219 protein-coding genes and 1 riboswitch (2 of these 220 running past the window's edge) are annotated in these 229,962 nt (G+C 67.6%); of the genes, 102 read left to right on the top strand and 117 right to left on the bottom strand.

Translation table 11 applies throughout. The features are described 5' to 3' along the window. The 7 genes from WKC72_RS38645 to WKC72_RS38615 all read left to right on the top strand — a co-directional run. Positions 1-435: the 3' portion of a type III pantothenate kinase gene (locus WKC72_RS38645; RefSeq protein ID WP_370181398.1), read on the top strand. Its footprint begins 381 nt before the window's first position; 435 of the gene's 816 nt are visible here — the last part of the coding sequence; its start codon lies beyond the left edge, outside the window; its stop codon occupies positions 433-435. Positions 436-557: 122 nt separating this feature from the next. Continuing rightward, positions 558-1,091, top strand: coding sequence for a cysteine dioxygenase (locus WKC72_RS38640; RefSeq protein ID WP_370181397.1), 534 nt, complete (start codon positions 558-560; stop codon positions 1,089-1,091). Next, on the top strand, positions 1,088-1,510 hold the full coding sequence (locus WKC72_RS38635) for a rhodanese-like domain-containing protein (RefSeq protein WP_112302020.1): 423 nt from the start codon (positions 1,088-1,090) through the stop codon (positions 1,508-1,510). Before WKC72_RS38640 ends, WKC72_RS38635 begins: the two co-directional genes overlap by 4 nt. Before the next feature lie 70 nt (positions 1,511-1,580). After that, positions 1,581-3,092: a lysine--tRNA ligase gene (gene lysS / locus WKC72_RS38630; protein WP_037242317.1), complete on the top strand. Its 1,512-nt coding sequence runs from the start codon at positions 1,581-1,583 to the stop codon at positions 3,090-3,092. A gap of 138 nt (positions 3,093-3,230) precedes the next feature. After that, on the top strand, positions 3,231-3,581 hold the full coding sequence (locus WKC72_RS38625) for an Lsr2 family protein (protein ID WP_005244957.1): 351 nt from the start codon (positions 3,231-3,233) through the stop codon (positions 3,579-3,581). Between the two features lie 99 nt (positions 3,582-3,680). Then, positions 3,681-4,616, top strand: a complete 936-nt coding sequence (locus WKC72_RS38620) for a triacylglycerol lipase (protein WP_112302018.1) — start codon at positions 3,681-3,683, stop codon at positions 4,614-4,616. A 616-nt stretch (positions 4,617-5,232) separates the two neighbouring features. After that, entirely contained in the window at positions 5,233-7,770 is a 2,538-nt protein-coding gene (locus tag WKC72_RS38615; protein WP_037242312.1) for an ATP-dependent Clp protease ATP-binding subunit, read from the top strand. 69 nt (positions 7,771-7,839) lie between these two features. Here the strand turns inward: WKC72_RS38615 and WKC72_RS38610 are convergent, their stop codons facing one another. Beyond that, positions 7,840-8,421 (bottom strand): TIGR03086 family metal-binding protein, encoded by a 582-nt coding sequence (locus tag WKC72_RS38610; RefSeq protein WP_370181396.1) that lies wholly within the window; start codon positions 8,419-8,421, stop codon positions 7,840-7,842. 61 nt (positions 8,422-8,482) lie between these two features. On the opposite strand from WKC72_RS38610, the gene WKC72_RS38605 reads away from it, so the two are divergent. Both WKC72_RS38605 and WKC72_RS38600 read left to right on the top strand, forming a co-directional pair. Next, a complete protein-coding gene (locus WKC72_RS38605; protein ID WP_037242307.1) occupies positions 8,483-9,433 on the top strand; it encodes a YafY family protein in 951 nt (316 codons plus the stop codon). A 39-nt stretch (positions 9,434-9,472) separates the two neighbouring features. Further along, positions 9,473-9,910 carry an OsmC family protein gene (locus WKC72_RS38600; protein ID WP_005244949.1) on the top strand — a complete coding sequence of 146 codons (438 nt, stop codon included), beginning with the start codon at positions 9,473-9,475 and terminating at the stop codon, positions 9,908-9,910. Between the two features lie 10 nt (positions 9,911-9,920). Here WKC72_RS38600 and WKC72_RS38595 read toward each other — a convergent pair whose 3' ends face one another. From WKC72_RS38595 to WKC72_RS38575, 5 genes are read right to left on the bottom strand one after another with little or no spacing between them, the layout of a single operon-like run. Continuing rightward, complete coding sequence (locus WKC72_RS38595; protein WP_037242305.1) at positions 9,921-10,256, bottom strand: SH3-like domain-containing protein; 336 nt, start codon at positions 10,254-10,256, stop codon at positions 9,921-9,923. Continuing rightward, the gene (scnC, locus tag WKC72_RS38590; RefSeq protein WP_037242302.1) at positions 10,253-10,942 is read right to left on the bottom strand and encodes a thiocyanate hydrolase subunit gamma; all 690 of its coding nucleotides are present in this window, start codon (positions 10,940-10,942) and stop codon (positions 10,253-10,255) included. The genes WKC72_RS38595 and scnC overlap by 4 nt, the downstream gene beginning before the upstream one ends. Next, positions 10,939-11,238: an SH3-like domain-containing protein gene (locus tag WKC72_RS38585; protein WP_025431751.1), complete on the bottom strand. Its 300-nt coding sequence runs from the start codon at positions 11,236-11,238 to the stop codon at positions 10,939-10,941. The genes scnC and WKC72_RS38585 overlap by 4 nt, the downstream gene beginning before the upstream one ends. Then, on the bottom strand, positions 11,235-11,678 hold the full coding sequence (locus WKC72_RS38580; RefSeq protein ID WP_037242299.1) for an SH3-like domain-containing protein: 444 nt from the start codon (positions 11,676-11,678) through the stop codon (positions 11,235-11,237). Before WKC72_RS38580 ends, WKC72_RS38585 begins: the two co-directional genes overlap by 4 nt. Before the next feature lie 23 nt (positions 11,679-11,701). Next, entirely contained in the window at positions 11,702-11,896 is a 195-nt protein-coding gene (locus WKC72_RS38575) for a CbtB domain-containing protein (protein WP_005244942.1), read from the bottom strand. A 237-nt stretch (positions 11,897-12,133) separates the two neighbouring features. Here WKC72_RS38575 and WKC72_RS38570 point away from each other — a divergent pair, with 237 nt between their 5' ends. After that, entirely contained in the window at positions 12,134-12,799 is a 666-nt protein-coding gene (locus WKC72_RS38570; RefSeq protein ID WP_370181395.1) for a DsbA family protein, read from the top strand. On the opposite strand, the gene WKC72_RS38565 is transcribed toward WKC72_RS38570, so the two are convergent. After that, a complete protein-coding gene (locus WKC72_RS38565) occupies positions 12,796-13,251 on the bottom strand; it encodes a hypothetical protein (RefSeq protein WP_268791817.1) in 456 nt (151 codons plus the stop codon). The genes WKC72_RS38570 and WKC72_RS38565 overlap by 4 nt on opposite strands. Before the next feature lie 142 nt (positions 13,252-13,393). Between WKC72_RS38565 and WKC72_RS38560 the strand changes: the two genes are divergently transcribed. Then, entirely contained in the window at positions 13,394-14,335 is a 942-nt protein-coding gene (locus WKC72_RS38560; protein WP_268791816.1) for a DUF5996 family protein, read from the top strand. Positions 14,336-14,346: 11 nt separating this feature from the next. On the opposite strand, the gene WKC72_RS38555 is transcribed toward WKC72_RS38560, so the two are convergent. From WKC72_RS38555 to WKC72_RS38545, 3 genes are all read right to left on the bottom strand, one after another. Then, positions 14,347-15,141: a CbtA family protein gene (locus tag WKC72_RS38555; protein WP_037242289.1), complete on the bottom strand. Its 795-nt coding sequence runs from the start codon at positions 15,139-15,141 to the stop codon at positions 14,347-14,349. Next, positions 15,132-15,326 carry a CbtB domain-containing protein gene (locus WKC72_RS38550; protein WP_005244930.1) on the bottom strand — a complete coding sequence of 65 codons (195 nt, stop codon included), beginning with the start codon at positions 15,324-15,326 and terminating at the stop codon, positions 15,132-15,134. The genes WKC72_RS38555 and WKC72_RS38550 overlap by 10 nt, the downstream gene beginning before the upstream one ends. Before the next feature lie 22 nt (positions 15,327-15,348). After that, a riboswitch (cobalamin riboswitch) is annotated at positions 15,349-15,481 on the bottom strand. A gap of 51 nt (positions 15,482-15,532) precedes the next feature. Beyond that, positions 15,533-15,847: an antibiotic biosynthesis monooxygenase gene (locus WKC72_RS38545; RefSeq protein ID WP_037242287.1), complete on the bottom strand. Its 315-nt coding sequence runs from the start codon at positions 15,845-15,847 to the stop codon at positions 15,533-15,535. 32 nt (positions 15,848-15,879) lie between these two features. Here WKC72_RS38545 and WKC72_RS38540 point away from each other — a divergent pair, with 32 nt between their 5' ends. Further along, the gene (locus WKC72_RS38540; protein WP_370181394.1) at positions 15,880-16,635 is read left to right on the top strand and encodes an alpha/beta fold hydrolase; all 756 of its coding nucleotides are present in this window, start codon (positions 15,880-15,882) and stop codon (positions 16,633-16,635) included. 12 nt (positions 16,636-16,647) lie between these two features. On the opposite strand, the gene WKC72_RS38535 is transcribed toward WKC72_RS38540, so the two are convergent. Beyond that, complete coding sequence (locus tag WKC72_RS38535) at positions 16,648-17,526, bottom strand: A/G-specific adenine glycosylase (protein ID WP_037242281.1); 879 nt, start codon at positions 17,524-17,526, stop codon at positions 16,648-16,650. A gap of 100 nt (positions 17,527-17,626) precedes the next feature. Here WKC72_RS38535 and WKC72_RS38530 point away from each other — a divergent pair, with 100 nt between their 5' ends. Together WKC72_RS38530 and WKC72_RS38525 are read left to right on the top strand one after the other, a co-directional pair. Next, complete coding sequence (locus WKC72_RS38530; protein ID WP_005244926.1) at positions 17,627-18,253, top strand: carbonic anhydrase; 627 nt, start codon at positions 17,627-17,629, stop codon at positions 18,251-18,253. A gap of 59 nt (positions 18,254-18,312) precedes the next feature. Further along, the gene (locus WKC72_RS38525) at positions 18,313-19,077 is read left to right on the top strand and encodes a hypothetical protein (protein ID WP_128640126.1); all 765 of its coding nucleotides are present in this window, start codon (positions 18,313-18,315) and stop codon (positions 19,075-19,077) included. Here WKC72_RS38525 and WKC72_RS38520 read toward each other — a convergent pair. From WKC72_RS38520 to WKC72_RS38510, 3 genes are read right to left on the bottom strand one after another with little or no spacing between them, the layout of a single operon-like run. After that, positions 19,070-20,032, bottom strand: a complete 963-nt coding sequence (locus tag WKC72_RS38520) for an asparaginase (RefSeq protein ID WP_370181393.1) — start codon at positions 20,030-20,032, stop codon at positions 19,070-19,072. The two genes, WKC72_RS38525 and WKC72_RS38520, sit on opposite strands and share 8 nt — an antisense overlap. Positions 20,033-20,045: 13 nt before the next feature. Beyond that, the gene (locus tag WKC72_RS38515; protein ID WP_370181392.1) at positions 20,046-21,491 is read right to left on the bottom strand and encodes an amino acid permease; all 1,446 of its coding nucleotides are present in this window, start codon (positions 21,489-21,491) and stop codon (positions 20,046-20,048) included. Beyond that, a complete protein-coding gene (locus WKC72_RS38510) occupies positions 21,488-22,936 on the bottom strand; it encodes an aspartate ammonia-lyase (protein ID WP_370181391.1) in 1,449 nt (482 codons plus the stop codon). The genes WKC72_RS38515 and WKC72_RS38510 overlap by 4 nt, the downstream gene beginning before the upstream one ends. A 220-nt stretch (positions 22,937-23,156) precedes the next feature. Between WKC72_RS38510 and WKC72_RS38505 the strand changes: the two genes are divergently transcribed. Further along, the gene (locus WKC72_RS38505; RefSeq protein ID WP_370181390.1) at positions 23,157-23,876 is read left to right on the top strand and encodes a FadR/GntR family transcriptional regulator; all 720 of its coding nucleotides are present in this window, start codon (positions 23,157-23,159) and stop codon (positions 23,874-23,876) included. 15 nt (positions 23,877-23,891) lie between these two features. On the opposite strand, the gene disA is transcribed toward WKC72_RS38505, so the two are convergent. Further along, positions 23,892-24,977, bottom strand: coding sequence for a DNA integrity scanning diadenylate cyclase DisA (gene disA / locus WKC72_RS38500; protein WP_005244912.1), 1,086 nt, complete (start codon positions 24,975-24,977; stop codon positions 23,892-23,894). 85 nt (positions 24,978-25,062) lie between these two features. On the opposite strand from disA, the gene WKC72_RS38495 reads away from it, so the two are divergent. Continuing rightward, positions 25,063-25,626, top strand: a complete 564-nt coding sequence (locus tag WKC72_RS38495; RefSeq protein WP_037242265.1) for a PaaI family thioesterase — start codon at positions 25,063-25,065, stop codon at positions 25,624-25,626. Between the two features lie 3 nt (positions 25,627-25,629). Here the strand turns inward: WKC72_RS38495 and radA are convergent, their stop codons facing one another. Both radA and WKC72_RS38485 read right to left on the bottom strand, forming a co-directional pair. Next, positions 25,630-27,012 carry a DNA repair protein RadA gene (gene radA, locus WKC72_RS38490; RefSeq protein ID WP_005244907.1) on the bottom strand — a complete coding sequence of 461 codons (1,383 nt, stop codon included), beginning with the start codon at positions 27,010-27,012 and terminating at the stop codon, positions 25,630-25,632. Between the two features lie 46 nt (positions 27,013-27,058). Then, positions 27,059-27,691 carry a hypothetical protein gene (locus WKC72_RS38485; protein ID WP_370181389.1) on the bottom strand — a complete coding sequence of 211 codons (633 nt, stop codon included), beginning with the start codon at positions 27,689-27,691 and terminating at the stop codon, positions 27,059-27,061. Positions 27,692-27,954: 263 nt separating this feature from the next. Here WKC72_RS38485 and carD point away from each other — a divergent pair, with 263 nt between their 5' ends. The 6 genes from carD to WKC72_RS38455 all read left to right on the top strand — a co-directional run bounded on the left by carD (position 27,955) and on the right by WKC72_RS38455 (position 33,345). Further along, the gene (gene carD, locus WKC72_RS38480; protein ID WP_005262216.1) at positions 27,955-28,443 is read left to right on the top strand and encodes an RNA polymerase-binding transcription factor CarD; all 489 of its coding nucleotides are present in this window, start codon (positions 27,955-27,957) and stop codon (positions 28,441-28,443) included. 18 nt (positions 28,444-28,461) lie between these two features. Continuing rightward, positions 28,462-29,142, top strand: a complete 681-nt coding sequence (ispD, locus tag WKC72_RS38475; protein ID WP_112302008.1) for a 2-C-methyl-D-erythritol 4-phosphate cytidylyltransferase — start codon at positions 28,462-28,464, stop codon at positions 29,140-29,142. Continuing rightward, complete coding sequence (gene ispF / locus WKC72_RS38470; protein WP_370181388.1) at positions 29,142-29,618, top strand: 2-C-methyl-D-erythritol 2,4-cyclodiphosphate synthase; 477 nt, start codon at positions 29,142-29,144, stop codon at positions 29,616-29,618. Before ispD ends, ispF begins: the two co-directional genes overlap by 1 nt. Positions 29,619-29,629: 11 nt before the next feature. Then, the gene (gene cysS, locus WKC72_RS38465) at positions 29,630-31,024 is read left to right on the top strand and encodes a cysteine--tRNA ligase (protein ID WP_037242255.1); all 1,395 of its coding nucleotides are present in this window, start codon (positions 29,630-29,632) and stop codon (positions 31,022-31,024) included. Positions 31,025-31,026: 2 nt separating this feature from the next. Then, positions 31,027-31,995 carry a 23S rRNA (guanosine(2251)-2'-O)-methyltransferase RlmB gene (rlmB, locus tag WKC72_RS38460; RefSeq protein ID WP_007301532.1) on the top strand — a complete coding sequence of 323 codons (969 nt, stop codon included), beginning with the start codon at positions 31,027-31,029 and terminating at the stop codon, positions 31,993-31,995. A gap of 153 nt (positions 31,996-32,148) precedes the next feature. Then, positions 32,149-33,345, top strand: coding sequence for a fatty acid desaturase (locus WKC72_RS38455; protein WP_370181387.1), 1,197 nt, complete (start codon positions 32,149-32,151; stop codon positions 33,343-33,345). Between the two features lie 4 nt (positions 33,346-33,349). Here the strand turns inward: WKC72_RS38455 and WKC72_RS38450 are convergent, their stop codons facing one another. From WKC72_RS38450 to WKC72_RS38440, 3 genes are all read right to left on the bottom strand, one after another. Beyond that, positions 33,350-34,231: a biotin-dependent carboxyltransferase family protein gene (locus WKC72_RS38450; protein WP_268791813.1), complete on the bottom strand. Its 882-nt coding sequence runs from the start codon at positions 34,229-34,231 to the stop codon at positions 33,350-33,352. A gap of 128 nt (positions 34,232-34,359) precedes the next feature. Beyond that, complete coding sequence (gene ald, locus WKC72_RS38445; protein WP_370181386.1) at positions 34,360-35,463, bottom strand: alanine dehydrogenase; 1,104 nt, start codon at positions 35,461-35,463, stop codon at positions 34,360-34,362. A 215-nt stretch (positions 35,464-35,678) separates the two neighbouring features. Further along, the gene (locus tag WKC72_RS38440) at positions 35,679-37,286 is read right to left on the bottom strand and encodes a PucR family transcriptional regulator ligand-binding domain-containing protein (protein ID WP_112302004.1); all 1,608 of its coding nucleotides are present in this window, start codon (positions 37,284-37,286) and stop codon (positions 35,679-35,681) included. Positions 37,287-37,418: 132 nt separating this feature from the next. Here WKC72_RS38440 and WKC72_RS38435 point away from each other — a divergent pair, with 132 nt between their 5' ends. The 3 genes from WKC72_RS38435 (at position 37,419) to WKC72_RS38425 (ending at position 43,810) form a co-directional block, all read left to right on the top strand. Continuing rightward, on the top strand, positions 37,419-38,990 hold the full coding sequence (locus WKC72_RS38435; protein ID WP_370181385.1) for a CoA-acylating methylmalonate-semialdehyde dehydrogenase: 1,572 nt from the start codon (positions 37,419-37,421) through the stop codon (positions 38,988-38,990). Positions 38,991-39,010: 20 nt separating this feature from the next. After that, positions 39,011-40,399: an aspartate aminotransferase family protein gene (locus WKC72_RS38430; RefSeq protein ID WP_370181384.1), complete on the top strand. Its 1,389-nt coding sequence runs from the start codon at positions 39,011-39,013 to the stop codon at positions 40,397-40,399. A gap of 129 nt (positions 40,400-40,528) precedes the next feature. Beyond that, positions 40,529-43,810, top strand: a complete 3,282-nt coding sequence (locus tag WKC72_RS38425) for an NAD-glutamate dehydrogenase domain-containing protein (RefSeq protein ID WP_370181383.1) — start codon at positions 40,529-40,531, stop codon at positions 43,808-43,810. 67 nt (positions 43,811-43,877) lie between these two features. Here WKC72_RS38425 and WKC72_RS38420 read toward each other — a convergent pair whose 3' ends face one another. Further along, positions 43,878-45,374: an APC family permease gene (locus WKC72_RS38420; RefSeq protein ID WP_370181382.1), complete on the bottom strand. Its 1,497-nt coding sequence runs from the start codon at positions 45,372-45,374 to the stop codon at positions 43,878-43,880. 248 nt (positions 45,375-45,622) lie between these two features. Here WKC72_RS38420 and WKC72_RS38415 point away from each other — a divergent pair, with 248 nt between their 5' ends. Further along, a complete protein-coding gene (locus tag WKC72_RS38415; protein WP_037242237.1) occupies positions 45,623-46,084 on the top strand; it encodes an Lrp/AsnC family transcriptional regulator in 462 nt (153 codons plus the stop codon). Positions 46,085-46,086: 2 nt separating this feature from the next. On the opposite strand, the gene WKC72_RS38410 is transcribed toward WKC72_RS38415, so the two are convergent. After that, positions 46,087-47,613, bottom strand: a complete 1,527-nt coding sequence (locus tag WKC72_RS38410) for a gamma-aminobutyraldehyde dehydrogenase (protein WP_370181381.1) — start codon at positions 47,611-47,613, stop codon at positions 46,087-46,089. 289 nt (positions 47,614-47,902) lie between these two features. On the opposite strand from WKC72_RS38410, the gene WKC72_RS38405 reads away from it, so the two are divergent. The 6 genes from WKC72_RS38405 to WKC72_RS38380 all read left to right on the top strand — a co-directional run bounded on the left by WKC72_RS38405 (position 47,903) and on the right by WKC72_RS38380 (position 54,655). Further along, positions 47,903-49,282, top strand: coding sequence for an aspartate aminotransferase family protein (locus WKC72_RS38405; RefSeq protein ID WP_370181380.1), 1,380 nt, complete (start codon positions 47,903-47,905; stop codon positions 49,280-49,282). Positions 49,283-49,570: 288 nt separating this feature from the next. After that, positions 49,571-50,407, top strand: coding sequence for a polysaccharide deacetylase (locus WKC72_RS38400; protein WP_037242232.1), 837 nt, complete (start codon positions 49,571-49,573; stop codon positions 50,405-50,407). Then, positions 50,404-51,909 (top strand): C45 family autoproteolytic acyltransferase/hydolase, encoded by a 1,506-nt coding sequence (locus WKC72_RS38395; RefSeq protein WP_370181379.1) that lies wholly within the window; start codon positions 50,404-50,406, stop codon positions 51,907-51,909. The genes WKC72_RS38400 and WKC72_RS38395 overlap by 4 nt, the downstream gene beginning before the upstream one ends. Continuing rightward, positions 51,906-52,676, top strand: coding sequence for an SDR family NAD(P)-dependent oxidoreductase (locus WKC72_RS38390; protein WP_268791801.1), 771 nt, complete (start codon positions 51,906-51,908; stop codon positions 52,674-52,676). The genes WKC72_RS38395 and WKC72_RS38390 overlap by 4 nt, the downstream gene beginning before the upstream one ends. 19 nt (positions 52,677-52,695) lie before the next feature. Beyond that, positions 52,696-53,721, top strand: a complete 1,026-nt coding sequence (locus tag WKC72_RS38385; RefSeq protein ID WP_370181378.1) for a Rieske 2Fe-2S domain-containing protein — start codon at positions 52,696-52,698, stop codon at positions 53,719-53,721. After that, positions 53,702-54,655, top strand: coding sequence for a PDR/VanB family oxidoreductase (locus WKC72_RS38380; RefSeq protein WP_128640113.1), 954 nt, complete (start codon positions 53,702-53,704; stop codon positions 54,653-54,655). Before WKC72_RS38385 ends, WKC72_RS38380 begins: the two co-directional genes overlap by 20 nt. Positions 54,656-54,676: 21 nt before the next feature. On the opposite strand, the gene pxpB is transcribed toward WKC72_RS38380, so the two are convergent. Both pxpB and WKC72_RS38370 read right to left on the bottom strand, forming a co-directional pair. Continuing rightward, positions 54,677-55,297 (bottom strand): 5-oxoprolinase subunit PxpB, encoded by a 621-nt coding sequence (gene pxpB, locus WKC72_RS38375; RefSeq protein ID WP_370181377.1) that lies wholly within the window; start codon positions 55,295-55,297, stop codon positions 54,677-54,679. Beyond that, on the bottom strand, positions 55,297-56,055 hold the full coding sequence (locus WKC72_RS38370; protein WP_370181376.1) for a LamB/YcsF family protein: 759 nt from the start codon (positions 56,053-56,055) through the stop codon (positions 55,297-55,299). The genes pxpB and WKC72_RS38370 overlap by 1 nt, the downstream gene beginning before the upstream one ends. A 129-nt stretch (positions 56,056-56,184) precedes the next feature. On the opposite strand from WKC72_RS38370, the gene WKC72_RS38365 reads away from it, so the two are divergent. The 4 genes from WKC72_RS38365 (at position 56,185) to WKC72_RS38350 (ending at position 59,086) form a co-directional block, all read left to right on the top strand. Further along, positions 56,185-57,327 (top strand): hypothetical protein, encoded by a 1,143-nt coding sequence (locus WKC72_RS38365; RefSeq protein ID WP_370181375.1) that lies wholly within the window; start codon positions 56,185-56,187, stop codon positions 57,325-57,327. Next, entirely contained in the window at positions 57,324-58,085 is a 762-nt protein-coding gene (locus WKC72_RS38360; protein ID WP_370181374.1) for an ESX secretion-associated protein EspG, read from the top strand. Before WKC72_RS38365 ends, WKC72_RS38360 begins: the two co-directional genes overlap by 4 nt. Before the next feature lie 63 nt (positions 58,086-58,148). After that, positions 58,149-58,562 (top strand): hypothetical protein, encoded by a 414-nt coding sequence (locus WKC72_RS38355; RefSeq protein WP_370181373.1) that lies wholly within the window; start codon positions 58,149-58,151, stop codon positions 58,560-58,562. After that, the gene (locus WKC72_RS38350; protein WP_370181372.1) at positions 58,559-59,086 is read left to right on the top strand and encodes a DUF3558 domain-containing protein; all 528 of its coding nucleotides are present in this window, start codon (positions 58,559-58,561) and stop codon (positions 59,084-59,086) included. The genes WKC72_RS38355 and WKC72_RS38350 overlap by 4 nt, the downstream gene beginning before the upstream one ends. A 75-nt stretch (positions 59,087-59,161) precedes the next feature. On the opposite strand, the gene WKC72_RS38345 is transcribed toward WKC72_RS38350, so the two are convergent. The 3 genes from WKC72_RS38345 to WKC72_RS38335 are packed head-to-tail and all read right to left on the bottom strand — an operon-like array spanning position 59,162 to position 61,915. Beyond that, entirely contained in the window at positions 59,162-60,055 is an 894-nt protein-coding gene (locus WKC72_RS38345) for a metal ABC transporter permease (protein WP_370181371.1), read from the bottom strand. Further along, positions 60,052-60,930 carry a metal ABC transporter ATP-binding protein gene (locus tag WKC72_RS38340; RefSeq protein ID WP_037242206.1) on the bottom strand — a complete coding sequence of 293 codons (879 nt, stop codon included), beginning with the start codon at positions 60,928-60,930 and terminating at the stop codon, positions 60,052-60,054. Before WKC72_RS38340 ends, WKC72_RS38345 begins: the two co-directional genes overlap by 4 nt. Before the next feature lie 13 nt (positions 60,931-60,943). After that, entirely contained in the window at positions 60,944-61,915 is a 972-nt protein-coding gene (locus WKC72_RS38335; RefSeq protein ID WP_268791794.1) for a metal ABC transporter solute-binding protein, Zn/Mn family, read from the bottom strand. Between the two features lie 137 nt (positions 61,916-62,052). Between WKC72_RS38335 and WKC72_RS38330 the strand changes: the two genes are divergently transcribed. Beyond that, entirely contained in the window at positions 62,053-63,141 is a 1,089-nt protein-coding gene (locus WKC72_RS38330; RefSeq protein ID WP_112301991.1) for a substrate-binding domain-containing protein, read from the top strand. A gap of 19 nt (positions 63,142-63,160) precedes the next feature. Here WKC72_RS38330 and otsB read toward each other — a convergent pair whose 3' ends face one another. Together otsB and kstR are read right to left on the bottom strand one after the other, a co-directional pair. Continuing rightward, positions 63,161-65,701: a trehalose-phosphatase gene (otsB, locus tag WKC72_RS38325; protein ID WP_037242198.1), complete on the bottom strand. Its 2,541-nt coding sequence runs from the start codon at positions 65,699-65,701 to the stop codon at positions 63,161-63,163. A gap of 68 nt (positions 65,702-65,769) precedes the next feature. Further along, positions 65,770-66,408 carry a cholesterol catabolism transcriptional regulator KstR gene (kstR, locus tag WKC72_RS38320; protein ID WP_005566090.1) on the bottom strand — a complete coding sequence of 213 codons (639 nt, stop codon included), beginning with the start codon at positions 66,406-66,408 and terminating at the stop codon, positions 65,770-65,772. 94 nt (positions 66,409-66,502) lie between these two features. On the opposite strand from kstR, the gene WKC72_RS38315 reads away from it, so the two are divergent. The 6 genes from WKC72_RS38315 to WKC72_RS38290 all read left to right on the top strand — a co-directional run bounded on the left by WKC72_RS38315 (position 66,503) and on the right by WKC72_RS38290 (position 73,536). Then, positions 66,503-68,668: an acyl-CoA dehydrogenase gene (locus WKC72_RS38315; protein WP_370181370.1), complete on the top strand. Its 2,166-nt coding sequence runs from the start codon at positions 66,503-66,505 to the stop codon at positions 68,666-68,668. A gap of 81 nt (positions 68,669-68,749) precedes the next feature. After that, a complete protein-coding gene (locus WKC72_RS38310) occupies positions 68,750-69,790 on the top strand; it encodes an acyl-CoA dehydrogenase family protein (RefSeq protein WP_268791791.1) in 1,041 nt (346 codons plus the stop codon). Then, entirely contained in the window at positions 69,775-70,926 is a 1,152-nt protein-coding gene (locus WKC72_RS38305) for an acyl-CoA dehydrogenase family protein (RefSeq protein WP_037242192.1), read from the top strand. The genes WKC72_RS38310 and WKC72_RS38305 overlap by 16 nt, the downstream gene beginning before the upstream one ends. A gap of 14 nt (positions 70,927-70,940) precedes the next feature. Further along, complete coding sequence (locus WKC72_RS38300) at positions 70,941-71,951, top strand: bifunctional MaoC family dehydratase N-terminal/OB-fold nucleic acid binding domain-containing protein (RefSeq protein ID WP_370181369.1); 1,011 nt, start codon at positions 70,941-70,943, stop codon at positions 71,949-71,951. Further along, positions 71,948-72,370 carry a MaoC family dehydratase gene (locus WKC72_RS38295; protein ID WP_112301986.1) on the top strand — a complete coding sequence of 141 codons (423 nt, stop codon included), beginning with the start codon at positions 71,948-71,950 and terminating at the stop codon, positions 72,368-72,370. Before WKC72_RS38300 ends, WKC72_RS38295 begins: the two co-directional genes overlap by 4 nt. Continuing rightward, on the top strand, positions 72,367-73,536 hold the full coding sequence (locus tag WKC72_RS38290; RefSeq protein WP_370181368.1) for a lipid-transfer protein: 1,170 nt from the start codon (positions 72,367-72,369) through the stop codon (positions 73,534-73,536). Before WKC72_RS38295 ends, WKC72_RS38290 begins: the two co-directional genes overlap by 4 nt. Here WKC72_RS38290 and WKC72_RS38285 read toward each other — a convergent pair. After that, positions 73,508-74,617, bottom strand: coding sequence for a flavin-containing monooxygenase (locus WKC72_RS38285; RefSeq protein ID WP_370181367.1), 1,110 nt, complete (start codon positions 74,615-74,617; stop codon positions 73,508-73,510). The genes WKC72_RS38290 and WKC72_RS38285 overlap by 29 nt on opposite strands. A 109-nt stretch (positions 74,618-74,726) precedes the next feature. Continuing rightward, a complete protein-coding gene (locus WKC72_RS38280; protein WP_370181366.1) occupies positions 74,727-76,367 on the bottom strand; it encodes a LuxR C-terminal-related transcriptional regulator in 1,641 nt (546 codons plus the stop codon). A gap of 149 nt (positions 76,368-76,516) precedes the next feature. On the opposite strand from WKC72_RS38280, the gene WKC72_RS38275 reads away from it, so the two are divergent. After that, a complete protein-coding gene (locus WKC72_RS38275; RefSeq protein ID WP_037242175.1) occupies positions 76,517-77,473 on the top strand; it encodes a daunorubicin resistance protein DrrA family ABC transporter ATP-binding protein in 957 nt (318 codons plus the stop codon). Further along, positions 77,470-78,288, top strand: coding sequence for an ABC transporter permease (locus WKC72_RS38270; protein ID WP_112301981.1), 819 nt, complete (start codon positions 77,470-77,472; stop codon positions 78,286-78,288). Before WKC72_RS38275 ends, WKC72_RS38270 begins: the two co-directional genes overlap by 4 nt. A gap of 65 nt (positions 78,289-78,353) precedes the next feature. Here the strand turns inward: WKC72_RS38270 and WKC72_RS38265 are convergent, their stop codons facing one another. Together WKC72_RS38265 and WKC72_RS38260 are read right to left on the bottom strand one after the other, a co-directional pair. After that, positions 78,354-78,935: an NTP transferase domain-containing protein gene (locus tag WKC72_RS38265; protein ID WP_370181365.1), complete on the bottom strand. Its 582-nt coding sequence runs from the start codon at positions 78,933-78,935 to the stop codon at positions 78,354-78,356. A gap of 35 nt (positions 78,936-78,970) precedes the next feature. Further along, positions 78,971-79,963 (bottom strand): isopenicillin N synthase family dioxygenase, encoded by a 993-nt coding sequence (locus WKC72_RS38260; RefSeq protein WP_370181364.1) that lies wholly within the window; start codon positions 79,961-79,963, stop codon positions 78,971-78,973. 254 nt (positions 79,964-80,217) lie between these two features. Here WKC72_RS38260 and WKC72_RS38255 point away from each other — a divergent pair, with 254 nt between their 5' ends. Then, positions 80,218-81,162 carry an alpha/beta fold hydrolase gene (locus WKC72_RS38255; protein ID WP_268791784.1) on the top strand — a complete coding sequence of 315 codons (945 nt, stop codon included), beginning with the start codon at positions 80,218-80,220 and terminating at the stop codon, positions 81,160-81,162. Here WKC72_RS38255 and WKC72_RS38250 read toward each other — a convergent pair. Continuing rightward, complete coding sequence (locus WKC72_RS38250) at positions 81,159-82,058, bottom strand: LysR family transcriptional regulator (RefSeq protein WP_370181363.1); 900 nt, start codon at positions 82,056-82,058, stop codon at positions 81,159-81,161. The genes WKC72_RS38255 and WKC72_RS38250 overlap by 4 nt on opposite strands. Before the next feature lie 164 nt (positions 82,059-82,222). On the opposite strand from WKC72_RS38250, the gene WKC72_RS38245 reads away from it, so the two are divergent. Both WKC72_RS38245 and WKC72_RS38240 read left to right on the top strand, forming a co-directional pair. Beyond that, positions 82,223-83,527 (top strand): NAD(P)/FAD-dependent oxidoreductase, encoded by a 1,305-nt coding sequence (locus tag WKC72_RS38245; protein ID WP_037242147.1) that lies wholly within the window; start codon positions 82,223-82,225, stop codon positions 83,525-83,527. Between the two features lie 9 nt (positions 83,528-83,536). Further along, positions 83,537-84,001, top strand: coding sequence for an NUDIX domain-containing protein (locus WKC72_RS38240; protein ID WP_370181362.1), 465 nt, complete (start codon positions 83,537-83,539; stop codon positions 83,999-84,001). 32 nt (positions 84,002-84,033) lie between these two features. Here WKC72_RS38240 and WKC72_RS38235 read toward each other — a convergent pair whose 3' ends face one another. The 10 genes from WKC72_RS38235 to WKC72_RS38190 all read right to left on the bottom strand — a co-directional run bounded on the left by WKC72_RS38235 (position 84,034) and on the right by WKC72_RS38190 (position 95,355). Beyond that, on the bottom strand, positions 84,034-86,745 hold the full coding sequence (locus WKC72_RS38235; protein WP_370181361.1) for a molybdopterin-dependent oxidoreductase: 2,712 nt from the start codon (positions 86,743-86,745) through the stop codon (positions 84,034-84,036). After that, the gene (locus tag WKC72_RS38230) at positions 86,742-87,551 is read right to left on the bottom strand and encodes a xanthine dehydrogenase family protein subunit M (protein WP_370181360.1); all 810 of its coding nucleotides are present in this window, start codon (positions 87,549-87,551) and stop codon (positions 86,742-86,744) included. Before WKC72_RS38230 ends, WKC72_RS38235 begins: the two co-directional genes overlap by 4 nt. A gap of 4 nt (positions 87,552-87,555) precedes the next feature. Next, a complete protein-coding gene (locus tag WKC72_RS38225) occupies positions 87,556-88,923 on the bottom strand; it encodes an 8-oxoguanine deaminase (RefSeq protein ID WP_370184653.1) in 1,368 nt (455 codons plus the stop codon). Next, the gene (gene pucL / locus WKC72_RS38220; RefSeq protein ID WP_370181359.1) at positions 88,923-89,834 is read right to left on the bottom strand and encodes a factor-independent urate hydroxylase; all 912 of its coding nucleotides are present in this window, start codon (positions 89,832-89,834) and stop codon (positions 88,923-88,925) included. Before pucL ends, WKC72_RS38225 begins: the two co-directional genes overlap by 1 nt. Before the next feature lie 3 nt (positions 89,835-89,837). Then, positions 89,838-90,167: a hydroxyisourate hydrolase gene (gene uraH / locus WKC72_RS38215; RefSeq protein WP_128640095.1), complete on the bottom strand. Its 330-nt coding sequence runs from the start codon at positions 90,165-90,167 to the stop codon at positions 89,838-89,840. After that, a complete protein-coding gene (gene uraD / locus WKC72_RS38210; RefSeq protein WP_268791781.1) occupies positions 90,167-90,679 on the bottom strand; it encodes a 2-oxo-4-hydroxy-4-carboxy-5-ureidoimidazoline decarboxylase in 513 nt (170 codons plus the stop codon). The genes uraH and uraD overlap by 1 nt, the downstream gene beginning before the upstream one ends. A 44-nt stretch (positions 90,680-90,723) precedes the next feature. Beyond that, on the bottom strand, positions 90,724-92,043 hold the full coding sequence (locus WKC72_RS38205; protein ID WP_370181358.1) for an amidohydrolase family protein: 1,320 nt from the start codon (positions 92,041-92,043) through the stop codon (positions 90,724-90,726). Between the two features lie 120 nt (positions 92,044-92,163). Beyond that, positions 92,164-92,931, bottom strand: coding sequence for an alpha/beta fold hydrolase (locus WKC72_RS38200; protein ID WP_370181357.1), 768 nt, complete (start codon positions 92,929-92,931; stop codon positions 92,164-92,166). Further along, positions 92,928-93,992 (bottom strand): isopenicillin N synthase family oxygenase, encoded by a 1,065-nt coding sequence (locus tag WKC72_RS38195; protein WP_037242128.1) that lies wholly within the window; start codon positions 93,990-93,992, stop codon positions 92,928-92,930. Before WKC72_RS38195 ends, WKC72_RS38200 begins: the two co-directional genes overlap by 4 nt. After that, on the bottom strand, positions 93,973-95,355 hold the full coding sequence (locus WKC72_RS38190) for a nucleobase:cation symporter-2 family protein (RefSeq protein ID WP_370181356.1): 1,383 nt from the start codon (positions 95,353-95,355) through the stop codon (positions 93,973-93,975). The genes WKC72_RS38195 and WKC72_RS38190 overlap by 20 nt, the downstream gene beginning before the upstream one ends. 141 nt (positions 95,356-95,496) lie before the next feature. Here WKC72_RS38190 and WKC72_RS38185 point away from each other — a divergent pair, with 141 nt between their 5' ends. Further along, complete coding sequence (locus tag WKC72_RS38185; RefSeq protein WP_128640090.1) at positions 95,497-96,060, top strand: helix-turn-helix domain-containing protein; 564 nt, start codon at positions 95,497-95,499, stop codon at positions 96,058-96,060. 3 nt (positions 96,061-96,063) lie between these two features. On the opposite strand, the gene WKC72_RS38180 is transcribed toward WKC72_RS38185, so the two are convergent. From WKC72_RS38180 to WKC72_RS38155, 6 genes are all read right to left on the bottom strand, one after another. Next, the gene (locus tag WKC72_RS38180) at positions 96,064-96,792 is read right to left on the bottom strand and encodes an aspartate/glutamate racemase family protein (protein WP_370181355.1); all 729 of its coding nucleotides are present in this window, start codon (positions 96,790-96,792) and stop codon (positions 96,064-96,066) included. Between the two features lie 10 nt (positions 96,793-96,802). Continuing rightward, complete coding sequence (locus tag WKC72_RS38175; protein WP_370181354.1) at positions 96,803-98,341, bottom strand: NCS1 family nucleobase:cation symporter-1; 1,539 nt, start codon at positions 98,339-98,341, stop codon at positions 96,803-96,805. Positions 98,342-98,520: 179 nt separating this feature from the next. Beyond that, positions 98,521-99,234, bottom strand: a complete 714-nt coding sequence (locus WKC72_RS38170) for a GntR family transcriptional regulator (RefSeq protein WP_037242104.1) — start codon at positions 99,232-99,234, stop codon at positions 98,521-98,523. A 10-nt stretch (positions 99,235-99,244) separates the two neighbouring features. Continuing rightward, on the bottom strand, positions 99,245-100,177 hold the full coding sequence (puuE, locus tag WKC72_RS38165) for an allantoinase PuuE (RefSeq protein WP_112301964.1): 933 nt from the start codon (positions 100,175-100,177) through the stop codon (positions 99,245-99,247). 222 nt (positions 100,178-100,399) lie between these two features. Beyond that, positions 100,400-101,647, bottom strand: coding sequence for an aldolase/citrate lyase family protein (locus tag WKC72_RS38160; protein ID WP_112301963.1), 1,248 nt, complete (start codon positions 101,645-101,647; stop codon positions 100,400-100,402). Between the two features lie 61 nt (positions 101,648-101,708). Next, positions 101,709-102,287: a TetR/AcrR family transcriptional regulator gene (locus tag WKC72_RS38155; RefSeq protein WP_112301962.1), complete on the bottom strand. Its 579-nt coding sequence runs from the start codon at positions 102,285-102,287 to the stop codon at positions 101,709-101,711. Between the two features lie 60 nt (positions 102,288-102,347). On the opposite strand from WKC72_RS38155, the gene zapE reads away from it, so the two are divergent. Then, entirely contained in the window at positions 102,348-103,283 is a 936-nt protein-coding gene (gene zapE, locus WKC72_RS38150) for a cell division protein ZapE (RefSeq protein ID WP_370181353.1), read from the top strand. A gap of 43 nt (positions 103,284-103,326) precedes the next feature. Here zapE and WKC72_RS38145 read toward each other — a convergent pair whose 3' ends face one another. Next, positions 103,327-104,643, bottom strand: coding sequence for a TrpB-like pyridoxal phosphate-dependent enzyme (locus WKC72_RS38145; RefSeq protein ID WP_370181352.1), 1,317 nt, complete (start codon positions 104,641-104,643; stop codon positions 103,327-103,329). A gap of 115 nt (positions 104,644-104,758) precedes the next feature. Between WKC72_RS38145 and WKC72_RS38140 the strand changes: the two genes are divergently transcribed. From WKC72_RS38140 to WKC72_RS38120, 5 genes are read left to right on the top strand one after another with little or no spacing between them, the layout of a single operon-like run. Continuing rightward, positions 104,759-105,733, top strand: a complete 975-nt coding sequence (locus WKC72_RS38140) for a DUF4129 domain-containing protein (RefSeq protein WP_370181351.1) — start codon at positions 104,759-104,761, stop codon at positions 105,731-105,733. Beyond that, a complete protein-coding gene (locus tag WKC72_RS38135; protein ID WP_128640086.1) occupies positions 105,715-106,197 on the top strand; it encodes a hypothetical protein in 483 nt (160 codons plus the stop codon). Before WKC72_RS38140 ends, WKC72_RS38135 begins: the two co-directional genes overlap by 19 nt. Further along, positions 106,194-107,150: an AAA family ATPase gene (locus tag WKC72_RS38130; protein WP_370181350.1), complete on the top strand. Its 957-nt coding sequence runs from the start codon at positions 106,194-106,196 to the stop codon at positions 107,148-107,150. Before WKC72_RS38135 ends, WKC72_RS38130 begins: the two co-directional genes overlap by 4 nt. Next, positions 107,147-108,370: a DUF58 domain-containing protein gene (locus WKC72_RS38125; RefSeq protein WP_128640085.1), complete on the top strand. Its 1,224-nt coding sequence runs from the start codon at positions 107,147-107,149 to the stop codon at positions 108,368-108,370. Before WKC72_RS38130 ends, WKC72_RS38125 begins: the two co-directional genes overlap by 4 nt. Continuing rightward, complete coding sequence (locus WKC72_RS38120; protein ID WP_370181349.1) at positions 108,367-108,699, top strand: hypothetical protein; 333 nt, start codon at positions 108,367-108,369, stop codon at positions 108,697-108,699. The genes WKC72_RS38125 and WKC72_RS38120 overlap by 4 nt, the downstream gene beginning before the upstream one ends. On the opposite strand, the gene WKC72_RS38115 is transcribed toward WKC72_RS38120, so the two are convergent. From WKC72_RS38115 to kstD, 3 genes are all read right to left on the bottom strand, one after another. Beyond that, positions 108,678-109,178, bottom strand: coding sequence for a C40 family peptidase (locus tag WKC72_RS38115; RefSeq protein ID WP_005263843.1), 501 nt, complete (start codon positions 109,176-109,178; stop codon positions 108,678-108,680). The two genes, WKC72_RS38120 and WKC72_RS38115, sit on opposite strands and share 22 nt — an antisense overlap. 198 nt (positions 109,179-109,376) lie before the next feature. Further along, the gene (locus WKC72_RS38110; RefSeq protein WP_370181348.1) at positions 109,377-110,243 is read right to left on the bottom strand and encodes a MaoC/PaaZ C-terminal domain-containing protein; all 867 of its coding nucleotides are present in this window, start codon (positions 110,241-110,243) and stop codon (positions 109,377-109,379) included. After that, complete coding sequence (gene kstD, locus WKC72_RS38105; RefSeq protein WP_112302101.1) at positions 110,233-111,951, bottom strand: 3-oxosteroid 1-dehydrogenase; 1,719 nt, start codon at positions 111,949-111,951, stop codon at positions 110,233-110,235. The genes WKC72_RS38110 and kstD overlap by 11 nt, the downstream gene beginning before the upstream one ends. A 148-nt stretch (positions 111,952-112,099) precedes the next feature. On the opposite strand from kstD, the gene WKC72_RS38100 reads away from it, so the two are divergent. The 3 genes from WKC72_RS38100 to dmpG are packed head-to-tail and all read left to right on the top strand — an operon-like array spanning position 112,100 to position 114,832. Next, positions 112,100-112,885, top strand: coding sequence for a 2-keto-4-pentenoate hydratase (locus WKC72_RS38100; RefSeq protein WP_037242056.1), 786 nt, complete (start codon positions 112,100-112,102; stop codon positions 112,883-112,885). 10 nt (positions 112,886-112,895) lie between these two features. Beyond that, a complete protein-coding gene (locus tag WKC72_RS38095; protein WP_112301956.1) occupies positions 112,896-113,798 on the top strand; it encodes an acetaldehyde dehydrogenase (acetylating) in 903 nt (300 codons plus the stop codon). Beyond that, positions 113,795-114,832: a 4-hydroxy-2-oxovalerate aldolase gene (gene dmpG / locus WKC72_RS38090; protein ID WP_112301955.1), complete on the top strand. Its 1,038-nt coding sequence runs from the start codon at positions 113,795-113,797 to the stop codon at positions 114,830-114,832. The genes WKC72_RS38095 and dmpG overlap by 4 nt, the downstream gene beginning before the upstream one ends. A gap of 39 nt (positions 114,833-114,871) precedes the next feature. On the opposite strand, the gene WKC72_RS38085 is transcribed toward dmpG, so the two are convergent. The 3 genes from WKC72_RS38085 to WKC72_RS38075 all read right to left on the bottom strand — a co-directional run bounded on the left by WKC72_RS38085 (position 114,872) and on the right by WKC72_RS38075 (position 116,924). Further along, positions 114,872-115,249, bottom strand: a complete 378-nt coding sequence (locus WKC72_RS38085) for a VOC family protein (RefSeq protein ID WP_037242047.1) — start codon at positions 115,247-115,249, stop codon at positions 114,872-114,874. 140 nt (positions 115,250-115,389) lie between these two features. Then, positions 115,390-115,737 carry a hypothetical protein gene (locus tag WKC72_RS38080; protein WP_037242045.1) on the bottom strand — a complete coding sequence of 116 codons (348 nt, stop codon included), beginning with the start codon at positions 115,735-115,737 and terminating at the stop codon, positions 115,390-115,392. Positions 115,738-115,739: 2 nt separating this feature from the next. Then, positions 115,740-116,924, bottom strand: a complete 1,185-nt coding sequence (locus tag WKC72_RS38075) for a Rieske 2Fe-2S domain-containing protein (RefSeq protein WP_112301954.1) — start codon at positions 116,922-116,924, stop codon at positions 115,740-115,742. Positions 116,925-117,114: 190 nt separating this feature from the next. On the opposite strand from WKC72_RS38075, the gene hsaA reads away from it, so the two are divergent. Genes hsaA through hsaB form a run of 4 tightly spaced genes read left to right on the top strand, consistent with a single transcriptional unit; the run spans position 117,115 to position 120,663 of the window. Further along, a complete protein-coding gene (gene hsaA, locus WKC72_RS38070; RefSeq protein WP_370181347.1) occupies positions 117,115-118,290 on the top strand; it encodes a 3-hydroxy-9,10-secoandrosta-1,3,5(10)-triene-9,17-dione monooxygenase oxygenase subunit in 1,176 nt (391 codons plus the stop codon). Between the two features lie 8 nt (positions 118,291-118,298). Continuing rightward, positions 118,299-119,177, top strand: a complete 879-nt coding sequence (gene hsaD, locus WKC72_RS38065; protein ID WP_037242030.1) for a 4,5:9,10-diseco-3-hydroxy-5,9,17-trioxoandrosta-1(10),2-diene-4-oate hydrolase — start codon at positions 118,299-118,301, stop codon at positions 119,175-119,177. Next, entirely contained in the window at positions 119,177-120,079 is a 903-nt protein-coding gene (gene hsaC / locus WKC72_RS38060) for an iron-dependent extradiol dioxygenase HsaC (protein ID WP_128640081.1), read from the top strand. Before hsaD ends, hsaC begins: the two co-directional genes overlap by 1 nt. Continuing rightward, on the top strand, positions 120,076-120,663 hold the full coding sequence (gene hsaB / locus WKC72_RS38055) for a 3-hydroxy-9,10-secoandrosta-1,3,5(10)-triene-9,17-dione monooxygenase reductase subunit (protein ID WP_005244804.1): 588 nt from the start codon (positions 120,076-120,078) through the stop codon (positions 120,661-120,663). Before hsaC ends, hsaB begins: the two co-directional genes overlap by 4 nt. 3 nt (positions 120,664-120,666) lie before the next feature. Here the strand turns inward: hsaB and WKC72_RS38050 are convergent, their stop codons facing one another. Continuing rightward, complete coding sequence (locus WKC72_RS38050) at positions 120,667-122,115, bottom strand: NAD-dependent succinate-semialdehyde dehydrogenase (protein WP_112301952.1); 1,449 nt, start codon at positions 122,113-122,115, stop codon at positions 120,667-120,669. Positions 122,116-122,229: 114 nt separating this feature from the next. Here WKC72_RS38050 and WKC72_RS38045 point away from each other — a divergent pair, with 114 nt between their 5' ends. The 3 genes from WKC72_RS38045 to WKC72_RS38035 all read left to right on the top strand — a co-directional run bounded on the left by WKC72_RS38045 (position 122,230) and on the right by WKC72_RS38035 (position 124,930). Continuing rightward, the gene (locus WKC72_RS38045; RefSeq protein WP_112301951.1) at positions 122,230-123,471 is read left to right on the top strand and encodes an aspartate aminotransferase family protein; all 1,242 of its coding nucleotides are present in this window, start codon (positions 122,230-122,232) and stop codon (positions 123,469-123,471) included. 68 nt (positions 123,472-123,539) lie between these two features. Beyond that, complete coding sequence (locus WKC72_RS38040) at positions 123,540-124,034, top strand: DUF3830 family protein (RefSeq protein WP_009477605.1); 495 nt, start codon at positions 123,540-123,542, stop codon at positions 124,032-124,034. Positions 124,035-124,108: 74 nt separating this feature from the next. Beyond that, positions 124,109-124,930: a PhzF family phenazine biosynthesis protein gene (locus WKC72_RS38035; RefSeq protein ID WP_370181346.1), complete on the top strand. Its 822-nt coding sequence runs from the start codon at positions 124,109-124,111 to the stop codon at positions 124,928-124,930. Here WKC72_RS38035 and WKC72_RS38030 read toward each other — a convergent pair. Further along, positions 124,927-126,087 carry an iron-containing alcohol dehydrogenase gene (locus tag WKC72_RS38030; RefSeq protein ID WP_370181345.1) on the bottom strand — a complete coding sequence of 387 codons (1,161 nt, stop codon included), beginning with the start codon at positions 126,085-126,087 and terminating at the stop codon, positions 124,927-124,929. The two genes, WKC72_RS38035 and WKC72_RS38030, sit on opposite strands and share 4 nt — an antisense overlap. Before the next feature lie 12 nt (positions 126,088-126,099). Beyond that, complete coding sequence (locus WKC72_RS38025; RefSeq protein ID WP_370181344.1) at positions 126,100-127,590, bottom strand: CoA-acylating methylmalonate-semialdehyde dehydrogenase; 1,491 nt, start codon at positions 127,588-127,590, stop codon at positions 126,100-126,102. Positions 127,591-127,701: 111 nt separating this feature from the next. Between WKC72_RS38025 and WKC72_RS38020 the strand changes: the two genes are divergently transcribed. Next, positions 127,702-128,595, top strand: coding sequence for a LysR family transcriptional regulator (locus WKC72_RS38020; RefSeq protein WP_112301947.1), 894 nt, complete (start codon positions 127,702-127,704; stop codon positions 128,593-128,595). Between the two features lies 1 nt (position 128,596). Here the strand turns inward: WKC72_RS38020 and WKC72_RS38015 are convergent, their stop codons facing one another. The 7 genes from WKC72_RS38015 to hisD form a co-directional block, all read right to left on the bottom strand. Continuing rightward, positions 128,597-129,661, bottom strand: a complete 1,065-nt coding sequence (locus WKC72_RS38015; protein ID WP_370181343.1) for a LacI family DNA-binding transcriptional regulator — start codon at positions 129,659-129,661, stop codon at positions 128,597-128,599. A gap of 72 nt (positions 129,662-129,733) precedes the next feature. Continuing rightward, entirely contained in the window at positions 129,734-131,116 is a 1,383-nt protein-coding gene (locus WKC72_RS38010; protein WP_370181342.1) for an NAD(P)/FAD-dependent oxidoreductase, read from the bottom strand. Between the two features lie 175 nt (positions 131,117-131,291). Beyond that, the gene (locus WKC72_RS38005) at positions 131,292-132,131 is read right to left on the bottom strand and encodes a sugar phosphate isomerase/epimerase (protein ID WP_037241999.1); all 840 of its coding nucleotides are present in this window, start codon (positions 132,129-132,131) and stop codon (positions 131,292-131,294) included. 12 nt (positions 132,132-132,143) lie between these two features. Then, the gene (locus WKC72_RS38000) at positions 132,144-133,943 is read right to left on the bottom strand and encodes a thiamine pyrophosphate-binding protein (RefSeq protein ID WP_037241997.1); all 1,800 of its coding nucleotides are present in this window, start codon (positions 133,941-133,943) and stop codon (positions 132,144-132,146) included. Between the two features lie 35 nt (positions 133,944-133,978). Further along, a complete protein-coding gene (locus WKC72_RS37995) occupies positions 133,979-135,565 on the bottom strand; it encodes a GMC oxidoreductase (RefSeq protein WP_370181341.1) in 1,587 nt (528 codons plus the stop codon). A 171-nt stretch (positions 135,566-135,736) separates the two neighbouring features. Next, the gene (locus WKC72_RS37990; protein ID WP_370181340.1) at positions 135,737-137,131 is read right to left on the bottom strand and encodes an aspartate ammonia-lyase; all 1,395 of its coding nucleotides are present in this window, start codon (positions 137,129-137,131) and stop codon (positions 135,737-135,739) included. Further along, positions 137,128-138,453, bottom strand: a complete 1,326-nt coding sequence (gene hisD / locus WKC72_RS37985) for a histidinol dehydrogenase (RefSeq protein WP_370181339.1) — start codon at positions 138,451-138,453, stop codon at positions 137,128-137,130. Before hisD ends, WKC72_RS37990 begins: the two co-directional genes overlap by 4 nt. A 132-nt stretch (positions 138,454-138,585) precedes the next feature. Between hisD and WKC72_RS37980 the strand changes: the two genes are divergently transcribed. From WKC72_RS37980 to WKC72_RS37970, 3 genes are all read left to right on the top strand, one after another. Beyond that, positions 138,586-140,127: a PucR family transcriptional regulator gene (locus WKC72_RS37980; protein WP_370181338.1), complete on the top strand. Its 1,542-nt coding sequence runs from the start codon at positions 138,586-138,588 to the stop codon at positions 140,125-140,127. Between the two features lie 236 nt (positions 140,128-140,363). Then, entirely contained in the window at positions 140,364-141,653 is a 1,290-nt protein-coding gene (locus WKC72_RS37975; RefSeq protein WP_112301941.1) for an MFS transporter, read from the top strand. A 114-nt stretch (positions 141,654-141,767) separates the two neighbouring features. After that, complete coding sequence (locus WKC72_RS37970; RefSeq protein WP_370181336.1) at positions 141,768-143,003, top strand: MFS transporter; 1,236 nt, start codon at positions 141,768-141,770, stop codon at positions 143,001-143,003. Between the two features lie 57 nt (positions 143,004-143,060). On the opposite strand, the gene WKC72_RS37965 is transcribed toward WKC72_RS37970, so the two are convergent. Genes WKC72_RS37965 through WKC72_RS37955 form a run of 3 tightly spaced genes read right to left on the bottom strand, consistent with a single transcriptional unit; the run spans position 143,061 to position 147,117 of the window. Further along, positions 143,061-144,647 (bottom strand): GMC oxidoreductase, encoded by a 1,587-nt coding sequence (locus tag WKC72_RS37965; RefSeq protein ID WP_370181335.1) that lies wholly within the window; start codon positions 144,645-144,647, stop codon positions 143,061-143,063. Further along, positions 144,644-146,431, bottom strand: a complete 1,788-nt coding sequence (locus tag WKC72_RS37960; protein ID WP_112301938.1) for a thiamine pyrophosphate-binding protein — start codon at positions 146,429-146,431, stop codon at positions 144,644-144,646. The genes WKC72_RS37965 and WKC72_RS37960 overlap by 4 nt, the downstream gene beginning before the upstream one ends. Positions 146,432-146,451: 20 nt before the next feature. Next, complete coding sequence (locus WKC72_RS37955; RefSeq protein WP_370181334.1) at positions 146,452-147,117, bottom strand: ThuA domain-containing protein; 666 nt, start codon at positions 147,115-147,117, stop codon at positions 146,452-146,454. Positions 147,118-147,320: 203 nt separating this feature from the next. Here WKC72_RS37955 and WKC72_RS37950 point away from each other — a divergent pair, with 203 nt between their 5' ends. Next, positions 147,321-148,382, top strand: a complete 1,062-nt coding sequence (locus WKC72_RS37950; RefSeq protein ID WP_112301937.1) for a LacI family DNA-binding transcriptional regulator — start codon at positions 147,321-147,323, stop codon at positions 148,380-148,382. A gap of 43 nt (positions 148,383-148,425) precedes the next feature. Next, positions 148,426-149,310 carry an LLM class flavin-dependent oxidoreductase gene (locus tag WKC72_RS37945; protein ID WP_370181333.1) on the top strand — a complete coding sequence of 295 codons (885 nt, stop codon included), beginning with the start codon at positions 148,426-148,428 and terminating at the stop codon, positions 149,308-149,310. Positions 149,311-149,349: 39 nt separating this feature from the next. On the opposite strand, the gene WKC72_RS37940 is transcribed toward WKC72_RS37945, so the two are convergent. The 15 genes from WKC72_RS37940 to WKC72_RS37870 form a co-directional block, all read right to left on the bottom strand. Continuing rightward, positions 149,350-150,384, bottom strand: a complete 1,035-nt coding sequence (locus WKC72_RS37940) for a proline racemase family protein (RefSeq protein ID WP_037241965.1) — start codon at positions 150,382-150,384, stop codon at positions 149,350-149,352. A 181-nt stretch (positions 150,385-150,565) separates the two neighbouring features. Beyond that, positions 150,566-151,465 carry a dihydrodipicolinate synthase family protein gene (locus tag WKC72_RS37935; protein ID WP_370181332.1) on the bottom strand — a complete coding sequence of 300 codons (900 nt, stop codon included), beginning with the start codon at positions 151,463-151,465 and terminating at the stop codon, positions 150,566-150,568. A gap of 180 nt (positions 151,466-151,645) precedes the next feature. Then, the gene (locus tag WKC72_RS37930) at positions 151,646-152,986 is read right to left on the bottom strand and encodes an MFS transporter (RefSeq protein WP_370181331.1); all 1,341 of its coding nucleotides are present in this window, start codon (positions 152,984-152,986) and stop codon (positions 151,646-151,648) included. A 71-nt stretch (positions 152,987-153,057) separates the two neighbouring features. Then, entirely contained in the window at positions 153,058-154,392 is a 1,335-nt protein-coding gene (locus WKC72_RS37925; protein ID WP_370181330.1) for an NAD(P)/FAD-dependent oxidoreductase, read from the bottom strand. Beyond that, on the bottom strand, positions 154,389-155,828 hold the full coding sequence (locus tag WKC72_RS37920) for an NAD(P)/FAD-dependent oxidoreductase (RefSeq protein WP_370181329.1): 1,440 nt from the start codon (positions 155,826-155,828) through the stop codon (positions 154,389-154,391). The genes WKC72_RS37925 and WKC72_RS37920 overlap by 4 nt, the downstream gene beginning before the upstream one ends. Next, the gene (locus WKC72_RS37915) at positions 155,821-157,254 is read right to left on the bottom strand and encodes an FGGY family carbohydrate kinase (protein ID WP_370181328.1); all 1,434 of its coding nucleotides are present in this window, start codon (positions 157,252-157,254) and stop codon (positions 155,821-155,823) included. The genes WKC72_RS37920 and WKC72_RS37915 overlap by 8 nt, the downstream gene beginning before the upstream one ends. Before the next feature lie 35 nt (positions 157,255-157,289). Further along, positions 157,290-157,538 (bottom strand): hypothetical protein, encoded by a 249-nt coding sequence (locus WKC72_RS37910; protein ID WP_037241945.1) that lies wholly within the window; start codon positions 157,536-157,538, stop codon positions 157,290-157,292. Next, positions 157,535-158,974, bottom strand: a complete 1,440-nt coding sequence (locus tag WKC72_RS37905) for an aldehyde dehydrogenase family protein (protein WP_370181327.1) — start codon at positions 158,972-158,974, stop codon at positions 157,535-157,537. The genes WKC72_RS37910 and WKC72_RS37905 overlap by 4 nt, the downstream gene beginning before the upstream one ends. Before the next feature lie 44 nt (positions 158,975-159,018). Further along, positions 159,019-160,482 carry an APC family permease gene (locus WKC72_RS37900; protein ID WP_112301930.1) on the bottom strand — a complete coding sequence of 488 codons (1,464 nt, stop codon included), beginning with the start codon at positions 160,480-160,482 and terminating at the stop codon, positions 159,019-159,021. Positions 160,483-160,681: 199 nt separating this feature from the next. Next, positions 160,682-161,344 carry a PolC-type DNA polymerase III gene (locus WKC72_RS37895; protein ID WP_370181326.1) on the bottom strand — a complete coding sequence of 221 codons (663 nt, stop codon included), beginning with the start codon at positions 161,342-161,344 and terminating at the stop codon, positions 160,682-160,684. Next, complete coding sequence (locus WKC72_RS37890; RefSeq protein WP_370181325.1) at positions 161,323-163,143, bottom strand: putative nucleotidyltransferase substrate binding domain-containing protein; 1,821 nt, start codon at positions 163,141-163,143, stop codon at positions 161,323-161,325. The genes WKC72_RS37895 and WKC72_RS37890 overlap by 22 nt, the downstream gene beginning before the upstream one ends. Beyond that, positions 163,136-163,921, bottom strand: coding sequence for a GntR family transcriptional regulator (locus WKC72_RS37885; RefSeq protein ID WP_370181324.1), 786 nt, complete (start codon positions 163,919-163,921; stop codon positions 163,136-163,138). Before WKC72_RS37885 ends, WKC72_RS37890 begins: the two co-directional genes overlap by 8 nt. 60 nt (positions 163,922-163,981) lie before the next feature. Further along, positions 163,982-164,491: a hypothetical protein gene (locus WKC72_RS37880; RefSeq protein ID WP_128640059.1), complete on the bottom strand. Its 510-nt coding sequence runs from the start codon at positions 164,489-164,491 to the stop codon at positions 163,982-163,984. Beyond that, positions 164,488-166,125 (bottom strand): GMC family oxidoreductase, encoded by a 1,638-nt coding sequence (locus WKC72_RS37875; protein WP_370181323.1) that lies wholly within the window; start codon positions 166,123-166,125, stop codon positions 164,488-164,490. The genes WKC72_RS37880 and WKC72_RS37875 overlap by 4 nt, the downstream gene beginning before the upstream one ends. A gap of 125 nt (positions 166,126-166,250) precedes the next feature. Further along, complete coding sequence (locus WKC72_RS37870; protein WP_037242486.1) at positions 166,251-167,009, bottom strand: SDR family NAD(P)-dependent oxidoreductase; 759 nt, start codon at positions 167,007-167,009, stop codon at positions 166,251-166,253. A gap of 255 nt (positions 167,010-167,264) precedes the next feature. On the opposite strand from WKC72_RS37870, the gene WKC72_RS37865 reads away from it, so the two are divergent. From WKC72_RS37865 to WKC72_RS37835, 7 genes are all read left to right on the top strand, one after another. Then, positions 167,265-167,783, top strand: a complete 519-nt coding sequence (locus WKC72_RS37865; RefSeq protein ID WP_370181322.1) for an RbsD/FucU domain-containing protein — start codon at positions 167,265-167,267, stop codon at positions 167,781-167,783. A 1-nt stretch (position 167,784) separates the two neighbouring features. Next, on the top strand, positions 167,785-168,573 hold the full coding sequence (locus WKC72_RS37860) for an alpha/beta fold hydrolase (RefSeq protein ID WP_112301925.1): 789 nt from the start codon (positions 167,785-167,787) through the stop codon (positions 168,571-168,573). 47 nt (positions 168,574-168,620) lie between these two features. Then, positions 168,621-169,001 carry a DUF1937 family protein gene (locus tag WKC72_RS37855; protein ID WP_370181321.1) on the top strand — a complete coding sequence of 127 codons (381 nt, stop codon included), beginning with the start codon at positions 168,621-168,623 and terminating at the stop codon, positions 168,999-169,001. Positions 169,002-169,099: 98 nt separating this feature from the next. Next, positions 169,100-171,301: a maltose alpha-D-glucosyltransferase gene (gene treS / locus WKC72_RS37850; RefSeq protein WP_037241905.1), complete on the top strand. Its 2,202-nt coding sequence runs from the start codon at positions 169,100-169,102 to the stop codon at positions 171,299-171,301. A gap of 119 nt (positions 171,302-171,420) precedes the next feature. Continuing rightward, a complete protein-coding gene (locus WKC72_RS37845; RefSeq protein WP_370181320.1) occupies positions 171,421-172,959 on the top strand; it encodes an arylsulfatase in 1,539 nt (512 codons plus the stop codon). 5 nt (positions 172,960-172,964) lie between these two features. Continuing rightward, on the top strand, positions 172,965-173,906 hold the full coding sequence (locus tag WKC72_RS37840; RefSeq protein WP_128640055.1) for an HAD family phosphatase: 942 nt from the start codon (positions 172,965-172,967) through the stop codon (positions 173,904-173,906). A gap of 20 nt (positions 173,907-173,926) precedes the next feature. Continuing rightward, positions 173,927-174,865: a formylglycine-generating enzyme family protein gene (locus tag WKC72_RS37835; protein ID WP_112299611.1), complete on the top strand. Its 939-nt coding sequence runs from the start codon at positions 173,927-173,929 to the stop codon at positions 174,863-174,865. Here WKC72_RS37835 and WKC72_RS37830 read toward each other — a convergent pair. From WKC72_RS37830 to WKC72_RS37815, 4 genes are all read right to left on the bottom strand, one after another. Continuing rightward, the gene (locus WKC72_RS37830; protein WP_112299612.1) at positions 174,857-175,204 is read right to left on the bottom strand and encodes a YidH family protein; all 348 of its coding nucleotides are present in this window, start codon (positions 175,202-175,204) and stop codon (positions 174,857-174,859) included. The genes WKC72_RS37835 and WKC72_RS37830 overlap by 9 nt on opposite strands. After that, positions 175,201-176,691 carry a hypothetical protein gene (locus tag WKC72_RS37825; protein WP_370181319.1) on the bottom strand — a complete coding sequence of 497 codons (1,491 nt, stop codon included), beginning with the start codon at positions 176,689-176,691 and terminating at the stop codon, positions 175,201-175,203. The genes WKC72_RS37830 and WKC72_RS37825 overlap by 4 nt, the downstream gene beginning before the upstream one ends. 141 nt (positions 176,692-176,832) lie before the next feature. After that, positions 176,833-178,203, bottom strand: a complete 1,371-nt coding sequence (locus WKC72_RS37820; protein ID WP_268791737.1) for an amidase — start codon at positions 178,201-178,203, stop codon at positions 176,833-176,835. A 36-nt stretch (positions 178,204-178,239) separates the two neighbouring features. Further along, positions 178,240-179,214 carry a D-2-hydroxyacid dehydrogenase gene (locus WKC72_RS37815; protein WP_037241887.1) on the bottom strand — a complete coding sequence of 325 codons (975 nt, stop codon included), beginning with the start codon at positions 179,212-179,214 and terminating at the stop codon, positions 178,240-178,242. A gap of 80 nt (positions 179,215-179,294) precedes the next feature. Here WKC72_RS37815 and WKC72_RS37810 point away from each other — a divergent pair, with 80 nt between their 5' ends. From WKC72_RS37810 to thpD, 4 genes are read left to right on the top strand one after another with little or no spacing between them, the layout of a single operon-like run. Further along, positions 179,295-180,038 carry an Asp/Glu/hydantoin racemase gene (locus tag WKC72_RS37810; RefSeq protein WP_081792703.1) on the top strand — a complete coding sequence of 248 codons (744 nt, stop codon included), beginning with the start codon at positions 179,295-179,297 and terminating at the stop codon, positions 180,036-180,038. Positions 180,039-180,073: 35 nt separating this feature from the next. Further along, positions 180,074-180,814 (top strand): maleate cis-trans isomerase, encoded by a 741-nt coding sequence (locus WKC72_RS37805; protein ID WP_011596947.1) that lies wholly within the window; start codon positions 180,074-180,076, stop codon positions 180,812-180,814. After that, positions 180,801-181,478, top strand: a complete 678-nt coding sequence (locus WKC72_RS37800) for a GntR family transcriptional regulator (protein WP_037241885.1) — start codon at positions 180,801-180,803, stop codon at positions 181,476-181,478. The genes WKC72_RS37805 and WKC72_RS37800 overlap by 14 nt, the downstream gene beginning before the upstream one ends. 36 nt (positions 181,479-181,514) lie before the next feature. Next, entirely contained in the window at positions 181,515-182,429 is a 915-nt protein-coding gene (thpD, locus tag WKC72_RS37795) for an ectoine hydroxylase (protein WP_370181318.1), read from the top strand. 41 nt (positions 182,430-182,470) lie between these two features. On the opposite strand, the gene WKC72_RS37790 is transcribed toward thpD, so the two are convergent. Then, positions 182,471-182,914, bottom strand: coding sequence for a MarR family winged helix-turn-helix transcriptional regulator (locus tag WKC72_RS37790; protein ID WP_037241876.1), 444 nt, complete (start codon positions 182,912-182,914; stop codon positions 182,471-182,473). A 155-nt stretch (positions 182,915-183,069) separates the two neighbouring features. On the opposite strand from WKC72_RS37790, the gene WKC72_RS37785 reads away from it, so the two are divergent. Next, the gene (locus WKC72_RS37785; protein ID WP_128640049.1) at positions 183,070-184,269 is read left to right on the top strand and encodes an MFS transporter; all 1,200 of its coding nucleotides are present in this window, start codon (positions 183,070-183,072) and stop codon (positions 184,267-184,269) included. Positions 184,270-184,271: 2 nt separating this feature from the next. Here WKC72_RS37785 and WKC72_RS37780 read toward each other — a convergent pair whose 3' ends face one another. The 8 genes from WKC72_RS37780 to WKC72_RS37745 all read right to left on the bottom strand — a co-directional run bounded on the left by WKC72_RS37780 (position 184,272) and on the right by WKC72_RS37745 (position 193,189). Next, positions 184,272-185,243 carry a beta-propeller fold lactonase family protein gene (locus WKC72_RS37780; RefSeq protein WP_370181317.1) on the bottom strand — a complete coding sequence of 324 codons (972 nt, stop codon included), beginning with the start codon at positions 185,241-185,243 and terminating at the stop codon, positions 184,272-184,274. Positions 185,244-185,295: 52 nt separating this feature from the next. Continuing rightward, entirely contained in the window at positions 185,296-186,144 is an 849-nt protein-coding gene (locus WKC72_RS37775; RefSeq protein WP_037241868.1) for an amino acid-binding protein, read from the bottom strand. A 271-nt stretch (positions 186,145-186,415) separates the two neighbouring features. Further along, positions 186,416-187,756, bottom strand: coding sequence for an MFS transporter (locus WKC72_RS37770; protein ID WP_128640048.1), 1,341 nt, complete (start codon positions 187,754-187,756; stop codon positions 186,416-186,418). Positions 187,757-187,866: 110 nt separating this feature from the next. Then, on the bottom strand, positions 187,867-188,271 hold the full coding sequence (locus WKC72_RS37765) for a RidA family protein (protein WP_037241866.1): 405 nt from the start codon (positions 188,269-188,271) through the stop codon (positions 187,867-187,869). Then, a complete protein-coding gene (locus tag WKC72_RS37760) occupies positions 188,264-188,992 on the bottom strand; it encodes a hypothetical protein (protein ID WP_370181316.1) in 729 nt (242 codons plus the stop codon). The genes WKC72_RS37765 and WKC72_RS37760 overlap by 8 nt, the downstream gene beginning before the upstream one ends. After that, positions 188,989-189,993, bottom strand: coding sequence for a membrane dipeptidase (locus WKC72_RS37755; protein ID WP_037241864.1), 1,005 nt, complete (start codon positions 189,991-189,993; stop codon positions 188,989-188,991). The genes WKC72_RS37760 and WKC72_RS37755 overlap by 4 nt, the downstream gene beginning before the upstream one ends. Further along, on the bottom strand, positions 189,993-191,711 hold the full coding sequence (locus tag WKC72_RS37750) for a hypothetical protein (RefSeq protein ID WP_370181315.1): 1,719 nt from the start codon (positions 191,709-191,711) through the stop codon (positions 189,993-189,995). The genes WKC72_RS37755 and WKC72_RS37750 overlap by 1 nt, the downstream gene beginning before the upstream one ends. Beyond that, positions 191,708-193,189 carry an aldehyde dehydrogenase gene (locus WKC72_RS37745; protein ID WP_268791730.1) on the bottom strand — a complete coding sequence of 494 codons (1,482 nt, stop codon included), beginning with the start codon at positions 193,187-193,189 and terminating at the stop codon, positions 191,708-191,710. The genes WKC72_RS37750 and WKC72_RS37745 overlap by 4 nt, the downstream gene beginning before the upstream one ends. A gap of 110 nt (positions 193,190-193,299) precedes the next feature. Here WKC72_RS37745 and WKC72_RS37740 point away from each other — a divergent pair, with 110 nt between their 5' ends. Then, on the top strand, positions 193,300-194,199 hold the full coding sequence (locus tag WKC72_RS37740; protein ID WP_037241856.1) for a LysR family transcriptional regulator: 900 nt from the start codon (positions 193,300-193,302) through the stop codon (positions 194,197-194,199). Between the two features lie 4 nt (positions 194,200-194,203). Here WKC72_RS37740 and WKC72_RS37735 read toward each other — a convergent pair whose 3' ends face one another. The 3 genes from WKC72_RS37735 to WKC72_RS37725 all read right to left on the bottom strand — a co-directional run bounded on the left by WKC72_RS37735 (position 194,204) and on the right by WKC72_RS37725 (position 197,979). After that, the gene (locus WKC72_RS37735) at positions 194,204-196,240 is read right to left on the bottom strand and encodes a neutral/alkaline ceramidase (RefSeq protein WP_370181314.1); all 2,037 of its coding nucleotides are present in this window, start codon (positions 196,238-196,240) and stop codon (positions 194,204-194,206) included. 162 nt (positions 196,241-196,402) lie between these two features. After that, positions 196,403-197,131, bottom strand: a complete 729-nt coding sequence (locus WKC72_RS37730) for an acetoacetate decarboxylase family protein (protein WP_370181313.1) — start codon at positions 197,129-197,131, stop codon at positions 196,403-196,405. Next, complete coding sequence (locus WKC72_RS37725; RefSeq protein WP_370181312.1) at positions 197,128-197,979, bottom strand: SDR family oxidoreductase; 852 nt, start codon at positions 197,977-197,979, stop codon at positions 197,128-197,130. Before WKC72_RS37725 ends, WKC72_RS37730 begins: the two co-directional genes overlap by 4 nt. Before the next feature lie 141 nt (positions 197,980-198,120). Here WKC72_RS37725 and WKC72_RS37720 point away from each other — a divergent pair, with 141 nt between their 5' ends. Further along, positions 198,121-199,296, top strand: a complete 1,176-nt coding sequence (locus WKC72_RS37720; protein WP_370181311.1) for a cytochrome P450 — start codon at positions 198,121-198,123, stop codon at positions 199,294-199,296. A 66-nt stretch (positions 199,297-199,362) separates the two neighbouring features. Here the strand turns inward: WKC72_RS37720 and WKC72_RS37715 are convergent, their stop codons facing one another. Then, positions 199,363-200,244: an aldo/keto reductase gene (locus tag WKC72_RS37715; RefSeq protein WP_037241832.1), complete on the bottom strand. Its 882-nt coding sequence runs from the start codon at positions 200,242-200,244 to the stop codon at positions 199,363-199,365. Between the two features lie 66 nt (positions 200,245-200,310). On the opposite strand from WKC72_RS37715, the gene WKC72_RS37710 reads away from it, so the two are divergent. Then, positions 200,311-201,135 carry an HAD family hydrolase gene (locus WKC72_RS37710; RefSeq protein ID WP_128640040.1) on the top strand — a complete coding sequence of 275 codons (825 nt, stop codon included), beginning with the start codon at positions 200,311-200,313 and terminating at the stop codon, positions 201,133-201,135. Positions 201,136-201,186: 51 nt separating this feature from the next. Here WKC72_RS37710 and WKC72_RS37705 read toward each other — a convergent pair whose 3' ends face one another. From WKC72_RS37705 to fadD3, 5 genes are read right to left on the bottom strand one after another with little or no spacing between them, the layout of a single operon-like run. Beyond that, the gene (locus WKC72_RS37705) at positions 201,187-202,236 is read right to left on the bottom strand and encodes an acyl-CoA dehydrogenase family protein (RefSeq protein ID WP_112299628.1); all 1,050 of its coding nucleotides are present in this window, start codon (positions 202,234-202,236) and stop codon (positions 201,187-201,189) included. Further along, a complete protein-coding gene (locus tag WKC72_RS37700; RefSeq protein ID WP_370181310.1) occupies positions 202,233-203,201 on the bottom strand; it encodes an acyl-CoA dehydrogenase family protein in 969 nt (322 codons plus the stop codon). Before WKC72_RS37700 ends, WKC72_RS37705 begins: the two co-directional genes overlap by 4 nt. Beyond that, entirely contained in the window at positions 203,198-204,358 is a 1,161-nt protein-coding gene (locus WKC72_RS37695; RefSeq protein ID WP_370181309.1) for an acyl-CoA dehydrogenase family protein, read from the bottom strand. Before WKC72_RS37695 ends, WKC72_RS37700 begins: the two co-directional genes overlap by 4 nt. Then, positions 204,359-205,231: an enoyl-CoA hydratase gene (locus WKC72_RS37690; RefSeq protein ID WP_370181308.1), complete on the bottom strand. Its 873-nt coding sequence runs from the start codon at positions 205,229-205,231 to the stop codon at positions 204,359-204,361. After that, positions 205,228-206,775: a 3-[(3aS,4S,7aS)-7a-methyl-1,5-dioxo-octahydro-1H-inden-4-yl]propanoyl:CoA ligase gene (fadD3, locus tag WKC72_RS37685; protein WP_370181307.1), complete on the bottom strand. Its 1,548-nt coding sequence runs from the start codon at positions 206,773-206,775 to the stop codon at positions 205,228-205,230. Before fadD3 ends, WKC72_RS37690 begins: the two co-directional genes overlap by 4 nt. A gap of 48 nt (positions 206,776-206,823) precedes the next feature. Here fadD3 and WKC72_RS37680 point away from each other — a divergent pair, with 48 nt between their 5' ends. The 14 genes from WKC72_RS37680 to WKC72_RS37615 all read left to right on the top strand — a co-directional run bounded on the left by WKC72_RS37680 (position 206,824) and on the right by WKC72_RS37615 (position 219,583). Further along, positions 206,824-208,044, top strand: a complete 1,221-nt coding sequence (locus tag WKC72_RS37680) for an acyl-CoA dehydrogenase family protein (protein WP_370181306.1) — start codon at positions 206,824-206,826, stop codon at positions 208,042-208,044. After that, positions 208,041-208,841: an SDR family oxidoreductase gene (locus WKC72_RS37675; protein ID WP_037241813.1), complete on the top strand. Its 801-nt coding sequence runs from the start codon at positions 208,041-208,043 to the stop codon at positions 208,839-208,841. Before WKC72_RS37680 ends, WKC72_RS37675 begins: the two co-directional genes overlap by 4 nt. Before the next feature lie 99 nt (positions 208,842-208,940). Continuing rightward, positions 208,941-209,555, top strand: coding sequence for a TetR/AcrR family transcriptional regulator (locus WKC72_RS37670; protein ID WP_037241811.1), 615 nt, complete (start codon positions 208,941-208,943; stop codon positions 209,553-209,555). Between the two features lie 13 nt (positions 209,556-209,568). Continuing rightward, positions 209,569-210,717, top strand: a complete 1,149-nt coding sequence (locus tag WKC72_RS37665; protein WP_370181305.1) for an acetyl-CoA C-acetyltransferase — start codon at positions 209,569-209,571, stop codon at positions 210,715-210,717. 90 nt (positions 210,718-210,807) lie between these two features. Continuing rightward, positions 210,808-211,137 (top strand): hydrogenase maturation nickel metallochaperone HypA, encoded by a 330-nt coding sequence (hypA, locus tag WKC72_RS37660; protein ID WP_005244680.1) that lies wholly within the window; start codon positions 210,808-210,810, stop codon positions 211,135-211,137. 5 nt (positions 211,138-211,142) lie between these two features. Then, positions 211,143-211,934, top strand: a complete 792-nt coding sequence (gene hypB, locus WKC72_RS37655) for a hydrogenase nickel incorporation protein HypB (RefSeq protein WP_370181304.1) — start codon at positions 211,143-211,145, stop codon at positions 211,932-211,934. A 160-nt stretch (positions 211,935-212,094) separates the two neighbouring features. Continuing rightward, positions 212,095-213,150, top strand: coding sequence for a hydrogenase expression protein HypE (locus WKC72_RS37650; RefSeq protein WP_370181303.1), 1,056 nt, complete (start codon positions 212,095-212,097; stop codon positions 213,148-213,150). Positions 213,151-213,207: 57 nt separating this feature from the next. After that, entirely contained in the window at positions 213,208-215,001 is a 1,794-nt protein-coding gene (locus WKC72_RS37645; RefSeq protein WP_037241807.1) for a nickel-dependent hydrogenase large subunit, read from the top strand. Between the two features lie 10 nt (positions 215,002-215,011). Then, positions 215,012-215,968: a NifU family protein gene (locus WKC72_RS37640; RefSeq protein ID WP_370181302.1), complete on the top strand. Its 957-nt coding sequence runs from the start codon at positions 215,012-215,014 to the stop codon at positions 215,966-215,968. Then, positions 215,968-216,612, top strand: coding sequence for a DUF5947 family protein (locus WKC72_RS37635; RefSeq protein ID WP_037241805.1), 645 nt, complete (start codon positions 215,968-215,970; stop codon positions 216,610-216,612). Before WKC72_RS37640 ends, WKC72_RS37635 begins: the two co-directional genes overlap by 1 nt. After that, positions 216,609-217,256 carry a DUF6084 family protein gene (locus WKC72_RS37630; RefSeq protein WP_037241803.1) on the top strand — a complete coding sequence of 216 codons (648 nt, stop codon included), beginning with the start codon at positions 216,609-216,611 and terminating at the stop codon, positions 217,254-217,256. Before WKC72_RS37635 ends, WKC72_RS37630 begins: the two co-directional genes overlap by 4 nt. Further along, positions 217,253-218,665 carry a hypothetical protein gene (locus WKC72_RS37625; RefSeq protein ID WP_370181301.1) on the top strand — a complete coding sequence of 471 codons (1,413 nt, stop codon included), beginning with the start codon at positions 217,253-217,255 and terminating at the stop codon, positions 218,663-218,665. The genes WKC72_RS37630 and WKC72_RS37625 overlap by 4 nt, the downstream gene beginning before the upstream one ends. 123 nt (positions 218,666-218,788) lie before the next feature. Then, a complete protein-coding gene (locus WKC72_RS37620) occupies positions 218,789-219,325 on the top strand; it encodes a hydrogenase maturation protease (RefSeq protein ID WP_037241799.1) in 537 nt (178 codons plus the stop codon). Positions 219,326-219,328: 3 nt separating this feature from the next. Further along, positions 219,329-219,583 carry a HypC/HybG/HupF family hydrogenase formation chaperone gene (locus WKC72_RS37615; RefSeq protein WP_370181300.1) on the top strand — a complete coding sequence of 85 codons (255 nt, stop codon included), beginning with the start codon at positions 219,329-219,331 and terminating at the stop codon, positions 219,581-219,583. Here the strand turns inward: WKC72_RS37615 and WKC72_RS37610 are convergent. Beyond that, positions 219,580-220,374 carry a hypothetical protein gene (locus WKC72_RS37610; RefSeq protein WP_037241796.1) on the bottom strand — a complete coding sequence of 265 codons (795 nt, stop codon included), beginning with the start codon at positions 220,372-220,374 and terminating at the stop codon, positions 219,580-219,582. The two genes, WKC72_RS37615 and WKC72_RS37610, sit on opposite strands and share 4 nt — an antisense overlap. Positions 220,375-220,552: 178 nt before the next feature. On the opposite strand from WKC72_RS37610, the gene WKC72_RS37605 reads away from it, so the two are divergent. Continuing rightward, positions 220,553-221,506: an alpha/beta fold hydrolase gene (locus WKC72_RS37605; protein WP_370181299.1), complete on the top strand. Its 954-nt coding sequence runs from the start codon at positions 220,553-220,555 to the stop codon at positions 221,504-221,506. 3 nt (positions 221,507-221,509) lie between these two features. On the opposite strand, the gene WKC72_RS37600 is transcribed toward WKC72_RS37605, so the two are convergent. After that, positions 221,510-222,499: an NAD-dependent epimerase/dehydratase family protein gene (locus WKC72_RS37600; protein ID WP_370181298.1), complete on the bottom strand. Its 990-nt coding sequence runs from the start codon at positions 222,497-222,499 to the stop codon at positions 221,510-221,512. A 35-nt stretch (positions 222,500-222,534) separates the two neighbouring features. Here WKC72_RS37600 and WKC72_RS37595 point away from each other — a divergent pair, with 35 nt between their 5' ends. Continuing rightward, complete coding sequence (locus WKC72_RS37595) at positions 222,535-223,182, top strand: ScbR family autoregulator-binding transcription factor (protein WP_005244660.1); 648 nt, start codon at positions 222,535-222,537, stop codon at positions 223,180-223,182. On the opposite strand, the gene WKC72_RS37590 is transcribed toward WKC72_RS37595, so the two are convergent. From WKC72_RS37590 to WKC72_RS37555, 8 genes are all read right to left on the bottom strand, one after another. Further along, entirely contained in the window at positions 223,179-224,126 is a 948-nt protein-coding gene (locus WKC72_RS37590; protein ID WP_052033676.1) for a ScbA/BarX family gamma-butyrolactone biosynthesis protein, read from the bottom strand. The genes WKC72_RS37595 and WKC72_RS37590 overlap by 4 nt on opposite strands. Positions 224,127-224,220: 94 nt before the next feature. Next, entirely contained in the window at positions 224,221-224,796 is a 576-nt protein-coding gene (locus WKC72_RS37585) for a hemerythrin domain-containing protein (protein ID WP_037241786.1), read from the bottom strand. Positions 224,797-224,879: 83 nt separating this feature from the next. Next, the gene (locus WKC72_RS37580; protein ID WP_370181297.1) at positions 224,880-225,647 is read right to left on the bottom strand and encodes an HpcH/HpaI aldolase/citrate lyase family protein; all 768 of its coding nucleotides are present in this window, start codon (positions 225,645-225,647) and stop codon (positions 224,880-224,882) included. Between the two features lie 14 nt (positions 225,648-225,661). Next, positions 225,662-226,618, bottom strand: a complete 957-nt coding sequence (locus WKC72_RS37575; RefSeq protein ID WP_370181296.1) for an aldo/keto reductase — start codon at positions 226,616-226,618, stop codon at positions 225,662-225,664. Continuing rightward, positions 226,618-227,475: an ATP-binding cassette domain-containing protein gene (locus tag WKC72_RS37570; protein WP_370181295.1), complete on the bottom strand. Its 858-nt coding sequence runs from the start codon at positions 227,473-227,475 to the stop codon at positions 226,618-226,620. The genes WKC72_RS37575 and WKC72_RS37570 overlap by 1 nt, the downstream gene beginning before the upstream one ends. Next, positions 227,472-228,287, bottom strand: coding sequence for an ABC transporter ATP-binding protein (locus tag WKC72_RS37565; RefSeq protein WP_370181294.1), 816 nt, complete (start codon positions 228,285-228,287; stop codon positions 227,472-227,474). Before WKC72_RS37565 ends, WKC72_RS37570 begins: the two co-directional genes overlap by 4 nt. Position 228,288: 1 nt before the next feature. After that, positions 228,289-229,236: an ABC transporter permease gene (locus tag WKC72_RS37560; protein WP_268791708.1), complete on the bottom strand. Its 948-nt coding sequence runs from the start codon at positions 229,234-229,236 to the stop codon at positions 228,289-228,291. Further along, on the bottom strand, positions 229,233-229,962 hold the 3' portion of the coding sequence (locus tag WKC72_RS37555) for an ABC transporter permease (RefSeq protein ID WP_245973367.1). 317 nt of this gene lie beyond the right edge of the window; 730 of the gene's 1,047 nt are visible here — the last part of the coding sequence; the start codon falls outside the window, past its right edge; its stop codon occupies positions 229,233-229,235. The genes WKC72_RS37560 and WKC72_RS37555 overlap by 4 nt, the downstream gene beginning before the upstream one ends.

Genomic DNA, 229,962 nt, shown 5'->3' with positions numbered 1-229,962 from the left:
ATCGTGGTCGACTTCGGGACGTCCACGTGCGTCGACGTGGTGTCCGCCAAGGGCGAGTTCCTCGGCGGCGCCATCGCGCCGGGCCTCGAGATCTCCTCGGACGCACTCGCGTCGCAGTCGGCGGCGCTGCGCAAGGTCGAACTGGTTCGGCCCCGCTCCGTCGTCGGCAAGAACACCGTCGAATGCATGCAGTCGGGTGCGGTGTTCGGTTTCGCCGGACTCGTCGACGGGCTGGTCCGTCGCGTGCGCAAGGAACTGCCCGCCTTCTCCGGTTCCGACGTGGTGGTGATCGCGACCGGTGACCGCGCGCCGCTGATCATGCCCGAGACGGAGACCGTCGACGAGCACGAACCGGATCTCACGCTGGAAGGGCTGCGCCTGGTCTACGAGCGGAATCAGGCTCGCCGGGGTGTGCGTCGCAGCCCGCTCGAGTGACGGGTTCCCTCTTCGCGGAAGTTATGTCAGAATGGTCCCCGTGAATCTCTGCACGAGTGCTCAGGAGTGTTGTCGAGGCTGAACGCTGCCTTGACCAATTCACACTTCTGGGAGTCTCTCTCGTGCTCGCAACGTATTCTTCTGCATCTGTACCCACCCGTCTTCGCCCGGCTGACCTGCTGCGCATCACCGATCAGGGTGCTTCCGAGGTCCTCGACGGCCGTCACGACGTCCTGCTCCCGCAGAGCTGGCCCACCGACGAGCGCTGGTCGACCCGGCTCTACTCGGACGACGACGTCGACGTCTGGCTGATCAGCTGGGTTCCCGACCGGAACACCGAATTGCACGACCACGCAGGATCTTTCGGCGCACTCACTGTTCTCAGCGGCGCGCTGTCCGAGTTCCGTTGGGCGGGTGACCGACTGCGCCACCGCACTCTCGACGCCGGCGATCAGGCGTCGTTCCCGCTCGGCTGGGTCCATGACGTGGTGCGGGCGCCGGACGCACACGGAGCGGAGGTGGTGACGCCGACGCTGAGCGTGCACGCCTACTCGCCGCCGCTGTCGGCCATGTCCTATTACGAGGTCACCGACCACGGCACGCTGCGCCGTACCCGGACCGAGCTCACCGATCTCCCCGAGGGTGGTTCGAAGTGAACATCGACCAGATGCTCGAAGAGGCCCGCAACCAGATCGACCGCATGTACGCATTCGAGCTGCCCGAGGCCGTGGCGCGCGGCGCGATCGTGGTGGACATCCGCCCGCAGGCGCAGCGAGCGGTCGAGGGAACGCTGCCCGGTGCGCTCGCCATCGAACGCAACGTCCTCGAGTGGCGGTGCGATCCCACCAGCTCGGCGCACCTGGCGCTTGCGGTGGACCACGACGTCGAGTGGATCATCGTCTGCTCCGAGGGCTACACGTCCAGTCTCGCCGCGGCGGCGCTGCAGCAGCTGGGTCTGCACAAGGCGACCGATCTCGTGGGCGGGTACAAGGCGATCAAGGCGGCGGGGTTGCTGGGCTCGCTCATCGCCACGCAGCACTGCGTGCGGGAGCTGGCCACCGTCTCGGCACACTGACGGCGAGCCGTCGAGTTGGTCCCGACCTCTGAATAGGGGCACGCCCGGCTGTCGATTAGGCTGGTGACCCGTGAGTGAAGTAGCAGCCCAGCCAGTCGACGACACCCCCGAGCAGCTTCGGATCCGCCAGGAGAAGCGTGAGCGCATCCTCGCGGAGGGACGCGAGGCGTACCCGGTGTCGGTGGCGCGCACCCACTCGCTGGCGGAGATCCGGGCCAAGTACCCGGAACTCGAGCCCGACACGGCCACCGGCGACCAGGTCGGTGTCGCCGGCCGGGTGATCTTCGTGCGCAACACGGGCAAGTTGTGCTTCGCGACGCTGCAGGAAGGCGACGGCACCCAGCTGCAGGCGATGATCAGTCTCGCCGCCGTCGGCGAGGACGCTCTCGCGTCGTGGAAGGCCGATGTCGACCTCGGTGACTTCGTCTTCGTGCACGGTGAGGTGATCAGCTCCCGTCGCGGTGAACTGAGCGTGATGGCCGATTCGTGGCAGATCGCGTCCAAGTCGCTCCGGCCCCTGCCGGTTGCGCACAAGGAGATGAACGAGGAGTCCCGGGTCCGGCAGCGCTACGCCGATCTGATCGTGCGCTCCGAGGCGCGGGAGAATGCGCGTAAGCGGGTGGCTGTCGTCCGTGAGCTCCGGAACGCGCTCGAGCGTCGCGGGTTCCTCGAGGTCGAGACGCCGATGCTGCAGACGGTGGCGGGCGGCGCGGCGGCCCGTCCCTTCATCACGCATTCCAATGCCCTCGATATCGATCTCTATCTCCGTATCGCTCCCGAACTGTTCCTGAAGCGGTGCGTCGTCGGCGGTATCGAGAAGGTCTTCGAGATCAACCGGAATTTCCGCAACGAGGGTGTCGACTCGACGCACTCGCCGGAATTCGCGATGCTCGAGACGTACGAGGCGTACGGCACGTACGACGATTCGGCCGTCATGATCCGCGAACTCGTCCAGGAAGTGGCGCAGGCCGCTTTCGGTTCGCAGGTCGTCACTCTCGCCGACGGCACCGAATACGACCTCAGTGGTGAATGGAAGACCCTCGAGATGTACCCGTCGCTGTCGCAGGCGATCGGTGTCGAGGTCACTCCGGATACCACCGTCGAGGAATTGCTGGCGCTCGCCGAGAAGGTGGGCCTGGAGGTCCCCAAGGACAAGGGTTACGGGCACGGAAAGCTCGTCGAGGAACTGTGGGAGCACCAGTGCGGCGACCAGTTGTTCGAGCCGACGTTCGTCCGTGATTTCCCGGTCGAGACGTCGCCGCTGACTCGTGACCACCGCAGCAAGGCCGGGGTGACCGAGAAGTGGGACCTCTACATCCGCGGGTTCGAGTTGGCCACGGGCTATTCGGAATTGGTCGATCCGGTCATCCAGCGTGAGCGGTTCGTCGATCAGGCGCGTCTCGCGTCGGCCGGGGACGACGAGGCGATGGCCCTCGACGAAGAATTCCTCGCCGCAATGGAGCAGGGAATGCCGCCGACCACCGGTACCGGAATGGGAATCGACCGTCTGCTCATGGCTTTGACGGGTTTGGGAATCCGCGAAACAATCCTCTTTCCCATTGTTCGGCCTTCTTCTCGCTGATTCACCAGGGTGAATTCACGCGGATGAATTCGATCCATTCCTCGTATTCCGAATCGGAAGAACAGGGGTATGGTTACCTCCGGGTCGTAGCTCACGTTGACGATGAGACGTCGCTTCATTCGAGAGGAATTTCATCCCATGGCTAAGAAGGTCACTGTCACCCTGATCGACGATGTCGATCAAGAGGCGTCTGCCGACGAGACGGTCGAGTTCGGACTCGACGGTGTTCAGTACGAGATCGACCTTTCCTCGGAGAATGCGGCGAAATTGCGCGAGCAGCTCGACGTGTGGGTTTCCCACGCGCGCAAGGTGAGCTCGCGCAAGCGCGGGAAGGCCGTGGCGGCTCCGGCCGCCACCAAGTCCCGAGTTTCGGTCGATCGGGAACAGAGCGCCGCTATCCGTGAATGGGCGCGCAAGAACAACAAAAAGGTTTCTGCGCGCGGGCGTATCTCCGCGGAAATTATCGACGCCTACAACAAGGCGAACTGAAAGTTAGCTGGGAACAGAATTCGCTGATTCGCTCCGCGAGGTGACCTGGACTGTTACCGTCCCGCTCTGATCCGTTAATCGGGAAGTCTGGGGGTAGCCGTGCGCCGCTGCGTGGCCGTTTCAGGGATTCTGTTCCTGGCGTTCGTGATGTGGGCCGGGGTGGCGTCCGCAGCGCCGACCTATCCGGTGCCGGATTCGTTCCTCGCCGGCGTCCCCCTCGAATTGGGAAATCCGGGCGGTTCGGCCCCGGGTTCGAACGACTGGTCCTGCCGGCCGAGTGACGCGCATCCCGAACCGGTGGTCCTGGTCCACGGCACGGGAGGCGCACGCCAGACCAACTGGGCGGTGTACGCACCGCTCCTCGCCAACGAGGGCTACTGCGTGTATTCCCTCACCTACGGCAACTTCCCCGACCTGCCGTGGCCGCTCGATGCGATCGGCGGGATGACTCCCATCGACACCGGCACCGCTCAGATCGCCGCATTCGTCGATCAGGTGCTGTCGAGCACGGGCGCCTCGAAAGTCGACCTGGTCGGACATTCCCAGGGCACCCTGCAGGCGAACAACTACGTGAAGTTCTTCGGTGGTGCAGACAAGGTCGCAAAGGTCGTGTCACTGGCACCGCCGTGGCACGGCACGTACGGCAACGACCAGATCAGCGTCGGGCGGTACATGCGGTCGCTCGGCATCGACGACGAGATGGCGGCGGGTTTCCCCGTCTGCCGGGCCTGTCCCGAGATGCTCCAGGGGTCCGCGTTCATCGACCGCATGCGGGCAGACGGGGTCTACGTCCCCGGCATCGAGTACACCAACATCGCGACCCGCTACGACGAACTGGTCGTCCCGTACACGAGCGGCATCGAGCCGGGCCCGGACACCACCAACATCGTCGTCCAGGACGGTTGCGAGCAGGACTACTCCGACCACGTCGCCGTCGCCGGTTCGGCACGGGCCGCCGGATTCGTGCTGAACGCCCTGGATCCGGCACACCCGCGCGACGTGCCCTGCAGTTTCGTCGCCCCCGTCGCGGGGTAGCTCTCACCAACTCCTCTCGCGCCGGGTGGCGCCGGTTACCGGGGAAGGCCTGCGCAACCCGCTGGGTATCGCCGCGAGGCCGGCGGAAACGTATGGGTGGCGAACTCACAGCTCATCGACATACCCTGTCCGGACACGCAGGTCTCGCTTCCTTCGGGGAGCGGGCCTCGAACTTCGCGGGCAAAGCGGTCGTCGCATTTCTGCGACACCACGGTCACGACGTGCCCGCCGGGTCCCGTCCAGGAACGTCTGGATGGCGAACAACTGGAAAGAAGTGCCCATTCGAGCCATCCCGGCGGCTACGAAATGGTGGTCCACATCGGCATCGCGGGACCTGTTCGCTCCAGGCGTACAGCGAAGGGGAAACGATTGCCGGAGCTGGGGCGTTAAATACGGGTAAGCAGGCCTGCTCTTCTACCTAAAGGGGTGGAGGGGCAGCAGGTCGATCGGCAGCCAACTAGAGTAATAGCTGGGGTCGTGGAACCTTCGTCGGTTCGGGGCTTCTGCCCTCGGAGCAGGCGCTGGCGATCTGCTTGTAGTGCCGGAGCGAAACGCGGCGAACAGGGACGAGACACCCGGTCTCGTGACTGCACGTCGGAAAGTGTGAGGGAGAGCGATGTTCGAGAGGTTCACCGATCGCGCACGGCGCGTTGTTGTCCTGGCTCAAGAAGAAGCCAGGATGCTCAACCACAACTACATCGGTACGGAGCACATCCTGCTCGGCCTCATTCACGAGGGCGAAGGTGTCGCTGCCAAGTCGCTGGAGTCGTTGGGCATCTCCCTCGAAGGAGTGCGCAGCCAGGTCGAGGAGATCATCGGCCAGGGCCAGCAGGCCCCGTCCGGCCACATCCCCTTCACCCCGCGTGCCAAAAAAGTCCTGGAGCTCAGCCTGCGCGAGGCACTGCAGCTCGGACACAACTACATCGGTACGGAGCACATCCTGCTCGGCCTCATCCGCGAGGGTGAAGGCGTCGCAGCGCAGGTTCTGGTCAAGCTCGGTGCCGACCTCAACCGGGTGCGTCAGCAGGTCATCCAGCTGCTCTCCGGCTACCAGGGCAAGGAGCCGGCCGAGGCCGGCGGCACTCGCGGCGAGGCGGGCACCCCGTCCACGTCGCTGGTGCTCGACCAGTTCGGTCGCAACCTCACCCAGGCAGCCCTCGAAGGCAAGCTCGACCCCGTCATCGGCCGCTCGAAGGAAATCGAGCGCGTCATGCAGGTGCTGTCGCGCCGTACCAAGAACAACCCGGTGCTGATCGGCGAGCCCGGTGTCGGTAAGACCGCAGTCGTCGAGGGTCTCGCTCAGGCCATCGTCAACGGCGAGGTCCCCGAGACGCTCAAGGACAAGCAGCTGTACACGCTCGACCTCGGGTCGCTCGTGGCCGGCAGCCGCTACCGCGGTGACTTCGAAGAGCGCCTGAAGAAGGTCCTCAAGGAGATCAACACCCGCGGCGACATCATCCTGTTCATCGACGAGCTGCACACCCTCGTGGGTGCAGGCGCGGCCGAGGGCGCCATCGACGCGGCCTCGATCCTCAAGCCGAAGCTCGCCCGCGGTGAGCTGCAGACCATCGGTGCCACCACCCTCGACGAGTACCGCAAGTACATCGAGAAGGACGCCGCACTGGAGCGCCGCTTCCAGCCGGTGCAGGTCGGCGAGCCGACGGTGGAACACACCATCGAGATCCTCAAGGGTCTTCGCGACCGTTACGAGGCGCACCACCGCGTGTCCATCACGGACGGTGCACTCGTCGCCGCGGCCACCCTGGCCGATCGCTACATCAACGACCGCTTCCTGCCGGACAAGGCCATCGACCTCATCGACGAGGCCGGAGCCCGGATGCGCATCCGCCGGATGACCGCACCGCCGGACCTCCGCGAGTTCGACGACAAGATCGCCGACGCCCGCCGCGAGAAGGAGTCCGCGATCGACGCGCAGGACTTCGAGAAGGCCGCGAACCTGCGCGACAAGGAGAAGACTCTCGTCGCTCAGCGTGCGGAGCGGGAGAAGCAGTGGCGTTCCGGTGACCTGGACGTCATCGCCGAGGTCGACGACGAGCAGATCGCCGAGGTCCTGGGTAACTGGACCGGCATCCCCGTGTTCAAGCTCACCGAGGAGGAGACCACGCGTCTGCTCCGCATGGAGGAGGAGCTGCACAAGCGGATCATCGGTCAGGAAGACGCGGTCAAGGCTGTCGCCAAGGCCATCCGTCGTACCCGTGCCGGCCTGAAGGACCCGAAGCGTCCGTCCGGTTCGTTCATCTTCGCCGGCCCGTCCGGTGTCGGTAAGACCGAGCTGGCCAAGTCGCTCGCCAACTTCCTGTTCGGTGAGGACGACGCTCTCATCCAGATCGACATGGGTGAGTTCCACGACCGCTTCACCGCGTCGCGGCTGTTCGGTGCCCCTCCCGGCTACGTCGGCTACGAAGAGGGCGGCCAGCTCACCGAGAAGGTGCGCCGCAAGCCGTTCAGCGTGGTGTTGTTCGACGAGATCGAAAAGGCACACCAGGAGATCTACAACACGCTCCTGCAGGTGCTCGAAGACGGCCGTCTCACCGACGGTCAGGGCCGGACCGTGGACTTCAAGAACACGGTGCTCATCTTCACCTCGAACCTCGGTACCTCGGACATCTCCAAGGCAGTGGGTCTCGGCTTCACGTCCGGCAAGGGCGACGAGTCGAACTACGAGCGGATGAAGCTCAAGGTGCACGACGAGCTGAAGAAGCACTTCCGTCCCGAGTTCCTCAACCGCATCGACGACATCGTCGTGTTCCACCAGCTCACCACCGAGCAGATCGTTCAGATGGTGGACCTGATGGTGGCACGTGTCGAGGTGGCCTTGAAGAACAAGGACATGACGATGGAGGTCAGCGACAAGGCCAAGTCGCTGCTGGCCAAGCGTGGCTTCGATCCGGTCCTGGGTGCGCGGCCGCTGCGTCGCACGATCCAGCGCGAGATCGAGGACCAGCTGTCGGAGAAGATCCTCTTCGGCGAGGTCGGTCCCGGTCAGATCGTGTACGTCGACGTCGAGAACTGGGACGGCGAAGGCGCGGGCGAGGACGCGAAGTTCACGTTCCGCGGCGAGGCGAAGCCGGTCACGGTCCCCGACGAGGTTCCGGTCGACCTGGCCAAGTCCGGCGCAGCCGACTCGGAGTAGTCAGGCAGTAGTCGAACGACAACGGGCCGCCGGTGGTAATCCACCGGCGGCCCGTTCGTGTGCGCGGGGTCAGTTGCTCTTGCGTCCCGACCAGTTGGCGAGGCGCTCGGTGGGACCGGCGGTGGAGTGCGGATCGACCACGTCCGCGAACGGCACGTGGCCGCCGCGCGTCTCGGCCGGGATCGCGTGCCGGGCGACGGCGAGCACGGCCTCGGCGAGTTCCGGGCGGGTCTCGGAGGGTTGGCCGGTGGCGACAGCCAGGTCCCAGCCGTGCACGAGGGTCTCGTTGATGTACCCCCAGATCGCGGCGCGGCCGGGAACAGTGCCCCACGGCGCGGTCACTGTTGCGTCGAGTCGGCTGTCGTCGGTCCAGACGGGCCACATGCGGTCCGCGGCGGACCGGTAGGCGTCCGCATAGCCGTCGCCGGGGATGTCGGTGACGACGAGCGGAACGGTGCCGGGGTCGCCCCCCTCGCCGATGACGCGTGCCCTCTCCACGGTGGCGACGAGGTGGCCGAGCAGGGTGCGGACGTCGAAGTCGGTGCAGGGAGTGGACGCCGTCAGCTGGTCTTCGCGGACCTTCTCGATGAGGCCGGTGGTCCAGGTGAGGGCTTCGCGGTACAGGGGTCGGGGATCTGTTGTGTTGGTCATGAGGCAACTATCGCCGCGAAACATGACATCTTCTGTCATGTATTTCTGCCAGACTTTTCCCATGCGTGCCGACCGCCTGCTCTCACTCGTCCTTCTGCTCCGTAATCGTGGACGCATGTCGGCGTCGGCGCTGGCCCGCGAACTCGAGGTGTCGCCGCGCACCGTGCTGCGGGACATCGACGCATTGTCGACTGCGGGGATACCGGTGTATGCCGAACGCGGTCGTGACGGCGGCTTCGAGTTGCTGCCGGGATTCACCACCGACCTCACCGGTCTGACCGTCGACGAGGCCAAGGCCCTGCTGGCGGCAGGCTCGGCGATGACGTCGGAATCGCTGGGCATGGCGCCGGCATTCGCGTCGGCGATGCGCAAAGTGGTGGCGGCGATGCCGGACGCGCACCGGGCGGCGGCGACGAAGGTGGCGGAGCGGGTGTTCGTCACCCAGGGAACGTGGCTGACCGACCCGGAACCGGTGGACGATCATCTCGGGCTGATCCAGCAGGCGGTGTTCGTGGGCCGGCGGCTGAGCATCCTGTACCCGTCGCGGGGCAACGACGCGGTGTGGCGCGTCATCGACCCGCAGGGGCTCATCCATGCGGCGGGACGGTGGTATCTGGTGGCGACGGACGCCGGCCGCGACCGGACGTACCGGCTCGAGCGCATCGAGGACGTCCGCGAACTCGACGAGCCGGCGCAGCGATCTGCCGACATCGACCTCGCCGCGATCTGGGAGCGTCGCCGTTCGGCGTTCCGGGCGCGCGGGACGCCGGTGGTCGCCGACGTTCTCGTGGGCCGTGAGCGCCGCGACGACCTGGTGGAGCGTGCCTATGCCGTCCGCTCCGAGCAGTCGGTCGACGACGACCGGGTGCGGCTGGAAGTGGTGTTCGGTGACGACTCCCACGCACGCGGGGTTCTGTGGGCGTTCGGCGAGGACGCGGAAGTGCTCGCACCGGACGCTCTGCGGGCCGCCCTGCGTTCCCGGGCGCTGCGCATGTCCGCCCGGTACGAGTAGGTTCGACACGTAAACCGAAGAACCACGAGAGGATGTGGCATGCCGACACGTACCGCACGGACCGCTTGGAACGGATCGCTCGAACAGGGAAGCGGCCAGGTGGAACTCACCAGTTCCGGTGTCGCGACCTTCGACGTCTCGTTCCCGAAGCGGGCGGCCGAAGAAGCCGGTGGAACCACCAGCCCGGAGGAACTGATCGCCGCGGCGCATTCCTCCTGCTATGCGATGCAGCTGTCCGCACTCATCGCGGAGGCAGGCGGGACCCCGCAGAGCCTCGAAGTGAAGGCGGATGTCTCACTCGGACCGGACAACCCGGGTTTCAAGCTCACCGGAATCAAGCTGACGGTCCGCGGTGAGGTGGACGGTCTCGACGCCGACGGGTTCGCCAAGGCAGCTCAGGCAGCCAAGGAGTCCTGCCCGGTGAGCAAGGCGCTCACCGGAGTCGAGATCACGCTGGACGCGGCACTCGAGTCCTGAGTCCAGCCGGCTACTGACGGTTGAACCGTGCGCGCACTTCCTCCATCTTCGCCTGGAGTTCGTCCGGGCTGATGACGCCCTTGTCCATCAACGCGTGAGCGGTGGCGACGACGGACCGGGAGCGGACGGGGAAGTCGCGGTAGATGGTTTCGCCCAGCTGGTCCTCGGTGTGGCGCCTGTCGAGATTGTCCCAGGCGCCACGCCAGGACAGGCATTCCGCGGTGGCCTGCATACTCGATTCCCACGGGTCGGGCTTGCGGTCGAGGTCCGGTAGCGTCACGTCGTTGCGGGTCGTCTCCGGTGTCAACGTGTTCAGGATGACGTCGTATGCCTTGTCCGTCATCATCGTGCGGTTCCTCCGTTGTCCGAGGGTGGTGTGGTCGCGGTCCAATCGACCTGCGGGACGGCGACACCGATCATGGTGTCGCGGGTGACGATCGACGCAAGTTGTTCCTCACTCCACCCCTCGGTGCCCTCGGGGCGCATCGGCATCACCATGAACCGTGATTTTTGATTCGAATCATGCACGCGCACTTCGACATCCGGCGGGAAGTGCAGACCGAACTCCGCGATCACCTCGCGTGGCCAGCGCACCAACCGGCGGCGATAGTTGGGGGTGCGGTACCAGTCCGGAGACATACCGAGAACGGGCCGCGGATAGCACGAACACAACGTGCAGACGATGACGTTGTGGACGTTCGGGGTGTTCTCCAGCACGTAGAAGTACGTGTAGTCGCTGGGCGTGCCCGACCCGGTCGGGTCGCGCCAGTCGATCCCCACTTCCTTGCAGGTTTCGGTGCCGTCCGCCAGCAGTCGCTTCTTGAACTCCGGGTCGACCCACGCTTTCGCGACCAACTTCGAACCACCCGAAGGCCCCACCGACTCGGCCCATTCGGAGAAACGGCGGTGATCCTCGCGGGAGAACAGTCCGTGTTCGATGGACAGTTCCCGAATGGCGGTCTCCAGGATCTCGAACTCGCTGACCTCTTCGGAGGCCTGGATCGGGGCGTGATCGCCGTGCGAATGCGTCATGTGTCCGCCTCTCCTGCCGGCTCGAGCCAGCGCTCGGAGCACTCGGTTTCCAACGTGTCGATCTCGAATCCGGTGTAGCGGGGCCAGAGGTCGGTCTGCCGGAAGCGGACGACGTAGAACGGCTCGGTCCGGCCGTCGTCCACGCGTCCCCACGCCTCGTCCTCGGGGATCACCCACTCCGGGCGGTGTTCGACGACGACGCCGGTGCGCCCGCGGATGAATGCCTGGGTGCGGGTGTGGAACATCGACGTCGCGTCCTTGACGGTGACCCGGTCGCCGATCTCGAACTTCGTCATGACTGGCCTCCGGTCGCTTTCCCGCCGGCAGACCTGGCCCGGACCTCGTCGATCTTGGCGGAGAGTTCGTCGGGCGTGATCAGGCCCTTGTTGATGAGCGTCTTGGCGGCCACCGTGATCCACCGCGCGTAGTACGGCAAACCGAAATAGAGCGTTGCGCCCAGGTCGTTCTCGGCGCGACGGCGCTCTTCGGAGTTCCACACACCGCGCCACCCGAGGCATTCGCACGTGACGTATGTGCTCATCTCCCAGTCCTCTTCGACCTTCTCCTCGTACTTGACGGGAAGGGCGGTCTGGCCGCCGACGTCGTGGAGAACGTGTCGCAACGCGTCGAACGCGGAATTGGACAGGTAATACGGCGAATCCATCTCTGCGTGATGGACCGGGCCGTACTCCGCGACCCTGTTCGCCTGTGCTTCGAAATCTGCTGGAGAGTTCATCGCGTGCTCCGGTCGTGGTGGAACTAGTGACAGGGAACTCCCAGGAGATGGCGGCCGTCGTGCATCAATTCGTGCAGGTACATGCCACTTCGGGAGATCGCACCCTGGTCGAATCCGACCAGGTAGAGGGTGAGCAGAGCGAGCAGGACGACTCCGACGGCGATCAACACGATTCCGAGTGACTCGACGGACTTGCTCGGTGACGAGACGTAAACCATGGCTACTCCTGGAGCAGTTCGGGTTCCACGATCATCGAGTCGCCGATTGTCCGGGCATCGCAACGAGCGCCCCTCACTCAGCGGCACGATCGATACGACGTTACTCCCGCCGTGTCGATCCCCTCACCGTACCGTTCGGTCGAATCCGGCGTGCGGAAATGCAGCACGGCGAACCAAGACAAACATCGTGACGAACCCGGCGGAACAGAATGCGCCGGCGATTCGTTTTACCGAACTGTGACGACACAGCAGAACACCGACGGCGACATCGAGATCGAGATCTGGTCCGACGTCGCCTGCCCCTGGTGCTACATCGGCAAGCACCGTTTCCTGGCCGCCCTCGCGGAGTTCGAGGGGCGCGACCGGGTGAACGTGGTGTGGCGGTCGTATCAGCTGTCGCCGGAGACGCCGGTCGGGGAACGGCGCAGCGAGCTCGACGCCCTGGTGGAGAGCAAGGGCATGCCTGCCGAGCAGGTCCGTCAGATGTTCGGTCACGTTGCGCGCACGGCGGCCGACGAGGGGCTGCGTCTCGACTTCGACACCGTGATCGCCGCCAACACGTTCGACGCCCACCGGTTGATCCAACTGGCGGGCGACAAACGAGATGCCGTGGTGGAAGCGCTGTTCCGCGCCCACTTCGGCGACGGCGCCGTGATCGACGACCGAGAGGTGCTCGTCGACATCGCGGCGCGGGCCGGGCTCGACGCCGACACCGTGCGCGCCGAACTCGAGTCCGATGCCGGCGCGGACGCGGTCCGCGCCGACCTCGACACCGCCCGTCGACTGCAGGTGTCGGCGGTGCCGTTCTTCGTCGCCAACCGCCGCGTCGCCGTGTCCGGCGCCCAGCCGAAGGACGTGTTCCTGCAGCTTCTGACGCAGGCGAGCACGGCGGCGGTGAACTAGCGGCGCGTGAAGTACCGGTTGGCGTCGGGCCGGAACATGAGTGCCACCGCCGCGATCACCGCCACGAGGTGGGTGAGCCGGGCGGTCGCGATCACCGCGACGTCGAGCGTCAGACCGGAGACGGCAGACATCGGGTCGTTGCCTGCCGATACCCACGCGATGGGTTCCATCACGAGTGATGCGACGCCGAACACGCCGAGACCGATCGCGAGGGTGTTCCGCGCCCACGCCCCGCCACTGCGGAATCGGGTCATGACGAACAGCACCGCGCCGTAGACGACGACGCGGACGATGAGTTGTCCGGCGAGGCTGCCGACGTCGGCGCCCGGGCCCTCCAGCGCCGTCGACGTGTGCGCGATGGCCTCGACCATGCCGGCGAACAGGGCAAGTCCGAGCAGCCAGTGCGCGCGCTCGACCGTCTGCGGGATCGAGGGTGCAGTGCGAGTGGTCATGTCCCCATGCTGGTATCGGTGACGTCGCGGCACATCACCCCCGAGAGTGGAGTCCACCCCTACCCGGGTATCGGTGCGACGCGCTTGCCATCACCCCGCACGAGGGGCACATTGAAATGCACGTCGTCGGCAGGGAGGCACTGTGCGCGAGCAGACACGATCCGGAGATGCATGGCCGGCGTTGAAGGTGGGCGACTGGACGGCGACGCGGGACACCGTGCACATGTGGACGCAGATCGTCGGGAAGATCCGCTTGGCCCACGCACCGTTGATCAACCACTGGTGGCAGGTCCCGCTGTACGTGAGCCCCCGCGGTCTCACGACGTCGACGATCCCGTACGGTACCGACTGTTTCGACATCGAATTCGACTTCGCCGAGCATCAACTGGTGATCCGCACGAGCACGGGCGGCACCGGGACGGTTGCCCTCGAACCGAAGTCGGTGGCCGATTTCTATGCGGAGACGATGGACACGCTGGCCGAATTGGGTGTGGTGACGACCATTCTGGCCCGGCCCAACGAGGTGGACCCCGCCGTCCCGTTCGCGGAGGACACCCAGCACTGTTCGTACGACGGTCAGGCGGTGCACCAGTTCTGGCGGCAGCTCGTGCAGGCGGACCGCGTCCTGCACGAGTTCCGTTCCCATTTCATCGGGAAGGTCAGTCCCGTGCACTTCTTCTGGGGTGCGCTCGACCTGGCCTGTACGCGGTTCTCCGGGCGAACCGCACCGACTCACCCTGGGGGAGCACCGAACTGCGGAGACTGGGTGATGGTCGAGGGCTACTCGCACGAGCTGAGCAGCTGCGGTTTCTGGCCCGGTGGTGGCGTCGAAGGTGCGTTCTACGCGTACGCCTACCCGGAACCCGATGGCTTCGCCGACTACCCGGTCGGGCCCGACGGAGCTTTCTACAGCAAGGAGAACGGGCAGTTCCTGCTGCCGTACGAAACCGTCCGCACCGCGGACGATCCCGATGCCGCACTGCTGAAGTTCCTGCACAGCACATACGACGCGGCCGCCGAGCGGGGTGGCTGGGACCGGGCCGCCCTGGAGGCGGACCCGGCCCGATGGGACAAATCCCGCTGACGCCCTGTGGGTCAGGCGGCGTTCGCCGGCGCGGGCGTCGTAGCCCGGGTGGCGCGCTCCGTGAGGAACGCGAACGCCAGTCCGAGAACCAGCCACAACGTGGCCTGAGTCGCGAGGGACGAAAGGCGGAACTGCCACAGCAGCACTGCGGGGAAGTCGTCGCCCACTTCGTTGACGGTGGGCAGTACGAGGTAGCCGACGGTCACCACCACGAGGAAGGCGAGAACCGGTGCCGCGATCCGCACCGACAGGAACTCCTGAGCTGCGACGGCCTTCGCCGCGAAGACGGAGGCCACCACCGCGAGCAAGCCCAGCACGACTGCGGCGAGCCACAGCCAGGTTCGCTGGGTGATCGTTTCGGGGTCTCCGACAGCGGGCGGGTTGGCGGGGTACTTGAAGAACGGCACCGCCTCGATTGCCAACCAGCCCAATGTGGCCAGTGTCAGCCCGAGCAACGGTCCCGACAGCGTCGTCACCCGACGCGCGTAATTCGCGACGACGGCGAAGATTGCTCCCAGTGCCAGGCCCGCGAGGGACGTGGCGAGGAACAGTCCGAAACGCTGTCCGTCACGGCTGACCAGTGCCTCTTCCTCGTCGTGCGAGTGCCCGGCCGGCTCCTCTGCCTGCGTGGCGTCGTGCGAGTGGACGTCGGCTTCGGCGGCGCTGTTCGACTCTTCGATGGCGATGGCCGCATCGATGTGCGACTCACCGAGGACGAAGGCGACGCCACCGGCCAGGATGCCTGCGATCAGACCGGCCAGCAGGCCGCGGATGAGGAGTTTTGCGAAGGAATCGGTCAGTGGCATGGCAGACCCAGGAGGTGGCGGCCGTCGTGCATCAATTCGTGCATGTACATGCCACTGCGCGAAATCGCGCCCTGGTCGAATCCCACGAGATAGAGAGCGAGCATCGCGAACAGAACGATCGCGAAAGAGATGACGGCGAGACGGGTCGTATCGACCGACGAGCCGGGTGCGTAGGCGAGTGCCATAGTTCCTCCTGGGATTTCGCGTCCCCTAGGTCCAGGCGATGGCCGCAGTATCTGGCTGTCGGGTGGCTCCCGTGAAGGACTACTCCGATTTACAGTGGCGCGACCGCTCCGGGATTGCACCGGATTCCTGCCGAACCATCGCTTTGTCCTGCGAACTTTTGCACCCGGCGGGCCGTCGTGTCAATCTTCCCGCTCGGCCCCGTCTCTCAGCTCTTGTTCGCTGCCGCGACGTCGAGAACGACCTCGAACTCGAGCAGCGAAGCTCCGGACGCAACCGGCTTCTTCTGCTCACCCGCGTGTGCTTCCCGGGCCGGACCGTCGCGCCACGCCGCGAATGCCTCTTCGCTCTCCCACTGGGTGACGACGAAGTAGCGGTTCTCGCCCTTGACGGGGCGCAGAAGCTGGAATCCGAGGAAGCCGGGGGAGTTCTCCACGGCGTGCGCGCGCGCTGCGAAGCGCTTCTCGAGTTCGGGGCCCGCGCCCTCGGGGATTTCGATTGCGTTGATCTTCACCACTGCCATGCGGGCGAGATTACTCCGCTAGCGTCGGAGGGGTGGCGGGTGAGAGTGCGTTGCACGACGAGGGTGGGGCGGGACAGCCGATTCTGCTGTTGCACGGGCTGATGGGCAGCGCCCGGACGTGGGGGCGGCACGTGTCGTGGCTGCGCGAGCACGGCCACGTCTTCACGTTCGACGCCGCAGGTCACGGCAGGCCCGCACCCGCGCAGCTGACGACGGAAGCGTTCGTGGAAGACCTCGTCGCAGCACTCGCACCCTTCGCCGAACCGTGGGTGGTGATCGGTCACTCGATGGGCGCCCTGCACGCGTGGTGCCTGGCCGCCGAACACCCCGAGAAGGTGTCGGCGCTCGTCCTCGAAGACATGGCCCCCGACTTCCGTGGCCGGACCGCCGCGGACTGGGCGGCGATGATCTCGAACTGGCCGCAGCCGTTCACGACGCGGGAAGACCTCTTCGAGTTCTTCGGTCCGGTTGCCGGACAGTACTTCCTGGATTCGTTCGAGAAGCGCGCCGACGGCTGGTACCTGCACGGCGACGTCGACACGTTCCGCGACATCTCCGAGGAGTGGGGCGGCAGGCACTTCTGGGACCAGTGGGAGTCGATCACGGTGCCGGCCCTGCTGATCGAGGGGGAGTTCACGATCACCCCCGACGGTCAGATGCGGACCATGGCGGAGCGGCATCCCGGCGCCCAGTACGTCCGCATCGAGCAGGCCGGTCACCTCGTCCACGACGACCAGCCGGAGCAGTACCGGAAAGTGGTCGAGGCATTCCTCGACGGGCTCGGCTGAGCCGACCGGGGGTTAGCTTCCCTCGCCCGCGAGGGCGAAGAGCCCGTTTTCGGTCTGCTCGACGAGTCCGTCGATCAGCAGGGAATGGAGGGCGCGGTCGCGTTGGCCCGGATCGCCCGGCCACACCTGGTCGAGCCGGACCCGTTCGACGGGGGCGGAGCTCTCACGGAGTACGGCCATGAGCTTGCCGCGCACCTGACGGTCGGTGCCTGCGAACTTCTGGACCTTCCGGCGCTCGCCGGTGTGCGCGGGACGTCCGGCGTCCAGCCAGGCGCAGCTCGGCAGCGGGCAGCGAGCGCATTCGGGCGAGCGGGCGGTGCACACGGTGGCCCCGAGTTCCATCAGGGCCGCGGAGAACGTGGCGGCCCGCGCGCGGGTCCTGGGGAGCAGCGCGGACACGTCGGCGAGGTCACGCGTGGTCGACGGATTTCCCGGCTCGGCGCTTCCGTGCACGGCCCTGGCGACCACCCGCCGGACGTTCGTGTCGACGACGGGGACCCGCTGTCCGTAGGCGAAGCAGGCGACGGCCCGCGCGGTGTAGGCACCGATACCGGGCAGGCCGAGGAGAGTGTCGACGTCGCTCGGAACCACGTCGCCGTGCTCGGCGGCCAGTACTCCGGCGCACTCGTGGAGCCTCAGCGCGCGGCGCGGGTAGCCCAGCTTGCCCCACGCGCGCAGTACGTCGGCCTGACTCGACGCGGCCATGCGGGACGGGACGGGCCAGCGCTGCACCCATTCCTCCCAGATCGGGGCCACCCGGACGACGGGCGTCTGCTGCAGCATGATCTCGCTCATCAGGATGTGCCAGGCGGTGACGCCGTCGCGGCGCCACGGCAGATCCCGGGCCTGTACGTCGTACCAGTTGATCAGCGCGGAGGAGTCAACGGCCACTTCGTCCTCACAAGTCCCTTCGTTCACGGGGGAAACAGATTTTCCGCGGTCGTCACATTCCCGTCGCGACGGTGCGACATGCCCGGTGCACAATGATCCCATGCCTAATTCCAACCCCGTGTCCGCGTGGAAAGCCCTGCGTCAGGGTAACGACAGATTCGTGAGCGGTACCTCGCTCCATCCCAGCCAGGGCATCGCCGATCGCGCGAAGCTCGTCGGCGGCCAGCACCCCACGGCCGTCCTGTTCGGATGCGGAGACTCCCGCGTCGCCGCCGAAATCATCTTCGACCAGGGTCTGGGCGACATGTTCGTCGTCCGCACCGCCGGTCACGTGATCGACGACGCCGTGCTCGGGTCCATCGAGTACGCCGTCGGCGTGCTGAACGTGCCGCTCATCGTCGTGCTCGGACACGACAGCTGCGGTGCCGTCAAGGCGACGCTCGACGCGCTCGACGACGGCAACGTGCCGCCCGGATTCATCCGCAGCATCGTGGAACGGGTCGCGCCGTCGATCCTCATGGGACGCCGCGAGGGCCTCAGTACCGTCGACGAACTCGAGGGCCGCCACGTGGTGGAGACCGGGGCCCTGCTCATGCAGCGGTCGCGCATCATCGCGGAGAAGGTGGAGAGCGGCGCGTGCGCCATCGCGGGTGTCACGTACAAGCTGTCCGACGGCCGCACCCACCTGCAGGGCGCCGTCGGCGACATCGGTGAGCTCACGGACTGACCGCGACACGCCGCACCCGCTGAGCCGTTGCCGCGCGACGCCGAACTACCGTTGACGTCGTGCTGGAACCGAATGGACCGTTGCCCCCCGAGATTTACTGGCGCCGCAGGGCGCTGGCGATCGGCGGCGCCATCGTCGTGTTGCTGCTCGTGGTGTGGTTGATCAACTCGCTTCGTGGTGGCGGTGACTCCGAGACGGATCCGGCGGCAGCGAGTTCCTCGTTGACCACTCCTGTGTCGATTTCCCCGACAGCCTCGGGTTCGTCCACGTCCAGCGGCAGTTCGGGCGGTTCCGGTGGCGGCGGCGGTGGCGCCGCTGCCGCCGGCGGCGAGGCCTCCTCGGGCACGTCCAGTTCGTCGGGGGCGTCGAGCAGCGGCGCCTCGAGCAGCGCGGCTGCCAGCGGCCAGCCGGTCGCCGCGGGACAGTGCCCCGACCAGTCGCTGGCCATCAAGGTGGCCGCCGACAAGCCGACGTACCTGGCGGGTGAGGAGCCGAGCTTCACGACGGTCGTCACCAACATCGGCACCACACCGTGCGAACGCGATCTGGGCAGCAGCCTCCAGCAGGTGCTCGTCTACACGATCGACGGTGCCGTGCGGCTGTGGTCCAACATCGACTGCTTCCCGCAGTCCGCGGCCGACGTGCGCACCCTCGCGCCCGGCGAGCAGGCTCAGTTCACCGTGAAATGGTCGGCCAAGACCTCCGCCCCCGACTGCCTGACGCAACCGGAACCCCAGCGTGATCCGGTGGGGCCCGGCGCGTACACGGTCGTCGGTCAGCTGGGTCAGCTCCGCAGCGCGCCGGAGCCGTTCAACCTCAGCTGATCCTCGGTGCGGGATCGATGCGCGAGCGTCGATCGAATTCCTTGTCGAGGTCGGTGTGCTCGGGGTCGGCGAGCAGCGCCGCGAGAAGGATGCGGGCCTGACCTGCTCTGAGGTCGGTGGAGAACAGTGCGCCCGCCGAGACGAGGTCGTGCCCGCCGCCCCCACCGCCGTACGTGGCGGAGGTCGGGCCCTGCGGCACCCGGGTGGTGACCACGACCGGGATCCCGGCGGACGCGCAGTCCCGGACCGCCTCGACGATCGCCGGGTTCGCGTTCCCGGATCCGAGGCCGTCGAGCACCAGCCCCTGGGCGCCGGCAGCCCGGCACGCGTCGATCTGGACGCGGTCGGCCCCCGGGTAGGCGGCGACGATGTCGACACGGGTTCCGGAGATCGGATGCCACGGCAGCGGATCGAGGCTTCGCCGCGAGTGGTCACCGGCGGGGTGGACGGATCGGAACGCGTCGAGTGACGTCGTGTCGACCTTCCGCGTTCCCGACGCCCGGTGCAGGGCGCCTCCGAACGCGATGAGGACACCCGCTCCGCGCAGAGCGGGGTCCGATCCCGCGGCGACCGCGTCGGCCAGATTGGCCTGGGCATCGGAGTCCGGGTGGTCGAAGGTGCGTTGCGCACCCGTGAACACCACCGGCCGCGGGTCGGCGTGGTGGAGGTCGACCAGGAATGCGGTCTCCTCCATGGTGTCGGTTCCGTGGAGCACGACCACCGCATCGAGTTCGGGGTCGCGCAGTTCCGTGGTGACGGCGTCGCGGACCCGGTCCATATCGGCGAACGTCATGCTCGAACTGTCCTTCGACATCACGTCGACGACACGGAGTTCCGTCCCGGTCCACGCACTGCCCAGCAGGTCCGGGCCTGCGACCACCGGTCTGCTGACACCCTGCCCGTCCCGCCTGCTGGCGATCGTCCCTCCGGTGGTGACGACGGCGACTTTCGGCACAGTTGTCCTTTCGCTAAACGGTCGGGCGGTCCGAGGCCAGGGTGCGGATGCGGTTCCGCGCGCCGAACCAGCCGATGACCAACAGTGGGGCGATGATCGCGATGGACCCGACGGTCCAGGTTCCGACGGGGTGATCGAACGCCATCAGTATGACGACGCACCCGAGGAAGGCCAGGGTCAGGAGCCCGGTGTAGGGGGCGCCGAACATCCGGAAATCGGGCCGGGCGAGCTTCCCCTCCTTGGCGAATTTCCACAGTTTCAGCTGGCACAGCACGATCACGGCCCAGGCGCTGATGATCCCGAGCGCGGCGAGGTTGAGGACGATCTCGAACGCCTGCGCGGGAACGACGGCGTTGAGTCCGACGCCGAGCAGGATGACGACACCGGTGAGGGCGATGCCGCCGTACGGCACTCCGGCCTTGTTCATCCGGGCGGCGAACGACGGCGCCGATCCGGCCATGGCCATGGAGTGCAGTATTCGGCCGGTGGAATACAGGCCCGCGTTGAGTGAGGACAGCGCGGCCGTGAGCACCACGAGGTTCATGATCGCGTCGGCGCCCTGCACGTTGATGGAGCCGAAGAACGTGACGAACGGGCTCTCGCCGGCGTGGTACTCGGTGTAGGGAAGCAGCAGCGACAGCAGCAGGACGGACCCGACGTAGAAGACGAGGATCCGGATGATGACCGTGTTGATCGCCTTGGGGATGACCTTCTGTGGGTTCTTCGTCTCGCCCGCAGTGGTTCCCACGAGTTCGATCGAGGCGTAGGCGAAGACGACGCCCTGGACCACCACGACGGCGGGCAGGATTCCGTTGGGGAAGAGTCCGCCGTTGTCGGTGATCATGCTGAAGCCCGACGAATGTCCTTCGATCGGTGTTCCGAACAGCACGAAGTAGATTCCGAAGCCGAGGAACGCGGCGAGGGCGACGACCTTGATGAGGGCGAACCAGAACTCCAGTTCACCGAACACCTTGACGGAGACGAGATTCAGCCCGAGGACCAGAACGACCGCGGCCAGGGCGAAGACCCATTGGTCGACGTTCCCGAGCGGTGCCCAGTACTTCTTGAAGAAGTTCATGTACAGCGCGACGGCGGTGACGTCGACGACGGCCGTCATCGCCCAGTTCATCCAGTACAGCCAGCCCGCGGCGAACGCCATCTTCTCGCCGAAGAATTCGCGCGAGTACGACACGAACGACCCGGAGGTGGGTCGGTGCATCACGAGTTCACCCAGTGCCCGCAGGATCAGGAAGGCGAAGAACCCGCAGAGGGCGTAGACGAGAACGAGTGCGGGACCGGCCTGCTGGAGGCGTCCGCCCGCACCCATGAACAGGCCGGTGCCGATCGCTCCGCCGATCGCGATCATCTGGATCTGTCTCGGGCCGAGCGCTTTCCGGTAGCCGAGGTCTTCCTCGACGAAGATGTCTGCGCCGGAGGTGTCGTCCTTCTCGATCGTCACGAGACGACCTCCGCGGCAGCGGCGACGGGTGTCGGCCGTGGCGAACCGGACGCTCTCAGGTTGGCGAGATGCTCGGGGCTGAGGAGGCGGTCGAGTTCTTCACGGTCGAGCAGACCCGCCTCGATCACGAGGTCGGCGACCCTGCGGCCGGAGACCAGCGCTTCCTGCGCGATCCGGGTCGAGGCGGTGTAGCCGATGTACGGGTTGAGCGCGGTGACGAGTCCGATGGAGTCCTCGACCCGGGCACGCAGCAGATCGGTGTTGGCCGTGATGCCGAGTACGCAGCGGTCGGCCAGGATCCGGCAGGCGGCGCCGAGGTGGCGCATCCCCTCCGAGAGGGAGTGCACGATGATCGGTTCGAACGCGTTGAGCTGGAGCTGGCCGGATTCGGCGGCCATCGTGATGGTGACGTCGTTGCCGATGACCTCGTAGGCCACCTGGTTGAGGACTTCCGGGATCACCGGATTGACCTTGCCGGGCATGATCGACGAACCAGCCTGTACCGGTGGAAGATTGATCTCGTTCAGGCCTGCGCGCGGCCCCGACGACAGCAGGCGGAGGTCGTTGCACACCTTCGACAACTTGACCGCGATCCGCTTGAGCACGCCCGAGAGGTGGACGAACTGTCCGACGTCCTGGGTCGCCTCGACCAGGTCCGTGGCCAGGACGAGGGGAAGTCCGGTGAGTTCCCGCAGCGTGTCGCAGGCTGCCTCGGCGTAGCCGACGGGTGCGTTCAGGCCTGTGCCGATCGCGGTGGCGCCGAGGTTGATCTCGTGGACGAGGAGAGCGGCCTCGTCGAGACGGGTGCGGTCCTCGTCGATCATCACCGCGTACGTGGCGAACTCCTGGCCGAGAGTCATCGGTACCGCGTCCTGGAGTTGGGTGCGCCCCATCTTCACGGTGTCGGCGAACTCGACGGCCTTGGTCGAGAAGGCCTCCTGCAGGACGCGCATCGCGTCCAGCAGGTCGTCGATCGCGAAGATCGTCGCGATGTTGACCGCGGTGGGGTAGACGTCGTTGGTCGACTGGCTGAGGTTCACGTGCTCGTTGGGATGGAGTTCCGCGTACTCCCCGCGCCCGTGGCCGAGGATCTCGAGTGCCCGGTTGGCGATCACCTCGTTGGCGTTCATGTTGGTCGACGTTCCGGCGCCGCCCTGGATGACGTCGACGACGAACTGCTCGTGCCAGCGGCCGTCGACGATCTCCCGGCACGCCTGCCCGATTGCGTCGGCCCGGCGGTGGTCGAGGATCCCGAGTTTCTCGTTGGCGCTCGCCGCGGCCCATTTGACGTAGGCGAGCCCGCGAATCAGGTAGGGGTTCGTGGAGATCGGCCGGCCGGTGATGGGGAAGTTCTCGACGGCCCGCAGCGTGTGGATTCCCCAGTAGGAATCCGCAGGCACTTGGCGGTCGCCGAGCAGATCGTGTTCTGTTCGCGTTTCGAGCACTTGATCATTCCTCACGGGGATTCGCGCGAGCCGTTGCTCTGCACGGATGCGGTGGATGGAGTCTGCTGCTCGATGAGGGTAGATTTCTCGGTCGAGCCACCCGGCTATCCACCTGCCAGGCTGTCAGACAGGTGCAATTGTTACCGCGCTCACTCGCGGGCGTCAACCCCGGCGGCGTCGTCTATTGACGTTGCGGCCGGGGCATGAGAAGAATGTCCCCATGAACCTGTCGGACAGCTGGGCAGCCAGGCGTCCTGCCACGGCGCGGGTCAGCGCCGCGGAGGCGGTCCTGGCGGATCTTCGTGACGCGATCACGTCCGGTGAGCTGTCGGTCGGTGAACGACTTCCGTCCGAAGCGTCCCTCGCTGCGCGGCACGGGGTCAGCCGGTCGGTGATCCGGGAGGCCCTGCGGTCCTGTCATGCGCTCGGACTCACGGAGACGAAGTCGGGCCTCGGGACGTTCGTCGTCAGCGATTCGATAGCCCGCGACCTCGACTTCGGGAACTACGCGGCCAACGAACTCGTCGAGGCGCGCCCGCACGTGGAGATTCCCGCCGCCGGATGGGCGGCGCAGCGGCACACCGGCGAGGACCTGGCCGCCCTGCGCGGCCTGGTGGACCAGATGCGGGACGAGGACGATCCCCTCGTGTGGGTGTCGCTGGACGCGCAGTTCCACGCGTTCATCGCCCGGACGAGCCGGAACCGTGTGTTCGAATCGGTGATCGTCGATATCCGCGAGGCACTCACCCGGCAGTCCGAAACGCTGAATCTCGTTGCGGGGCGTCAGCAGAAGTCGAACGACGAGCACGACCGGATCGTGGACGGCATCGCGTCCGGAAGTTACGACAAGGCCGCCCGCGCGATGGCCGAACACCTGGACGCGGTCCGGATCGCACTGGAATCCGTGGTGGGAGAAGCCGGCCCGGAGCCCCGACAGTAAGGACGAGAACAGGCCCTAGTCGTACGGGCCCGAGATCGACGTCTCGGCGAGCCGGGACAGGCCCTCGCGAATGTGCCGGGCCCACAGCCCGCCGATCCCCTCCACCGACTGCAGGTCGGCGGCCGTCGCGGCCAGCAGTGACTGCAGCGTCCCGAACGAGCCAACGAGCCGGTGAATCTGGTTGAACTGCAGTCGGGGAACGCGGGTGAGGACGCGGTAGCCGCGAGGACTCATCGGCGCCTCGAGCGCTTCGATGGTGCCCGGGTAGCCGAACGCCCGGGCCAACGTCGTGAGGTCGAGAAGATCTGCGTCCGTGATCCTGTCGAGCGCGGAGAGCGACTTCTCGACGTCGTCGGCGGGCGCCGGGCCGGTGCCCGCCAGGTAGTCGCGCACGATGAGTTCCCTCGCCACGTCGTTGTCGCCGACGAGTTCCTCCAGTTGCAGTGCGAGCTGACGTCCGTCCGTGCCGAGCTCGAGCACGTCCTGCTCGATCTCGACGGACACGCGCCGCACCATCTCCAGGCGCTGCACCACCGTCAGGGCGTCGCGGAGCGTGACGAAATCCTCGATCTCGACCACCGACAGCTGGCGGGTCACCTCGTCGAGCCGCGCCTTGTACCGCTCGAGGGTGGCCACCGCCTGATTGGCACGGGACAGGATCGTGGCGGAACCGTCGATGACGTGCCGGATGCCGCCGACGTACACGCTGACGATGCTCATCGACTGGCTGACCGACACTACGGGGTACCCGGTCTGCATGGCCGTCCGCTCGGCGGCGCGGTGACGCGTGCCGGACTCGACGGTCGGGATCTTGTGGTCGGGGACCAACTGGACGTTGGCGCGCACGATGCGGGACCCGTCGGTCGACAGGACCACGGCGCCGTCCATCTTCGACAGCTCACGCAGGCGGGTCGGGGCGAACTCCACGTCGAGCTCGAAGCCGCCGTCGCAGATCTCTTCCATCTGCTCGTCGTAGCCGAGGACGATCAGTGCGCCCGTGCGACCGCGCAGAATGCGCTCCAGGCCGTCGCGAAGTGCCGTTCCGGGAGCCAGCCGGGCAATCGTTTCCCGCAGCGCAGACGACGACTCGGCATCGTTCATCGCGCAATACTCCCGCTGAGGTAGACGTCACTTGTCGGGGACCGCCGCGGAAACACGTCCGGACCCGCGTTTAGATTACCTATCCATGAGTAGTACCTGGACTTTGCCCGACGACCTGACCCTGCCCGAACCGGTCGGCAGCTTTCCCGCCGCAGGTCAGCCCGTGCCGCAGCACTGGTCACGGTGCTTCGGGTGCGGCGACCAGTCGCCTGCCGGGATGTCGATGAGCTTCACGGCCGGGGAGGGGCTCGACGTGTGGGGACGGCTCGAGGTGGCCCCCCGCTACCAGGGCGGTCCGGGAGTGATCCACGGCGGCATCCTCTCGACCGCGTTCGACGAGGCGCTGGGCATGGTGTGCCGATCGATCGTCGACGGTCCGGTGGTCACGGGTCATCTGGAGATCGACTTCGCCAGGCCCATCCCGCTGGGTTCCGTCCTCGAATTCCACGCACGCATCGACGGATCGATCCGCCGCAAGGTGTATGCGAGCGCCGAGGCGCGCATCGTCGAGGGGCCGACGGCCGATCCCGACGTGGTGGTGGCGACGTCGCGGGGACTGTTCCTCACCGTCACCGCCGAGCACTTCGAGAAGACCAAGGACTTCGTGGACGGCGTGCCGGAGCGCCCGTTCGGCACGTCGTCGATCTGAGCGTCACCGCAGTGACGCGATGGCGGCCCCCAGGTTCCCGACCTCGGTGACCTTCATGCCCTTCGGGGCCGCCCCGGAGTCGAGGGGAACGATGGCGCGGGTGAATCCGAGGCGGTATGCCTCCGCGAGCCTGCGCCCGACGCCGGGTACCCGGCGGACCTCGCCGGCCAGTCCCACTTCGCCGAGGATCACCAGTCCGTCCGGAACGGGCTTGTCCCTCACCGCGGACGCGACGGCGAGGGCCAGCGCGAGATCGGCGGACGGCTCGGTCATCCGCATTCCGCCGACGGTGGCCGCGTAGACGTCGTTCTTCGCGATCGGCACCCCGCACCGGCGGTCGAGCACGGCCAGGACCATGGCCACGCGGGCGCTGTCGAGCCCGCTCACGGCGCGCCGGGGCGCGGGCATGGACGTGGCGGCCACGAGGGCCTGCACCTCACCGAGGAGGGGCCGTTTGCCGTCCATCATGACGGTGACGGCGGTACCGGGAACGGCCTCGGCGCGGTGGTGGAGGAACAGTCCGGACGGGTCGCTGATGCCGGCGATGCCGTCTTCCCGCAGTTCGAAGCAACCGACCTCGTCGGCGGCGCCGAAACGGTTCTTGACGCCGCGCACCATCCGCAGCGTGGAGTGTTTGTCGCCCTCGAAGTGCAGCACCACGTCGACGAGGTGCTCGAGCGACCGCGGTCCGGCGACCGCACCGTCCTTGGTGACGTGGCCGATGAGGAGCACCGGCACGCCGCTGGCCTTCGCGAGGGAGGTGAGGGCGCTGGTGACGGCCTTGACCTGGGTGACTCCGCCGACCACGCCGTCGACGTCCGCGGCCAGCATGGTCTGGACCGAGTCGACGATCAGCAGGGTGGGACGCACCTGCTCCACGTGACCGAGGATGGTCGCGAGGTCGGATTCGGCGGCGAGATAGACCCGCTCGTGGACGGCGCCGGTGCGGTCGGCCCGCAGCCGCACCTGTCCGGCGGATTCCTCACCGGTGACGTAGAGGGAACGGTCGTCCGGGCCGCGGCGGGCCCACTGGTGGACCACCTCGAGGAGCAAGGTCGACTTGCCGACGCCGGGTTCGCCTGCCAGGAGAACGACGGAACCGGGTACTACGCCGCCGCCGAGAACACGGTCGAGTTCGTCGATGCCCGTGGGCTTGGCGCGGGTGGACGTGCTGTCGATCCGCGTGATCGGAGTGGCCGGGGTGGACGGAAGTACCGCTCCCGCTCCGGCTTTCGCGAGCGAGGCGCCGGGCCGGCTCGCGACGGACGCGACGATCGGGGCCTCGTCCATCGATCCCCAGCTACCGCACTCGGGGCACCGGCCGACCCATTTGGGGACCGTGCACTGGCACGACGAGCAGCGGAAGCTGGTTTTGAGTTTGGCCACCCGGCCAGCCTAGGTATCGGGTCCGACAGCGGACCCGGTCCGGCTGCTAGTGTCCGCCGCCCTCGGCTTCGGATCCGGGGGACGTGTCGGAGACGTGGCGCTCGGTCTCGTGGCCCGCGTCGACGGGAACGGACACGGTGACGTCGCCGGCCTTCTCGAACGCGAACGTGACGGGGAAGGTGAGGCCCGGGCGAACGCCTTCCTTCAGGCCGTCCAGGGTGACGAGGACGACGTCGGTGGGTGCGTCGGCGCTCTCGTCCTTCTGGCCGGCGGCCTCGGCGCCCTCAGCGGCTTCCTCACCGGGCTGGCCGGCGACGAGCGCGGTCTGCGGCGCGATCTCCAGCCCGCCGGCCTTCTCGCCGAGGGTGACGGACTGCGCGAAGTCGGTGCTGATCCGGGTCAACTTGTCCGGGGTGTCTTCGTTGTTGTTGATCGCGGTGAACGCGAGGACGGCGTTGCCGCCCGGCTCGAGGCTGTACTCGGCGGAGTTGGGGTAGACCACGTGCACGTTGCGCAAGGCGATCGACTCGGCGTCCGCGCTGTTGCCGTTGACCGCGGCGACCTGACTCGACGTCTGAGTGATCTGGCCCGCGCTGCAGGCGGACAGCACGAGTGCTGCGCCGGCAGCGAGAGCGACGGCGGTAGCGACTCGGCGAGTCGACTTGTCGAGAGCAGTCACGAGTTGTCCTCCGGTGTCAGGTTCGCACTTCAACTAGGCAGAGTAGTAGTTCGCCCGCGTGGCCTGCTCGCTGGGTACTCACAATGGTTGTCTGCGTGCGGTTTCGGCGCTGGAGAACCGCCCGATCGGGGTGTCCGGAATGCACGTATCGGGGGCCCTGTCAACCCCTACGGTCAGGCCATGATGCCCCTGACCTGCACCGTTGATGCGACCAGGTTCCGGACACGTGTTAAACTCGAATGATCGAAAGGGGCACGGGACAGATGATTTTTAAGGTCGGAGACACCGTCGTATACCCCCATCACGGTGCGGCGCTGATCGAAGCTATTGAAACCCGCACCATCAAGGGTGAGCAGAAGGAATATCTCGTTCTCAAGGTTGCTCAGGGCGATCTCACCGTACGGGTTCCCGCAGACAACGCAGAGTACGTGGGCGTACGCGACGTCGTCGGCCAGGAAGGTCTCGACAAGGTCTTCCAGGTACTGCGGGCACCGCACACCGAAGAACCCACCAACTGGTCACGCCGCTACAAGGCGAATCTCGAAAAGCTCGCGTCAGGTGACGTCAACAAGGTCGCCGAGGTCGTTCGGGACCTGTGGCGTCGTGAGCAGGATCGCGGCCTGTCCGCAGGAGAGAAGCGCATGCTCGCGAAGGCGCGGCAGATTCTTGTCGGCGAACTCGCACTGGCCGAAGGCACCGACAGCGACAAGGCCGAGACCATCCTCGACGAGGTCCTCGCGGCCGCGTCCTAGACAGCCGCGATACACACAGTGACCGAGGGAAAAGGTCCTGTAGTCGCGCTGGTTCCCGCCGCAGGTCAGGGAGTGCGTTTGGGTGAGAACAAGCCCAAGGCATTCGTTGATCTGGGTGGGACGACCATGCTTACTCGCGCGGTCGACGGGCTCCTGGAGTCGGGGGCTGTCGACCGCGTCGTCGTGATCGTTCCCGAGGAACTCGTCGAGTCGACGCGAACCCTCGTCCCGAGTGAAGTCACCGTCGTGGCCGGTGGAAGCGAGCGGACCGATTCGGTTCGTGCCGGGCTGGCCGTCGCCGACGATGCCGAGTACCTGCTCGTGCACGACGCCGCCCGCGCCCTCACTCCGCCGTCGCTCATCGCGCGGGTGGTCGCGGAGCTACGATGCGGCCGCAACGCGGTCATCCCGGTCCTCCCCGTGACGGACACGATCAAAACCGTCGACGTTCTCGGTGCGGTCACCGGCACCCCCGAACGGTCCGAACTTCGGGCCGTGCAGACACCGCAGGGATTCACCGCGGAAGTGCTCCGGCGCGCCTACGACGCCGCCGACGGCATCGCCACGGACGACGCCGGGCTGGTGGAGCGCCTCGGGGAACGGGTCCGCAGCATCGTCGGAGAACCCACAGCATTCAAGATCACCACGCCGCTGGACCTCGTACTGGCCCGCGCGCTGGTGGAAGAGGGAGCGCACTAGTGCGAGTCGGAATCGGGACGGACGTCCACCCGATCGAGCAGGGGCGGCCGTGCTGGATGGCCGGCCTGCTGTTCGAGGACGAGAACGGCTGCTCAGGCCATTCGGACGGCGACGTGGCCGTGCACGCACTCTGCGACGCCCTGCTCTCCGCCGCCGGACTCGGCGATCTCGGCTCCGTCTTCGGAACCGGGCGGCCCGAGTGGTCCGGGGTGAGCGGTGCCGCCATGCTCGCCGAGGTACGCCGTCTCCTCGAAGAGGACGACTTCGGCGTCGCCAACGCCGCGGTCCAGGTGATCGGGAACCGGCCGAAGATCGGCCCGCGCCGAAACGAAGCGCAGAAGGTGCTGAGCGACATTCTGGGCGCGCCGGTTTCGGTGTCCGCGACCACCACGGACGGGCTCGGCCTCACCGGCCGCGGCGAGGGGATCGCCGCCATGGCCACCGCGTTGGTCATTCCCGATCGAAGCGCCAGGTAGGATCGCTGGTCGTGACCCTGCGCCTATTCGACACCGAGACGCGGGCCTTGCGTGACTTCGTTCCGCTGGCCCCTGGACACGCATCGGTGTACCTGTGTGGCGCCACGGTGCAGGGCGACCCCCATATCGGCCACGTACGCAGTGGCGTCGCATTCGACGTGCTGCGACGCTGGCTGCTCGCCCACGACTACGACGTGGCATTCGTCCGCAACGTCACGGACATCGAAGACAAGATCCTGAACAAGGCCGCGGAGGCAGGCAGGCCGTGGTGGGAGTGGGCCGCCACGTTCGAGCGGTCCTTCACGTGGGCCTATCAGCAACTGGGTGTGCTGCCGCCGTCCGTCGAGCCGCGAGCCACCGGCCACATCACGCAGATGGTCGAGATGATGCAGCGCCTCATCGACAACGGCCACGCGTACGCGGCGGGCGGGGACGTCTACTTCGACGTCCGCAGCTACCCCCGGTACGGCAGCCTGTCCGGGCACAAACTCGATGACGTCCACCAGGGCGAGAGCGCCGGCGAATGCAAGCGCGATCCCCGCGACTTCACGCTGTGGAAGGCGGAGAAGCCGGGCGAGCCGTCGTGGCCGACGCCGTGGGGCCGGGGCCGGCCGGGCTGGCACCTCGAATGCTCCGCGATGGCCGAGTTCTATCTCGGGGCGGCGTTCGACATCCACTGCGGTGGCCTGGACCTGGTGTTCCCGCACCACGAGAACGAGATCGCGCAGGCCAAGTGCTCCGGTGACGACTTTGCGCAGTACTGGCTGCACAACGGCTGGGTCACCATGGGTGGCGAGAAGATGTCGAAGTCGCTCGGCAACGTTCTCTCGGTGCCGAACGTGCTGAAAAAGGTTCGGCCGCAAGAGCTTCGCTACTACCTGGGCAGTGCCCACTATCGGTCGATGCTCGAATACTCCGACACCGCGCTCGACGAGGGGGCCGCGGCGTTCCGCCGGATCGAATCGTTCGTCCTGCGCACGCAGGAGCGTGCCGGTGAGGTGCCGGTCGGACGGTGGACCGAGGCGTTCGCTCGCGCGCTCGACGACGACCTCGCCGTCCCCGCCGCGCTCGCCGAGGTGCACGGCAAGGTCCGCGAGGGCAACATCGCCCTCGACGGTGGCGACCTCGAGGGTGCGCGCGAGATCGCGTCGCAGGTCCGGGCCATGCTCGGAATCCTCGGCGTGGACCCGCTGGACGAGCACTGGACTCAGGAGACCGCGGACGCGTCCGCGGCAACCGATGCCCTGGACGTTCTGGTCCGGGCCGAACTCGAGCGCAGGCAGAGTGCCCGCGCCGAGAAGAACTGGGCTGTGGCCGACGAGGTGCGTGACCGTCTCATCCGGGCGGGCATCGAGGTCACCGATACCCCCAACGGGCCCGAGTGGTCTCTCAAGGCAGGACAGTAGTAATGGCTGGAAATTCGAGTAGGCGCGGAGCCATCCGCAAGGCCGGTACCAAGAAGGGGCAGGTCGCCGGTTCCGGTGGCCAGCGCCGCAAGGGACTGGAAGGCCGCGGCGCCACCCCGCCCGCGGAAGCACGCACCAAGCACCCCGCCGCCAAGCGTGCTGCGCGCGCAGCCAGGGAAGCCGACAAGCAGCCCGGCCGCGGTCGTCAGACCGCCGGACGCAAGGTGCTCGACGGCCCCGAGAACGTGCTGGGCCGCAACCCCGTCGTCGAGTGCCTGCGCGCCGGTGTCCCCGCGACCGCGTTGTACGTCGCGGTCGGGACCGAGAGCGACGATCGCCTGAAGGAATCCGTTCAGCGGGCGGCCGACGCGGGCATCTCCATCCTCGAGGTTCCCCGGACCGATCTCGACCGGCTCAGCGCCAACGGCATGCACCAGGGCATCGCATTGCAGGTGCCGCCGTACCGCTACGCGCACCCCGACGACCTGATCGCGGAGGCGCGCAAGCATCAGGAGGCGCCGCTGCTCGTGGCCCTCGACAACATCACCGATCCCCGCAACCTCGGTGCCGTCGTGCGTTCGGTGGCCGCATTCGGTGGTCACGGTGTGGTGATCCCGGAGCGGCGCAGTGCGTCGGTCACCGCGGTCGCGTGGCGGACGAGCGCCGGCGCGGCAGCCCGTCTACCGATCGCCCGAGCCACCAATCTCACTCGCACGCTGAAGGATTGGGCGTCCAAGGGTGTTCAGGTGGTCGGTCTCGATGCGGGTGGCGACACCACCCTCGACGAGTTCGACGGCAGCGGCCCCGTGGTGGTCGTGGTCGGCTCCGAGGGCAAGGGACTGTCGCGTCTCGTCCGCGAGAACTGCGACGCCATCCTCAGCATCCCGATGGCAGGCCCCGTCGAATCGCTCAACGCGTCCGTCGCCGCGGGTGTCGTGCTCGCCGACATCGCCCGCCGCCGCCGCGGCTAGGCTCCCGGACCCGTCCAAGCCCGCACGGTCGGTAGTGGGCTGAGGGCGGCGCTGTCAACGCTGTCGACACCTACCGTAGACCTACAGTGTTGACAGGCTGCTACCACCGGCGTTCACTGAGGTCATCAGTGGCCGCGAGGTTGGAGGCCGGTCATGGCAATCACCGATATCAAGGAGTACGCGCACCTCACCCAGCAGGACGTCGAGGCGCTCGGATTCGAACTCGACGCACTACGCCGCGACGTCGCGGAGTCCCTCGGCGAGAAGGATGCGACGTACATCCGCCGCACCATCGCGTTCCAGCGGTTGCTCGACGGCCTCGCGCGACTGGTGATCCACGGCAGCCGGACGTCCACCGGGGTGGTCCTCGGTACGACGGCACTGGGTGTGGCCAAGAGCGTGGAGAACATGGAGATCGGGCACAACGTCTCGCACGGGCAGTGGGACTGGATGAACGATCCCGAGATCCACTCGAGCACCTGGGAGTGGGACCAGGTGGGGCCGTCGTCGCAGTGGAAGTATGCGCACAACTTCCGGCACCACAAGTACACCAACGTGCTCGGAATGGACGAGGACGTCGGGTTCGGCGTCATGCGGGTCACCCGTGATCAGGAATGGCGCCCCATCCACCTGGTGCAACCGATTCAGAATCTTCTGCTCGCGGCGTCGTTCGAATGGGGCATCGCGCTCCACGATCTGCTTCCGCCCAGCGCCGAGGACAAGGCGAGCCGGCGTCTCCGTCCACCGGTGCGAGATCTGCTCGGCAAGATCGCGCGGCAGATGGGCAAAGATTACGTGCTGTTCCCCGTTCTCAGTGGGCGTCGGTGGCGACGAACGCTGAAGGCGAATCTCGTCGCCAACCTGCTACGGAACGTGTGGTCGTACGTCGTGATCTTCTGCGGTCACTTCCCCGACGGAGCAGAGAAATTCACGCTCGCGGAACTGGAGGACGAAAGCCGGGCCGAGTGGTATCTGCGCCAGATGCTCGGCACCGCGAACTTCCGGGCCGGAGCCGTCATGGCGTTCATGAGCGGCAACCTGTGCTATCAGATCGAGCACCATCTCTTCCCCGACATCCCCAGCAATCGGTACGCCGAGATCTCGACTGCGGTGCGCGGCCTGTGCGAGAAGTACGACCTGCCGTACACCACCGGTTCGCTTGCGCGGCAGTACCTTCTGACGCTGCGCACCATTCACAAGCTGGCGCTGCCCAACCGATTCCTCCGGGCGACGTCCGACGATGCGCCGGAGACGGCCTCGGAAGCGAAGTTCCGTGGGAGGTCGGTGCTCGGAGCCGATCCCGTGACCGGGCGTCTTCGCGGGCTCAGGACCGCGCTCGCCGCGAGGTAGGCCGTCACCGCGGAATGCTCGACGCCACCATTCGGTGGAATCGGACCCGGTGCCCGGGCCGCAATTGCGCGGCCACCGGAAGATCGGCCTCGGCGACCACGGCGATCACCGGATAGCCGCCGGTCACCGGATGATCGGCGAGAAACAGGATGGGCTGACCGTTGGGCGGCACCTGCAGCGCCCCCGCCACCATGGCCTCGCTCGGCATCTCTCCCGGTACAGCGCGGTGCAGCGGTCCGGGACCCTCGAGCCGCGCCCCCACGCGATTGGTGTCGGAGCTGACCGTCCACGTCTCGCGGAGAAGCGCCTCCACCGACGCTGGTGTGAACCAGTCGTCCCGCGGCCCGAGCCGCACCCGCATCATCAGCGGATCCTCGGGAGCGACGGGCGGGGGGATGATCTCGTCCGCAGGCCAGTCGCCGGCATCCGCACCGACCAGCAGCCGATCACCTTCGGCGACTGGATCGGGGCCGATACCCGACAGAGTGTCGGTGGACCGGCTCCCCATCACCGCCGGCACGTCGAAACCTCCGCGCACCGCGACGTAGCTTCGGAGTCCCTCCGAGGCGAACGCGATCTCCAGCAGGTCACCGGCAGTCAGGTGCAGCATCGTGTAGTCGGGCCGGGGTTCGGAATTGACGGTGATGGGATTGCGGGCGCCCGTGACGGCGACGGAGACGGTCCCGGCCGCACGCACCGCGAGCCCACCGAGCGTGACCTCCAGCGTCGCTGCGTCGGAGTGGTTACCCACCAACCGGTTTGCGCTGTCGTGCGCGTCGCGGTCGGCGGCACCCGACTCGCCGACGCCGATCGACGCGTAACCGGGGCGGCCCCGATCCTGCACGGTGGTGAAGGGTCCGGTGCGCACGACCTCGAGCCAAGCCATCGTTCGATTGTCCCGCATCCACAGCGCTTCTGGATACGCTCTCGCCGATCTCGATTCGCGCCCCGTGTGTACGCGTCGCACCGTTACGGAGGTGCGCGACGCGTACACACGGGCTGCAGATCAGCCGCTCAGGATAATGCTGCGGCCGTATAGCCGTGCGCGGCAGCGACTTCGGTGGACAGCAACTGGCCGTCGTGGGTGGACAGTCCCTCGGCGAGGCCGGGGACGGTCGCGGTGGCCTCCTGCCAGCCCTTGTCGGCGAGGGCGACGACGTAGGGGAGGGTGGCGTTGGTGAGGGCGTAGGTGGAGGTGCGGGGGACGGCGCCGGGCATGTTCGCGACGCAGTAGAACACGGAGTCGTGGACCTGGTAGGTGGGTTCGGCGTGGGTGGTGGGTTTCGAGTCCTCGAAGCAGCCGCCCTGGTCGATGGCGATGTCGACGAGCACGGAGCCGGGCTTCATCCGCGAGACGAGGTTGTTGGAGACGAGGGTGGGGGCCTTGGCGCCGGGGACGAGGACGGCGCCGATGACGTGGTCGGCGTCGAGGACGGCCTGTTCGAGTTCGAGGCTGTTGGAGGTGATGGTCTTGACCTGGCCGTGGTACTGGGCGTCGATCTCGCGGAGGCGGGCGATGGACAGGTCGAGGACGGTGACGTCGGCCTGCATGCCGTAGGCGACGGCGATCGCGTTCTTACCGGAGACGCCGGCGCCGATGACGACGACCTTCGCTGGGCGCACACCGGGGACACCGCCCATGAGGACGCCGCGGCCACCGCCCTGGCGCATGAGGTGGTACGCGCCGGCCTGCGGGGCGAGGCGTCCGGCGACCTCGCTCATCGGGGCGAGCAGGGGGAGGGAGCCGTCGGCGCCGACGACGGTTTCGTAGGCGATGGAGGTGGTCTTCGACGTGAGCAGGGCGTCGGTGCAGTCCTTGGAGGCGGCCAGGTGCAGGTAGGTGAAGAGCACCTGGTCCTGGCGCAGTCGGGCGTATTCCTCGGCGATGGGTTCTTTGACCTTCAGGAGCAGGTCGGCGGTGTCCCATACCTGGTCGGCGGCCTGGAGGATCTGTGCGCCTGCGGCTTTGAAGTCCTCGTCGGCGAAGGACGAGCCGATGCCGGCGCCGGATTCGATGATCACTTCGTGGCCGCGTTCGCTGAGTTCGTGCACACCGGCGGGGCTGATGGCCACGCGGTATTCGTGGTTCTTGATCTCGCGGGGGATGCCGATCTTCATGAGAGCTCCGTGCTGTCGGAAATTCGATTGGTAGGTGCCAATAGTGAAGAAAGCGTCCTTTCATGCCAACAGTTGTGAAGATAATTCTCAACATTGGTGCGCTGGCGCGCGACTATTCGGACACGGGCACCCTGAGCTGGTCCTCGTCGAAGGATGTTCGGCCCAGTGGCTTCGCCCCCGTGAGTACTTATTAACCGCCCGCCGTTAATAAGTACTCACGGGTGGCGGAGCCGCAGGATCAGCATGGCCGTGTGCAGCGACGTCCGGGACTCGGCGTCGTCGAGGTCGACGCCGAGCAGCCGCTGGATCGTGGCCAGTTTCGCGTAGAGCGTGGGGCGAGAGAGGTGGAGCTGTTTCGCGAGTTCCGTCTTGTTGCCACCGAGTTCGAGGAAGCTGCGCAGGACGTCGACACTGTCACCGCCGTGTCGCGCCTGATGTTCCAGCAGGCCGCGGAGTTCGGTCTCGGCGAATGCCTGCACCCGCGGATCGGTCCGGATGAGGGCGAGGAGACCGCGCAACCGGATGTCGGCTGCTCGGTGAAAAACCTTGTCGCCCGGTGGCAACGACAGCGCGACCTCGGCGATGTGAGCGGATTCCGTCAGGCCGCCCGCGGCGTCCAGGAGTCGGGTCGATTCGGGACCGACACCGATCGTGCAATGGAGGACGCCGTCGAGCCGGGTGAGCGCGGCACGAATCGCCTCGCAGAGCTCGAACAGCGCGTCGGGTGTGGACGCCGGCGGATGGGACAGGAGCAGGTCGATCTGTCCGGCCCGGGTGTTCGCCGTGAGTGCCGTTTGCCGCGACGTCCGGACCGCGTGGCGGACGGCGTCCAGCATGTTCACTCGGCGTCGCTGCGCGAGAACCTGGTCGGCGCTGGCGGTTTCGCCGACCCGGACCGTCATCGGCAGGTAGGTCAGTGCCGGCCGGAGGCCGAGCGCATGGGCGCGCGCCGTCGCCTCGGCCTCGTCCTGGATGCGTCCGCGGCGGAGTTCGTCGACGAGTCCGCTCTGGGCCTGCTGCTCGAGCGCGGTCCGGTCCTGCTCGACCATGCGGTTCAGTGCGAGCGCCTGCGCGGCACGCTCGAGGGTCATCCGCGCCCGACCTTCGGCGGCGACGGGGCGAGGAGCGACGAGTCGTCCCCACTCCTGCCGATGCGCGCCGACGGGCGTCGCCGTCCACGACTCCGGGCCGTCGACCGCGGTCTGATGCGACACGGGTGTCAGCCGCGACCGACGTTCCCACTCGGCGAGGAGATCCGCCGCCGTGGTTCCCTGCGCCGCGAAGGCCAGTACCTGCCGGTTGAGGTCCTCGAGCACGATCGGGGCGCCGAGCATGCCGGCCGCGGCGTCGACGATCTCACCGAGCGACGCCCGCTTCATGCTCAGGTCGGTGAAGACCTCGTGCACGTGCCGGGCGAACGCGACCTCGTCGTACTGCTCCGCGACGATCGATCGGTGCACTTCCTCCGTGACCTCGACGAACCGGATCTGGCGGTGCAGTGCGATGACGGGAAACGACAGTCTGTCGGCGGCGCGTGCCACCCCGTCCGGCACGGTGTCGACGTGGACGCCGAGTTCGACGACGAGTCCGGCTGCGCCCGCCGCGGCCAGTCCCTCCAGGTAGGCGACGCTCGACGAGTCGTCCGCGAGCGGCTGGCCGGTGGTGAGGACGAGTTCGCCACCCTGGAGGAGGTTCGACAGATCGGGTAGATCGCTGACGTGTACCCACCGGACCGGTCTGTCGAGCTGTCCGCCGCCGATCACCTCGGGCGCCCCCGCCTGCACGACCGGGAGCCCCAGGATGTCGACGATGGTGGGCTGCATTTACGCAGTGTAAATCAGAAGTCGTATTTCTATACAGATCGTCGGGCTCCGGGGGCTGGTTGACGGACCAGAGTGAAGACATCGCACTCCGCGCGGACTTTCCGCGTATCGGCTCTCTCGGTAAGGACACCCATGACACACAGCGATGGCGCAGCGCAGACCCGGACCATCTCGCACTCCGCCGAAGGCCGGACCATCTCGCATTCCGCCGAAGGCCGGACCATCCCGCATTGGTTCGACAACAAGAGTTTCGCCGGCACGAGCGGCAACACCGCCCCGGTCACCAACCCGGCCACCGGTGCCGTGACCGGTCAGGTCGCCCTGGCCAGCGTCGAGGACGCCCGCGCCGTCATCGATGCCGCCGCGGCCGCGTTCCCCGCCTGGCGCGACACCTCCCTCGCCAAGCGTTCCTCCATCGTGTTCAAGTTCCGGGAACTGCTCAACGCCCGCAAGGGCGAACTCGCCGAGATCATCACCGCCGAGCACGGCAAGGTCGTCTCCGACGCACTCGGTGAGGTCTCCCGCGGCCAGGAAGTCGTCGAATTCGCCTGCGGCATGCCCCACCTGCTCAAGGGCGGCATGACCGAAAACGCCTCCACCAACATCGACGTCTCCTCCATCCGCCAACCCGTCGGGCCCGTCGGGATCATCTCCCCGTTCAACTTCCCCGCCATGGTCCCGATGTGGTTCTTCCCCATCGCCATCGCCGCCGGCAACACCGTCGTGTTGAAGCCGTCCGAGAAGGACCCGACCGCCGCGATCTGGATGGCCGAACTCTGGGCCGAAGCCGGACTCCCGGCCGGGGTGTTCAACGTCCTGCAGGGCGACAAGACCGCCGTCGACGAACTGCTCACCAACCCCGCCATCAAGGCCATCAGCTTCGTCGGCTCCACCCCCATCGCCCAGTACGTGTACGCCACCGGCACCGCCCACGGCAAACGCGTCCAGGCACTCGGCGGGGCCAAGAACCACGCCATCGTCCTGCCGGACGCCGACCTCGACCTCGCCGCCGACGCCATGGTCAACGCCGGCTTCGGCTCCGCCGGCGAACGCTGCATGGCCATCTCCGCCCTGGTCGCGGTCGGGGACATCGCCGACGAACTGGTCGCCAAGATCAAAGAGCGCACCGACACGTTGAAGATCGGCGACGGCACCCAGGACTCCGACATGGGTCCGTTGGTGACGAAGGTGCACCGCGACAAGGTCGCCTCCTACATCGACGCCGGCGAACAGGACGGCGCCACCATCGTCGTCGACGGGCGGACCGTGCAGGCGAATGGCGGTGCGGACGGGTTCTGGCTCGGACCGACCCTGATCGACCACGTCACCACCGACATGAGTGTGTACACCGACGAAATCTTCGGACCCGTCCTGTCCGTGATCCGGGTCGAGTCCTACGACGAGGCCCTGGAACTGGTGAACTCCAGCCAGTTCGGCAACGGCATCGCCATCTTCACCAACGACGGCGGCGCCGCGCGCCGGTTCCAGAACGAGGTCGAGGTCGGCATGGTCGGCATCAACGTCCCCATCCCCGTCCCCACCGCCTACTACTCGTTCGGAGGCTGGAAGAACTCCCTGTTCGGCGACAGCCACGCCCACGGCACCGAAGGCATCCACTTCTTCACCCGCGGCAAGGTCGTCACCACCCGCTGGCTCGACCCCAGCCACGGTGGCATCAATCTCGGCTTCCCCCAGAACAACTGAGCCGGAAAGGACCTACGGTCATGACGACGACAGTCTCCCAGGAACTTTTGCCCACCGGTCAGTCCCTCGACGCGGCCCGCGTCGAAGGGGAGCGCGCGTATGCCCTCGACCGGGCGCATGTGTTCCACTCGTGGTCCGCGCAGGAGCAGATCACCCCGATGACGATCCTCGCGTCCGAGGGTTCGTACGTGTGGGACGGTGCCGGGAACCGCATGCTCGACTTCTCGTCCCAGCTCGTCAACACGAACGTCGGGCATCAGCACCCCAAAGTCGTTGCCGCCATTCAGGACCAGGCCGCGAAGCTGTGCACCATCGCGCCGCAGTACGTGAACGACGCCCGCTCCGAGGCCGCGCGGCTGATCGCCGAGCGGACTCCGGGTGACCTGAACAAGGTGTTCTTCACCAACGGCGGCGCCGACGCCAACGAGCATGCGGTGCGCATGGCCCGGCTGCACACCGGCCGCTACAAGGTGCTGTCGCGGTACCGCTCGTACCACGGCGGCACGGACACCGCGATCAACCTCACCGGCGATCCGCGCCGGTGGCCCAACGACTACGGCAACAGCGGAGTCGTCCACTTCCACGGACCGTTCCTGTACCGGTCACAGTTCCACTCGGAGAACGAGCAGCAGGAAACCGAGCGCGCGCTCGAGCACCTCGACCAGCTGATCCGCCTCGAGGGGCCGAACTCGATTGCAGCGATCGTGCTCGAATCGGTTCCCGGGACCGCGGGGATCATGGTGCCCCCGCCCGGTTACATGGCCGGTGTCCGCGAGATCTGCGACCGCTACGGCATCGTGTTCATCGCCGACGAGGTGATGTCCGGGTTCGGCCGGACCGGAAAATGGTTCGCGATCGACCATTTCGGTGTCGTTCCCGACCTGATCACGTTCGCGAAGGGGGTCAACTCCGGTTACGTCCCGCTCGGTGGTGTCGCGATCAGCGAGAAGATCGCGGCGACGTTCGCCAACCGGCCGTACCCCGGCGGGCTCACCTACTCGGGACATCCGCTCGCCACCGCGGCCGCCGTCGCGACGATCAACGCGATGGAGGACGAGCGGATCGTCGAGAACGCGGCCCGGATCGGCAGCGAGATCCTCGGTCCGGGACTGTGTGGCCTCGCCGACCGGCACCCGTCGATCGGTGAAGTCCGCGGACTCGGCGTGTTCTGGGCGATCGAACTCGTCGCCGACCGCGCCACGAAGGAACCGCTCGCTCCGTACGGCGCCTCCAGTCCGGCGATGAACGAGGTGATCGCGGCGTGCAAGGCAGGAGGATTGCTGCCGTTCGCCAACTTCAATCGGATTCACGCTGTGCCGCCGTGCACCGTCACCGAGGCCGAGGCCCGCGAAGGACTCGCGATCCTCGACACGGTTCTCGACATCGCGGATGCACACCGCAACTCCTGACACACCCCGTCTGCCGACACACCCGTGTCCTGACACTCGATCCGTCCCGCGGTCAATGGCGCCCGCGGGGCGGATCTTTCCCTTTTCCACGACAACCACACGGCGCCCGGATCTCAACGGAGAGAATCTATGAGCTCGACCACGTCCACGCTCGCACTGTCACTGCCGGAAGGCTACGTCGAAGAACAGGGTCGGCCGCCGGCTCCCGACGTCGCTATCCTCGGCCGATTGACTGCCGATGCATTCGACCTGCACGTCGACACCGTCGGACCGCGCGAGAACCGGCAACTTCGGGTCACGCTCTACAGCGGAGGCTCGACCGTGTCGCTCGAGCGGGTGCTCCGGCTTCTCGGGAGCCTCGACCTCGAGGTCGTCGACCAGCGGACGTCGGTGTTCCGCCGCACCGACGGACTGGTGTGCCGGCGCTACGACTTCCAGGTGTCCGCGGGACCGCTCGTCACGTCCGCGGTGGCGTCGGGATCCGTCGAACCCGAGGCTGTCCTGGAGACGTTCCGTGCGTTGTGGTCGGGAAGGGCGGAGGCGGATCGGTTCAACGTGCTGGTGCTCGCCGCCGGCCTGGACTGGCGGGAGGTCGTGCTCCTGCGCGCGTACGCCCGCTTTCTGCGGCAGAGTGCTCTGCCCTACGACCAGGGCCGGATCGAGGCGGTCCTGCTGTCGCGTCCCGAGTTCGCGTCGGCGCTCGTGGATCTGTTTCACGCGCACTTCGACCCATCCCGTCCCGGCGGCGGCACGTCCCGCGACGACGAGGTCGAACATCGTGCCCGCCGACTCGAATCGCTGCTCGCCGACGTGGAGGGCCTCGACGCCGACCGCATCCTGCGCGCCTACTCGGGCCTCGTCGCGGCGACGACCCGCACCAACTTCTATCGGGACGGAGCGCTCGGTCCGGATCGTCCCCAGTTGTCGCTGAAGTTCCGTTCCGCCGAGATCGACGAGCTTCCGCGTCCGCGGCCGTTCTACGAGGTCTTCGTGTATTCACCGGACATGGAGGGCGTGCACCTGCGATACGGACCCGTCGCGCGCGGCGGGCTCCGCTGGTCCGACCGCCTCGACGACTACCGCACCGAGATCCTCGGACTCGTCAAGGCGCAGGCCGTGAAGAACGCCGTCATCGTACCCGCGGGCGCCAAGGGCGGTTTCGTCGTGCGCAACCCGTCGTCCACCGGCCAAGTGTGCTACCGGCAGTTCATCTCCGGGCTGCTCGACGTCACCGACAACCGTTCGGACACAGCCGAATCGGTTCACCCCGACCGGGTCGTCTGCCGGGACGGCGACGACCCCTACCTCGTGGTGGCGGCGGACAAGGGCACGGCCACATTCTCCGACACCGCCAACGAGGTGGCCCGGACGTACGACTTCTGGCTCGGTGACGCGTTCGCGTCCGGCGGTTCGGTCGGCTACGACCACAAGAAGATGGGCATCACCGCGAAGGGTGCGTGGGTGAGCGTCACCCGGCATCTGGCCGAACTCGGTATCGACGTCGACCGTGACAGTTTCACGGTCACGGGGATCGGCGACATGAGCGGCGACGTCTTCGGGAACGCCATGCTGGCGAGTGCCGGCATCGGGCTGGTCGCCGCGTTCGACCACCGCCACATCTTCGTCGACCCCACTCCCGGCGGGGAGCAGGCCTGGCAGGAACGCCGCCGGTTGTTCGAGCTGCCGAGGTCGTCGTGGGCCGACTACGAACGGACCCTCATCAGTGCAGGCGGCGGCGTCTGGTCGCGGGAGAGCAAATCGATTCCGGTGAGCAGCCAAATGCGGACGGCGCTCGGTCTCGCTTCGTCGGTGACGACGTTGACGCCGCCGGAGATGATCCGCGCCATCCTCGCCGCCCCGGTGGATCTCCTGTTCAACGGCGGAGTCGGGACGTACGTCAAGGCCTCGTCGGAGTCGCACACGGATGCGGGTGACAAAGCGAACGACACCGTCCGGATCGATGCGGGCCGGCTGCGCGCGCGGGCCGTCGCCGAGGGCGGCAACCTGGGCATGACGCCGCTCGCCCGCATCGAGTTCGCCCGCACGGGTGGGCTCGTCAATACGGATGCACTGGACAATTCGGCCGGAGTGGACTGCTCCGACCACGAGGTGAACATCAAGATCCTGCTCGACTCGCTGCCCGTCGACCGGCGGCTGGATCCGGTGCGGCGCTCGGACCTGCTCGGGGCGCTCACCGACGACGTGTCGGAACTCGTGCTCGCGAACAATCGCGCGCAGAACCGGGTGCTCGGCGACGCCCGGTCGAACGCCCACCGGATGGTGGACGTGCACTCGAGGATGGTGAACGACCTGGTCGACAAGCGCGGTCTGGACTGCGACCTGGAGGCGCTTCCGAACCCCGACGGTTTCGCCGAACTGTCGGACGCAGGGTTCGGGCTGACCTCGCCGGAACTGGCGACCCTCCTCGCCCACGCCAAGCTGGATCTGAAAGCGGAACTCGAGGATACGGACGTCTTCTCCGACGGGTACTTCTCCGTACGGCTCGGCGCGTACTTCCCGGCCGCGCTGCGCTCCGTCCTCCCCGTCGACGCGCATCCCCTCCGCCAGGAGATCCTCGCCACCGAGATCGTGAACGACATCTTCGCCCGCGGCGGGCTCACGTACGCGTACCGGCTGCGCGAGGAGACGGGGGCCGGGCCTGCGGATGTGGTGCGCGCGTTCGTCATCACGTCGGAAGTGTTCGGGCTTGCGGAACTCTGGTCCGACATCGCCGCGGCGAAGCTGCCACCGGCGACGGAGTACGAACTGGTCGTCGAGGCCCGCCGGCTGCTCGACCGGGCGTCGCGGTGGTTCCTCGCCAACCGTCGTCAGCCGCTGTCGGTGGACGACGAGATCGACAACTTCCGGTGCCACGTCCACACGCATTCCGGCGATGTCGGCGGATGGCTCCGCGGCGCGGAGGCGCTGGCGATGGAGGACACGCGTCGCTCCTACGACCAGGCGGGCGTCGAGACGTCCATCGCCCGGCGTATCGCGGACGGCCTCTACCGGTTCAGCCTGCTCGACATCGTGGACGTCGCCCGCGAACTGGAGCACGACGTCGCCGAGGTGGCGCCGCTCTACTTCGCCCTCTCCGATCACCTCGGCGTGGATCGATGGCTGATCAAGGTGTCGGCGCTTCCGCGGGGTGAACGGTGGCACACCCTCGCCCGGGTGGCGCTGCGTGACGACCTGTACCGCTCCGTCCGGCTCCTGACCCGGGACGTCCTGTCCTCGGGGGAGCCCGGTGATGCACCGCACTCCCGGATTCTGCTGTGGGAGAGTGCGAATCGAGCGAGGATCGAACGTGCTCGCCGGACGCTGGGGGAGATCGACGCCGCGTCCACCCACGATCTCGCGTCACTGTCGGTCGCGGCGCGTCACGTGCGCTCGATGGCGGATCTGCACTGACACAATGCGCTTCGCGCCTGTGAGTACTTATTAACCTCGGGCGGTTAATAAGTACTCACGGGCGAAGCTACAGGGTGCGTGCAGGATCGATGGTGGGTGCTTCGTCCTCGTCGTCGTCGGGTACGAAGTCGGCTTCGACGGCGGAGGCCGGTTCCTTCCAGATCCAGGGCTGACCGTCCTGGACGACGCGCCGGTAGGCGTACAGCACGATCGACAGCGACAGGACGACGACTCCGACGATGAGTTCCTTCGTGCTGCCGTATCCCGTGATGGAGGCGCTGAGCGCGCCGACGACGACCATGATCGTGTCGACGACGACCAGGAGACCGGCGATGTACACCCACTGCTTGCCGAGCTTGATGGGGCGATGGGCATCCGGTTCGTCGCGGCGCAGGTTGAGGAAGCCGGTCAGCGACAGAATGTGGCAGATGAGGTAGCCGACGATGCCGGCGACGATGACTGCGAGGGCCTCGCCGACGAACAGGATCAGGATGACGTTGACGAGCAGATCCAGCGACATGGCGCGCCCCGGGACCTTGAAACGGTTGAGCTCACCGAGTTGCTTGATGGTGAGGCCCTCCCGGGCGCTGCCGTGGAGTACGCGTCCGCCGTCGGCGGTGGTCATGACCATCAGGAGGACGAGGCCGGCGATGAGGCAGATCGCCATCATGATGTCGCCACCGGGGAAGAGGCTTTCGAACACGGTGAGGTAGAAGGAGACGGGGTTTTCGGCGACATCCGCCTGGTCGACGAGTCCGCCGACGCCGAACGGGACGAGGATGTAGACGGCGATGACGAAGAAACCGGCCAGTCGCAATGCAATTCGGCTGTCTCGGATGGTGTCGCGGAATTCGGGCACGAACGAGGCGACGGCCTCGATGCCGTACACCGACCAGGCGAGGACGAACATCCAGGCGATCGCGGTGCGCCAGCCTGCTTCACCGCTGGCGGCGATGTCCCAGTGCAGATTGCTCATCGACCAGTTGTCGGACAGGAGGGGAGCGGCCGCGAAGACGACGATCGGGACGAGGACGAGCGCGCCGGTCGCGTACATCAGCCACATCGCGGGTCGCATGCCCAGGACGTTCAGGCCCCAGCCCATGACCAGCACGCCGAGTGCGATGAGGTGGGGGAGTCCGATGGTGGCCAGGCCCGTGGAGAATGTCCACGTCTCTTCGGGGAACCATTCGGCCTGGACCAGCTTTCCGATCTGCAGACCGTAGATGGCGAGTGAACTGGACCAGGAGAACCAATAGCCGTACGTCGCGAGCGGACCGACGAGGGTCGACCGGGTCCGCCAGCCCTGGTGGGCGTACATCGAGATGCCGCCGACCTTGTCGACGAACATGCTGGCCATCTCGGAGTAGATGAAGTTCTGTAGGCACGCGAGGACCGCGACGGCGCCGAGGAGGACGAGCGTCGTCCACGCGCCGATCAGGCCGATCGCGTACCCCATGCCGACGAAGAGTGCGGCGGGGATCGAGAGGCTGATCGTGAAACCGTCCCACCACCGCAGGTTCTTCTCATAGGTGTGGTCGTCGGCGAAGGAATCGTGCAGGCTCACGGGATTCTCCAGTTCTGGGCCTTGTCGGCGCAGTGTGTGTATTCAGAATGCGGCCCTCGGCGACTCGAGTCGAGTGGAGGCCGACGGACCGCCGCAAGTATGTGATTCAAGACACTAACACCGCGCAATGCGTCGCACAAGACGAAATGTGCCGCGCAATGCGTACTCGCTGTTCGCTTACATTCACGAAATGCAGCCTTTTGGCCCCGCAACGCCACTGATCTCGTCGTTCTGGATAGAGTCGGTCCATGTCTCAGCACACTCTGGACGAACTGGACCGCGCGATCCTGCGGCAACTCGAAGACGATGGGCGGCGAGCGTTTCGGGAAATCGCCCGAAACCTGGGGTCCTCCGAGGCGACGGTACGGGCGCGCGTGAAGCGTCTGCAGGATCTGAACATCCTGCGCATCGTCGCGTTCGCGGATCCCGAACGGCTGGGCGACTCGCAACTGGCGCTGGTGTTCCTGACGGTCGACCCGGCCCGGCACCAGCAGGTCGTGGACACTTTGACCGAGATGCCGGAGATCACGTACGTCTCGACACTGCTGGGGCGCAGCGACATCTGCGTCGAGGTCGGCAGCGCCAACAATGCCGAGCTGTGGGCTTTCCTGAATCAACACGTCAGCACCATCGAGGGCGTGCGCACCACGGAGACCATCTCGATCCTCAAAGTGCACAAGCTGCGGTACGGCACGCCCTCGAAGGAGTAGTCCTACCGTCCGTCGCTGAAGACCGTGCGGTGCCAGGCTTTCCGGGAGACCCCGGTGATGTCGCTCATGACGTGCCTGACGGTCAGGTACTCCTCGAACGAGTACGTCGACATGTCCTTGCCGAAGCCGGACGCGCCGACCCCGCCGTGCGGCATCTCGCTGATGATCGGGATGTGATCGTTGATCCACACACACCCCGCGTCGATGTTCCGCGATGCGCGCTGCGCGCGGTACAGGTTCGTCGTCCAGGCCGACGCGGCGAGACCGTAGTCGGTGTCGTTGGCGCGGCGAATCGCGTCGTCGTCGCCCGAGTGGCGGCTCACGGTGAGCACGGGTCCGAACACCTCGTCGCGGTAGATCTCGGCGTCCTCGGTGACGTCGGCGATCAGGGTCGGGAGGTAGAAGGCCCCGGGCAGGTCGGGGGCGGATCCGCCGGTCACGATCCGGAACCCGGCGGCGCGGGCGCGCTGCACCATGCCGTCGACCCGGTCGCGATGAGCAAGCGTGATCAGCGATCCGAGATCGGTGTCCGGATCCCAGGGATCGCCCACGACCACCCGTTCCATCAGTTCGGCCACACCGGCGACGAAGTCGTCGTACAGCGAGTCCGCCACGATCGCGCGGGTCGCCGCGGTGCAGTCCTGGCCGCCGTTGATCAGGGACGCCGCCACCGCACCGTGTACGGCCGCATCGAGATCGGCGTCGTCGAACACGACGAAGGGGGCCTTGCCGCCCAGCTCGAGCTGCACGCGGGTACCGTTCGCGGCCGCCTGCGCCATCACCGTCCGGCCCACGGCGGTCGACCCGGTGAAGGTCAGGACATCGATGCCGCGATGTCCGGCGAGCGCGGCCCCGACCTCGCCACCCGTACCCGTCACCACGTTGAACACGCCGTCGGGCACACCGGATTCAGTGGCCAGCCGGGCGAGGCGCAGCGTGGTGAGGGGAGTGAGCTCGCTCGGTTTGAGCACGACCGTGCATCCGGCGGCCAGCGCCGGAATCACCTTCCACACCGCCATCTGCAGCGGATAGTTCCACGGCGTGATCGACCCGACGACGCCGACGGCCTCACGCCGGATACTCGAGGTGTGGTCGGGGGAGTACTCGGCGGAGGCCTTGCCCTCGAGATTGCGGGAGGCCCCGGCGAAGAAGTCGATGTTGTCGATGCTGCCCGGGACGTCGAATTCGCGTGCGAGCCGGATCGCCTTGCCGGTCTGCGCGACTTCTTCGCGGGCGAACAGTTCCGCGTCGCGTTCGAGTGCGCGGGCGAGGGTGGTGAGAACGGCTGCGCGCTCGGCTGGGACCGCTCCCGACCAGGCCTGGAAGGCGGCTCGTGCCGACCGGACGGCGGCGTCGACGTCCGATGCGGTCGCCAGCGTCAGTGTCGTGACGAGTGCGCCAGTCGCCGGATCGAGGATGCGGTGGGTGTCGCCGGATCCTTGGGCCGGGGATCCGGCGATCCAGCAGCCGGGCACGGTGGTCGGCAGGCCGATCGGGGGAGAGGACGGGCAGGGGGCCGAGACGGTCATGAGATCACTCCAAGACGGGGGCGACGAAAGATTTCCTCACAGTAGAAGAGCGATCTCGTGTTGGCTACCCGTGTTCGCGAATTAAGTCGATAAATCCGGCAAAAATCTGCGTATTGCGTCAACATTCTCGCCGTGACTACTTGAATTCGCGGGGAAATGCGGTCAGGATTGACGCATGCCGGATCCAACCTCGGTGTTCGACGATCCGCCGAGTGGCCATCCCGGGTCCGGCCGATGGAACCCGAACCGGTCCGAAATAGACTGAACCAAAACGCAATTGAGGATAACGATGACTGCTGTCACCGAAAGAATCACGACCGGACTCGAACGCTCGGCTGCGCGCCACCTGTGGGGGCATTTCTCCCGTCACGGGCAGAACATCACCCCGCCGATCATCACCCGCGGTGAGGGCGCCCGGATCTGGGACTCGACCGGCAAGAGCTACCTCGACGGACTGTCCGGGTTGTTCGTCGTCCAGGCCGGGCACGGCCGCACCGAGCTCGCCGAGGCCGCCGCCAAGCAGGCCGAACAACTCGCGTTCTTCCCGCTCTGGTCCTACGCCACCCCGCCGGCGATCGAACTCGCCGAACGCCTCGCCGGCTACGCCCCCGGTGATCTGAACCGGGTCTTCTTCACCACCGGCGGCGGCGAGGCCGTCGAAAGCGCCTGGAAACTGGCCAAGCAGTACTTCAAGAAGGTCGGCAAACCCGGCAAACACAAGGTGATCTCCCGCTCCATCGCCTACCACGGCACCCCGCAGGGCGCCCTGGCCATCACCGGCATCCCCGCCCTGAAGGCCCCGTTCGAACCGCTCACCCCCGGCGCGTTCCGGGTCCCCAACACCAACATCTACCGGGCCCCCGAACCCCTCGGCGCCGACCCGAAGGCGTTCGGGATCTGGGCCGCCGACCGGATCGCCGAGGCCATCGAATTCGAGGGCCCCGACACCGTCGCCGCCGTCTTCCTCGAACCGGTGCAGAACGCCGGCGGCTGCTTCCCACCCCCGCCCGGCTACTTCGAGCGGGTCCGGCAGATCTGCGACGAATACGACGTGCTGCTGGTCTCGGACGAGGTGATCTGCGCGTTCGGCCGGATCGGGTCGATGTTCGCGTGCGACGACTTCGGATACGTCCCCGACATCATCACCTGCGCCAAGGGCCTGACGTCGGGGTATTCGCCGATCGGGGCGATGATCGCCTCGGACCGGCTGTTCGAACCCTTCTCCGACGGGACGTCGATGTTCGCGCACGGCTACACCTTCGGCGGGCACCCCGTCTCGGCGGCGGTGGCGTTGGCGAACCTGGACATCTTCGAACGCGAGGGCCTCAACGCCCACGTCGCCGAGCAGGCGCCGGCGTTCCGGGCCACCCTCGACAAGCTGACCGATCTGCCGATGGTCGGGGACGTGCGCGGGGAGGGCTTCTTCTACGGCATCGAACTGGTCAAGGACAAGACCACCAAGGAGTCGTTCACCGACGACGAGGCCGAACGGATCCTGCACGGGTTCCTCTCCACCGCCCTGTTCGACGCCGGCCTGTACTGCCGGGCCGACGACCGCGGCGACCCGGTCATCCAGCTCGCCCCGCCCCTGACCTGCGGTCAGGCCGAATTCGACGAAATCGAAAACATCCTCCGCAGCGTCCTCACCGAAGCCTGGAACCTGCTGTAACGCAACGGGTCCCATGCCGGAAGGCGGCACCTCGACTACGGCGTCGAGGTGCCGCCTTCGTGTTTTCCGGTGGGCCGAACGCGCACATCGGGAGCGAGGCTGCGCAATGCGCAGCCGGATCGGCAGTATCGACGCAAACCGGGCATTTTCGGGGTTGTGTAGCGGTTTGCGCACTGTTAATGTGTTCTGAAACACGCAAAGCGTTGAATCTACCCCGCTGGATGCCGAAATGCGCAGCATCGAGTTCTCTCAGCCGCCGGGAGCGGCACAATCGACGAGGAGCACGTCTTGACGATTCAGGAACTTCCCACTGCCGACTGGCCGGACAGCAAGGCGGCCGCGGTGTCGTTGACATTCGACGTCGACGCGGAGGCCGGCTGGCTCGGCGAGGGCGACGAGTACGAACGCCGTCTGACCATCCTGTCCGAGGGGCGCTACGGCGTCACGCGCGGAGTGCCGCGCATCCTCGATCTGCTCCGCCGATACGACATCTCGGCGACGTTCTTCGTCCCGGGGCACACCGCGGAGCACCACCCCGCGATGGTGGCGAGCCTGCTCGACGCCGGGCACGAGATCGGTCACCACGGCCACCTGCACCTGCGCAGCGACAAGGTGAGTGAGCAGCAACAGATCGACGAGATCGACAACGGGCTCGAGGCACTCGAGCGGCTCGGCGTCCCGCGGCCGAAGGGATACCGCTCCACGTCCTGGGAACTCACCCCCGAAACGTTCGCTCTGCTCGTCGAACGCGGGTTCCTCTACGACTCCAGCTGTATGGGCGACGACCGTCCCTACATCGAGTCCTGGGACGGCCGCGAGATCCTCGAACTGCCCGTGCACTGGTCGCTCGACGACTGGCCGCGCTTCGGCTGGAACATCGACGGTGGCGGCAACGTCGCCGACCCGGAAGAGTTGCGTCGCTGTTGGACAGCAGAATTCGAGTCGGCCCGTGCCGAACGCAGGCACACGAGCTTCACCATGCATCCCGAGGTCATCGGACGCCCCTACCGGCTCGCCCAGTTCGAGCAGGTGGTGGCGCACATGGCCGAGTCCGGTGACGTGTGGTTCGCCCGCCTCGACGAGGTCGCCGAGTTGGTGGCGCCGCGACTGCAGGTGGCGTCGTGACCCGCCGGTTCCGTTCCACACAGGTCCGGCCGCGGGACCGCGGCTACGAGTTCGGCAGTGCCCATACGGAACAGGTCGGCGCGTCCGTTGCCGCATACCGGCAGTTGTTCGACCGCGCTGCCGGCTCGGCCGTCGACCTGGACCACTGGGGGACCCTCGCCCTCGAGCGGATCACGGCCGCCGCGCCCGCGATCGCCGACGAGATTGCCGGCATCGCCGACGGCGCCGGTCTTCCGGTGACCGCGGTCGCGGCGATCAACGCGCGTACCGAGGTGCTGGCCGCGGTCGGCGGAGTCACGCCGAGCGAGTGCTCGACGGTCGTCCGGCTCCGGGACGGGGACGCACCGGTCTCCGTTCAGGCGTGGGACTGGTTCGCCGAACTCGCCGGCCTCTGGTTCGTCTGGGAAATCCCGCACGAGAACGGTCATCTGACCACCACCGTCACCGAATACGGCATCGTCGGCAAGATCGGCGTCAACGACCGCGGGCTCGGCGTGCACTTCAACATCCTCCACCACTCCGAGGACGGGAACGGGATCGGTGTCCCAGTGCACGTGCTGGCTCGCGCCGTCCTCGACGAGTCGTGCGACCTCAACCACGCGCTCGTCCGGCTCGCCCAGGCGAAGGTCTCGGCGTCGACGTCGCTGACACTCGTCGCGAACTCCGGCGGCGAATCCGCCGCCGTGAGCGTCGAACTACACCCCGGCGGGATCGGATACGCCCTGCCGGACCGCGACGGCCTGCTCGTCCACACCAACCATTTCCTCAGCAGCCCGGCGAACCTGCACGACACCGAACTCCGGGACGGCCCGGACACCGTGATCCGGTTCGACATGCTCCGCCGTCGACTGTCCGGCAGACCGGACGTCGATGCCCCCGCAGTCGTCGAGGCGATGACGTCGCACCTGCTCGGCGGCGGTGCGACGTGCTGCCACGTCGACCCCGCCCTGCCCACGGCGGCACGCTTCGAAACCCTCGCCACCGTCTCGCTCGACGTCGAGAACGGAACCCTGACGGCCCATTCCGGTGGGCCCTGCACCATTCCTGCCGATTTCGCGGCACCGACCAAGGAGAACACCGTGCTGAAATTGAAGCGCATCGACAACATGGACATCCTCACACACGATGTCGACGCACTCGTGGAGTTCTACCACGGCGTCCTCGGCCTGCCCTTCCACCTCCCGTACGAGAAGGAGGAGGAGTGGGCGGCGATCGACATGGGCAACGTGACGCTCTACATCTTCAAATCCGAAGTGGGCGAACATGCGCCGCGCCGCACCGCGGTCAACCCCGACAACGCACCCGGTTACGACTCGATCGCGTTCGAGGTCGACAGCCTCGACGAGGCCGAGGCCGCGCTGGACGGACGCGTCGAATGGGTCGACGAGCGGATCCAGTGGAAGCACCCCAGCGGCACCTGGTACCAGTACCGTCCGTTCTTCGACCCCGACGGCAACATGCTGTACGTCACCGAGCCGCACATCGTGGGAGCGGGCGTATGAGTCCGGCCGCCATTCCGAGTGTTCGGCTGGATGACCGCGTCGCGCTGATCACCGGCGCGGCACGCGGCATGGGCGCCGCACACGCGCGGACCCTCGCGTCCCGCGGAGCCGAGTTGATCATCGCCGATCTCGACGTCGCGGAACTGTCGGCGGTCGCCGAGGGGATCCGCGACAGCACCGGGCGCCGCGTCGAATGCCTCGAACTGGACGTCACCGCACCGGACGCCGGCGAACGCGTCGTCGCCGTCGCGGACGACAACTGGGGTCGTCTCGACATCCTGGTCCACAACGCCGGCATCATGCACGACTGGAAGACCCTCGACGAGACACCGGTCGAGAACCTCCGGCCCTATCTCGCCGTCAACGTCCTCGGGCCGTACGCCATCACCCGAGCCGCCACACCGCTCCTCGCGCGCAGCGCGGCACCGCGTGTCATCTTCATCTCCTCGCAGTGGGGGCAGGTTCCCGACGGCCACTCCTATGGCTACATGGTGTCCAAGACCGCGCAACTCGGGCTGATGAAGGCGCTGTCCTCCGAACTCGTCTCGCAGAAGATTCTCGTCAACGCAGTAGCACCGGGCGCGATCCACACCCGGATGGTTCCCGATGACGTCTATGCCGAAGAACTCGCAGCAGTCCCCCTCGGCCGTCTCGGCGATGCCCACGAAATCGCCGCGGCCGTCGCCTTCCTCGCCTCCGACGGAGCCGCATTCATCACCGGTCAGACCCTCGCGGTCAACGGTGGAGCCCTCGTCGTCGGCGCCTGATCTCTCCGAAAGGACCCTCGTGACAACCTCGATCCCCACCCCCACCAAACGTGAACTTGCCGAAGCGTCCATGCGCCGCTCCTGGTTCCCGGTCGCGCGCCTCTGCGACCTCGACAAGCCCCAGACGGCCACACTTCTCGGCGTCAGCCTGGTGATCTACCGTGACGGCGAGGGACGGATCTCGGTGCAGTCGCGGCGCTGCCCGCACCGCGGCGGCGACCTGTCGATGGGCGAAGTGCACCAGAGTTCGATCGGCTGCCCGTACCACGGCTGGGAGTTCTCCAGCGCCGACGGCAGCTGCAGCCGAATCCCGTCCCTGGCCGATCAGGCCAAGATCCCGCCGCGGGCCTCGATCGCCACCTACCCCGCGGTCGAGCGGTTCGGACACGTCTGGACGGTGCTCGAGGACCCGATCCGCGACCTGTACGAGATCGAGGAGTGGCAGGGCCTCGACCTCGAATGGCTTGCCGCCGACCCCATCGACTCGTCGGTCGGTGTCGGCGTGACGATCGAGAACTTCCGCGACGTCGCACACTTCCCCTTCGTCCACAAGGTGTCGATGGGCCCGACGCCGGAGGTCGTCGAACCGCTGAACGTCAACCGGGACGGACTCGACGTCTGGATGGACCGCCCGCTCGACGCCGGCTCCGGCGACTGGGCCAACGACGGCGACTGCATGATGCGGTACCGCTGCTCCGCACCGGGTCTCGCGTCCATCACCTACCACTACGAGAAGCTGGGACGCCGCGTCGTCGCCGGGTTCCCGTCACCCATCGACTACGAACACGTCAAGATCTTCTGGGGCGTCGCCAACGAGGTCGGCTACCGCGGCGCAGACTTGGAGGAATGCCTGCGCGTCGAGGAGATGGTGTACCTCGAGGACATCCCGATCGTCGAATTCATCGAACCCCGCGAGATCCCCTGGGATTCCGAGTACCAGGAATTCTCCGTACCCGCCGACCTGTTCACCCTCAACTACCGGCGCTCGTTCACCGAGCTGATGAACCGCGTCGAGGACGGCAGTCATGTCAACCAGTTCGTCTGATACGCAGACCCTTCCGCTCCGCGTCGTCGCCGCCCACTGGGAGGCCCGGTCGATCACCTCGTACGAGTTCGCCCGCGCGGACGGCGGTGAGCTGCCGGCCTGGGAGCCGGGTGCTCACGTCGACGTGCATCTGCCGTCGGGGATGGTCCGGCAATACTCGCTGTGCGGCGACCCAGCCGACTCGACTCGGTACCGCATCGCCGTCCTCGAACTGCCCGCGGGGCGGGGAGGCTCGGTGGAGGTTCATCGCGAGCTGCGGCCGGGTCGCCCGATCCGGATCGGCAGGCCACGCTCCAACTTCGGGCTGGCAGAGGCGGACCGGTACGTGTTCGTCGCCGGCGGGATCGGCATCACCCCAATGCTGCCGATGATCCGGGAAGTGCAACGGCGCGGCGGAACCTGGGAACTGGTGTACGGCGCGCGCACCGCCGAGCACTTCGCATTCGTGAGCGAGCTCGACGCGTCGGCGGTGCAGTTGGTGCCGCAGGACACGAGCGGTCACCTCGACCTGGAGTCCATCGTGGCGTCTTCTGCGGGGGCGGCGGTCTACTGCTGCGGGCCCACTCCGCTCATGGACGCGTTGGTGGAAAGGATGTCGAAGGCGGGCCGTGCCGACGACCTCTACCTCGAGCGGTTCGCCGCGTCGGCACCCATGGTCGCGTCCAGCGGTGAGTTCGAGGTCGAACTGGCTCGCAGCGAGAAGTTCGTCCAGGTACGTCCCGACCAGACTGTGCTCGAGGCCGTCCGCGACGCCGGCATCGACCATCCGTCGTCGTGCGAGATGGGAATCTGCGGGTCCTGCGAGGTGAAGGTCCTCGGCGGCGACGTCGACCACCGTGACGACCTCCTCACCGAAAGCGAACGCGCGCAGTGCAACAGCATGATGATCTGCGTCTCCCGCGCTAGGGGGGACCGCCTGGTCCTGGACCTGTGAGTACTTATTAACGTCGGGCGGTTAATAAGTACTCACGGGCGCGAAGCGCACGACGACGCCGGGGCGGAGCAGGGCAGGGGGAGTGCGTTCGGCATCCCAGATCGGTTCGTCGGTGGTGCCGATGAGTTGCCACCCGCCGGGCGAGCTGCGGGGATAGATTCCCGTGAACTCCCCGCCCAGTGCCACGGTCCCGGCGGGGACGGAGGTCCGAGGCGTCGAGCGGCGCGGCACATGAAGTTCGGGTGCGCCGCCGGTGAGGTAACCGAAACCCGGTGCGAAGCCGCAGAACGCGACCGTCCACGGTGTTCCGGTGTGTGCGGCGACGACGCCGTCGACACCGAGACCGGTCAGCTCGGCCACGTCCTCGAGATCGGGACCGTCGTAGCGCACGGCAATCCGGATCTCGTCGGGGGCGTCCTCGGCGACCATCGCCTCCGGTTCCGTGGTCCGCACCCACTTGGCGATGCGGTCACGGCTGGTTGCGCCGTGGTCGAACCGCACCAGGATGGTGCGCGCCGCCGGGATCACCTCCACGACCCCGGGTGGCCGGGAGTCGTCCAGCGCACGGAAATGCGCGAGCACGGTGGCGAGATCCTCGAACTCGGCGAGGACCGCGCTTTCTCCGACGTCGAGGATGCGCATCACACGAACGGCTCCACCGTGATGCCCTCGGTGTCGAGTAACGACCGGATGGCGGTGGCCATCTCGACGGCAGCGGGCGTATCGCCGTGGACGCAGACGGATTCGGCGGTAACTGGCAGGACTGTACCGTCGACCGCTTCGAGGGTGTGATCGACGACGAGCTTGCGGACCCGTTCGGCCACCACCGCGGGATCGTGCAGGACTGCCCCGTCCGTCGTGCGCGGCACCAGCGTTCCCTCGGGCGTGTACGCGCGGTCCGCGAACGCCTCGGTGACCGTCCGCAGCCCGGCCTTCTCGGCCTCCTCGAGGAACACCGAACCGGGCAGGCCGAGGACCGGAAGCGTCGGGTCGTACGCGCTGACCGCCGCGACCACCGCGCGGGCCTGCTCGCGGTGGTGGACGATCGCGTTGTACAGCGCGCCGTGCGGTTTCACGTACGCCACCGCGGAACCGGAAACCTGGGCGAGCCCGTCGAGGGCGCCGATCTGATAAATGACGTCGGCCGTCAGGTCACGCGGGGTGACGTCGATGAACCGGCGCCCGAACCCGGCGAGGTCGTGGTAGCCCACCTGCGCGCCGATCCGGACCGTCAGCTCGGACGCCGCCGAACAGGTGGACAGCAGCGTCGCGGGATCGCCCGCATGAAAACCGCACGCCACGTTGGCGCTGGTCACGAGCTTCAGCATCGCCAGGTCGTCGCCCAGGGTCCAGGCGCCGTAGCTCTCGCCGAGGTCGCTGTTCAGATCGATTGCCGGCACATATTCGATACTAGGGTTCCGAGTGCCGTCTTGTAGATTCTCTCGCGGGGGCGGGCGGAACCGGTGAGGGTCCTGCTGCGTCAGAACAATTGACCGCGCGTGGTGGACTGCGCCATCGGAGGGGGAAACGTGACCGACCCGGCATACATCAAGGATCCCGAGAACTTTCACTCGGATCAATGGGATCACGCGCGGATCGCGAGCGCCGTCGCCGGCATGAACGTCGAGAACGTGAGCGGCATCGCGAGGGCCTGGGCCGAACTGGGGACGACGGCCCACGACGCGATCGTCGAGTTCAGCGACGCGATCAAGAAGACGATCAGCGAGAGCTGGCAAGGTGCTGCCGCGTCGGCCGCCTACGGCGAGACCGAGCGGTACTCGTCGTCCGCGTCGCAGGCGCAGGCGCAACTTCACGGAGTCGCGGGTGCGCTGACGCCGCTGGCGGAGACGGTCGCGTCGCTCCGGTCGCAGGTCCCCGAAACCATCGGCACCGGACTGTGGGACAAGTTGACGCCCTGGGACACGGACACCGAGGACGAGTACTACCGGCGCGAGGGCGAGGCGCGCGAGAAGATGGCCACGATCTACAACCCGGGACTCGCGACCTCGGACGGCAACGTGCCGTCGTTCACGAAACCGGAGAGCATCGTCGACGTTCCTTCGGGTCCGTCCGGGCCCGGTGTCGACCAGGCGAGCGGCACCCCGAGTTCGAGCGATCGGGTCGGTGGACCGAATGTCGGGCAGCCGAACTCCGGCGACGCTCCTGTGAGGGACCCGTCGGCTGCGGACACCCCATCCGCTGCGGATGGCACGCAGCAGAATGCAGCAACCGCGCCGTCGGCGGCCACCACGCCGGCGGCGACGGCCCCGGCCTCGGTGACGGGGGATCAGGCGCAGGGTCGGTCGGGCATGCCTCCCAGCGCCGATTCGTCCTCGGGTGCCGGTTCGCGCTCCGCGGGTGGGGGTTCTGGTGGCGGCGGACTGGGAGTCGGCGGGCTCGGCGGTGGCGTCGGCGCCGGGAATCGGCCGGGGGCCGTAGCCCGGCCCGGCACCGCACCCGGGGTCGCGGGGGTCAACGCCGGAGGTCGCGCGGGTGCCGGAATGCGGGGTACCGGCCCGATGGGTGGGGGAATGATGGGCGGCGCAGGGGCCGGTAGGGGCGGCGGCGAGGACAAGGAACACAAGACGCCCGACTACCTGATCACCCTCGACAACGGTAACGAGTTGATCGGCAAACTGCCCCTCGTCTCGCCGCCGGTGATCGGCGCATGAAGATACGGAACTGGCGGCTACGTCCCGAACTGTTCGACGCACTGTGGGCCGGCACCGGGCAGGACCGCATCCCGTACCCGTTCCGGATCGTGAGCGCACACCCCGGGCTCAATGCCTATGTCGCTGAGCAGAACCGGATACGCGAAGCCTTCGCGGGAGCCGAGCACGACGAGGTGCGGTCGGCGTTGGGCGTGCTCGCCGAGCCAGAAGTGTATGTCGAGATCTCGGGTTCCACCGCCGACGAAACCCCGATCCGCATCATCGGTGCGCAACACCGGCAATGGGTGGTGATCGCTTCGCAACTCCCCGGCCGGGCACCGCAGATCGGTGGCGACGTCGTGGTCGGCGCCGGTGCGGCGGGGCAACTGGGCGCCCAACTGATCGGGCTGATCCCGCAGAACGCCGCCGGCCGACGCCGGTTCCAGCGGCGCGACGAACAGGACACCCACTTCTCTCGGGGAATCCTGCAGGAGGTCAACCGGGTGGCCCCCGCACCGCGGCTCGAATCCGCCGTGCAGAAGGGATACGCCGGCCGCGGGAAGATCCGAGTCTTCCGCGGCCCTCGCTACGGCAGCGGCAGGGACGTCGGCGTCATGCACTGGATCGACATCGCCGGCGACGGACGCTACGTGATCGGACCGCACGATCCGGCCGCCGCGCACCCGGCAGAACCCGACCAGCTCGTATCCTCGCTCGACACCCTGATCAGGGTCGGTACCACTCCACGAGCGGGGTCGGTCGGTCCCCGCGGTTGGTAGATTGCCACGCGCCGGCGATTGCACAGGTGGGGACACAGCACGACACACGGAGGGGACACCGACATGGCGGGGCCAGAAGCACCGGAAGCCGGATGGAAGGCTTTCACCGAGAACATCACCGGGGGAGGCAGGCTCGAACTCGACCCCGCAGGCATAGAGCAGTGCATCAAGCTGTGCCAGGAGCATGCGGAGTTGATGGGCGACTTGGCAGACAACGCTCGTCAGAAACTTCGTGCGGCTGATCTGGGAATTGGAGAGCGGGACATCGACTCGGCGAAGCAACTGGCACGCAAATTCGACGAGAAGGCCATCGGAGGTGGCGCCATCGAGTTCGCGAATACGGCGGTGGGTCTATTCGGTGCGCATCAAACGTATGCGAAGGACATGAAGTCGATGTTCGAGGCGGTCCTCGCGCGATACAACGAGCAGGATGCGGCCATCGCGTCGAGTCTGGGGTCGGTCGGAGGGAACTTGTGAGGCGCCGGTCCGGCGGAATCGCCTTCGTCACCGGCCTAATGGGTATTGGCGCAATTGCCGGCTGTTCAACTCCGGTGGATGGCGCAGCTGCGCAGCAACCGGCGAAGGCGATCGCGTTCCACCCCTGCGACGGTCTTACCCAGGAGGCACTCCACGCGGCGCAGATCGACGTGCGCGCAGGATCGCGGCTTTCGGATGAGCCGGCGAATCGTTCATGCTCATTTCGATCGCGCAATCCTGACTACGGCGTTGTCATTTCCGCGCTTGCTGAAACCGTTAGCAGCGTCGAGTCGAGCGACCGCTTCAACGTCTTGAGTGAGACCGAGATCGGCGGACGGGCTGCTCTGGTCTCGGATTTCCGCGGCGGGAGTGCGTGCACGGTGTCGGTGGCGATCGAGCCGGGGATTCTCGAGTTCATGATCGGGTACAGCGAGCTGGAGGATTTCACGACAGTCGACGCGGCGTGCGATCAGGCGACGAAGGTGGCGACGACGTTGGCGCCTTATTTCCCCGACCACTTGTAGGCAGGACTTGTACTGAGCCTCCACTCTTCGGCGTGTGAGGGCCGGTTCGGCCGTCGGATCGCGGAGAGTGGCGGCTCAGTGCGTGTGTGCGTGGGTGGGGGCGATGCGTCCCGCGTTCTTGCGTCGTGAGGAGCCGCTGAGCCGGCATACGAGGTAGATGACGAACGAGATCGTGGTGACGAAGCTCGACACCGGCACACCGGGTGCGAGGGACAGCAGGATGCCGCCGACGGCGGCGAGTTCGGCGAACACGATCGACAGGATCGTGGCCTTCAGTGGGCTGGCGGTGACGTAGGCGGCGGCCGCGGCGGGGGTGATGAGCAGCGCCATCACCAGCAGCGCCCCGACGATCTGGACGCCGAGGGCGGCCGTGATGCCGACGAGCACGGCGAACACGATCGACAGCGCACGCACCGGGACGCCGCGGGCCTCGGCGACGTCGGGGTCGGTGCTGGCGAAGAGGAGGGGTCGGTAGATGAGGCCGAGGACTCCGATGACCAGCACGGCGCAGAGCAGCAGCAGTTGCAGGCCGCTGTCTCCCGGCGCGACGATCTGGCCGATCAGCAGCGAGAAGCTGGTGCCGGTGCGCCCTTGGTACGACCAGATGAACAGCACCGACAGGCCGAGCCCGAACGCCATGATGACGCCGATGACCGAGTCGCGGTCGCGGGCCTTCGCGCCGAGCAGTCCGAACAGGACCGCCGCGACCACCGACCCGGCGATGGCTCCGGCCCCGACGCTGACTCCGATGAGCAGGGCCGCCGACGCGCCGGTCAGCGACAGCTCGCTCGTGCCGTGCACTGCGAACGACATCTGCCTGCTCACGATGAGCGGGCCGATTGCGCCTGCCAGCAGGCCGAGGATGGCGCCGGCGATCAGTGCCTGCTGGACGAAGTCGTAGTGCAGGAGGTCGACGGTGGCCGAGACGTCGAACATGCGTGACATCGCGTCGGTGAATTTGTTGCTCATGCGTGTCCCTCGTCCGTGTGGTGCACGCCCTCACCGGGGCGGAGGCCGCCCGCGCTGCCGAGCGCGTCGATGGCGTCGCCGGTGCCGATCACGACGAGGCGGCCGCGGACGTGCAGCACCTCGACGTCGGTGCGGTACAGCTCGGACAGCACCTCCGACGTCATGACTTCTTCCGGTTTGCCGATGCGGAACTGTCCGTCGACGAGGTAAAGCACGCGGTCGACGAGGGGGAGGATCGGGTTGATCTCGTGGGTGACGAACAGCACGGCGGTGTCGTGGGTGCGGCGCCGCCGGTCGATGAGTCCCGACACGAGATTCTGGTTGGCCAGGTCGAGGCTGAGCAGCGGTTCGTCGCACAACAGGATCTGCGGGTTGCCGACGAGGGCCTGCGCGATACGCAGTCGTTGCTGCTCACCGCCGGACATGGAACCGATCGGTGCGTCCGCGTAGTTCTGGGCGCCGACTTCGGCGATTGCCGCGTCGACGATCGCACGGCGCCGGCCGCGCCGGAGGAGACCGGTTCCCCACTGGTGGCCGTCGACTCCGAGGCCGACGAGGTCGCGGCCCCGCAGCGGCAGCCCGTCGTCGAGCGACTTTTGCTGGGGGATGTACCCGACGTGCGAATTGCCCTTCCGTGCCGGTGATCCGGCGATGCGCGCGGTGCCGGAACTGAGGGCGAGCTGGCCGAGCAGCACCTTCAGCAGCGACGTCTTGCCCGACCCGTTGGGTCCGAGGACGGCGACGAATTCGCCGGGTTCCACGGTGATGTCGAGGTCCTGCCAGAGTGTGCGTTCGCCGAAGGACAGTCGCGCCCCCGTCAGTTCCAGTGCGGGGACGCGACCGTTGCCGTCGTTCTTCGAAGTGGGTTCTGTCACAAGCCGATCAGTTCTATTGCAGAGCCGCGGCGAGCGACTCGGCGGTGTTGGTCTGCCACTGAATGTAGTCCAGGCCTTCGGGCAGGGTTTCGGTCACCTCGACGACGGGGATTCCCGCCGACTCGGCCGTGGCCCGCACGTCCTGGGTGACCCGGTCCTGCGTCTGCACGTTGTAGACGAGGGCCTGCACCTGCTTGCCGGTGAGCAGCTGTCGCGTGGCGGCGATGGCGGCGGGTGCGGGGTCGTTGCCGTTCTCGATGGCGCTCGTGAAGTCGGGCGGGGTGACGTCCTTCAGGCCCGCGGACTGCAGCAGGTAGTAGGCGATCGGTTCGGTCTGGGCGACGGGCGCGTCCTTGTGGGCGGCCGCGATGCCGTCGGTGATCGCGGAGATCTGTTCGAGCTGACCGTGGAAGGTGGCGGCGTTGGCCTTGTAGGCGTCGGCGTTGTCGGGGTCGAGTTGGCCGAGCTTGTCGGCGATGGACTGCGCGGTGGCGTCGACGGTGTCGACGTCGAACCAGACGTGTTCGTTGACGTCGCCGTGGTCGTGGCCCTCGTGCGAGTCACCGCCATCCGAGTCACCGCCGTCCGAGTGCTCGTCCTCGCCGGCGTGCGCGCCGCCCTCGAGGAGGTCGAACGCGTTGACCGTGAGCTGGTCGCTGTTGCCGGTGCCGATGATGTCGTCGACGAAGTGGTCGTACCCGCCGCCGTTGTAGACGATCAGGGAGGCGTCGGTGAGTTTGGCGGCGTCGGTGGGGCTCGCCTCGAACGAGTGCGGGTCGGACGACGGTTCGGTGATGATCGAGGTGACGTCCACCTTGTCGCCGGCGACGGCCTGCGCGACACTGCCCCACACGTTCGTCGACGCGACGACGGTCAGGGTGCCGTCGCCGGTCGTGTCGGAGCCGCACGCGGTGAGGGTGAGGGCCGCGGCGAACGACAGCCCGACGGCCGCCGTGGCGGCACGAAAACCTGAGGAAGCGCGCACAGAAAACTCCTGACCGAGACGAACGCTAAACGCTATTGGAAACCGTTACCGTTGCACTTTAGCGGATAGGTCCTGGTAGTGCACTTTCGGTGCAGCCCCGACGCGCCCGAACGCGGGCCAGGTACTAACGTCCCCCTATGCCCAGGTCTCGACAGCCTCGTCGCCAAGCCACGCTGGCGTCGCTCGCGGCCGAGCTCAATATTTCGCGAACGACGGTGTCCAACGCCTACAACCGGCCGGATCAACTCTCCGCGGAACTTCGCGACCGGGTGCTGCAGGCGGCCAAGCGCCGCGGCTACCCCGGCCCCGACCCGGTTGCCCGATCCCTGCGCACCCGCAAGGCCGGAGCCGTCGGACTACTGCTCACCGAGGCCCTCAGCTACTCCTTCCGCGACCCCGCCGCGATGAGCTTTCTGTCCGGACTGGCCGAGTCGTGCGAGGCCGCCGGGCAGGGCCTGCTCCTGATTCCGGCGGGCCCGGGCCGCGAGGAGGCGGACGCCGCCGCGGTCGTGCAGCAGGCGGGCGTCGACGGGTTCGTCGTGTACTCGGTGGCGGACGACGACCCGTACCTTGCGGCGGTGTGCGAGCGTCACCTGCCGATGGTCGTGTGCGATCAGCCGCGGGAGATCCCGGGGGCGTCGCTCATCGGCATCGACGACCGCGGCGCGATGCGGGGCCTCGCCGACTATCTGATCGGGCTCGGCCACCGCGACATCGGCGTGCTGAGCATGAGGCTGGGGCGCGACCGCTCGGACGGGGTCGCCGACGCCGAGCGCTTGCGGTCGCCGAATTTCCACGTCCAGCGCGAACGCATCGAGGGAGTGCGCGACGCCATGTCCGACGCCGGCCTGGACCCTCGGACGCTCACCGTCGTCGAACGGTTCGAGCACACCGGAAAGGCGGGGCACGCCGCCGCCGCGCAGGCACTCGGCGTGAATCCGCAGATCACCGCGCTCGTGTGCACGACGGACGTCCTCGCGCTCGGCGCGCTGGACTGGGCGCGCTGGCAGGGCATCGACGTGCCCGGCCGGCTGTCGATCACCGGGTTCGACGGCGTCGACGACGCACTGCGTGAGGGCCTGACCACCGTGCGGCAACCCCAGGAAGAGAAGGGTCGCCGGGCAGGCGCCCTGCTCATGTCCCCGTCGCACTCCGGCGTCGCGACCGTCGAGATGCTGGAGACCGAACTGCTGCGCGGTTCGACGGCCGGGCCCGCCAGACGCTGACCCGGCCGCCCCGAACGCCCTAGGCCAGCAGCTGAGCGCAGCGCAGCAGTCCCAGGTGGCTGTACGCCTGGGGGTGGTTGCCCAGCGACCGCTCGGCGACGGGGTCGTACTCCTCGCTGAGAAGCCCCGTCGGCCCGGCGGCGTCGACCAGTTGCGCGAACAACGCCTCCGCCTGTGACCGCTGACCGATCAGCAGGTACGCCTCGACAAGCCAGGCCGCGCAGAGGTGGAACCCGCCCTCGGTGCCGGGCAGTCCGTCGTCGTGGTGGTACCGGTACACGGTCGACCCGCTGCGCAGTTCCGCCTCGGTGGCCGTGACGGTGGCCGCGAACTTCTCGTCCGACGGGTCGATCAGCCCGGACAGTCCGATGAACAGGGTGGCGGCGTCGAGGTCGGTGCCGTCGTAGGCGGCGGTGTACGAGCGGACCTCGTCCTTCCAGCCCTTCTCGCGCACCTCGTCGGCGATCTTGTCGCGCAACGGCGTCCACCCGGGCTCGATGTTCCGCCCGAAGTGTTCGGCGAGCGCCACCGCCCGGTCGATGGTGACCCAGCCCATCACCTTGGAATACACATGGTGACGCGGGTTGTCACGGATCTCCCAGATGCCGTGGTCGGGTTCGAACCAGCGACGTTCGACGGCCTCGACCATGGCGCACACCAGTTCCCAGTCGCGGTCGTTGAGCGCCACCTCGACGCCCTGCTTCTCGCGGGCGTGGGACAGGTCGTGGATGAGTTCGACGATGGGGCCGAACACGTCGAGTTGCACCTGCTGATTGGCCGCGTTGCCGATGCGGACCGGTCGCGAGCCGGCGTACCCGGGCAGCGAATCGATGACGGCCTCGGGCGGCAGACCGCCACCGTGCAGCGTGTAGAGGGGGTGCAGGCGTTCGGGGCCGGGCAGCGTCTCGAGGACGTCGTGCACCCAGTCGAGGTAGCCCTCGGCCTCGCTGAGGGAGCCGAGGCTGACGAGCGCGGACGCGGTGAGCGCTGCGTCGCGCAGCCAGCAGTAGCGGTAGTCCCAGTTGCGGACGCCGCCGATCTCCTCGGGCAGCGAGGTGGTCGCGGCCGCCATGATCGCTCCGGAGTCGACGTGCACCAGGCCGCGGAGGGTGAGCGCGGAGCGCTTCATCAGGTCGGGTTTGAGCGTGGGCAGGGTGAGGCTCTTCGCCCAGTCCGACCAATACGATTCGGCGAGTGCGCGGCGCTCCTCCTCGGGAGTCTCGGAGGGGCCGATTTCCTCGGTGCCGCAGCGCAATTCCAGGACGACGTCGCCACCGGACGGGTCGACGACGGCATGCGCGGTCTGCTGGTTGCCGTCGGACGTGACGTTCCACTGCACGCCGGGGGAGCGCAGCACGATCGGCTCGTTGGTGCCGTGCACGCGCAGTCCCTCGCTGACCGCCTCGAGGATGACCTGGCCCTGCCCGAACTCGGGCCGCGGAGCGAACGTCACGACGGCGGCGGCCTGCCCGCTGATCACCCGGGTCAGGTCGGTGCGGCCCTGGCGGACGTCGTGCGGCAGGTAATCGGTGACGGAGAGGCTGGCCCAGCGTGTCTGCACGGTCATGGTGCTGTCGATGTACCGCTGGCTCAGCGGCAGCGCGCTGCGGTGCGGGCCGACACTGAAGTGGCCGGCCTCCGGTCCGCCGAGCAGATGCGCGAACACGGATGCCGAGTCGGGTTCGGGATGACACAGCCAGGTGAGAGTTGCGTCGGGGGTGACGAGGGCGACGGTCCGCGGACTGGCGAGCATGGTGAGGCGCTCGATCGGCGGCGCATGCGCCCCGGACAGCCAGGTGCGGCGCTCATCGAGCAGGAACGCGAGGGCCGCGGCCACGTCTTCGGTGGTCGACACCCGGAACTCGGCGAGGCTTTCGCCGGGGCCCACCTTCACGCCGAGGTCGGGGCCCTGGAGGCGCGCGAACGCCTTCTCGTCGGTGACGTCGTCGCCGACGAAGACCGCTGCCGTCGCGCCGTCCTGGTGGCGGATCAGGTCGAGCGCATGCCCCTTGTCGGTGGCGACGACGGCCAGTTCGATGACGGACTTGCCCTCGGTGACCTGCACACCCACGCGCTGCCCGGCGTCGGCGCGCACCGCGGCCAGGGCCTGGGCGCCTTCCTCGGCGTCGGCGTTGCGGACGTGGAGGGCGACGCTCGCCGGCTTCGCTTCCACCGACGTGCCGGCGTGCAACGTGGCGATCCGGGTGAGTTCCTCGGTGATCTCACCGAGAAGTTTCTTGGCGTCGGCGTCGATCGCATGGATGAACCCGATGTCGAATTCCGAGCCGTGGCTGCCGACCAGTTGAACCTCGGCGGGCAGCCGCGACAGTGCGGCGAGGTCCTTGAGCGCGCGGCCCGAGATCACGGCCGCCGTCGTTCCGGCGAGGCTGGCCAGGGCGCGGAGCGCGCGCACCGATTCGGCGTGGGGAAACGCCTTCTCGGGGTCGGAGACGATGGGGGCCATCGTGCCGTCGTAATCCGAAGCGACGAGCAGGCGAGGGGTTCGCGCAACCCTCGAGAGGGCACGGCGAAGTTCGATGGGCAGATCATGGGCGCTCACATGTTCAAATCTAGGGGATGTGACGGCTGTGAGCGCGTTCTCGGCCGGGGCTGTGCCCCGATCGCGTCCTACTCGGGTCTGCGGCTTCCGTCACCGAGCAGCAGTTCGACGGTGAGTTCGAGCCGATTCGCGACATCGGTTGCGGACGAGCGGCGTGTGAGCCAGGCCACCAGGTTCGACAGCCAGACGTCCGAGATGACGCGGGCGACGGCCAACTGGTCTTCGGTGGGCTCGGTGTCCGTCATCGCGCGGGCGAACAGACGGTCCATCAGCTTGCCCACCTGATCGACCTCGGCAGCGGCGGAGGCGTCGGCGAACATGAACGCGCGCGTCATGGCCTCGGTCAGCAGTGGGTCGCGCTGCATGGCCCGGGTGATCTGGCTGAGGATCAGCTGCATCCGTTCGAGCGGGTTCCGGCCCGGCGGGTTCTTTCCCCGCGAGTCGATCCGCTCGAACTCGCGGGCGAGCGCGGACACCAGCAGGTGCACCTTGGACGGGAAGTAGCGGTACAGCGTCCCCACGGCGACGTCGGCGCGTTCGGCGACGGCCCGCATCTGCACGGCTTCGTATCCGCCCTTGGAGGCCAGGGCCAGGGTCGCGTCGAGGATCCGCTTGCGCCGTTCCTTCTGCGCGTTGGAACTGAGATCGTCCTCGCCCAGCGTCGCCGCAGCGACCGTCGTGGACCGTGATCGAGAGCTGGTCGTCATTACCTGTTTTCCTTCGCGCCTTGACTCATGGCCAGGTGTCATATTAGAACACGTTCTAGACGAATGTGTCATTCAGGAGAGGCGGATACCCGTTGTGACAATCGCCACCACCGAGGAACAGAGGGCTGCAGCGGGTTCGATCCAGGCTTGGGCGCGGTCCACGGACCCGCTGGTCACAGTACGGCAAGGACCAGCAGATTCGTGGCGTACGTCGTGGCCGTCCTTCGCCTCGCTCGGAATTTTCTCGGTCGCCGTGCCCGACGAGGTCGGTGGGTCGGGAGCGGAGATCGTCGATCTCGCCGCGATGCTCGAACAGGCCGCGACTGAACTCGTCCCGGGTCCTGTTCTCTCGACCGCTCTCGCCGCTCTGATCGTCGGGCGCAGCTCCGGTGCCGCCGCGAAACGGTGGTCCGAGGATCTCGCCGACGGCGCGATGCCGTGCGCGGTGGCTCTCGGCAGCAACTCCCCGGTGAACGCGACCCTCGGGGCCGACGGCGGGCTGACGGTCACCGGCGACGCGGGCTTCGCGATCGGCGGGGACACGGGGGTGTCCGTGCTGCTGCCCGCAGACGCGGGCGAGGGCGTCGTGTGGTGTCTGGTCGACGGCGCATCCGCCGGCCTGGACATCAGGGTCGCCGACACGATCGACAAGAGCCGTCCGCTCGCGCGGGTGCGCTGCGACGACGTGGCGGTCGCGGCCGACCGGGTGGTCACGGGTGTGCGGGAGGGGCTCGTGCTCGACCTCGCCGCGACACTCGCCGCAGCGGAGGCGTCCGGGATCGCGAGCTGGTGTCTGCGAACGGCGGTGGAGTACGCCAAGATTCGCGAGCAGTTCGGCAAACCGATCGGATCGTTCCAGGCGATCAAGCATCTGTGCGCGGAGATGCTGTGCCGCGTCGAACAGTCCGGGGCGGCGGCGTGGGATGCGGCCGTGGCGGCGGAGGACGCGTGGGATGCGGACGGCGGCGAGCTGCCGATCGCGGCCGCGGTCGCGGCGTCGATCACGCTCGACGCCGCCGTCGAGACCGCCAAGGACTGCATCCAGGTGCTCGGCGGGATCGGCTTCACCTGGGAACACGACGCACACTTCTACCTGCGCCGCGCGACGTCGCTGCGACAGCTGCTCGGCGGCTCCGCCCGCTGGCGGGCGCGGGTCACGGAACTGACGCGGGACGGCGCACGCAGACACCTGTCGATCGACCTGACCGGGCTCGACGACGAACGGGCGCAGATCCGCGCCGAGATCGCCGAACTGGTGGCGCGGCCGAAGTCGGAGCGACGCGCGGCCCTCGCGGAATCGGGTTACCTGGCTCCGCACTGGCCCGCGCCCTACGGGCGGGGTGCCCGCGCCGCGGAGCAGATCCTGATCGAGGAGGAGCTGGCGGCCGCTGGGGTCGGAAGACCCGACCTCGTGATCGGCTGGTGGGCCGTGCCGACCATCCTCGAGCACGGCAGCGCCGAGCAGATCGAGCGTTTCGCCACCCCGACGCTGCGCGGCGAGATCATCTGGTGCCAGCTGTTCAGCGAACCCGGCGCCGGCTCCGACCTCGCGGCGCTGCGGACGTCCGCGGAGAAGGTGGACGGCGGGTGGCTGCTGAACGGCCAGAAGGTGTGGACGTCGAGGGCGCAGGAGGCGGACTGGGCGATCTGCCTGGCCCGCACCGACCGGGACGCGCCGAAGCACAAGGGCATCAGCTACTTCCTCGTCGACATGACGAGCCCCGGTATCACCATCTCGCCGCTGCGCGAGATCACCGGCGACGCCCTGTTCAACGAGGTGTATCTCGAGGACGTGTTCGTGCCGGACGAGCTGGTGGTCGGGAATCTCGGCGACGGCTGGAAGCTGGCCCGCACCACGCTGGCGAACGAGCGCGTCGCAATGGGCGGGGGCTCCTCGCTCGGTGCGGCGATGGAGGAACTGCTCACGCTCGCGGGGGACGGCGACCCGGTGACCGACGACAAGCTCGGGCATCTCATCGGCAACGCGCTGGTCGGCTCGCAGCTCGAACTGCGCACGACCCTCCGGCATCTGGACGGCCAGGACCCCGGACCCGAATCGAGTGTCCGCAAGCTGGTCGGTGTCCACCAGCGGCAGGCGGTCGCGGAGTTCGCGATGGAACTCGGCGGCGCGGACGGCTGGGTGGAGGGTCCGCTGGCGCGGGAGTTCCTCAACACGCGCTGCCTGTCCATTGCGGGCGGAACGACGCAGATCCTGCTGACGGTCGCGGCCGAGCGGATTCTCGGGCTGCCGCGGGGCTGAGCCTGTCGCGATGGTCTTTCGCGAGGTCCGGGATGGTGATACAACTAGAACACGTTCTAAATTGAAAGTGGGATTGTCAGCGTGGACTTCACTCGAGACGAAACCCAGGAGGCCGTGGCCCAGGTCGCGGCCGGACTGCTGGCCCGCGACCTCGACGGCGACGCCCTCTGGGCCGCATTCGCCGACGCCGATCTGCTGACCCTCGCACTGCCGGAACGTCTCGGCGGCGAAGGTCTCTCGGTCACCGACGTCGGTGCGCTGCTCACCGAGGTCGGGCGGGAGGCGGCGCAGGTTCCGGCCCTCGCAACCCTCGGATTCGGTGTGCTGCCCATCGTCGCGCTGGGCGACGACGCACAACAGGACGCCCTGCTCACCGGTCTCGCCGACGGCCGCACGTTCACCGCGGCCCTCGCCGAACCGGGGGCGCAGTTCCCGGCACGGCCCTCGGTGACCGCGGTCGCGGACGGAGACGGCTACTCCGTCACCGGACGCGTGCTCGCGGTGCCGTACGCCGAGCAGGCGTACCGGATCCTCGTGCCCACGGACATCGGAGTGGTGCTGGTGGACCCGGGCGCGGACGGCGTCACGCTCGCGCCGACACCCTCGGCGTCGGGTAGCCCCGAATTCGCGATCACGTTCGCCGGTGCGCGGGGCGAACTGCTCGCGGCCGGCGACGACGCGGTGCAGACGCTGTACCGCATCGCACTGGCGTCCATCGGTGCAGTGGCGGACGGACTGCTCTCGGGGGCAACGGTTCTGGCAGGTGAGCACCTCGCCACGCGCCACCAGTTCGGCAAACCGCTCGCCACGTTCCAGGCCGTGTCGCAGCAGATCGCCGACGTCTACGTCACGTCCCGCACCCTCCACGTGTCGGCGCTCGCGGCGTCGTGGCGGGTGTCCGAAGGCCTGGACGCCCAGGACGATCTGGACGTGATGGCGTACTGGATCGCCGCCGAAGTGCCTGCCGCCATGCAGGTTCTGCACCACCTGCACGGCGGGATCGGCGTCGACGTCACGTACCCGCTGCACCGCTACTACTCGACCGCCAAAGACCTGGCCCGCCTCGTCGGCGGCGCCTCGTACCGACTCGACCTCGTGGGGGCCCGGTGTTCATCGATCTGACCGACGAGCAGCGTGAGCTGCAAGCGGAACTCCGGCGCTACTTCTCCGGACTGATCTCGCCTGCCGAGGCCGAGGTGATGCGCACCGAGCGGCACGGCAGCACCTACCGCGACGTCATCCGCCGGATGGGCAAGGACGGCTGGCTCGGTGTGGGCTGGCCGGTGGAGTTCGGCGGCCGCGGTTTCGGCGAGATCGAGCAGCAGATCTTCGTCAACGAGGCGACCCGCGCCGACGTGCCGCTGCCCGCGGTCACGTTGCAGACGGTGGGTCCGACGCTGCAGAAGTACGGGACCGAGGAGCAGAAGCGCAAGTTCCTGCCCGCGATCCTGGCCGGGGAGGTGCACTTCGCGATCGGCTACACCGAACCGGAAGCGGGCACCGACCTCGCGGCCCTGCGGACCACGGCCGTGCGCGTCGGCGACGAGTACGTCGTCAACGGGCAGAAGATCTTCACCACCGGCGGTCACGACGCCGACTACCTGTGGCTCGCCGTCCGCACGGGCTCGGCGGATTCGCGTCACCGCGGCATCTCGATCCTGATCATGGACACGAAGGACCCGGGCTACAGCTGGACGCCGATCATCACCTGCGACGGTGCCCATCACGTCAACGCCACCTACTACTCCGACGTCCGGGTTCCCGCGGACATGCTGGTCGGTGAGGAGAATCAGGGCTGGCGACTCATCACCACCCAGCTCAACCACGAACGCGTGATGCTCGGGCCGGCAGGCCGGGTCGGCGGTCTCTACGACCGCATCCGCAACTGGGCCGTCGCGCACGAACTGCTCGACGAGCCGGACGTGCGGCGTACGCTCGGCGAGATCCACGCGACGTACCGCCTCAACGAACTACTCAATTGGCAGGTGGCGTCGAGTGAGGCGGATGCCATCGACATCGCCGACGCGTCCGCGACGAAAGTGTTCGCCACCGAACGTATTCAGCGCATCGGCCGACTCGTCGAGGAGATCGTCGGACGTTACGGCGACCCGTCCGAGCCCGAGACCGCCGACCTCATGAGGTGGCTCGACATGCAGGTGAAGCGCAACCTCGTCATCACGTTCGGCGGCGGCGTCAACGAGGTGATGCGCGAGCTGATCGCGACAGCCGGTCTGAAACTTCCCCGAGTCCCGCGATAGGAGCGCCGCGCGAAATGAGTTCCGAACAGATTCTCGCGGCCGCGGAAGAGGTCCGGTCGGCGGGCCCGAGCGCCCCTCGCCCCGGGCGTGACCCGATCAACCTGCCGATGATCCGCAACTGGGTGGAGGCGATCGGCGACCGGAATCCGATCTACGTCGACGAGGCGGCGGCGCGGGCAGCGGGACACGACGGCATCGTCGCCCCGCCCGCGATGGCGCAGGTGTGGACGATGCAGGGCCTGAACGCCGTTCGGCAACCCGACGACCCGCTCGGGCGCATGACGACCATCCTCGACGAGGCCGGATTCACGTCCGTCGTCGCCACCAACTGCGATCAGATCTACCACCGCTACCTGAAGGTCGGCGAGGAGGTCACCATCACCACGACCCTCGAGGACCTGGTGGGCCCGAAGAAGACGGGCCTCGGTGAGGGATGGTTCTTCACCACCCGCAGCCTGTGGCGGGTCGCGAACGGCGACGGCACCGACGAGGTCGTCGCCGAGATGCTGTTCCGCATCCTGAAGTTCGCGCCCAAACCCGCCGAACCGAAGTCGCAGTCGGCGAACGGTCGGGGCGCGAGCTACGACGACCTCGACCCCACCAAGTTGATGCGGCCCAGCGCCTCACAGGACACCCAGTTCTTCTGGGACGGCGTGGCCGCGCACGAACTGCGGATCCAGCAGCGTGAGGACGGTGCGCTGCAGCACCCGCCGGTGCCCGCACTGTGGAAGGACAAGGCGGAGACGACGGACTACGTCGTCGCATCGGGCCGCGGCACGGTGTTCAGTTACGTCGTCCACCACGCGCCGAAGGTCCCGGGACGCTCGCTGCCGTTCGTGGTGGCGCTGGTCGAACTGGAGGAAGGCGTCCGCATGCTCGGTGAGCTGCGCGGTGTCGACCCCGCCGAGGTGACGGTCGGGATGCCGGTGGAGGCGATCTACCTCGACTTCCCGGGCGACGAAGAGACGGGTGGCACACCGTGGATCCTGTACGCCTGGCAGCGCGGAGAAAAGGAGCAGTCATGACGTCCACTCTCGATGTCGCGGTGGGAACGACGCTTCCGGAATTAACCGTCACCGGCGACCCGACGTTCGTGGTCTCGGCCGCACTCGCGACACGCGACTTCCAGGACGTCCACCACGACCGAGACCTGGCGCAGCAACGCGGGTCGAAGGACATCTTCGTCAACATCCTCACCGACACCGGTCTGGTGCAGCGGTTCGTCACTGACTGGGCGGGACCGAACGCGGTGATCACGTCGATCGCGTTGCGCCTCGGGGTTCCGTGGTACGCCTACGACACCCTCACGCTGAGCGGCACGGTGGCGTCGGTGGTCGACGGCGTCGTCACGCTCGACGTCGTCGGGAAGAACGGTCTCGGCGACCACATCACGTCGAAGGTGACCCTCGTCCTGGACGGACGCACGAACGGAGCGGGTGCATGAGCGGGCTGTCGGGCAAGGCTGTCATCGCCGGTATCGGTGCCACCGACTTCTCGAAGAACTCGGGCCGCAGCGAATTACGGCTGGCGGCGGAGGCGGTCACGGCGGCGCTCGACGACGCCGGGCTGACCCCCGCGGACGTCGACGGCCTGACGTCCTTCACGATGGACACCAACACCGAAGCGGCCGTGGCCCGTGCGGTCGGCATTCCGGACCTGAAGTTCTTCAGCCGCATCCACTACGGCGGAGGTGCGGCGTGCGCGACGGTGCAGCAGGCGGCGATGGCCGTGGCCACCGGTGTCGCCGACGTGGTGGTGGCGTACCGGGCGTTCAACGAGCGGTCGGGAATGCGGTTCGGGCAGGTGAACTCCGGTCTGGTGCAGCAGGTGAACTCGTCGGGTACCGACAACGCGTTCTCCTACCCGCACGGCCTGTCGACACCGGCGGCGTTCGTCGCGATGGTCGCACAGCGGTACATGCACGAGTACGGCGCTACGAGTGAGGATTTCGGACGGGTCGCGGTCACCGACCGCAAGCATGCCGCCACCAATCCGAACGCCTTCTTCTACGGCAAACCGATCACCCTCGAAGACCACCAGAACTCCCGGTTCATCGCCGAACCCCTGCACCTGCTCGACTGCTGCCAGGAATCCGACGGCGGCATCGCGATCGTGGTCACGTCACCGGAGCGGGCGAAGGATCTGAAGCAGAAACCGGCCGTGATCGCCGCGGCGGCTCAGGGGAGCGGCAGCGACCAGTACATCATGACCAGCTACTACCGTCCGGAGCTCGCGGGACTGCCCGAGATGGAGCTGGTCGGCAGGCAGCTGTGGGATCAGGCCGGGCTCGGACCGCAGGACATGGATCTGGCCGTCCTCTACGACCACTTCACACCATACGTATTGATGCAGCTCGAAGAGCTCGGCTTCTGCGGCCGCGGTGAGGCCAAGGACTTCATCGCCGACGGCGCCATCGACCTCGACGGCAGTCTGCCGCTCAACACCCACGGAGGCCAGCTCGGCGAGGCCTACATCCACGGGATGAACGGCATCGCCGAGGGCGTGCGTCAGATCCGCGGCACGTCCGTGAACCAGGTCTCCGGTGTGCAGAACGTCCTCGTCACCGCCGGGACCGGTGTGCCTACGTCAGGGTTGGTGCTGACGGCCTGAGCCCGGCCCGAGTCTGTCTGCGCGCAATGTGTTTCGCGACGTATTGGGCATCCCTGCCTACCCCGCCGGTGAGCATCGACGCGAATGCCTGCAGGAACGGCAGCCCCACGAAATACAGTCCCGGATGGCCCGGCGAGACTCCGCGGGACTGCTCGGGCCACCCGTCGGATCCGGTGACCGGGATCTGGATCCACGACGTGTCCTTGCGGAACCCGGTGCACCAGATGACGTTGCGGACGTCGAGTGCGGTGCCGTCGTCGAGGACCGGTCTGCCGTCGTGGACGTCGGTGACCTTCGCGGGGAAGTGCTCCACCCCGGCGGCGGCCAGGTCGGCTCGCTTGACCCGCAGGAGTGGTCCGCCACCCGAGCGGACGTGGGTGCGCATCTTCCGGCCGACGGGTGTGCGTTCCGTCAGAACGTGATTGGCCATGAACCACATGATCGGGATCGCGATGTGGGCGAGGCGCCCCTCGAGGTCGAACGGCACCTCCCCGCGGACGGGCCCGCAGATCGTGGTGCGATGCGAATGGGAGACTTCCAGCGCGATGTCCGCGCCGGAGTGGCTGCACCCGACCACCAGCACCGGCCCGTCCTGCAGCTGGGACGGATTGCGGTAGTCGCTCGAATGCAGTTGCCGGATCCGGGGGTCGAGGCGCTCGGCGAGATCCGGGAGGACCGGGGACTGCCACGTTCCGGACGCGACGACGACGTTGTCGGCCTCGAATCGGTCCGTCCCGGCCGTGACGACGTACTGGTCGCCGACACGGGACAGGCCGTCGACGGTGGTGCCGGTCCGGATCGGTAGCGCGAATCGCTCCGCGTAGGCCTCGAAGTAGTCGGCGACCTCGTCCTTCCCGGGCCAGGACCAACCCCGGGCGGGAATTCCCCAGCCGGGCAGACCGTCGTACCGGGCGGGACTGTAGAGCCGGAGCGAGTCGAACCGCTCCCGCCACACATCTCCGACGCGGTCGTGGGCGTCGAGGATCACGAAGCGCTGCCCACATCGTGTGAGGTGGTATCCGGTGGCGAGGCCGGCCTGTCCGGCGCCGATCACGATCGTGTCGAAGCGTTCTGTGGACATCGTCTGCCTTCTTCCCTCGGGTGATCGGTGGTCATGCTCAACGCTATGACCGGGCCGAACTCGGCGCGTCGGGAGAAAGGCGCAGATACGTACGACCGTATGGGTACTTTCATGCAGACGGCCCGACGAGACGATGCTCGTAGGCATAGGCCGTGGCCGCCGACCGCGACGAGATCCCCAGCTTGACGAAGATGTTGCTCAGGTGCCGCGCGACCGTCTTCTCGCTGAGGAACAGTTCCGTCGCCACCGCCCGGTTGCTCTTGCCCGCTGCCACGAGGCGCAGCACGCACACTTCTCGCGGGGTCAGGGGAGTGCTGACCGTCGGGTCGGGGCGGAACTCTGCCCGCAGTCGCTCGAGGTCCGGGACCGCACCCAGTTGCCGGTAGGTGGCGGACGCGAGGTCGTGCTCCATCTGCGCGGTGTCGTCGTCCCCCAGGTCGCGGCACACCAGCGCGACCGACTCCCGGACCCGCGCGCACTCGTAGGGCGCGCCGATGTCCTGCCAGCGCCGCCACGCGTCGCGCAGAACGGTCAGTGCGTCACTGCCCCGGCCCTCGGCGTGCAGCACCGATCCCGACGCCTGCGCGGACAGTGCGGACAGGTAGGGGATCGCGAACCGTGTTGCGGTCGAGTCGAGTTCGTCGGCGGCTGTTCGGGCTGCCGGGACGTCGCCGGCGGCGAGCAGGATGTCCACGCAGGCCGGCAGCAGCCGGGCGCGCTCCACGGCGCCGGTGGACGCGTCCACCGCACAGCGGATCGACGCGGCCGCGCTGCCGACCCGTCCCTGCGCCATCCGCAGCAGCGCGAGGCCGGGCTGCGGGCGCCTGCCCCAGCGGTTCGCCTCCAGGAACAACTTCTCGGCCTGGGCGACCTCGCCGCGCAGGCGGTGGAGGTCGGCCATCACGTAGGCGGCGGACCCCGCCGCGGCATGCGAGGAAAGTCGCTCATGCGCCCGCCGCGCCGAGTCCATCGCCGTGGGCCACTCGCCCTGCAGTTGCAGGATCTCGGCGCGGTGGACGAGGCACTGACCGCGGTAGGGGACGAGGTCGGGTTGCGAAGAGCACCACTCCTCCAGCGCCACAGTCCATTCCCTGGATCGCCGGAGATCGCAGATGTTCTGGCACTGCTCGATCACGGCGCAGTAGACGATCCCCGCCACCACCGGGGACACCTCGTCGGACGTCACCCCGACCATCGCCTCGTCGAATGCGGACACCGCCTCGGCAACGTCCCCCAGGAGGACGAGCGAATGGCCGGTGCCCAGCACACCGAGCGTCGTCAGATCCGGGTCGGCGAACCGGGTGCCCGTCTCCATCACCGTGCGGAAGATGTCCCGGGCGGCGGTGCCGTCACCGTCGTCGATCCGTTGCAGTCCCTGCGGCACCAGCAGATAGCCGCGCTCGGCGCAGTCCGTGCCCGCGGTGTCCAGTAGCCGCTGGGCCTTGCCCAGCCAGCCGCCGCCGCGCGCCTGCTCGCCCCGCATGATCAGGACGAACGCGAGCCAGAACGCGCACCGAGCGGAGCGCACCGGTCGACCCGCGCGGGTCCACTCGTGCACCGCCCGTTCCCACCATTCGGTGCTGGCGTCGTCGTCGCCGAGCAAGTATGCGGCGGTGGCGACCAGTTCGAGGTCGTCACCGGACAGCGGGGTCTGCCGGTCGGCGTCCGACAGACGTGCGTAGGTGCCGCGCCAGTCCCGTCGTTCGTAGGCCGCACGGCCCGTCCGGAGTTCCGACGCCGCGTCGGACATCACTGTCTCCTGCCGAAGATCTGCGCGCTGACCTGCTCGGATTTCAGACTACCGCCGCACCGGGCCTGCCGGGAACGTCGAATATTCCCTGCAACCTGTCGGTGCCTCGAGTCACACTGGGTCGACACGCCAACGGATGGGAACTTCTGATGGTCGATGCGATAACGGCAGAGGGTCTGGTCAAGAAGTACGGCAAGGTCACGGCACTGGACGGGGTCGACCTCGCGGTCCCGTCGGGAACGGTGATGGCGCTGCTCGGCCCGAACGGCGCAGGCAAGACGACGGCGGTGCGGGTCTTCACCACGCTTCTCGTCCCGGATGCCGGCCGGGCGCAGGTGGCCGGTCTCGACGTCGTGCACGATGCTCGGGTGCTCCGATCGCGGATCGGCGCGTCGGGGCAGTACGCGGCGGTCGACGAGTACCTCACCGGTTTCGAGAACCTCGAGATGGTCGGGCGGCTCTACCACCTCGGGGGCAAACGCAGTAAGGCGCGCGCCCGTGAACTGCTCGAACAGTTCGACCTGGTCGAAGCGGGAGATCGCCCCGTCAAGGGCTACTCGGGTGGCATGCGCCGGCGTCTCGACCTCGCGGGTGCGCTCGTGGCCGAGCCGGAAGTGTTGTTCCTCGACGAACCGACCACGGGGCTCGACCCCCGCGCCCGGCTGGCTCTCTGGGACGTCATCGACAATCTGGTCGCGAGGGGCACCACGCTTCTCCTGACCACCCAGTACATGGAAGAGGCCGAGCGCCTCGCCGACCAGATCGCGGTGATCGACCACGGTTCGGTCATCGCCCGCGGAACCGCCGACGAACTGAAGGACCGCGTGGGCGGTGAGCGCATCGAACTGAGCGTCCGGGAGGGCATCGAGCTGTCCGTCGTGCGCGACGAACTGGCCCCGCTCGCCGCAGGCGACATCCTGGTCGAAGAGAACGTCCGGCGCGTGACGGTGCCGGTGACCGGCGGCGCGGACGCCCTCGTCGAGGCGCTGGGCCGACTTTCGAATCGAGGAGTGAAGGTGTTCGACGTCGGTCTGCGCAGGCCGACTCTGGACGACGTCTTCCTCACCCTGACCGGACACGAAGCCGAAGAGGAGCACGTCTCATGAGCGCACCACAGACGGCGTCCGTGCACACCGCGCTCGCGGACGGGCTCACGATCGCCAAGCGCAACATGATCAAGATCAAGCGCGTCCCCGACCTCATCGTGTTCACCACGTTGTCGCCGATCATGTTCGTGCTGCTGTTCGCGTACGTGTTCGGCAGCGCCATCCAGGTTCCGGGAATGTCCTACCGGGAGTTCCTGATCGCCGGGATCTTCACGCAGACAGTCATCTTCGGGGCCACGTGGACGGGCCTCGGGATGGTCGAGGATCTGCAGAAGGGAATCATCGACCGGTTCCGGTCGCTGCCGATGGCCCCGTCCGCCGTCCTCCTCGGTCGCACCTCCACCGACGTCCTGATCAACATCGTCAGCCTCGTCGTGATGTCGCTGACGGGTCTGATCATCGGGTGGCGCATCCACTCGAGCCTCGGCGAAGCGGTGCTCGGCTACCTGCTCCTGCTGTTGTTCGCCTACGCGCTGTCGTGGGTGATGGCGGTGGTCGGCCTGTGGATCCGGACACCGGAGGTGTTCAACAACGCCAGCTTCATCGTCATCTTCCCGCTCTCGTTCATCGCGAACACGTTCGTCGAGACCACCAACCTGCCCGGCCCACTCAAGGTGATCGCGGAATGGAATCCGGTCTCCGCGGTGACGCAGGCCGTGCGGGAACTGTTCGGAAACACCAACCCGGCCATGACCGTTCCCGACGCGTGGCCGTTGCAGCACCCGATCATCGCCTCACTGGCATGGTCGGCGGTCCTGCTGGTGATCTTCGTGCCGTTCGCGATCCGGCGGTACAAGAAGGCCGTCAGCCGCTGATGGTGGCCGGACCAACGGGACGCCCGTTGCGTCAGATCGAACGAGCCCCCGTTCGGTCCACAGGGCTAGCGGAGTTCGCGCGGCGAATCGACGTCGCGGCCCGACCCCAGGTCGGAGCAGTCGACCGACTCGGCACCGTGTGCCCCGAGGTACTTCTTTGCGCCGGAGTCCCCGGTGAGGCTGCGCCGCAACGGGAGCCAGTGGTCCCGGCCGATCAGCACGGGGTGGCCCGGACGTCCGCCGTAGTGACCCTGACGGAGCGCCGACCGGGCGTCGCCCGGTGGCACCGACGCCACCCGCCGGATTGCGTCGGCACCGAGGTCGGGGAGATCGACGAGGGTGATGACGACGGCATCGACGTCGTCGAACGTTGCCGCGACCTCCAGCCCCCGGCGCAGGGAGGCCGACAGTCCCGATTGCCAGTCCTCCGCGATCCCGACGGTGACGGGGACGTCGCCGGGCAGTAGGTCCTCGGCCTCCTCGGCGCGGGCACCGAGCACCACGACGGTGGGCTCGCATCCGGCCTCCGACAGCACTCGCACTCCGCGCGCGAGCCACGGCTGCCCGTCCGCGCCGACGACGAGTGCCTTGGGCAGGCCCATGCGCGAACCGGCCCCGGCGGCGAGCAGCACGCCCCCGATCGTCATCGTGGTCTCACCGGTCCGCGCAGCATGCGTTCAACTTACTTTTCCTTCGCGAAGTTCGCGTTGACGCGCTGGTAGAGGTAGTCCTCGGCGGTGATGTCGGGGTACTTGCCCGCCGGTCCGGAGATGACGACGTCGCGGTTGGCCTGGGCGAAGAACGCGAGGCTGTAGCGGGCGCCGTGGTCGCCGTCCGGTCCGGGGTTCTTGACCCGGTGGAAGTTGGACGGCAACCGGTCGTCGCTCCACCGCATGAGCATGTCGCCGATATTGCAGGTGATCGCGTCCTCGGACGGCTCGATGGGCGTCCACTCCTGGGTGTCCATCTCCTTGCCCGGCAGCACCTGCAGACCGCCCTGGCCCTCCTGCTGGAACAGCAGGGTGAGGCAGTCGAAGTCGGTGTGGGCTCCGGCGCGCCACAGGCCGAGGTCGCCGCGAAGGTGCTCCGGGATGGCGAAGTAGTGCAGCATCCGCAGGGTGCTCTGGTAGCTGTCGACCGCCGGGTCGTGGGCCTCGGCGAAGAAGTTGCGCTCGAACCCGAGTTTGTCGGCGAAGCAGGACAGCAGTCGCATCGCCACGTCCCAGCACTGCGCCTCGAATCCGAGCATCGTGTCGCGGAAACCGGCGAGTTCCTCCTCGGTGGGCCACAGGTCGCCCATGTGCGGCCGGGTGATCTGGTACGACTCCTTCTCGTCCGGGACGCCGATGGACGGGCGCACCTGGGTTTTGCTCTCCCACCCGGAGTTGAAGCCCTTCTTCAGCGGGTACTGCGCCTTCACGGCCGAATCGAGGGCGAAGAACTGCTCGGACATCGCGAACGCCCTGCGCACGTCGGCGAGGTCGATGCCGTGGTTGTAGACCTGGAAGAAGCCGACGTCGACCGCCGCGTTCCACAGCTGTTCGGTGATGTCGGAGCGTCGAGCTTCGAAGTCCGAGAGGTCGATTCGGCGGATCTCGCGGTCGGTGGTCTCCGTCCCGAGCCCACCCATACGGGATTCCTTGGTGAGTTCGTTCAGCGTGTGGCTGCCGGCCATCGTGTCTCTCCGTTCTTGATTACATGCAATCTGGCGTGATTGGACCACTATTGCGTGCAAACGTGACGAGCGGGGTCTTTGATGTGACGTGAGCGTTAAATGTATAACCTATCGATAAGGCTGGTATCGGGAGACGTGACCGCTCGGTGACCCCGCAATAATTACATGCAATCAATGGTTCTCGCCCACGCCGCGAGGTGCGCCGTACACTGGCCGGTGGCCTCGACACGCCAACAGTCGGAACGGACGGACACATGGTGGATCCGAACAGAATCGGCGAACCCGCCGGGCAAGAGTTCGCGCAGCAGTGGGGCGGCTCCGGCAGCGTCGTCGACATCGACGGTCCTGTCCACTGGGTCGAATACGGTGACGACACCGGATCTCTTCCCGTGGTCATGGTTCACGGTCTCGGCGGCTCGCATCTCAACTGGGTCCGGATCGCACCGGTCCTCGCGGAGCGCACCCGGGTGCTGACCGTGGATCTTCCCGGATTCGGGCTCAGTCCGTCCGGCCGCCGCCGAACCGGAGTCGGCGCCAATGCGAAGGTGCTGCATCGCTTCCTGAAGGACGTCGTCGGCGGTCCGGTGATCCTGATGGGCAATTCGATGGGCGGCATGATCTCGCTGTTCGAGGCGGCGGCGCACCCCGAGACGGTCTCGGCCCTCGTCCTTGTCGATCCCGCACTGCCTGTCGCGCAACGGATCCCGGACCCGCGGATCGCGGCGCAGTTCGCGATGTACTTCACGCCGTTCGTGGGGGAGCGGTTCCTGCAGTACTCGAGCAGGAAGTTGACGGACCGGCAGTTGGTCGAGCGGATGATCGACCTGTGCTTCGCCGAGCCGAGCCGGGCGTCGGAAGATTCCCTCGATGCGGCAGCGGCTCTCGCGGGATACCGGCGCGGGCTGCCGTCCGAGGATGCGGCGTTCCTTCAGGCCAGCAGGTCGCTGATGCGGGTCCTGGCTCGCCCACGCCGCTACCTCGACACCATGCGGTCGATCGCACAACCTGTTCTCCTGCTTCACGGCGACCGCGACCGGCTGGTTCCGGTCGCGGCGGCCCGCAAGGTGGCGACCGCAAACCCGCGGTGGGACAGCGTCATTCTCGGGAACGTGGGGCACACCCCCCAGCTCGAGGTTCCGGGCACGATGCTCGACCACGTGCTCACGTGGGTCGACCGGCACGGACTGATCGACGCCTAAGCCTCGGTCGCTTGGCCGGATCCGGCGATCGACTGCGCGAGCGCGCGGAACAGGTGGGTGAGTTCGGGTCTCGTCGCCGTTCCGCTCCGGACCACCCCGCACACCGGGATGCGCAGTCGGTCGTGCGCCTCGCGCAGAAAGCTCAGTCCCCGTCGGGGAGTCGCGTCGGCGGTGTCGGCGTACAGCACGGTCCACGACCGCGGGGTCGTGAGCACGTCGAGGGTGGCCGTGTGGTCGCTGGGGATCGACGGTCCGAGCATGACTCGCTGCCCGACCTGCCGGAACGCGTCCTCGACCACGTTGTGGATGAGGATCTGACTGCTGCGTGGCGGTAGCAGCAGGGGGTACGGCGCCAGTTCGCTCAGGTCGACTGTCGAGACCCCCGCCAGTGGGTGTTTGCTCGACGTGACGATCACCAGGTCCTCGAGCCCGAATTCCACGGTTTCGAGCCCCGGCCGGTCGACGCCGCCGCGGATGAGCGCGAGATCGGCGTCCCCGGACGCGACGGCGGTCATCCGGTCGGTGAAGTCCTTGATGACGAATTCGATGTCCAGTTGCGGGAAGTCTTCGCGGACAAGCGATATCGCCTCGAGGCTCTGCGTCGCGAAGCTCATGCTCGCGCTGATGCGGAGCCGGTTGCGGGGATCGAGTCCCACCGACAGCGCGCGGGCCTCGAGGCCCATCATCTCGGCCGCGATGGGCATCAGGCGCTCGCCGGCCGCGGTCAGCCGGGTGGCGCGAGTCGACCGTTCCAGCAGGGTGGTGCCCAACTCGTGCTCGAGTTTGGCGATCTGATGACTGATCGCCGACTGGGAGATGAAGCAGCGCTGCGCGGCGCGCGAGAAACTGCCCTCCTCACCGACCGCGAGGAAGTAGCGAAGCTGTCGGAACTCCATGACCTGAGGTTACGTCTTTCTGGCGGATCTATGAGCAATCGAGATAACACAATTTCGATTTCCCCAGCTTACTGGCGATTAACAACGGACGATCCCTAATGTGGAGCTCATACGCGGCGCTAAGTAGACGCCTGAAGCAGGACTGAAGCAGTAGGAGGTTTTCGGTGGATCGCACACAGGTCGTCATCGTGGGATCGGGATTCGGCGCCCTCGCGGCGGCGAAGAAGCTCGGCAAGGCCGGCACGCCGTTCGTGCTGATTTCCGAGACCACCGAGCACCTCTTCCAGCCCCTCCTGTACCAGGTCGCCACCGGTGTCATCTCGCCCGGCGAGATCGCCCCGTCCATCCGCGCGATCCTCGCCAAGTACCCCAGCGGCGACGTCCGGCTCGGCCGCGTCGTCGACGTCGACCCGGACAAGAAAGTGGTCGTCTACGAGGCAGGCGGAGTGAGCCACACGATCGGCTACGACAGCCTGATCGCCGCGACGGGCGCCCGGCAGGCCTACTTCGGTCGCGACGAGTTCGCCGAGGTCACGTACGCGCTCAAGACCGTCGCCGACGCCGACCGGCTGCGCAGGCAGATCGTCCGCTGCTTCGAGGAGGCGCACACCACCTCCGATCCGGAACGTCGCCGCGACCTGCTGCACTTCATCGTGATCGGCGCCGGTCCGACCGGTGTCGAACTGGCAGGTCAGATCAAGGAACTGGCGGGCCGCTACTTCGAGAAGTCGCTCCGCGACATTACGTCCGAAGACGTCACCGTCACCCTCGTCGAGGGTGCGGGGGAGACGCTGCCGGTGTTCGGCGGCAAGCTCAGCAAGTACACGCAGGACTCGCTGGAGAAGGCGGGTGTCGAGGTGGTGCTGGGCACGATGGTCACCGACATCGACGAACACGGCGCCACCCTGTCGTCGCCGAGCACCGGCTTCGAGAAGCGCCTCACCGCGGACACGATCATCTGGTCGGCAGGCATCCAGGCCAACGACTTCGCCGCGGTGCTCGCGGAACGGACCGGCTGCGAGACCGGCCGCGGCGGCCGTCTGCTGGTCGACGAGGACCTCACGGTGGGCCGCTACGACGACGTCTACGCGATCGGCGACATGGCGTCGCTGAACAACCTGCCCGCCCAGTCGCCGTTCGCGATGCAGGGTGGACGCCACGTCGCGGCCATCATCACCGGGAAACGTGCCCTCGGAACTCCGTTCACGTACCGCGACAAGGGCAGCATGGCGATCATCAACCGGTTCCGTGCGATCACCCGCGTCGGCAAAGTCGAGCTGACCGGTGTGCTCGCCTGGTTCCTGTGGCTCGCCGTGCACCTCGTCTACCTGGTCGGATTCCGCAACCGGTACGTCGCGGTGATGTCGTGGTGCGGTTCGTTCCTCGGACACCGGCGCCCGCACTTCCACTACGCCCAGGAAATCGAACCTGCCGAGCTGCGCGACCAGCGGGAGGACGCCGCAGCCTAACCTGGGTCCATGACCGTCACCAGCGCTGGAGTACTCCTGTATCGCACAGACGATGCGGGGGTGCTCCAGTTGTGGATCGTGCACATGGGCGGCCCGTTCTGGGCACGTAAGGACGAGGCGGCGTGGTCGATCCCCAAGGGCGAATACGTCGAGGGCGAGGACCCCTACGCGGCCGCGTTGCGCGAGTTCGAGGAAGAGATCGGCGCGCCGCCACCGGCGGCGGAGTACGAGTTGCTCGGCGAATTCCGGCAGCCCTCACGCAAGGTGATCACCGTCTATGCGGCCGAGGTGAGCGACGACGTCGCCTTCGTCGCGAGCAACACGTTCGAGCTGGAGTGGCCGCCACGGTCGGGGAAGGTTCAGCAGTTCCCCGAGGTCGACGACGCCCGCTGGTTTCCGGCGGACGTCGCCGAGACGAAACTGGTCAAGGGGCAGCGTCCGATGGTAAGAGCATTGCGGCTTCGCCGCCCGTGAGTACTTATTAACGTCCCGCGGTTAATAAGCACTCACGGGCGCGGAAGCGCACGCCAGACGGCGGCGGGGGTCATCGGGATACGACGAAGGCGGGCGCCGGTGGCGTCCGCGATCGCGTTGGCCAGGGCGGGGGCGACCGGGTTGTACGGGGATTCGCTCATCGACTTGGCGCCGTGCGGGCCGAGTTCGTCGTAGGTGTCTACGAAGTAGACCTCGGTGTCCGGCACGTCCACGAGCTGCGGGAGGTGATAATTCCGGAGCTGCGGGTTGAGTACCGTCCCGGCGCCGTCGAGCAGGATCTCCTCGTACAGTGCGCTTCCGATCGCCTGTGCGACGCCGCCCTCGACCTGCCCGCGGCACTGCTGCGGATTGAGGACCGTGCCGGCATCCGCCGCCTGGATGGACTGCAGGATCCGGACCTCCCCGGTGACCGTGTCGACCGCCGCCCGGAACGCGTGCACGTTGAACACCACCGAGCGGGGGGTGCCGTCGTGCCTGCCTTCGGCGCGGATCGGTCCCTCGGGCACCAGCTTGTCGAGTTCGACAACCCGCCCGGCGACCTCGACCGCGTCGGGTGTCAGTGCGCAGTCGCTGTCCTCGGCGGCACCTGCGATGCGGCGGGCGACCTCGAACAACTGCTCCCGCAACCGGGTCCCCGCAAGATGGACCGCCTTCCCCGCGACCACCGTGCCTGCCGAACCGAACGCGCCGGTGTCGTGCCCGGCGACGTCGGTGTCGGATTGCAGGACGGTGATCCGGTCGGCGGTGGTGCCCAGCGCGGACGCGGCGAGCTGGGCGTGGACGGTGGTGGTGCCGTTGCCGAACTCGGCTGTGCCCACCCGAAGTTCGTACCGGCCGCCCTCGACGAGGGTGCAGGACACGTCCGCGAAGTGCCCCCGCGGCGGGATGGTCGCGATCATGGACGCCGCCATGCCCTCACCGACCCGCCACTGCGGTCCGTCCGGCGGGCGCACGTCGTTGCCGCGGCGCAGTGCGGCCTCCGCCAGGTCGAGGCACTGGTCGAGCCCGTAACTGCCGTATGTGAGGTCGCCGTGCTCCACCTCGAAGTTGACGAAGTCGTCGCCCGGAACGACCACGTTGCGGCGGCGCAGTTCGAACGGATCGATGCCCAGCTGCGTCGCCAGCTGATCGAGCGCGGACTCCACCGCGAAGATGACCTGGCCAAGTCCGTAGCCGCGGAACGCCCCGGACGGCAGGTTGTTGGTGTAGACGGCCTGGGCGTCCACCCGCTTGTTCGGCGACCGGTACAGCGCAACGGATTCGCTGCAGCCGTGGAACATCACGCCCACCGAATGATTGCCGTACGCCCCGGCGTCGGAGAGCACGTCGACGGCGAGTGCTGTCAGCTTTCCGTCGCCGTCGGCCCCGACCTTCACCGAGACCCGCATGGGGTGCCGGCACGGGGCGATCGTGAACTGGTCGGAGCGGGTGAACTCGTACTGCACCGGTCTGCCGGTGCGAAGAACGGCGAGGGCGACGAGGTCCTCCACCAGCATTTCCTGCTTGGCGCCGAAGCCGCCCCCGATGCGGGCGGTGAACACCCGGACCTGGGAGCGGTCGAGCGAGAACAGGTGGGCGAGTTCGTCGCGGACGAGGAAGGGCACCTGGGTGCTGCTGCGGAGAGTGAGCCGCCCGTCGGGGTCGAGCCAGCCGATGGCCGAATGGGTTTCGAGATGCGCGTGCTGCACGCGTTGCGTCTGCCACGTGCCCTCCACCACCGCGCCCGTGTCCCGTGCCGCGGCGAGCCCGGCGGCGAGGTCGCCGACTTCGCCGTGGACCTCGGCCACCAGGTTCCGGGCCGGGTCCGCGATCCGGGAATCGGCGCCCTTGTCGCCGTGCAGCAGGGGTGCACCGGGGCGGCGTGCCAGGTCTGGGTCGAAGACCGGTTCCAGTACTTCGTACTCCACGTCGATCAGTTCCACTGCGCGCCGGGCGATGTCGACGGAGTCCGCGACGACGGCCGCGACGCGCTGTCCCCGGAACCGGAGGGTCGTGTCGAACACGTAGGTGTCGTCGGGGTCGTCGGTGCGGAACTCGTGGCGGGCCGTGGAGAAGGCGACGTCGGGACTGTCGTGGTGGGTGAGCACCGCGTGGACGCCGGGCAGCCTCTCCGCGGCGGACGTGTCGAGGCGGGTGATGCGGGCGTGCGCGTGCGGGCTGCCGAGGATCTGGATGTGGGTCAGGCCCGCGACGGCCAGGTCGAGTGTGTAGGGCTCGGCGCCGCACACCACCCGGGCGGCGGCAGGCGCGGGAATGGAACGGCCGAACGACTCACCGGCACTGTCCGATTCGGTGGTGCACACGCCGCAGACGGCGTCGCGAATGGCGCGATAGCCGGTGCAGCGACACAGATTCCCCTTCAGTGAGCGCGGCAGGTCGACGCGTTGACCGGAGTCGAGCGCGGACGCGGTCACCACCATCCCGGGTGTGCAGAACCCGCACTGGAAGCCCGCCGCATCGACGAACTCCTGCTGCACGGGATGGAGTCGATCAGGACTGCCGAGACCGGCCGCGGTGGTCACTCCGCGGTTCTCGGCCCGATGCGCCGGCACCACACACGAATGCACCGGAGCGCCGTCGAGCAGCACGGAACAGGCGCCGCAATCGCCGGCGTCGCAACCCTTCTTGACCGCGAACCGCTGCTGTTCCCGCAGGAAGGTGCGCAGGCACTGACCGGGCCGTGCGTCGGCATCCACCGACTGTCCGTCGACCGTCAACTTCATTCCAGCTCCCTCCTGATCTCCTCGGCGAGGACGCCCGTGACGTGACGACGCCAGTCGGCGGCGCCGTGCGCGTCGGTCAGGTAGTCGTCGGGGGAGATCCGTTCCGACAGAGACTCGCTCAACGCGTCGGAGCCGGGAACGGCGGGGAAGCGGAGGACGAACGGGCGCACGGTCGACGCGGTGACGGTCAGCGCGAAACCGTCCGTGTCGACACGCCCCGCCAGCAGGGCGCCGGACCGTCCGAGCGGCGAGTACGCGATCTTGCGCAGCGACGTGCGGCCTCGCAGCGCGGCCGCGGGGAGGTGGATGCTGCGGATCAGGTCGCCGGCTCCGAGCACCGTGCGACCGGCGCCGGTGACGAATCGGTTAACCGGGACTCGGCGTTCACCCCCGTCGGCCGTCCAGATCAGGAGTTCGGCGTCGAGGGCGCAGCACAGCGTGATCATCGCCCCGGCCGGGAGTGCCAGCGCGAGGTTGCCGCCGACGGTCGCGGTGTGCCAGATCTTCCACGAGGCGACCAGGGACTCGGCGCACGGCCGGAACAGGTTCGTCGCCGTCCACTCGGCGGGAAGCGGTGCGTTGCAGAGATTCTCGATGGTGCACGTCGCGGCGAGCTCGAGTCCGTCGTCGTGGACGGTGATCGCCGGCCAGTCGAGGGTGGTCAGGTCCACCAGCCGGGTGACCGTCGGCTGCGGTTCCGAGTACAGCCAGGTGCCGCCCGCCAGGTACGCCGTTCCGGGTTCCGGGGCGGGCAGGTCGTCACGGCTGCGCGGGGCCGAGAGTGCCGTCACGAACGACAGATCCATCGACTCACCCCGCCTTGCGCACCAGGGCCCGGTGGGCCTGCTCGACCTCTGCGGCGACGTTCTCCTCGTTCACGGTGATCACTCTCCCACGCTCGACGACGGCTCGCCCGTTCACCAGTAGCAACTCCAGCGGCGGTGTGACTCCGAGTACGAGCGCCGCCACCGGATCGGTGATGCCGGAATGTGCGAGGGTGTCGACCCGCCACAGTGCGAGGTCTGCCAGCTTGCCCGGCTCGAGGGAGCCGAGGTCGTCCTCCCTGCCGAGGACGCGGGCCCCGCCGCGCGTGGCGAGTTCGAGGGCGGTGCGCACCGTCATCTCACCCGGGCCGCCGCGGGCCCGCGCGAACAGCACGGCGTGCCTGGCCTCCTCGAGCATGTTGCACGCCTCGTTGCTGGCGGCGCCGTCGACTCCGAGCCCCAGCGGGACCCCCGCCGCCCGGAGGTCCTTGGCGCGGGCGATCCCGGCGCCGAGGCGCGCATTGGACGTGGGGCAGTGGGCGGCCCCGGTGCCGGTGCCTGCCATTGCGGCGATCGCGACGTCGTCCAGGTGGACGGCATGCGCGTACCAGACGTCGGGGCCCACCCAGCCGAGTTGCTCCATGTACTGCACCGGGGTGCAGCCGAACCGCTCGAGGCAGAAGTCCTGCTCGTCAACGGTTTCCGCGAGGTGGGTGTGAAGCCGCACTCCTGCGGAACGGGCGAGGGCCGCGGCCTCGGTCAGGAGGTCGCCGGTGACGGAGAACGGGGAGCAGGGGGCCACCGCGATCCTCAGCATCGAGTCGGGAGCCGGGTCGTGCCACCGGTCGATGACGTCCTGGGTGCCCTTCAGGACGTCCTCGAGGCGTTCCACCACCGAGTCGGGTGGCAGTCCACCTTGACTGTGACCGAGGTCCATCGACCCTCGGCTGGGGTGGAACCGGAGCCCGACGGTCTGCGCGGCCTCGATCTCGGCGCCGAATACGTCGCCGCCGTCGCGTGGCACGACGTAGTGGTGGTCCGTCGTGGTCGTGCACCCGTGCTTCGCCAGCCAGGCGAGACCGCCGGTGGCCGCGGTCCGGACGGCGTCGGCGTCGATCCCCGCCCAGATCGGGTAGAGCGTGGTCAGCCAGCCGAACAGCGTGTCGTCGGCGGCGAGCCCGCGGGTGATCCACTGGTACAGGTGATGGTGTGTGTTCACCAGCCCGGGAGTGAGCAGGCAACCCCGTCCGTCGACCACTCGCGCACCGTCGATCACGGGCGCGGGACCGGCACCGACGTCGACGATGCGGTTGCCCCGCACGACGACGTACCCGTCCGGGTACTCGGTACCCGCCGCGTCGACAGTGGCGACGTACGCGCCGGAGACGACGACGGTGCCCGGGCCGGCGTTCATCAGCTGAGCCAGCCCGCGTACGCGGACCACGCGGGTCCGGCGTCCGGGGCGTCGGACCGCTGCACCGTCGCCTGGATCAGGCCGTACGGGCGGTCGGCGGCGTGGAATACCTCGTTGTCGTTCTCCACTCCGAAGCGGGCGAGGTCGTGGGCGAAGTGGTGCTTGTTGGGCGCGGACAGGCGCACTTCCGCGAGCACGGGGTAGCGCTCGAGGATCGCCTTGCCGATCTCGTACAGCGTCTGCTGCAGGGCGAGCGAGTGGACGGTCGCGAAAGTCGCGACGATCTGCTCCTTGATGCCCGCGTAGACACCGTTCCAGTCGACGTCGGTGGTGACGAACCGCCATTGCACGACAAGCGAAGTCGCCATCACCCGGTCGTGGGTCTCCTCGAGAACCGTGTACTCGTCCTTCAGGAATCCGAAGAACTCGCTGCCCGTGGACTTGAGGATCACCAGATCCTTCAGCCCGCCGACGACCCACGTGCCGTCGGCGTCGACGGTGATCGCCGCGGTGCGCACCTCCTCACCCTTGCGCACCCAGGTGTGGTCGTGCTCCGCCCCGTCGACCACCGCGCGCTGCCACGCGTATCCCTCGATCTCGATGCGGGCGCCCTCGACCGGGGCCACGTCGTCCACGAAGTGTCGTGCCAGTGTCAGCCCGTACTCCTCGATGGAGTCGAGCCCCTTCTCCTTCGCGTAGGAGTACGCCGTCTGCTTCTGGGTGTCGGTGGGCAGCACCGAACTCTGGTCGCCGGCGAGATGCGCCGCCGAGAAGTCGCCGCGCAGGCAGGTCGACACGCTGACGTCCCGGATCTCGTGCCGGGGGGTGTCGCGGTAGATCCGCACGATGCGGTTCTCGGCTTTGCCGTACTGGTTGTCGCCCAGGACGATGGCGCCGGTGAGGTCGGTCATTCTTCAGCTCCCGCGGTAGGTGGAATAGGCGAAGGGGGACAACAGCAACGGGACGTGGTACCCGCGTTGCGGGTCGTCGAGGACGAACGTGACGCACACCTCCGGGTAGAACGTCTCCTGGCCGCGGGCGGCGAAGTATTCGCCGGTGTCGAAGGCCAGCGAATAGGTGGCCGCGATCAGACCCTCGGGTGCGATCTCGGCGATCCGGCCGTCCGTATCGGTCGCCGCGCTCGCGATGACGTCGCCTTCGGGTGACAGCAGACGGACGTGCATCCCGGCCGCGGGTGTGCCGTCGGTGGCGTCGAGCACGTGGGTGCTGAGGATCTTGGACATCAGTGTGCCGTGTCTCCGATCTCGCCGAGAAGGCGTTCGAGGCGTATCCGGTTGATGGCGGCCAGTTCGGTCCGCAGGATCTTGCGCTCCGTCGCGCTGTCGTTGCCGAGGCGGTCGCGCAGCACGTCCAGCAGTTCGTGCGCCGACCGGCCGGACGCGCACACCAGGTAGACGTGCCCGAACTTCTGCTCGTACTCCTCGTTACCGGCCCGCAGGCGCGCGCGGACGTCGTCGTCGGCGGCGGCGACCGCCGATTGTTCGCGAGCGGACGACGGGTTGTCCGCCCGGTCGCCGATCCTCGGGTGGCCGGCCAGGGCCGCGTCGACCTCGGACTCCGTCAGGTCGCCTAGCACGTTCTCGGCGGCGGTGTACAACGCGTCGGCGGACGGAAACGGACGACCGGCGGCCATCCGCTGCGCCCACACCGTCGACGAGCAGCACTGCACGAGCAGGTCGACGGCCCGCGCGACGCTCAGTGCGTTGAACGCGATCAGGCCGGGCGGTTCGGTCATGAGGGCTCCTCGCTCGTGCGCCTTTTCGGTACCTCTGGCTACCACTATGGCGCACCGGTGGCGGTCAATTCGGCGATAAGCCCCGCTTCGTCGACCCTGGTGCTGTGTCCGTCGCGGATCAGCACTTCGCCGTCGACCAGCACGGTGTCGACGATCTGCCGGCTCCCGGTGGTCAACAGCGTCGCGCCCGGGTCGCGGACCGGTAGGCAACCGAAGTCGCGCTCGAAGCGGATCAGCGTCAGGTCGGCCGCGCCGCCGACGGCCACACCGTTCGGGCGGGACGCGAAACCGAGATTCTCGTTCGCGCCGTTCGTCGCGAGGTCCATCATGGCGTCGAAACCGAACAGGTCGGCCGTCTTGCGATGCGCCCGCTGCACGTACGCGCCCATGCGCAGCGTTTCGAGCATGTCCTGGGTGTCGTTGCTGGCGGCGCCGTCGACGCCGAGCCCGACCGCGATCCCCGCCTCGAGCATCTCCGGGACGGGGGCGACGCCGCTGCCGAGACGCATGTTGCTCATCGGGTTGTACGAGACGGCCACACCACGACGGGCCAGCACCGCGCGCCCGTGGGCGTCGAGTTCGCAGCAGTGCACGGCGAGCAACCGGTCCCACAGGAACCCGCTCCTGTCGAGGTAGTCGACCGCGCCCGCGCCGGCGTGTTCGCGGCACATCACGTCGTCGGTGGTGGTCTCCAGCAGGTGGATCGACACGGTCATGTCGCGTTCGCCCGCGAACTGCCGCACCGCCGCCATCCCCTCCGGTGTCAGCGACCGGGGGTTGGGGACGGCCAGACCGACCGTGACGCGTGTGCCGTCGGCCTGCTTGACCAGCTGGTCGGTGTGCTCGAGCACCCCGGGCAGCGGCTGCAGGAGGCGCGGGTCGACGCCCCACTTGCGCGTTGTGTCCGCGCGGTCCGCCACTCCGCGGCCGAGGAGCGCCCGCACGCCGGTGTCTTCCAGGGCACGCAGCACCGCGTCGTGCACGTCCGGAGACGGATGCGGCCACATGTGCTCGACCAGCGTCGTCGTGCCGCTGCGCAGGGCGTCGAGGCTTGCGGCGACCGCCGCCAGGTAGGCGCGCTCCGGGGTGATGACCGCGGATTCCTCACCCACGGTCAGCAGCCAGCTGAGCAGCGGCTGCCCTTCGCCGATGCCGCGCATCAACGACTGCTGCAGGTGGGTGTGGGTGTTGACGAATCCGGGGATCAGGTACGCCCCCGACCCGTCGACCGCCGTGGCCCCCGACGGTGCCGGAGCGGTCGGGCGGATCTCGGTGAACAGACCGTCGGCGATCAGGACGTCGCGGTGTGGCAGCCAGCTGCCGTTCGAGTAGACGGTGACATCGGAAATCAGATCGGCATGCATCCGCATCCTCCATGGGTGCTCGGGAGTGCGGCTGGTTCGCGCCCGCCGGACACGGGTTCGCACATTGCTCGTTTCAGCCATGGGCAATGTGCTCCGAAATATAGCGAGATCGTGTTTCCATCAGATTTCCTGTGCAGAAACAGGTTTCGGGCCGACGACGGCGCAGAAATCGACGAGTGCCGCGACCAGGGCCTCGCGCGCCGACAGTTGCGGGGCGTGATCGCTGTCCAACGTCACCACCCGCGCGCCCGGCACCCGGTCCTGCATCGCACGCTGCGTCACGAGCGGCACCGAACGGTCGAGCGTCGCCTCCACGTACAGGCGGGGGATGGAGCCGAACCGCTCCGGCGTCCACGCCGGGGCCATGAGACGCGCAGTCTCGAGTTGCGGCAGCAGCTTTCGCGCGGCAGCGATCGCATCACCGGCCGACGATTCGTGAAAGAACACGGCGGCCGCGGCTTCCGGGGGCACAATGGTCCCGGATCCGTCGGGGGTCGACTGCAGCCAGGCCGAGATCCCGACCGGTTCCGGTAGGCGCAGGTCTGCGCAGAGGTCGCCGAAGTTGCTTCCCGAGGGCAGCATCATTCCGGCGACGTACGCCACACCTGAGATCCGGTGCGGAATGCGCTCGGCCACTTGGGTGGCCACGATGCCGCCTCCGGAGTGTCCGACCACGAACACGGGCCCGTCCAGCGAAACGATGTGCGCCACGACGACATCCGACACGGCGTCCAGATCGGTTCGCGCACCGTCCGGCCAGGTTCCCACGCCGGGAAGGTCCAGCGGGTGCGGCTCGTACCCGCTGTTGCGCAACGGCTCCAGAAGTGTGTCCCACACCCAGTTGCCCGCCCAGGCGCCGTGGATCAATACGACGTGCCCACGGGTCACCGGGCGGCCGCCCGGTCCGCCGCGGCGAGGACTCGCTCGGCCTCCCGACCCGCGGCTGTGTTCTTCTTGCCGTGACGCGAACCCGCCAGTTTCGCCTTGATGTGCTCACGGACCGTCACCGGTGCGTATCCGTCGTCGGAGTGTTCGCACAGTCCCGGCAGGGTCGCGATCACCGCGTCGACGTTGCCGTCGTGGAAGAACGCCGCCGATCGCCGGCGCTTGATCGTTCCGTCGACGACGGGCGGAGTCACCCGGTGCAGCGTCGACATCCACCGGTCGTTCGTGAGCCGGGCGGTGAGATCGCCCAGGTTGACGAGCAGTGCGCCCGCCGCGGGGCTCACATCGTGCCAGCGCTCGTCGCGCCCGAGCACCTGCAGGCCGGCCACACGATCGGCCCACAGCACGGTGACAAGTCCGAAGTCGGTGTGCTCACCCATGCCGGTCAGCTCGCCGTCGAGGGTGACGCTGCCCTCCGGCAGCGCGTAGTTGTTCATGCGGAGGACGTCGATGGAATGGTCGGTCAGGGCGGTGAAGAAGCCCGGATCGAGCCCGAGGGCGTCGGCGAAGATCCGTGTCAGGGTGCGGGCGACGCGCTCGCCGTGCGCGTAGTAGGCCTGCACGGCGTCCGTGAAGGAGGGCACCTCGGGCCACACGTTCAGCCCGTAGTCGTCCTCGGACAGGTCCAGGTCCGGGAACGACCGGGCCTCCGTTCCGACGTTGTAGGCCTCGAAGAAGTCGTTCATCCGGGTGGCCGATTCGACGCCCAGGCTGAGGCTGAGCGACTCGCTCTTCGGCGGGCTGTACCCGCGGTTGGCGCCCTCCACGCGATACGTCTTCTTCGTCTCCAGGGGCAGCGCGAAGAAGTCGTCGACGGCGCCGGCGAGTCCCTCGATCACCGGTTCGGGGATGCCGTGACCGAGGATCTGGATGAATCCGACAGTGGCGCACGCCGAGTCGATTTCGCGCGCCACCCGGGCGCGTTCCGTGTCGGACCCGCCGGTCACGTACGGGGAGATGTCGATGACGGGGACGTCGAACGGCTCAGGCACGGGCGGCAACATGCGGCTCCTCGGAGGTCGGGGGAACGGGTTCGGTTGCGATGACGGGTGCGGAGGCGGCGCGGGCGGCAGCGCCGATCCGGGTGTGGTTGAACAGCAGGTTCAGGGAGAACGCGGAGATGGCGGCGAGGGTGATGCCGCTGCCGAGCAGGATCTGGGCGGACGAGTCGAAGTGCTCGAACATGCCCTCGGCGAACTCGGGGAGCAGGCCGATGCCCACCGACACCGCGACGATGGTGGTGTTGATCCGGTCGCTGAGATCCACCTTGCGGAGCGTGTTCATCCCCACCACCGCGACCGTCGAGAACAGGATGATGCCGACACCGCCGACGACCGGCGCGGGCAGGGCGGCGACGACGGTGCCCATCTTCGGGATCAGTCCGAGGACGATCAGGATCGCACCGCTGGTGGCCGTCACGTAGCGGCTGTGGACGCGGGTGGTGGCGACGGCTCCGACGTTCTGCGTGAAGATCGTGTCGACGAACGCGTTGAAGATGCCGCCGAGTACGCCGGACAGCGCATCGCCGACGAGGCCGCGGGCCACGTCGCCCTTGGTGAGGGGCTTCCCGGTGATCTCGCCGAGCGCCAGCATGCTCGCCGTCGACTCCGCGAACACCACGGCCATCACGATGCTCATCGCCACCACCGCCGTGACCGGGAACTGCGGCGCCCCGAAGTGGAACGGAGCGGTGATGCCGAACCAGGGGCTGCCGGACACGCCGCCCAGGTCGATCAGGCCCATCGGAATCGCGACGAGCGTGCCGATCACGAGGGCGAGGAGCACGCCGAGTTGGGTCCAGATCCCGCGGCCGAGGCAGAGGAAGGCGATCGCGACCAGCACGACCACACCGGCGAGCATGATGTTGCCGGGATCCGCGAAACCGTCTGCCGTCGGATCGTTTCCGACGATGAGGCCGGCGGCGACGCCGATCAGAGAGATGCCGACGACGGTGAGGACGACCCCGGTGACCAGCGGTGGGAAGAACCGGATCAGCCGCGCGAACGGCACGGCGAGGGCGAGTCCGACCAGGCCGCCTGCGAGCATCGAACCGTACACCGCCTGCAGCCCGTATTCCTTGGCGATGAGGATCATCGGAGTCAGCCCGGCGAACGTGGCGCCGCAGACGATCGGCAGCCGTGCGCCGGCCAGCTTCCCCACCCCGAGGCTCTGGATGATCGTGATGATGCCGGCGATCAGAAGGTCGGCGCTGATCAGCAACGCGACGGTGGACTTGTCGAGTCCTACTGCGGCACCGAAGACCAACGGGACGGTGATGCAGCCGGTGTACATGATGAGCACGTGCTGCAGACCGAAGGCCGCTTGCCGCACCAAAGGCAGGCGCTGGTCGACTGCGTGGAAGGACATGGGTCGATCTCCGTCCGAGTGAAGGGAGCGTTCGAGTTCACGTTCTATTGAGCACGCCAATCTTTACTAAGCAGGGTCAATTTCGTTTCGTCCGTGTTATCAGTCGCGGTTTCCGCGAAACACGGTGCTAGCGTTTGCCTCATGGACGAGGATCAACGCCAACTGGCCGTTGCCATCGGCACCGCGATCAGGTCGGCCCGGCGTGACGCGGGACTGACCCTGCGCGACGTGGCGGCCAAAACGGGACTGTCGCAGCCGTTCCTGAGTCAGGCGGAGAACGGCCACTCGGTGCCGAGCGTCATGAATCTGCACCGGGTCGCCCAGGTGCTGGGAACCACGGCGCACGCCCTGCTCGAACAGGGCGCGCGCACGCCCACCAGCCTCGTGCGCAGCCGGGAGGGCAGGCGCTTCGCGCTGTCGGACGGCGCCGTGCTCCGCTTCTGCTCCACGGGCGTACGCGCGATGGAACCGAACGAGGTGACCGCGCAACCGGGTTCGCAGGCCGGCGAGCACACCGAACATGCCGGCGAGGAGTTCATCTACGTCATCGACGGCAGCATCCGAGTGGAGGTCGGCGTCGAGGAGAGTTACGTGCTCGACCGGGGAGACACGCTGTACTACCCGGCCACCGTGCCGCACCGGTGGTTCAACGACGCCGCGGAACCGGCACGGTTCCTCATCACGAGCACCCCGCCGTCCTTCTGACGGTCAGCGGCCGAAACCCTCGAGCAGCCCGGTGTACTTCTTGGGCAGGGGAGTCGCGAATTCTCCGCGCGCGCCGGTCCGCAATCCCAGCGTCACGAGGGACTGGACCATGAGGGTGGCCGCCGCCACGCCGTCGACGACCGGCACCCCGAGTTCCGCCGAGATGACGGCGCACAGGTCCGCCATGCCCGCGCATCCCAGCACGATCGCGTCCGAGCCGTCCCGGTCGAGGGCGACGCGGCAGGCCTCGAGGATCACCTTCACCGCATCCGGGTCGCGGTCGAGGTCGAGGACGGCGATCTCGCACGCGTGCACACCGAGGCAGAACCGTTGCATGCCATACCGTTCGGCCAGTTCCCAGGCCCGGCCCCGGGTGCGTCCCAGCGTCGTGACGACGCTGAACCCGCGGCCGAGGAAGCTCGCGGCGTGCATGGCCGCCTCGGCGATCCCGAGGACGGGTCCGGAGGCCAGTTCGCGGGCAGCGTCGAGGCCCGGGTCGCCGAAGCAGGCGATCACGTAGCCGTCCACCCCGGCCTCCTCGCCGCGCGCGATCTCCTCGAGAAGCCCGGGGACACTGAGTGCTTCGTCGTAATGGCTCTCGATCGACGCGGGACCCATCTGCGGGCTCACCGCCTCGACGAGCGTCCCCGGCCCCGCGACGGAGCGCGCACAGTCGCCGATCTTGTCGGTCATCGACTGGGTGGTGTTGGGATTGACGATCTTGATATGCACGTTCGTCGACCTATGTTTCGATCGGGGCTGTGCGATGCGCGCGACGGGCACCGGTGGACAACCCGAGGTAGCAGACGAATCCGACGCCCATGCCGAGGAACCACGAGTACTGGGCCGCACCCGCCATGCCCCACACGTCGAGTCCGAACGGCTGGGCCTTGAGGATCACGGGAATCATCGCGACCAGGGCTCCGACGACGGTGGAGATGATCGCAGCGGGGTTGTAACCCTTCTTGTACCAGTATGTTCCGCCCTCGGACATGGTGAACATGTCGTCCAGGATCACTCGCTGCCTGCGCACCAGGTAGTAGTCCGCGATGAGGATTCCGAACAGCGGTCCGATGAACGCCCCCAGCGTCTCGAGCGTGTAATGGATCACCTCGGGATTGTTGTACAGGTTCCACGGTGTGATCAGGACGGATCCGACGGCGGCAATCATTCCGCCCGTACGCCAGCTGATGCGCTGCGGACTGACGTGCGAGAAGTCGAATGCCGGGGAGACGAAGTTGGCGACGATGTTGATACCGATGGTGGCGACGATGAAGGTGAGGAGGCCGAGGACGACGGCGAACAGGTTGTCCATCTGCGCGACGGTCTCGACGGGATCGGTGATCAGGCGGCCGTACACGGGCAGGGTCGCGGAGGCGGTGACGACGGTGAGGATCGAGAAGAACAGGAAGTTCACCGGGAGGCCGAGGAAGTTGCCGCGCTTGACCGCGCTGAACGTCTTTCCGTATCGGGAGAAGTCGCCGAAGTTGAGCATCGGGCCCGAGAAGTACGACACGACAAGGGCGATCGCGCCGAGCACCACGGGCACGGCAGACCAGCCGGTGTAGTTCACCTCGCCGAGGTTCAGGCTGATGTTCGACCAACCGGCCTCGCTGATCAGGTAGATCGCGAGCATCAGCATCACCACGTAGACCGCGGGACCGCAGAAGTCGATGAACTTGCGGATGCTCTCCATGCCGCGCCAGAAGACCAGCGCCTGCAGCACCCACATCGTCATGAACCCGGCCCAGCCGAGCGCCGACAGTCCGAGGAATCCGTGCTCGTGCACGTCCGCCCAGGGCGCCAGGCCCGGCCAGATCTTCAGGCCGAGGATCACGAACGCGTGCGACGCCAGGTACGTCTGGATTCCGTACCAGGCCACCGCGATGAGGCCGCGGATGATGGCCGGGACGTTGGCACCGAGAACGCCGAAGGCGCTGCGGCACATGACCGGGTAAGGGACGCCGGTGACCTGGCTGGGCTTGGCCACCAGGTTCGCGAACACGTTGACGATCGCGATACCGACCACCAGGGCGACGAGGACCTGCCAGCTGGTCAGCCCGAGCGCGAACAGGCTGCCCGCGGTGACGTAGCCGCCGACGCTGTGCACGTCGGACATCCAGAACGCGAAGATGTTGTACGAAGACCACGACTGCGTCGCGAGCGGCGCGAGATCGTCGTTGGTGAGTCTCGGGTGATAGCCGGGCTTGATCAGCCCGGCGCCGGCCAGGTGTGCACCGGGGACGGTTTCCCCCTCGTTGGAGGGCGCTGTCTGAGTCATCGTTTCGCTCCCTGGTGCAGTACGGACACGACTGCGTCGACGTAAGGGTGCCTCGGTGAAAAGCACACCACCGAAGTGCTGGGAGCAAAAGTAGTTTTCGGATATTTCCTGGTTGTGACGGCGAAGATATATTCTCGCCGGCGCACGGTCCGAGCTGAGAATATATCTTGCCGGACGGCCTACCCGGGCGTGTCCCGGAAGATTCCGGTGTCCGTCGGCAGGGCCGCGATCACCGTGTCGAGTTGTTCGTTGTGCCGGTCGGTGGCCGCCTTCAACGCCGCGGCGTCGCGGGCGAGGAACGCCGCGAGCATGTCCCGGTGCCCGAGGTGGAGGCGCAGCCGCTCAGGCGTTCCCACCTGCGACATCGGCTGCACCGGCTCGGTGATGTTCCACGCCGACTCGAACATGTGCAGCAGTCGCTGCATCCGGCACGGCGACGCCAGGGCCAGGTGGAAGTTGCGGCTCTCCCGGTGGTACGCGGTCAGGTCGTCCTCGAGAACCGAGCGGTCGAGCGCTTCGTAGGCCTCCCTGGCCCGGGCGTCGTCGGCCTCGTCGGCGAGGGTGATCGCTACGGAGTGCGCCGCCGACTCGAGAACACCCCGCACCAGGTAGAGCTCCTCGAGTTCGTCGACGGTCAGCCGGGCGACCGTGTACCCGGCGTTGGCCCGGTGGTCGACGAGACCCTCGCCGATCAGCGTCTTCAGCGACTCCCGGATCGGGATACGGCTGACGCCGAAATGCTCGGCCACGTCGTCCACCGGGATCGGGGTGCCCGGCGGGGCGCCGCCGCTGAGGATCACCCGGCGCAGCTCCTCCAGGATCACGGTCTGAGAGCTGCCGGGATCCCGGTTGGCCAGATTCGTGACCAGCATCGACGGTCGTCGCGGGGGCATCGGACCGTCCTCAGGCGGGGTGGACGTCGCGCCAGTGGCGGGCGATCTCGATGCGCCGGGCAACCCAGACGTCGTCGTGGGACTGCACGTGATCGAGGAAACGCTCCAGCGCCGCGGTGCGGGCGGGTCTGCCGACGATGCGGCAGTGCAGACCCACGGACAGCATCTTCGGCGCCCCGGCCGTTCCCTCCGCGTACAGGACGTCGAACGCGTCCCGCAGGTGCGCGAAGAACTGCTCGCCGCTCGGGAAACCGCCGGGCGACGCGAACCGCATGTCGTTGGTGTCGAGGGTGTACGGCACCACCAGATGGTCGACGAGACCCTTCCCGGGGGCATCGACCTTCACCCAGTAGGGCAGGTCGTCGGCGTACGAATCGGAGTCGTATTCGAAACCGCCGTGCTCGACGACCAGCTGCCGGGTGAGCGGGGAATCGCGGCCGGTGTACCAGCCCAGCGGTGCCTCACCGGTGAGGTCGCGCAGGATCTCCACCGCCTCGGCCAGGTCCTTGCGCTCGGCGTCCTCGTCGGAGAGCTGGTACGACTTCCACCACAGGCCGTGGCAGGCGATCTCGTGACCGAGTTCGCGAAAGGCGCTGACGGCCTCGGGGTTCCGCTGCATCGCCTTGGCCACCGCGAAGATCGTGAGCGGCAGCCCGCGTCGCTCGAATGCCCGGAGCACGCGCCACAATCCGGCGCGGGATCCGTATTCGTAGATCGATTCCATGCTCATGTGCCGGTTCGGGAACGGCTGGGCCCCGACCATCTCGGACAGGAACGTCTCCGATGCCTCGTCGCCGTGGAGCACGTTGTTCTCGGCGCCCTCCTCGTAGTTGAGGACGAACTGAACGGCGATCTTCGCGCCGCCCGGCCACTGCGGATCGGGCGGGTGCTGCCCGTATCCGACCAGGTCACGGGGGTAGCTGGAGTCGAAAGCGTGGGTCATGATTCCAAGCCTGCCCGACCGGCCGCGGTCAGGGAACCCCACAGGCGCAACCGCGCCGTGCCGCCGTCCCGTTCGCTCGCCTCGCCGGGGGGCGGACTGTGGAAGCTGGGCGCGGTCAAGGTGTTCGGGGTCACGGGTGCGGCTACCTCCTGATCGGGCGTGGGGGCAAGTGTAGGGCGTCGGAGTGGGTGGTGCGGGCGGCCCTCGTGCGCGCCGAGGTGCTCAGCTGCCCGGAACCACCGCCCGGGTGAGGAGGTCACGCAAGGTGTCCACCGTGCATCCGGGGGCCTGCGTGCGGACCGCGTCCTCGTCGAACGCGCCGCACGCCAGCCCCCGCAGGATCACCGTCGCGAGCGCCTGCGCGGTCGCCGGTTCGTCCATCACCCCGCCGCCCTGGCGGTCGAGGTAGGCCTGCACACGGGTGGCCGCGGCGGGCAGCGCACCGCGGTAGAAGTCGAACGTCGCGAGCCAGCGGGTGATCAAGTGCCCGGGATGCATGTCCCATCCCTGGTAGTACCCGCGTTCGAGCGAACGGGTGACGAGCCGGTGGTGCCGGGCGAGCGCGGCGTGGACTTCCTCGTCGCTGCCCTGCGGGACGACCTGGGTGGATCCGTCGCATACCCACACCCCGGTCTGGGCCGCCGCCACCAGCATCACGGACTTGGCGTGATCGGCCACCGGATGCTCGAGCGACTGGAACCGGGACGCGATTCCGCAGGCCGCGCTGTAGTCGTAAGTGCCGTAGTGCAGTCCGGTGCAGCGCCCGTCCGCGAGGTGGATGGCCTTCGCGACGGTCACGGTGCCGTCCGGTCCGAGCACGGCCTGCGGGCTCTCGATCTGCAACTCGAAGAGCAGCGACCTGTCGGGGAGCCCGTACGCACGCTCGAGTTCCTCGCACAACGCGACGACGGCGGTGACCTGCTGGGCCGCACGCAGTTTCGGCACCGTGAACACGAAGCCGTCGGGAACCCCACCCGCGCCTTCGAGGACGAGTTCGAGGGTCCGGATCCCGCGGCGGCGCTCGTGCGGGGCCAGGCCCTTCGCCCGGATGCCCAGCGACCGCGGGCCGGACGGGTCGGACGAGAGCAGTCGCAGCGTGCGTCCCGCCTCCAGTGCGGCCGCGTCCTCGACGTCGTCGCTCCGCCAGCCGTAGCCGTCCTCGAAATCGATCCGCAGATCCATGATCGGACGGTGTTCGAGCATCGCGCGGACATCGGGAAGCGCACCGGTCGTTCCGATTTCGGACAGCGCGTTCGTGTGCCTGTCCAGCAGTTCGACAGCCTGCTCACCCCACACCCTCGGGGTGTCCGGTCCGGCGTCCGCCGCACTCACGTAGACGGTGTGGATGGGCTGCGGTTGCTGTCGATCACCCGGAAAGGCGTCCGCGAGGTCGGTGTCGACGGGGTCGAGGAGTGCGTCGACGCGGTCGAAACCGCTGTCGGGGAGACGGCTGAGGTACTGGGGGTTCACGCCACGATCTTGGCAGAAACGCGGGATTCCCGTCGTCCACACCGCGCCGGGTGACATTCGTTCAGGCCGTCACACCGCGCAGATACGACTCGACGGCGCGGGCCAGTTGCCGCACGCTGCGTTCGGTGCCGGGCTCGATGCCGTCGAGTGAGCGGGCGCCCACGAAACGGTCGAAGACCAGGCCTTCGACGACGCTGACGAAGTCCGCGCCCGCGTTCTCGGGTTCGGCGACGCCGAGGGCGTCGAACAGTTCGGCGGCGCGGGCACGGGAGAACAGGCACGTCGCGAGGAGAGGGTGCAGGTCGGCGTCACCGGACAGTTCGACGGTCAGCGCGTGCCGCGCGACGAGGTCGTCGTGGCGGGTGTGCAGCAGCCGGTCCAGGGACCGGGCCACCCCCTCGGCGAGGGATGCGAGGTCGAGCGACGGGGCCGCCGTGGTCTCGAACTCCTGCCGCGACCGTTCGGCGAGCCGGCGGACGGCGGATTCGATCAGTGCACGCCGGGTGCGGAAGTAGTAGGACGTGGACCCGCCCGGGAGATCCAGTGCGCGGTCGACGGCTCGATGCGTCAGCGCGCGCATGCCCTCGCGCGCGACGATCGTGATCGCCGCGTCGGCTATCTGCTCACGCCGCTCGGGCACGGTGTCTTCCTCCTCACATCGGCTTGTCGCACGAGACTCTACATTCGTAGTGTTTCCTCTGTGGATGTAGAGGTTCTGTTTGACGACGCGCAGCGCGCTGCCGCGGCCGTCCTGGACGAGACCGCCGCGGGCCTGGAGCAGGGGAGGCCCGGAGTTCGCGGCGTGTACCTGTGGGGACCCGTCGGACGCGGCAAGACGTGGCTCATGGACGGCTTCCACAGGTCGGCGGAGGTCTCGAAGCGGCGCGTGCACTTCCACTCGTTCTTCCGCCGGCTCCACGCCGACGCGCACACGCTGGGGTCCATCGACCTCGCGATCGATGCGGCCCTCGGGGATGTCCGGCTGCTGTGTTTCGACGAGTTCCACCTGCACGACGTCGGGGACGCGATGCTGGTCGCACGACTGCTGAAGGCCCTGTTCACCCGCGGGATCACGTTGGTGGCGACATCGAACTATCCACCGGACGGGTTGTTGCCGAATCCGCTGTTCCATCACCTGTTCGCGCCGTCGATCGCCGTGCTGGAACAGAATCTGACCGTCGTGCGGGTGGCCGGTCCCGTCGACTGCCGCACCGTGGCCGCCGCGGACACCGGGTTCGCTTCGAGCCGTTTCGTCCGGGCTTTCGAAAGCGAGCCCCCGGACCTGACCGAGCGCGTGGCGCTGACCGTCGGGACGCGCACGGTGACGGCCTCCGCCGTGCGGGACCGCACGGTCTGGTTCGAGTTCGCGGTGCTGTGCGGCACCCCGACGGCACCCGCCGACTACCTCGACCTGTCGGAGCGGTTCGGATGCTGGGCGATTACCGGCGTGCCCCGACTGCGGGAGGCCGGCGCGGAGACCGTCCGACGGTTCGCGAACGTCGTCGACGTGCTGTACGACCGGGGTACCGCGCTGACCCTGGTCGCCGAGGCGTCGTGGGACGACGTGGTCGCCGGAATCGACGGCACGCTCGACTTCGACCGCCTGGTGAGCAGACTGTCCACACTGATCCGGTGACCACCGAGGCAGACCCGTACGTGGGTCTGCCTCGGTGAATCGATCAGACGTGCCGGCTGTACGCGGGGAGGTCCAGCTGGCCGTTGCCGGACAGTCCGATGACCACGACCTCCGGTTCGGTGACCGTGCGGGCATGCTCTATGGCCGCGGCCACGGCGTGCGTGGATTCCGGCGCGGGGATGATGCCCTCGGCGCGGGCGAAGAGCAGGCCCGCGGCGAGTGCGTCGTCCTGTTCGATCGCGGTCGCGTCCATCAGTCCGAGGGCGACGGCGTGCGAGACCATCGGCGACATGCCGTGGTACCGCAGACCGCCCGCGTGGATGGCGGGCGGAACGAAGTCGTTACCGAGGGTGTACATCTTCAACAGCGGCGTCAGGCCTGCGACGTCACCGAAGTCGTAGCGGTACTCGCCCTGCGTCAGCGACGGGCAGGCCGCCGGCTCACACGCGACGAGGCGGGTGGTGGTGCCCTCGCGCAGATTGCGACCCAGAAACGGGAACGTCAGGCCCGCGAGGTTGGAACCGCCTCCGGCGCAACCGAACACCGTGTGCGCGACAGGCTCACCCGCCTCCTCCAGCTGGGCCATCGCTTCCTGGCCGATCACGGTCTGGTGGAGCATGACGTGGTTGAGGACGCTGCCCAGCGAGTAGTGCGCACCGGGATCGTTGGCGGCCACCTCGACGGCCTCGCTGATCGCCATGCCCAGGGAACCCGTGGTATCGGGATGCTCGGCCAGGATGGCCCGACCGGCTTCGGTGAGGTCGGACGGAGACGGATGGCAGATGCCGCCGTACGCCTCCATCTGGAGCCGGCGGTACGGCTTGGCGTCGAAGGATGCGCGGACCTGCCAGACCTCCACCTCGAGGCCGAGCAGGGCGCCGGCGAACGACAGCGACGCGCCCCACTGGCCCGCGCCGGTCTCGGTGGTGAGCTTGGTCGTGCCCTCGAGCGCGTTGTAATAGGCCTGTGCCACAGCCGTGTTCGGCTTGTGCGATCCGACGGGGCTGACACCCTCGTACTTGTAGTAGATCCGTGCGGGTGTGCCGAGCACTCGCTCCAGCCGGCGCGCACGCACCAGCGGCGACGGTCGCCACATGCCGTAGATCTCGCGGACCGTCTCGGGGATCTCGATGTACCGCTCGGTCGCGACCTCCTGTTCGATCAGGCTCGCGGGAAACAGCGGTGCCAGGTCTTCCGGTCCCAGTGGCTCGCGTGTGCCGGGATGCAAGTGCGGCGGAACGGGTTCCGGAAGATCGGCGGCAATGTTGTACCAGTGCGTGGGTACGGCCGAGGGAACCGCAACCCCCAGAGGTTCCAGCGATCGAGCCAGGTCGGCTCCGGTTACCGGGGACGTGGTCAAGTAACTCTCCTTCATGGATGGATACGTCCCGAACATGCTGCGCTGTCCGCCGCCGCGAACGGGTGATTTTCCCGGTCCCCGCGTGTCACGATGGAGAGGCAACTCGGGAGTGAGGATGCCGGACCGTCGCGTGCGCAGCAGGGTCGTCCACACGGTCGCCCTGCTGGCGGCCGTCGTGACGGTCACCCTTGCGGTCCGGGTGGCCCCCGCGCCCGACACCCCCGCGACACCGTCGGAGCCGGGCGCAGGTGCGACGCGCGCGCTGGTCATCCTCTCGGCGATCGCCGTCGTCGTCGCAGCGGTGGCGCTGGCGTCCGCCCTTCGCAGCGGTCGGCCGCGAGTCGCCCCCGACCCGCCGCCGGCAGGGCTCACCGGAAACACCGGGTCCTCGGTCTCGCGCCGGCACATTCTCGGCTGGGCGGCATTCGCCTCGCTCCTCGTGGCCGCGGCGTTCCTCCTCGGGTCCGCCGGTGGTGACGGGCCCCCGGACCGTCAACCGTCGCCGGCGATCCCGGCCGCCGACGACGGGGCTGACCGAACCGACGAGTCCGTGCCCACCGAGACTCGTCCGCCGCCCGGCATTGTGGACGAGACCCGCGAGGACCTGACGGAATTGTGGACCGCGGCAGCGATTGTCGGTCCGGTACTGGTGACCGTGCTGATCCTCGGCGCCGTGGCCCGGCGCCCCCTCCGGTCGCGGGTCGGCGCCTGGACCGCGGCGAGTTCCCCCGACGGTCCGGCTGCCTCGCAGTCGCTGGCCCGGGCAGCGGAGGAAGGTCTCGCCGTGGTCGTCGCGCCGAGTCTGCCGCCGCGTGAGGCCATCATCGCCAGCTACGCCGCCATGGAGGATGCGCTGCAAGGGGCGCCGGGCGCCGAACCGCGGGAGTCGGACACCCCGTCCGAAGTGCTGGCTCGTGCAGTGCAACTCGGAGCGCTGCGCTTCGAGGCGGCGGCGCCGCTGGTGCGACTGTTCTCCGAGGCACGGTTCAGCCTGCATCCGATGGGCGAACAGCACCGCGACGAGGCCGCGGATCTGCTCCGGCGTGTGCTCGACGACCTGGGGAGCGACGCATGCTCGCCGTCGCGGTAGCCGGTGTCGGGGCGGTGCTGGCCGTGGAGGTCCCGCTGGTGGCCGCCGGCCGGTACAGTGCGGCCGTGCTGGTCGCGGGAGCGGTGACCGCGCTGGTGCTCTTCGAGATTCGACGACGCATGGCACCCGGGGACGTCGACGACCAGCCGCCGGGCCTGGAAGCCGAACGGGCCGAGGCGACGGCCCGCTGGATGGCACGAACGGAATCACTGATCAGCTGGGCGGACGGTACGCGCGGCGACTGGGATCACCATCTGCGTCCGCTCCTGGCGCGCGAGTTCCAGCAGTCCACCGGACAGCGGCAGGGACTGGACCCCGCCGACACCGCAGCCGCGGGTGAGGTGTTCTTCGGCGACTTGTGGCAGTGGGTCGATCCCGAAAGCGTGCAGCGCTCCGACCGGGCCGCACCCGGGCCGGGCCGGGATGTCCTCGACCGGATCCTGCAACGGCTGGAGCAGCTGTGACGATGCCCGCCGAGGTCACCACCGCGCGCGCCCACGCGGTGCTGGCGGAGGTCGAACGGGCGGTGGTCGGCAAACACGACGAACTCACATCCATCCTGCTCGCAGTGCTCGCCGGCGGGCACGTGCTCATCGAGGATCTGCCCGGACTCGGAAAGACCCTGGTGGCACGATCTTTCGCAGCAGCGCTCGGGCTCGACTTCACGCGGGTCCAGTTCACCCCCGACCTGCTGCCCGCCGACCTGCTCGGCGCCACCATCTACGACATGCCGTCGGGACGCTTCGAGTTTCGTCCGGGTCCGATCTTCACCAACCTGCTCCTCGCCGACGAGATCAACCGCACCCCGCCCAAGACCCAGGCCGCACTGCTCGAGGCGATGGCCGAGGGGCAGGTCAGCGTCGACGGCACCACCCGGATCCTGCCGCGTCCCTTCATCGTGCTCGCCACCGACAACCCCGTCGAATACGAGGGCACCTACCCGCTGCCCGAGGCGCAGCTGGACCGGTTCGCGCTCCGGCTGCGACTGGGGTACCTCACCGAGACCGACGAGCACGAGATGCTGCGCCGACGGCTCGACCGGGGATCCGCCGCCGTCGTCGTCGAGCAGGTGGTCGATGCGGCCGACCTCCTGGCGATGCGCGAATCGCTCGAGCAGGTCAGCGTTCATCACGACGTCCTCGGGTATGTCGTCGCGCTCGCGAACGCCACCCGGCACCACCCGCAGGTCGAGGTCGGGGCCAGTCCCCGCGCGGAACTCGACCTGGTACAGCTGGCTCGGGCACGCGCCCTCCTCTCGGGCCGGGACTTCGTCATTCCGGAGGACATCAAGGCCCTGGCCGTTCCCGCTGTCGCACACCGCATCAGCTTGCGCCCCGAGATGTGGGTGCGCCGCATCCGCAGCGACGACGTCCTCGCGGAACTGTTGCGCCGTCTCCCGGCGCCGAGGGCACGATGACCGAGCACCAGCTGACGTGGCGGGCGTCGCCGGCAGCCCTCGCACTGACGACCTGCGCCGCCGTGGCGCTGACGGCGGGTGTCGTGGGGCGGTGGTGGGAACTGATCGTGTTCGCCGCCCCGATGCTGGGTGCGCTCGGCACGGTGATGTGGTTGCCCCGTCCGGCCACCGGTGTCCGGGTCGAGGCGTCGGCGCGCATGCTGCGGTGTTTCGAATCCGAGTCCGTGCACCTCTCGGTGGACGTGACGGCGTGCGGTGGTGCGGCGGAACTCGAGGTGGCGCCGGCACCGTCCGACGGCTACACGGTCGAGCAGGTCGGCGTCGGCGACTACGTGGTGTCGGCGAACCGGTGGGGTCGGTACGAACCCGCACTGACGGTCACGGCACGTGCAGGCGGCGGCCTGCTCACGGCGTCGCTGCCGGTTCCCGTCACGGAGCTGCGGGTGTTCCCGTTGGCGCCGCCGATGCCGACTCCGTTGCCCCACGCCACCCTTCCGGACCGAATCGGCGCGCACCGCACCCGCCGATTCGGTTCGGGCGTCGAGTTCGGGGACATCCGCCCGCACGCGCCGGGAGACCCGCTGCGGAGCGTCAACTGGCCGGTGAGTGCCCGGCGCGGCCGGCTCCACGTCACCGAACGGATCATGGACCGCGCCGCGGACGTCGTCGCCGTACTCGACACCACCCCGCAGGCGCCCGGCCCGGCGTCGGAGAGCCTGCACCGGACCGTGCGCGGGGCGACGCAGGTGGTGCAGACGGCCCTGCAGCGCGGCGACCGGGCCGGGGTCGTCGTCCACGGGCTCCGGCTGCGATGGCTCGGCGCCGACATCGGGCGCAGGCAGTTCTACCGAATCCTCGACACCGTGCTCGACTCCGACGCCGGCGCCTCCGAAGGCACACTCGTCCCGCGTGTCGCGTTGCCGCCGAGGGCAGTGGTCCTCGCGTTCTCCACCATGCTGGACACCAATTTCGCGCTGTCGCTGCTGGAGTTGAGGCGACGCGGTCACGTCGTGGTGGCTGTCGACGTGCTCCGAGGCCCGCCGTTCGAGTACGAACTCGATCCGATGACCGGCAGGATGTGGCGGCTCGAGCGGCGGAACATGTACCGGAACATGGGCGTTCTCGGGGTCCCGGTGGTGGCGTGGGACGACGATTCCGCGCTGGACCTGGCGCTGGCTCTCGCCGATCGTGCCCGCCGGCCGTCGGGGGCACCCCGATGAGATGGATTGGGGTGGTCGTGGTGCAGGCGGCGTTGATCGCGCTCGTCCTGGGCGACGCGTCCGCGCTCGCGGCGGCGGCCGCGGGTGTCGCGGCGACGGGATTGCTACTTGTCGCGTATACCGGTCTCGCACCCGGAATCCCGACGCTACTGCTGGGCGCGGTCGTCACCGGTGCCGCGGCCGGTCTGGCAGCGACACTGCCGGACGGACCGGCATGGGCGTCCCTGCTCGGACCCGGTGCGGTGGTGGTGCTGTTCCTCGTCGCGGTGTGGCCGTACGTCCGCAGACGCACGCCCACGACCGAGGGTCAGAACCGGCGGATGCTGTAGATGTGGAACTGCGACAGCGGCGCCAGACCCACGGGCACGCCGCGCCCGTACGCATTGAAGACCTGACCGAAGCCGGCGTAGATGCCGATGTGCGACGCGTCCGGGTTGAGCACCACGATGTCGCCGGGAGCCAGCGCCCACAGCGGAATGGGTGCGCCGACCTCGGCCTGCTCCCACGTGGTGCGTGGCAGATTCACCCCCGCCTGCCGGAATGCCCACTGCACCAGTCCCGAGCAGTCCCACGCGTCCGGGCCCGTCCCACCCCACAGATAGGGCTTGCCTGTCTGGGTCGTCGCGGCCGCGAGTGCGGCCAGCCCGGTCGGGGTGGGAATGGGTGTCGGGAGTACGGACGAACCCATCGAACTGCCGCCGGTGCTGCCGCTGTCGGAACTCCCCGCCACCGGTGCGGCGTTCGCGGGGAGAGCGACGAGGGCGGTCGCACAGAACGCGAGAGCACCGGCAACGGCGGCGCGCCGCACGGGACGGAGATGTCTGCGCTGGGACACGAGGTCCCCCCTTTGTTCGCTACTGCTCGTGGAGAGCCGTGGAACCGCCCCGACCATCGGTTGACACGTCTCGATGAGGTCACGGAAAGCGTACAAAGTGTTGCGGCATCGTGCCTGATATTCGCGAATATCCGCCCGAACTGGGCACATTCGGTCAAATTTCGGTAACTGTCACCCCTGGGCCAGGGTCAGCACCACGTCGGCCAGGGCCGGAGCATCATCACGCTCGGGAACGGTGGCCGAGATGAGGAGCCTGCCCTCGTCCCGCCAGATCCGCGTGTGCAGCGTCTCGCCGGGGAAGACCACGCCCGCGAACCGGACTCGGAACCCCGCGACCTGCGACGCGTCCGAGTCGAGTACCGCATCCACGGCCGCTTTGCACACCATCCCGTAGGTGCAGAGGCCGTGCAGGATCGGGGCGGGAAACCCTGCGGCGGAAGCGAACTTCGGGTCGGAATGCAGGGGGTTACGGTCGCCGCACATCCGGTACATCAGCGCCTGCTGCGGAAGGACGGGGGTGTCGGCCTCGACGTCGGCGGGCCGGTCGGGCAACTCGACGGACTGGGACGGTCCGCGCTCGCCGCCGAAACCGCCTTCGCCGCGGGCGAAGATGGACGACCGCCCGGTCCACAGGGGAGTGCCGTCGAGGTCGGTGGTCGTCGACTCCTGCACGATGACGGCGGCCTTGCCCTTGTCCCACACCTCGGCGATACGGGTGGTGGTGCGGGCCCTGCCCTCCGGGGGAATCGGCTGGTGCACGGTCACTTCCTGGCTGCCGTGGACCACGTTGGCGAGGTCGATCTCGACGCCCGGGAACGACACGCGCGGGGCCTCGGTCGCGTGGAAATTCGCGGCCACGGTGGCGAACGTGGGGAGCACCTGCGGCTTTCCGTCGGTCAGGTACCGCAACTCCCTCTCGTCGAGCGGACGGGATCCGGCGCCGAGAGCGAGGTGGTAGTGCTGCACGTCGGAACTGGTCCAGGAGAACTCCTGAACGGGCAGTTCGGCTCCGATGGCGATGTTCGGATCAATGGGCATTGGTGGTGTCTCCGGTAAGTGACGTCGGGGAATCGGCCTGCGAGGACTTGTCGAGGATATCGAGAACCGCGAGATAGCCGAACGTCATCGCCGGGCCGATGGTCGCACCGGGGCCGGCGTAGGTGTGGCCCATCACCGGGCCGCTGGCATTGCCGACCGCATAGAGGTTCTCGATCGTGCTTCCGTCCTCCCGCAGCACGCGGGCGTTGCGGTCGGTGCGGAGACCGCCCTTGGTGCCGAGGTCGCCCGGGACCATCTTGACGGCGAAGAACGGCGCCTTCTCGAGCGCCCCGAGGCTCGGGTTGGGCTTGTTGCGGGGATCCCCGTAGTAGTGGTCGTACCCGCTTTCACCACGGCCGAAGTCCTCGTCCTTGCCGTTGCGGGCGAAAGTGTTGAAACGCGAGACCGTTTCGGTGAGCGCGTCGACCGGTACGCCGATCTTCCCGGCCAGCTCGGCGACGGTGCCCGCCTTGACGATGACACCGGCCTTCAGCCAGCGACCGGGGAACGGGGACCGCGGGGTGACTCCGGCGAACGCGTACCGGTCGCGGTAACGCTGGTCGAGGACGAGCCAGCACGGCACGTTCTCGCCCGGTCCGTCGCCCTGGCCGTGCGTGCCGCCGTACATCGCGTGCGTCGCCTCGACGTACGGCGCGGATTCGTTGACGAAGCGCCTGCCGGATTCGTTGATCATGATGCAGCCCGGCAGGCTCCGCTCGGACAGCGCGAACCACGGGCCGCCGGTGAGCGGGATGGACGGTCCCCACCAGGCGTCTTCCATCAGATCGAGCGCGGCACCGAGCTTTTCGCCCGCCCAGATGCCGTCGCCCGTGTTGGCCTTTGCGCCGACGGTCCACTCGGTGCCGATCGGTGCCCGCTGGTACTTCTTGCGGGCCTCGTCGTTGTGCTCGAAACCGCCCGACGCGATCACCACGCCGCGGCGTGCCCGGAACACCTGTGGCTGTCCGTCGACCGTGGCGGTCACACCCTTGACTACGCCGTCCTCCACATAGAGGTCGGTGAGCGGGGTGTCGAGCAGGATCGGGACGCCTGCGGCCTTCAGTCCGGCCTGCAGTCCCGCGACGAGCGCCTGACCGCGGACGAGCAGGCGCTTCCCGGTGAGCTTGGCGCCGAGGAAGCGGAGACCGACCCGGGCTGCGCGAAGGGGGCCGCGCGGGTTGCGCATCAGGAGGTTCAGCCAGCGGTAATCGGCCTGGGTGATCACGAAATTGGACGGGGCCTTCACGTAATCGGGTTCGAGCTTCGCGAGGTCGGCGCCGAGCTTCCTGCCGTCGAACGGTGTCGGCTCGACGGACCGTCCACCGAGCCGCCCGCCGGGGGCCTCGGGGTAGTAGTCGGAGTATTCGGGCACCCACTGCAGTTTCAGCGGGCTGTTCTTCAGCACGAACGACAGCATCTCGGGGCCGCGGTCGATGTAGGCGTCGATCCGGTCCTTCGGGACCACGTCGCCGATGATGCTGTGCAGGTAGGTCCGCGCGGCGTCGGTGGTGTCCTCGACTCCCGCGGCGATCAGCGCCTCGTTGTTCGGGATCCACACGCCACCGCCGGATCGTGCGGTGGAGCCGCCGAAGTGTGGCGCCTTTTCGAGGATGACGACGCTGAGTCCCTTGTGGGCCGCGGTGAGGGCCGCGGTCATTCCACCGGCACCGCTACCGACGACCACGATGTCGTATTCGTGCTTGCTCATGTAGAACACGTTATAGAATGATGGGGTTGTCAGTCCATCCTTTCTGCCAGGAAGTATTACTGACGCCAACAAACAAGAACGAAACACGTTGCAGTGGAAACCGGTGGGCGTGCGCACGCAAACGAACTTCAGGGAAGGTCCTCTAACCATGCTCTCGACGCAACTACGCACCGAGTTGGCGAATCAGCTCGACGCCGCGGAACGGGGCCGCGCTCCCATCGGCCCCCTGACCGCGGACCATCCCGACATCGACGTCGTCGACGCCTACGAGATCCAGCTGATCAACATCCGCCGCCGGCTGCAGGACGGAGCGAAGGTCGTCGGGCACAAGGTCGGCCTGTCGTCCCTCGCCATGCAGCAGATGATGGGCGTCGACGAACCCGACTACGGCCACCTGCTCGCCGACATGGAGGTCTTCGAGGACCAGCCCGTCGACACGGCGCGGTTCTGCTTCCCGCGCGTGGAGGTCGAGGTCGCGTTCGTGCTGGGCGCCGACCTCCCCGGCGCAGGCTGCACCGAGCAGGACGTCCTGGACGCCACCGTGGCGTTCGCACCGTCCATCGAGCTGATCGACAGCCGGATCACCGATTGGAAGATCACACTGCCGGACACCATCGCCGACAACGCGTCGTCCGCCGGTTTCGTGCTCGGCAAGAACCGGGTGCGGCCCGCGGACATCGACATCAAAACCATCGACGCCGTCCTGACGAGCAACGGTGAGACCAAAGCCGAGGGACGCAGCGACGCGGTGCTCGGCAACCCGGTGACGGCCGTCGCCTGGCTCGCGCAGAAGGTCGAGAGCTTCGGCGTCCGGTTGAAGGCCGGCGACATCGTGCTGCCCGGCTCGTGCACCCGCGCCATCGACGCTCACCCGGGCGATCATTTCCGCGCCGAGTTCAGTGGGCTCGGAACCGTATCCCTGCAGTTCAAGTAGGAGTTTGTTCATGACCAAGGCAAGTGTGGCGATCGTCGGTTCGGGCAACATCAGCACCGACCTGCTCTACAAACTGCAGCGATCCGAGTGGCTCGAACCCCGCTGGATGATCGGGATCGACCCCGAGAGCGAAGGCCTGGCACGGGCCCGCAAGATGGGACTGGAGACGTCGGCCGAGGGTGTCGACTGGTTGCTGAACCAGCCGGAGAAACCCGATCTCGTCTTCGAGGCCACATCCGCGTACGTGCACCGGGAGGCCGCACCGCGGTACGAGGCCGCGGGCATCCGCGCCGTCGACCTGACACCCGCCGCCGTCGGACCGGCCGTGGTCCCGCCGGCGAACCTGCGTGAACACCTCGGCGCCCCCAACGTCAACATGATCACGTGCGGAGGGCAGGCCACGATCCCGATCGTGTACGCGGTCTCCCGCGTCGTCGACGTGCCGTACGCGGAGATCGTCGCGTCGGTGGCGTCCGTCTCCGCAGGCCCGGGCACCCGCGCGAACATCGACGAGTTCACCAAGACCACCAGCCGCGGCATCGAGACCATCGGCGGAGCGCAGCGCGGCAAGGCCATCATCATCCTCAACCCGGCCGACCCGCCGATGATCATGCGCGACACGATCTTCTGCGCGATCCCCGAGGACGCCGACCGCGACGCCATCACCGATTCCATCCACCGCGTCGTCGCGGACATCCAGCAGTACGTCCCCGGCTACCGGCTGCTCAACGAACCGCAGTTCGACGACCCGAGCGTCGTGTCGGGCGGGCAGGCGACGGTCACGACGTTCGTCGAGGTCGAGGGCGCAGGCGACTTCCTGCCGCCGTACGCGGGCAACCTCGACATCATGACCGCAGCGGCAACCAAGGTGGGCGAAGAGATCGCCCAGAAGCTCCTGAGTGTGGAGGCATGAGCACTATGGTCCATTTCGACGCCAGCTGGGACATCCGCGTCACCGATACCTCGCTGCGGGACGGTTCGCACCACAAGCGGCACCAGTTCACCGGTGAGGAGGTCCGGGCCATCGTCGGTGCGCTCGACAACGCCGGGGTCCCGGTCATCGAGGTGACGCACGGCGACGGACTCGGTGGGTCCTCGTTCAACTACGGGTTCTCCAAGGTGCCGGAGCAGGAACTCATCTCGATCGCCGTCGACACGGCGAAGAACGCGAAGATCGCCTTCCTGATGCTGCCCGGTCTGGGCATCAAGGACGACATCATCGTCGCCCAGGACAACGGCGCCTCGATCTGCCGCATCGCGACGCACTGCACCGAGGCGGACGTGTCCATCCAGCACTTCGGGCTGGCCCGCGACCGCGGACTCGAGACCGTCGGCTTCCTGATGATGGCGCACTCGATCGCGCCGGAGAAGCTCGCCAAGCAGGCCCGCATCATGGCCGACGCCGGCTGCCAGTGCGTGTACGTGGTCGACTCCGCAGGCGCGCTCGTGCTCGAGCAGGTGTCCGACCGCGTCGAGGCGCTGGTGCAGGAACTCGGCTCGGACGCGCAGGTGGGTTTCCACGGTCACGAGAACCTCGGACTCGGTGTGGCGAACTCGATCGCCGCGGTCCGGGCGGGTGCCAAGCAGATCGACGGCAGCACAAGACGATTCGGCGCCGGGGCCGGAAACGCGCCGGTCGAGGCGTTCGTCGGCGTGTGCGACAAGATCGGCGTCAAGACGGGCATCGACTTCTTCGCGATCGCCGACGCCGCCGAGGACGTCGTGCGTCCGGCGATGCCCGCCGAATGCCTCCTCGACCGCCAGGCGCTGATGATGGGATACGCCGGCGTCTACTCGAGCTTCCTCAAGCACGCCGAACGCCAGGCCGAACGGTACGGCGTCTCGTCCGCCGAACTCCTCGTCCGCGCCGGCAAGCGCAAGCTCGTCGGCGGCCAGGAAGACCAGCTCATCGACATTGCCCTCGAACTGCAACGCGAGCGCCTGTGAGTACTTATTAACCGCCCGCGGTTAATAAGTACTCACAGGTCAGCGGGCGGTCTCCCACAGCCCGACGACGTTGCCCTCCGAGTCGGTGAAGTATGCGGCGAATCCCATGTTCCCGACGGGGGTCCTGCCGGTGACGGTCTTGCCGCCGAGGGATTCGATCCTTTCGAGGGCGGATTCGATGCTCTCGACGTCGACGGTGACCGCGGGAGAGGTCACCTCCCCGCGCTGCATCATGCCGCCGTTGATGTACCCGGGTTCGTCGGGCATGCCGCTCTCGCCGACGGGTCCGGTGGTGACCATGCTGTAGTCCATGTCGGGGATCTCGGCGATGGCCCACCCGAAGGCGTCCCGATAGAACGCTCGTGCGCGGTCACCGTCGTCGAAGGGGATCTCGAAGTGCACGATTCGGCCTGTCATGGCACGCCTCCGGTTCGGCTGGAACCGCCGAATCCGACGGCATGTCCAGCCTAAAACACGTGCGCCCAATGTGACATTCGTGTAGCCCGACTGCACGAATGTCACATTGGGCGACGCAACCGCCGCAGCGGCACCGACGACTATTCGACGCGATCTCGCACGTCGATGAACCCCTCCATCACCGCGTGGTTGATGCTGTCCCACAGTCGCGGGCACCCCTCGCGGAGCGCGGTGGACTGTCCCTCGCCGACGGCGTCCCGGAATGTCGGGCACGTCTTCGCAGGGTCGTCCGTCCACTGGACGCTCGTGTGCTTGAGGCTGTTCTTGCGCACCAGCACACAGGTTCCGCACGTACGGCACTCGACTTCGTTCATGCCGTCGTCGAGGTAGTTGGCCTTGTCGGCCAACGTTTGCGCATGAATGGCCTCGAGCCGAGCAGGCTGCCCGGCGAAGTCGGGAGCTTTGGCCCATTCGATCGAGGCACTCATGATCAGACCTGCGCTTCCCTGTTCTCGGACCGCGCCGCAGTCGTGTTCTCGGACCCCTCGGCGGCCTCGCGTTCGGCCTTCTGCCGGGCCAGGTTCTCTTCGACCTCGTGCTGCCAGGCCTCGTTGGCCTTGGTGGTGTCGACCTCGAACTCGAAGCGCTGCGTCATCTTGTCGGTGACGTCGGCGACGTCGACGTAGAACTGGTCGTACCAGCGTCGCAGCTGGTAGACGGGACCGTCCTCGTCGCAGAGCAGGGGGTTGTCGATCTTGGTCTTGTTCTTCCAGATCTCGACGTCCTGCAGGAATCCCTCGGCGATGCCCTCGGTGAACTTCGCGGCCAGCTTGTCGGCCGTTTCGTCGTCGATGCCGGTCGGCTTCTTGACGGTGACGCCGTACTGGAGCATGAACGAATTGTTCGTCACCGGATAGTGGCAGTTGATGAGGACGCTCTCGACCTCGTACCCGCCGTAGCTGTTCCACAGCGGATTGATCATGTAGGACGGCCCGTAGTAGGCGGCCTCGGAGCGCAGCAGCGATTCCATGCCGTACTGCGTCGCCATCCCGACGTCGGGGCGACCCTTCGTGTTGAGGTACTGCGTCGCGATGTGGCCTTCGAAGACGTTCTTGAAGTACGTCGGGAACGCGTAGTGGATGTAGAAGAAATGCGCCATGTCGACCACGTTGTCGATGATCTCGCGGCAGTTGGAGCCCTCGATCAGCATCGAGTTCCAGGTCCAGTCGGTCCATTCGTCGCTGTACGCGCCCTCGATGCGGGGGATGGTCACGTTCTCCGGCGGGGGATTGCCCTCCGGGTCGTTCCACACGAACAGCTGACCGTTCTGCTCGAGGGTGAGCCAGGCGCGGGTGCGGGCGATCGGGGGAACCCGGCGTGCGTAGGGAATGCTGGTGCACTTGCCGTTGCCGCCCCAGCGCCAGTCGTGGAACGGGCAGGCGACGGAATCGCCCTTCACCGTGCCCTGCGACAGGTCGCCGCCCATGTGCCGGCAATACGCGTCCAGAACCTTCAGTTCGCCCTTGCTGTCGGCGAAGACGACGAGTTTGGTGCCGAAAGCCTCGATCGAATGCGGTTTGCCGTCCTTGAACGTCTTGGTCAAACCGAGGCAGTGCCAACCACGCGCGAAGCGGGTCTGGACCGTGCCCACATCGATCTCGCGAATCTGCGCCATTGTGCCCTCACATCCCTTCATGCTGTTAGTAGAACACGTTATAGAACTTCGACACGATCCGCCAGATTTTCGAGGCCTTTCTTCCAGACCCGGGCCGTCAAACAGCACCTTTGCCGGTGTCTCGACATAAATGGGAACGTGTTCTAGTCTCAGAAGACAAGTGAACCATCGAACGAGACAGGAGCGTCCTGTGGGTGACCATGACAGTCACGAGGTGATGCAGCGGCTCGACGCACTACTGCCGACGCTGCGAGAGCGTGCGCAGGAGACCGAGGATCTACGTCGTATCCCCGACGATTCCATGAAGGCGCTCCAGGAGACCGGATTCTTCCGGTTGCTCCAGCCCGAACAGTGGGGTGGTTACCAGGCGGATCCGGTGCTGTTCTACTCCGCGGTGCGGAAGATCGCGAGCGCCTGCGGTTCCACCGGCTGGGTCTCGTCGATCATCGGTGTCCACAACTGGCACCTCGCCCTGTTCTCGCAGCAGGCTCAGGAAGACGTGTGGGGCAACGACACCGACGTCCGCATCTCGTCCTCGTACGCGCCGATGGGTGCCGGTCAGGTCGTCGACGGCGGATACACGGTCAACGGCGCCTGGGCCTGGTCGTCCGGCTGTGATCACGCGAGCTGGGCGGTGCTCGGCGGGCCGGTCATCAAGGACGGCCGCCCCGTCGACTTCGTCAGTTTCCTGATCCCCCGCGAGGACTACCGGATCGATGACGTGTGGAATGTGGTGGGACTCCGCGGAACCGGCAGCAACACCGTGGTGGTGGAGGACGTCTTCGTCCCGACGCACCGCGTCCTCAGCTTCAAGGCGATGAGCAACCTCACCGCACCCGGGCTGGAGCGCAACACCGCACCCGTCTACAAGATGCCCTGGGGAACAATCCATCCCACCACCATCTCCGCGCCGATCGTCGGGATGGCCTACGGCGCCTACGACGCGCACGTCGAACATCAGGGAAAGCGCGTCCGCGCGGCGTTCGCCGGTGAGAAGGCGAAGGACGACCCGTTCGCCAAGGTTCGCATCGCCGAGGCGTCGAGTGACATCGACGCCGCCTGGCGCCAGCTGTCCGGGAACGTCGCCGACGAATACGCACTGCTCCTCGCGGGTGAGGAAGTGCCGTTCGAGCTGCGGCTGCGGGCACGCCGGGACCAGGTGCGCGCCACGGGCCGCGCCATTTCGTCCATCGACAAACTGTTCGAGAGCTCGGGGGCCACCGCGCTGGCCAACGGCACGCCGCTGCAGCGTTTCTGGCGGGACGCGCACGCCGGACGCGTCCACGCGGCCAACGATCCCGAGCGCGCCTACGTCATGTACGGCACCGGCGAATTCGGTCTGCCCATCACCGACACGATGGTCTAGGAGAACACGTGACGACTACCGAAGAGGCCCTCACGTTCGAGTCCACCTCGAAGTTCGCCCAGGTCCGGCCCGACCTGACGTTGCACTACCACGAGGCCGGCGTCGGCAACGACACCACGATCGTGCTGCTGCACGGCGGCGGGCCGGGCGCTTCGTCGTGGTCGAACTTCGCCAGGAACATCCCGGTTCTCGCCGAGAAGTTCCACGTCCTCGCCGTCGACCAGCCGGGATACGGGTTGTCGGACAAACCGACCGAGCACCCGCAGTACTTCGTGCACAGTGCGTCCGCGTTGAAGGATCTGCTCGACACCCTCGACATCGGCGGACGCGTCCACCTGCTCGGAAACTCGCTCGGCGGCGGTGCCGCAGTGCGTTTCGCGCTGGACTACCCGGACCGCGCGGGCCGGCTGGTGCTCATGGGCCCGGGCGGACTCAGCGTCAACCTGTTCGCCCCGGACCCGACCGAGGGTGTCAAGAACCTCGGCAAGTTCGGCTACCAACCCACCCGGGAAAACCTCGAGGCGTTCCTGCGCATCATGGTGTTCGACCAGAAGTTGATCACCGACGAACTGATCGACGAACGCTTCGCCGCGGCGAGTACACCCGAGTCGCTCGCCGCCGCCAAGGCGATGGGAAAGTCGTTCTCCTCGGCCGACTTCGAGCTCGGCATGCTGTGGCGCGACGCGTACAAGCTGCGCCAACGGGTGCTGCTGATCTGGGGCCGCGAAGACCGGGTCAACCCGCTCGACGGGGCGCTGGTGGCGCTGAAGATGATTCCGCGGGCACAGCTGCACGTCTTCGGCGGGTGCGGACACTGGGCCCAGCTGGAGAAGTTCGACGAGTTCAACCGTCTGGCCACCGATTTCCTTCTGGACGGGGGTAAGTGATGAGTATTCGTTCACTGGCGTACATGCGCATCGAGGCCACCGACATGGCCGCGTGGCGTGAATACGGTCTCAAGGTGCTCGGCATGGTCGAGGGCAAGGGCTCCGACCCGGACGCCCTGTATCTGCGGATGGACGACTTCCCGGCGCGTCTCGTCATCTTCCCCGGGGAGCACGACCGGCTGTCGGTGTCGGGCTGGGAGACGGCCAATGCCGCGGAGCTGCAGGAGGTCCGCGACAACCTGTCGGCGGCCGGCGTCGCGTTCAAGGAGGGGACGGCCGAGCAACTGCAGGACCGCAGGGTCGACGAGCTGATCACGTTCGAGGACCCGTCGGGCAACACGCTCGAGGCGTTCCACGGCGCGGCCCTGGAGCACCGGCGCGTGGTCAGTCCGTACGGGCACAGGTTCGTCACCGGTGAGCAGGGCCTCGGGCACGTCGTCCTCTCGACCACGGACGACGAGGCGTCGCTGCGCTTCTACCGCGACGTCCTCGGTTTCCGCCTGCGCGATTCGATGCGGTTGCCCCCGCAGATGGTCGGGCGGCCGGCCGACGGCAAGCCGGCGTGGTTGCGGTTCTTCGGCTGCAACCCGCGGCACCACAGTCTCGCGTTCCTGCCGATGCCCACGCCCAGCGGCATCGTGCATCTCATGATCGAGGTCGAGAACTCCGACGACGTCGGCTTGTGCCTCGACCGCGCGCTCCGCAAGAAGGTGAAGATGTCGGCCACGCTCGGCCGCCATGTCAACGACCTGATGCTGTCGTTCTACATGAAGACCCCCGGCGGATTCGACGTCGAATTCGGTTGCGAGGGACGTCAGGTGGAGGACGAGAGCTGGATTGCGAGGGAGAGCACGGCCGTCAGCCTGTGGGGTCACGACTTCAGCGTCGGGATGCAGCCGTGAGCGAGGTGACCGGGGACGGGGCCGTCGCGGCCGAGGCGATCGATCCGCGACGGTTCCGGACGGTGCTGGGCCAGTTCTGCACCGGCGTCACCATCATCACGACGATCGACGACGGCGTGCCCGTGGGGTTCGCGTGCCAGTCGTTCGCCGCGCTGTCGCTCGAACCCCCGCTCGTGTTGTTCTGCCCGACCAAGACGTCGCGGTCGTGGGCGGCGATCGAGCGCAGTGGCATCTTCTGCGTGAACGTGCTCGCGGAAGAACAGCAGTCGACGTGCGCCCGATTCGGTTCCCGGGACCCGGACAAGTTCGCCGGGATCGACTGGACGGAGTCGCCGCTGGGCTCACCGATCCTCACCGGTTCACTCGCCCACATCGACTGCTCGCTCGAGAGCGTGCACGACGGCGGCGATCACTGGGTCGCGTTCGGCCGGGTCTCCTCCCTGAGTGAGATCAGGGAGGAGCGACCGCTGTTGTTCTACCGCGGGCAGTACACCGGCATCGAGCCGGACAAGACCGTGCCTGCGCCGTGGCGCGACGACCTCGAGGCGTTCCTCACGACGTCGTCGGAAGACACCTGGCTCTAGTTCCTAGACGGCGACACCGATGTACTTCGTCTCGAGGAACTCGTCGATGCCGGTGGTCCCGCCTTCGCGCCCGAGCCCGGATTCCTTCACACCGCCGAACGGCGCGGCCGGGTTCGACACCACACCCTGGTTGAGTCCGACCATGCCCGACTCCAGCGCCTCGCACACGCGGATGCCGCGCTTGAGGCTCTCGGTGTACACGTAGGCCACCAGCCCGTACGGGGTGTCGTTGGCCCGTTCGACGGCCTCGGCCTCGGTCTCGAACGTGCTGATCGCGGCCACCGGGCCGAAGATCTCGTTGTGGCACATCTCGGCGTCGTCGGACACACCTGTCAGGACCGTCGCCGGGTAGAAGTTGCCCGGGCGGTCGAGTGCCGCGCCGCCGGTGAGCACCGAGGCGCCGCGTTCGACGGCATCCGCGACGAGACTGCTCACCTTCTCGACGGCCGCCTCGTCGATCAACGGTCCGACCACGACGCCGTCCTCGGTGCCGCGCCCGACGGGCAGGGCCTCCATCCGCTGCGTGAGTTTGCGCGTGAATTCCTCGGCGACGGAACTGTGCACGAGAATTCGATTGGCAGCCGTGCAGGCCTGGCCGATGTTGCGCATCTTCGCCGCCATGGCCCCGTCGACCGCGTCGTCGAGATTCGCGTCGTCGAAGACGAGGAACGGCGCGTTGCCGCCGAGTTCCATGGACGTGCGCATGACCGTGCGGGCGCACAGTTCGAGCAGATGCTTCCCGACCTTGGTCGAACCGGTGAACGAGAGCTTGCGGGCCCTGCCGTCGAGGATCAGGGGAGTGATGACCTCGTCGGGGCTGGACGTGGTGACGACGTTGACGACGCCGTCCGGCAGCCCGGCCTCGGTGAGGATGTCGGCGAGCGCCAGGATCGACAGTGGCGTCTGGGCCGCCGGTTTGATGACGGACGTGCACCCGGCGGCGATCGCGGGCCCGATCTTCCGGGTGCCCATCGCCATCGGGAAGTTCCACGGGGTGATGAGCAGGCTCGGCCCCACGGGCTGCTTGGTGACGAGGAACCGCGAACCGCCCCCGGGCGCCGTCATGTAGCCGCCGTCGATGCGGACGGCCTCCTCGGCGAACCAGCGGAAGAACTCTGCGGCGTACGCGATTTCGCCCCGTGCCTCGGTGAGTGGCTTGCCCATCTCGAGCGTCATGACCAGCGCGAGCCGGTCGACGTTCTCGAGCAGCAGTCGGTGCGCGTTCATGAGGATGGTGCTGCGTTCGCGGGGTGTCGTGGCCGCCCATGACGGTTGCGCTGCCACGGCCGCGTCGAGCGCCTCGCGGGCCTCGTCGGCGTCGGCGTCGGCGACCGTGCACAGGATCTGTCCGGTGGACGGGTCGTGGACCGGCATGGTGCGCGCGCTGTCGCGCCACTTGCCGCCGATGAACAAGCCGGTCTGCACCGATGCGATTGCTGCTTCCTCGAGCATGATTTTTCCCCATTCTCCGTTGCCGAAGGGACGGTCCCCATGTTATACAGATTGTCAACAATCTGACAATGCACTTGCCGACATCCGCCGGCATCTACGCGTGGGAGGGTTCTCGTGACTCGGCTATCTCCACTGCTCGCACAGGCCACACCCGTGACGGTCGATCACGGTGAAGGGTGCTACCTCTACGGCACCGACGGCAGGCGCTATCTCGACTTCACCGCGGGCATCGGCGTCACCAGTACGGGGCACTGCCACCCACACGTAGTGGAGGCCGCGCGCAGGCAGGTCGGCTCCCTGATCCACGGCCAGTACACGACAGTCATGCACCAGCCGATGCTCGAACTGGTCGATCGACTGGGGTCGGTGCTGCCCCCGGGACTCGACTCGCTGTTCTTCGCGAACTCGGGGAGCGAGGCCGTGGAGGCGTCGCTGCGACTGTCGCGGCAGGCGACCGGCCGCCCCAACGTGATCGTCTTCCACGGCGGATTCCACGGACGCACGGTCGCGACGGCGACGATGACCACGTCCGGCACCCGGTTCTCCGCCGGCTTCAGCCCGCTGATGGGCGGCGTGCACGTGGCACCGTTCCCCAACGCCTACCGCTACGGCTGGTCCGAGGAGGAGGCGACCGCGTTCGCGCTGAAGGAACTCGACTACATCTTCGCGACCCTCACCGCGCCGAACGAGACGGCGGCGTTCGTCGTCGAGCCCGTTCTCGGTGAGGGCGGGTACGTGCCCGGCAACACCGCGTTCTTCCAGGGTCTCCGCGAGCGCGCCGACCGGTACGGCATCCTGCTCGTCATCGACGAGATCCAGACCGGATTCGGCCGCACCGGCAAGTTCTTCGGGCACCAGCACTTCGACGTTCGGCCCGACATCATCACCATCGCCAAGGGTCTGGCCAGCGGCTTCCCGCTGTCGGGCATCGCGGCGTCCGAGGAGCTCATGGCCAAGGGCTGGCCGGGGTCGCAGGGCGGAACGTACGGCGGCAACGCCGTGTCCTGCGCGGCCGCGGTCGCGACACTCGAGGTGATCGAGAAGGAAGACCTCGTGGCCAACGCCGCCGCGCGGGGCGTCCAGTTGCTCGACGGTGCGCGCACGCGAGCCATCGACGGGATCGGCGACGTCCGTGGTCTCGGACTGCTCGTGGGCAGCGAGTTCACGGCGGCCGACGGCAGCGCGGACCGTGCGAAAGCGTCTGCGGCGCAGCAGCTGGCCGCGAAGAAGGGGCTGCTGCTGTTGACCTGCGGCGCCCACATGAACGTGGTACGGATGATTCCACCGCTCATCGTGACGGCGGAACAGATCGAGGACGCCCTGAAGATCTGGTCCGAGGTACTCGACGAAGTGTGACAAGCACCCGTGAGTACTTGTTAACCGCGGGCGGTTAAGAAGTACTCACGGGCTCCGAAGGAGGAATCGTGGCTCGCTACATCACCATCAGCCTGGACAAGCGCGGCGTGACCTGCCGTGCCCGGCTTCTCGACGAGGACGCACCGCTCACCTGCGACGCGGTGTGGAACGTGCTCCCTCAGAGCGGCGACGCGTACCACGCCAAGTACGCGCGCAACGAGGTGTACACGCTGATCCCGCGGATCACCGCGGCGCCGCGGCGGGAAAATCCCACCGTCACACCGATTCCCGGTGACGTGTGCCTGTTCGACTTCGAGCCCTGGGAGATCGGCAACTCCGCCTACGGGTACGAGCCGGGCTCCGAGGCGCACGCCGCGCAGGGCGCCACCGACCTCGCGATCTTCTACGGCCGCAACAATCTCCTGCTCAACGGCGACGTCGGCTGGGTGCCGGGCAACGTGTTCGCCGCCATCGAGGAGGGGCTGCCGGAATTGGCGGCTGCGTGCAACGACCTGTGGATGCGCGGGGTCGAAGGCGAGACGATGAGCTTCGCCCGAGCCTGACGTCGGCGCGACCGGTCCAGCGTGTGCGAGATGGCCCTCGACGGTCGCCGGATCGTCCACCACCATCGGACGCTATGAAGCTGGACATCTATCAGATCGACGCGTTCGCCGCCGGACCCTTCGAGGGCAACCCGGCGGCGGTCATGCCGCTGACCGACTGGCTGGACGATTCCGTTCTGCAGCAACTCGCCGAAGAGAACAATCTGTCCGAGACGGCGTTCTACACCGCGCGGCTTCCCGTGGGCGCGGGGCAATACGACCCGGCCCACCCGGCCTATCACCTGCGGTGGTTCACACCCGCCGTCGAGGTGGACCTGTGCGGCCATGCCACTCTCGCCACCGCCGCACAGATCTTCGAGGACGTGCACCCGGACGCCGACCGCATCCAGTTCTGGACGCGCAGCGGTTGGCTGCACGTCGACCGGGGACCGAACGGGACGCTGGTCATGGATTTCCCGGCCGAGCCGCCGGTGCCGACCGCGGCCGATCCCCGGATCGTCGCGGCACTCGGCATTCCGGTGCGGGAGTGCCTGAAGGCCACCGACCTCGTGTTCGTCGCGGAATCCAAACACGACATCGCGTCGATGGCCCCCGACTTCGCCGTGATCAGCCCCCTGAAGGTGCGGGGCATCGTCGTCACCGCGGCGTCGGACTCCGAGGGACTCGATTTCGTGTCGCGATGGTTCGGCGCCGCGGCCGGCGTGCAGGAGGATCCGGTGACGGGGTCCGCGCACTCGCAGATCGCGCCGTACTGGGCTGACGTCCTGGGCCGGAACAGCCTTGTCGGACGCCAACTGTCGGCGCGCGGAGGAACCGTGCACTGCGAGGTGCGCGGCGACCGCGTCCACCTGTCCGGAGCCTACCGGCGGTACCTCAGGGGCACCGTCGAGTTCTAGCTGAAGACCTCCGAATACAGCGTCTCGATCTGACCGGCGGTGGGCGCGACCGGATTGTTGCCGGGCGATCCGGACGCCAGCGCCTGCTCTGCCATCAACGGAATGAGGCCGTCCCAGGCGTCGCGGTCGATCCCGTATGCGAGCGGCGTCGGAACCTTCAGGTCGTGACACAGCGTGCTCAGGGTCTCGACGAGGAACTGCGCGGCGACGGAATCGCCCGCCGATTCCGGTGCAGCGCCGAATGCACGCGCGCAGTCGGCGTAGCGGCTCTCCGCTCCCTTCACGGAGAACGCCGTGATCGCCGGAAGCAGCATGGCATTCGACAGTCCGTGGGCGACATGGAAATGCGCACCGATCGGCCTGCTCATCCCGTGCACCAGCGCCACGCTCGAATTGGAGAACGCCATACCGGCCTGCATGGACGCGACCATCATCGCTTCTCTCGCGGTGCGGTCTTCACCGTCCGCGTACGCCGTGCCGATGTGCCTACCGATCGTGCGGATCGCGGAGAGCGCGAGTCCGTCGGTGAACGGCTGGGCCTTCTTGCTGACGTAAGCCTCGATGGCGTGGGTGAGCGCATCGATTCCGGTGTCGGCGGTCAACCGCGGCGGCATCGACATCGTGAGTTCGAAATCCACAATCGCGGCGATCGGCAGGAAGGAGAGTCCCGGGCACAGCATCTTCTCGTCGGAAGCGCTGTCGCTGATGACGGTGAATTGCGTCGCCTCCGAGCCGCTACCGGCAGTGGTCGGTATCGCGATGATCGGCAGCGCCTTCCCGGTGTACACGTGAGGTGCCTTGTACGACCGCATCTCACCGCCGTTCGCGGACAGCACGGCCAGTGCCTTCGCGGTGTCCATCGGACTACCGCCGCCGAACCCGATCACCGAATCCGCGTTGTGCTCGGCGACGATCCTCCGCCCTTCCTCCAGGGAATCGGTGGTGGGGTCGGGCACGGTGCCGGAGAACAGTGCCGGCTCCTTGCCCGCCGACCTGAGGAGGCTCATGATCCGGTCGGCCGCGCCGGTGCCGGTCAGGTACGCATCGGTGACGAGAACCGGCCTCTGCAGACCCAATTGGTCGACAACCGAGCCGATCTCGTCTACTGCTCCGGCCCCGATCCTGGCGAATCGGGGGAGTGAGAGGTGTGCGGTCATGGGAGAGGTTCCTTAGTTGTTCTGGGGGAAGCCGAGGTTGAGGCCACCGTGGCTGGGGTCGAGCCAGCGGGTGGTGACGACCTTGCCGCGGGTGAAGAAGTGCACGCCTTCGGTGCCGTGGGCGTGGGTGTCGCCGAACAGCGAGTTCTTCCAGCCCCCGAAGCTGTAGTAGGCCATGGGGACGGGGATGGGAACGTTGATGCCGACCATGCCGACCTCGACCTCGTTCTGGAACCGGCGGGCGGCGCCGCCGTCGTTGGTGAAGATGGCGGTGCCGTTGCCGAACTGGCTGGAGTTCACCAGTTCCAGGGCCTGGTCGTAGGACTCGACCCGGATCACGGACAGGACGGGTCCGAAGATTTCGTCGGTGTACACACTCATGTCGGTGGTGACGTGGTCGATCAGGGTCGGTCCGAGCCAGAACCCGTCCGCACCACCATTGGGCTGCACGGTCCGCCCGTCGACGACGATGGTGGCGCCGTCCTGTTCGCCGGCGTCGATGTAGGAGGCGACCTTGTCGCGGTGCACCTTCGTCACCAGCGGGCCCATGTCGGAGTCCTGGGTGCCGTCGCCGATCTTCAACGTGTCGGTGCGCTGTTTGATCTTGGCGACCAGTTCGTCGGCGATGTCCCCGACCGCGACCAGCGCGGAGATGGCCATGCAGCGTTCGCCGGCGGACCCGAAGCCGGCGTTGACCATGGCGTCGGCGGCGAGGTCGAGGTCGGCGTCCGGGAGGACGATGGCGTGGTTCTTGGCCCCGCCGAGTGCCTGGACGCGTTTGCCGTGGGCGGTGCCGGTGGCGTACACGTACTGGGCGATGGGGGTGGAGCCGACGAAGCTGATGGCCTTGATGGCGGGGTTGGTGAGCAGTTCGTCGACGGCGGTCTTGTCGCCCTGCAGGACGTTGAACACCCCGGCGGGCAGTCCGGCTTCGGCCCAGAGTTCGGCCATCCAGATCGCGGCGGTCGGGTCCTTCTCGCTGGGCTTGAGGACGACGGTGTTGCCGGCGGCGATGGCGATGGGGAAGAACCACATCGGGACCATGGCGGGGAAGTTGAACGGGGAGATGATCCCGACGGGGCCGACGGGTTGGCGGATGGAGGAGACGTCGATGTTGGTGGAGGCGTTCTCGGTCATGCCGCCCTTGAGCAGGTGGGGCATGCCGCAGGCGAATTCGACGACTTCCTGGCCGCGGGAGACCTCACCGAGTGCGTCGGAGACGACCTTGCCGTGCTCGGAGGTGATGATCTCGGCGAGTTCGCCCTTGCGGGCGTTGAGCAGTTCCCGGAACTTGAACACGATGGAGGAACGCTTGGCGAGGGAGGTGTCGCGCCAGGCGGGGAACGCGGCCGCGGCGGCGTCGATGACGGCGCGGGCGTCCTCGACGCTGGCCAGGGCGACCTGACCGGTCACGGCACCGGTCGCCGGATTCGTCACCGGAGCGGTATCGACACGCGTTCCGGGGTAGGACTTGTTGTTGAGCCAATGCGAGATAACGGCCATGGGGTTCACTCCTGGAAAAGGTGGGGTGCCACGAGTCTGCTGGGCAACAATGCCTGCGTCAACGAGTAAAATGGCACTTCGGACTGCACTTTTGCACGAGGGATGAGGGCGATGTTCACCGCAGACAACATGCGTTACCTCCTGGAGTTGTCGAGAACCGGCCGCCTCGCCGATGCGGCGAAGCGGCTCGGTGTCGATCACACGACCGTCTCGCGGAGAATCACTCGACTCGAGAAGGACACGGGCACGAGACTTTTCGATCGTGGCGTGTCGGGGTGGCAGCTCACCGAGGCGGGCCGGCGACTGGTTCCCCATGCGGAGGCGGTGGAATCCGCGGTGCTCGCCGCTCTCGACGAAACCTCGTCCCTGGGCGGGCTGACGGGCACCGTCCGCATCATCACTCCGGACGGCTTCGGGTCGTTCGTGCTGGTGCCGGGGTTGGCCGCACTGCGGTCCGAGCACCCCGACCTGTTCACCGAACTCGTCACGTCGACCACCCACGACCTGCTCACCGGGCGCGACTTCGACATCGCGGTCACCCTCGAGCGTCCGTCGCCGCGGTCCGTCGTGGTCCGCAAACTCGCCGACTACGACCTCCGTCTGTACGCGTCACGGCGCTACCTGGACGAACACGACCCCATCACGTCACTCGACGATCTCCGGCACCACACGCTCATCTGGTACGTGGATGCGTTCCTCGACGTCGAACCGCTGCGTATCCTCGACGCGCTGATCCCGGACTTCCAGGCCCAGATCCAGACCAACAACATCGCGGGCCATTACCAGGCGGTGAAGCACGGAGTCGGGATCGCGCCGCTGCCGAGTTACATCGGGGCGCTGGACGAGGATCTGGTGCCGGTACTGCACGACGACTTCATCGCCCACCGCACCTACTGGCTGGTGGTGCCGCGGGAACTGACACGACTCGCGCGGGTGAAGGCGATCACCGAGGCGCTCTACTCCATCGTCGACGGCAATCCCGAACTGCGTGGCGCAGCAGGATAACTCACCGATCCGCGGGAACGGGTCCGGAGCTCTCGCGGACGACGAGTTCGGTGGGGAGTGTGATTTCCCGTCCCGCTCCGCCTCCGATGATGTCGAGCAGCAGTTGCGCGGCCTCGCGGCCCTTGTCGACGAGTGGTTGCCGGACCGTCGTGAGTCCGGCGGCTCGGGCCGCGGGAATGTCGTCGAACCCGACCACCGACAGATCCTGCGGCACCCGGAGACCACGTTCGTGTGCGACGTCGACGGCCGCGAGGGCCAGCAGGTCGGAGGCTGCGATGACGGCCGTCACGGGACCGGCATCGAGCAGCGTCTCGACGGCGGTGCGCGACAGTTCGTAGTCGAACCCGCCTGCTTCGACAACCACGGCGGACGACCACGGCACCGTGAATTTACGGCAGGCGGACGCGTATCCGGCGAGGCGTTCCTTCATCACGTGGTCTCGTGCGGCCCGGGTGCGGGCGGCGTCGACGGGACCACCCTTGCCGTCGGGCACGAGCCGGTCGACGAGAAATCCCACACGCCGGTGTCCGAGTGACAGAACGTGCTCCGCGATCTCCTTGGCGGCCTGCCGATCCCGGATTCCGACCCGCGGCAGTCCGCCAGGATTGGGGCCGTCGATCACGACTATCGGCAGCCGGCGGCTCATCGCCGTCTGCATTCCGGGGTGACCGTCCGGCATCGCGTACGCGAGGAAGCCGTCCACCGCGCCCCGAACGAGCACGCCGGACCCCTCGGCCACCCGGGTCGACTCGAGTGGGCAGGGCAGCAGCGTCAGCGCGACCTCGGCGAGTTCACCGACCTCCGATATGCCCTTCAGCAACTGCGACGTGGCCGGATCGTCGAACGCGTAGCGCAACGAGTCGGTGAGCATCAGCCCCAGCGCACCGACCTGCCCGGTGCGGAGGTTGCGTCCCGCGGGGTTGGGGCCGGCATAGCCGAGTTCCGCGGCCACCTGGAAGATGTGGGCGCGCCGGGCTGCGGACAGCTTGTGGGGCTGGTTGTACGCGTACGAGACCGCGGCCTGGGACACGCCTGCCGCTCGGGCGACGTCGTGCATCGTGGTCACGAATGCCGATCCTCTCCGTCGCACGGTTACCGAGCCCAGCTTATCGGCCGGGCCGCGCGCGTCCCCCGGGTGTCAGCTCGCTCTGGCGACAACGGTGTCATCGTCGTCCTCACACCGATCGAGGAGAACGAGTTTGCCCATGACGTTGCGTGCCACCACCTGTTGATCGGTGACCGTCATCTGTCCCCGCCACGACCCGAGGAAGGTCCACGTCCATGACATGAGCGTGGACAGCCGGCTGCGGAACCCGACGACGTAGACGACGTGGACGGCCAGCCACAGGATCCAGGCCGGCAGTCCCGCGAGTTCGATGCCCCCGACCTTCACGACCGCGTGGAATCTCGTGATCGTCGCCATCGACCCCTTGTCCCGGTACCGGAAGGGAACGCGGTCGGGTGAGGAGTCACGCTGTCGGGCGCCGGCTGCGATCTGCCGCGCCGCGTATCGGCCACCTTGGATCGCGACCTGCGCCACCCCGGGAAGGCGGTCGCGCGCCATCATGTCTCCGATCACGAACACCTCGGGGTGTCCCGGCACCGTCAGGTCCTCGCGGACGGCGATCCGCCCGGCGCGGTCGAGTTCGGCTCCCGACTGCTCGGCCAGCTGCCTGGCCAGCGGGCTGGCTTCCACACCCGCCGACCACACCTTGCACGCGGATTCGATGCGGACGGTCTCGCCTCGCCCGTCCTTGATCGTCACGCCTTCCGCGTCGACGTCGGTGACGGCCGCCCCGAGCCGCACCTCGACGCCGATCTTCTCGAGGCGCTCGGCGGCGGTGGACCCGAGCCGGTCGCCGAACGGCGGCAACACCGCGGACGCGGCGTCGAGCAGGACGATCCGGGCGTCGCGGGTGTCGATGTTCCGGTACGCGCCGACGAGGGTTCGGTGGGCCAGTTCGGCTATCTGACCGGCCATTTCCACCCCGGTAGGACCCGCGCCGACGACCACGAACGTCAGGAGGCGGGCTCGCTCCTCGGGGTCCATGGACAGCTCGGCGCGTTCGAACGCGCGCAGGATCCGGCCACGGAGTTCGAGTGCGTCGTCGATGGTCTTCATGCCGGGGGCGTGTTCGGCGAAGTGGTCGTTACCGAAGTACGACTGCCGGGCTCCGGCCGAGACGATCAGACTGTCGTACCCGGTGGTGGTCGTTCTGCCCTGGTGGGTCGACGTGATCCTGCGCGCGGTCAGGTCGATGTCGGTGACGTCCCCGAGCATCACCGAGGCGTTCGACTGCTTCTTCAGCACCATCCGGGTCGACGGTGCGATCTCTCCCTCGGACAGGATTCCCGTCGCCACCTGGTACAGCAGCGGCTGGAACAGGTGGTGGCTGGTGCGGTCGACGACGAGGACGTCGACGTCGACCCGGCGTAACGCCTTCGCGGCGAACAGACCGCCGAATCCGGAACCGATGATCACCACGCGATGACGTGCCTCGGTGCGGGCAGGAGTATTCATGACAAGCTCTTCCCGGATCGCGTCGATCGCCATCCGCGCTACTGGTTGGGGTGAAGCGTGCCGCCCGACACACGGGGTGTCGGGCGGCACGGTGGACACGACGCACCGGATACTCGAATGTCGGTTCAGGACCCAGCGTGCCGCGAGATCACCTGCAGGACAAGCGACGCCGTTGTCAGCTGCCCTGGATGCGGGTGATCAGATCTGTGAGGTAGGTGTAGCTCTTCTTCGCGGCGTCGAGGCCACCGCACTCGACGGACAGGACGACGTCGTGGTCGGCGTCGTGCAGGGTCTTCACGATCCGTTCCCAGTCGATGACGCCGTCGCCGCAGGCGCAGCCGAGCATGCCGCGGACCTTGCCCCGCAGTCTCTTCGCGTCCTCGACGCCGATGTCCTTGGCGTGCAGGTGTGTGACGCCGCCGACGATCTGCTCGAGCCACTCGTGCGGGTCGTTCTCACTGAGATAGCTGTTGCCGGTGTCGAGGTTGATCGTCAACGCGGGGCTGTCGATCAGCGTCATGATCTTCTCGAGGCGCTCCGGGGTCGCGGTGTACTCGCCGTGCGTCTCGATCGCGATCTTGATGCCGCGCGGTTCGGCCACCTTCGCCGCCTCCTGCAGTGTGTACCGCATCAGCGTGTAGTTCTCCGCCTCGGTGGTCCACGTCGGCAGTGGCCCGTCGTCGACCATGATCATCGGGGAACCGACCTCGGCCGCGTAGCGGATCGACTGCTTCAGATAGTCGACGCTCACGTCCGGCTTGGCCAGCGGTGCATGACTGGACAGCGACGAGATGGTCAGCCCGCGTGATTCGGCGGCGTCCCGCATGAGGAGCGGGTCGTCGAGCATCGACCGGGTGTGGAAGTACCCGGCCGTGCTCAGCAACTCGCGGCCCCAGTAGACCATCGGCTCCACGTACTTGTAGCCGATCTCGGCGGCCTGGTCCATGGCCCAGTCGAACGACCCGTTCTCGAATCGGGCGAACTCCAGGTTCAGGCCGAGCTTGATCTCTCCCATGCCGGTCTCCGATCAGAATCCGCGTTGCGCGACGTAGTCGTCACGGACCTCGCCGTGGTAGGCGGGAACAGTGATGTCCCACCAGCCGGTCGGGTGCATCTCGGTCCACGGCAACTCGTGGGCGCTCATCGCCTCGATGATCACCGGGCCCGGCGTCGCGAAGGCGCGCTCGATTGCGTCGGCCAGCTTCTCCGGATCCTCGACGCGCTCGGCGCTGCAGCCGAGCGACTGGGCGAACCGGGTGATGTCGGCGAAATACGGTGTCCCGTCGAGGTTCTTCCACCCGGAGATGATTTCGCGTTCCTCACCGAACAGGCTGATCTGGAGGTCCTTGATTGCCTCCCAGCCGCCGTTGTTGAGCACGACGATCACCAGCGGCACTCCGAGCATCGCGGCGGTCGCGATCTCGGTGCCGGTCTGGAGGAAGCTGCCGTCGCCGACCATCGCCAGGACCGGGGTGTCCGGGGCACCGATCTGCGCGCCGATCGCGGCGGGCACACCGAATCCGATACCGGAGAAGCCGCCGGCCACGATGTTGGTCTTCGGGCCGTAGATCGGGAACTCGTTGAACGCCTGGTTCGCGGGGTTGGACGAGTCGGTGACCAGAATGCCGTCGCGCGGAAGGGCCTTGCGGATCTCGACCATCGCACGCGAGTTGGTCATCGGCAGGTAGTCGGTGGTCCGCATCGGCCGCAGGTGCTCGTCCCACTGCGCCTTGAGGTCCTGCAGTTCGGCGAAGTACTCGGTGCTGCGGTAGTCGCGTCCGGGGCCGAGGTCGGCGAGTGCATCCTGCAGGCTCTGCAGGGAGGTTTTCGCGTCACCTACGACGCCGACCTCGACCGGGTAGTTGCGGCCGATCTCGAAGCCGTCGATGTCGATCTGCACGAGCTTGGTGTCAGGGATGTCGAATGTGACGCCGGGACGGTACGACGACGTGATGCGGTCGCTGAACCGGCAGCCGACCGCGAGGATCACGTCGGCTGTGCGGGTCACGCCGTTGCCGGGGATCGAACCCATGTCGCCGCACGGCCACGCGTAGAGGTCGTGGTCGGCGGGGAACGCGCCCTTGCCCTGGAACGAGTGCGTCACCGGCGCTCCGAGGTGCTCGGCGACGGCCATCAGTTCGGCGGCGGCCTCGGCGTGGATGACGCCGCCGCCGGCCACGATGACGGGACGTTTCGCGCCGGCGAGCAGGCGGGCGGCCTCGGCGATCACGGCCGGGTCACCGGTTGCGCGGGTGGCGGGCCTGCGGGCACCGGTGTCGGGGGTGTAGTCGCCGTACTCGGCCTGCAGGTCCTGCGGGATGTCGACGAGCACGGGTCCGCGCCTGCCCTCGTGCATGGTGTTGAACGCCTGGGCGAGCGCCACCGGCAGCTGTTCGAGGCGGCTGGGCTGCCACCAGCGCTTGACCACCGGTTCGACCATGCGGGGAAAGTTGTTTCCGTGCGGGCGGTCGATCTCTTGGAGCACCCCGCGGTTCTCCATGTAGGTGTGCACGGCGCCGGTGATCAGGAGCATCGGCATCGAGTCGGCGAAGGCGGTCGCGAGTCCGGTGAGGGTGTTGGTTGCGCCCGGTCCGATGGAGGTACAGATCGCGGCGATCTTGCCGGAGGCCCGGTAGTAGCCGTCGGCCATGTGGGCGGCGCCCTGTTCGTGCATGGCGGGCACCAGTTCGATCTCGTCGGCGCGGTCGACGAACGCGTCGAGGAGGGCGGTGTTGCCGTGTCCGGGGATCGCGAAGACCTTCTCGACTCCCTCGCGGATGAGGAAGTCGACGACCATCTGTCCGCCGGTGAGTTTCTGTGTTGTCATCGAAGAGGCTTTCTGGGTGTGGTGGGGGCGAAGCGTCACAGGGACGCGGACTGGGCCGGGGTGTCGTGGGAACTGGTCTTGCCGATTCGGTCGGCGATGCTCTCGGCGACGCGGAAGGCGTTGGCCGCGATGGACAGGGCAGGGTTCATCACGGGCAGGGACGGGAAGAAGGACGAGTCGACGACGTACAGGTTGTCGACGTCGTGGGCGCGGCAGTCGGCGTCGAGCACGGAGGTCGCGGGGTCGGTTCCCGCCCGCACGGTGCCGGCCTGGTGGGAATTGACCTCGATGCCGGTGCCCTGGCTGAAGACGAACGGATAGCCGATCTTCCGGAGGATCTTCCGCACCTCGCGGACGAGGACCTCGTGGGCGCGAGTGTTGTTGGGGGTCCAGGCGATCTGGATATTTCCCTCGGCGGTGAGGGTGACGCGGTTGTGCGGATCGGGCAGGTCCTCGGTGAACAGCCACCAGTCCATGCTGCGGGCGGTGGCCTGGCTCAGCGCCCACTTGGGGATCAGCGGTCGTTGGCCCTTGATCATCTCACCCTGCAACTTGCCGATGAGTTGCACGTGCCCCAGCGGGTAGGGGTGGTCTTCGGTGCCGTGAGTGTAGAAATCGTTGATGTACAACGTCTTCTGGAACTCGGATGTGTTCTTCTTCAGTGGGTTGATGCCGACCATGATGGAGTTGTTGTGCACCATGTAGTTTCGTCCGACCATGCCGGAGGAGTTGGCGAGACCGTCCGGGTGCGCGGCGTTCGCCGACCGGAGCAGCAGTGCAGCCGAGTTGACGGCCCCACAGGACACCACCACGGTGCGGGCGTCGACGACGACTTCGGTACCGCGGTGCCGAAGTCGTACGCCGGTGGCCTGTTTCCCGCTCTCGTCGGTGAGCACGCGCTCGGCGTACGCGTTTGTCAGCAGTTCCACCGAGCCGGACGCGACGGCCGGCCGGACACAACGCACATCCGCGTCCGACTTCGCCAGCAACCGGCAGGGGAATCCGTCGCAGGTCTGACATCGGATGCAGCCGCCGCCGTCCCGCAGGTCGATGCCCAAAGGGATGTTCGACGGCGTGTACCCGAGACGCCGCAGTGCGTCGGCTGCCTCCTGCACCGGTGGCTCGTGTCCGATCGCCGGGTAGGGAAACGGCTCGTCGCGAGGAAGGGTCGGGTCGTCGGTGTGATCGCCGTGGACCCGGTACACCTCTTCTGCCCGTGCGTAATACGGAGCGAAGTCGTCGTACGAGAACGGCCACTCGGGAGATTCGCCGGCCTCGTGTTGCGTCGACTGGAAGTCTTCACGCCGGAACCGCACCAGCGACGAGCCGTACAGCTTCGTGTTCCCGCCGACGTAGTAGTACGTGCCGGGGCTGAACGGTCTGCCCTCGGTGTCGTACCACTGCTCGGCGTTCGCGTACCGGTGTCCCTCGAAGACCTCCTGCGGGTCCCAGTTCTGCTTTTCCTGCGGCAGGAAGTCGCCGCGCTCGATCAGAAGCACATCGACTCCCGAGTCCGCGAGCGCATAGGCGAGCGTTCCGCCGCCCATTCCGCTGCCGACGATGACGACGTCGTAGCTGTGTTTGCTCGGGCCTGTGGGCTCCCCCACGGATGCGTCTCTCATGGGTCATGCTCCTCGGTCGTAGAAAGTGGTGTCACGGTCCTGCCGGGCGAGTCGATGCGAACCGGCAGCCGGTGAATTGGTTATACGTATAACTAAAGGTTAGCGGCAGTGTGGTGGATGTCAACCCCACGCGAGCAACTCATCCCGGCGGGGATGAGCTGCCCGCGACCGTCAGGGCACGAGCGGTCGGGTGAGTTTCTCCGGCCGGAGCACGTCGTCGAGTTGCTCTCGGCTGAGCAGACCCCGCTCGAGTACGAGCGCGGCGACGGTGCGCCCGGTGGCGAGGGCGTCGGCCGCGATCGCGGTGGCGGCGGTGTACCCGATGTGCGGGTTGAGGGCGGTGACCACGCCGATCGACGCGTCCACCATGCTCTTCAGGTGGTCGATATTCGCGCCGATGCCGACCACGCAGCGCTGCTGCAGGACGGTGCATCCGCGGGTGAGCAGTTCGATCGTCTCGAACAGGCTGTGCGCGATGACGGGCTCGAAAGCATTGAGCTGAAGCTGCCCACCCTCGGCCGCCATCGTCACGGTCAAGTCGTTGCCGACCACCCGGTAGGCGATCTGGTTCACCACCTCCGGGATCACCGGGTTCACCTTCCCCGGCATGATCGACGACCCCGCCTGCACGGGCGGCAACGTGATCTCACCGAAGCCGGCGCGCGGCCCCGACGACAGGAGCCGAAGGTCGTTGCAGATCTTGGACAGCTTCACCGCGGTGCGCTTGAGCACCCCGGACAGCTGAACGAACGCCCCGACGTCCTGGGTGGCTTCGATCAGGTCGGACGCCGTCGTCACCTCGATCCCGGTGATCGCGGCAAGATGCTCGCGCACCCGCCACGCGTACTCGTGGTGCGCGTTGAGACCGGTCCCGATCGCGGTTCCGCCCAGATTGATCTCGGAGATGAGCGTCGCCGCCTCGCCGAGCCGCTGAGAATCCTCGTCGATCATGAGAGCGAACGTCGCGATCTCCTGGCCGAGGGTCATCGGAACCGCATCCTGCAATTGGGTGCGGCCGACCTTGAGGACGTCGGAGAACTCCGTCGACTTCACCGCGAACGCCGCCGCCAAGTCCTGCATGGCCGCCCGCAGCCTGGTCAGGGCGGTTTGCAGGCCGGCCTTGATCGCGGTGGGGTAGACGTCGTTCGTGCTCTGGCTCAAGTTCACGTGCTCGAGCGGATGGAGATACTCGTAGTGGCCGCGCCGGTGGCCGAGCAATTCCAGCGCCCGGTTGGCCACCACCTCGTTGGCGTTCATGTTCGTCGACGTGCCGGCACCGCCCTGGATGACGTCCACGACGAACTGGTCGCGCAGCGCGCCGGCCCGGATCTCCTCGCACGCCGCGACGATGGCGTCCGCCTCGCGCCGCGGCAGCAGGCCGAGGCCGGCGTTGGTCTCCGCCGCCGCCTGCTTGACGGCCGCCAGCGCCGACACGAGGTCTGGATGGCTGGCCAGCGGGATGCCGGTGATCGGGAAGTTCTCCGTCGCCCGCAGAGTGTGGATGCCGTAGTAGGCGTCGTCGGGGACCTCGCGGTCGCCGAGGAGGTCGTGTTCGATGCGGGTCATCGTTCGGACGTCACGCGGGTCGGGAGGTCGCCCCACGGGAGCGGGGCGTTGCCGAACTTGGCGGCGCGGAGGTCTCCGGAGCGGGCGTGTCCCTCGAACTTCTCCAGGCGCGACAGGCGGCCGCAGACCTCGCCGAGCTTGGCGCTGCTGCCGAGGTCGCGCACCTCCTGGTAGGTGAGCGTCTTGAGGAACTTGCCCACCCACAGACCGCCCGTGTAGCGGGCCGCACCGAGCGTCGGGAGGACGTGGTTGGTGCCGATCAGCTTGTCGCCATAGGGAACACACGTGCCTTCGCCGAGGAACAGGGCGCCGTAGTTCCGCATGGAGGTCAGGGCCTGACGGGGGTCCTCGGTGAGGATCTGGACGTGCTCGGACGCGAAGACGTCGGCGAGCCGGTATGCCTCGTCGAGGGTGTGCACCACGTGAATCTGACCGTGATCACGCCACGCGGGACCGGCGATGGCGTTGGTCACCAGGCCGGGGAGCAGGGCCTCGATGTGGTCGATCACCGCTCGTCCCACGGACTCCGACGTGGTGATCAGCACGCACGGCGAATCGGGGCCGTGCTCCGCCTGGCTCAGCAGATCGACGGCGATGGTGAACGGGTCGGCCAGGTGGTCGGCGACGATGAGCGTTTCGGTCGGTCCGGCGAAGAGGTCGATCCCGACCTCGCCGAACAGCTGGCGCTTCGCCTCGGCCACGTAGGCGTTGCCGGGGCCGGTGAGGATGGACACCGGGTCGATGGTTTCGGTGCCCAGCGCGAGTGCGGCGACGGCCTGTACTCCGCCGAGGACGAAGATCTCGTCGGCGCCGGCGAGGTGCATCGCTGCGACGCTGATCTGCGGTGGCTCGCCTGCATTCGGGGGCGTCGTCGCGGCGACGCGGTCGACACCCGCGACCTTCGCGGTGAGCACCGTCATGTGCGCGGACGCGGTCAGCGGGTAGCGCCCGCCGGGGACGTAGGCGGCCGCCGCGTCGATCGGGACGTTGCGGTGCCCGAGGAACACGCCCGGCAGGGTCTCGACCTCGAGGTCCTGGATGGAGTCCCGCTGCGCCTGGGCGAAGTCGCGAATCTGACGCTGCGCGAATCGCAGATCGTCGAGGACGGTCTCGGGAACGGACTTCACGATGTCCGCGACGCGGTCCTCGCTCAGCCGGAACGATTCGGGGGACCAGCCGTCGAACTTCTCGGAGTACTTCCGGACGGCCTCGTCGCCGTTCGCGCGGACATCGGCGATGACGGCGGCGACGGTGTCGACCACGGCGGGGTTGCTCGCCCGCTGCGCTGGTTCACCGACGGCGGCCTTGAGAACGAATGACATGGGATGCTTCCTTCGGATGAGCGAGGGGCTGGATCTGTTGTCACTCAGCATCGGGGTGCCACCCGTGTTTCCGACAGTTGCATTGTGGGAACTGTTTACGTCGGTTCATGCACGTTCTGTGTACCATTGAGCATGGTCTTCACCGTCGCCGACGCTCTCGACATCGATCTCCTGAAGGATGCGGGAGCCCGAGTCCTGACCGGATCGGGCAGCCTCGATCGTGAGGTCCGCTGGGTGCATTCGTCGGAGATCTCGGATATCGCCCGCTTCCTCCGGGGTGGAGAATTACTCCTGACCGCCGGGCTCGGAATGGGCCGGACGGACGCTCTTCAGCGGGTGTTCGTGCGCGCAGCCGCCCATGCCGGGGCTGCCGCTCTCGTCATCGAGGAGTCGGGACGGATGTTCGACCGCGTACCGGATGCCGTAGTCGCCGAAGGGCAGGCCTGCGACCTGCCGATCATCGCCCTCGCCCGCGAGGTGTCGTTCGCCGGTGTCTCGTCGCAGGTGCACGAGATCCTGACCGACAAGCGCCTGCAGGCGCTCACGCACGAGAGGGAAGTCGAGTCCACGTTCTCGAACCTTCTCCTGGACGGCGCCGACTACCTCTCGATCGTGCAGACGCTGGCCGAACTCACCGACGGCACGGTGGTGCTCGAGAACATCGCGCATCGCGTGATGGCGTACGTCGGCGAGTTCGACGAGGAGGTAGGCATCGAGGACTGGGACCGGCACGCGCGGGGCCTCCACAGCGACGACAGCGGATGCGTCCGCAGGCCGGTCCTGATGCGCGGTCAGCCGTGGGGCTGGATTCACGTCTTCACCGACCGGCCCGCGACCGAACGGTCCACCGCTGCCTTCGCGACCGAGCGTGCCGCCGCGGCCGTCGCGATCTCGTTGCTGACCGACCGTAGCCGGGAAGCGAGGGACGATCAGCGGAGCACGGCACTGATCACGCGACTGCTGATCGGCGATCTCTCCGGGGCCGAATTCGTCGACCAGGCAGGCAGACTCGGATACCAGCTGGGGTCGGGTCAGATCGTCGTCGTCATCGCGAACAAGGACGCCCGAGACGAGTCGTCCGGTCCGCGCGCCGGCCGTCAGATCGACACGGGTGCGATCAGCGCCGACATGGGCGACTACGTCGTCGCCGTGGCGGCGGAGTCCGGCCGGACCCGCGCCGAACTCGCGGGCCTGCTCGGGAAAATGGAGCACGGCGGTGGCATGAGCCGCGCGGTGCCCGCATCGATGCTGCCGGTCGCGGTCACGCAGGCGAAGAGTGCCGCCGCGGTGTCGCGCTCCCTGCCTGCCTCACCCGTGCTGCATTTCGACGACCTCGGCGTCGAACGCCTGCTCGTGACATTGGCGCAGGGTCCCGAGCTCGCCAGCTTCGTCGAGGACGAGCTCGGCCCACTGCTCACGAAGGACGCGCAGTCCACGACCCCGCTGTTGCCGACGCTGCGAGCATTCCTTTCCGTCGACGGCCGCAAGACCGAAGCGGCGGAGAAACTCTTCATCCAGCGTCGGACCTTGTACAACCGGCTCGACCGCATCGCCGCGATCCTGGGCAAATCCCTGGATGACGCCGCCACTCGCCAAAGCCTGCTGCTCGCGGTGAAGGGACTGGATCTGCTCGAGGGGTCGTCGGTCGTGGCTCGACGGAGCGGGCGACCATGATTCGGAGTGGACGACCATGACGCGGCCGACGCCGGCTTCTCATTCTGTGCAGTCTGCGCGCAGGAGGTACACGCTCTGTACCTGTTGTGCGGCGCGTCACCTTCGTAATGTTTTCTTCGAGATTCCGGCCATCCAGTCGGCGTTGATCGAAAGTTCACGCACTCGCTACTCGCTGAACGGATGCCTACCCCCGTAGGCATCCGCGGCGGTCCGAGACCTACCGCAAGGACGAAATCATGGCAACACATGGAGCAGGCACCGCTCCCGTGCTCGACCATACACGCGTGCGAAAGGCGCGAATCGCAACATTCTTCGGCTTCTTCCAGCTCGGCGCCGTGATGTTGATGTGGTCGACGAGCACCACCTCGTTGCGTAGTCACCTCGGATGGGAAGGCGACGGCGGCGACTCCCAGTTCGGCCTCCTCGCGCTGTCGATCGGCATCGGCGCAGCCGTCGGCTGCTTCGCCATCGGCCCCTTCATCGATCGGTACGGCCCGAGAAACACGGCCATGCCCACGATGGTCGTCTACCCCCTCTGTTACATCCCCCTCGCCTTCCTCGACGGCCTGGTCGGAGCGATGGTGATCGGCGTGCTCATCGGACTGCTCCGCGGTGCCTTCGACACGGCGTTCAACACCCACGGTGTGCAGGTCGAGCGGTACTACGGGCGACCCATCATGTCCGCGTTCCACGCCGCCTACCCGGCGGGCGGCTTCGTTCTCGGCCTCGTCGGCAGCGCCCTGGCCCGGCACTTCACCGACAGTCCGGCCGTCGCCTACATCTCGATCGGCGTGGTCCTATCGGTCCTCGGTGTCGTCTTCGGCAAGTGGCTTCTCTCCCTCGACGAGTTGCTGCCTCCGGAGCAGGACGAGATTCCGGGCGCCGCCGATCCCGCGCACCCGGGGAAGCGGTCGGCCACCACGGCGACGCTGCTCGTGATGATCGGATTCGGTGTGCTCCTGCTCGGATCGATGTTGAGCGAGGGCGCGGTCCTGGACTGGGGCCAGGAATTCGTTCGCCGCGCGGTCGGCACCACGGCAGGCCTGGCGGCGACGGCTGTCACGCTCTACTCGGGGGCTCAGTTCGTCGGCCGGTTGTTCGGCGACAAGCTGGCCGAGTACTTCGGTGCTCGACTCATCGTCGGCGCGAGCGGTGTCATCGGTGCCGCCGGTGCGCTTCTCGCGATGCTGGGCGGCTCGGCGCCACTCGCGCTCACCGGCTTCGTGCTGCTGGGGCTCGGCCTGGCGTGCATGGCGCCGCTCATGCTGTCGGCGGCCGGGCGACGCGATCCCGAGAACGCGGGACGGAACATCGGTCTGGTCAACGCAATCGGCTACGTGGGCATGCTGGTCGGGCCGGCCGCGATCACCGTCGTCGTCGACAACCTCGGAATCGAATGGATGCCGCTTCTGCCGGCCATTCTTCTCGCGCTGATCGCGATCGGCGGTCCCGCGCTGATGCGCCTGGTGCCGCGCTACCACAAGCCGGCGTCGGAGACGAGCAGGCACGAGGTCGCGACCGGCTAGGTCGTCCACACTTCCGGTTACTGCGGTCCGGCACCTTTCGAGGTGTCGGACCGCCTTTCGTGTCGGTCCCTGTTGATACGATTAACCATTCCCGACCCGAATGAGGAGACAGCTGTGCCTACCGAGAGTCCGACGTTGAAGCACGGTGAACGTGGCTGGAAAACAGCAACTTTCGTCATCTTCGTCGGAACGGGGATCACCTATGCGTCCTGGGTGACCCGCACCCCCGCCATTCGCTCGTCCCTGGGAGTCGGCACGGGCGACATGGGTCTGATCATTCTCGGTTTGTCGATCGGATCGATGGCGGGACTGCTGCTCGCCGGTCCCGTCGTCGCGCGGATCGGTGCCCGTCACGTCATCACGGCCGCGGCCGCCGTCGCGAGCCTCGGCCTGTTCACGGTGGGTCTCGGTTCGGGTGTCGCGATCGCTGCCCTGGTCGGTCTGGGACTCGCATTCACGGGTGCGGGCTTCGGCATGTGCGAGGTGGCCCTCAACGTCGAGGGTGCCGCGATCGAGAAGCGCATGGGACGCAGCTTTCTGCCGTCGCTGCACGGTGCGTTCAGTCTCGGAACGCTCGCAGGCGCCGGCCTCGGGGCGATCGCCGAACTGTTCGACATTCCGGTGCCCCTGCATCTCGGGGTGCTTGCCGTCGTGGTCCTCGTGTCGAGCGGGAGTGTCGTGGCACTGCTACCGCCGGCTACCGGACGCGAGGCCACGCGCACGCGCCGGCGGGCAGGGATATCAGGCGGCCTGACGGTCTGGCGGGACACCCGGATCGTTCTCCTCGGCCTGATCGCGCTCGGCATGGCGTTCGCGGAGGGAAGCGCCAACGACTGGCTCCCGCTCGGGATCGTCGACGGATACGGCGTCGGCTCGGCCACCGGTGCCGCGTTCTACGTCGTGTTCGTGGCCGCGATGACGTCGGGCCGACTGCTCGGCGGCCGCGTCGTCGACCGGTACGGCCGCTCCGTGACCGTCCGCTGGTCCGCGGCGCTTGCGGTGGCGGGGATCCTGACGGTCATCCTGGCGGGGAATCTGATACTCGCCGCGGTCGGCTGCGCGTTGTGGGGTGTCGGTGTGGCCCTGGGGTTTCCGCTGGCGCTGTCCGCGGCAGCCGACTCGGGTGCCGACGCGGCGCGACGCGTCAGCGCGGTGTCGACGCTCGGGTACATGGCGTTTCTGGTCGGGCCGCCGCTTCTCGGGCTGCTCGGGGAGCAGTTCGGACTCCTGCAGGCCTTCTACGTCGTCCTGGCCGGCGCCGTCCTCGCCGGGCTGGTGGCGAGTGCAGCCGGAGAAGCCCGCGAGACCGACGAGGTTCCACTCGCCGAGGAACAGATCTGCTCGAAATGACGACGTGATCGCCCGGCCTCCGAGAACGAGGCCGGGCGATCACGTGGTCGGGCTACATCACACTGCGGCAGAGGCGATGTGGGGTGCGACGCGCAGCGCGTTGGCCGCGATGGTCAGCGCGGGATTGAGCGCCGCCGACGACGGGAAGAACGATCCGTCCACGACCCACAGGTTGTCGACGTCGTGACTGCGGCAGTTCGGGTCGAGGACGCTCGCCGCCGGATCGGTACCCGCGACCGCGGTTCCGCACATGTGCGAGTTCGTCGCGATCCCCATCCGCTCGGTGAGGATGATCGGATACCCCGCCTTGCGGACCGCCGCGGAGACGCGGCGAACCAGTTCACTGTGCGGCGCAGTGTTGTTGGGTGTCCAGTCGACGACGATCCGGTCGCCGTCGACCCGGACCCGGTTGTCCCGCGTCGGCAGATCCTCGGTGGTGAGGTAGATGTCGAGGCTGCGATCCACCACCGCCTTCAGCGCCCACATCGGGGCCCAGGGCCGCGCTCCCTTCACGTGCGCGGCCTGCAGCTTGCCGAGCATCTGCAGATTACCGAGCGGGTACTCGTTGCTCGGGCCCGCGACGTACCAGTCGTTGATGCCCAGTGTCTTCTGCCATGCAGTCGTGTTCGTCCGGAACGGGTTGACGCCCATGAAGAACGTGCTGTTGTGCACCATGTAGTTCCGGCCCAGCAGTCCCGACGAGTTGCCGAGGCCGTCCGGATTCCGCTCGTCGGCCGATCGGAGCAACAGCGCCGCGGTGTTGACCGCGCCCGCCGAGACCACGAACTGGTTGGCCGCGATCCGGATCGTGCGACCACGGAACTCGGCCTCCGCGGCGACGATTCGCGTGCCCTTCGCGTCGGTGAGCAGACGCGTCACCTTTGCCTCGGTGAGCAGGCGCACCCGGTCCGACTCGAGCGCGGGCCGCAACGCACGGTTCTCCGCCTCACTCTTGTGATCGGTCTGCGACGGGGTGCCGTCCGACGCCGTCGACTGCCGGCGATGCTCCTGCGTGGTCAGGTTCATGCCGTTCGGTGTGTGGAAGGGGTGCAGGCCCTGCCGGCGGAGAGAGGATGCGAAACGTTCGATCGTCGGCTCGTGCGGCAGCGGCGGCAACGGGAACGGAGACGACCGCGGCGGTTCCGTCGGATCCTCGCCGTCGATGCCGTGCACCTGGTAGAGACGTTCCGCCTCGGCATAGAACGGTTCGAGATCGGCGTAGCTGAACGGCCACTTCGGTGAGATGCCGTCGTAGTGCTGCGTCTCCTCGAAATCCGTGACGCGGAAGCGGGGGAGGCTGCCGCCGTAGAACTTGGTGTTGCCTCCCACCCAGTAGTACACGCCGGGCTGGAACGCTTCTCCGTTGCTGCCGTCGAACCACGGTTCCGCGGTCTTGTACCGGCCCTCGAGGAACATCTCCGCGGCCTGCGAGTTCTCCACCTCACGGGGGAGGAACCGCCCGCGCTCGACGACCAGGACGTCGACGTCCCGATCGCGGAGCGCCCACGCCAGTGTCGAGCCACCCATCCCGGATCCGACGACCACGACATCGGCGGTGACCGTGTCGGAGTCGCCCACATCGACCACCGCGCCTTCGCGCAGTGGTGAATACGCGTCGATCTGATCGTGTCCCGACGTTCTCACAGGTGCTGTTCCTTGGCTCGCGTCGCCCAGTACTCGTCCTGACGCTCGTCCTCGATGTACGCGGGAACGGGGAAGTCCCACCAGCCGGGAACCCAGGGGCCGGCCGCATCGCGATCGGTCGGGATCTCGATCAGCGCAGGCGCTTTCGAGTCGAAGGCCTTCCGGTAGGTGCTCTCGAGGTCGGCCGGGTCGTCCACCCGGAACGATTCGAGTCCGAAGGACTGGCCGAGCGCCTTGAAGTCGGGACTGTACGGGGTGCCGTCGGGGCGGTTGAACTCGGTGCCGATGTGCCGGCTGGTCTGCTTGCGCTGCCCACCGCGGATGGACATGAAGCCCGCGTTGTCCTGGACCACGAAGACCACCGGAATGTCGTGCTGCACGCAGACACCGATCTCCTGCGACGTCATGAGGAAGTCGCCGTCACCGACGACACACGCCACCTGCCGGTCGGGGGCGGCGAGCTTGGCGCCGATCGCGGCGGGCACGGCCCAGCCCATGGACGAGAATCCGCCGGACGTCAGGTGGGTGCGCGGGTGATACACCGGGAACGTCTGTTTCACGGCGCCCTGGGTGTTGCCGGAACCGGCGACGATGATGCCGTCCCGCTCCATCACCGAGCGCAGGCCGCCGAGAGGGCGTTGCGAGGTGAACGGGAAGCGGTCGGAATCGCGCCGGCCGGCGAGCTTGGCCTCCCACTCCGCCTTCAGCTGCTCGAGTTCGGCGAGGTATTCGGACCGGTCGGCGCTGCTGCGGGGGAGGGAGGCGACGATCGCGGCGACGGTCGGCTTGGCGTCGGCGACGATGCCGACCTCGGCCGGGTAGTTCTTGCCGATCTCGTGCGGATCGATGTCGATGTGGATGAGTTTGGCGGGCGGAATCGAGAACGTCACTCCCTGCGCGTAGCTGGAGGAGGACCAGTCGGTGAACCGGCATCCGATGGAGATCACCACATCGGCGCGGGAGGCGACGGCGTTGCCCACGATCGTTCCGGTCTGGCCGACGCTGCCGGCGAACAGCGCGTGGTCCTCGGGGAACGCGCCCTTGCCGTTCCACGTGGTGACCACGGGGATCTGCCACGCCTCGGCGAGGGCGAGCACTTCGCCGGCCGAGTCGGACGTGATGGCGCCGCCGCCGACGACGATCACCGGCCGGCGTGAGTCACGGAGCACGTCGACGGCCTTGTCGATCGCCAGCGGGTCGGGCTGCTGGAGTCCGACCGGCAGCCGTCGCGCGAGGTCGTGGAGGGAGACGTCGGCGGCCTCGGCCTGCACGTCCATCGGCACCTCGATGTGCGCCGGCCCCGGGCGACCGGTCAGCATGGTGCTGAACGCGCGGTGCATGATGAACGGCAGTTCCTCCACGCGGGTGGCGACCCAGCTGCGCTTCGACACCGCGTCGGTGACCTGCGGAAAGCCGTTGTCGGTGTGCCGCTCGAGTTCCTGGAGCAGGCCGCGCCCACGCATGTGGGTGGGCGGCCCGCCGGTGATGCACAGCAGGCTCGTCGAGTCGCTGTACGCGGTCGCGAGACCGAGCACGGTGTTCGCCGCTCCCGCCCCGATCGACGCCACCGCGGCCATCGGCTTCCCGGACACCCGGTAGTACCCGTCCGCGAGGTGGGTGGCGCTCTGCTCGTGGTAGACCTGGATGAACGGGATCTCGGACCCCTTCTCCAGGAACGCATCGGTGAGCGACCAGATGCCGTGGCCCGGAATGCCGGTGACGTACTCGACGCCATACTGCTTCAGGACCTGGGCGACCACCTGCCCGCCGGTCAATTTCGCCATGATCGTTTCTCCTTGCTGTGTCAGTTCGCTACGCGGGCGGCGTAGCGCAGTCCCTGCTTGGTCAGTCGGCGCACGTTCGGCTCCGACAGGTCTGCCGGCGTGTGGCCGATCGAGTGGTAGAAGACCCGGCCGGCGCCCAACTGGCGCACCCACGCCACCGGGCTGTGGAGGCCCTCCAGCCAGGGCAGGTGCTCGCCGCTGAACTCGGTCTCCGCGAGTACCCGGTTGTTCGGGTCGACGTGCATGTAGTACTGCTCGGACGCCACGGCGAAGTCCTCGACACCCGCGGTCACCTCGTGCTCGCGGTCGGTGATGCTCACCTTGTACGGCTGCGGGAAAGCCTCTCCCGCAGGATGTTCGACGAAGTCGCCGCCGAGAAGGAAGTGGTACTTGAGGCTCGCCCGGAACGCGGCGGCGGCGCCGTGCCACGCCGCGACCCCGGTTCCGGCCGCGACGGCGTCGAGCAGGTTCTTCTCCTGCGAATCGCTCAGGTCTTCGGTGGTGAGCGCGTTGTTCCAGCCGAGCACGATCAGGTCGTACCCGGTCAGGTCGCGATCGAGGGTGAAGATGTCCTGCGACTCCTCGACCTGGTAGTTCAGCTCGGAAAACAGTTCGCGTGCCCATGCGGCGATGTCGTACGGATGGTGGCCGGGCCAGCCGCCGTAGAGGTAGAGGACCTTGGTCATGAGTGCTCCCATGGATGGTGAAACCGGAATGGTGAAACGATTAACTTATGGTGGTGAATCGTATCACCGAGCGGAGGTCTGTCAATGGGGGAATTCGAGGGGAGAGTCGAGCGCGCAGGGACGCGGGCTAGGATCGGTCCCGCCATGTGTGCGCTGCGGTGCGCGCCGGTTGTGGCCGATGATCGCCGACGAGGGAGTTCGACTTGGTCACGATGAAGGACGTCGCCCGAGCGGCCGGAGTATCGGTCGCCACCGTCTCCTACGCCTTCAGTAAATCGTCGAAGGTCTCTGCGACACAACGGGAACGCATCTACTCCGTCGCCGCGGAACTCGGCTACGCCGGCCCGAACATCGCAGGGAGCAGTCTGCGGTCGGGGCGGATCGGCGCGGTCGGCGTGATCGTGCCCGACTCCCCGGTGCAGGCGCTCGAGGATCCGTCCGTGACCCTGCTGATGAAGGGCATCGCGGAGATCGGGAACTCGGCCGACATCGCCCTCACCCTGTTTCCGGCCTCACGCGGTGGATCCCCGGATTCACCACCGAACTCGCTGGTTCTCCGGGGGCTCGTGGACGGGGTGGTCATCCACAACGTCCCCGACGGTCATCCTCTGGTCGAGGCGATCATCGCGCGCGGTATCCCGGCCGTCGTGGTCGATTCGCCGCGAAGCGCGGGACTACCGTTCGTGGCCATCGACGACCGGCACGGCGCCTACCTGCAGATGGACCACATCCTGAGCCTGGGCCATCGACGCATCGGGATCATCGTCGACAAGCTCGGCCAGGATTCGGACTGCCGGATGGTCACGGCAGACGACGTCGGCGCGGCGACCGAACGCAACGCGCGGGAGCGCCTCGCCGGCTACTTCGCCGCGGCCCGGGACCACCACCTCCCGGTGGAGGAACTGTCGATCGTCGTGGCGGGCAACATCGACCGCGCCGCCGGCGACGAGGCCACCCGGATCCTGCTCGACGCCGCTCGGCCGACCGCCCTGGTGGCGACGTCCGATGTGCACGCGGTGGCGGCGTGGCAGGTACTACGCGAGCGCGGCCTGACGGTGCCCGGCGACATGTCCATCATCGGGTTCGACGACGCACCCGTGGCAGAACTTCTCGGTCTCAGCACAATTCATCAGCCGATCGTCGAGAAGGGCCGCGCGGCCGCGACGATCCTGCTCGATCGCCTGGGCGGCGGCACCCGCACACGGTCGTTGATGAAGACGTCGCTGGTCGTCCGCGCCAGCACCGCGCCGCCGCGCGAAATGTGACGATGCTCCGCAACGGCCGGGCGTTATCCCGCATGATGGATCGATGACGAGTGCGGTGCCGCGACTGGGCGTGACGTTCATCCCGACGATCGAACCCGAGCGGTTGAAGGACTTCGCACGGGCCGCCGAGGACAGTGGCCTCGACGAGATCTGGTTGTGGGAAGACTGTTTCAAGGAGAGCGGCGTGGCTTCGGCGGCCGCAGCGCTCGCGTGGACGGAGCGAATCCACGTCGGTGTCGGGTTGATGCCCGTCCCGCTGCGCAACGTCGCGCTCACCGCGATGGAGATCGCCACGCTCGCTCGGTTGTTTCCCGGTCGAGTGATCGCGGGTATCGGACACGGAGTGCAGGGATGGATGGAGCAGGTGGGTGCCCGGGCGGCGTCGCCGATGACGCTCCTCGAGGAGTACACGGTGGCGCTCCGGGCGCTGTTGGACGGTGAGTCGGTGAGCACGGACGGCCGGTATGTCCGGCTCGACGACGTGAAACTCGACTGGCCTCCCGTGGAGCGGGTTCCGCTGATGCTGGGCGGCGAGGGCCCCAAGTCGATTCGCCTGGCGGCACGACTGGGTGACGGCAACCTCGTCACCTCCGCGGTCGCCGACGACGACATCCGGAGAACCCGCGACCTGATCCTGGACGAAATCGGAGCCGACGGTGCCGCCGCGCAGCGGGTGATCGTGCCGAAGATCGCCGCCACCGGTGACGGTGCGCAGCAACGGGTGGACGCGGAAGTGGCGCGGTGGGGGAAGCCGGCCGACAGGGGTATCGGGGTCGCGGGCGATGCGGGCACCGTTGCCGCGGAGGTGCGAAGGCTCGCCCGGCTGGGTGCGACGTCGGTGGCGTTCGCACCGACCGAGGACGAACCGGACCTGCTGGGCTTCGTCGAGTTCCTCGGTCGCGACGTCAAGCCGCTGATCCCCACGTGAGTGGCAATGCGTGCCCGGGCACACTTTGCCACTCACGTGTCAGGTGGCGGTCGGCCAGGTGTCGGACAGGGTGTAGCCGGTGGGGAACGGGTCGGCGGGGTCGAGCCCGACCTGACTGAGTTCGGTGATGTACGCCTGGCCGCTGACGCGGGGAACCACGGCGTCGTACGTTCCGACCTTCGTCAGTCTGTCGATCCGGCTCTCGAAGCGACTGCCGATCACCGATTCGTGCACGAACTTCTCCCCGACCTCGATGAGGCCCTTCGCCTTCAGCACCGCCAGTCGAGCGGACGTGCCGGTGCCGCAGGGCGAGCGGTCGAGCCGGCCGGGGGAGACCACCACGGCATTCCGGGCGGTCAGTACCCCGTCGGTGCGGGAGAGCGGGCCGACGAACTCGGTCTGGGTGATTCCGGCGAACTCCGGATTGGTCGGGTGCACCGCGGGGATCTGCTCGGCGGCGGCGGTCTTGAGCTTCTGTCCGAGGTCGCAGATCTCGCGCGCCTCGTCGGGTTGCAACTTCAATCCGAGTTGGTCGGCGTCTGCGAGCACGTAGGCCATGCCGCCCCACGCCACGTCGACGGTGAGGGTGCCGTAGCCGTCGAGTTCGAGCGGCACCCCGACCTCGTAGGCGAACGCGGGCTGGTTCTCGAACTCGACGCTCGTCACCTTGCCGTTCTCGCAGGTGCAGCGAATGCGGATGAGTCCGGCGGGTGCTTCCAGCACGATGTCGGTGACCGGTTCGACCATGGGAATCATGCCGGTCTCGAGCAGTGCGGTGGCGACACACATGGTGTTGCTCCCCGACATGGCCGGGTATTCCGTGGACTCGGCGATGACGTAGCCCATCTGGGCCTCGGGGTCCGTCGCCGGGACGACGAAGTTGACGCACTGGGTCACCGAGCCCCGCGGCTCGTGGAGCAGAAGCTGACGGAGGTCGTCGCGATGCTCGCGGAAGTGCTTCATCTTCTCGAAGACCGTGGCGCCGGGGACGTCGCCGATTCCGCCGGTGACGACGTTGTTGATCTCGCCCCCGACGTGACACTTCACTACGTTGACTACTCGACTCCAGCGCACGATCTTCCTCCGTGTATTCGTCTGCGTTGCGGTGGCCTGGTTCTACCCTGCCAGGGCTGAACTCCTCCTCGCCTGCCGGCGAGAGGCGAGGCCGGCAGCGGGGGTGATTGCTGCCGGCCTCTGCGCACGTGTCGGGGAAGGGTCACTCCGTGATGAACGCGCGCGGTCTGGGACACACGCCCTAGCTGCCGGCGTAGGTGAGTCCGGTCTCGGCGATGAGCTTGGTGAGCTCTTCCTTCTTGTCCGCAGGCAGCTCACCGTACGGTGCGCGGGGCACTCCGAGGTCCACGCCGACGGCCTGGGCGGCAGCCTTGGTGGCCACGGCGTAGCCCTCCTTACCGAGGAAGTCGAGGACGTTCCACAGCCGCTTGAAGATTTCGAGGGCCTCGGTGTACTTGCCGGCCTTGGCGAGTTCGTAGATCGCGACGCACTCCTTGGGGGCGAAGTTGGGCGCACCCCAGATGGAACCGGCGGCACCGGCGGAGAAGGCGGGCAGCACGATCGTGTCCCAGCCGACGAAGGTGTCGATGGCGTCGCCGAGGTTGAAGATGAGGTCGAAGGCCTGCTCGATCGACCCGGACGTGTCCTTGATGTACTTGACGGCGTCCGTGCGTTCGAGCAGTTCACGGTAGAACGGGCGGTCGAGGTTCATTCCCGTGACACCGGGCAGGTTGTACGCGATCACCGGGATGTTCGCCGCTTCGCCGACGGTGGCGAAATACTCGATGACCTCGTGGCGCGTGGGGGCCTCGTAGAAGGGCTGCACCAGCAGGACGGCGTCGGCGCCTGCGTCGGCTGCGTGCCGGGACAGTTCGATGGCCTCCGCCGTGCGGGTGGAACCGGTCTGGGGTGCGACGGGCACGCGACCGGCGGCCTGGTCGATGACGACCGTGTTGACGAGCTTGCGTTCGTCGAGCGTGAGGGCTGCGAACTCTCCGGTGCTGCCGCCGGGGACCAGGCCGTGCAGTCCGTTCTCGATCAGGAAGTCGACGTGGTTGCGCAGTGCGCCTTCGTCGACGGAGCCGTCCTGGGCGAAGGGAGTGGAGACGGCGGCGAGGATGCCACCCAGCTTCTTGGTCATGTCGTGTCCTGTTCGGTGGTGGTGGTCGATGCCCGTTGTGGGGTCCTCGACTGGTGAACTTCCGGGAACTCGCTCTGGCCTTCGACAATTGTTAAATTGGCGATTGTCGACAAGAGAACGATGTCAAATCTAAGGTCGATCCCCGGTGGTGTCAAGGGATCGGCCGGGGTTCTTCGGCCGCTATTCGCCGACGGTGATGGGATCGCGGTGGAGGGGTTCCGCCTCCACCCTCGCATCGACTTTCCGGCCTGCCGTTTCGTGGAGCGTTGCCGCCGCCACGATGGCCATCACGCCCGTCACGATCAGGATGACCGAAGGCGACAACGGACTGCCGGTTGCCGCGATCAGATACGTCGCCACATACGGCGCGGTGCCGCCGAAGACTGCGACCGAGATGTTGAATCCGATCGAGAATCCTGCGTACCGAACACGACTCGGGAAGATCTCCACCATCGCTGCGCCGGACGCGGACATGAACATGGCGAGGCAGATCCCCATCGCGGCGTGCGCAACGACGATTGCGGGGACATTCCCCGTCGCGAACACCATGAACGCGGGATAGACGATCAGCGTGCTCGAGACGGCGCCGAGGATGATCACCGGTTTGCGACCGTAGTGGTCGGAGAAGCGGGCGAACACGAAGATGGCGACCGCCGCCGAGCACAGGCACGTGACCGTCGACGCGGAGGCCAGGCCGAACGAGAATCCCACCTCCGACTGCAGATACGTCTCCATGTAGACGAAGATGAAGTAGAAGGCCGCGGCCTGCAGCGCAATGCAACCGACCACCTGCACGATCTGCCTGCGACTGGTCGCGAGGGCGTCCTTGACCGGGGACTCGCTGACTTCACCCGACGACTGAAGTCGTTCGAATTCCGCTGTGTCGCTGAGCTTCAGGCGAATGTAGAGACCGACCAGCCCGAGCGGTCCCGCGATGAGGAAGGGGATTCGCCAGCCCCATTCGAACATCGCCGTTTCGCTCAGTGCGGCGTTGAGGCCGAGGATGAGAACCGACGCCGCCGCGTTGGCCAGGTAGCTCGAGCAGTGCCAGAAGCTGACGGTGCGCGCCCGCCTGCCGCGTTTCGCGGATTCGACGAGGAACGTCGCCGCGCCGCCGGGTTCGCCGCCGGCGGCGAAGCCCTGGATGATCCGCAGTGTCACCAGCAGTGCCGGGGCCGCGAGGCCGATGGTGGCGTATCCCGGCAGCAGGCCGACCGCGAAGGTCGACAGCGACATCAGAATGATCACTGTCGCAAGGATCTTCTTGCGGCCGACCTTGTCTCCGAGCCGGCCGAAGACGAAGCCGCCGATCGGATTCATCAGGAACGCGACTCCGAACGCGGCGAACGTCGCCAGCAGGCTCGTCGCCGGATTCTCGGAGGGGAAGAAGATCTGGCCGAGCAGGACGGCGAGGAATCCGTATGCCGCGAAGTCGAACCAGGTGATGAAGTTTCCGATCGCGGCGGCCGTGATGGCCCGCCGCATCTCGGGGCCGTGCAAACCGCCCTGTACTTCCGTCATGTGTCTTCCGATCGATCGTTGTTGATTGTCGACAATCCGGGTGGTGCCGAACGAGTTTCGGTGATGTGTGCTCAGCTGCAGCGTGAGGGGATGAATTCCCCGACCGCGTTGCGGGTGGCGTCCGGCCGAGGCGCGTTGGCCAGCCCGACGGTCACGGGTCCCAGCGCCGGGTCGACGGCATCCATGATCGACCACGGCACCCGGAAGACCCGTCCCGGTGAGGCTGCCCACGGCAGCAGCGTGGTTGCGACGACGCGACCCCGCTGCGAGATAGTCACCTTCGGGAATCGGACCAGCTGTTCGGTCCACAGCAGCAGGCGCCGGCGTGGTGGGGCGGGATCGCCTGCCCGGAGCAGTCCCGGGGACACCCAGCGGAACGGCGGCGCCGCGAGGATGCGCACCGCGGCCGCACCCGGGTCGATCACTTCGCCGGCGTCGAGGAACGCCGCGACCCGATCGGCGGCGAACGTGCCGTCGAGGGCCGCGATGTCGGCGGTGTCGACGGGGTGCAGCACGTTGCCCGCGGCGAAGACGCCCGGCCGGCTGGTGCGCAGAGCGGCGTCGACCAGCGGCCCCTTCGTTCCGGGGTCGAGGGCGATACCCGCCGTGCGCGCGAGTTCGTGGTCCGGGATCCAGTCGCCGGTGAAGACGACGGTGTCGCATTCGACGATCTCGCGTGCGCCGGTGTCGAGGTTCTCGATCTCGACCGCCTCCAGATTCCCGCGACCGATGATCCGCACGACGCGGGTGCGGGTGGCGATCGGGAGCCGGAACAGCGCCTTACCGGGAATGGTGAAGGCGGCGTAGGACTCCGGCGACGGGTACTGCGTCGTCATGAGCACGGTCCTGCACCCGGCGTGTTTCAGCGTCATGACGGCGGACCAGCTCACCAGTTCGCCGCCGACGACCACCGCGCGTCTTCCGACCCGTCCGTGGTGCAGGTGCACGATGTTCTGCAGCTGTCCGGTGGTGTAGACCCCGGACGGTCTGTCGCCGGGAATCATGCGGGCCGGACGGGCACGCTCGCGGGCACCGGTGGCCAGGACGAGCGCCCGGGACTCGATGCGGAGGAGACCCGCCGGTGAGGTGACGTCGAGGGCGCCGTCGGGATGCACCGCCGTCACCATCGCGTTCGTCATGATGTCGGCGCCCGCGGACTTCGCCTGCCGCACCAGGCGTTCGGCGTAGGCCGGGCCGCCGATGAACGTGTGCATGTCGCGGATGCCGTAGCCGGGGTGATCGCAGTGCCGCGGGATCCCACCCGCACGGTGCTCGCGGTCCAGGACGAGGGCCTGGCGCCCGTGGGCGTTTCCGAGTTGCGCGGCCGCAGCCAATCCGGCGGGACCTGCGCCGACGATGGCGACGTCGGCGGTCACCACGGTGCGTGAGGTGTCGGGAGCGCTCATCGGACGGCTTCCTTCCGGGTCTCGGTCGCCTCGGGCGAACCGGCGGGGCATCGATGTGCATCGACGAGCGAACCGACCTCGGCGCCGCAGAAGAAGCCCTGGCACCGGCCGTTCATCGCCCTGGTGCGGCGACGGAGCCCTTCGAGTCCGGCCGGGGGGATCAGCGACTGGTACGCGTCGCGGATCTCGCCCGCCGTGACGCGCTCGCAGAAGCAGACGACTCTGCCGTATTCGCTGTCACACGCGATGAGTTCGGCGTCCTGATACGGGCGAGTGAATGCTTCGCCGATGTTCGGCATCCGGGGTGGCGGCGGCAATTCGGTGCGTGCGCTGTCGAGAACGCCTGCTTTAATGAGCAGTTCGCCGACGTACTCGGCCACCGCCATTCCGGATGTCAGCCCGGTCGAGCGGATTCCGCCGACCAGGACGTAACGCTGATCGTGGTCGACCTCGACGAGGTAGTCGCCGTGGTCGGTGGCGGCACGGAGGCCGGCATACGTGGCGGTGACCTCCTCCTCGAGTAGGCGGGGCATCAGCGTGCCGCCCTTGCCCAGCAGGAATTCGAAGCCGGCTTCCGACGTCGCCGTCGCGGAACGGTCGGTGAGGTCTTCCGCGGTGGGGCCGAGCATCACGTTGCCGTAGATCGTCGGGCTGACGAGAACCCCCTTGCCGCGCGACGTCGGGACGGGGAGCACGATCTTGTCGATCAGCGGTCGCGCGAGCTTGTCGAAGACGAGCAGTTCGCCGCGCCGCGGCGTGACGTGGAATCGGTCGTAGCCGAATTCCCCGTCGACGTAGTCGGCTCCGAGCCCGGCGGCGTTGATCACCCATCGCGCGCTGATGTCGCCGCTCGACGTGTGCAGGATCGTCCGCTCGGGCAGGACGGTCACCGACTCGGCGCGGGTCCGCGTCCGCAGTGTCACTCCGCGGGCGACGGCATCGGTGGCCAGCGCGAGGTTGGTTGTCCAGGTGCAGATGATCGACTCGTCGGGGACGGTGAGCCCGCCGAGCGCGCCGTCACCGAGCGCAGGCACGAGCCGGTACACCTCGTCGGCGTCGATGATGTCGCAGAGGGTGTAGCCGTTGTCGGCTGCCTTGTCGCGCAGGCCCGGCAGTGCGGCCAGTTCCTCGTCGTTCCACGCGACGAGGATGGCGCCCGACCGCTCGACGGGAATCCCGGTCTGCTGGGCGTATTCGGAGAGCAGGGTGTACCCGCGGCTCACCATGCGGGATTCGAGCGTGCCCGGCTTCGCGTCGAATCCGGTGTGCAGGATCGCCGTGTTCGCCTTGCTCGTCCCGTCGCCCACGTCGTCCCGCGCCTCGACGAGTGCCACGGTGTGGGGGTATCCGGCCAGCTCCCGTGCGATCGCCGAGCCGACGATGCCCGCACCGAGCACGACGAAATCGTAGTCGGGGGGAGGAGGGGTGTCAGTCATCGCTCTTCTCCTGTGGCAGCGCCGCGCGTGCGGCCGCCCGCCAGTGGTGTCGGAATTCCGCCGCGCGGTCGACCGACCACCGCGGCTCGTAGGTGGTGGCCGGTTCCCAGTCGGCTACCGCGTCCTCCAGGGACAGGTCGGGGTTCAGTGACAATCGGGCGCAGGCCGCGGCACCGAGCGCGGTGGCGTGGGACGACGGATAGACGTCGAGAGGGATCTGGATCAGATCGGCCGTGGCCTGCATGAGGCGGCGGGACCGGGTGAGCCCGCCGTCCACCCGCAGCCGGGTGAGTGGAGCGCCCAGGTCACCTTCGACGGCAGACACCAGCTCCGCTGTTTGCGCCGCCAGTCCCTCGAGGACGGCGGCCACCAACTGAGACCGATCGGTGGACAACGTCATCCCGGAGAACGACGCCGTCGCGTCCGGCCGCCACCACGGTGCGGCGAGACCGGCCAGTGCGGGCACGAAATACGTTCCACCGGAATCGTGCGCGGCCACACTGTCGAGGTCGCGCGCCGACTCGATCAAGCCGAGGTCCTGGATCCACCGGATGGCGGAGGCGGCGGTGTAGGCCTGGCCGTCGACGCAGTACGACGTCTTTCCGCGCACGCTCCACGCGACACAGGACGCCAACCCGGCGGCCGACCGGACCGGGAGCGTGCCGGTGTTGGCGAGCAGGAACGCCCCGGTGCCGAACGTGCACTTGGCAGTGCCCGCGTCGAAGCACCGCTCCGCAAGGAGGGCCGCCTGCTGATCGACGACGAGACCTCCCACGGCAGCGTCGGATCCGAAGACATCGGTGGTTCCCACGACGACGTCGTTGGCGACGATGGCAGGCATCCGTTCGGCGGAGAGCGCGAACAGATCGAGGAGCTGCGGATCCCACGCGACCGTGTCGAGATCGGTGAGGAGCGAGCGGCTGGCAGTGGCGGAATCCGTGACGAACTCCCCGGTCAGGTAGTGCACGATCCAGCTGTCCGTCGTGGTGACCACACCCGATGCGGTGGCGTTCTGCCGCAACCACTGCATCTTCGGCGCCGAGAAGTACGGATCCAGCACGAGGCCCGTCCGCTGTTCGACCCATGCCTTGGACTCGGACTTGTCGCGGCACAGCTGGTCCGACCGGCGGTCCTGCCACACCACGGCCTGGCTGAGCGGGCGGCCGGTGTCCGGGTCCCACACCAGGACGGTCTCACCCTGATTGGCGAGCGAGACTGCGGACACGGGCACACCGGCCTTCGCGACCGCGCTCCGTCCCGCTTCGAGGACCGAGCCCAGCAGTTCCATCGGGTCCTGCTCCACGCCACCGGCGGCGAGATATGCCGGACGGACCGGTGTTTCGGCGATCGCGAGGACGTCGCCGTCCTCGGAGACGACGACCGCCTTCGTGCCGGACGTGCCCTGGTCGATGGCAAGGACTGTCACAGCTTTTCCTTTCGAATCGGAGGGGTGGACCGGATCTAGCCGGTCCGAGTGCGAGAATCGAACTCGTATCTCGCAGTCGTGTCGTCGACCCGCCACACGTCGACGTTGCCGTCCCACAGCGTCACCAACCAGCACTCGCGCCCGCGCGACGGCACGACCATGGTGGCGTGCGCCCAGGGCGAGGCCGTACCGCTGCGCAGGTCGATCCGTCGGATGGCCCGTCCGACCGCGTCTTCCGGCTCCCACGTGCCCCACGCGGTGTCGTGGCGGCTCGGCGCCGTCACGACAGGCTCACGATGACGTGCTTGACCCGGGTGAATTCCTCGAGACCGGCCGCGCCGCCCTCTTTGCCGTAGCCCGAGCCCTTGAAGCCGCCGAGCGGTCCTTCCGGGCCGACCGCCATGTGGTTGTTGACCCACACGACCCCGGACTCGATCGCGTTGACGTTCCGCAGCGCACGACCGATGTCGCGGGTCCAGACGGACGCGGCGAGACCCTGCTCGACCGCATTCGCCTTCTCCAGCGCGTCCGCCTCGTCGGTGAACGTCTGGACCGTCGCCACCGGGCCGAAGATCTCTTCCTGCACCAGCCGATCGTCCTGCTGCAGGCCGTCGATGAGGGTGGGCTCGTAGAAGTAGCCGGGGCCGTCGACGATCCTGCCGCCGGTCACGACCCGTGCGTGGTCGGGCCTGCCGTCGACGAGCTCTGCGACGCGGGCCCGCTGGCCCTCCGAGATGAGAGGTCCGAGAACCGTCGAACTGTCGGCCGCATCACCGATCCGGGCCGCCCTCAGGCTGTCGGCCAACGCCGCGACGAACGTGTCGTGGATGGTCTCGCTCACCAGCAGCCGGGTTGCCGACATGCACTCCTGGCCGGCGTTGAACAGGATGCCGTTGGTGAGGATCGGGAGTGCGGCCTCGAGGTCGACGTCGTCGTAGACGACGACGGGAGCGTTCCCGCCCAGCTCCAGCACCAGCCGTTTGGGTGTGGCACCCGCAGCTTCGGCGATCCGCTGTCCGGCCGACGTCGAACCGGTGAAGGACACGAGGTTGACGTCGGGGTGACGAACGAGAGCGTCTCCGACCACACTGCCCTTGCCGTGCACGACATTGAGAACACCCGGGGGCAGCAGCTGCTGCGCGAGCTCCGCGAACCGGGTCGTGGCCAGCGGGGTCAGCTCGGCCGGCTTGACGACCACGGTGTTGCCGGCGACCAGTGCGGGTGCCAGCTTCCAGATCGCCTGCCAGAGAGGGAAATTCCACGGCGTGATACCGAGTACGACGCCCAGGGGTTCGCGCCGGACGAAGCTGGTGTTGCCGGCGGTGAATTCACCGGCGGCCTGGGCGGACAATGCCCGCCCCGCGCCGGCGAAGTGCCGGAACGCCGCGACGATGCCGGGAAGCTCGTCACCTTTCGCCGCCGTCGTCGGCTTGCCGGCATCGAGGGTCTCGAGGTCGGCGAGTTCGTCCAGGTTCGTCTCGAGGAGGTTGGCGAGGTCGTGCAGAATCTGCGAGCGTTCGCCGGGCGTCTTCGCGGCCCAGGCAGGGAAGGCCGCGCGGGCTGCATCGACGGCGCGGTAGCCGTCCTCGACGGTCGATTCCCGGAGTTCGGCGACGACCTCGCCGGTGGACGGGTTGCGGACCTGTCGCACCTGCTCGGAGGATCCTGCCACGGCCTTGCCGTCGATGATGTTGGTGACGGAACGAAGCGTGGATGACATGAAGTTCCTTTCGAAGGTGGATCGGTTCTCGGGGGAGTGGATTGTCAGAGGTGTCCGGCCTGGGTGTCGATGGACTTACCGCGCCTGCTCTTGGGGATCATCATGTAGATGACGGCGCCCGACGCGATGACCAGCAGCATGCCGAGGCCGACGTGGGTGGGGTCGGAGTAGATCAGGAGTGCGCAGAGCACGACCGACCACGCGATCGCCAGGACGAAGATGACCGGGCTGACGATGCCGTAGTGCCACGGGTGGGACGGCAACTTGCGCTTGACGAGTCCGTAGAAGCCGACGACGACCACGACACCGTAGGCCATTCCCCAGGCGAGTGCCGTCATCGCTGCGAGCACGGACAGCAGCGAGGACCACAGTGCGAACACCACGGAGATCGCGAAGATCGTGAGGGTCGCGTTGATCGGGATCCGCTGGGCACTGACCTTGCGCAGCCAGGAGGCCGCCGGGATCTGGCCGTCGCGTGCCTGCGACCACAGGACGCGAATGCCGGTGAGCTGCAGCATGACCAGAGCGGCGAACAGGGCGACGATCGCGACGGCTTCGAAGATGTTCGCGAATGCGGTGCCGACCGCGGTGTCGAGGATCAGCTTGACCGGGGTGGTGCTCTCCATGACCGCGGGGAGGTCCTGGATGGCGAGCATGATCAACGCGACCATGAAGATGCCGACGACGTAGGAGGAGACGTTGGCCATCACCGACGCCATCGGCGCCTTGCGGGCGGCGTCCTTGGTTTCCTCGGAGGCGTTTCCGGTCGCGTCGAACGACGAGATCGCATATGCGGGAAGGATCATCGCGAGAAGGAAAGGTACGAACCAGTTGCCGCCGGTGGTCGTTCCACCGGACTCGCTCAGGAACGACAGCGGCTGGGTCGGATGCTTCACGATCAGTAGTACCGCCACCAGTGCGACGACGCAGAGTACTTCCGCCACCACACCGATGTTGTTGAGTACGGCAGCGACCTTGACTCCGGCGATGTTGATGACGGTGCCGAGCACGATCAGGCCGAGCGCCCAGGGGAGTGCGTCGGTGTTGTCCTCGAACGTGACGCCGAACCAGCCGGCGACGAAGGGGGCGATGCTCACGGCGACGGTGGTGACGGCGACGGTGTGGGCGATCAGCAGCCACCATCCGGTTTGCCAGGCGAGCCACGGCTTTCCGGTGATCCGCCCGGTGATCTGGTACACGCCGCCTGCCAGCGGGTAGGCGGAGACCAGCTGCGCGACCGCGAGTCCCACGGTGAACACCTGCAGGCCGCCGCCGACGAGGAACGACCAGAACGACGCGGGCCCGAAGAATCCGAATCCGACGATCAGGGTCGTGAAGATTCCGGAGGCGATCGCGATCGAGGTGAACTGGACTCCGAAGGCGGAGAACAGTCCCAGCGTTCGGTTGAGTTCCTGCTTGTAGCCGAGCTTCTCCAGGTATGCGGAATCGGTGTCCGCCCCGGAGTCGAGGAGCGGACGTTCGGGCTCGGTGGGCGGTTGGGTGGACACCGGGGGCTCTTCCGGGGTTATGGCCATCGTGACCTCGCTGGTCTCTGTCGCGGGTATCTCGGCGGGGGATGTGCCGAGACGAGGTTCGGTTGTCGTGGAAGAAGGCGACGGGATGCGTCGCGCTTGTTCTACTGTCGACAATCTACCACAAATCGGTGTGACCTCAATCACCAGTTGTTTCGGCCGTATTACCTTTGCGTCAACCGCGCCCGAGGCGACGGTCGCCGGCACTCAGATCGACGAGGGAGCGCGCGGTGTCGTAACCGCGGTGCTCGAGCCGGGAGGCCAGCGCGAGGAACACCTGTGCCGTGGTGACGGCATCGCCCAGCGCGTGGTGGGGATCGACGACCGGCAGGGCGAGCGTGTCGGCGAGCCATTCCAGGTTCGGCTCGTGCGGGCGTTGCCGCGGCGCCACGCCCACCGCACGGGCGAGGGCAGCGGTGTCGACGACCGTCGGCCGGAACTTCAGCCCACTGTCGCGGAAGGCGCGGGAAAGGAAGGCCGTCTCGACCCACGCCGCGTGGGCGACGAGGACACGGTCGGTGAGGATATGTCTCAGGACGCCGACGGCCTCGCTCACCGGTGGGGCATCGGCCACGTCCGCCTCCCGGAGGGTGTGGACGGCAACGGCCTCCGGGCGGATGTCGCACTCGGGGTGAACCAGTCCGTAGACGCTCTCCGACATGACGATGCGGCCGTGCCGGACGACGACCGCCCCATAGGACACGATGGTGTCCCGCGCGAGGTCCAGTCCGGTCGTTTCCAGATCGACGACCGCGAACTCGGCGTCGCGCCACGGGCACGACAGCGTGTCGGGGCGGCGGAACATCCGGTGCGCCCTCATGGAAGACGCGCCACCCATTCACTTTCCAACCGGTTCTGGACCTCGGCCACCGCACGGAACGATTCCCGCAGATACCGGCGGGTGAGCGTGTCCAATTGGTTGGGCGCGACCCACGTCGTCGCGGCGGTGCTGCCCTTGATGGCCTCGATCTCGCGGCCCAGAATCAATCCGTACACGTACTCGAACGCGCGCACGAGCGTCTCCGTTTCGTCCGCGGTGAGCAGAGCGGCGGCCTCACCGCGCCGCAACCGGGTGAGGGTGGAGCCGCGATCGTCCCCGGTGACCACGGCGATCCACCGGCCGAGTGATGCAATGGGCACGAGCCCGCCCGCCTTGAGGTCCAGGTGGCCGCGGTTGGCGCCGGAGTGCTCGACCACGAAGTTGCGCACGAACCCGACCGGAGGTCGCCGGGACGTGGTGAAGCGCAGCAGGGCCGACAGATACTCGCGACTGCGGGTGGTCGCGAGCATGGCGTCGGACACCGAACGTCCGAGCGACATCCCGCTGACGGGTCGGCTGTCGGCGATCATCGACGACAGCAGCAGAGCGTTCTTCTGGGTGGGGTTCGTGATCCACGACGTCGCGGCGGCGACCGCGTCGGTGCGCGAGCGCGCGAACAGGGGGTTGGTCGCGTTGGCGCCGTCGGCGCAGCGGGGCAGGCCGCAGCGTTCCATGTTGTCCAGGACGCGCCCGGCCCAGTTCTGCAACTTCCGGGCGGGCGAGTCCGTGCCGGGCAGATCCTCCCAGACCAGGCCGGTATCGACGTCCGACCTGGGGAGTGGTTCGCGCCGGGCCACCGACCCGAGAAGCAGCCAGGACGTCCGGTGGGGAACGTGGTCGGCGCCGACGTCGGTCAGCTCGACGAGCCGCCTGATGATCGCATCGATCACCGCGGACATCAGGCCCGCGACGTGCATGACGGATGCACCGGTGTCGTACAACTCGACCCAGGTTCCGGGGAGCAGGGCCGCCGCGGACGCCAGGTCGTCCACCGAGGTCGCGTCGTCGATCGCCCGGCGGACGACCAGGGGATTGCGCACTTCGGCCGAAGCGAGGTCGACGACGCGGAGAATCCCCACCGGTCTTTCACCGGTGCCGGTCACGACCAGGTGATGTACCCCCGACTCGACCATCGTCAGGAACGCATCGCCCACGAGCGTCTCGGCGGGGACGGACCGGGCGGGGAACGAGGCGATGACCGATGCCGGGCTGTGCGCGTCGACGTGCCCGTCGGCGAACGCCCGCCGGAAGTCGTTGTCGGTGACGATCCCGATCGCGCCGCCCCGGTCCATCAACGCGTACGACTGGCCTGCCTCCGTGATCACGGACGCGGCCTCGCCCACGGTCGCATCGGCGGGGCACCAGACGACGGGGCGCATCTGATGACGGGCCGCACGCAACGCCTGATCGACCAACCCCGAGCGGGCCAATCGTTCCCGCGTGACGAGGGTGCCGTAATGCCCGAACTGGAGTCGCTGCGGGTGCCGCAGCACCGGCCGCGGGTCCGGGAAGCGGTAGCAGAGTGTGTCTTCCGAGGCGCGGATCGCGAGAGGCGGCGGCAGACCGGACAGCACCGAGATCTGCCCGAAGGTTTCGCCGGGGCCGAGAAGATCGACGACCCGGCCGCGGTCGATCACCTCGACCTCTCCGGTGCGGACTACGAAGAAGTGATCGAGTGGGGCCTCGCCTGCCTCGACGATCCGTGCGCCTGCGACGAAGTACTCGACCTCCACCGTCCGCGCCAGGGCGTCGAGGTCGGCGGAATCCAGCGCGTCGTAGGGCGGCTGACTGCCGAGGAAGTCGACGTATTCACGCATTCGACGGCTGAGAACCGTCGACTGCAGCGGTTGCGGCCGGGGCAGCGTCGGTCGAACCGTGGACGTGCCGGTCGATCTCGCGGGTGATCGCCTCGAGGTCGCCGGTATCGATGATGGTGAGCAGGCGCTCGTGTTCGGCGACGACGTCGTGCAGGTCGGGGAACGACTGATGATCCGCCGAGAGGAACAGCTGGAGCTGGGATTCCCAGCTGCGCCACAGGTCCAGCAGGAGGCCGTGCTCGGACAGTTCGTAGATCACCCGGTGGAAGCTCATGTGCGCGTCGATGGTCCGGGTCAGGTCACCGTCGTCGGCGCCCCGGGCCATGTCCTGGAGGGTCCGCACGATCTTGGTCCGGCCGGCACCCGACAGTCGGGGCAGTGCCAGCTCGATCGCGTAGGGCTCGAGCCGTTTGCGCAGGCTGGCGATCTCGGCCATCCCTTTCGCGCTGACCTCGGCGACGAACGCCCCCTTGTACGCGATCTTCACCACGAGGCCTTCGTCGGCGAGGATGCTCAGCGCCTCCCGCAGCGGCGCCCGGCTCACGCCCAGGTCGGCGGCGATGTGTGCCTCGCGGAGCTGACTGCCGGGGGCCAGGGTGCCGTCGAGGATCGCCGTGCGCAGGACGCCCGCGACCGTGCCCGGAGTGGTGCGCTGATGGATCCGTCCGAGGGAGATGTCGCCGTCCTCGCGTCGACCCACAGTCGATCCCGGTGGACGGTTCGGTGACAGAGTCATCGGGTTGTCCTTTCTGATGCTGGTTGATTCGACGTTGACCACGCCGGGAGCCTCTTGTCGACAATAGATCAACAGTGCGGAACGGGGGAGCGTCCGAGCAGGCTATTCGCCGTTCGCGGACACGTAGAAGTGGCCGCGTTCGAGCACCGGATCGAGTATCCCGGTTTCCAGTTCGTTGGCCGCATCCTCGAATCCGGCGGCGTCCCGATGTTGGCCGGGATACCCGATCAGCGCTTTGACCTGGGGAGTCATGAAGTAGGCACCGGCGAGGATCGAGGACAGCGGATCGAACGTGAACTTGTCTTCGGCCCACATCCGCTTGATCTCCGCGCGCAGGTCGTCACCGCGGAGACCGGCCGCCTTGTCGACCGCGGAGAGGACCGCGTCGAAGACGTCGGCCCGGGCGGCCAGTGCCAGATTCAGATAGCGGAGGTACTCGTCGGCCTCACTGGCGGCGGGATTCTCACCGGACGCGGGGATCAGACAGTCCGCGATCCGCAGGAGCGTCGTCAGCTCGGAGTCCGTGAGCGGCCGCGGCGGAGCCGTGTGCCTGCCGGGCACCGACAGACGCCGCTTCGGCGCCGAGTGCAGGTCGAGGGGTGTGGTGCTCATGCCGATGCCTTCCGTGCGGTGACGTCGTCGACGACCTTCTTGCCCACGCGCAGGGCGAGGGCGCTGATCGTGCAGGTCGGGTTGGCGGAGCCGGACGTGACGAAGATGCTGCCGTCCGCGATGTAGAGGTTGTCGACATCGTGGGCGCGGCCGTACGAATCGACCACGGACGTCGTCGGGTCGTCGCCCATCCGGGCCGTCCCGAGGAGGTGCCCTGGCTGGTCGACCCATAGTTCCTGCGTGAAGATCTGCTTCGCGCCCGCCGCCTCGTGGAGTTCGACCATCCGGTCGACGGTGTACTTCAGGATCTTCCGGGTGTTCTCGCTGACCCGGTACTCGACCTTCGGCGCCGGCAGACCGTCGGCATCGAACTCCTCGGTGGAGAGGGTGACCCGGTTGTGTTCCTCGGGTAGATCCTCCACGTTGGCCGCCCAGAGAATGCCGTTGGACGCCGCGCGCGCGACGTCGTGGATGGCCGGTCCCCACAGGTCGTCGAAATCGAGTTGCCGGTGGGTCTCGATCGTGTTCAGCGGTCCCGGAGTCGGGAGGGCGTGCAGCTTGGCGCCGCGGACGAATCCGCGGGAGGTGTCCGTGTCGTAGAACTGCATGGAGTGGATGAGCTGTCCCGCCGGACCGCGCCAGCTCTCCAGGTTGTCCTCGTAGTACCCGATGGCGGTGCAGTTGGGGTGCAGCATGAGGTTCCGGCCCACCTGACCCGAGAAATTCGCCAGGCCGTCCGGATGCTTCTCGTCGGCTGACAGCAGGAGAAGTCGTGGTGTTCCGATGCCGTTCGCGCAGACGATCACTGCCCGGGCCGGCTGGAAATGGACGGCGCCGGTGCGGTCCACCCATTCGGCGCCTGCGGCGCGGCCGTCATCTCCGGTGACGATCCGGCGGACACGCGCACCGGTCTCCACGCGGGCGCCGGCCTGCTGCGCCTGCGGCATGTAGATCAAGTCGAACGAGGCCTTCGCGCCCTGCGGGCAACCCCATTCGCAGACGCCCCAGCGACCGCACTGCTCGAGTGTCTTGTTCTTCTGACTGGGAATCGCGTTGGTGCCCGGCCACCAGTGCCAGCCGAGCGTGTTCGCGGCTTCGGCCGCCTTCATGCCGGGCTTGCCCAACGGGTGTGGCGGCAACGGGTATTCGAGTCCCTCGGGGTAGGCGGTGTCGCCGTCGACTCCGGAGACGCCGATGAATTCGTCGACCTCGTCGTGGTACGGCTTGAGGTCGTCGTAGCTGATCGGCCAGTCGTCCGCGACACCGTCGAGCGTTTTGACCCGGAAGTCCGAGGGCAGCAGCCGTGGCCACTCCGCGCCGTAGAAGATGGAACTTCCCCCGACGGCGTTGAACATCACCGGCCACATGTCGGATTCCGTCACGTCGACCGGGTAGTCGGACGGCAGGGCCCGGACATTCGGATCGTGCGCCCAGTCGTGCTGGATGAGCAGTTCCCACTCGGGGTGGTTGGCGGGGAAGTCGCTGGGGTTGACCCAGTCACCCTGCTCGAGGCAGAGGGTGCTCAGTCCCGCCGTGGCGGCAGTGTGCGTGACCACCGCGCCGGACGGACCCGCGCCGATCACCAACACGTCGACAACGTCGTGCTGGGTGACATCGGAGTCAGTGGAAGTCATCGGGGTCGACCTCATTTCGTCTAATTGTCGACATTGCATCAATAGTGATGGGAGTCACGTCGGCTGTCAAATGGGGTTGCGGCGGGAGCCCGAGGCGACAGGGCCCCCACCGCAAGACTGGGTGCTCAGGCCCCGGCGAGAACGCCGCCGTCGACGACGAATGCCGTCCCGGTGATGGCGGTGGAGTGGTCCGACAGCAGGAAGGCGACGGAGTGCGCGATCTCGATGGGGAGGATGGCGCGTCCGATCGGCTGGAAGTCGGGGAGCCCGGCCTCGAGTTCCTCGCGGCCGCCGAGTGCCGTGTAGTGCGGCACGTTCAGCGGGGTATCGACGAAGCCCGGGCAGAGGGTGTTGGCGCGGATGCCCTGCGCTCCGAAGTCCAGGGCGATGGCCTTGGTCAACGTGAGCACGGCGCCCTTGCTCGCCGTGTACGTCGTGAGCAGTTTCTCCGCGCCGATCGAGTTGATGGAACCGAAGTTGACGATCGACCCGCCGCCTGCTTTCAGCATCTCGGGAATCGCATACTTCGACCCCAGGAACACGCCTTTCACGTTGACGTCGAACGTCTTCTGGTAGTCCTCGACCGACGCGTCCAGAATGGTGCCGGGCTTGAGGATGCCGGCGTTGTTGACGATGCCGTCGAGCTTGCCGAACGTCGCCACGGTGAAGTCGACGAGGTCCTTGACCTGCTCTTCTTCGGTGACATCGACGACGCGGCCGATCAGGCGATCGTCGTCGACCTTCAGCTGGGGAAGGCTGGACTCGGAGTGCACGGTGGCGACCACCTGTGCCCCCTCGTCGTGGAGATGCAAGGCCGTGGCGAGGCCGATGCCTCCGCCTGCGCCCGTAACGATGACTGTCTTGCCCTGCAGCAGCTGGCCCATGGTTTCTCCCTCGAGGGTCGTATGGATGTGGAAGCGCGTAGACGTGGGGAATCGATTGACTCTTTGTCGACAATCGACCAAGCAAGTGTGCGCCCATTCACGACGATCGGTCAAGCGCCGAGTCGGGATTCGTTCAGCGCTTGACCTCAGGGCGGGAGCGTCCTAGATTTTTAGTCGATTGTCGACTAGAGCACATTCTGTGCCCGGTGCGTCGCACCGCACATCCCTCACGGCCTCGATCGAAGGACGAATCCCATGGCACCGAAAACCCGATTGCTGCACGAACGCCTGGCCGCTGTCGTGAGCCAGCTCCGGCACGGCGAGATGATCTACGTCGCGGACGCGGGCAGCGGCACGTCTTCCGCGAGCCTCGTTCCCCTGTCACCGCAGGTCGAGACCATCGATCTCGGCATCGCACCAGGATTGCCGTCGGTCGGGGATCTGCTGTCGGTGCTGTGCGAGGTGGGCGACTTCGAAGCTGCCATCGTCACCGAGGACATGGTGACTGCCAACCCCGAAGCCCGGAAGTTCGTCTCCGAATTGGTGGGGGAGGAGAACGTCCACGAGCTGCGGTACCTCCCCGAGTTCTACAACTTCCGTGACCGCGTGAAGGTCTTCGTCCAGACCGGCGACTACTCGGTGCACGGCAACGTCGTTCTCGTCGCGGGCTACCCGAGCCCGCCGATTCCGCTGAACTGGCTCACGTCACCGACCTGGTTCGAGGACCTGCCTGCCGCGCCGCCGTCGACCGATCCGGGAAGCCCGGAGGCCTGACATGCCCTTCTTCGACGGTGTCAGGAACAAGATCTACTACCGGCAGTGGGAAGTCGCGCAGCCGTGGGCGCAGATCCTGCTCCTGCACGGATTCGGTGAGCACTCCGGTCATTATCATCGGCTGGCGGGACAGTTGAATTCGGCCGGTCTGGACGTGTGGGCACCCGATCATCTCGGCCACGGTCACACCGGCGGACCGGCAGGGATCTTCCCCTCGGTGGACGAACTCGCTTCCAATGCAGGAGTTCTCGTCGACATCATGGCTGACGACGAGCCCGACCTGCCGGTGGTCGTCCTGGGCCACTCGCTCGGCGCACTGACCGGGGCCCTTCTCTCGGTTCGCACCCCGTCCCTGCGCACCGGATTGATCATGACGGGAGCACCCCTCTGGGGTCTGCCGCGTGAGGCGGAGGGCCGGACGGACCTTGTCATGGCGAAGGACCGGTCGTACCTCGATGCACTCGAGAACGATCCGCTCGGCTTCGACACAGCTCCCGCCGAACCGAACCTCTGGCAGGCGCTCACCGTGGCCGGAGGAAAAGTGCGGGCGTGTCTGCCCGCGATGACGATGCCGATCCTGTTGGTCAACGGCGAATTCGACGCGTTCGCGACTCCGGACCGGGCCGCCGAATTCGCACGAGAACTGCAGCACGGACAGAGCGTCGTCATCCCGGGCGGCTACCACGACATTCCGAACGACGTCGCCCACCGGGAGGTCGCGTCGCTGATGATCGAGGCGATCTCGGGATGGTGCCCAACCGTGCATCCACTGCCGGCGGGGTCTCGATGAGCGGCCGCCCTGCACCGGGGCCTGCGCCCCACGAATCACGAGGAACCATGCGAAAGATCTTTCTGGCCTGCCCCTACAGCCATGCCGACCCGGCGGTGACACACGAGCGGTTTCTCGCCAGCAACGAAGTAGCGGGATACATCGTCGAATCCGGCCATGCGGTGTTCAGCCAGGTGTCGATGTCACATCCCGTCAACCTGACTTTCACCGGAAAGGACACCACCGCGATCGGCACGATGTGGGGACCCGTCGACCGGGTGTTCATGGACGCGATGGAGGAGCTGATCATCCTCGACATCCCCGGATGGGATCAGAGTTCCGGCATCAGACGCGAGATCGAGCTCTTCGAGAGCCGGGACAGGCGGGTGAGCCTGTGGTCCGAGGCCTCCGCCGAGTTCATCGCACCCGAAAGGTCCGCGGTTCGCTGACAGTCATCCAACTCCGCATGCCGGGCGGTCGTTTCCGTGGGACGGTGGACGGGTAGCCGACCGGTGCGGCGGAGCAGACGAGATGACGACGGAGGACCATGAACCCCGAGATCCATCACGAGCCCAGCGAGATCAGCTACGACGAGCAGTTCTACCCGGCGCGCCCTCGGCCGTTGAAACCGTCGGTCCGCCGTGCGACCAGGGTCGATGCGCAGACGGGTGAGCCGGTGCCGGACAACCCGAACTATGTGGAATGGCTGATCAATCAGTCGATCCTGCACGATGCGAAGTTGATCGCGGAGCAGTTGTCCGGCAAGGGCAGCATGTGGCAGAACCCGTATGCCGACCCGAATCCGCGCGCAGCGGTGGAACGGGGATCGGTGTGGTTCACGGCGTACCCGATTTCGATCATCACGGCGCCGCGCGCGAGTTTCCTGAGTTCGCTCGGCGACGAGTCCCTGTGGCAGGCCTTCTCCGAGATCGGGGTGACCGCGGTCCACACCGGGCCGGTGAAACAGGCAGGCGGCATCAACGGGTGGCGGGCCACGCCCTCGGTGGACGGCCATTTCGACCGCATCAGCATGCAGATCGACTCGGCCTTCGGAACCGAGGAGGAGTTCCGCAAGCTCTGCGTCGTCGCGTCAGCGTACGACGGCATCGTCATCGACGACATCGTCCCCGGTCACACCGGCAAGGGCGCCGACTTCCGGCTCGCCGAGATGGCGTACGCCGACTACCCCGGCATCTATCACATGGTGGAGATCGAACAGCAGGACTGGCACCTGCTTCCCCGTGTGCCGGAAGGCCGGGACTCGGTCAACATCGACGCCGACACCGAGGCGCAACTCGCCCGGGCCGGGTACATCATCGGTCAACTCCAGCGCGTCATCTTCTACGAACTCGGTGTCAAGGAAACCAACTGGAGTGTCACCCCCGCGGTGAAGGGGGTGGACGGCATCGAGCGGAGGTGGGTGTACCTGCACTATTTCAAGGCGGGGCAGCCCTCCATCAACTGGCTGGATCCGTCGTTCGCGGGCATGCGCCTCGTCATCGGGGACGCCTGCCACTCGATCGCGGACCTCGGTGCCGGCGCGCTTCGACTGGACGCCAACGGTTTCCTCGGAGTCGAACGCCGGACCGAAGGACTGCCCGGCTGGTCGGAAGGGCATCCACTGTCGGAGGCGGCGAATCACCTGATCGCCAGCATCGTGCGGAAGATGGGGGGATTCACGTTCCAGGAACTGAACCTCACGATCGACGACATCAAGGCGATGGGGACGACCGGAGCCGACCTGTCCTACGACTTCATCAATCGTCCCGCCTACCACCACGCCCTCGTCATGGGGAACACCGAATTTCTCCGGCTCACCATGAACCTCGCCCGCGATCACGGTGTCGATGCCGCATCGCTCGTCCATGCCCTGCAGAACCACGACGAGCTGACGTTCGAACTGGTCCACTTCGCGACGCTGCACAAGGACGACGAATTCGTGTACGGCGGTGAGTCGATCACGGGGTCCGATCTCGGTGACCGCATCCGGAAGGATCTGTGCGAGCGGCTCACCGGACGCTGGGCCCCGTACAACCGCACATTCACGACGAACGGGATCGCCTGCACGACCGCGAGCGTCATCACCGCTGCGCTCGGCATCCGCGACCTCGACAGGATGGATGCCGCCGACATCGACACCGTCAAGCAGGCGCATCTGCTCCTGGCGATGTTCAATGCGCTCCAGCCCGGTGTGTTCGCCCTGTCGGGCTGGGATCTGTGCGGGCTGCTGCCCGTGCCGTCCGAGGACGTCGCCGACCTTCTCGCCGAAGGCGACACCCGCTGGATCAACCGCGGCGCCCACGACCTCATGGGGGTCAATCCGGAAGCCGCCCGGTCGGAGTCGGGCATCCCCCGGGGTACCAGCCTGTACGGGAGTCTGCCGGTGCAGCTGCAGGATCCGGCGTCCTTCGCTCGCGGTCTCGCCCGCATCATCGACGTCCGCAACCGGTTCGGCATCGCCACCGCGGTCCAGCTCGACGTGCCCACGGTGTCGCACAAGGGGCTGCTCGTCATGGTCCACGAACTGGCGGATTCGAGTCTCGAGGTCACCGTTCTCAACTTCACGTCCGAGGAGATCGCCGCGACCGTGCAGTCCCAGTTCCTGCCGGCCGGATCACCCGCGGTCAACCTGTTCACCGACGAACAGATCGGCACCGTCGACGAACTCCACAGCTTCCCGATCACCCTGGCGCCGTACGAGGGGGTCCCCGTCGTCGTGAGACCGGGCCGGTCGGACGACGCGGGCTGAATCCGGGCCGATCGGGGGTGCGTGATCCCGAGGTTCTCACCCGGTACGGGTGATGTGGCCCGGGGGTGCCGGGAGCAACGTCAGGACTGCGAATCCCCCGATGATGCGAGGAGAGACAGATGACGGACGCGAAACCCAACATCCTGGTCATTTGGGGAGACGACATCGGTATCACCAATCTCAGCTGCTACAGCGACGGACTGATGGGGTACCGGACACCGAACATCGACCGACTCGCCGACGAGGGCATGAAATTCACCGACTCCTACGGTGAGCAGAGTTGCACCGCGGGTCGTGCGTCGTTCATCACCGGGCAGAGCGTGTACCGCACCGGCATGAGCAAGGTGGGAATCCCGGGAGTCGACGTCGGATTGTCGCCCGAGGACCCGACCATCGCCGAACTGCTCAAGCCCCTCGGGTACGCCACGGGACAGTTCGGGAAGAACCATCTCGGCGACCTGAACAAGTATCTGCCGACCGCGCACGGATTCGACGAGTTCTTCGGCAATCTCTATCACCTGAACGCCGAGGAAGAACCCGAGCTCCCCGACTATCCCAGCGCGCAGGACTATCCCAGACTGCACGAGGTGATGATGCCGCGCGGCGTCCTCCATTGCTGGGCCACCGAGGAGGATGCCGGCGAGGTCGACCCGCGGTACGGGGCGCTCGGGAAGCAACGCATCGAGGACACCGGGCCGCTGAGCAAGAAGCGCATGGAGACGATCGACGACGAGACGGTCTCCGCGGCAATCGACTTCATCACGCGGCAGAAGGAAGCGGACACACCGTTCTTCGTGTGGATGAACATGACGCACATGCACCTGCGGACCCACACGAAGCCGGAAAGCATCGGGCAGGCGGGGCACTGGCAGTCGCCTTACCACGACACGATGATCGATCACGACAAGCACGTCGGCCAGCTGCTCGACACGGTCGACGAGCTGGGTCTCGCCGAGAACACCATCGTCATCTACAGCACCGACAACGGTCCCCACGCGAACACCTGGCCGGACGGCGCGACCACCCCGTTCCGCAGCGAGAAGGACACCAACTGGGAGGGTGCGTTCCGCGTCCCCGAGGTGATTCGCTGGCCGGGCAAGATCCCCGCGGGCAGCGTGTCCAACGAGATCGTTCAGCACCACGACTGGCTACCCACCTTCCTCGCCGCCGCCGGTGCGCCCGACATCGTCGAGCAACTGAAGTCCGGGTACGACGTCGGCGACAAGACGTTCAAGGTGCACATCGACGGTTACAACCTGCTCCCGTACCTCACCGGTGAGGTCGACACGTCCCCGCGCCGGGGAATGGTCTACTTCTCCGACGACTGCGACGTGCTGGGCATCCGTTTCGACAACTGGAAGATCGTGTTCATGGAGCAGCGGGCGCAGGGCACCCTCGGACTGTGGGCGGAGCCATTCACCGCCCTGCGGCTGCCGAAACTGTTCAACCTGCGCACCGACCCGTTCGAGCGTGCCGACATCACGTCGAACACCTACTGGGACTGGTTCCTCGACCACGACTACATCGCCATCTACGGAACCTTCATCACCAGTCAATTCCTCGAGACGTTCAAGGAATTTCCCCCGAGGCAGGAGCCGGCGAGCTTCACGATCGACCATGCGGTGGCGAAGCTGCACGCCTTCCTGGCGAAGGACTGACCGACATGGGGGCCGGGCTGAGTGGTTCCTGGACGGACGGAGCGACGCGGTCCGCGATCGAGGACTTCGTCGGGCGGGTGACGGCACGCGGGCCGGACTTCGTCGACTCCGCGGACCGGGTGGCCGTGTTCGACAACGACGGCACACTCTGGTGTGAGAAGCCGATGCCCATCCAACTCGACTTCACCATCCGGCGCTTCGCCGAGATGGCCGCGGACAATCCCGATCTGCAGCAGACGCAACCGTGGAAGGCGGCCCACGAGCGCGACCTTCACTGGCTCGGTGCGGCGATGGTCAAGCACTATCACGGCGACGACGGCGATCTGAAACTGTTGATGGGCGCAGTCACCGAGGCATTCGATTCGGTCACCGTCGAGAATTACGATGCGCGGGTCCGGGCCTTCTTCGACGACGCGGACCACCCGACGCTCGGACGCCCGTACTCCGGCTGTGGATACGTGCCCATGGTCGAATTGCTGCGCTACCTCGAGGCGAACGACTTCACCGTCTACATCGCGTCCGGCGGTGATCGCGACTTCATGCGCCCGGTCGCCGGGCGGCTCTACGGGGTTCCGCCGGAACGCGTCATCGGCAGCGCCCTCGGCCTCTCGTACCGTGAAGGGGCGGACGCAAGCGACCTGCTCTACAAGGCCGCGATGGACTTCTTCGACGACGGTCCGGAGAAACCGGTCCGAATCTGGAGCCGGATCGGGCGACGGCCGATCCTGTCGGTCGGCAACTCCAACGGCGACCTGCCGATGCTCTCGTTCTCCGGGCAACCCGACCGCCCGTCGCTTCGGGTGTTGATCCTGCACGACGACGCCGAACGCGAATTCGACTACGTCGCCGGCGCCGAGCAGGCCCTCGAACACGCACGAGAGAAGGGCTGGACCGTGGTAAGCATGAAGAACGATTGGACGAGCGTCTTCTCGCCCGCCGTGACCTGATCAGGCAGAAGGGAAGGCGTGTGGAAACCCAGACCGTCTCCGAAGTCCGGCACGTTCCCGCCCAGACCTTCACGATGGGCTCGGATCGGCACTATCCGGAAGAAGGTCCGGCGCATCGTGTCGCGGTCGACGCCTTCGCCGTCGAGACCCACCAGGTCACCAACGCGCAGTTCGCGCGATTCACGCGCGATACCGGCTACGTGACCGTCGCCGAGCGCCCGCTGGACCCCGCCGAATTCCCCGGGGCTCCCGCGGAGAACCTGCAACCGGGATCGATGGTGTTCACCCGCACTCGGGGCCCGGTCGATCTCCGTCATCTGAGCCAGTGGTGGACCTGGACCGTCGGCGCGTCGTGGCAGCACCCGACAGGCCCCGGGTCGTCGACGGCCGGCCTGGAACAGCATCCCGTCGTCCACGTCGCCCACGAGGACGCGGCAGCGTACGCAGAGTGGGCCGGGCGGTCCCTCCCCACCGAGGCGCAATGGGAGGCCGCGGCGCGCGGCGGACTCGACCGCGCCGAATTCACCTGGGGCGACGCCGCCGAGAGTGAATCCCGTCCGCTGGCGAACTACTGGCACGGGGAGTTCCCGTGGCGCCCGGACCCCGGCTACGGCACCACGACCGCCGTCGGTAGCTATCCGCCCAACGAATACGGTCTGTTCGACATGGCGGGGAACGTGTGGGAGTGGACCGCCGACTGGTACGCGGACCGGCACAGCGACACAGCGGAGTCGTGCTGTGCGCCCCGCAATCCGCGGGGGCCCGGCATGTCGGAGAGCTTCGATGCCCGGCAGCCCCAATTCCGGGTGCCCCGACGGGTCATCAAGGGTGGATCGTTTCTGTGTGCGGACAGCTACTGCCGTCGGTATCGGCCCGCTGCCCGGCGGCCGCAGATGGTCGACACCGGGATGAGCCACATCGGATTCCGCTGTGTCACGGCCCTGCCCGGGTCAGAGTAGGACCACCACGGCGAGGAGTGCGAGCACTGTGACGACGCTGGAGGTGACCACGGCGGTGAACGTCGCCGGTGCGAATTCCCCGGATTCGATCTGCCGGCTGATGACCCGATAGCGGACGGTGCCGTAGACGGACACCAGTAGCCCGGCGCCGATCAGGATCAATCCGGCAGCCACGGCGTGGGCGCCGCGGTGCGGTGCGAACTTCGCCACCGCCACGCCCAGCGCGGCAACACTGATACCGGTGCGGTGCCAGGCGAGGTAGGTTCGCTCGTTGGCGAGATGGTCGCGTGCGGTGCTACCCGTGTTCGGCTGGGTGGGACCGAAGATGTTGGGGCTCATGCGCCGCTACCCAGGAAGCCGATCTCCGACAGGCGCGACTGGAACCCGGACTCGCCGCCGGACAGTCCCGAGATCCAGATGAGGACCCGACGGGTGGGTGTGGGAGTCCGGGCCACGATCTCGGTGACCCCGTCGCCGAGCGTGGCGGCGCCGATCACCTGAGTGCGTTCGATGTTCGCCCACGCGACGGGGGCGGTCCGGATCTCGACCGTGGTGCCCGGTGTCGGGGAGTCGATCCAGACGGTCCGCAGATCGACGGGCTCGGGAAACGACACGATCAGACCCACTCCTCGCTTCGTCGCCGACAGTTGCTGCGGGTAGCGGTCGGTCGCCCAGGATGTCGCGGGGTTCGCGTCGACGGCGAGGGAGGCAGTGGCACCGTTGTCAGGAAAGCGCAGCGGGGAGTAGACGGCCGCGGATGACGGGGTGAGCGGTGTCTGAAAGGGATCCGGCACCGGCGCGATCTGGCTGAGCATGCTGTCCGCGACGGCGGCCGGGGGAGCGTCCGACGCGGTGAATGTGGCGCCCGCCGCCCACCCGGCGGCGCCGAGCGCGACGATCAGGGCGAGTGCGCCGCTCAATGCGGGAAGTGGGGCGTTCGGCCTCGGGGGCCGGTTGACGGATGCCGGGCGGGCTCTCTTCGTGGTCGAAGCGAATGCGGATGCGGTGCGAGCCCGCGCGTCCGCCAGGATTCGGTCGAGGGCTTCGACGACCGCCTGCGCGGTGACCATGCCTGGTCGCCGAGCGAGGGCGTTCATGGCCACGTCGGACAAACGTCGTGGAATCGCGGGCCGCACACGATGCGGCGGGACGACGGAACCGTCACCGCGCCTGCCTGCCGGGGGCAGTCCGGCTGCCCGGGTTTCGCCGGACGAGGACAGCGGCCACGTGCCGAGCAACAGGGCGTACAGCAGCGCGCCGAGCCCCGCGACGTCGTCGGCCGCGGTGCCGTCGGCGAGAGTGGCAGGGAAGGCGAGGACTGCGAGTCCTTCCCGGGAGATCCGCACCCGGTTGGGATGATCGAGTGAGAGGCGGGCACCGAAATGGTGTGCGTCTGCGGTCGCCGCGGCGAGGTGCCGCACCGTGCGAGCGGCATCCAACGGACGCGGGACCGTGCGAGCGACATCCGCGACACGCCACCCGGGCGTCCATTCCGCGACCACGGCGATCCGGTCGCCGACCGCCGCGATGTCGTAGACCTGCGCGATCCGGCCTTCGTGGCTGAAGCTGGTTCCGGTGGTGTTCCGGCAGAAGCGCGCCACCGGATCCGGACGTGTGTCGGTGGCGCGGACCTGCGCCGAGTCGATGAGGCTGAGCGCGACGTCCCGGCACAGTTCGGTGTCGTGCGCGTGCCACCACTGCACCCAGTGGGGGCCGGCGAACCGTCCGAGGAGCCGGTATCGGGTGGCGACGAGCATGCCCGGGGCGAGCGGATCCGGGCCCTGCGGCGAATGCGGCGGGACCCCGGACACCGGCGTCGCTGTCATCTACTCTCCCGGGCTCGCCCCGACCCCGAAAATCCCTGTCAGCCAACTGTCACCCGGGCAGCAACGCAGACGTTCGCGCAGCACCGGGCCTAGTGCTGATCATCCTCGGATGCAGCGCGAATCGTGCGCTTTTCGGTCGACCTAGCCGAGGACGTGTTCCGCATATCGCGCGACCGCAAGTACGAGGTCGTCGGAGTGGCGGGGGCCGATGATCTGCAGACCCACCGGCAGTCCCGCCGCGGTGCGGCCCACCGGGATGCTGATCGCCGGCTGCTGCGTCAGGTTGAACGGGTAGGTGAACGGCGTCCACTGCGGCCAGCTGGTGAGGTCGCTGTCCGGCGGCACGTCGTAGCCGGCCTCGAACGCCGGAATCGGGACGGTGGGTGTGAGCAGGACGTTGTGCGTCAGATGGAATTTGCCCATCGTGATGCCGATGTCCGCGGCCACCGCGCGAGCGTCGAGATAGTCGACCGCGCTGAACTTTTCGCCTCGTTCCCAGATCTTGCCGAGCCCTGGGTCGACCTTGTCGCGCGCGCCTTCCGGGAAGTTCTTCAGCATGGCCGCGGCCCCGGACGCCCACAGCAGCTCGAAGGCCTCGATCGGATCGCTGAAGCCCGGGTCGGCGGCGGTGACCGGCAGGCCTGCGGCGTCGAGGGCCTGCACGGCGCGGTCGACGATCGCCCGGACCTCCGGATCGACCGTCACGTAGCCGAGCGTGGGGGAGTACGCGACGCCGAGTCCGACCACGTCGCGGCCGATCTCGCCGCGGAAGGTGGTCGCGAACGGGGCGAGCGACGTCGGGTCGCGCGGGTCCGGCAGCGACAGGATGTCCATCAGCAGTGCCGCATCCTCGACCGTGCGGGTGAGGGGGCCGGCATGCGCCAGCGGTCCGAACGGGCTCGCCGGGAACAGGGGGATGCGACCGTGGGTGGGTTTGAAACCGACGACGCCGCAGAACGAGGCGGGGATGCGCACACTGCCACCGCCGTCGGTGCCGACGGAGCAGGGGCCGAGACCCGCCGCGACCGCCGCGGCACTGCCGCCCGACGAACCACCGGCCGTCTTGGTCGGGTCGGCCGGGTTGCGGGTGATCCCGCACAGGGCGCTGTCGGTCACGGCCTTCCAGGCGATCTCGGGGGTCGTGGTCTTGCCGAGGAACACCATCCCGTCTTCGCGGAGCCGGGCGGCCACGGGACTGTCGACGTTCCACGGCTGGTCCTCGTCGACGGCCTGTGATCCCCGGAGCGTCGGCCAGCCGTCGGTGAGGAAGATGTCCTTGATCGAGATCGGTACGCCGTCGAGCAGTCCCTTGGAGTAACCGGTGTTCCAGCGCTCTTCGGACTTCCGCGCCTGCGCGAGCGCCCGCTCCTCGTCGACGAGGCAGTAGGAATTGATGGTGCGGTCACGCTCGGTGATGGCGTCGAGCATCGCCTGCGTCGCTTCCACCGGCGAAAGTTCTCCGGACGAGTAGGCCGTGACCAGTTCGACGGCGGTCATGTCGGTGGGATTCATGAGAACTCCTTCAGCCTGGACGTTCGGGCCCTGTCTTCATCGGCTCGGTACGTAACCGAGGTGCTTGTCAACTACGTTCTCGAGCGGGTACCCCGCAACCCAGCGTTCGAAATTGTCGGTGAACACGGTTACGAGGTCATCTCGCCAGCCGGCGAAGTCGCCCGAATTGTGGGGGGTGATCGAGACGTTCGGCATGTCCCAGAGTGGATGGCCGGCGGGGAGCGGTTCCGTGTCGAACACGTCGAGCGCGGCGCCCGCGATCGTCCCCGTCCGGAGCGCGGCGACGAGGTCGTCGGTGCGGACGAGCTCACCGCGTCCGACGTTCACGAACCGGGCACCCGGCTTCATCGCGGCGAACGTCGAGTCGCGGAACAGGTGGCGGGTCTGCTCGGTGAGTGGTGCCACCGCGATCACGTAATCGGCGACGGCGAGCTGCTCCGGGAGGTCTTCCGTCGCGGCGACCGTCCCGAAGTCGGGGTCGGCGTTGCGTGCGGCGCGGCCGGACCCACTGACCTCCATCCCCGCCGCGCGGAGAAGCCGGGCGATCGCGCGGCCGATGGGGCCGGTGCCGACGATCAGGGCGGAGCGGCCCGCGATCCGCTCGGATTCCCGGTGCTGCCAGGTATGAGTCTGCTGCAGGCGCAGCGAACCGGGCAGATCCTTCGCGAACGAGAGAATCTGGGCGAGCACGTACTCGGCGATCGCCCCGTCGAACACGCCCCGTGAGTTGGTGATCGTGACGTCGCTGTCGCGGGCCTCGGGGAACATGACGGGATCGACGCCTGCCGCGGCGATGTGCAGCCACTGCAGGGAGCCGGCGGCGTGCCAGGCTCCGGGCACCGCGTCGGTGAGGAAGTCGTAGAGGAACAGCACGTCCGCGCCGTCGAGGGCGTCGCTCAGCCCCGCCTTGCCGGTGTAGCGAACTTCGGCACGGGACGCGACGGGTGCCATGAGTTCGTCGCTCGGCAGGACGTGGGCATGTAGCACCGCGACGATCGGGTTCCGACTCACGTTGACACCGTATGAGTAACTCGTATGATTGTCAACAATCTGATAATGCTCGGGCGCGGCCGAAACGAAGGTGAGGCCTGGTGTTGGAACTGAACATTCCCGAATTCGAGGGGCCTATCGCGCAACGGGGAATCGGCATCATCGCCCCGTTCGACTTGGCGCTCGAACGAGAACTGTGGCGATGGGCTCCCCTCGAGGTGAGCCTCCATCTGGCGCGCACGCCGTACGAACCCGTGCCCGTCAGCCTGGAGATGGCCGAACTCGTGTCCGAGCGAAGACACCTCATGGCGGCGACGCGCGACGTCCTGCACGTCGAGCCCGAGGTCGTGGCCTATCTGTGCACGTCGGGAAGCTTCATCAAGGGTCTCGAATACGAGCGAACCCTGTGCGACGCGATCTGCGAGGCAGGCGCCCAGCACGCGATCACCACGTCCGGCGCGCTGGTCGAGGCCATCGAACACCTCGAGCTGAGCAGGCTGTCGGTGATCACGCCGTACGACGCCCCGCTCACCGAACGGCTGCACGCGTTCCTGAACGAGGCAGGCACCGAGGTGGTTCGTTCCGATCACCTCGGACTCGGCGGCGGCATCTGGAAGGTCAACTACCGCACGATCGCCGAGCGGATCATCGCTGCGGACGACCCCAGGTCGGAGGCGATCTTCGTCAGCTGTACCAACCTGCCGACCTACGACGTCATCGCCCCGCTCGAGCAGGAACTCGGCAAACCGGTCCTCACCGCCAACCAGCTCACGATCTGGGCCTGTCTCGGCCGGATGAAACTCCCCATGACGGGCCCGGGCAAGTGGCTCCGCAACGTCTTCTGACATCACCCCACACGACACGGAAAAGAGGAGAACGCATGACGAGCACGCCGACCCCCACTGTGGGATTCATCTACCCCGATCACGCCGCCGAGGACGACTACCCCTTTGCCGCGGAGATGCTCGGAGTGGATCTGCCGGTCGTGCACATCTACGGAACCGACCTGCACGCCGTGCCCGAACTGCTCGACCTCGGGAGCCCCGAGAAGCTCGCCGGCGGGGCCGCACTCCTCGCCGAGGAGAAGCCGGACGCCGTCGTGTGGGCCTGCACCTCGGGCAGCTTCGTCTACGGCCCCGACGGGGCGAAGCAGCAGGCCGAGACGCTCGCCGCGGCCACCGGTGTACCCACGTCCAGCACCAGTTTCGCGTTCGTCCACGCCCTGCACGCACTGGGGATCACACGCGTCGCGGTGGCCGCGAGCTACCCGGAGGACGTCGCGAAGCTGTTCGTCGAGTTCCTCGCCGCCGCAGGCATCGAGGTGCTGTCGATGTCGAGTGCGGGAATCGACACCGCGGCCGAGGTCGGTCTGCTCAGCCCTGAATCCGTGGTGGAACTCGCGGTGGAGAACGACCACCCGGACGCCGAAGCCCTGCTCATCCCCGACACGGCCATGAGGACGCTGGGTGCGCTGAGTACTCTCGAGCAGCGCCTCGGCAAGCCGGTCCTCACGGCAAACCAGGTGACCATCTGGGAAGGCCTGCGTCTTGCGGGCCACACGGCGGTGCACCCGTCGTTAGGAACCTTGTTCGAGAAAGGCCACAGTCATGGCTCTGACTGACCTGGAACCCGTCAGTCGTCAATCGACTGCCGAATTCATCGCGGACCGCCTGCGGGTCGCCATCATGAAGGGTGCGCTCGAACCGGGTGCGCAGCTGGGCGAGGCGGAACTCGCCGCGCATTTCCAGGTCTCGCGCGGGCCCCTGCGTGAAGCCATGCAGAGGCTCGTGTCCGAGGGCATACTGCACAGCATCCGTCATCGCGGGATCTTCGTGACGGAGCTGACCCTCGACGACGTCGTCGACGTGTACCGCAGCCGCTCGGTCATCGAGCGCGGGGCGCTCGAGATGATTCTCGACGACGGCCGCCGGGAAGCCACATACCTGGCACTCGAACCCACCGTGCTCGTGATGCAGGCCGCGGCCGAGCGCGGCGACGCCGCCGCCGTCTCGGACGCCGACCAGCAGTTCCATCAGATCCTGGTGGAGAGTTCGGAGAGCCCCCGGCTCATTCGGGCGGCGAGGACGCTCCTGATCGAGACCCGGATGTGCCTGGGTGCGTTGCAGACCACCTACGACGACATCCGCGAGCAGGCGCAGGAACACGCGACCCTGCGCGAGGCGATCCGGTCGGGTACAGCTGGAGAGGTGCAGAAACTGCTCGCCGAACACCTGGACGACGCCGTTCAGCGGCTCCGCGCCGACCAGAAGACTCTGTCGTCGTAGCGACAGTGAAGTAGAGGTAAGTGCCGAGGAGGGGCAATGACTCAGGTAGCTGAGGTTCAGGGATACACCAACCGTCACGATCGCTACCCGACTCGGATCGCCGCCGAGCCGTCGATGCTCCAGCGGAGCGAACCCGCCGTGTGGGGCGGGCCCGCCGACGGGCCGTTCGATTCGTCGGCCCTCGCCGGACACGAGTCACGCGGCTTCACGATCATCGACAACGTGCTGAGCGCCGGCGAAGTGATGTCGTGCCGGGAGGAACTCGACCGGCTGTCCCGGGACCCGGCGATGCGCGACAGCGGACGCGTCATCATCGAACGCGGCACCGACGAGGTTCGTTCCGTCTTCGACGTGCATCGGCGCAGCGACGTGATCGGCGAGCTGATCCGCGACGGCAGGATTCTCGACCGCGCGCGGCAACTCCTCGGCTCCGACGTCTACATCCACCAGAGCCGCATCAACTCGATGCCCGGTTTCAAGGGCACCGGCTTCTACTGGCACTCGGACTTCGAGACCTGGCACGCCGAGGACGGTCTCCCCGTCCCGCGGGCCGTCAGCTGCTCGATCACGCTGACCGAGAACTACCCGTTCAACGGGTCGTTGATGGTGATGCCCGGTTCGCACAAGCGGTTCGTCCAGTGCGTCGGCGCTACCCCCGACGACAACTACACGTCGTCTCTCGTTGCGCAGGAGGTCGGGGTTCCGCGTCGCGAGGACGTCACCCGGATGGCGGCGGAGTTCGGGATCGACCAGTTCACCGGTGCCGCGGGCACCGCGCTGTGGTTCGACTCCAACGTCATGCACGGGTCGGGGAACAACATCACGCCCTACCCGCGGTCGAACCTGTTCCTCGTGTTCAACAGTGTCGAGAACATCCTCGTCGAGCCGTTCGCCGCGGCACGTCCGCGGCCGGAGTACATCGCGTCGCGCGACTTCACCCCGCTGTCCTGACGTGAGTGGCAAAGCGTGCCCCGGCACGCTGCGCCACTCACCTATGCGGGGACTTCGTGCAGGGCTCGGGCGAGGTGGGCGAGCTCGGGAATTTCGGCGGCCTGATCGAGCGCCGCTTCCAGCGTTGCGTCGTGGGTGGGACGCGCCTCGTCCAGTGCGGCCCGGCCCGCGGGTGTGAGCTCGGTGTAGATGCCGCGACGGTCGTCGTCGCACAGAATGCGGGTGAGCAGTCCGCGGTTCTCCAGACGGTTCACCAGCCTGGTGGTGGCGCTGCTGCTCAGCGCCGCCGCGCGGGCGAGTTGCGCCATGCGCATGTGCCAGCCGTCCTGGCGGCTGAGGGCGTCGAGGACCGTGTACTCGACCACCGAGAGATCGTGCCCACGCTGGAGGGCGCGTTCGAGCTCCGCCTCGAGTAGGCCGTGCAGGGCCGCGAGCGTGCGCCATCCCTGCGACCGGATCTCGACGGCGTCGTCAGCGACTGCCATGGGCCACCTCCTGTGGTTACGACTGCCACTTCAGAATACCAGCTTGCGCACATAGCAGGCGTATGCAACTATTTATGGCGCGCCTGCAACTACTGCAGGCGCGGTATTCGAGCTAGTGCTCTTATCTCCCAGTCTGTACGAAAGGAGTGGCTGCGATGCCACTGGGTCTGCTCGCCCTCGCAATGGGCGGCTTCGGGATCGGTCTCACCGAATTCGTCATCATGGGATTGCTGCCGGAAGTGTCGGCCGACTTCCAGGTGAGCGAGTCGGTGGCCGGCTACCTCATCTCCGGCTACGCCCTCTCCGTCGCCATCGGAGCGATCGTCATCACCGCGGCGGTCACCCGCTTCGACCGCAAACGCGTCCTCCAGGCGCTGATGGTGCTGTTCATCGGCGGCAACCTGCTGTCGGCGCTGGCCCCGACGTACGAGGTCATGATGGGCGGACGCGTCCTCGCGGCCCTGTGCCACGGCGCGTTCTTCGGCATCGGCTCGGTCCTCGCCGCCGACCTCGTACCCGCGAGCAAGCGGGCAGGCGCGATCGCGACGATGTTCGCGGGACTGACCATCGCCAACGTTCTCGGCGTCCCGTTCGGCACGTTCCTCGGCCAGCAGTTCGGCTGGCGGTCCACGTTCTGGGCCATCACCGTCATCGGCGTCGTCGCGCTGATCGGCATCGCAACGCTGGTGCCTTCCGTGTCCCGTCCGGCGGACGCACCGGAATCCGCCGGTCTGCGCAGCGAACTGCGGGCCTTCCGGTCTCCGCAGGTGTGGTTCTCGATCGCCGTCACCATCCTCGGATTCGGCGGCATGTTCGGTGCGTTCACGTACATCGCGTTCACCCTCACCGAGGTCGGCGGATTCGCATCGACGAGCGTCCCGTGGCTCCTCGTGCTGTTCGGTGGCGGTCTGTTCGTGGGCAACGTCCTCGGCGGTCGTGCCGCCGACAAGGCACTCACCCGCACGTTGATCACGATCCTCGCCGTGCTCACCGTCGTGCTCGTCGTGTTCGCCCTCACCGCGGGGAGCAAGCCGATGACCATCGCGGCCCTGTTCTTCATGGGCCTCTTCGGTTTCGCGACCGTCCCCGGACTGCAGATGCGGATCATGAACTACGCGGCGCAGGCGCCGACCATGGCGTCCGGCGCGAACATCGCCGCCTTCAATGTGGGCAACGCACTCGGGGCATGGCTCGGCGGCATCACCATCGCCGCGGGACTCGGCTTCACGTCCCCGATCTGGATGGGTGCGGCGCTGACCGTGGGTGCGCTCGGCGTTCTCGTCCTCGCCACCGCACTCGACCGGCGGTCGAAAGATCAGCCGGTGGAGGAGGATCCGGCGGTGGTGTCGGTCTAGCGTCAGCGCGGCAGCGTCGCGTCGCCCGGTGCGCGCGTGATGGTGGCGATCGTGTCATCGTTCTGACTGGTGGCGTAGGCCCTCGCGCCGTCGGCGGAGACCGCGACGTCACCGGCGCTGCCGCCGACGGCGAGCGACGTCACCTCGGCGTTGGTACCCGGATCGAAGACCGTGACGGCCCCACCCTCGGAGTCGACGACGTACAGCGTGTTCCCGTCCCCGGTCACCGCGGCGCCGCCCATCGTCCCGTCGACGCCGAACGTGGCGGTCACCGTGTTGGTGGCCACGTCGATCACCGACATCTCCGCGCCGCTCCGCACGTAGGCCTGGTCGTCGGTGGCCGTCACCGCACTGGGGTGGGAGGCGACGGGAATCGTGTCGACGACGGTCGTCGTGGCCGTGTCGATCACGGTCACCGTGTTGTCGGAGGAGTTGGTGACATACACGTGTGTGCCGTTGGTCGCGAGCTGGATGGGGAAGGCGCCGACCGGGACCGTGGCCGTCACCGTGTTCGTGGCGGTGTCGATGACGGAGACAGTGCTCTCGACGCCGTTGGTGACGTAGGCGTGGGCCCCGTCTGCGGATACCGCGACCGCCAAGGCGAATTCGCCTACCGGAATCGTGGCCGCCACGGTGTTGGTGGCGGTGTCGATCACGGACACGGTCCGGTCGGCGGTATTCACGACGAACGCCCTCGCACCGTTCGGGGCGACGGCGATCCCGGTGGGTCCGCCGCCCACCGGGACGGTGGCGGTGACGGCGTTCGTGGCGGTGTCGATGACGGAGACGCTGTTGGCCCCGGAGTTCGTGGCGTACGTGACGGCGCCGTTGGGTGCGACCGCCACCTGCATCGGCGTCTGCCCGACGGGAACGGTGGCGGTCACGGCATACGTCGGCGCCGCACCGGCGGTGGTGGCCAGGAGGCCGAGCGTGGCGACGCCGATCGTCAGGACAGTCGAAGTGCGGGCGAACATCACCGTCGTAGTGTCTCTCGCACCGTGGCCGTCGTCCGGGATGTCCGCAAGATCACGTGGCAGGCCCGGCGAGTCCCCCCGAGTTCGTGGTCGCGCGGGTTCGCTGCGCCAGTTCGCTGAGGCGACGAGCGCGGGCGATCTCGGCCGGTGTGAAAGGCTCGTCCGCCGGCCGCACGAAGACGAGCGGCTCACCCTCACCCGACGGGATCGCAACGGACGCCGCCGTGGTCGGATGGTCGCTCACGCGCGAATCGACGTACTGGGCGCCGAGGAGTTCCGCGATCGACAGGGGCAGTTCGGAGGGATCGGCGGCTACCCGCGACGCCAACGTCAGTGCCTTGGTCTGGCCGTCGATCAGCGCGAGCGCCGACGCCGGCCAGATGCCCACACTGCTCCCGCCTCCGGCTCGGACGGCATGCGCGAGCGCGTCCGGCGACGTCTCGCGGCACGCGCCGACGATCAACTCGTCGAGCGAACCGCCGTCCAGGTGATGGACGTGCACGGTCAGGATGTTCGCGTCCAGCTTCGCGAGGTTGTGGGCCAGCGATTCGAGCTGTCCCGGTTGGTCGCTCACCCGGACACGGATGCGCCAGAGCGACTGCCCGGTCGGGAGAGGGCCGTGCTTGCCGTCGGGCGGACCGTGCAGCCAGCCGCCGAGCAGTCTCATCGCCGACGGCTCCACCACCCAGATCACGAGCACCGTGGTGCTGACGGTCAGGACCGTGACGGTCATCAGATAGGAGGCGTGGAAATGAACGACCAAGGCATGGAGCGCTAGTTCGACGGGAAAGACGGCGCACAGTTTCGCGAGCGCCAGGCGGACGCGACGGGGGTGCGGAAGCCGACCGCACGCCTCGCACGCGTTGACATGAACTCCGGGTTCCCTCTCGGCATCGTTCATGCCTCCACTGTCGTCCCGAAGTATTGCCGGGTAGTTTCATCGCACGGTCGGTGGTGTGACGGATGAACGTGAAATGTGTTGGGGTGCAACGCAGATGTGGTGGGCGAGACACCGCGTCACCGCGTGTGATCGGGCGCACCATTCGCGGTGGCCGATGCGCACCGGACATGGTGACGCCGCTGCCGCCGGGGACTGTCGCCCGGCAGCAGCGGCGTGATCAGGAGCGCTCAGCGCAGTGATCAGGAGCGCTCAGCGCAGTGATCGAGAGCGCTCAGCGCAGTGAGGCGGCGTCGCTCAGGTCCGTTCCCCGGGTCTCGGGGGCCATGAGGAAGCTGACGAGGGCTCCCACCCCGGCAATGCCCGCGGCGATGTACATCGTTGCGGAGAGTCCGAGATTGGACAGCGCCCACGGGGTGGCGAAGGTGCCGATCGCCGCGCCGATCCGGCTGATGCCCGTGCAGAGGCCGACCGCAGTGGCCCGCACCTCGGTGGGGAACAGTTCGTTGGGGTAGATCCATTCGAGGATAGAGGGTCCGCCGTTGAAGAGCGCGTAGATGGCGAACGCGAACGCGATCACCCACAGGCCTGCGTCCGGCTTGATCGCGAGGAACAGCAATCCGAGACCGGAGAGTACGAACCCCCAGATCAGGATCGGCCGGCGACCGAGTCGATCGACGAGCAGCAGTGCGACGATGTTGCCGATGAGGAAGAACAGGTTGATGAGCCCGTAGCCGATGTGGGCCAGATTTCCGGAACCGAGGTTGAAGAGTTCGAGGATCTGCGGCCCGAATGCGTAGATGGCGAACAGGGTCACGATCGTGCACGTCCAGAAGATCGAGATGAAGACGACCCGCTGCAGGTACCCTCCGCGCATCAGTCCGCGGATCGAGGTGGTCCCTTCCTCGTCGGGCAGATCGTCCAGGGTCGCATCGTTTCCGATCGTCTTTCGCAGCACCGTCAGTGCCTCCGCGGAACGTCCCTTGCTCAGAAGCCAGCGTGGCGACTCGGGGATGCTCGTCCGCGCGATCACGATCAGGGTGGCGGGGACTGCCGAGGACAGCAGCATCCATTTCCATCCGTCGGGATGGTCGAGCAGAAGGTAGCCCACGAAAGCGGCGGTGGTAGCGCCTACGAACCACATGGCATTCAGGCCGCCGACGAGTTTGGCGCGCCAGGCCTTCGGTGCGAACTCCGTCACCAGGGCGGTGGCGATGGGGTAGTCGGCGCCGACTGCGATGCCGATGATCAAACGCAGAATGAACAGTTGCATTTCGTCCGCCGCGAAGAATTGCAGCACCGAGCAGACGATGATCACGATCAGGTCGATGGTGTACATCAACTTTCGGCCGATCCGATCGGTCACTGCGCCGAACACGGCGCCACCGAGGAAGACGCCGATGAGAGCCGATGACCCGATGAGGCCGGCCCACAGCGCGCTCATGTCCCATTGCGCCTGGATCTGAACCATCGCGATGCCGATGATGCTGAGGATGTAGCCGTCGAGAAAGGGTCCGCCCGAGGAGAAGAGGGCGAGTTTGGCGTGAAAGCCGTTGAGCCTGGCGCTGTCCAGTGTGACGCCCGATCGGGCGGTGACGGTGGTGTCGAGGTTCATCTGAGGAATCCCATCGGGGGTGTGGGCTTGAGGGTCGGTCCCCACGTGATGTGGTTGCTGCCACATTAGGAAGTGAATCAGCGGCGCGGAATTACCAATCTCCTACCAATTCATGCTCCGTGCTTATCAATTCGGTGGTCGACGGCTGCGACCGCGTCGATTTCGATTCTCTTGCTGCCGCGGAAGCGCGCGACCTCCACGGTCGTTCGTGGCGGTAGCGGAATCCCTTCCAGTCGATCGAGATACGCGGTGTTGTATTCGTCGAACTCCGAGAGATCGGCCAGGTACACCGTGGTCTTCAGGAGCGTGTGCAGGCCGCCACCCGAAGCCAGGAGCGTAGCTTCCAGATTGTCCAGTGCGACCTTGACCTGCTCTCCGATCGCGGCCGGGGTCTGTCCGTCCGCGGTGGTGGGGATCTGCCCGCACGCCCAGATGGTGCCGGCGAACACGGCGGCTCTCGAGTACGGTCGTTCGATCCCGTGCGGATGAGCGACGAGCTCACGCTGGTCAGTCATGCTGGGCCTCCGGAACGAGGAATCGCCTGCCGAGTGCGTACGCCCGCGACCACGTCGCGGTGTCGACGAAGACGCCGTAGGAGACGGCGTGGCGGTATCGCGTCTCCCGTTCGGCGGCGGTGTGGACGGGACGGGACGAGTTCGCGGCGAATGGTGCCGTCCAGACGAGCGTGCCTCTGTTGGATTCTGCGCCGCATTCGAACGTGACGGCGACGTCGCGGTACATGTCGCCGGCGGCTGTCACGACCGTCGCGCGCCGCTCGTGGTCATCGAGAGCGACCAGCCACAGTGTCGTGCCGGACCGGGAGGCGGCGCGGAGGGCGTACCAGTCGGCGGCCTCGTGGTCGTCGATCTCTGACAGCAGGACCGGTCGTGCTTGCGACAGCGCGAGGTCGACCGCCAGGGGTCCCGACAGCAGGCCGCTCCGGGGCGAGTGGTCGACGATGTCGACAGCGGAGCTTTTCGACAGCGTCGCACCGGTGGGATCGCTCGACGGATCGAGCCGGTCCAGCGTGTCCAGGAGAGTGTCGATCCCGGTACGCGCGTGGAGTTGCATCGCCGTCACTATGTCGGCCGCGGCGCCTGCCTCGCCCGAACTGACACCGGCCGCGTACAGGGCGCGGAAAGCGGTCTCGCGAACCTCACGTACCGCCAACCTGATTCGGTTGTTCGTGGTGGGGAGTGTGTCGCGCTCGGACGTATGAGTGAGCATGTCGGTCATCGGCGTTCCTGTGTCTCGTGCAGGCCGGGAAAGACGTCGTCGAAGAGCCGCAACCAGTTCTCGCCGAGAATCTTCGCGATGGTCTCGTCGTCGAGTCCGACATCGTGCAGGCACTCGGTGAGAACCGGGAAGTCGGACGGGCCGGAAAACCAGTTCGGCCACATGGGCCACTCGGGTTCGACCGGATTCTGGCTGGGCGGGCGCCAGCGACCGTTGCGCAACCACGCGACGTAGTCCTCCGACCAGTTTCTGGTGCAGTCACTCCCGATCGCGACGTGGTCGGGTCCGATCTGGTCGACGAGTCGCGCGACCATGACCGCGAAGTCGGAGCTGGAGGTGGTTTCCCCGCCGAGAACGTTGGGGTAGAGGCAACATCCGATCACGCCGCCACGGGCCGCCAGCGCATCGATGACCTCGTCCGGCTTGTTGCGGGGGCTGTCGACGAACCACGTCGGGTTCGAATGGGTGATCGCGACGGGCCTTTCGGATGCGTCGATCGCATCCAGGCAGGTACGGTTTCCGACGTGCGAGAGGTCGACGAGCATCCCCACGCGATTCATTTCGCCGATCAGTATTCGCCCGAACGCGGTGAGTCCCGAGTCGTGCTCGTCGTAGCAGGCGCCGCCCGCCAGGTTCTGAATGTTGTAGGTGAGTTGCGCGACACGAACGCCCAATCGATGGAAGATCTCCACCATCCGGTAGTCGTCCCCGAACGGCGAGGAGTTCTGGAACCCGAGGAGTACGGCGATCCGGTTGTCCCGCTTCGCAGTGCGAATGTCTTCGGACGTCTCCGCGAGGGTGACGATGTCGTTGTTGTCGGCGGCGAGTTGATACCACTGCGCGACGGCGCCGAGAGTGTCGGTCGGCCCGTCCCAGACCGCGCAGGTGGCGTTCACACCTGTGACACCACCGGCTCGGAGTTCCTCGAGGACCTTCCGATCCCAGTTGTTGATCTGAAGACCGTCCACCACCAGCAGGTCGGAGTGAGTGAGCGTGTGCACTAGGAATCCTTTCGCGGCTTGCGGGTGAAGATCCAGTCGTCGTCGACTCCGGCGGCGACGTCGTCGGCCCGTGGGGCTCCCGAGTAGAGGGTCACGCGGAGCCAGTCGGTCGATTGCGGGCTGTAGTTGTCCATTCCGTACATCGCCAGCTGGAATCGCTGCAGATTCAGGGGAAGGAACTTTTCGGCGAGCAGGTTGTCGTGTGCCTCCGAATACGGGACGTCGGCGAGTGTCTGGACGCGGGCGACGATTCCGCGGTGCCACGGGTGCTCGACGAGAAAGGCGGCGACCGGCGTTTCGTCATGCGTCGACGCGAGATCGCGGTCCAGAGCGGCGACGGACCGGGCGATGTCGATCGGATGCTCGACGTTCTCGCCGGGATCGATACCTCTGCGTCCGCGACGCGGCTCTTCGTTGTTCTCCGAGGAGAACCAGAAGTGGGTCAGCTCGTCGGGATTGTCGAAGTCGAAGCGCCGCACCCACGCGTAGCGTTCTCGCAGGACGGAACGCAACTGGGCGCAGGTCTGCGCGGGATCGACGTCCTGCCGTTGATCGCAGCACAGCAACTCCTCGACCTCGGCGTCGAGTTGAGGATGTACCTCGACGATCACGCTGTCCATCACACTGCGGGCCTCGGGGCCGAATGTCGCCGCCTGCCCGTGGAGTTCCCGCCACGCATGGGTCGTTGCTTCGCCGCCGATCGTCCCGCTGTCGATGTACTCGGCCAGCATGGCCCGGAGTGGTTCGAGCTGGGACGAGAGTTCGCCGCACGGGACGAAGGGCTCAGTCGCCAGGTCTGCGCGTTCGCGGAAGTAGTGGGTGGCTCGCTCGAGCAGGTCACCGGCAGTGTGGATGCGCCGATCGTCGGGTGTGGTCGCCTGTGCCAGGGCGTGCGCGAGTGGGAGCTCGCGCGTGGCGCACCAGGCGTCGAGCACGTGCGGGTGGTTGATCACGTAGGGCACCATGCCGAGACCCGTGGCGTTGCCCAGCCCGAGGTAGCGTCGCCAGTCTCCGGACAGCCGCACCGACAGAGGGTTTCGGGCGCGGGCACAGTGCTCGACGAGGTCGTAACTGAGCTCGCGCAACAGCCAGGCGGTCAGCATGTGTGCCCGGTAGGGGAGACGCAGGGGATGGCCGGCATCGAGCCGATCGAAATCTGCGAGCCCGAACTTTCCGTTGCTGTAGAACGCGGTACTCCGCAGAATGTAGGCGGCATCGCCCATGGTCGTGATGTCCGGTTGAGTGCCCTCGGAGAGGCGGTCGACGACGTAGTCGAAGAATCGGGCACTGCGGTTTGCCCGCGTCCAGATGAGAGTGCCGTCGTCTGCCCGGCCTTCTTCCTGACGCGGTACCTGCGAGCGCAATGCGTTCGCTCGGCTCTCGGTCAGCGGTCCCTCGATCAGGGCTCCGGTGACGTCCCAGGCCTTGGCGATGACACGATCGGTTCGATCGCTCTCGATGAGGGTCGTCGAGAACACGACGAATCGCACCTCGTGTGAACCGATGACGACGCGGTACACGATCTCGCCGCGGCCGGCATCATCGACGTCCCAGCGCTCGCGTTCCACCCGCCAGTTCTGCGCGGCCGCCGTTCGGAGGAAGGACCGGGCGAAGCTGTGCCGGGTGTAGCGTGCCGCTCCCATGTCGGCCGGGTCCAGGACCTGCTCGGGCGATCGCGCCAGGGTCTGTGTCCGGCGGAGGGTATCGGTCGGCCTCATGCGTCACTCCTCGGCGTTCCGGTGCGGGCGTAGGCGATCTTGCTCCAGGTGAAGAACTCGGCACTGGTTGCCGCATTCTGCTCACGGGGAGCAGGGAAGGAGGAGTCCTTGAGTCCGCCGAAGGGAGCATGGAGTTCGGACCCGGTGTTGGGGGCGTTGACTTTGATCAGTCCCGCTTCGAGGTCACGAATGCAGCGTCGAACGGCGCGCTCGTCACACGTGAACACTGCGGCGGTGAGGCCGAAGGGTGTCGCGTTCGCCATGGCGATGGCCTCGTCGAGGTCTTCCGCGCGCAAAATCGTGGTCACCGGTCCGAACACCTCCTCTCGGCAGATGGTCAATTCGGTGGTGCCGGCGAGCAGAGTGGGGGCGACGAAGGCGGCACCCGACGTGGGGAGTGGTGCGCGCGCCAGCAATTCGGCGCCCTCGGACAGCGCCTGGTCGACCGCGGCCGTTACCTCCTTCGCCGCGCGGGACGAGACGAGCGGGCCGATCTGCGACTCGGGTGCCAGTCCGTCGCCGACCACCAGTTCCTCGACGCGGGCGACGAGTTCGGGAACGAGTGCGTCGTAGGCGTTGCCGACCGCGATGATCCTTCGCGTCGCCGTACATTTCTGACCGGTGCTTCCCATGGCACCGGCGATCAGCACGGCTGCTGCGTCGTGCGGATCGACGTCGGGGAGCACTATTGCCGCATTGTGCCCGCCGAGTTCCATCTGGACCTTGGCGCCGCGGGGGACGGCGGCAGCCTGGATCGACCTGCCCACCGGTACCGACCCGGTGAAGGTGACTCCGGAGATCTCTTCCCGGGCAACCAGTTCGGCGCCGATCGGGCCCGGTCCCAGGACCATGTTGAGGACACCTGCCGGGACACCCGCTGTGGCAAGGACTTCGGCAAAGGCCGCGGCGACCGCAACCGTGTCGCTGGCGGGTTTCCAGACGACGGTATTGCCCCAGAGCAGTGCAGGCGCCAGCTTCCAGGCCGGGATCTGGAGCGGGAAGTTCCACGGGGTGATGGCGGCGACGACGCCGAGCGGGCGCCGGACCGTCCGAATCACCTCGTCGGGATGGGACGAAGGGTAGGTGGCGCCGTCGGCGTTCCTGGCCTGCGCTGCGTGGTAGTAGAGGGTCTCGACGGTGGCCCCGACTTCGGCGCGCGACTCGGGGAGGGTCTTGCCCTGCTCCCGGGTCATCAGCTCCGCGATCGCGTCCGCACGTTCGGCCAGGATCTCGGCGGCCCGGCGAAGGACCAGTCCGCGGGCGATGATCCCGCGGTCGTCCCACTCCCGCCGTGCCGACACTGCCGCGGTCACCGCTGTGTCGAGGAGCCGGGTGTCGGCGGGATGGTATTCGGCGACCGCGGTCTCGTCGGCCGGGTTCGTCGTCGTGGTGACCGGACCGTCGCCGTCCACCCATTCACCGCCGATCAGGTGGCGTAGAAAGTTGTCCGTGTCCGGCGCGGTGACGTGGTGCTCCACTGCTGACTCCTCGAAGGCATGGTAGTTCGGTGCCTTCAACGCTAGGCCGGGCACACACCGTGCAGAAGTACCTATTGTCAACCGACTGATAAGTTGCAAGTATCAATCGCGTGGAACTGCGGCAGCTTCGATACTTCGTCACGGTGGCCGAGGAGATGAACTTCAGGCGCGCTGCGGAACGCCTGCACATCGCGCAGCCGGCACTGAGTCAGCAGATCAGCAAGTTCGAGAAGGAACTGCGAACCACCCTGTTCGAGAGAACCACGCGACGCGTCGAGCTGACCGACGCGGGCCGGGTGCTCCTGGACGAGGGCCGACGCGTCCTCGCGGAAGCCGATCACGCGCTGGCGGCAGTGGAGCAGGTCGCGCACGGTGAGGTCGGGCTGCTGCGCATCGGCTTCGTCAGTTCCGCGGCGCTGAGGATCGTCCCCGCCACGGTGCTCGCCCTGCAGAAGGCATGGCCCGGTGTCCAGGTCGAACTGTCCGAGTCGACGACCGACCGTCAGCTGTCCGGGATCGCCGACGGAATTCTCGACATCGGACTGGTGCGTGAGGTCGACCGTGCGGAGGGCATCGTGGTGCGCCCGCTGACCCGCGAGCCGCTGCTGGTCGCGATGCACTCGTCGCATCCCTTCGCGAACCGGACGTCGGTGCGGCTCGTCGAATTGCGCGACGAACGGTTCCTCACCTTTCCGCGAGGCCAGGTTTCGCGACTCTACGACCACATCGCCGCCCTGTGCCACCACGCGGGCTTCCGGTTGGAGGCCGCCCAGGAGGCGCTGCAGTTTCCGACTCTCCTCGGGTTGGTCGCCGCGAACACCGGCGTCACCATCGTCCCCGCAAGCCTCAGGGCCCTGCACCTACCGGACCTGCGGTACGTTGCGCTCTCCGATCCGCAGGCGGCCTCGACCGTCTCGGTCGCGTATCGCGCCGACAGACAACAGGTCCCGGCGATCCGGCACTTCCTCGACGTCGCATCGTCCCTCGACCTGACGGACGAAACCCGATAGGCGGTTATCCGACCTCGAAGTCGTTCGACGTCCCGGTGAATGCGGTGATCGCGCCTGCCGCGTCGCGGCTGTTGCCGAAGTGCTGCACACGATAGCGACCGGCGGGGGTACCGTCCGGGACGTCCCACGTGATGCGCGCGAGCGACTGGTTCGGCCCGGTGCGCGTCCAGCGGTACTTGGTCGACCAGTCGCCGTCGTCGGCGTGACGCACCCAGCCGTCGCCGACCCGGCGCTGGATCTCGAGGAACGTGCCACGTCGGCGCGCATCGTTCCGGGGGTGGCCGGTGACGAACTCGACCGCGATCTGTTCGCCCGCCGACACTTTCGCGGCGGGCTGGGTCAGCACGTCGCCGAAGACGCGGCTTGCGGGCGGTTCGTCGCGGTCGATGCCCGGACCGAGGTAGGGCTGGAACTGCGACAGGTCGCGGGGTGCCGGGCCGCGGGGAACGTCGCGGCCGGTGCGCAGAGCGTCGGCCAGTGCCGCGAACCCCTGCTGGTACGCGGGCAGCGTGTACCGGCCGAAGAGGGTCGAGCCGCCCTCGTACTGCTGCGCGTCGTACTCCTGCGGGGTGGTGCAGTAACTCGCGTACGAGTTGGCGTAACCCTGGAAGATCACGTTCTCCAGGGGCACCCCGAGTCTGTCGGCGACGGTGCGGCGGATCCGCAGCCCGGATACGATCGTGAATTCCGCTGGGCCGCCCACGACATACACGCCGCCGATGCGGATGATCTGAATCTTCAGCACGTGCGGAACCCACCCGTCGGGTGGCAGCAGACCGACGGCCACCAGCACGAGTTTCGGGGCCTGCGCGTCCTGCAGCCACTGCGGGATCGGCGCGTCCATCCCGCCGAGTGCGTCGACGAGCGGGTTGGTGGTGCCCTCCGGGAAGATCGGGATGGCCGGACCGTCCTCGGTGCTGCCCGCGCTCATGGCGGCACCGACACACGCGGGGGACGTCCGGTAGGTGCGGCCGTCAGGGGTGTATTCGCCGCCGACCTCCTGATTCGCCATGTCGAGGTACATGATTCGGCTGTCCATGCCGCCGGTGAGGGACTCCGACGCCGACTCCCACGCCGTCCGGGCGGCCTCGACCTGCCGCTGCCCGATGATGCGGGTGTTCTCGAACTCGTCGTCGGTGGGACCGTGGCCGGGCCGGAGGTCGAGGTTGGGGGACATGTCGCCGGTGTTCGTCTGCGGGAACGCGGCGACGAAGTGCGGCTTCCGATCGTCGAGGTAACGGACACCCTCGTGGTCGTGCTCCCAGAAGTAGGCGGCCGCACCCTTGTTGTCGCCGGAGATCAGATGGTTCGTGTCGGTGAGCGAGGCGCCGTGGGTGGGGAACCAGTTGATCGCCCCGACGTCTCTGCCGCCCTGGGTGATTCGCAGGACCCGCATCGACGTGTCGATGCCCAGGGGGTAGTAGTCCCTGTCCTCGGCGGGGTTGCGGTCGAACGCGATCCGCGAACGGTTGACGCTGGCATCGGTGAGTTCGCTGCGGCCGTACGACACCGAACCGGGAGCGAGGGAATCGTGCGCGGCGGTGATCGCCTCGACGATGCCGCCGACCTCGGCGTCGAACACCTGACGATTGTGGCCGAGCACGGCGAGGTTGTAGGCGTAGTCGTGGGAGGCGCCGCCGCACGCCGCGTGGGAGTGCACCGCCGTGAGCATGACGTTCCGCTCGGTGTACAGGTCGCCGTGGAGTTCCGCGAGCCGGGCCAGCACCGCGTCGTGCACGGACTGGAAGATCATGCAGACGTCGACGCAGACGTAGACCACACGCTGCCGGCCGGGCTCGGCGAACACGAACGCCCGCGCACGGGTTCGCTGATGCAGTCCCTCGGCGCGCTGCTCGAAACTGGAGTACCCCATCATCCCGACGTCGGCGACCGGTCCGGTGGCGTCGGAAATGCCGACACCGACGAGGAATTCATCCGAACCGTCGGTGCCGGGATCTGCGGCCGCCGTCCCGGAACCGAGCGCGGCGAGCGCCGGAGTCAGCGCCGCCCCCGCGAGCACGCTGCGTCGTCTGATCTGCACTACCGATCGTCCTTCCGGCGGCCGTCCCCCCCCGGGGGTGCCACGAATCGGTCAAGCGTCCAGAACTGTAGCCGGTATTGGACCCCAGTTCGGTAATCGGCGCAACCCCACCCCACGTGAGTGGCAAAGCGTGCCCGCGCACACTTCGCCACTCACGTGCGGTCAGACGGGCTGCGCGTCCCCGAACGTCATCTTCAACTCGGGGATCGAGGACGTGACGAGAGCACGTTTCGGAAGTCCCAGCGACCGCAGTTCGTCGGCGATCGGGTGGCTGCCCAGTTTCAGCTCCGCGCCTCCGGGCCGGGAGCGAACCCCGGTCGGGCTCATGTCCCAGGTGGTGAACCGGGTGAGTCCGTCGAGGTGCGAATAGGCGGCGAGCGACGTGCCGGCCCCCGAGCCCGGCACCGGGATTCCCGGCTTGACGCTCAACTGGGCGATCAGCCGACCGCCCTGACTCACCGAACCGCGCTTGACGGAACCGGTGTGGTCGACGTCGAAATCGGCCAGGACCTTCGGGAAACCCCAGATACCGCGGCCGGCGGCCAGGGTGAAGTCGCCGTCGACCGGCAGCTGATGAATCAGAGCACCCGCCCTGCCCCGGGCCAGCGCCTTCAGGTCCTTCGGGACCGAGGCACCGTCGGAACGGTGGTCGCGGACGAGGAACGCCACCCCGAATTCGTTGTACGGGCCGAGGTCGCCGTCTACGTAGTCGACGAACACGAGAACGCACACTCCGCGTCCCGGCCGGAACTGCAGGATCTCCAGTCCGCTGTAGTCGATCAGCGACTGGGCGGCGACGGTCGGCACCGAATGCATCGCCATGAACGCCGACGCGGCCCGGATCTCCACGGGCATGTCGACCTGCTTGCCGAGAACCTGATGCGACGTCACGGCGCGACCACCCCGCGCAGACCGTCGGTGCCGAACATGGGCTCGAACATCGACCCGAAGTCGGGTCCGCGACGCAACATCTGGCCGCCGTCGACGTTGATGATCTGACCCGTGATCCAGGTGGAGTCGGGGCCGAGGAGGAATTTCGCCAGCGCGGCGATGTCGGTGACCTCGCCGACCCGTGCGATCGGGGTGTTGGCCAGGTAGTCGTCCAGGACGGGTCCGCCGTCGGTGATGAGCGCGACGAGGTCGGTGCGGGTCAGGCCGGGGCGGATGCAGTTGACGCGGACGTTGCTGGCCCCGAGTTCGTCGGCGGCGAGTTGCGTCAGGTTGTCGACTCCCGCCTTGGACGGACCGTATGCGCCGAACCAGCGGTGCGTATTGCTGCTCGCGATCGAGGAGATGGTGACGATGGAACCGCCGCCACCGGCGACGAGCGCCCGGGCGGAATGCTTGATCGTCAGCATGGTGCCGGTGACGTTCAGGTCCACGGTCCGCCGCCACGCATCGACGTCGAGTTGGGTCACGGGTCCCACCGATTCGTTCCCGCCTGCGCACGTGACGACGCCGTCGAGCAGCCCGGTGCGCTCGCCCGCCTCGGCGACCGCGCGGATGACGTCGTCCTCGTTCGTGACGTCGGCGGTGACCGTGTCGACCGTCCCCGCGGGATCGTCGGCGGTGATCTGCTCCGCTGCGCGTGCCAGCTTCTCCTCGTTGCGACCACAGATCGTGACGTGGACGCCCTCGGCCGCCAGGGCGGTGGCTATGCCCAATCCGATGCCACTGCCGCCGCCGGTGACGAGCACGGACGTCTTCGCGAGCCCGCTGCTGCCGTCGTTGGTAACCACGTACACCTCCAGTTAGTAGAACTCGTGCCAATTCCCGAGTCGAGGATCTGCGAAAACTGTCGCTATACCACTGCGTCATAGCGAGAACACGTTCTATTATCAGGGCACGAACGGCGGGATTCAATGCTGAGGAGTACCTCGATGACGGACAGGCCGGAGTTCGATCTGATCGACGGGCGGTTCTACTCGGGCGAGCTCGGCGACCCGCGGCAGGCCTACGCGTGGATGCGCGCCCACGAACCGGTGTATCGCGCGGACGGGATTCTCGGCGCCGCGTCGTACGAGGCCGTCCTGGCGGCCGAACGCGACCCCGAGTTGTTCTCGAACGCGGGCGGAATCCGGCCCGGGGTGGGCCCGCTGCCGCAGATGATCGACATGGACGACCCACAGCACCTGCAGCATCGCCGACTCGTCAACGCCGGCTTCACCCGGAAACAGGTGGAAGCGAAGATCGGCCGAATCCGCGAGATCTGCGATCACCTCATCGACGCCGCCTGCGACAAGGACGAAGTGGACTTCGTGCGCGATCTGGCCGCGCCGCTCCCCATGGCGGTCGTCGGCGACATGCTCGGGGTGCGACCCGAGGAACGCGACACGTTCCTGCAGTGGTCCGACGACCTCATGAACGCGCTCGGCAGCAACGCCACCCCGGAGGAACTTCAGGCACAGGCGAATGCCTACCTGGCATTCAACGAATTCACGCTCCGCACCATCGAGCAGCGGCGGCAGAATCCGACGGACGACCTCACCAGCATCCTCGTCCACAGCGAGATCGACGGGCACCGGCTCAGCGACCCGGACATCGTCGGCGAAACCCTGCTGATCCTGATCGGCGGCGACGAGACCACCCGGCACGTCCTCAGCGGTGGCATGGAACAGCTGATGCGTCACCCCGACCAGCAACAGCGGCTCGTGAACGACCCAGACGGCATCCCGGCGGCAGTCGAGGAGATGCTGCGCTGGTCGTCGCCGATCAAGAACATGTGCCGCACCCTCACCCGCGACGTCGAATTCTTCGGAACCGCCCTGCGCGAGGGCGAGAAGATGATGCTGCTCTTCGAATCCGCCAACTTCGACGAGGCGGTGTTTCACAATCCCGAGGTGTTCGATATCGAACGGTCGCCGAACCCGCACGTCGCGTTCGGTTTCGGCACCCACTTCTGCCTCGGCAACCAACTCGCCCGGCTCGAAGCGAAGATCATGTTCGAGCAACTGTTGTCGCGGCTGCCGGACATGGTGCTCGTCGACGACGGCCCACTGCGGCGTCGCCCCGCCAACTTCGTGTCCGGGCTCGAGGAGATGCCGGTGAAGCTCTAGGCGCTTCGCGCCCGTGCGACTTTTTGGTAGCTGGAGCAGCCAAAAAGGCGCACGGGCCCGGAGGGCCTACTCCGGTGCGCCGATGTTCAACTCATTCGGGTGGGCTCCGACACGGGTGCCGTCGTCCATCGTCTCGATCTCGCTGAGGTCCTGCTCGCTGAGCTCGAAATCGAACACGTCGATGTTCTCGCGGATCCGCGACTCGTGGACCGACTTGGGAATGACGATCAGCCCGCTCTGCAGATGCCAGCGGATCAGCACCTGCGCCGCGCTCTTGCTGTGCCGGTCGCCGATGCGGGTGATGATCGGATCCGTGAGCAGCGTGTTCGGCTTCGAGTCGTCACCCCACCCCGAGTTGCTGGTGCCGCCGAGCGGGCTCCATGATTCGACGGCGATGCCGTGGTCGACGGCGAACCTCCGGATCTCCTGCTGGGCGAGATGCGGATGCAACTCCACCTGATCGACCGCCGGTACGACGCCGCCGCGGTCGATCAGCAACTGCAGGTGACGCGGTTCGAAATTGCACACACCGATCGCCTTGGCACGACCGGACTCGGCGATCTTCTCCAGCGCATCCCACGTGCGGAGGATGCGGTCGTCGTCCTGCAGCGGCCAATGGATCAGGTACAGGTCGACGTAATCGACGCCGAGACGTCCGAGGCTGGCATCGAACGCTTTCAACGCCGGCTCGTAGCCCTGGTCCGCGTTCCACAATTTGGTGGTGAGAAAGATGTCTTCGCGGGCGACTCCCGAGTTCGCGATGCCGCGGCCCACACCTTCCTCGTTGCCGTAGGCGGAGGCGGTGTCGATGTGCCGGTAGCCCGCCTCGTCCAGGGCGAACCCGACGGCGTGTTCGGTCTCGTCGTTGTCCGCCTGCCAGACTCCCAGGCCGAGCTGCGGGAGGATGGTTCCGGAATTCAGCACGATGCTGGGTACTCGAGGACTCATGCTGTCCAGGCTATCGACTGTGGTGGCGTCGTGAGGGGTACATGCGCTGCCTGGCATCATGCGGAGGTGACGCAAATTCGGCTGTTGGCGACGGACCTCGACGGCACCCTGCTGCGATCGGACCGCACGATTTCCCCGCGCACCGCGCAGGCCATGGAGGGCGCGCGACAGTCGGGGGTCGAGGTGGTGTGGGCGACGGCCCGCGCCAGGCATTCGGTGCACGAGCTTGCGCAGTCGTGCGGATTCCGCGGCAAGGCGATCTGCGCGAACGGGGCGGTGGTCCTCGATCTGGCCGACGGAACCCCGGTGATCACGACGACGACGACCATCGCGATGGCGTCGGCCGCGGCGGCGATGGACCGGGTGCGGACGCTGATGCCCGGTGTCGTGTTCGCGAACATCGGCCCGACACGCTTCGTCGCCGAACCGGCGTACGCGGCGTTGTGCGAGTTCGCCGACCATCACCGGCACCCGCACGAGATGACGCTGTCGGAGCTGCTGCCCGACATCGACGAGCCGATGGTGAAGATCGTCGCGCGGCACCCGGAGGTACCCAGCTCGGAGCTCTACCGGGCGGCGGTGGCGGCGGGTGTCGACGGCGTCGAGCTGACGCATTCCGGCGCGCCGTACGTCGAGATGGCGGCGTCCGGTGTGTCCAAGGCGAGCGCGCTCGCCGAGCTCTGCGCGGTCGACGGGATCTCGTCGGAGGAGGTCGCCGTCGCCGGGGACGCCATCAACGACGTCCCGATGCTGAGGTGGGCAGGTACGGCGCTGTGCCCGTCCAACGCGCTGCCGGAAGTCCTCGCCCTGGCCGACCACGTCCTGCCCAGCAACGACGAGGACGGGGTCGCCGGCTACCTCGAGGCGCTGGCAGGCGCTCCGCGCCCGTGAGTGCTTGACGAGTGCAGAGACTCGTTAACCACGCACGGGCGGCGAAGCCGCCTACAGCCCGGCGGCGGTAGCGAGCTCGGGCAGGTACTCCCGCGGCTGCCCGAACAGCTGTGCACTCCCGTGCGCACGTTTGAAGTACAGCTGCGCGTCGTGTTCCCACGTGATCGCGATGCCGCCGTGCAGCTGGATGGCCTCGGCCGCGACGTGCTGCAGCGCCTCCGAGCAGTACACCTTCGCGATGACGGCGTCCTCGTGCGTCCCCGACAGCGCCGCGGCGTACGACATGGACCGGGCCGTCTCGACGAGGGCGTACATGTCGGCCATGCGATGTTTGAGCGCCTGGAACGACCCGATGGCCCGTCCGAACTGCTTGCGCGACTTCGCATACTCGACCGTCTGCTCCAGCGCCGCGGACGCCGCGCCCACCTGTTCCGCCGACAATGCGATCAGCGCGACCGTGCGCAACTGCTCGACGAGGTCGGTGGGGGAAACGAGCCTGCGCGCCGCGACTCCGTCGAAGACCACCTCCGACAGCGGACGCGTCGGGTCCATCGCCGGGACGCGGCGACGCGTCACGCCGTCCGCCGCCGCGTCCACCTCGAACAGGCCTTCGGACGTGAGAACCAGCAGCACGTCCGCGACGTCACCGCCGAGCACGTACGACGCCGTCCCCGACAGCGTCTCGCCCGACGCGGTGACCCCGAATCCGGACCAGCCGTCCGCGTCTGCCCAGCACAGCGCGGCCACCGAGCCCGCCGCGATGCCGGGCAGCAGTCGGGCACACGCGTCGTCGTCCCCCGACAGCACCAGCGCCTGCGCGGCCAGCACGGCGCTGCCCAGCATCGGCGACGGCGTCAGCGTGCGGCCCAGCTCTTCCTGCACCACATGGACTTCCAGCAGCGACGCCCCGACGCCGTCGTACTTCTCCGGCACGGCCAGCGCGGCGACGCCGATCTGCTCGCACAGCTTCGACCACAGCGTGTCGTCGTAACCGTGGTCGGTGGTGATCGCCCGGCGGACGGCGGCCGAGTCGGAGTGCTTACCCAGCAGATCCCGGACCGACGACCGGAGCGCGGCCCGCTCCTCGTTGTCGAAACTCATGACGCCTCCACGAGCGAGTCGACGACGCGACCGCGGTGGAACGCCGGCGTTCCCCAGGCCGTGACCAGCGCCCGGACCTTGGTGAGCCACAACGAGAGGTCGTGCTCCTGCGTGTACCCGATGGCACCGTGCACCTGAAGCGCCACCCGCGCGGCCCGGTACGCGGCATCCCCGCACGCGACCTTCGCCGCCGAGACGTCCCGGGAACTGTCGACGGACCCGTCCCGCACCGACAGTGCCGCACCGTGCAGCAGCGGCCGCGACATCTCCAGCCCGACCGCGACCTCGGCGAGGTGGTGTTTGATGGCCTGGAACTGCCCGATCACCTTGCCGAACTGCTTGCGCTGCTTGGCGTAGTCGGTGGTGACGTCGAGCAGGGTCTGCCCGAGTCCCTGCAGCTGGGCGGCGGTGGCCAGGGCGCCGAGATCGAACGCGGGCGCGAAGTCGACGTCGCCCAGCGTGTCGCTCGCGGTGAGAGGGAACAGCCGTCGCGACTGATCCACCGAGTTCTGCGCCGCCCCGGTCTGTCCGAGGCTCACCGTCGCGCCGTCGACGAGCAGAACCAGGTCGGCCGAGTCGGCATCGACGGCGAACGGCACGTGCGGGGCGGCGGCGACCGTGGCGAGGGAACCGGAGGCCAACGCCGCCAACCGGTCCGGGGCCACCTGCGCGAGCAGGGCCGGCGCCACCGCGACGGTTTCGGCCACCGGCCCGGGAACGGCATGACGTCCGAGTTGTTCGACGGCCACGACGAGGTCGACGGCGTCCGCGCCCAGGCCGTCGTGCTCGTCCGCGATGAGCAGTCCGTTGACGCCGGTCTCGGCGAGACGCTGCCACACCTTCAGGCCCGGGTCCGTGTCGCCGGTGTTCCACGACCGGATCACCGACGGCATGTCGGCCTTCGACAGCAGGGCGTCGATGCTGGACGCGAAGTCCTGATGGGAGGAGTCGAGTGTGAATCTCATCGATCCGCCTTCGGTAGGCCGAGCAGCCGCTCGGCGATCACGTTCTTCTGAATCTCGTTGGTGCCGGCGTAGATCGGACCGGACAGGGAGAACAGGTAGCCGTCCATCCAGTTGTCCGCGAGCTCCGCCGAGGCGCCCTGCAATTCGAGTGCCGTCTCGTGGGTGGCGATGTCCCACTCCGACCAGAACACCTTGTTGATCGACGATTCGGCACCCAGTTGCCCGCCGTCGGCCAGTCGGGTGACGGTGCCGAACGTGTTCAGCTGGTAGGCGCGGGCGCCGATCCAGGCGTCGGCGACCTTGTTTCGCAGGGCCGTGTCGTCGGTGCGTCCGCTGTCCCGGAACAACTCGACCAGCCGGTCGACGGTCGTGAGGAAGCGGCCCGGGCTGCGCAGCGACAGTCCGCGTTCGTTGGACGCGGTGCTCATCGCCACGCGCCAGCCCTCGTTCACGCCGCCGATCACTCCGGATTCGCCGGGGTTCGCGGGGTCGTCCGGGACGAAGACGTCCTCGAGGAAGATCTCGGCGAAACCGGGCTCGCCGTCCAGCTGATCGATCGGGCGCACGGTCACACCCGTCGAGCGCAGGTCGAACATGAAGTATGTGATGCCCTTGTGCCGCTGGGCGTCCGGGTCGGACCGGAACAGCCCGAAGCCCCAGTCCGCGAAGCTCGCCCGCGAACTCCACGTCTTCTGCCCGTTCAGCACCCAGCCACCGTCGACGCGCCGGGCGGTGGACCGGAGCGACGCGAGGTCGCTACCCGACTCCGGCTCCGACCAGGCCTGCGCCCAGATGTCGTCGGCGCGGGCCATCCGCGGCATGATCCGGGCCAACTGTTCGGCGTTCGCGTGCTCGAACAGCGTCGGGGCGAGCAGGAAGATGCCGTTCTGACTGACGCGTCCGGGCGCACCCGAGCGGTAGTACTCCTCCTCGAACACCACCCATTCCAGCAGCGACGCGTCCCGTCCGCCCAGTTCCTCCGGCCACGACACCACCGACAGCCGGGCGTCGGCGAGGGTGCGTTCCCACTCGCGGTGCGCCTCGAAACCCTCGGCGGTGTCCATCGACGGCAGCGGCTCGGCGGGAACGTTGTCGCGCAGGAACGTTCGGACCTCCTCGCGGAAGGCGACGGTGGCGGCGTCGAACTCGAGATCCACTTATTTCGCCCTTTCGTTCGAGTTGCGTGCACTGGCCGCCATCGACTTGGCATCCATGCCGCCGAGCGGATCGGTGTCGATCTCGGCGTTGTGCGCGTGCGCGAAGTGGTGGAGGCCGAAGACGGAATCCATGCCGTTCCGCATGCCCATCTGGTCCTCGCACTGGTTGACGGCCTTCTTGGTGAGCGCGAGACCGAACCGGGGCATGGCGGCGATGCGTCCGGCGATGGCGAGGGTCTCCTGCTCCAGGTCCTCGCGGGGCACGACACGGTTGACCATGCCCACCTCGTACGCGCGCTGCGCGGTGAACCGGTCGCCGGTGAAGAGGATTTCCTTCGCGAACCGCGGTCCGAGCATCCACGGATGCGCGAAGTACTCGACCCCCGGAATGCCCATACGTACGACCGGATCGGAGAAGAACGCGTCGTCCGACGCGACGATGAGGTCGCACACCCACGCCAGCATCAGGCCGCCGGCGATGCAGGCGCCCTGGATCATCGCGATGGTCGGCTTCGGGATCTCGCGCCAGCGAAGGCACATCCCGAGATAGACCTCCATCTCGCGGGCGAACCGCTGGTCGCCACCCGGCTTGTCGACGTGGTCCCACCACATCACGGCCTTGTTGTCGTAGTGCACGTGATGGTCGCGGCCCGGGGTGCCGATGTCGTGCCCGGCGCTGAAGTGCTTTCCGTTGCCGGCGAGGACGATCACCTTCACGTCGTCGTCCTCGACCGCGCGCTCGAACGCGGCGTCGAGGGCGTACGTCATCACCGAGTTCTGGGCGTTGCGGTAGTCGGGGCGGTTGAGCGTCACGAATGCGACACCGTCACGCACCTCGTAGGTGACGACGTCACCCTCGTCCGGAATCGTCATTTCTTCTCCTCACGCAGAACGTTTTTCATGACCTTCCCGGAGGGATTCCGGGGGAGGGAGTCGACGAAGCGCACCGACCGGGGCACCTTGAAATTGGCGAGTCGTTCCTTGCAGAACGCGACCACGTCGTCCTCGGCGAGCGTGACGCCCGGCTTGGCGACCACGTAGGCCCGTCCGACCTCGCCCATCCGCTCGTCGGGAACACCGATGACGGCAGACTCCGCGATGCCGTCGAGTCGGGCAAGGGCGTTCTCCACCTCAGCGGGATACACGTTGAAGCCGCCGGAGATGTACATGTCCTTGAGGCGGTCGGTGATGTCGACGTAACCGCGGTCGTCCAGGGTGCCGACGTCGCCGGTGTGCAACCAGCCGTCCGCATCGATGGTCTTGGCGGTCGATTCGGGGTCGTCGAGGTAACCGAGCATCACGTTCTCGCCGCGTACGAGGATCTCGCCCTGGTCGCCGATCCGGACCTCCATCCCGGTGATGGCGCGGCCCGACGTGGTCGAGACGGTCACCGGGTCGTCGTCGGTCCGGCACATCGTGACCACCACCGCTTCCGTCTGACCGTAGGCGGTGAGGACGGCGTCGAAACTCAGCTCCGACTGCATCCGTTCCACCAGGGCGACCGGCACCGCGGCCGCGCCCGTGATCGCGACCCGCAGGCTGGACAGGTCGTACTTCGGCCGGTCGGGGTGGTCGAGGATCGACTGGAAGATCGTCGGGGCGCCAGGCAGCACGGTGATCTGCTCGTCGTGCACGGTCGCCATCACCCTCGGCACGTCGAACACGGCCATCGGCACCACCGTGGCCCCGTTCAACAGGCACACCAGGAACCCCGCCTTGTACCCGAAGGTGTGGAAGAACGGATTGATGATCAAGTAGTTGTCGTCGGAGGTCACCTCGGCGCACTCACCCCACGCCTGCGCGATGCCCACCGACTGCCGGTGCGCACTCATCACGCCCTTGCTGCGGCCCGTGGTGCCCGACGTGAACATGACGTCGGAGACGTCGTCGGGGGAGACGGCGGCCGCTCGGGCGTCGGCCTCGGCGCGGGTGTCCTCGTCCGCGAGTGCGAGGAAGTCGTCGAAGGCGAAAACGCCGGGCAGCTCGACGTCGCCGCCGTCGACCGGAACCCGGACGACCGTCGGCAGGTCCAGGGTGCTCGACTCGTCGCGGAGTGTCGCGTACCGGTCGGTGCCCAGGAAGTTGCCCGCGACCACCAGGGCGGTGGTCTTGGTGCGCTCGAGAATGTCGAGGGCCTCGGTCGCCGTGTACCGGGTGTTGATCGGGACGAGGGTCGCACCGGCGTAGTGGATGCCGAGCGCCGCGACCACCCAGTGATACGTGTTGGGCGACCACACCGCGACATGGTCGCCGGGCCGCACGTCCTGTGAGCTGAGTGCTGCGGCGAAATCGCGGACACGGTCGTGCAGTTGTGTGAAGGTCAGACGGACGTCGCCGTCCGCCACGGCTGTGAGCTCGCCGAATTCGCGTGCGGCCCGTTTCAGGGCGGACGGGGTGGTTGTCGGTTGTTCGGTCACTGGGCTCCCTACCTACCTAGCAAGTGCTTGGTAGGTTATCTTACAGACGTGGACCAGAGCGAGAGCCCGGACGGGCTGATCACCGACGACGACTTTGCGCAGACCGTCAGGACGTGGCTGAACGACAATCTCACCGGCGACTTCTCCCGGCTGAAAGGCAAGGGCGGCCCCGGCAGCGAGCACGAGTTCTTCGAGGAACGGCTCGCCTGGGACCGTCATCTCGCCGCGGCGGGATGGACCTGCCTCGGCTGGCCGAAGGAGCACGGCGGGCGCGGAGCCACCCTGGCCCAGCAGGTGGTGTTCCATCAGGAGTACGCGAAGTCGGGGGCGCCGGCGCGGGTCAGCCACGTCGGCGAGGAACTGCTCGGGCCGACGCTCATCGCGTTCGGCACCGAGGAACAGAAGCGTTGCTTCCTTCCCGGAATCAACACCGTGACCGAACTGTGGGCGCAGGGCTACTCCGAACCGGGCGCCGGTTCCGACCTCGCGAACGTATCCACCACGGCGCGCCTCGACGGCGACAAGTGGGTGATCAACGGGCAGAAGGTGTGGACGTCGCTCGCGCACGTCGCCCAATGGGCGTTCGTCCTCTGCCGCACCGAACCGGGATCCAAGCGGCACCAGGGCCTGAGCTTCCTGCTCGTCCCGCTCGACCAGCCCGGCGTCACGGTCCGGCCCATCCAGCAGTTGACCGGCACGTCCGAGTTCAACGAGGTGTTCTTCGACGACGCCGTCACCGACGCGGATCTGGTGGTCGGGGAGCCGGGCGACGGCTGGCGGGTCGCGATGGGTCTGCTCACCTTCGAGCGCGGCGTGTCCACGCTCGGGCAGCAGATCGGTTTCGCCCGCGAACTGCAGGGCGTCGTCGACCTCGCGAAAGCGAACGGCGCGGCGACCGACCCGAACATCCGGGAGAAGATCGCCCGCGCGTGGGTCGGGCTGCGGGTGATGCGGGCACACGCCCTGCGCACCCTGGAAGCGGTCGACGCCGGGACCTCCGGCGCGGAGGCGTCCGTCGCGAAGCTGCTGTGGGCCAACTGGCACCGCGACCTCGGCCAGCTGGCCATGGAAGTGCAGGGCGCGGCGTCGCTGCTCGCCCCGGCCGATCCGTCGTCCGACGTCACGGACCCCGAACATCTGGAACTGGGCGAGTGGCAGCGACTGTTCCTCTTCACCCGCGCCGACACGATCTACGGCGGATCCAACGAGATCCAGCGCAACATCATCTCCGAGCGCGTGCTCGGACTCCCCCGAGAGGCCCGTTCATGACTACTACTCCACTCGCCACCGCGCCCGTCGAGACCCCGGGACACGATCTTCTGAAGGGTAAGAAGGTCGTCGTCACCGCCGCGGCGGGCACCGGCATCGGCTACGCGTCCGCGCGGCGTGCCCTGCTCGAGGGCGCCGACGTGCTCGTGTCCGACTGGCACGAACGCCGACTCCTCGAGACGAAGGAGAAACTTGCCGCCGAGTTCCCGGGACAGGTGGTCGAGGCGCTGACGTGTGACGTGTCCAGCACGGAACAGGTGGACGCGCTGATTTCGGGGGCGGCCGATGCGCTGGGCCGGATCGACGTCCTCGTCAACAACGCCGGACTCGGCGGCGAGACCCCGCTCGTCGACATGACGGACGAGGAGTGGGACCGCGTCCTCGACATCACGCTGAACGGAACGTTCCGGGCCACCCGCGCGGCCCTGCGCTACTTCAAGGGGGTCGAGCACAACGGTGTGCTGGTCAACAACGCGTCCGTCCTCGGGTGGCGGGCCCAGCACTCGCAGGCGCACTACGCGGCCGCGAAGGCCGGAGTCATGGCGCTGACCAGGTGCAGCGCGATCGAGGCCGCCGAATACGGGGTCCGGATCAACGCCGTCGCGCCGTCCATTGCGCGGCACGCGTTCCTCGCGAAGGTGACCAGCGAGGAACTCCTCGACAAGCTGGCGTCCGACGAGGCGTTCGGCCGCGCCGCCGAAGTGTGGGAAATCGCCGCCACCATCGCCGTGCTCGCCAGCGACTACACCACCTACCTCACCGGCGAGGTCGTGTCGATCTCGTCGCAGAGGGCGTAGGCGGCTCCGCCGCCCGTGCGTGGTTGACGAGTGTCTGGACTCCTTAACCGCGCACGGGGCCGAAGGCCCTAACAAGCGCTTGGTTGATAGGATGTGACGATGACGCCACCCCCCGCCGACGACACGTCCGGCAAGTCCGGACGCCGCACCGAACTCCTCGACATCGCGGCCACCCTGTTCGCCGAACGCGGCCTGCGGGCCACCACCGTGCGTGACATCGCCGACGCCGCGGGCATCCTGTCGGGCAGCCTGTACCACCACTTCGACTCGAAGGAGTCGATGGTCGACGAGATCCTACGGGGCTTCCTCGACGACCTGTTCGGCAAGTACCGCGAGATCGTCGCGTCCGGACTCGACAGCCGCGCGACCCTCGAAGCGCTGGTCACCACGTCGTACGAGGCGATCGACGCGTCGCACTCCGCGGTCGCGATCTATCAGGACGAGGTGAAGCACCTCGTCGCGAACGAGCGCTTCGGGTACCTGTCCGAACTGAACACCGAATTCCGCGAGCTGTGGATGGGTGTGCTCGAGGCGGGAGTGACGGACGGCAGCTTCCGGTCCGACATCGACGTCGAGCTCGCCTTCCGATTCCTCCGCGACACCGCCTGGGTCGCCGTCCGCTGGTACCGGCCCGGTGGCTCGGTCACGGTCGACACCGTCGCCAAGCAATACCTTTCGATCGTCCTGGACGGACTTGCCAGTCCCCATAACTGACTAGGAGTTTCACATGACCGAGGCCTACATCGTCGACGCCGTTCGCACGCCGATCGGCAAGAAGAATGGTGGCCTGTCCGGCGTGCATCCCGCCGACCTGGGTGCGCACGTCATCAAGGCCGTCGTCGAGCGCACGGGCATCGATCCGGCCGGTGTCGACGACGTCATCTTCGGTTGCGTCGACGCGATCGGCGGACAGGCGGGGAACATCGCCCGCACCGCGTGGCTGGCCGCCGGCTACCCGGAAGAGGTCCCGGGGGTCACGGTGGACCGGCAGTGCGGGTCGAGCCAGCAGGCCGTGCACTTCGGTGCGCAGGCGATCCTGAGCGGCACCGCCGACCTGATCGTCGCCGGCGGTGTGCAGAACATGAGCCGGATCCCGATCGCCTCGGCGATGGTCGTCGGTCAGCAGTACGGGTTCGACACCCCGTTCGGCGGGTCGACGGGCTGGACGGAACGCTACGGCGACCAGGAGGTGTCGCAGTTCAACGGCGCCGAACTGATCGCGGACAAGTGGGACATCAGCCGCGAGGAACTCGAGCGCTGGGCGCTGCAGAGCCACGAGCGGGCGCGGACGGCCATCGCCGAAGGTCGCTTCGACCGCGAGATCGTCCCGTTCGGTGACGTGACGACGGACGAGGGTCCCCGCGAGACCAGCCTCGAGAAGATGGCCGCGCTGAAGACCCTCACCGATGGGGGTCGTCTGACGGCCGCGGTCGCGAGCCAGATCTCCGACGGTGCGAGCGCGGTGTTGCTGGCCTCACCGGAAGCGGTCGAGCGGTACGGCCTGACGCCCCGGGCCCGCATCCACCATCTCAGCGCCCGCGGCGCCGACCCGATCTTCATGCTCAGCGCCCCGATCCCCGCCACGCGCCACGCGCTGGAGAAGACGGGCTCGAGCATCGACGACATCGACCTGGTCGAGATCAACGAGGCCTTCGCGCCGGTCGTCCTCGCATGGATCAAGGAGATCGGCGCCGACCCCGCGAAGGTCAATGTCAACGGCGGCGCGATCGCCCTCGGCCACCCACTCGGCGCGACCGGCACGAAGCTGATGGCCACACTCCTCAACGAACTCGAGCGCACCGGCGGACGCTACGGCCTCCAGACCATCTGCGAGGGCGGCGGCACAGCCAATGTCACCATCATCGAACGCCTGTGAGTACTTATTAACCGCCCGCGGTTAATAAGTACTCACGGGCGCGAAGCGCTACGCTCGAATCACAGGTGACGAGTCCTGAACGGGGCCGTGATGCACGAGTTGGCAATCACCCAGAGTGTCGTCGACGCCGTCTGCGAGACCGCCGCGGGACGGACGGTCCACAGTGTGCGTGTGCAGGTGGGGGCGTTGACGGCCGTGGTCGCCGATTCGATGCAGTTCTGTTTCGAACTGGTCACCGAAGGGACCGTCGCGCACGGTGCCCGTCTCGACATCGACCACACCCCGGGCGGTGCGCACTGCCGTGAGTGCGGCGAGGATTTCGCGCTCACGGACCTGGTGTTGCTGTGCCCGTGCGGAAGTGCGGACGTGGAGGTCACGTCGGGTCGGGAACTACGAATTCTCTCGATGGAAGTGAGCTGACGCAAATGTGTGCCACCTGTGGATGCGGAGACGAGACCGGAACGAGGATCACGGTGCCCCACGAGCACCCGCACGACCACGAGCACCAGCACGACCACACGCATCCGCACGAGCACGACCACCCCCACACTCACGAACACCCCCACGAGCACGCGACCGAGACGGTCACCCTCGAGCAGAAGGTGCTGGCGAAGAACGACCTCACGGCGGAGCGCAACCGGGGCTGGCTGGCCGGCCGCGGCGTGCTCGCCCTGAACGTGATGAGCTCACCGGGGTCGGGGAAGACGACGCTTCTCGAACGCACGATCGCCGACATCGGTGGGCAGCGACGGGTCTCGGTGGTGGAGGGCGACCAGGAGACGATGCTCGACGCCAACCGCATCAAGGCGACGGGATGTGCTGTGGTGCAGGTGAATACGGGCGCCGGGTGTCATCTCGACGCCGAGATGATGCGGGACGCGCTGACGGCCCTCGACCCCGAGCCGAATTCGCTGCTGTTCATCGAGAACGTGGGGAATCTCGTCTGTCCGGCCCTGTTCGATCTCGGTGAGAAGAGCAGGGTGGTGGTGATCTCGGTGACCGAGGGGACGGACAAGCCGCTCAAGTATCCGCACATGTTCGCGGCGGCGAACCTGGTGATCGTGAACAAGGCGGACCTGTTGCCGTACGTGGACTTCGACGTCGACCTCTGCACGAAGTATGCGCGGTCCGTGAACCCCGACCTTCGGATGATCACGCTGTCGGCGACGACGGGTCAGGGCATTGCGCAGTGGTACGACTGGATTGCGAAGCAATGACGCCATTACACGACGGGGTCGAACTGCGCGGTGCGACGCGCCGAGGACCGTTGACATCCGCTCGGCGGCGGAGCTAAATAAATATCAGCGCCACACAGGTGGGCCGACGGTCGACTCCGGTGGCGACAGGAGTTGTGTTCACTCCGGAAAGCGACCTGATATGCCGACACAGGAAGCAATCAACGCCGAGGACACCCTGATTCACGTGCTGTGGATCAATGCGGGACTCAGTTGCGACGGCGATTCGGTGGCCTTGACGGCTGCGACGCAGCCCAGTGTCGAGGAGATTGCTCTGGGAGCCCTGCCGGGTCTGCCCAAAGTGGCCGTGCACTGGCCGCTGATCGACTTCGAGAACGGCCCGGAGGGCGGCGCCGACGACTTCCTGGAGTGGTTCTGGAAGGCGGATCGCGGCGAACTCGAACCGTTCGTGCTGGTGGTGGAGGGTTCCATCCCGAACGAGCAACTTCACGACGAGGGTTACTGGTGCGGTTTCGGCAACAACCCCGAGACTGGCCAGCCGGTGACGACGAGTGAGTGGCTCGATCGTCTCGCTCCGAAGGCGACGGCGATCGTCGCGGCGGGGACGTGCGCCACGTACGGCGGTATCCACGCGATGGCGGGCAATCCGACCGGTGCGATGGGCGTTCCCGATTACCTCGGCTGGGATTGGAAGTCGAAGGCGGGCATCCCGATCGTCTGCGTTCCCGGTTGCCCGATCCAACCGGACAATCTGTCGGAGACGCTGACGTATCTCCTCTACATGGCGACCGAGCAGGCGCCCATGATTCCGCTCGACGACGCCTTGCGTCCGCAATGGCTGTTCGGGGCCACGGTGCACGAGGGCTGCGACCGCGCCGGCTACTACGAGCAGGGTGACTTCGCCACCGAGTACGGCTCACCCAAGTGCATCGTGAAGCTGGGGTGCTGGGGCCCTGTCGTCAAGTGCAACGTCCCGAAGCGGGGCTGGATCAACGGTGTCGGTGGGTGCCCGAATGTGGGCGGTATCTGCATCGGGTGCACGATGCCGGGCTTCCCGGACAAGTTCATGCCGTTCATGGACGAACCCCCGGGCGGCAAGATCTCCACCGCGGCGTCCGGACTGTACGGATCCGCCATTCGGAGCCTCCGCAAGATCACCAAGAGCACCTTGGACAAAGAGCCGCACTGGCGCAGTCGCGGTACGAAACTGACCACGGGCGCCACACGCACCTGGTAGTCCCGCTCGGGGTCTCGGGCGGTAGTCCGCCGGCCTCGAACACTGAGAGGTACGTCGATGACAACGATCATTCCGGAACCTTCGCACAAGTCGGAATCCGACGGCCTGGTCGAGATGGCGTGGGATCCGATCACGCGCATCGTGGGCAGCCTGGGCATCTACACGAAGATCGACTTCAAGCAGAAGGAAGTCGTGGAGTGTCACAGCACCTCGTCGATCTTCCGCGGCTATTCGATCTTCATGAAGGGTAAGGACCCCCGCGACGCCCACTTCATCACGAGCCGCATCTGCGGTATCTGTGGTGACAACCATGCGACGTGTTCGTGTTACACCCAGAACATGGCCTACGGCGTGCAGCCGCCGCACATCGGCGAGTGGATCGTCAACCTCGGCGAGGCCGCGGAATACATGTTCGACCACAACATCTTTCAGGAGAACCTCGTCGGTGTGGACTTCTGCGAGAAGATGGTCTCCGAGACCAATCCGGGGGTGCTCGCGCAGGCCGAGAAGACCGAGGCGCCGCACGCCGGCGAGCACGGCTACAAGACCATCGCCGACATCATGCGGTCGCTCAACCCGTTCACCGGTGAGTTTTATCGGGAGGCGTTGCAGGTCAGCCGGTGGACACGAGAGATGTTCTGCCTCATGGAAGGTCGGCACGTCCATCCGTCCACCCTGTATCCGGGTGGTGTGGGCACGGTCGCGACGATCCAGTTGATGACCGACTACACGACGCGTCTGATGCGCTACGTGGAGTTCATGAAGAAGGTCGTCCCCATGCACGACGACCTGTTCGACTTCTTCTACGAGGCCTTGCCCGGCTACGAGAAGGTCGGCCTGCGCCGGACTCTCCTCGGCTGCTGGGGGTCCTTCCAGGATCCCGCGGTGTGCAACTTCTCCTACAAGGACATGGAGAAGTGGGGACGGGCCATGTTCGTGACGCCCGGCATCGTGGTGGACGGCAAACTGATCACGACGTCCCTCGTCGACATCAATCTGGGCATCCGAATCCTGCTGGGCAGTTCGTATTACGACGACTGGACCGACCAGGAGATGTTCGTGAAGAACGATCCGCTCGGGAACCCGGTCGACCGCAGGCATCCGTGGAACCAGCACACCAACCCGCACCCGCAGAAACGCGACATGGAGGACAAGTACAGCTGGGTGATGTCGCCGCGATGGTTCGACGGCACCGACCACCTCGCGCTGGACACCGGCGGCGGACCGCTGGCCAGGCTCTGGAGTACCGCCCTCGCCGGCCTCGTCGACATCGGGTACGTGCAGTCGACCGGTCACAGCGTCAAGATCAACCTGCCGAAGACCGCGCTGAAGGGCCCCGTCGAGTTCGAATGGAAGATCCCGCAGTACGGCAGCAACACCATCGAGCGTGACCGGGCGCGGACCTACTTCCAGGCGTACGCGGCGGCGTGTGCGCTGCACTTCGCGGAGAAGGCGCTCGCCGAGATCCGGGCCGGGCACACGAAGACGTGGGAGAAGTTCGAGGTCCCCGACGAGGGCATCGGCTGCGGATTCACGGAGGCGGTACGCGGTGTCCTGTCGCACCACATGGTGATTCGCGACGGCAAGATCGCGAACTATCACCCGTATCCGCCGACCCCGTGGAACGCCAACCCTCGCGACAGCTTCGGGACACCGGGCCCGTACGAGGACGCGGTGCAGGGTCAGCCGATCTTCGAGGAGAACGACCGGGAGCACTTCAAGGGTATCGACATCATGCGGACCGTCCGCAGTTTCGATCCCTGCCTGCCCTGCGGTGTGCACATGTATCTCGGTGAGGGGAAGACGCTGGAGAAGCTGCATTCGCCCACCCAGTCCGTGACCGGCGAGTGACGAGGTACGCATGGAGAGTGGTGGATCGGAGACGTGGGGGAGTGACGAAGTAGGAGACGACCCCGATCGGTGGCGGACAGCCGGCGAGAGGATCGACAGCCTGTTGGACGCGAGTTCGACAGGTGGCTCGGTGGCACGTGATCGCGCCGAGCAACTGGTCCGTGAGGTGGTCGAACTCTACGGCGCCGGGTTGCAGCGCGTCCTCGAGATCATCGGTGACCGCGACGAGGACCTCGTCGAGCGGCTCGCCGACGACGAACTCGTGGCCAGCCTGCTGCTGGTGAACGGACTCCATCCGCACGACGTCGAGACGAGGGTCGCGACCGCGCTCGACAGTGTGCGCCCCTATCTGGGCTCCCATGGCGGTGACGTCGAATTGCTCGGCGTGATGGACGGTGTGGTGCGGCTTCGGTTGACCGGCAGCTGTAAGAGCTGTCCGTCGTCGGCGGTGACGCTGGAATTGGCAGTCAAGGACGCCGTACTGGCTGCCGCGCCGGAGACCGTGGACATCGAGGTGGTGGGTGCCACGCCCGTCGCCGGATCCGGGCTGATCGCCGCGGAATCGCTGTTCTCCCATGTTCATCCGGACGGATCGGACGGGTCGAGCGGCACCGGGACGTGGGTGTCGGTGCCCGAACTCGAGGAGCTCACGCCCGGGGAGGTGGCGGGATTCTCCGTTGCCGGGCTACCGATTCTGGTGTGCCGGATCGGGGAGCAGTTGTTCGCCTACCGCGACCGGTGCGCCGCCTGCACCAACTCGCTGGCCGGGGCCACGCTGCAACGCAAGGCGGGTGGGCAGGTGGGAGACGCGGTGCTGCGCTGCCCGTCGTGCCGGGCGCACTTCGACCCGCGCCGGGCGGGCCTGCGCCTCGACGGTGACGCGGACGCCGAAACGCTGTCGCCGCTTCCGGTCCTCGTGCGTGACGGCGTCGTCTCCGTCGCGGTGCCGGCCGCGGAGGTGGCGTGATGAGCCCGTCGGGGAACGGACTGCGCATACTGCAGCGCATCGCGTCCGAGCGGCCCACACCGGTGGTCGGGGAGCGGTGCGACATGTGCGCCGTGCCGATCGCCGACGCCCATCAGCACGTCGTGAACGTCCAGGACCGGCAACTGATGTGCGTGTGCCGTGGGTGCTACCTGCTGTTCACCGACGAGAGCGCCGAACTGCGGTTCCGGGCCGTCCCGGAACGCTACCTGTCGTTCCCCGACTTCGAACTCGCACCGGGACGCTGGGACGAACTGGAGATCCCCGTCGGGCTCGCGTTCGTGTTCCGGAACTCCCTGCTGGGCAAGACCGTCGCGTTCTATCCCGGCCCGGCAGGTGCCACCGAGTCGGAGCTGCCACTCGACGCCTGGGACAGCGTCCTCGCGGCGAACCCGGCGCTCGGACGGCTGTCCGCCGACACGGAGGCGTTGCTGCTGCGGGTCCCGGAGCGCGGCGGCGGCGACCCCGAGTGTTACCTCGTCCCCATCGACGCCTGCTACCAACTGGTCGGCGAACTGCGGCAGGTGTGGCGGGGGTTCGACGGCGGCCAGGACGCCCGCCGGGTCATCGACACGTTCTTCGAGACGGTGCGTGCGCGCAGTCGCGTCGCGAAGGAGCCGACGTGACCGAGCTGTCGTTCCACGTGGAGGACGTGTTTCCGGAACCGTTCGCGGTTGCGCCGAATCTTACTGCGCGAGTAGAAGTGACGGAGTCCAGCGATGCCGTCGTGCACGCGATGGCCGTCCGGTGCCAGGTCCGTATCGACCCCCAGCGGCGCCGCTACACGGACGGCGAGGCGGAGGGCCTCCTCGACCTGTTCGGGCCCCGTGAGCGGTGGACGTCCACACTCAAACCGTTCCAGTGGATGCAGACCAGCACTGTGGCCCAGGGGTTCACCGGGTCCAGCGTGGTGGAGTTGCCGCTGCCGTGCACGTACGACTTCGAAGTGACGGCGTCGAAGTATCTGCACGCCCTGGACGAGGCCGGGTCGACGGTGCCGCTCGTGTTCCTGTTCAGCGGAACGGTCTTCACCCGCGGGGTCGCCGGTTTCGGTGTGGAACGGATCCCGTGGGACCGCGAGTCGACCTACGACCTGCCGGTGTCGGTGTGGCGCGAACTTGTTCAGGCGCACTACCCGAACACGGGGTGGGTGCGCCTCGACCACGACACCCTCGCAGCGCTGGCGCGCTACAAGGCGGCGCACGGGCTGATCGGCCTGGACGTCGCCATTTCGGACCTGCTGCAGGGAGCCGGGGAGGTGATCGCATGATCTCCCCGGCGTCCCTGCAGCGAGTACGTGCCGTGGCCGACGCGGTCCTGTACGAGGGCTACCTGCTGTATCCGTATCGTGCGAGTTCGTCGAAGAACCAGTCGCGGTGGCAGTTCGGCGTCCTCGGACCGTCGGGTGCGGCCGAGTCGGGGATCGGCGAAGAACCACGCATGTCCTGCCAGACCCTGATGCGGGCCGGCGACGGTGCGGGGGTGAACGTCACCCTCCGATTCCTGCAGCTCCAGGTGCGCAGCATCGAACGCGCGGTCGCGGACTCGGCGGAGTTCGTTCCCGTCGACGAACTGACCGTCGCGGGCGCGAGCTGGCTCAGCTGGGACGAGGCGGTGGAGCGCGAATTCGATCTCGGCATCCAGCACCCCGCGCAGTGGCCGGGCGAACGCAACCTCGACGTTCACATCGACGGCGGCACCCAGGTGGAGGAACTGCGGGACGAGGACGGATCCCTCGCCGGCCGCGTGGTGCGCACCCGATGGCCCGCACACGCCGTCGTGACGGTGGGGAGCGACAGCGTCGACGGGCTGAACCGCGTGCGGGTGTCCGTCGAGAACACGACCACCGCGCAGGACGTTGCCGGCTGGGACAAGGACTCGGCGATCCGGCAGTCCCTGATCGGCGCCCACCTGATCCTGGCGGCCGAGAACACCGAGTTCGTCTCACTCCTCGAACCTCCCTCGGAGGCGGCGCAACTCGCGGGGACGTGCGCGCACGAACGGTGCTACCCGGTGCTGGCCGGGCTGCCGGGGGAGACGGACCTCGTCCTGGTGTCGCCGATCATCCTGTACGACCACCCGGAGGTGGCCGAGCAGAGCGACGGGGCACTGTTCGACGCCACCGAGATCGACGAGATCCTCACACTGCGCGTCATGACCCTCACCGAGGAGGAGAAGCGGCAGGCCCGTGCCACCGACCCGCTCGCCGCCCAGATCATCGACCGGTGCGAGCAGATGTCGCCGGCGACGCTCGCCCAGATGCACGGCATCCTGCGAGACCCGCACCTCCCGGACCCGCACCTCCCGGACCCGGGCCTCCCCGACATGGGGCTCGTCCCGGAACTGACCGACGACATGCCGTGGTGGGATCCGGACGCCGACACCGCCGTACGCCCGGACGTCGACGGCGTGATCGTGAACGGCATCCGGGTGGCGAAGGGCACCGTCGTGCGGATCCACCCGTCGCGGCGCGCCGACGCCCAGGACCTGTTCTTCGCGGGACAGCTGGCTCGCGTGGTGACCGTGCACGCCGACGTCGACGGTGGCACCCACGTCGGGGTCGTGCTGGTGGACGACCCTGCGTCGGAGTTGCACGAGTGGTACGGACGGTATCTGTACTTCGCCCCGGACGAGGTGGAGCCGGTCTCGGCAGACACCGGAAAGGATGGACAGCCATGAAGATTCTCGGAGAGATGACCACCGCGGCTCTGGCGTTGGTTGCGGTCGCGGGCGTCGCGGTCGCCGTCATCGCGATTCCCGATATCAGGCGATATCTGCGTATCCGGAAAATGTGAGACGCACGTGACGGTGGGCAGGCGAGTACTGGTTGCCGGTGTGGGCAACATCTTCTTCGGCGACGACGGTTTCGGGCCCGAGGTGCTGCGCGGGGTCGCGGCCAGGTCGCTGCCGCCGGGAGTTCGCGCCGTCGATTTCGGCATTCGTGGAACGCATCTGGCGTACGAGCTGCTCGACGGGTGGGGCGCTCTCCTTCTGGTGGATGCGGTGCCCGACCGCGGTGAGCCCGGCGCGCTGAGGGCGTTCGAGGTGGGCTCCGACTCCGTCCCGGCGGCGCCGCTGGACGCGCACAGCATGGATCCGGGGGCGGTGTTCGCGAGCTTGCGCGCGCTCGGCGGAACCCTGCCGCGGACCGTGGTCCTCGGCTGCCAGGTGGAGAACACCGGCGAGGGGATCGGGCTGTCGCCGCGGGTCGAGGCCGCCGTCGGACCGGCCGTGGACATGGTGTTCGAGGTCGTGGACCAACTGCTGGAGTCCGACTCCGATCAACAGCTGGAGTCCGACTCCGCGGCAACGCTGCAACCGGACGGGACGGAGGGCTGAATCGTGTGTCTCGGTATTCCCGGTCAGGTCGTGCGGATGCTGGAGGGCTACGGCAACCAACTCGCGCTCGTCGACGTCGTCGGCGAACAGCGCAGGGTGAACATCGGCATGCTGCCCGAGGACGTCAGCCTGGAACCGGGCGACTGGATCGTCATCCACATGGGATTCGCCATGGAGAAGGTGGACGAGGCGGGCGCCGAAAAGGCGATGGCGGGACTGGAGATGATGGGGCGGTCGCGGACGGCGGACGAAGACTAGCCCTGCGTGCCGGCATGATGCGGGTCCGGTGGTCCGGCAACGAAGTCGCGCGCCCGGTTCCAGCGGGCGTGGTAGCGCTCGTCGAAACGTGCCTGGGACCGGGCCATCCGCCGCGGTCGGGTCCGGTAGCGGCGCACCGCCCACCAGGAATCGGGTTTGGCCAGGCGGATCGCGCCGACGATCGCGACCGGCTGGAACACGACCCCGACGATCCCCGTGACGAACTTCCCCTTCAGCAGGCAGATCACCGAGATACCGAGCGTGACGAACAGGTAACCGATCGACACCCACCATTCGGTGGTGCCGATCCGACCGGTCACGAGTTCGGCGCCTCCGATCATCAGACCGGTGATCATCAACGCGCAGAAGATCGCGTCCACCGACTTCCTGCCGGCAGTGCTCCAGTACACGTCGTCGAGGTGCACCCACAGTGCGAACTCGTCGAAGGTGAGCGCGAGGCCCACTCCGAACGCCGCCGCGAAGACGTTGAGCGCCGTGCCCTCCGGGGTGGTGGCGATGAGTGCCACCCCGGCGAGAGTCATGAGGAGGATCCCGAGGACCTGGTGGTGAACGTGAACGCCGCCGATGGTGATGTCGCCGATCAGACCGCCTTCCGGCTCCACCGCGTCGTCCGGTTCCGCCGCTCCCGTTTTCGCGCGGATTCGGCGGGTGATGATCCGGGTGACGACGAACGTGACCAGGACCGCGATGAACAGCCACATCACCGGAACCAGCACCACTACCCGGCTGTCGCCTTCGGTATCCACGACGATCTCGGCGAGAAGGGCCATCTCGACACTCCGTCAGGTGGGGGACATCATCTCCAATCTGGGTATACACCTCACCGGCGGGCTGCGGACGAAGACCGGCCCTTCCGTGTGCCCGCCGTGACGGCCGTTGTCGAGCCTTGACCTCGGCTGGGCGCTGGAGGAGCGTGATGAGTCCCGGCTCGGGATGAGGTGATCGGTTGTGCGGAGATCGCGTCGGCTTTGGGTGGGGGTGCTCGTCGCGCTGATGGTGGCCGTCTCGTCCTGCGCGTCGGACTCCGATGACGCTGCCGCGCGAGACGTTGCAGGCCCGGTGGATATCGGAGGGGGCCGCAGTGTGTATCTGACGTGCAGCGGCGAGAGCCGTGACGGCGACCCGACTGTGGTCCTGGTCTCGGGGTATCACGATTCCTCGGATGTGTGGACGCAATCCGACGTGCTGAGCGTGATCGGTTCGGCGGCGGGGCCGCCGGTGTTCGAGGGCGTCTCCGCCACGCATCGGGTGTGCGCGTACGACCGGCCCGGCACCGTGCGATATGTCGAGGGAACTCCGCTGACCGACCGCAGTTCTCCGGTCCCGCAGCCGCGCACGGCCGAGGACATCGTCGCGGAACTGTCGGCGGTTCTGAGCGCTGGGGAGGTGGCCGGGCCGTACATCCTGGTCGGGCATTCGCTGGGCGGGTTGATCGTGCGCCTCTACGCGCACACCCATCCCGATCAGGTGCGCGGGGTCGTGTTCGTCGACGCATTCAGCCCCACCGTGCCCGCGTTGTTCGGGCCCCAGTGGCCCAGCTATCGCGACGAACTGTTGAATCCACCGATCGACCAGTTGCCCATACCGTCCATGCACAGCCCCGAGTCCGAGCGCGTCGACCTGGACGCCAGTGTCGCGCAGGTTCTGTCCGCGCCCCCGCTGCCCCCGATGCCGCTGGCGGTGCTGACCAAGACCGAATCGTTCGCGGGACTCCAGTCGCTGCCCGGTCTCCCCGCCGAGGACGTGAACCGGGTGTACGAGAAGGCGCAGGACGACCTCGTCGCGTTGGAACCGGCGACGCCGCACACCTTCGCGACCGGTAGTGACCACTACATTCAGTTCTCGCAACCCGATCTCGTGGTGAGCTCGACCGAACTGGTGATCTCCCGGGCCGGGCGGTAGTGGCTACCGTCGGGACGGGAAATGGTGCAGGGCGCCGACGCCGACGCCGACGCCGACGCCGGCGGCAGTCCACAGGCGGGCAGGGTCGTACCAGTGGTCGCGGCCGATCAGGTCGAGGTGTCGTTCGGTCAGACCGTGCCGGGCACCGGCGGTGACTGCTTCGTCGAAGGTGAGACTCGTGGCCGGCAGTCGGAGACGGCCCGAGTCCGCGAGTGCCTGACCGAGTTCGCGGACGGACACCGGGTCGGGATGGCAGGCATGGAACACGTCGCCGGGGCGCGCGGGGGACTGCGCGGCGAGGCCGGCGAGGAGCCGTGCGAGATCGTTCACCGCGATGATCGAGATCCGGGACCGTCCCTCGTCGACCCAGGCCCCCAACGTCTCGAGGATCCGGGTGAATCCGGGAACGAACCAGCGGTCGCCGTGGCCGTGGACGAATCCGGGCCGGACGACGCAACCACCCCGTTCGAGGACGCGGTGTTCGGCAGTCAGCCTGCTCGCGCTCAGTGCCGAGACGGGTGCGGGCGCGGCCTCGAACTCGCCGATTCCGCTGTGCGGCCCGGACCCGTACACGCCGATGGTGCTGACGTAGATCACCTGGTCGATGCCGTTTCGGGCCGCGGCGGCAAGCAGATTCTCGGTGCCCTCGACGTTGACGGCGACGCACTGCGCCGGGTCGTTCCCGGTGTAGGAGGCGGCATGGATCACGACATCGGCGCCGATGAGCGCCCTTTCGAGGCTCGCCGGATCGGCGAGAGTCGCCCGGGCCGACACGACGCCCGGAATCTCGGTGTGTGACGGTGTGCGCGCCACCGCGGTGCAGTGGATTCCGGCCGACGCCAGTGCCGTCACGGTGGCCGATCCGACGAAGCCGGTGGCTCCCACCACCGCGACACGGACCGGCGTGGAGGGTGTTCGACCGTCGTCGGTCGCGGTCGACGCTGGTACCGTCTCTCCGGGCAATGGGCGTGTGGTCCGTGCTTTCATCGTCATCGTTCTTCTCTCGTGCGGCAGGGAAAGGTGTGAACGTGGTTCAGCAGGCGCGTGCTGCGGCGACCCGACAGCAGATCGTCCGCGGGGCGGCGGAGATGTTCGAGAAGTCGGGGTTCGAAGGAGCCAGGCTCGGCAACATCGTCGAGAACGCCGGAATCACGAAGGGGGCCTTGTACTTCCATTTCCGCTCGAAAGAGGATCTCGCGCGGTTCATCATCGGTGAGCAACACCGGATCTCCATCGCGTCGGTCGAGGCGATCGGCCGTGAGCAGGTTTCGGCGATCGAGCAGATCGTGATGCTCTGTCACGAGATGGCCCGGCAGATCGTGAACGACCCGATCGTGCGAGCCGGTATCCGGATCACCCTCGAACTCAGTGCCGACGACCAGGGCCCCGCCGATCCCTATCTCGACTGGATCAACAGTTGCGAGATGCTCGCCACGCGGGCCGTCGAGCAGGGAGATCTCCTCCCGGACATCGATCCGCCGAGGCTGGCGCGGTTCGTCATCGGCGCCTTCACCGGCGTCCAGACCGTCTCCCAGGTGTTGACGCAGCGCACCGACCTCGAGCAACGCGTCGACGACATGTGGGGGTTCCTGCTCCCCGGGATCATGCCCGCGACCCGGCATCAGGACATCGCCCGGATCCGCCGGGCCCGCTGGACACCCGACGACGCCGATTAGCGCGCGCATGCGCTCACCGCGGTAGGGGCCAGCGCCGCGGTTCCTCGCACGACCGCCACGCCGCCCTGCACTAGCGCTCCGCGGATCGACAACGCGCCGTCGTCGACCACATCCAGCCGGATCGTGGCCCGCTCGTCGAGTTCGGCGAAACGGTGGAACGTGGCGCCCAGGGACACGAGGTGCGCCTCGGACACGCCGAGCCGCGCGTAGGCTGCCTGCCGCAATGCCTCGAGCAGAAGCATCCCGGGAATGTGATCACAGGGATGGTCGAACAGCACGGGGTGCGCGGCGTCGATCCGCAACTCCCACTCGTTCTCGGAACACCGGGGACCCAGGACCACGTGCGCGTCGTCGACGTGACCGACCAGCCCCGCCGGAACGGGGTCGGGGCACCACGGCGCCCCGACCGTCCGCGGTCCGCGCTCACCCCACCGGGCCCGCGAGTACGCGGCCGGCGGAAACACGGCCGCGTGACCCGTCGCGGTGCCCACGTCCTGTCCGCCGAGCCGGAACCGCAGGTCCACGCGGAACGCGGACAGCGCACCGCCGCGGTACACGTGCTCGGACACGGTGACCTCGACGACCACGTCGGCGGCCGCCGCGCCCACCGCGAGCGTTCCGGGCACCGCCTGCACCTGGAGGTGCTGCATGACGAACCGGTTCGGCAGCGGAACGGAGTAGCGGGTGTGTCCCAGGTAGATCGCAGTCTGCCGGAGCGTTTCCGCCAGCAGCATCGTGTCGTAGCGCCCACCGCGGGCGCGGTAGAAGCCGTGCAGGCGGGGCCACTGCGCGGCGACCACGAACTGATCCGGCCCCGCTAGCGAGACGCAGTCGGTGAGGAAGACCTCGGCCACGGACTGGCGATGCACGTACCTGCGGGGCACCGTCCGCTCGAACGACATCGGGGGAAGCGCATCGGGCATCGGACGGGAAACTCGAACCACAACCCCATCTCCCCACGAACCGGTCGGCCCGATGCCGCGGACCGCCGAACTATAGAACACAGACCGCGCGGTCTGTGATGTGGGGAGTGCGTTGCTACTGGCCCTTCAAACTTCCGATTCGCAGTGATCCCGCGCTGCTACCCTCGTCGAGGTCCTCTTCGATCTCCCGGACGTACTCTCTCGGATCTTTGTCCGAGGTATCCACATCCCTCGTGGAACGGTGCACGAGGAAGTATTCGGCGAAGCGCCGCCCGAGCGACTCGCGAAGATCCCCCGGGGCGGTCCGGAAGTCAGCCAGCCCCTCGCGTTCCTCCTCGGCCATGTGCTCGTCGTTGGCCCGGCGCGTTCGGCCGACGGCCGCCCACCACTCCGCGGAGAGGACGGGAAACCCCGCCGCCGCACGGACGCCGTCGCGGATGTCGTTGTGGTCCCCGATCGCGTCGAGGGTTTCCGCCTCCGCCTCCGCGTCTTCGCCGACACGCAGCAGCTGGGGATAGAAGATTTCCTCCTCGGCCGCGGCGTGCAGATCGAGGCGTTTCGCCAACGGCGTCCACACCGCCTCGACGGCAGTGACATCCACCCGGCGGTGAGCCTTCAATTCGTCCAGTGCGGCGAACTGTCGTCGGAACCACTCGTGGTCGTCGAAGATCAACTCGATGATGTCAGGCATGATTCGATCCTTCGTTGCATCTCTCCCTCGGGCAAGGAACTCAGAATCTTCCTCGTGTCGGCACCGTTCCTGGCGCGGAGCGCCTATCGTTCCCCGGTCGCGGCTTTGAGATGCGCGGCAGAGGCGGCTTTGAGATGGGTGAGGTCGGACGCGACGGTCGCGAACGTGTATCCCTCGGCGAGTCGGCGAGCCGCCACCGCACCGTCGGGGGTGTGGATGCCCGCCGCGATGCCTGCCGCCGCGGCAGCCTCACGGACGCGGACCAGGGCCGCCTCGAACTCGTCGTCCACGCTCGGATCGTTCGGGTGCGCACCACCCACGGCGAGGCGCAGATCGGACGGCCCGACGTAGACCCCGTCGAGTCCGGGGACGGCGCAGATCTCTTCCACGCTCGCCAGTCCCTGCGGTGTCTCGATCATCACGACGACGACCGTGTCGCGGTTGGCGTCCTCCGGGTTCGGGCCGATCCGCAGTTGGGAGCGCATCGGCCCGTACGAGCGAACGCCGGCAGGCGGGTAGGTCGCGGCCGCAACGGCCTGGGCAGCTTCCTCGGCGGTGTTCACCAGCGGAACGATCACTCCCGCCGCGCCGGCGTCGAGTGCCCGGCCGATCGGTGTCGGATCGTTCGACTCGACCCGGATCATGCCGACCGTTGAGCCTGAGGCGTCGATGGCGGTGAGCCCCGCGACCATGCCGGAGTATCCGATCAGGCCGTGCTGGAGGTCGAGGGCGATGTAATCCCAGCCGACGTGGGCGAGCCATTCCGTCGACACCGGGCTGTCGATCACGGACCAATAGCCGACGATCCGTTCCCGGCCGCGGAGTCGGGCGGCGAATTCCTGGGCGCTCATGGGGGCGATGTCTCCTAGCGGTTGTAGTTGGGCATGGGTCCGCGCAGGGCGCTGCCCACTTCGTCGCACGCGTCGATCAGTTCGTCGTCGAGTGTGCCCTTCGCGACGGCGGCGATGTTCGACTGCAGGTGTGCCACCTTGGATCCGCCGAGGAGGATCGGGCCCGCCGCGGGCTTGGACACGAGCCAGCGCAGAGCCAGTTCAGTGAGCGGGATGCCGGCCTTGTCGGCGATCACGGACAACTGCGTGATCGCATCGAAGATCGCGGTGTTCCAGTACCGCTCCTTGTACATCTGCGCCAACCGCGAATCACCGAAGCGGCCGTCGGCCGGCTGGGCGTCGAACGAGTGCCGTCCGGTGAGGAGACCGCCGCCGAGTGGGTTGTAGACCATCGTGATCAGTCCGGTGACCGCGGCGAATTCGACGTACTCCTCCTCGATCCGCCGGGCCAGGAGGTTGTACAGCTGCTGGGCCACGATCGGGCGGGGCGCGCCGACGGCGTCGGCCGTGTGGTTCAGTTCCGCGATCTGCCAGGCCGCGAAGTTGGAGACACCGAGCGCGCGGATCTTGCCCTCCGACACGAGATCGGCGACGGTGGAGAGAGTGTCGGCGAGGGGGGTGGCCCGGTCGGGCTGATGGAGATAGAACAGGTCGACGTAGTCGGTGTCCAGTCGCTTCAGGCTCGCCTCGACGCTCGCCCGGAGGCCCGCGGGAGACAGCGGAGAGTTGCCGCCCGCGTCGGGGTGGGGCATTCCCGCCTTGGTGGCGAGGGTGACACGGTCGCGACGCGTGCCCAGCAGTCGGGCGAGGATGCGTTCGGACTCTCCGCCGGCGTAGCCGTTGGCGGTGTCGACGTGGGTGATGCCGGCGTCGAGCGCGGCGTCGACCATTGCGGCGGCACCGTCGAAGTCGACGGTGTCCCCGAACGTCATCGTGCCGAGAACGAGTGAGGTCAGGTCGAGTTCGGGCATCAAGCTACTCCTCGGGATACGGTTCGGGGAACCTCGGTTGCGCCGGGCGGGCGCGAGACGATGTGACGGGGTTTGATCCCGACCATGGTGGTGGGATCGAGCGCGGCGGCGCGGAGGGCCTGGGTGTACGGCTCGGCGGGACGTTCGAGAACATCGGTGGTGGAACCGCTTTCGACCACCTGCCCGCGCGACATGACGATCACGGTGTCGCTGATCTCGCGGACGACGCCGAGGTTGTGGGAAATGAAGACGTAGGTCAGACCGGTGTCGTGCTGGATCTCGCGGAGGAGGTCGAGCACCTGAGCCTGCACCGACACGTCGAGCGCGCTGGTGGCCTCGTCGCACACGAGGAGTTCCGGTCCGCTCGCCAGAGCCCGGGCGATACCGATGCGTTGCCGCTGACCGCCGGAGAACTCGGCGGGTCGACGGTGGAGCGCCGTGGCGGGCAGGCCGACCTGATCGATCAACGCCGCCGCCCTGCGCGCTCGCTCGGACTTGCTCCGGACACCTTGGAGGCGGAGGGGTTCGCCGACGATGTCGACGGCGGTCAAGTGCGGGTCCAGAGATCCGTACGGGTCCTGAAAGACCATCTGCACGCGGGACCGGAAGGGACGCAGCGCCTTCTCCGACAATTGCGCGATGTCGGCACCGCCCACGAGGATGCGGCCGGACGTGGGCGTGAGGAGCCGGACGATCGCCTTCGCGATGGTCGATTTCCCGCACCCGGACTCGCCGACGACGGCGAGCGTCGCCCCCTTGTGCACGGAGAAGCTGACGGTGTCGACCGCGCGGAACACACCGTCGGGGACGGGGTATTCGACGACGAGATCTTCGACGGACAGCAGCGGTGCGCTCATGTCGATGCTCCTACGGTCGTGGTGTAGTCGCCGAGCCGCGGCACGGCGTCGAGCAGCTTCTTGGTGTAGGCGCTGCGAGGATGGAGGACGAGGTCTTCGGCCCCGCCGTTCTCGACGAACCGCCCGTCCTTCATGACGTAGATGCGGTCCGACATCAACCGAGCGACGCCGAGGTCGTGGGTGATGACGAGCAGTCCGACGCCCGTGCGCTCCTGCAGTTCGAGCAGCAGGTCGAGGATGCTCGCCTGCACGGTCACGTCGAGGGCGCTGGTGGGTTCGTCGGCGACGATCAGTTCGGGACCCGACGCGAGCGAGCAGGCGATCAGTACACGCTGCAGCATGCCGCCGGACAGCTGGTGGGGGTACTTCCCGAGTTGGCCCGCCGGATTCTGGATCCGCACCTGCTCGAGCAGTTCCACGGCCCGCGCGGTTTCCTTCGCCTTCCCGGTGATGCCGCTGTGGCGCACCGCCTCCCGCAGCTGGGACCCGATGGTGTGCACCGGGCTCAGTGCCGTCATCGGATCCTGCGGGATCAGGGCGATGTGCCGTCCCCGGACCTTCGCGAGAGCCTTCTTCTGTCCGAGGATGTCGCAGTCCTTGAACCGGACCGCGCCCGAGAGGACGGCGAGGTCGTCGGGCAGCAGGCCGAGGAGGCCCATCGCGGTGGTCGATTTACCCGACCCCGACTCACCGATGATGGTCACGGTTTCGCCGGCGTCGATACAGAAGGACACGCCGTCGACTGCGCGGATGACGCCCCGGGCGGTGATGAGTTCGATCTGCAGTTCGTCGACTCTGAGGAGATTCCCCATGTCAGACCTCTTCCTTTCGCAACGAGATCCGGTGCAGGAGCCCACGGCGCTTCCCGGGCGACCGTGCCGGGCGGTCGCGGAGCCCGTCGCCGAGCAGGTTCACGCCGATCACGAGCAGCACGATGACGAGGCCGGGGAGGGTCACGAGCCACCATGAGGTGGTGATGTAGTCCTGGCCGTCGGAGATGATCCGGCCCCAGGTGGCGAAGGGGCGTTGCGGTCCGGCGCCGAGGTAGCTCAGTGCGCTCTCGAGGAGGACGGCCTGCGCGAGCAGCAGCAGGACGACGAGGGATGCCTGCTTGATGATGTTGGGGATCACGTGGCGCAACAGGATGGCGGTGCGTCCGAGTCCGAGTACCCGGGAGGCCGCCACGTACGGTTTCTCGCGTTCGACGAGGACGAGTGAGCGGGTCAGCCGGGCGATCTCCGGCCACTGGGCGATCGCGATGACGAACGTGATGACCGGGATCGACGGGCCGAACAGGGCGACGACGAGCAGCAGCATCATGAGGAGCGGCAGCGACAGCTGGGCCTCGAGCAGCCTGCTCACGACCGTGTCCGTCCAGCCGCCGAGGTAGCCGGCGAGTGCGCCGAAGCACAGGCCGATCAGCCCGGAGACGACGACCGCGAGAATTCCGATCGTCAGTGACACCTGTCCGCCGTAGAGGACGCGGGAGAGGAGGTCCCGGCCGAGTTGGTCGGTTCCGAAGAGGTGACCGTCCGTCAGCGGTGGCAGGCGCCGCTGGGCGAGGTCGGTGGCGTCCGGAGAGGGCAGGGGAAGCAGTTGCGCCAGTGCGACGGGCATGATGACGGCGAGGGCGCAGACGGTGCCCACCCAGATCTTCACGCGGCTGTCGCGGGCGCGCCGGGTGGCACCGGCCCGGGCGATGTCCCGGGTGGTCACGGCGCTCGGCCGCTCCTGTGCCGGGGGATCGATGACGGTGGTCATTTCGTCGTTCCCTTTCCGAGTCGGACGCGCGGGTCGAGGAGCGGATAGCAGAGGTCGACGAGGAGCTGGACGAGGACGGCGAGAACCGCGGTCACCAGGACGGTGGCCTGGATGAGGGGGTAGTCCCTCGTCTCGAGTGCACGCACGACCAGCGATCCCACGCCGGGCCACGCGAAGACGACCTCGACCACGACGACGCCGTTGAGCATCGAGGCGAACCGGGTACCGAGAGCGGTCAGAACCGGGATCGCGGAATTCCGCAGGGCGTACCGCCAGATGAGTTCGCGCTCCGGGACGCCCCGCGAGCGGGCCACGGTCATGTACGGCGAGGAGAACGCGCCGACCATCTCGCGGCGGACCATGCGGGAGATCAGGGCGATCTGCAGCACGGCCACCGTCACGGTGGGCAGCACCAGGCTGGACCAGGTCGTGAATCCGGCCGCGGGAAAAATCGGGATCAGCACCGCGAACACGGTGATGAGCATCAGTCCGGTCCAGAAGTCGGGCATGGACTGACCGGCGATCGTGACGACGTTGGCGCCGAGTTCACGCCTCGTGTCGGCGCGGCGCGCCATCCACACTCCGAGCGGGATGGCCACCAGTGTGGTGAGCACGATCGCCGCGACGGACAGGGTGATCGTGTACGGCAGCCGAGCGAGGACGACGTCGAAGGCGGGCGCCTGGAACGAGTACGAGGTGCCGAGATCGAGGTGGAGAAGGCCGCGG

It is taken from the genome of Rhodococcus wratislaviensis (assembly GCF_041228765.1).
In the GTDB taxonomy this organism is placed as follows: Bacteria; Actinomycetota; Actinomycetes; order Mycobacteriales; family Mycobacteriaceae; genus Rhodococcus_F; species Rhodococcus_F wratislaviensis.
The sequence above is the reverse complement of the archived record's forward strand: the minus strand, read 5'-3'. Positions and strand labels throughout refer to the sequence as shown.

Bases quoted from the DNA above. Each gene is read 5' to 3' on its own strand.
- WKC72_RS38625 (WP_005244957.1), top strand. From the start codon at position 3,231: ATGGCTAAGAAGGTCACTGTCACCCTGATCGACGATGTCGATCAAGAG.
- WKC72_RS38615 (WP_037242312.1), top strand. From the start codon at position 5,233: ATGTTCGAGAGGTTCACCGATCGCGCACGGCGCGTTGTTGTCCTGGCT.
- WKC72_RS38610 (WP_370181396.1), bottom strand. From the start codon at position 8,421: ATGACCAACACAACAGATCCCCGACCCCTGTACCGCGAAGCCCTCACC.
- WKC72_RS38605 (WP_037242307.1), top strand. From the start codon at position 8,483: ATGCGTGCCGACCGCCTGCTCTCACTCGTCCTTCTGCTCCGTAATCGT.
- WKC72_RS38600 (WP_005244949.1), top strand. From the start codon at position 9,473: ATGCCGACACGTACCGCACGGACCGCTTGGAACGGATCGCTCGAACAG.
- WKC72_RS38595 (WP_037242305.1), bottom strand. From the start codon at position 10,256: ATGATGACGGACAAGGCATACGACGTCATCCTGAACACGTTGACACCG.
- scnC (WP_037242302.1), bottom strand. From the start codon at position 10,942: ATGACGCATTCGCACGGCGATCACGCCCCGATCCAGGCCTCCGAAGAG.
- WKC72_RS38585 (WP_025431751.1), bottom strand. From the start codon at position 11,238: ATGACGAAGTTCGAGATCGGCGACCGGGTCACCGTCAAGGACGCGACG.
- WKC72_RS38580 (WP_037242299.1), bottom strand. From the start codon at position 11,678: ATGAACTCTCCAGCAGATTTCGAAGCACAGGCGAACAGGGTCGCGGAG.
- WKC72_RS38575 (WP_005244942.1), bottom strand. From the start codon at position 11,896: ATGGTTTACGTCTCGTCACCGAGCAAGTCCGTCGAGTCACTCGGAATC.
- WKC72_RS38565 (WP_268791817.1), bottom strand. From the start codon at position 13,251: ATGACCACTCGCACTGCACCCTCGATCCCGCAGACGGTCGAGCGCGCG.
- WKC72_RS38555 (WP_037242289.1), bottom strand. From the start codon at position 15,141: ATGCCACTGACCGATTCCTTCGCAAAACTCCTCATCCGCGGCCTGCTG.
- WKC72_RS38550 (WP_005244930.1), bottom strand. From the start codon at position 15,326: ATGGCACTCGCCTACGCACCCGGCTCGTCGGTCGATACGACCCGTCTC.
- WKC72_RS38545 (WP_037242287.1), bottom strand. From the start codon at position 15,847: ATGGCAGTGGTGAAGATCAACGCAATCGAAATCCCCGAGGGCGCGGGC.
- WKC72_RS38530 (WP_005244926.1), top strand. From the start codon at position 17,627: ATGCCTAATTCCAACCCCGTGTCCGCGTGGAAAGCCCTGCGTCAGGGT.
- WKC72_RS38505 (WP_370181390.1), top strand. From the start codon at position 23,157: ATGAACCTGTCGGACAGCTGGGCAGCCAGGCGTCCTGCCACGGCGCGG.
- disA (WP_005244912.1), bottom strand. From the start codon at position 24,977: ATGAACGATGCCGAGTCGTCGTCTGCGCTGCGGGAAACGATTGCCCGG.
- WKC72_RS38495 (WP_037242265.1), top strand. From the start codon at position 25,063: ATGAGTAGTACCTGGACTTTGCCCGACGACCTGACCCTGCCCGAACCG.
- carD (WP_005262216.1), top strand. From the start codon at position 27,955: ATGATTTTTAAGGTCGGAGACACCGTCGTATACCCCCATCACGGTGCG.
- rlmB (WP_007301532.1), top strand. From the start codon at position 31,027: ATGGCTGGAAATTCGAGTAGGCGCGGAGCCATCCGCAAGGCCGGTACC.
- WKC72_RS38455 (WP_370181387.1), top strand. From the start codon at position 32,149: ATGGCAATCACCGATATCAAGGAGTACGCGCACCTCACCCAGCAGGAC.
- WKC72_RS38450 (WP_268791813.1), bottom strand. From the start codon at position 34,231: ATGGCTTGGCTCGAGGTCGTGCGCACCGGACCCTTCACCACCGTGCAG.
- ald (WP_370181386.1), bottom strand. From the start codon at position 35,463: ATGAAGATCGGCATCCCCCGCGAGATCAAGAACCACGAATACCGCGTG.
- WKC72_RS38440 (WP_112302004.1), bottom strand. From the start codon at position 37,286: ATGCAGCCCACCATCGTCGACATCCTGGGGCTCCCGGTCGTGCAGGCG.
- WKC72_RS38435 (WP_370181385.1), top strand. From the start codon at position 37,419: ATGACACACAGCGATGGCGCAGCGCAGACCCGGACCATCTCGCACTCC.
- WKC72_RS38430 (WP_370181384.1), top strand. From the start codon at position 39,011: ATGACGACGACAGTCTCCCAGGAACTTTTGCCCACCGGTCAGTCCCTC.
- WKC72_RS38425 (WP_370181383.1), top strand. From the start codon at position 40,529: ATGAGCTCGACCACGTCCACGCTCGCACTGTCACTGCCGGAAGGCTAC.
- WKC72_RS38415 (WP_037242237.1), top strand. From the start codon at position 45,623: ATGTCTCAGCACACTCTGGACGAACTGGACCGCGCGATCCTGCGGCAA.
- WKC72_RS38410 (WP_370181381.1), bottom strand. From the start codon at position 47,613: ATGACCGTCTCGGCCCCCTGCCCGTCCTCTCCCCCGATCGGCCTGCCG.
- WKC72_RS38405 (WP_370181380.1), top strand. From the start codon at position 47,903: ATGACTGCTGTCACCGAAAGAATCACGACCGGACTCGAACGCTCGGCT.
- WKC72_RS38390 (WP_268791801.1), top strand. From the start codon at position 51,906: ATGAGTCCGGCCGCCATTCCGAGTGTTCGGCTGGATGACCGCGTCGCG.
- WKC72_RS38380 (WP_128640113.1), top strand. From the start codon at position 53,702: ATGTCAACCAGTTCGTCTGATACGCAGACCCTTCCGCTCCGCGTCGTC.
- pxpB (WP_370181377.1), bottom strand. From the start codon at position 55,297: ATGCGCATCCTCGACGTCGGAGAAAGCGCGGTCCTCGCCGAGTTCGAG.
- WKC72_RS38360 (WP_370181374.1), top strand. From the start codon at position 57,324: ATGAAGATACGGAACTGGCGGCTACGTCCCGAACTGTTCGACGCACTG.
- WKC72_RS38355 (WP_370181373.1), top strand. From the start codon at position 58,149: ATGGCGGGGCCAGAAGCACCGGAAGCCGGATGGAAGGCTTTCACCGAG.
- WKC72_RS38345 (WP_370181371.1), bottom strand. From the start codon at position 60,055: ATGAGCAACAAATTCACCGACGCGATGTCACGCATGTTCGACGTCTCG.
- WKC72_RS38330 (WP_112301991.1), top strand. From the start codon at position 62,053: ATGCCCAGGTCTCGACAGCCTCGTCGCCAAGCCACGCTGGCGTCGCTC.
- kstR (WP_005566090.1), bottom strand. From the start codon at position 66,408: ATGACGACCAGCTCTCGATCACGGTCCACGACGGTCGCTGCGGCGACG.
- WKC72_RS38300 (WP_370181369.1), top strand. From the start codon at position 70,941: ATGAGTTCCGAACAGATTCTCGCGGCCGCGGAAGAGGTCCGGTCGGCG.
- WKC72_RS38295 (WP_112301986.1), top strand. From the start codon at position 71,948: ATGACGTCCACTCTCGATGTCGCGGTGGGAACGACGCTTCCGGAATTA.
- WKC72_RS38290 (WP_370181368.1), top strand. From the start codon at position 72,367: ATGAGCGGGCTGTCGGGCAAGGCTGTCATCGCCGGTATCGGTGCCACC.
- WKC72_RS38285 (WP_370181367.1), bottom strand. From the start codon at position 74,617: ATGTCCACAGAACGCTTCGACACGATCGTGATCGGCGCCGGACAGGCC.
- WKC72_RS38280 (WP_370181366.1), bottom strand. From the start codon at position 76,367: ATGTCCGACGCGGCGTCGGAACTCCGGACGGGCCGTGCGGCCTACGAA.
- WKC72_RS38275 (WP_037242175.1), top strand. From the start codon at position 76,517: ATGGTCGATGCGATAACGGCAGAGGGTCTGGTCAAGAAGTACGGCAAG.
- WKC72_RS38270 (WP_112301981.1), top strand. From the start codon at position 77,470: ATGAGCGCACCACAGACGGCGTCCGTGCACACCGCGCTCGCGGACGGG.
- WKC72_RS38265 (WP_370181365.1), bottom strand. From the start codon at position 78,935: ATGACGATCGGGGGCGTGCTGCTCGCCGCCGGGGCCGGTTCGCGCATG.
- WKC72_RS38260 (WP_370181364.1), bottom strand. From the start codon at position 79,963: ATGGCCGGCAGCCACACGCTGAACGAACTCACCAAGGAATCCCGTATG.
- WKC72_RS38255 (WP_268791784.1), top strand. From the start codon at position 80,218: ATGGTGGATCCGAACAGAATCGGCGAACCCGCCGGGCAAGAGTTCGCG.
- WKC72_RS38250 (WP_370181363.1), bottom strand. From the start codon at position 82,058: ATGGAGTTCCGACAGCTTCGCTACTTCCTCGCGGTCGGTGAGGAGGGC.
- WKC72_RS38240 (WP_370181362.1), top strand. From the start codon at position 83,537: ATGACCGTCACCAGCGCTGGAGTACTCCTGTATCGCACAGACGATGCG.
- WKC72_RS38235 (WP_370181361.1), bottom strand. From the start codon at position 86,745: ATGAAGTTGACGGTCGACGGACAGTCGGTGGATGCCGACGCACGGCCC.
- WKC72_RS38230 (WP_370181360.1), bottom strand. From the start codon at position 87,551: ATGGATCTGTCGTTCGTGACGGCACTCTCGGCCCCGCGCAGCCGTGAC.
- WKC72_RS38225 (WP_370184653.1), bottom strand. From the start codon at position 88,923: ATGAACGCCGGCCCGGGCACCGTCGTCGTCTCCGGCGCGTACGTCGCC.
- pucL (WP_370181359.1), bottom strand. From the start codon at position 89,834: ATGACCGACCTCACCGGCGCCATCGTCCTGGGCGACAACCAGTACGGC.
- uraH (WP_128640095.1), bottom strand. From the start codon at position 90,167: ATGTCCAAGATCCTCAGCACCCACGTGCTCGACGCCACCGACGGCACA.
- uraD (WP_268791781.1), bottom strand. From the start codon at position 90,679: ATGACCGAACCGCCCGGCCTGATCGCGTTCAACGCACTGAGCGTCGCG.
- WKC72_RS38205 (WP_370181358.1), bottom strand. From the start codon at position 92,043: ATGCATGCCGATCTGATTTCCGATGTCACCGTCTACTCGAACGGCAGC.
- WKC72_RS38195 (WP_037242128.1), bottom strand. From the start codon at position 93,992: ATGTTGCCGCCCGTGCCTGAGCCGTTCGACGTCCCCGTCATCGACATC.
- WKC72_RS38190 (WP_370181356.1), bottom strand. From the start codon at position 95,355: ATGTCCTTCCACGCAGTCGACCAGCGCCTGCCTTTGGTGCGGCAAGCG.
- WKC72_RS38185 (WP_128640090.1), top strand. From the start codon at position 95,497: ATGGACGAGGATCAACGCCAACTGGCCGTTGCCATCGGCACCGCGATC.
- WKC72_RS38175 (WP_370181354.1), bottom strand. From the start codon at position 98,341: ATGACTCAGACAGCGCCCTCCAACGAGGGGGAAACCGTCCCCGGTGCA.
- WKC72_RS38170 (WP_037242104.1), bottom strand. From the start codon at position 99,234: ATGCCCCCGCGACGACCGTCGATGCTGGTCACGAATCTGGCCAACCGG.
- puuE (WP_112301964.1), bottom strand. From the start codon at position 100,177: ATGACCCACGCTTTCGACTCCAGCTACCCCCGTGACCTGGTCGGATAC.
- WKC72_RS38140 (WP_370181351.1), top strand. From the start codon at position 104,759: ATGCCGGACCGTCGCGTGCGCAGCAGGGTCGTCCACACGGTCGCCCTG.
- WKC72_RS38135 (WP_128640086.1), top strand. From the start codon at position 105,715: ATGCTCGCCGTCGCGGTAGCCGGTGTCGGGGCGGTGCTGGCCGTGGAG.
- WKC72_RS38125 (WP_128640085.1), top strand. From the start codon at position 107,147: ATGACCGAGCACCAGCTGACGTGGCGGGCGTCGCCGGCAGCCCTCGCA.
- WKC72_RS38120 (WP_370181349.1), top strand. From the start codon at position 108,367: ATGAGATGGATTGGGGTGGTCGTGGTGCAGGCGGCGTTGATCGCGCTC.
- WKC72_RS38110 (WP_370181348.1), bottom strand. From the start codon at position 110,243: ATGCCCATTGATCCGAACATCGCCATCGGAGCCGAACTGCCCGTTCAG.
- kstD (WP_112302101.1), bottom strand. From the start codon at position 111,951: ATGAGCAAGCACGAATACGACATCGTGGTCGTCGGTAGCGGTGCCGGT.
- WKC72_RS38100 (WP_037242056.1), top strand. From the start codon at position 112,100: ATGCTCTCGACGCAACTACGCACCGAGTTGGCGAATCAGCTCGACGCC.
- WKC72_RS38095 (WP_112301956.1), top strand. From the start codon at position 112,896: ATGACCAAGGCAAGTGTGGCGATCGTCGGTTCGGGCAACATCAGCACC.
- dmpG (WP_112301955.1), top strand. From the start codon at position 113,795: ATGAGCACTATGGTCCATTTCGACGCCAGCTGGGACATCCGCGTCACC.
- WKC72_RS38085 (WP_037242047.1), bottom strand. From the start codon at position 115,249: ATGACAGGCCGAATCGTGCACTTCGAGATCCCCTTCGACGACGGTGAC.
- WKC72_RS38080 (WP_037242045.1), bottom strand. From the start codon at position 115,737: ATGAGTGCCTCGATCGAATGGGCCAAAGCTCCCGACTTCGCCGGGCAG.
- WKC72_RS38075 (WP_112301954.1), bottom strand. From the start codon at position 116,924: ATGGCGCAGATTCGCGAGATCGATGTGGGCACGGTCCAGACCCGCTTC.
- hsaC (WP_128640081.1), top strand. From the start codon at position 119,177: ATGAGTATTCGTTCACTGGCGTACATGCGCATCGAGGCCACCGACATG.
- WKC72_RS38050 (WP_112301952.1), bottom strand. From the start codon at position 122,115: ATGCTCGAGGAAGCAGCAATCGCATCGGTGCAGACCGGCTTGTTCATC.
- WKC72_RS38035 (WP_370181346.1), top strand. From the start codon at position 124,109: ATGAAGCTGGACATCTATCAGATCGACGCGTTCGCCGCCGGACCCTTC.
- WKC72_RS38030 (WP_370181345.1), bottom strand. From the start codon at position 126,087: ATGACCGCACACCTCTCACTCCCCCGATTCGCCAGGATCGGGGCCGGA.
- WKC72_RS38025 (WP_370181344.1), bottom strand. From the start codon at position 127,590: ATGGCCGTTATCTCGCATTGGCTCAACAACAAGTCCTACCCCGGAACG.
- WKC72_RS38020 (WP_112301947.1), top strand. From the start codon at position 127,702: ATGTTCACCGCAGACAACATGCGTTACCTCCTGGAGTTGTCGAGAACC.
- WKC72_RS38010 (WP_370181342.1), bottom strand. From the start codon at position 131,116: ATGAATACTCCTGCCCGCACCGAGGCACGTCATCGCGTGGTGATCATC.
- WKC72_RS38005 (WP_037241999.1), bottom strand. From the start codon at position 132,131: ATGGGAGAGATCAAGCTCGGCCTGAACCTGGAGTTCGCCCGATTCGAG.
- WKC72_RS38000 (WP_037241997.1), bottom strand. From the start codon at position 133,943: ATGACAACACAGAAACTCACCGGCGGACAGATGGTCGTCGACTTCCTC.
- WKC72_RS37995 (WP_370181341.1), bottom strand. From the start codon at position 135,565: ATGAGAGACGCATCCGTGGGGGAGCCCACAGGCCCGAGCAAACACAGC.
- WKC72_RS37990 (WP_370181340.1), bottom strand. From the start codon at position 137,131: ATGACCCGCATCGAACACGACCTCCTCGGCGACCGCGAGGTCCCCGAC.
- hisD (WP_370181339.1), bottom strand. From the start codon at position 138,453: ATGTCATTCGTTCTCAAGGCCGCCGTCGGTGAACCAGCGCAGCGGGCG.
- WKC72_RS37980 (WP_370181338.1), top strand. From the start codon at position 138,586: ATGGTCTTCACCGTCGCCGACGCTCTCGACATCGATCTCCTGAAGGAT.
- WKC72_RS37975 (WP_112301941.1), top strand. From the start codon at position 140,364: ATGGCAACACATGGAGCAGGCACCGCTCCCGTGCTCGACCATACACGC.
- WKC72_RS37960 (WP_112301938.1), bottom strand. From the start codon at position 146,431: ATGGCGAAATTGACCGGCGGGCAGGTGGTCGCCCAGGTCCTGAAGCAG.
- WKC72_RS37955 (WP_370181334.1), bottom strand. From the start codon at position 147,117: ATGACCAAGGTCCTCTACCTCTACGGCGGCTGGCCCGGCCACCATCCG.
- WKC72_RS37945 (WP_370181333.1), top strand. From the start codon at position 148,426: ATGACGAGTGCGGTGCCGCGACTGGGCGTGACGTTCATCCCGACGATC.
- WKC72_RS37935 (WP_370181332.1), bottom strand. From the start codon at position 151,465: ATGACCAAGAAGCTGGGTGGCATCCTCGCCGCCGTCTCCACTCCCTTC.
- WKC72_RS37930 (WP_370181331.1), bottom strand. From the start codon at position 152,986: ATGACGGAAGTACAGGGCGGTTTGCACGGCCCCGAGATGCGGCGGGCC.
- WKC72_RS37925 (WP_370181330.1), bottom strand. From the start codon at position 154,392: ATGAGCGCTCCCGACACCTCACGCACCGTGGTGACCGCCGACGTCGCC.
- WKC72_RS37920 (WP_370181329.1), bottom strand. From the start codon at position 155,828: ATGACTGACACCCCTCCTCCCCCCGACTACGATTTCGTCGTGCTCGGT.
- WKC72_RS37905 (WP_370181327.1), bottom strand. From the start codon at position 158,974: ATGTCATCCACGCTTCGTTCCGTCACCAACATCATCGACGGCAAGGCC.
- WKC72_RS37895 (WP_370181326.1), bottom strand. From the start codon at position 161,344: ATGGGTGGCGCGTCTTCCATGAGGGCGCACCGGATGTTCCGCCGCCCC.
- WKC72_RS37890 (WP_370181325.1), bottom strand. From the start codon at position 163,143: ATGCGTGAATACGTCGACTTCCTCGGCAGTCAGCCGCCCTACGACGCG.
- WKC72_RS37880 (WP_128640059.1), bottom strand. From the start codon at position 164,491: ATGAGCACCACACCCCTCGACCTGCACTCGGCGCCGAAGCGGCGTCTG.
- WKC72_RS37875 (WP_370181323.1), bottom strand. From the start codon at position 166,125: ATGACTTCCACTGACTCCGATGTCACCCAGCACGACGTTGTCGACGTG.
- WKC72_RS37870 (WP_037242486.1), bottom strand. From the start codon at position 167,009: ATGGGCCAGCTGCTGCAGGGCAAGACAGTCATCGTTACGGGCGCAGGC.
- WKC72_RS37865 (WP_370181322.1), top strand. From the start codon at position 167,265: ATGGCACCGAAAACCCGATTGCTGCACGAACGCCTGGCCGCTGTCGTG.
- WKC72_RS37860 (WP_112301925.1), top strand. From the start codon at position 167,785: ATGCCCTTCTTCGACGGTGTCAGGAACAAGATCTACTACCGGCAGTGG.
- WKC72_RS37855 (WP_370181321.1), top strand. From the start codon at position 168,621: ATGCGAAAGATCTTTCTGGCCTGCCCCTACAGCCATGCCGACCCGGCG.
- treS (WP_037241905.1), top strand. From the start codon at position 169,100: ATGAACCCCGAGATCCATCACGAGCCCAGCGAGATCAGCTACGACGAG.
- WKC72_RS37845 (WP_370181320.1), top strand. From the start codon at position 171,421: ATGACGGACGCGAAACCCAACATCCTGGTCATTTGGGGAGACGACATC.
- WKC72_RS37840 (WP_128640055.1), top strand. From the start codon at position 172,965: ATGGGGGCCGGGCTGAGTGGTTCCTGGACGGACGGAGCGACGCGGTCC.
- WKC72_RS37830 (WP_112299612.1), bottom strand. From the start codon at position 175,204: ATGAGCCCCAACATCTTCGGTCCCACCCAGCCGAACACGGGTAGCACC.
- WKC72_RS37825 (WP_370181319.1), bottom strand. From the start codon at position 176,691: ATGACAGCGACGCCGGTGTCCGGGGTCCCGCCGCATTCGCCGCAGGGC.
- WKC72_RS37820 (WP_268791737.1), bottom strand. From the start codon at position 178,203: ATGAATCCCACCGACATGACCGCCGTCGAACTGGTCACGGCCTACTCG.
- WKC72_RS37805 (WP_011596947.1), top strand. From the start codon at position 180,074: ATGACGAGCACGCCGACCCCCACTGTGGGATTCATCTACCCCGATCAC.
- WKC72_RS37800 (WP_037241885.1), top strand. From the start codon at position 180,801: ATGGCTCTGACTGACCTGGAACCCGTCAGTCGTCAATCGACTGCCGAA.
- thpD (WP_370181318.1), top strand. From the start codon at position 181,515: ATGACTCAGGTAGCTGAGGTTCAGGGATACACCAACCGTCACGATCGC.
- WKC72_RS37790 (WP_037241876.1), bottom strand. From the start codon at position 182,914: ATGGCAGTCGCTGACGACGCCGTCGAGATCCGGTCGCAGGGATGGCGC.
- WKC72_RS37785 (WP_128640049.1), top strand. From the start codon at position 183,070: ATGCCACTGGGTCTGCTCGCCCTCGCAATGGGCGGCTTCGGGATCGGT.
- WKC72_RS37780 (WP_370181317.1), bottom strand. From the start codon at position 185,243: ATGTTCGCCCGCACTTCGACTGTCCTGACGATCGGCGTCGCCACGCTC.
- WKC72_RS37775 (WP_037241868.1), bottom strand. From the start codon at position 186,144: ATGAACGATGCCGAGAGGGAACCCGGAGTTCATGTCAACGCGTGCGAG.
- WKC72_RS37770 (WP_128640048.1), bottom strand. From the start codon at position 187,756: ATGAACCTCGACACCACCGTCACCGCCCGATCGGGCGTCACACTGGAC.
- WKC72_RS37765 (WP_037241866.1), bottom strand. From the start codon at position 188,271: ATGACTGACCAGCGTGAGCTCGTCGCTCATCCGCACGGGATCGAACGA.
- WKC72_RS37760 (WP_370181316.1), bottom strand. From the start codon at position 188,992: ATGACCGACATGCTCACTCATACGTCCGAGCGCGACACACTCCCCACC.
- WKC72_RS37750 (WP_370181315.1), bottom strand. From the start codon at position 191,711: ATGAGGCCGACCGATACCCTCCGCCGGACACAGACCCTGGCGCGATCG.
- WKC72_RS37720 (WP_370181311.1), top strand. From the start codon at position 198,121: ATGACGGACAGGCCGGAGTTCGATCTGATCGACGGGCGGTTCTACTCG.
- WKC72_RS37715 (WP_037241832.1), bottom strand. From the start codon at position 200,244: ATGAGTCCTCGAGTACCCAGCATCGTGCTGAATTCCGGAACCATCCTC.
- WKC72_RS37705 (WP_112299628.1), bottom strand. From the start codon at position 202,236: ATGAGTTTCGACAACGAGGAGCGGGCCGCGCTCCGGTCGTCGGTCCGG.
- WKC72_RS37700 (WP_370181310.1), bottom strand. From the start codon at position 203,201: ATGAGATTCACACTCGACTCCTCCCATCAGGACTTCGCGTCCAGCATC.
- WKC72_RS37690 (WP_370181308.1), bottom strand. From the start codon at position 205,231: ATGACGATTCCGGACGAGGGTGACGTCGTCACCTACGAGGTGCGTGAC.
- WKC72_RS37675 (WP_037241813.1), top strand. From the start codon at position 208,041: ATGACTACTACTCCACTCGCCACCGCGCCCGTCGAGACCCCGGGACAC.
- WKC72_RS37670 (WP_037241811.1), top strand. From the start codon at position 208,941: ATGACGCCACCCCCCGCCGACGACACGTCCGGCAAGTCCGGACGCCGC.
- WKC72_RS37665 (WP_370181305.1), top strand. From the start codon at position 209,569: ATGACCGAGGCCTACATCGTCGACGCCGTTCGCACGCCGATCGGCAAG.
- hypA (WP_005244680.1), top strand. From the start codon at position 210,808: ATGCACGAGTTGGCAATCACCCAGAGTGTCGTCGACGCCGTCTGCGAG.
- hypB (WP_370181304.1), top strand. From the start codon at position 211,143: ATGTGTGCCACCTGTGGATGCGGAGACGAGACCGGAACGAGGATCACG.
- WKC72_RS37650 (WP_370181303.1), top strand. From the start codon at position 212,095: ATGCCGACACAGGAAGCAATCAACGCCGAGGACACCCTGATTCACGTG.
- WKC72_RS37645 (WP_037241807.1), top strand. From the start codon at position 213,208: ATGACAACGATCATTCCGGAACCTTCGCACAAGTCGGAATCCGACGGC.
- WKC72_RS37640 (WP_370181302.1), top strand. From the start codon at position 215,012: ATGGAGAGTGGTGGATCGGAGACGTGGGGGAGTGACGAAGTAGGAGAC.
- WKC72_RS37635 (WP_037241805.1), top strand. From the start codon at position 215,968: ATGAGCCCGTCGGGGAACGGACTGCGCATACTGCAGCGCATCGCGTCC.
- WKC72_RS37625 (WP_370181301.1), top strand. From the start codon at position 217,253: ATGATCTCCCCGGCGTCCCTGCAGCGAGTACGTGCCGTGGCCGACGCG.
- WKC72_RS37610 (WP_037241796.1), bottom strand. From the start codon at position 220,374: ATGGCCCTTCTCGCCGAGATCGTCGTGGATACCGAAGGCGACAGCCGG.
- WKC72_RS37600 (WP_370181298.1), bottom strand. From the start codon at position 222,499: ATGACGATGAAAGCACGGACCACACGCCCATTGCCCGGAGAGACGGTA.
- WKC72_RS37585 (WP_037241786.1), bottom strand. From the start codon at position 224,796: ATGCCTGACATCATCGAGTTGATCTTCGACGACCACGAGTGGTTCCGA.
- WKC72_RS37580 (WP_370181297.1), bottom strand. From the start codon at position 225,647: ATGAGCGCCCAGGAATTCGCCGCCCGACTCCGCGGCCGGGAACGGATC.
- WKC72_RS37575 (WP_370181296.1), bottom strand. From the start codon at position 226,618: ATGCCCGAACTCGACCTGACCTCACTCGTTCTCGGCACGATGACGTTC.
- WKC72_RS37570 (WP_370181295.1), bottom strand. From the start codon at position 227,475: ATGAGCGCACCGCTGCTGTCCGTCGAAGATCTCGTCGTCGAATACCCC.
- WKC72_RS37565 (WP_370181294.1), bottom strand. From the start codon at position 228,287: ATGGGGAATCTCCTCAGAGTCGACGAACTGCAGATCGAACTCATCACC.
- WKC72_RS37560 (WP_268791708.1), bottom strand. From the start codon at position 229,236: ATGACCACCGTCATCGATCCCCCGGCACAGGAGCGGCCGAGCGCCGTG.